190 protein-coding genes, 1 other RNA gene and 2 pseudogenes (1 of these 193 cut by a window edge) are annotated in these 229,780 nt (G+C 63.3%); 89 read left to right on the forward strand and 104 right to left on the reverse strand.

The window, feature by feature from the left end:
• Window positions 1–130: 130 nt before the first annotated feature.
• Complete coding sequence (locus tag CAG18_RS03930; protein WP_003260363.1) at window positions 131–568, reverse strand: Lrp/AsnC family transcriptional regulator; 438 nt, start codon at window positions 566–568, stop codon at window positions 131–133.
• A 134-nt stretch (window positions 569–702) separates the two neighbouring features.
• On the opposite strand from CAG18_RS03930, the gene CAG18_RS03935 reads away from it, so the two are divergent.
• Together CAG18_RS03935 and CAG18_RS03940 are read left to right on the forward strand one after the other, a co-directional pair.
• Window positions 703–1,602 carry a DMT family transporter gene (locus CAG18_RS03935; RefSeq protein WP_085720431.1) on the forward strand — a complete coding sequence of 300 codons (900 nt, stop codon included), beginning with the start codon at window positions 703–705 and terminating at the stop codon, window positions 1,600–1,602.
• Between the two features lie 246 nt (window positions 1,603–1,848).
• Window positions 1,849–2,775 (forward strand): class I SAM-dependent methyltransferase, encoded by a 927-nt coding sequence (locus CAG18_RS03940; protein ID WP_085720432.1) that lies wholly within the window; start codon window positions 1,849–1,851, stop codon window positions 2,773–2,775.
• A 124-nt stretch (window positions 2,776–2,899) separates the two neighbouring features.
• On the opposite strand, the gene CAG18_RS03945 is transcribed toward CAG18_RS03940, so the two are convergent.
• Window positions 2,900–3,901, reverse strand: coding sequence for a sulfate ABC transporter substrate-binding protein (locus CAG18_RS03945; protein WP_015271174.1), 1,002 nt, complete (start codon window positions 3,899–3,901; stop codon window positions 2,900–2,902).
• A 362-nt stretch (window positions 3,902–4,263) separates the two neighbouring features.
• Between CAG18_RS03945 and CAG18_RS03950 the strand changes: the two genes are divergently transcribed.
• Complete coding sequence (locus tag CAG18_RS03950; RefSeq protein WP_085720433.1) at window positions 4,264–5,211, forward strand: RHS repeat-associated core domain-containing protein; 948 nt, start codon at window positions 4,264–4,266, stop codon at window positions 5,209–5,211.
• Between the two features lie 48 nt (window positions 5,212–5,259).
• On the opposite strand, the gene CAG18_RS03955 is transcribed toward CAG18_RS03950, so the two are convergent.
• From CAG18_RS03955 to gcl, 7 genes are all read right to left on the reverse strand, one after another.
• Complete coding sequence (locus CAG18_RS03955) at window positions 5,260–6,081, reverse strand: ion transporter (protein WP_061551041.1); 822 nt, start codon at window positions 6,079–6,081, stop codon at window positions 5,260–5,262.
• A 45-nt stretch (window positions 6,082–6,126) separates the two neighbouring features.
• A complete protein-coding gene (locus CAG18_RS03960) occupies window positions 6,127–6,999 on the reverse strand; it encodes an urea transporter (protein ID WP_085720434.1) in 873 nt (290 codons plus the stop codon).
• Window positions 7,000–7,211: 212 nt separating this feature from the next.
• Window positions 7,212–8,627: a pyruvate kinase gene (gene pyk, locus CAG18_RS03965; protein ID WP_013973542.1), complete on the reverse strand. Its 1,416-nt coding sequence runs from the start codon at window positions 8,625–8,627 to the stop codon at window positions 7,212–7,214.
• Window positions 8,624–9,898, reverse strand: coding sequence for a glycerate kinase (locus CAG18_RS03970; RefSeq protein WP_054573080.1), 1,275 nt, complete (start codon window positions 9,896–9,898; stop codon window positions 8,624–8,626). The genes pyk and CAG18_RS03970 overlap by 4 nt, the downstream gene beginning before the upstream one ends.
• 243 nt (window positions 9,899–10,141) lie before the next feature.
• A complete protein-coding gene (locus CAG18_RS03975) occupies window positions 10,142–11,035 on the reverse strand; it encodes a 2-hydroxy-3-oxopropionate reductase (RefSeq protein ID WP_003259509.1) in 894 nt (297 codons plus the stop codon).
• A gap of 74 nt (window positions 11,036–11,109) precedes the next feature.
• Complete coding sequence (hyi, locus tag CAG18_RS03980; RefSeq protein ID WP_003259508.1) at window positions 11,110–11,892, reverse strand: hydroxypyruvate isomerase; 783 nt, start codon at window positions 11,890–11,892, stop codon at window positions 11,110–11,112.
• Window positions 11,893–11,960: 68 nt separating this feature from the next.
• A complete protein-coding gene (gcl, locus tag CAG18_RS03985; protein WP_015271168.1) occupies window positions 11,961–13,736 on the reverse strand; it encodes a glyoxylate carboligase in 1,776 nt (591 codons plus the stop codon).
• 257 nt (window positions 13,737–13,993) lie between these two features.
• On the opposite strand from gcl, the gene CAG18_RS03990 reads away from it, so the two are divergent.
• Window positions 13,994–14,434: a heme-binding protein gene (locus CAG18_RS03990; RefSeq protein ID WP_013973539.1), complete on the forward strand. Its 441-nt coding sequence runs from the start codon at window positions 13,994–13,996 to the stop codon at window positions 14,432–14,434.
• A 134-nt stretch (window positions 14,435–14,568) separates the two neighbouring features.
• Here CAG18_RS03990 and CAG18_RS03995 read toward each other — a convergent pair whose 3' ends face one another.
• On the reverse strand, window positions 14,569–15,180 hold the full coding sequence (locus CAG18_RS03995) for a TetR/AcrR family transcriptional regulator (RefSeq protein WP_015271167.1): 612 nt from the start codon (window positions 15,178–15,180) through the stop codon (window positions 14,569–14,571).
• Window positions 15,181–15,312: 132 nt separating this feature from the next.
• On the opposite strand from CAG18_RS03995, the gene CAG18_RS04000 reads away from it, so the two are divergent.
• On the forward strand, window positions 15,313–16,227 hold the full coding sequence (locus CAG18_RS04000; protein ID WP_015271166.1) for a DUF808 domain-containing protein: 915 nt from the start codon (window positions 15,313–15,315) through the stop codon (window positions 16,225–16,227).
• Between the two features lie 137 nt (window positions 16,228–16,364).
• Here the strand turns inward: CAG18_RS04000 and CAG18_RS04005 are convergent, their stop codons facing one another.
• The 7 genes from CAG18_RS04005 to puuE form a co-directional block, all read right to left on the reverse strand.
• Window positions 16,365–17,147, reverse strand: coding sequence for an outer membrane protein OmpK (locus tag CAG18_RS04005; RefSeq protein WP_025340033.1), 783 nt, complete (start codon window positions 17,145–17,147; stop codon window positions 16,365–16,367).
• A gap of 351 nt (window positions 17,148–17,498) precedes the next feature.
• A complete protein-coding gene (locus tag CAG18_RS04010; RefSeq protein ID WP_015271165.1) occupies window positions 17,499–18,284 on the reverse strand; it encodes an outer membrane protein OmpK in 786 nt (261 codons plus the stop codon).
• A gap of 140 nt (window positions 18,285–18,424) precedes the next feature.
• Entirely contained in the window at window positions 18,425–19,780 is a 1,356-nt protein-coding gene (locus CAG18_RS04015) for a nucleobase:cation symporter-2 family protein (protein WP_013973535.1), read from the reverse strand.
• A 209-nt stretch (window positions 19,781–19,989) separates the two neighbouring features.
• Window positions 19,990–21,318: a urate hydroxylase PuuD gene (locus CAG18_RS04020; protein WP_015271163.1), complete on the reverse strand. Its 1,329-nt coding sequence runs from the start codon at window positions 21,316–21,318 to the stop codon at window positions 19,990–19,992.
• A 59-nt stretch (window positions 21,319–21,377) separates the two neighbouring features.
• On the reverse strand, window positions 21,378–21,881 hold the full coding sequence (locus CAG18_RS04025) for an ureidoglycolate lyase (protein WP_003259500.1): 504 nt from the start codon (window positions 21,879–21,881) through the stop codon (window positions 21,378–21,380).
• Window positions 21,882–21,937: 56 nt separating this feature from the next.
• On the reverse strand, window positions 21,938–22,453 hold the full coding sequence (uraD, locus tag CAG18_RS04030; protein ID WP_085720435.1) for a 2-oxo-4-hydroxy-4-carboxy-5-ureidoimidazoline decarboxylase: 516 nt from the start codon (window positions 22,451–22,453) through the stop codon (window positions 21,938–21,940).
• The gene (puuE, locus tag CAG18_RS04035) at window positions 22,453–23,379 is read right to left on the reverse strand and encodes an allantoinase PuuE (RefSeq protein WP_013973531.1); all 927 of its coding nucleotides are present in this window, start codon (window positions 23,377–23,379) and stop codon (window positions 22,453–22,455) included. The genes uraD and puuE overlap by 1 nt, the downstream gene beginning before the upstream one ends.
• Window positions 23,380–23,777: 398 nt before the next feature.
• Here puuE and uraH point away from each other — a divergent pair, with 398 nt between their 5' ends.
• On the forward strand, window positions 23,778–24,131 hold the full coding sequence (gene uraH / locus CAG18_RS04040) for a hydroxyisourate hydrolase (RefSeq protein WP_003259496.1): 354 nt from the start codon (window positions 23,778–23,780) through the stop codon (window positions 24,129–24,131).
• A 179-nt stretch (window positions 24,132–24,310) separates the two neighbouring features.
• Window positions 24,311–24,553, forward strand: a pseudogene (locus tag CAG18_RS27245) (RHS repeat-associated core domain-containing protein); the annotation flags it as partial.
• A 485-nt stretch (window positions 24,554–25,038) separates the two neighbouring features.
• Here the strand turns inward: CAG18_RS27245 and CAG18_RS04050 are convergent.
• Entirely contained in the window at window positions 25,039–26,388 is a 1,350-nt protein-coding gene (locus CAG18_RS04050; protein ID WP_013973528.1) for an NCS2 family permease, read from the reverse strand.
• 282 nt (window positions 26,389–26,670) lie between these two features.
• On the opposite strand from CAG18_RS04050, the gene CAG18_RS04055 reads away from it, so the two are divergent.
• Window positions 26,671–27,426 carry a GntR family transcriptional regulator gene (locus CAG18_RS04055; protein ID WP_003259493.1) on the forward strand — a complete coding sequence of 252 codons (756 nt, stop codon included), beginning with the start codon at window positions 26,671–26,673 and terminating at the stop codon, window positions 27,424–27,426.
• A 234-nt stretch (window positions 27,427–27,660) separates the two neighbouring features.
• Entirely contained in the window at window positions 27,661–28,359 is a 699-nt protein-coding gene (gene aqpZ / locus CAG18_RS04060; RefSeq protein WP_013973527.1) for an aquaporin Z, read from the forward strand.
• On the opposite strand, the gene guaD is transcribed toward aqpZ, so the two are convergent.
• The 4 genes from guaD to xdhA all read right to left on the reverse strand — a co-directional run bounded on the left by guaD (window position 28,356) and on the right by xdhA (window position 34,481).
• Window positions 28,356–29,660: a guanine deaminase gene (gene guaD, locus CAG18_RS04065; protein WP_085720436.1), complete on the reverse strand. Its 1,305-nt coding sequence runs from the start codon at window positions 29,658–29,660 to the stop codon at window positions 28,356–28,358. The genes aqpZ and guaD overlap by 4 nt on opposite strands.
• Before the next feature lie 10 nt (window positions 29,661–29,670).
• Window positions 29,671–30,516: a xanthine dehydrogenase accessory protein XdhC gene (gene xdhC, locus CAG18_RS04070; protein WP_015271158.1), complete on the reverse strand. Its 846-nt coding sequence runs from the start codon at window positions 30,514–30,516 to the stop codon at window positions 29,671–29,673.
• Window positions 30,517–30,634: 118 nt separating this feature from the next.
• On the reverse strand, window positions 30,635–33,034 hold the full coding sequence (xdhB, locus tag CAG18_RS04075; protein ID WP_085720437.1) for a xanthine dehydrogenase molybdopterin binding subunit: 2,400 nt from the start codon (window positions 33,032–33,034) through the stop codon (window positions 30,635–30,637).
• A complete protein-coding gene (gene xdhA, locus CAG18_RS04080) occupies window positions 33,027–34,481 on the reverse strand; it encodes a xanthine dehydrogenase small subunit (protein WP_061304298.1) in 1,455 nt (484 codons plus the stop codon). Before xdhA ends, xdhB begins: the two co-directional genes overlap by 8 nt.
• A 268-nt stretch (window positions 34,482–34,749) precedes the next feature.
• On the opposite strand from xdhA, the gene CAG18_RS04085 reads away from it, so the two are divergent.
• The 5 genes from CAG18_RS04085 (at window position 34,750) to ffs (ending at window position 42,991) form a co-directional block, all read left to right on the forward strand.
• Entirely contained in the window at window positions 34,750–35,409 is a 660-nt protein-coding gene (locus tag CAG18_RS04085; protein ID WP_054573087.1) for a GntR family transcriptional regulator, read from the forward strand.
• A 3-nt stretch (window positions 35,410–35,412) separates the two neighbouring features.
• Window positions 35,413–38,901 (forward strand): chromosome segregation protein SMC, encoded by a 3,489-nt coding sequence (smc, locus tag CAG18_RS04090; RefSeq protein ID WP_085720438.1) that lies wholly within the window; start codon window positions 35,413–35,415, stop codon window positions 38,899–38,901.
• Window positions 38,902–39,106: 205 nt separating this feature from the next.
• Entirely contained in the window at window positions 39,107–39,997 is an 891-nt protein-coding gene (gene zipA, locus CAG18_RS04095) for a cell division protein ZipA (RefSeq protein ID WP_015271153.1), read from the forward strand.
• 238 nt (window positions 39,998–40,235) lie between these two features.
• A complete protein-coding gene (gene ligA / locus CAG18_RS04100; RefSeq protein WP_085720439.1) occupies window positions 40,236–42,566 on the forward strand; it encodes an NAD-dependent DNA ligase LigA in 2,331 nt (776 codons plus the stop codon).
• A gap of 328 nt (window positions 42,567–42,894) precedes the next feature.
• Window positions 42,895–42,991, forward strand: an RNA gene (gene ffs / locus CAG18_RS04105) — signal recognition particle sRNA small type.
• A 154-nt stretch (window positions 42,992–43,145) separates the two neighbouring features.
• Here ffs and CAG18_RS04110 read toward each other — a convergent pair.
• From CAG18_RS04110 to CAG18_RS04120, 3 genes are all read right to left on the reverse strand, one after another.
• Window positions 43,146–43,703, reverse strand: a complete 558-nt coding sequence (locus CAG18_RS04110) for a hypothetical protein (RefSeq protein WP_223997978.1) — start codon at window positions 43,701–43,703, stop codon at window positions 43,146–43,148.
• Between the two features lie 106 nt (window positions 43,704–43,809).
• Window positions 43,810–44,235 (reverse strand): hypothetical protein, encoded by a 426-nt coding sequence (locus tag CAG18_RS04115; protein ID WP_015271150.1) that lies wholly within the window; start codon window positions 44,233–44,235, stop codon window positions 43,810–43,812.
• Window positions 44,236–44,359: 124 nt separating this feature from the next.
• Entirely contained in the window at window positions 44,360–44,794 is a 435-nt protein-coding gene (locus tag CAG18_RS04120) for a helix-turn-helix domain-containing protein (protein ID WP_054572353.1), read from the reverse strand.
• An 81-nt stretch (window positions 44,795–44,875) separates the two neighbouring features.
• Here CAG18_RS04120 and CAG18_RS04125 point away from each other — a divergent pair, with 81 nt between their 5' ends.
• Together CAG18_RS04125 and CAG18_RS04130 are read left to right on the forward strand one after the other, a co-directional pair.
• The gene (locus tag CAG18_RS04125; protein ID WP_061304283.1) at window positions 44,876–45,364 is read left to right on the forward strand and encodes a DUF2938 domain-containing protein; all 489 of its coding nucleotides are present in this window, start codon (window positions 44,876–44,878) and stop codon (window positions 45,362–45,364) included.
• Between the two features lie 359 nt (window positions 45,365–45,723).
• Window positions 45,724–45,999 (forward strand): hypothetical protein, encoded by a 276-nt coding sequence (locus CAG18_RS04130; protein WP_013973508.1) that lies wholly within the window; start codon window positions 45,724–45,726, stop codon window positions 45,997–45,999.
• Window positions 46,000–46,180: 181 nt separating this feature from the next.
• On the opposite strand, the gene CAG18_RS04140 is transcribed toward CAG18_RS04130, so the two are convergent.
• Window positions 46,181–46,948: an ABC transporter substrate-binding protein gene (locus CAG18_RS04140; RefSeq protein WP_054572350.1), complete on the reverse strand. Its 768-nt coding sequence runs from the start codon at window positions 46,946–46,948 to the stop codon at window positions 46,181–46,183.
• Window positions 46,949–47,071: 123 nt separating this feature from the next.
• Here CAG18_RS04140 and dnaX point away from each other — a divergent pair, with 123 nt between their 5' ends.
• The 3 genes from dnaX to recR all read left to right on the forward strand — a co-directional run bounded on the left by dnaX (window position 47,072) and on the right by recR (window position 50,436).
• The gene (dnaX, locus tag CAG18_RS04145; RefSeq protein WP_085720440.1) at window positions 47,072–49,144 is read left to right on the forward strand and encodes a DNA polymerase III subunit gamma/tau; all 2,073 of its coding nucleotides are present in this window, start codon (window positions 47,072–47,074) and stop codon (window positions 49,142–49,144) included.
• Window positions 49,145–49,208: 64 nt separating this feature from the next.
• A complete protein-coding gene (locus tag CAG18_RS04150) occupies window positions 49,209–49,544 on the forward strand; it encodes a YbaB/EbfC family nucleoid-associated protein (RefSeq protein WP_003259671.1) in 336 nt (111 codons plus the stop codon).
• Window positions 49,545–49,833: 289 nt separating this feature from the next.
• Window positions 49,834–50,436 (forward strand): recombination mediator RecR, encoded by a 603-nt coding sequence (gene recR, locus CAG18_RS04155; protein ID WP_003259670.1) that lies wholly within the window; start codon window positions 49,834–49,836, stop codon window positions 50,434–50,436.
• 144 nt (window positions 50,437–50,580) lie between these two features.
• Here the strand turns inward: recR and CAG18_RS04160 are convergent, their stop codons facing one another.
• The 16 genes from CAG18_RS04160 to ccoN (CAG18_RS04240) all read right to left on the reverse strand — a co-directional run bounded on the left by CAG18_RS04160 (window position 50,581) and on the right by ccoN (CAG18_RS04240) (window position 66,354).
• The gene (locus tag CAG18_RS04160; protein WP_009683910.1) at window positions 50,581–51,129 is read right to left on the reverse strand and encodes an adenine phosphoribosyltransferase; all 549 of its coding nucleotides are present in this window, start codon (window positions 51,127–51,129) and stop codon (window positions 50,581–50,583) included.
• A gap of 55 nt (window positions 51,130–51,184) precedes the next feature.
• On the reverse strand, window positions 51,185–51,919 hold the full coding sequence (gene fnrA, locus CAG18_RS04165) for a Crp/Fnr family transcriptional regulator FnrA (protein ID WP_015271145.1): 735 nt from the start codon (window positions 51,917–51,919) through the stop codon (window positions 51,185–51,187).
• A gap of 184 nt (window positions 51,920–52,103) precedes the next feature.
• Window positions 52,104–53,486, reverse strand: a complete 1,383-nt coding sequence (hemN, locus tag CAG18_RS04170; protein WP_015271144.1) for an oxygen-independent coproporphyrinogen III oxidase — start codon at window positions 53,484–53,486, stop codon at window positions 52,104–52,106.
• 219 nt (window positions 53,487–53,705) lie between these two features.
• Complete coding sequence (locus tag CAG18_RS04175) at window positions 53,706–54,389, reverse strand: sulfite exporter TauE/SafE family protein (RefSeq protein ID WP_085720441.1); 684 nt, start codon at window positions 54,387–54,389, stop codon at window positions 53,706–53,708.
• Complete coding sequence (gene ccoS, locus CAG18_RS04180; RefSeq protein ID WP_013973501.1) at window positions 54,382–54,597, reverse strand: cbb3-type cytochrome oxidase assembly protein CcoS; 216 nt, start codon at window positions 54,595–54,597, stop codon at window positions 54,382–54,384. Before ccoS ends, CAG18_RS04175 begins: the two co-directional genes overlap by 8 nt.
• Complete coding sequence (locus CAG18_RS04185; protein ID WP_085720442.1) at window positions 54,576–57,050, reverse strand: heavy metal translocating P-type ATPase; 2,475 nt, start codon at window positions 57,048–57,050, stop codon at window positions 54,576–54,578. Before CAG18_RS04185 ends, ccoS begins: the two co-directional genes overlap by 22 nt.
• A gap of 150 nt (window positions 57,051–57,200) precedes the next feature.
• Window positions 57,201–57,725 (reverse strand): FixH family protein, encoded by a 525-nt coding sequence (locus CAG18_RS04190; RefSeq protein ID WP_085720443.1) that lies wholly within the window; start codon window positions 57,723–57,725, stop codon window positions 57,201–57,203.
• Window positions 57,726–57,740: 15 nt separating this feature from the next.
• A complete protein-coding gene (gene ccoG, locus CAG18_RS04195; RefSeq protein ID WP_015271140.1) occupies window positions 57,741–59,156 on the reverse strand; it encodes a cytochrome c oxidase accessory protein CcoG in 1,416 nt (471 codons plus the stop codon).
• Between the two features lie 321 nt (window positions 59,157–59,477).
• Window positions 59,478–60,458 (reverse strand): cytochrome-c oxidase, cbb3-type subunit III, encoded by a 981-nt coding sequence (ccoP, locus tag CAG18_RS04200; RefSeq protein ID WP_015271139.1) that lies wholly within the window; start codon window positions 60,456–60,458, stop codon window positions 59,478–59,480.
• Window positions 60,455–60,652, reverse strand: coding sequence for a CcoQ/FixQ family Cbb3-type cytochrome c oxidase assembly chaperone (locus CAG18_RS04205; protein WP_015271138.1), 198 nt, complete (start codon window positions 60,650–60,652; stop codon window positions 60,455–60,457). The genes ccoP (CAG18_RS04200) and CAG18_RS04205 overlap by 4 nt, the downstream gene beginning before the upstream one ends.
• A 5-nt stretch (window positions 60,653–60,657) precedes the next feature.
• Window positions 60,658–61,266 carry a cytochrome-c oxidase, cbb3-type subunit II gene (gene ccoO / locus CAG18_RS04210; protein ID WP_013973496.1) on the reverse strand — a complete coding sequence of 203 codons (609 nt, stop codon included), beginning with the start codon at window positions 61,264–61,266 and terminating at the stop codon, window positions 60,658–60,660.
• Window positions 61,266–62,708 (reverse strand): cytochrome-c oxidase, cbb3-type subunit I, encoded by a 1,443-nt coding sequence (gene ccoN, locus CAG18_RS04215; RefSeq protein ID WP_015271137.1) that lies wholly within the window; start codon window positions 62,706–62,708, stop codon window positions 61,266–61,268. Before ccoN (CAG18_RS04215) ends, ccoO (CAG18_RS04210) begins: the two co-directional genes overlap by 1 nt.
• 461 nt (window positions 62,709–63,169) lie before the next feature.
• The gene (gene ccoP / locus CAG18_RS04225; RefSeq protein WP_085720444.1) at window positions 63,170–64,111 is read right to left on the reverse strand and encodes a cytochrome-c oxidase, cbb3-type subunit III; all 942 of its coding nucleotides are present in this window, start codon (window positions 64,109–64,111) and stop codon (window positions 63,170–63,172) included.
• Complete coding sequence (locus tag CAG18_RS04230; protein WP_023661030.1) at window positions 64,108–64,302, reverse strand: cbb3-type cytochrome c oxidase subunit 3; 195 nt, start codon at window positions 64,300–64,302, stop codon at window positions 64,108–64,110. The genes ccoP (CAG18_RS04225) and CAG18_RS04230 overlap by 4 nt, the downstream gene beginning before the upstream one ends.
• A 5-nt stretch (window positions 64,303–64,307) precedes the next feature.
• Window positions 64,308–64,916, reverse strand: coding sequence for a cytochrome-c oxidase, cbb3-type subunit II (gene ccoO / locus CAG18_RS04235; RefSeq protein WP_013973492.1), 609 nt, complete (start codon window positions 64,914–64,916; stop codon window positions 64,308–64,310).
• A 13-nt stretch (window positions 64,917–64,929) separates the two neighbouring features.
• On the reverse strand, window positions 64,930–66,354 hold the full coding sequence (gene ccoN, locus CAG18_RS04240; RefSeq protein ID WP_013973491.1) for a cytochrome-c oxidase, cbb3-type subunit I: 1,425 nt from the start codon (window positions 66,352–66,354) through the stop codon (window positions 64,930–64,932).
• A gap of 50 nt (window positions 66,355–66,404) precedes the next feature.
• Here ccoN (CAG18_RS04240) and CAG18_RS04245 point away from each other — a divergent pair, with 50 nt between their 5' ends.
• The gene (locus CAG18_RS04245) at window positions 66,405–67,097 is read left to right on the forward strand and encodes an alpha/beta family hydrolase (RefSeq protein WP_085720445.1); all 693 of its coding nucleotides are present in this window, start codon (window positions 66,405–66,407) and stop codon (window positions 67,095–67,097) included.
• A 112-nt stretch (window positions 67,098–67,209) separates the two neighbouring features.
• Here the strand turns inward: CAG18_RS04245 and CAG18_RS04250 are convergent, their stop codons facing one another.
• Both CAG18_RS04250 and CAG18_RS04255 read right to left on the reverse strand, forming a co-directional pair.
• A complete protein-coding gene (locus CAG18_RS04250; RefSeq protein WP_003259920.1) occupies window positions 67,210–67,494 on the reverse strand; it encodes a pyrimidine/purine nucleoside phosphorylase in 285 nt (94 codons plus the stop codon).
• Window positions 67,495–67,567: 73 nt separating this feature from the next.
• Window positions 67,568–68,119, reverse strand: coding sequence for an exonuclease domain-containing protein (locus CAG18_RS04255; protein WP_085720446.1), 552 nt, complete (start codon window positions 68,117–68,119; stop codon window positions 67,568–67,570).
• Between the two features lie 172 nt (window positions 68,120–68,291).
• Between CAG18_RS04255 and CAG18_RS04260 the strand changes: the two genes are divergently transcribed.
• Window positions 68,292–69,092 (forward strand): ABC transporter substrate-binding protein, encoded by an 801-nt coding sequence (locus CAG18_RS04260; protein WP_085720447.1) that lies wholly within the window; start codon window positions 68,292–68,294, stop codon window positions 69,090–69,092.
• Between the two features lie 63 nt (window positions 69,093–69,155).
• Window positions 69,156–70,169 carry a GNAT family N-acetyltransferase gene (locus CAG18_RS04265; RefSeq protein ID WP_085720448.1) on the forward strand — a complete coding sequence of 338 codons (1,014 nt, stop codon included), beginning with the start codon at window positions 69,156–69,158 and terminating at the stop codon, window positions 70,167–70,169.
• 134 nt (window positions 70,170–70,303) lie between these two features.
• Here the strand turns inward: CAG18_RS04265 and CAG18_RS04275 are convergent, their stop codons facing one another.
• Window positions 70,304–70,834: an RNA polymerase factor sigma-70 gene (locus CAG18_RS04275; protein WP_015271130.1), complete on the reverse strand. Its 531-nt coding sequence runs from the start codon at window positions 70,832–70,834 to the stop codon at window positions 70,304–70,306.
• A 399-nt stretch (window positions 70,835–71,233) separates the two neighbouring features.
• Between CAG18_RS04275 and CAG18_RS04280 the strand changes: the two genes are divergently transcribed.
• Entirely contained in the window at window positions 71,234–84,187 is a 12,954-nt protein-coding gene (locus tag CAG18_RS04280; RefSeq protein ID WP_085720449.1) for a non-ribosomal peptide synthetase, read from the forward strand.
• A gap of 216 nt (window positions 84,188–84,403) precedes the next feature.
• Here the strand turns inward: CAG18_RS04280 and CAG18_RS04285 are convergent, their stop codons facing one another.
• The 5 genes from CAG18_RS04285 to dsbD all read right to left on the reverse strand — a co-directional run bounded on the left by CAG18_RS04285 (window position 84,404) and on the right by dsbD (window position 89,914).
• On the reverse strand, window positions 84,404–85,132 hold the full coding sequence (locus CAG18_RS04285) for an ATP-binding cassette domain-containing protein (protein ID WP_085720450.1): 729 nt from the start codon (window positions 85,130–85,132) through the stop codon (window positions 84,404–84,406).
• Between the two features lies 1 nt (window position 85,133).
• A complete protein-coding gene (locus CAG18_RS04290) occupies window positions 85,134–85,886 on the reverse strand; it encodes an ABC transporter permease (protein ID WP_043935785.1) in 753 nt (250 codons plus the stop codon).
• 716 nt (window positions 85,887–86,602) lie between these two features.
• Entirely contained in the window at window positions 86,603–87,361 is a 759-nt protein-coding gene (gene dsbG, locus CAG18_RS04300) for a thiol:disulfide interchange protein DsbG (protein ID WP_085720452.1), read from the reverse strand.
• 1 nt (window position 87,362) lies between these two features.
• Window positions 87,363–88,199 (reverse strand): TlpA disulfide reductase family protein, encoded by an 837-nt coding sequence (locus CAG18_RS04305; protein ID WP_061551062.1) that lies wholly within the window; start codon window positions 88,197–88,199, stop codon window positions 87,363–87,365.
• The gene (gene dsbD, locus CAG18_RS04310; protein ID WP_085720453.1) at window positions 88,199–89,914 is read right to left on the reverse strand and encodes a protein-disulfide reductase DsbD; all 1,716 of its coding nucleotides are present in this window, start codon (window positions 89,912–89,914) and stop codon (window positions 88,199–88,201) included. The genes CAG18_RS04305 and dsbD overlap by 1 nt, the downstream gene beginning before the upstream one ends.
• A gap of 561 nt (window positions 89,915–90,475) precedes the next feature.
• On the opposite strand from dsbD, the gene CAG18_RS04315 reads away from it, so the two are divergent.
• From CAG18_RS04315 to CAG18_RS04335, 5 genes are read left to right on the forward strand one after another with little or no spacing between them, the layout of a single operon-like run.
• The gene (locus CAG18_RS04315; RefSeq protein ID WP_054571878.1) at window positions 90,476–93,307 is read left to right on the forward strand and encodes a xanthine dehydrogenase family protein molybdopterin-binding subunit; all 2,832 of its coding nucleotides are present in this window, start codon (window positions 90,476–90,478) and stop codon (window positions 93,305–93,307) included.
• The gene (locus CAG18_RS04320) at window positions 93,300–93,836 is read left to right on the forward strand and encodes a (2Fe-2S)-binding protein (RefSeq protein WP_025339998.1); all 537 of its coding nucleotides are present in this window, start codon (window positions 93,300–93,302) and stop codon (window positions 93,834–93,836) included. Before CAG18_RS04315 ends, CAG18_RS04320 begins: the two co-directional genes overlap by 8 nt.
• Window positions 93,837–93,838: 2 nt before the next feature.
• The gene (locus CAG18_RS04325) at window positions 93,839–95,050 is read left to right on the forward strand and encodes a cytochrome c (protein WP_085720454.1); all 1,212 of its coding nucleotides are present in this window, start codon (window positions 93,839–93,841) and stop codon (window positions 95,048–95,050) included.
• Between the two features lie 3 nt (window positions 95,051–95,053).
• Window positions 95,054–96,025 (forward strand): XdhC family protein, encoded by a 972-nt coding sequence (locus CAG18_RS04330; protein ID WP_085720455.1) that lies wholly within the window; start codon window positions 95,054–95,056, stop codon window positions 96,023–96,025.
• Window positions 96,022–96,588 carry an NTP transferase domain-containing protein gene (locus CAG18_RS04335; protein ID WP_013973474.1) on the forward strand — a complete coding sequence of 189 codons (567 nt, stop codon included), beginning with the start codon at window positions 96,022–96,024 and terminating at the stop codon, window positions 96,586–96,588. Before CAG18_RS04330 ends, CAG18_RS04335 begins: the two co-directional genes overlap by 4 nt.
• A gap of 16 nt (window positions 96,589–96,604) precedes the next feature.
• Here CAG18_RS04335 and CAG18_RS04340 read toward each other — a convergent pair whose 3' ends face one another.
• The 3 genes from CAG18_RS04340 to CAG18_RS04350 are packed head-to-tail and all read right to left on the reverse strand — an operon-like array spanning window position 96,605 to window position 99,232.
• On the reverse strand, window positions 96,605–97,231 hold the full coding sequence (locus tag CAG18_RS04340) for a GAD-like domain-containing protein (protein ID WP_085720456.1): 627 nt from the start codon (window positions 97,229–97,231) through the stop codon (window positions 96,605–96,607).
• A 23-nt stretch (window positions 97,232–97,254) separates the two neighbouring features.
• Window positions 97,255–97,866 carry a GAD-like domain-containing protein gene (locus CAG18_RS04345; protein ID WP_015271118.1) on the reverse strand — a complete coding sequence of 204 codons (612 nt, stop codon included), beginning with the start codon at window positions 97,864–97,866 and terminating at the stop codon, window positions 97,255–97,257.
• A gap of 19 nt (window positions 97,867–97,885) precedes the next feature.
• Entirely contained in the window at window positions 97,886–99,232 is a 1,347-nt protein-coding gene (locus tag CAG18_RS04350) for a DUF6861 domain-containing protein (protein ID WP_085720457.1), read from the reverse strand.
• Window positions 99,233–99,529: 297 nt separating this feature from the next.
• Here CAG18_RS04350 and CAG18_RS04355 point away from each other — a divergent pair, with 297 nt between their 5' ends.
• The 3 genes from CAG18_RS04355 (at window position 99,530) to CAG18_RS04365 (ending at window position 103,141) form a co-directional block, all read left to right on the forward strand.
• On the forward strand, window positions 99,530–100,213 hold the full coding sequence (locus tag CAG18_RS04355) for a response regulator transcription factor (RefSeq protein WP_013973469.1): 684 nt from the start codon (window positions 99,530–99,532) through the stop codon (window positions 100,211–100,213).
• Window positions 100,210–101,532 (forward strand): ATP-binding protein, encoded by a 1,323-nt coding sequence (locus CAG18_RS04360; protein ID WP_085720458.1) that lies wholly within the window; start codon window positions 100,210–100,212, stop codon window positions 101,530–101,532. The genes CAG18_RS04355 and CAG18_RS04360 overlap by 4 nt, the downstream gene beginning before the upstream one ends.
• 217 nt (window positions 101,533–101,749) lie before the next feature.
• On the forward strand, window positions 101,750–103,141 hold the full coding sequence (locus CAG18_RS04365; protein ID WP_085720459.1) for an aspartate aminotransferase family protein: 1,392 nt from the start codon (window positions 101,750–101,752) through the stop codon (window positions 103,139–103,141).
• Between the two features lie 141 nt (window positions 103,142–103,282).
• Here the strand turns inward: CAG18_RS04365 and CAG18_RS04370 are convergent, their stop codons facing one another.
• Window positions 103,283–104,404, reverse strand: coding sequence for a cupin-like domain-containing protein (locus CAG18_RS04370; protein WP_085720460.1), 1,122 nt, complete (start codon window positions 104,402–104,404; stop codon window positions 103,283–103,285).
• Between the two features lie 142 nt (window positions 104,405–104,546).
• Here CAG18_RS04370 and CAG18_RS04375 point away from each other — a divergent pair, with 142 nt between their 5' ends.
• Complete coding sequence (locus tag CAG18_RS04375; RefSeq protein ID WP_085720461.1) at window positions 104,547–105,515, forward strand: alpha/beta hydrolase; 969 nt, start codon at window positions 104,547–104,549, stop codon at window positions 105,513–105,515.
• Between the two features lie 133 nt (window positions 105,516–105,648).
• Here the strand turns inward: CAG18_RS04375 and CAG18_RS04380 are convergent, their stop codons facing one another.
• On the reverse strand, window positions 105,649–106,935 hold the full coding sequence (locus CAG18_RS04380; protein WP_085720462.1) for an aminotransferase class V-fold PLP-dependent enzyme: 1,287 nt from the start codon (window positions 106,933–106,935) through the stop codon (window positions 105,649–105,651).
• Window positions 106,936–106,952: 17 nt separating this feature from the next.
• Window positions 106,953–108,299, reverse strand: coding sequence for a pyoverdine-tailoring dipeptidase-like protein PvdM (gene pvdM / locus CAG18_RS04385; protein WP_085720463.1), 1,347 nt, complete (start codon window positions 108,297–108,299; stop codon window positions 106,953–106,955).
• A 346-nt stretch (window positions 108,300–108,645) separates the two neighbouring features.
• On the opposite strand from pvdM, the gene CAG18_RS04390 reads away from it, so the two are divergent.
• Entirely contained in the window at window positions 108,646–110,256 is a 1,611-nt protein-coding gene (locus CAG18_RS04390; protein ID WP_085720464.1) for a PvdJ/PvdD/PvdP-like protein, read from the forward strand.
• Between the two features lie 120 nt (window positions 110,257–110,376).
• Here the strand turns inward: CAG18_RS04390 and CAG18_RS04395 are convergent, their stop codons facing one another.
• From CAG18_RS04395 to CAG18_RS04405, 3 genes are read right to left on the reverse strand one after another with little or no spacing between them, the layout of a single operon-like run.
• Complete coding sequence (locus CAG18_RS04395; protein ID WP_085720465.1) at window positions 110,377–111,780, reverse strand: efflux transporter outer membrane subunit; 1,404 nt, start codon at window positions 111,778–111,780, stop codon at window positions 110,377–110,379.
• Window positions 111,781–111,783: 3 nt separating this feature from the next.
• Window positions 111,784–113,748: a MacB family efflux pump subunit gene (locus CAG18_RS04400; RefSeq protein WP_054572525.1), complete on the reverse strand. Its 1,965-nt coding sequence runs from the start codon at window positions 113,746–113,748 to the stop codon at window positions 111,784–111,786.
• Window positions 113,749–114,921 carry an efflux RND transporter periplasmic adaptor subunit gene (locus CAG18_RS04405; RefSeq protein ID WP_015271106.1) on the reverse strand — a complete coding sequence of 391 codons (1,173 nt, stop codon included), beginning with the start codon at window positions 114,919–114,921 and terminating at the stop codon, window positions 113,749–113,751.
• A 234-nt stretch (window positions 114,922–115,155) separates the two neighbouring features.
• On the opposite strand from CAG18_RS04405, the gene CAG18_RS04410 reads away from it, so the two are divergent.
• The 3 genes from CAG18_RS04410 (at window position 115,156) to CAG18_RS04420 (ending at window position 117,678) form a co-directional block, all read left to right on the forward strand.
• Complete coding sequence (locus tag CAG18_RS04410; protein ID WP_085720466.1) at window positions 115,156–115,632, forward strand: sigma-70 family RNA polymerase sigma factor; 477 nt, start codon at window positions 115,156–115,158, stop codon at window positions 115,630–115,632.
• 168 nt (window positions 115,633–115,800) lie between these two features.
• On the forward strand, window positions 115,801–116,280 hold the full coding sequence (locus tag CAG18_RS04415) for a hypothetical protein (protein WP_015271104.1): 480 nt from the start codon (window positions 115,801–115,803) through the stop codon (window positions 116,278–116,280).
• 72 nt (window positions 116,281–116,352) lie between these two features.
• Entirely contained in the window at window positions 116,353–117,678 is a 1,326-nt protein-coding gene (locus CAG18_RS04420) for an MFS transporter (RefSeq protein ID WP_085720467.1), read from the forward strand.
• Window positions 117,679–117,860: 182 nt separating this feature from the next.
• Here the strand turns inward: CAG18_RS04420 and CAG18_RS04425 are convergent, their stop codons facing one another.
• Entirely contained in the window at window positions 117,861–119,543 is a 1,683-nt protein-coding gene (locus CAG18_RS04425) for an electron transfer flavoprotein-ubiquinone oxidoreductase (protein ID WP_075045849.1), read from the reverse strand.
• Window positions 119,544–120,081: 538 nt separating this feature from the next.
• On the opposite strand from CAG18_RS04425, the gene CAG18_RS04430 reads away from it, so the two are divergent.
• The 9 genes from CAG18_RS04430 (at window position 120,082) to CAG18_RS04470 (ending at window position 127,143) form a co-directional block, all read left to right on the forward strand.
• Entirely contained in the window at window positions 120,082–120,831 is a 750-nt protein-coding gene (locus tag CAG18_RS04430; RefSeq protein WP_025339979.1) for an electron transfer flavoprotein subunit beta/FixA family protein, read from the forward strand.
• The gene (locus tag CAG18_RS04435) at window positions 120,832–121,761 is read left to right on the forward strand and encodes an electron transfer flavoprotein subunit alpha/FixB family protein (RefSeq protein WP_013973453.1); all 930 of its coding nucleotides are present in this window, start codon (window positions 120,832–120,834) and stop codon (window positions 121,759–121,761) included.
• 77 nt (window positions 121,762–121,838) lie between these two features.
• Window positions 121,839–122,660 carry an ABC transporter substrate-binding protein gene (locus CAG18_RS04440; protein WP_061304247.1) on the forward strand — a complete coding sequence of 274 codons (822 nt, stop codon included), beginning with the start codon at window positions 121,839–121,841 and terminating at the stop codon, window positions 122,658–122,660.
• Between the two features lie 9 nt (window positions 122,661–122,669).
• Complete coding sequence (locus tag CAG18_RS04445; RefSeq protein ID WP_013973451.1) at window positions 122,670–123,023, forward strand: DUF4398 domain-containing protein; 354 nt, start codon at window positions 122,670–122,672, stop codon at window positions 123,021–123,023.
• Window positions 123,020–123,832 (forward strand): OmpA family protein, encoded by an 813-nt coding sequence (locus CAG18_RS04450; protein ID WP_015271099.1) that lies wholly within the window; start codon window positions 123,020–123,022, stop codon window positions 123,830–123,832. The genes CAG18_RS04445 and CAG18_RS04450 overlap by 4 nt, the downstream gene beginning before the upstream one ends.
• A gap of 289 nt (window positions 123,833–124,121) precedes the next feature.
• Window positions 124,122–125,564, forward strand: a complete 1,443-nt coding sequence (locus CAG18_RS04455) for a PLP-dependent aminotransferase family protein (RefSeq protein WP_013973449.1) — start codon at window positions 124,122–124,124, stop codon at window positions 125,562–125,564.
• Between the two features lie 63 nt (window positions 125,565–125,627).
• The gene (locus CAG18_RS04460; protein ID WP_085720468.1) at window positions 125,628–126,119 is read left to right on the forward strand and encodes a hypothetical protein; all 492 of its coding nucleotides are present in this window, start codon (window positions 125,628–125,630) and stop codon (window positions 126,117–126,119) included.
• 130 nt (window positions 126,120–126,249) lie between these two features.
• Complete coding sequence (locus tag CAG18_RS04465; RefSeq protein WP_023661894.1) at window positions 126,250–126,504, forward strand: YkgJ family cysteine cluster protein; 255 nt, start codon at window positions 126,250–126,252, stop codon at window positions 126,502–126,504.
• 33 nt (window positions 126,505–126,537) lie between these two features.
• The gene (locus tag CAG18_RS04470) at window positions 126,538–127,143 is read left to right on the forward strand and encodes an START domain-containing protein (RefSeq protein WP_061304243.1); all 606 of its coding nucleotides are present in this window, start codon (window positions 126,538–126,540) and stop codon (window positions 127,141–127,143) included.
• Window positions 127,144–127,211: 68 nt separating this feature from the next.
• On the opposite strand, the gene gltA is transcribed toward CAG18_RS04470, so the two are convergent.
• Window positions 127,212–128,501 carry a citrate synthase gene (gltA, locus tag CAG18_RS04475; RefSeq protein ID WP_013973445.1) on the reverse strand — a complete coding sequence of 430 codons (1,290 nt, stop codon included), beginning with the start codon at window positions 128,499–128,501 and terminating at the stop codon, window positions 127,212–127,214.
• 352 nt (window positions 128,502–128,853) lie between these two features.
• Here gltA and sdhC point away from each other — a divergent pair, with 352 nt between their 5' ends.
• The 11 genes from sdhC to CAG18_RS04530 all read left to right on the forward strand — a co-directional run bounded on the left by sdhC (window position 128,854) and on the right by CAG18_RS04530 (window position 143,030).
• The gene (sdhC, locus tag CAG18_RS04480) at window positions 128,854–129,240 is read left to right on the forward strand and encodes a succinate dehydrogenase, cytochrome b556 subunit (RefSeq protein WP_012315350.1); all 387 of its coding nucleotides are present in this window, start codon (window positions 128,854–128,856) and stop codon (window positions 129,238–129,240) included.
• Complete coding sequence (gene sdhD / locus CAG18_RS04485) at window positions 129,234–129,602, forward strand: succinate dehydrogenase, hydrophobic membrane anchor protein (protein ID WP_003254214.1); 369 nt, start codon at window positions 129,234–129,236, stop codon at window positions 129,600–129,602. Before sdhC ends, sdhD begins: the two co-directional genes overlap by 7 nt.
• Window positions 129,603–129,605: 3 nt before the next feature.
• Window positions 129,606–131,378 carry a succinate dehydrogenase flavoprotein subunit gene (gene sdhA / locus CAG18_RS04490; RefSeq protein ID WP_013973442.1) on the forward strand — a complete coding sequence of 591 codons (1,773 nt, stop codon included), beginning with the start codon at window positions 129,606–129,608 and terminating at the stop codon, window positions 131,376–131,378.
• A gap of 11 nt (window positions 131,379–131,389) precedes the next feature.
• Window positions 131,390–132,094: a succinate dehydrogenase iron-sulfur subunit gene (locus CAG18_RS04495; protein WP_011534752.1), complete on the forward strand. Its 705-nt coding sequence runs from the start codon at window positions 131,390–131,392 to the stop codon at window positions 132,092–132,094.
• Between the two features lie 245 nt (window positions 132,095–132,339).
• Window positions 132,340–135,171 (forward strand): 2-oxoglutarate dehydrogenase E1 component, encoded by a 2,832-nt coding sequence (locus CAG18_RS04500; protein ID WP_013973441.1) that lies wholly within the window; start codon window positions 132,340–132,342, stop codon window positions 135,169–135,171.
• A gap of 42 nt (window positions 135,172–135,213) precedes the next feature.
• The gene (gene odhB / locus CAG18_RS04505; RefSeq protein WP_013973440.1) at window positions 135,214–136,434 is read left to right on the forward strand and encodes a 2-oxoglutarate dehydrogenase complex dihydrolipoyllysine-residue succinyltransferase; all 1,221 of its coding nucleotides are present in this window, start codon (window positions 135,214–135,216) and stop codon (window positions 136,432–136,434) included.
• 93 nt (window positions 136,435–136,527) lie between these two features.
• Entirely contained in the window at window positions 136,528–137,964 is a 1,437-nt protein-coding gene (gene lpdA / locus CAG18_RS04510) for a dihydrolipoyl dehydrogenase (RefSeq protein WP_085720469.1), read from the forward strand.
• Window positions 137,965–138,136: 172 nt separating this feature from the next.
• On the forward strand, window positions 138,137–139,303 hold the full coding sequence (gene sucC, locus CAG18_RS04515) for an ADP-forming succinate--CoA ligase subunit beta (RefSeq protein ID WP_003254205.1): 1,167 nt from the start codon (window positions 138,137–138,139) through the stop codon (window positions 139,301–139,303).
• A complete protein-coding gene (sucD, locus tag CAG18_RS04520; RefSeq protein WP_004376004.1) occupies window positions 139,303–140,187 on the forward strand; it encodes a succinate--CoA ligase subunit alpha in 885 nt (294 codons plus the stop codon). The genes sucC and sucD overlap by 1 nt, the downstream gene beginning before the upstream one ends.
• A 484-nt stretch (window positions 140,188–140,671) precedes the next feature.
• Entirely contained in the window at window positions 140,672–141,985 is a 1,314-nt protein-coding gene (gene brnQ / locus CAG18_RS04525; RefSeq protein ID WP_015271095.1) for a branched-chain amino acid transport system II carrier protein, read from the forward strand.
• Window positions 141,986–142,280: 295 nt separating this feature from the next.
• Window positions 142,281–143,030 (forward strand): DUF599 domain-containing protein, encoded by a 750-nt coding sequence (locus CAG18_RS04530; RefSeq protein ID WP_015271094.1) that lies wholly within the window; start codon window positions 142,281–142,283, stop codon window positions 143,028–143,030.
• Between the two features lie 67 nt (window positions 143,031–143,097).
• Here CAG18_RS04530 and CAG18_RS04535 read toward each other — a convergent pair whose 3' ends face one another.
• Window positions 143,098–143,391, reverse strand: coding sequence for a hypothetical protein (locus CAG18_RS04535; RefSeq protein ID WP_015271093.1), 294 nt, complete (start codon window positions 143,389–143,391; stop codon window positions 143,098–143,100).
• Between the two features lie 154 nt (window positions 143,392–143,545).
• Between CAG18_RS04535 and CAG18_RS04540 the strand changes: the two genes are divergently transcribed.
• From CAG18_RS04540 to CAG18_RS04555, 4 genes are all read left to right on the forward strand, one after another.
• Window positions 143,546–144,022 carry a PaaI family thioesterase gene (locus tag CAG18_RS04540; RefSeq protein ID WP_054572522.1) on the forward strand — a complete coding sequence of 159 codons (477 nt, stop codon included), beginning with the start codon at window positions 143,546–143,548 and terminating at the stop codon, window positions 144,020–144,022.
• Window positions 144,019–144,501 carry a PaaI family thioesterase gene (locus CAG18_RS04545; RefSeq protein WP_015271092.1) on the forward strand — a complete coding sequence of 161 codons (483 nt, stop codon included), beginning with the start codon at window positions 144,019–144,021 and terminating at the stop codon, window positions 144,499–144,501. Before CAG18_RS04540 ends, CAG18_RS04545 begins: the two co-directional genes overlap by 4 nt.
• Before the next feature lie 71 nt (window positions 144,502–144,572).
• Window positions 144,573–146,477, forward strand: coding sequence for a molecular chaperone HtpG (htpG, locus tag CAG18_RS04550; RefSeq protein WP_023661535.1), 1,905 nt, complete (start codon window positions 144,573–144,575; stop codon window positions 146,475–146,477).
• Window positions 146,478–146,556: 79 nt separating this feature from the next.
• Window positions 146,557–147,282, forward strand: a complete 726-nt coding sequence (locus CAG18_RS04555; RefSeq protein ID WP_085720470.1) for a dienelactone hydrolase family protein — start codon at window positions 146,557–146,559, stop codon at window positions 147,280–147,282.
• 134 nt (window positions 147,283–147,416) lie between these two features.
• On the opposite strand, the gene CAG18_RS04560 is transcribed toward CAG18_RS04555, so the two are convergent.
• Window positions 147,417–148,280, reverse strand: coding sequence for a pirin family protein (locus tag CAG18_RS04560; protein WP_015271089.1), 864 nt, complete (start codon window positions 148,278–148,280; stop codon window positions 147,417–147,419).
• 117 nt (window positions 148,281–148,397) lie between these two features.
• On the opposite strand from CAG18_RS04560, the gene CAG18_RS04565 reads away from it, so the two are divergent.
• The gene (locus CAG18_RS04565; RefSeq protein ID WP_085720471.1) at window positions 148,398–149,399 is read left to right on the forward strand and encodes an amidohydrolase family protein; all 1,002 of its coding nucleotides are present in this window, start codon (window positions 148,398–148,400) and stop codon (window positions 149,397–149,399) included.
• Between the two features lie 175 nt (window positions 149,400–149,574).
• Here CAG18_RS04565 and fabB read toward each other — a convergent pair whose 3' ends face one another.
• The 5 genes from fabB to CAG18_RS04590 all read right to left on the reverse strand — a co-directional run bounded on the left by fabB (window position 149,575) and on the right by CAG18_RS04590 (window position 156,495).
• Entirely contained in the window at window positions 149,575–150,795 is a 1,221-nt protein-coding gene (gene fabB / locus CAG18_RS04570) for a beta-ketoacyl-ACP synthase I (RefSeq protein WP_013973429.1), read from the reverse strand.
• A gap of 11 nt (window positions 150,796–150,806) precedes the next feature.
• Window positions 150,807–151,322, reverse strand: coding sequence for a 3-hydroxyacyl-[acyl-carrier-protein] dehydratase FabA (gene fabA / locus CAG18_RS04575; protein ID WP_003251509.1), 516 nt, complete (start codon window positions 151,320–151,322; stop codon window positions 150,807–150,809).
• Window positions 151,323–151,529: 207 nt separating this feature from the next.
• Window positions 151,530–153,461: an ATP-binding protein gene (locus CAG18_RS04580; RefSeq protein WP_015271087.1), complete on the reverse strand. Its 1,932-nt coding sequence runs from the start codon at window positions 153,459–153,461 to the stop codon at window positions 151,530–151,532.
• Entirely contained in the window at window positions 153,458–154,348 is an 891-nt protein-coding gene (locus CAG18_RS04585; RefSeq protein ID WP_015271086.1) for an ABC transporter substrate-binding protein, read from the reverse strand. The genes CAG18_RS04580 and CAG18_RS04585 overlap by 4 nt, the downstream gene beginning before the upstream one ends.
• On the reverse strand, window positions 154,348–156,495 hold the full coding sequence (locus CAG18_RS04590) for a TonB-dependent siderophore receptor (RefSeq protein ID WP_015271085.1): 2,148 nt from the start codon (window positions 156,493–156,495) through the stop codon (window positions 154,348–154,350). Before CAG18_RS04590 ends, CAG18_RS04585 begins: the two co-directional genes overlap by 1 nt.
• Window positions 156,496–156,679: 184 nt before the next feature.
• On the opposite strand from CAG18_RS04590, the gene CAG18_RS04595 reads away from it, so the two are divergent.
• The 13 genes from CAG18_RS04595 (at window position 156,680) to CAG18_RS04655 (ending at window position 170,547) form a co-directional block, all read left to right on the forward strand.
• Window positions 156,680–157,705: an NAD(P)H-dependent glycerol-3-phosphate dehydrogenase gene (locus tag CAG18_RS04595; protein ID WP_013973425.1), complete on the forward strand. Its 1,026-nt coding sequence runs from the start codon at window positions 156,680–156,682 to the stop codon at window positions 157,703–157,705.
• Between the two features lie 36 nt (window positions 157,706–157,741).
• Window positions 157,742–158,089, forward strand: coding sequence for a DUF4389 domain-containing protein (locus CAG18_RS04600; RefSeq protein WP_013973424.1), 348 nt, complete (start codon window positions 157,742–157,744; stop codon window positions 158,087–158,089).
• Entirely contained in the window at window positions 158,086–158,544 is a 459-nt protein-coding gene (gene sixA / locus CAG18_RS04605; RefSeq protein WP_015271084.1) for a phosphohistidine phosphatase SixA, read from the forward strand. Before CAG18_RS04600 ends, sixA begins: the two co-directional genes overlap by 4 nt.
• A gap of 235 nt (window positions 158,545–158,779) precedes the next feature.
• Window positions 158,780–159,568 (forward strand): alpha/beta fold hydrolase, encoded by a 789-nt coding sequence (locus CAG18_RS04610; protein WP_015271083.1) that lies wholly within the window; start codon window positions 158,780–158,782, stop codon window positions 159,566–159,568.
• Window positions 159,565–160,419, forward strand: coding sequence for an alpha/beta hydrolase (locus tag CAG18_RS04615; RefSeq protein ID WP_015271082.1), 855 nt, complete (start codon window positions 159,565–159,567; stop codon window positions 160,417–160,419). Before CAG18_RS04610 ends, CAG18_RS04615 begins: the two co-directional genes overlap by 4 nt.
• Before the next feature lie 109 nt (window positions 160,420–160,528).
• Window positions 160,529–161,320, forward strand: a complete 792-nt coding sequence (locus tag CAG18_RS04620; RefSeq protein ID WP_085720472.1) for a DUF4892 domain-containing protein — start codon at window positions 160,529–160,531, stop codon at window positions 161,318–161,320.
• Window positions 161,321–161,332: 12 nt separating this feature from the next.
• Window positions 161,333–162,385 (forward strand): AI-2E family transporter, encoded by a 1,053-nt coding sequence (locus CAG18_RS04625; RefSeq protein WP_013973419.1) that lies wholly within the window; start codon window positions 161,333–161,335, stop codon window positions 162,383–162,385.
• 239 nt (window positions 162,386–162,624) lie between these two features.
• Window positions 162,625–162,714 carry a K(+)-transporting ATPase subunit F gene (gene kdpF, locus CAG18_RS04630; protein WP_085720473.1) on the forward strand — a complete coding sequence of 30 codons (90 nt, stop codon included), beginning with the start codon at window positions 162,625–162,627 and terminating at the stop codon, window positions 162,712–162,714.
• Window positions 162,715–162,723: 9 nt separating this feature from the next.
• On the forward strand, window positions 162,724–164,418 hold the full coding sequence (kdpA, locus tag CAG18_RS04635) for a potassium-transporting ATPase subunit KdpA (RefSeq protein WP_085720474.1): 1,695 nt from the start codon (window positions 162,724–162,726) through the stop codon (window positions 164,416–164,418).
• Between the two features lie 9 nt (window positions 164,419–164,427).
• Entirely contained in the window at window positions 164,428–166,482 is a 2,055-nt protein-coding gene (gene kdpB, locus CAG18_RS04640; protein ID WP_085720475.1) for a potassium-transporting ATPase subunit KdpB, read from the forward strand.
• Window positions 166,483–166,492: 10 nt separating this feature from the next.
• Window positions 166,493–167,044, forward strand: a complete 552-nt coding sequence (gene kdpC, locus CAG18_RS04645; RefSeq protein WP_085720476.1) for a potassium-transporting ATPase subunit KdpC — start codon at window positions 166,493–166,495, stop codon at window positions 167,042–167,044.
• A 156-nt stretch (window positions 167,045–167,200) separates the two neighbouring features.
• Window positions 167,201–169,855 carry a sensor histidine kinase KdpD gene (locus CAG18_RS04650; protein WP_085720477.1) on the forward strand — a complete coding sequence of 885 codons (2,655 nt, stop codon included), beginning with the start codon at window positions 167,201–167,203 and terminating at the stop codon, window positions 169,853–169,855.
• A complete protein-coding gene (locus CAG18_RS04655; protein WP_013973414.1) occupies window positions 169,852–170,547 on the forward strand; it encodes a response regulator in 696 nt (231 codons plus the stop codon). Before CAG18_RS04650 ends, CAG18_RS04655 begins: the two co-directional genes overlap by 4 nt.
• Before the next feature lie 123 nt (window positions 170,548–170,670).
• Here the strand turns inward: CAG18_RS04655 and CAG18_RS27250 are convergent, their stop codons facing one another.
• From CAG18_RS27250 to gloB, 13 genes and pseudogenes are all read right to left on the reverse strand, one after another.
• Window positions 170,671–171,441: a DUF6708 domain-containing protein gene (locus CAG18_RS27250; RefSeq protein WP_223997972.1), complete on the reverse strand. Its 771-nt coding sequence runs from the start codon at window positions 171,439–171,441 to the stop codon at window positions 170,671–170,673.
• Window positions 171,423–174,623, reverse strand: coding sequence for a T6SS effector BTH_I2691 family protein (locus CAG18_RS04665; RefSeq protein ID WP_085720479.1), 3,201 nt, complete (start codon window positions 174,621–174,623; stop codon window positions 171,423–171,425). Before CAG18_RS04665 ends, CAG18_RS27250 begins: the two co-directional genes overlap by 19 nt.
• On the reverse strand, window positions 174,620–175,579 hold the full coding sequence (locus tag CAG18_RS04670) for a hypothetical protein (protein WP_085720480.1): 960 nt from the start codon (window positions 175,577–175,579) through the stop codon (window positions 174,620–174,622). Before CAG18_RS04670 ends, CAG18_RS04665 begins: the two co-directional genes overlap by 4 nt.
• Before the next feature lie 122 nt (window positions 175,580–175,701).
• A complete protein-coding gene (locus tag CAG18_RS04675) occupies window positions 175,702–176,607 on the reverse strand; it encodes a LysR family transcriptional regulator (RefSeq protein WP_013973410.1) in 906 nt (301 codons plus the stop codon).
• 171 nt (window positions 176,608–176,778) lie between these two features.
• Complete coding sequence (locus CAG18_RS04680; RefSeq protein WP_085720481.1) at window positions 176,779–179,709, reverse strand: aminotransferase; 2,931 nt, start codon at window positions 179,707–179,709, stop codon at window positions 176,779–176,781.
• 100 nt (window positions 179,710–179,809) lie between these two features.
• A pseudogene (locus tag CAG18_RS26130) lies at window positions 179,810–179,951 on the reverse strand (DUF3077 domain-containing protein); the annotation flags it as partial.
• 527 nt (window positions 179,952–180,478) lie between these two features.
• Window positions 180,479–182,092: an ABC transporter ATP-binding protein gene (locus tag CAG18_RS04685; RefSeq protein WP_085720482.1), complete on the reverse strand. Its 1,614-nt coding sequence runs from the start codon at window positions 182,090–182,092 to the stop codon at window positions 180,479–180,481.
• A 1-nt stretch (window position 182,093) separates the two neighbouring features.
• Window positions 182,094–183,113: an ABC transporter permease gene (locus CAG18_RS04690; RefSeq protein WP_013973404.1), complete on the reverse strand. Its 1,020-nt coding sequence runs from the start codon at window positions 183,111–183,113 to the stop codon at window positions 182,094–182,096.
• A 1-nt stretch (window position 183,114) separates the two neighbouring features.
• A complete protein-coding gene (locus tag CAG18_RS04695) occupies window positions 183,115–184,188 on the reverse strand; it encodes a microcin C ABC transporter permease YejB (protein ID WP_009686399.1) in 1,074 nt (357 codons plus the stop codon).
• Window position 184,189: 1 nt separating this feature from the next.
• Window positions 184,190–186,025, reverse strand: a complete 1,836-nt coding sequence (locus CAG18_RS04700; RefSeq protein WP_085720483.1) for an extracellular solute-binding protein — start codon at window positions 186,023–186,025, stop codon at window positions 184,190–184,192.
• Complete coding sequence (locus CAG18_RS04705; protein ID WP_024087409.1) at window positions 186,022–187,851, reverse strand: extracellular solute-binding protein; 1,830 nt, start codon at window positions 187,849–187,851, stop codon at window positions 186,022–186,024. Before CAG18_RS04705 ends, CAG18_RS04700 begins: the two co-directional genes overlap by 4 nt.
• A 279-nt stretch (window positions 187,852–188,130) precedes the next feature.
• Window positions 188,131–189,561 carry a lytic transglycosylase domain-containing protein gene (locus tag CAG18_RS04715; RefSeq protein ID WP_085720485.1) on the reverse strand — a complete coding sequence of 477 codons (1,431 nt, stop codon included), beginning with the start codon at window positions 189,559–189,561 and terminating at the stop codon, window positions 188,131–188,133.
• A 100-nt stretch (window positions 189,562–189,661) separates the two neighbouring features.
• Window positions 189,662–190,441: a hydroxyacylglutathione hydrolase gene (gloB, locus tag CAG18_RS04720; RefSeq protein ID WP_085720486.1), complete on the reverse strand. Its 780-nt coding sequence runs from the start codon at window positions 190,439–190,441 to the stop codon at window positions 189,662–189,664.
• Window positions 190,442–190,526: 85 nt separating this feature from the next.
• Here gloB and CAG18_RS04725 point away from each other — a divergent pair, with 85 nt between their 5' ends.
• The 4 genes from CAG18_RS04725 to CAG18_RS04740 all read left to right on the forward strand — a co-directional run bounded on the left by CAG18_RS04725 (window position 190,527) and on the right by CAG18_RS04740 (window position 195,086).
• Window positions 190,527–191,300 carry a class I SAM-dependent methyltransferase gene (locus tag CAG18_RS04725; RefSeq protein WP_085720487.1) on the forward strand — a complete coding sequence of 258 codons (774 nt, stop codon included), beginning with the start codon at window positions 190,527–190,529 and terminating at the stop codon, window positions 191,298–191,300.
• A gap of 13 nt (window positions 191,301–191,313) precedes the next feature.
• A complete protein-coding gene (rnhA, locus tag CAG18_RS04730; RefSeq protein WP_003261021.1) occupies window positions 191,314–191,760 on the forward strand; it encodes a ribonuclease HI in 447 nt (148 codons plus the stop codon).
• A gap of 51 nt (window positions 191,761–191,811) precedes the next feature.
• On the forward strand, window positions 191,812–192,570 hold the full coding sequence (gene dnaQ, locus CAG18_RS04735) for a DNA polymerase III subunit epsilon (RefSeq protein WP_054572487.1): 759 nt from the start codon (window positions 191,812–191,814) through the stop codon (window positions 192,568–192,570).
• Window positions 192,571–192,836: 266 nt separating this feature from the next.
• The gene (locus CAG18_RS04740) at window positions 192,837–195,086 is read left to right on the forward strand and encodes an Orn/Lys/Arg decarboxylase N-terminal domain-containing protein (protein ID WP_015271062.1); all 2,250 of its coding nucleotides are present in this window, start codon (window positions 192,837–192,839) and stop codon (window positions 195,084–195,086) included.
• Here the strand turns inward: CAG18_RS04740 and CAG18_RS04745 are convergent.
• Window positions 195,070–195,288, reverse strand: a complete 219-nt coding sequence (locus CAG18_RS04745) for a hypothetical protein (RefSeq protein WP_015271061.1) — start codon at window positions 195,286–195,288, stop codon at window positions 195,070–195,072. The genes CAG18_RS04740 and CAG18_RS04745 overlap by 17 nt on opposite strands.
• A 157-nt stretch (window positions 195,289–195,445) precedes the next feature.
• On the opposite strand from CAG18_RS04745, the gene chrR reads away from it, so the two are divergent.
• Entirely contained in the window at window positions 195,446–196,003 is a 558-nt protein-coding gene (gene chrR, locus CAG18_RS04750) for a class I chromate reductase ChrR (RefSeq protein WP_015271060.1), read from the forward strand.
• 142 nt (window positions 196,004–196,145) lie between these two features.
• Here chrR and CAG18_RS04755 read toward each other — a convergent pair whose 3' ends face one another.
• Window positions 196,146–198,212 carry a TonB-dependent receptor domain-containing protein gene (locus CAG18_RS04755; protein ID WP_085720488.1) on the reverse strand — a complete coding sequence of 689 codons (2,067 nt, stop codon included), beginning with the start codon at window positions 198,210–198,212 and terminating at the stop codon, window positions 196,146–196,148.
• Window positions 198,213–198,432: 220 nt separating this feature from the next.
• On the opposite strand from CAG18_RS04755, the gene CAG18_RS04760 reads away from it, so the two are divergent.
• The 3 genes from CAG18_RS04760 to CAG18_RS04770 are packed head-to-tail and all read left to right on the forward strand — an operon-like array spanning window position 198,433 to window position 199,395.
• Window positions 198,433–198,681 (forward strand): helix-turn-helix domain-containing protein, encoded by a 249-nt coding sequence (locus tag CAG18_RS04760; protein WP_003261017.1) that lies wholly within the window; start codon window positions 198,433–198,435, stop codon window positions 198,679–198,681.
• Between the two features lie 11 nt (window positions 198,682–198,692).
• Window positions 198,693–199,040 (forward strand): head completion/stabilization protein, encoded by a 348-nt coding sequence (locus CAG18_RS04765; RefSeq protein WP_015271058.1) that lies wholly within the window; start codon window positions 198,693–198,695, stop codon window positions 199,038–199,040.
• Window positions 199,033–199,395, forward strand: a complete 363-nt coding sequence (locus CAG18_RS04770; RefSeq protein ID WP_023662583.1) for a hypothetical protein — start codon at window positions 199,033–199,035, stop codon at window positions 199,393–199,395. Before CAG18_RS04765 ends, CAG18_RS04770 begins: the two co-directional genes overlap by 8 nt.
• Here CAG18_RS04770 and CAG18_RS04775 read toward each other — a convergent pair.
• Window positions 199,392–199,784 carry a helix-turn-helix domain-containing protein gene (locus CAG18_RS04775; RefSeq protein WP_003261013.1) on the reverse strand — a complete coding sequence of 131 codons (393 nt, stop codon included), beginning with the start codon at window positions 199,782–199,784 and terminating at the stop codon, window positions 199,392–199,394. The two genes, CAG18_RS04770 and CAG18_RS04775, sit on opposite strands and share 4 nt — an antisense overlap.
• 200 nt (window positions 199,785–199,984) lie before the next feature.
• Here CAG18_RS04775 and CAG18_RS04780 point away from each other — a divergent pair, with 200 nt between their 5' ends.
• Window positions 199,985–200,248: an ogr/Delta-like zinc finger family protein gene (locus CAG18_RS04780; protein WP_023662582.1), complete on the forward strand. Its 264-nt coding sequence runs from the start codon at window positions 199,985–199,987 to the stop codon at window positions 200,246–200,248.
• A gap of 78 nt (window positions 200,249–200,326) precedes the next feature.
• Here the strand turns inward: CAG18_RS04780 and nuoN are convergent, their stop codons facing one another.
• The 14 genes from nuoN to CAG18_RS04850 form a co-directional block, all read right to left on the reverse strand.
• A complete protein-coding gene (gene nuoN / locus CAG18_RS04785; RefSeq protein WP_013973390.1) occupies window positions 200,327–201,796 on the reverse strand; it encodes an NADH-quinone oxidoreductase subunit NuoN in 1,470 nt (489 codons plus the stop codon).
• A gap of 7 nt (window positions 201,797–201,803) precedes the next feature.
• Entirely contained in the window at window positions 201,804–203,336 is a 1,533-nt protein-coding gene (nuoM, locus tag CAG18_RS04790) for an NADH-quinone oxidoreductase subunit M (RefSeq protein WP_015271056.1), read from the reverse strand.
• A gap of 49 nt (window positions 203,337–203,385) precedes the next feature.
• Entirely contained in the window at window positions 203,386–205,239 is a 1,854-nt protein-coding gene (nuoL, locus tag CAG18_RS04795; RefSeq protein WP_085720489.1) for an NADH-quinone oxidoreductase subunit L, read from the reverse strand.
• Window positions 205,236–205,544: an NADH-quinone oxidoreductase subunit NuoK gene (gene nuoK, locus CAG18_RS04800; RefSeq protein WP_003251446.1), complete on the reverse strand. Its 309-nt coding sequence runs from the start codon at window positions 205,542–205,544 to the stop codon at window positions 205,236–205,238. Before nuoK ends, nuoL begins: the two co-directional genes overlap by 4 nt.
• Window positions 205,545–205,547: 3 nt before the next feature.
• Window positions 205,548–206,048: an NADH-quinone oxidoreductase subunit J gene (gene nuoJ, locus CAG18_RS04805; RefSeq protein WP_003261007.1), complete on the reverse strand. Its 501-nt coding sequence runs from the start codon at window positions 206,046–206,048 to the stop codon at window positions 205,548–205,550.
• A 10-nt stretch (window positions 206,049–206,058) separates the two neighbouring features.
• Window positions 206,059–206,607, reverse strand: a complete 549-nt coding sequence (gene nuoI, locus CAG18_RS04810; RefSeq protein ID WP_003251442.1) for an NADH-quinone oxidoreductase subunit NuoI — start codon at window positions 206,605–206,607, stop codon at window positions 206,059–206,061.
• An 11-nt stretch (window positions 206,608–206,618) separates the two neighbouring features.
• The gene (gene nuoH / locus CAG18_RS04815; protein WP_003251440.1) at window positions 206,619–207,626 is read right to left on the reverse strand and encodes an NADH-quinone oxidoreductase subunit NuoH; all 1,008 of its coding nucleotides are present in this window, start codon (window positions 207,624–207,626) and stop codon (window positions 206,619–206,621) included.
• On the reverse strand, window positions 207,623–210,337 hold the full coding sequence (gene nuoG, locus CAG18_RS04820) for an NADH-quinone oxidoreductase subunit NuoG (RefSeq protein ID WP_015271054.1): 2,715 nt from the start codon (window positions 210,335–210,337) through the stop codon (window positions 207,623–207,625). The genes nuoH and nuoG overlap by 4 nt, the downstream gene beginning before the upstream one ends.
• 132 nt (window positions 210,338–210,469) lie before the next feature.
• Window positions 210,470–211,849 (reverse strand): NADH-quinone oxidoreductase subunit NuoF, encoded by a 1,380-nt coding sequence (nuoF, locus tag CAG18_RS04825; RefSeq protein WP_015271053.1) that lies wholly within the window; start codon window positions 211,847–211,849, stop codon window positions 210,470–210,472.
• Window positions 211,846–212,343 (reverse strand): NADH-quinone oxidoreductase subunit NuoE, encoded by a 498-nt coding sequence (gene nuoE, locus CAG18_RS04830; RefSeq protein ID WP_003251433.1) that lies wholly within the window; start codon window positions 212,341–212,343, stop codon window positions 211,846–211,848. The genes nuoF and nuoE overlap by 4 nt, the downstream gene beginning before the upstream one ends.
• Before the next feature lie 2 nt (window positions 212,344–212,345).
• Window positions 212,346–214,127, reverse strand: a complete 1,782-nt coding sequence (gene nuoC, locus CAG18_RS04835) for an NADH-quinone oxidoreductase subunit C/D (protein WP_013973384.1) — start codon at window positions 214,125–214,127, stop codon at window positions 212,346–212,348.
• Window positions 214,128–214,205: 78 nt separating this feature from the next.
• The gene (locus tag CAG18_RS04840) at window positions 214,206–214,883 is read right to left on the reverse strand and encodes an NADH-quinone oxidoreductase subunit B family protein (RefSeq protein WP_003251429.1); all 678 of its coding nucleotides are present in this window, start codon (window positions 214,881–214,883) and stop codon (window positions 214,206–214,208) included.
• A 9-nt stretch (window positions 214,884–214,892) separates the two neighbouring features.
• Window positions 214,893–215,306, reverse strand: coding sequence for an NADH-quinone oxidoreductase subunit A (locus CAG18_RS04845; protein ID WP_003251427.1), 414 nt, complete (start codon window positions 215,304–215,306; stop codon window positions 214,893–214,895).
• Between the two features lie 383 nt (window positions 215,307–215,689).
• Window positions 215,690–216,352: a lysoplasmalogenase gene (locus tag CAG18_RS04850; protein ID WP_085720490.1), complete on the reverse strand. Its 663-nt coding sequence runs from the start codon at window positions 216,350–216,352 to the stop codon at window positions 215,690–215,692.
• Between the two features lie 528 nt (window positions 216,353–216,880).
• Here CAG18_RS04850 and CAG18_RS04855 point away from each other — a divergent pair.
• Both CAG18_RS04855 and CAG18_RS04860 read left to right on the forward strand, forming a co-directional pair.
• Entirely contained in the window at window positions 216,881–217,123 is a 243-nt protein-coding gene (locus CAG18_RS04855; RefSeq protein WP_085720491.1) for a hypothetical protein, read from the forward strand.
• A gap of 156 nt (window positions 217,124–217,279) precedes the next feature.
• On the forward strand, window positions 217,280–217,543 hold the full coding sequence (locus CAG18_RS04860; protein ID WP_023660664.1) for a DUF3077 domain-containing protein: 264 nt from the start codon (window positions 217,280–217,282) through the stop codon (window positions 217,541–217,543).
• A 229-nt stretch (window positions 217,544–217,772) separates the two neighbouring features.
• Here the strand turns inward: CAG18_RS04860 and aceA are convergent, their stop codons facing one another.
• Complete coding sequence (gene aceA, locus CAG18_RS04865; RefSeq protein WP_013973380.1) at window positions 217,773–219,098, reverse strand: isocitrate lyase; 1,326 nt, start codon at window positions 219,096–219,098, stop codon at window positions 217,773–217,775.
• 489 nt (window positions 219,099–219,587) lie between these two features.
• A complete protein-coding gene (locus tag CAG18_RS04870; RefSeq protein ID WP_013973379.1) occupies window positions 219,588–220,352 on the reverse strand; it encodes a secretin N-terminal domain-containing protein in 765 nt (254 codons plus the stop codon).
• A gap of 134 nt (window positions 220,353–220,486) precedes the next feature.
• Between CAG18_RS04870 and CAG18_RS04875 the strand changes: the two genes are divergently transcribed.
• Window positions 220,487–221,929 (forward strand): SulP family inorganic anion transporter, encoded by a 1,443-nt coding sequence (locus CAG18_RS04875; RefSeq protein WP_085720492.1) that lies wholly within the window; start codon window positions 220,487–220,489, stop codon window positions 221,927–221,929.
• Between the two features lie 314 nt (window positions 221,930–222,243).
• Here CAG18_RS04875 and fusA read toward each other — a convergent pair whose 3' ends face one another.
• Window positions 222,244–224,355 (reverse strand): elongation factor G, encoded by a 2,112-nt coding sequence (gene fusA / locus CAG18_RS04880; protein ID WP_085720493.1) that lies wholly within the window; start codon window positions 224,353–224,355, stop codon window positions 222,244–222,246.
• Window positions 224,356–224,428: 73 nt separating this feature from the next.
• Window positions 224,429–224,854: a hypothetical protein gene (locus CAG18_RS04885; RefSeq protein WP_085720494.1), complete on the reverse strand. Its 426-nt coding sequence runs from the start codon at window positions 224,852–224,854 to the stop codon at window positions 224,429–224,431.
• A 245-nt stretch (window positions 224,855–225,099) separates the two neighbouring features.
• Here CAG18_RS04885 and CAG18_RS04890 point away from each other — a divergent pair, with 245 nt between their 5' ends.
• Window positions 225,100–225,402 (forward strand): hypothetical protein, encoded by a 303-nt coding sequence (locus tag CAG18_RS04890; protein ID WP_085720495.1) that lies wholly within the window; start codon window positions 225,100–225,102, stop codon window positions 225,400–225,402.
• Window positions 225,403–225,405: 3 nt separating this feature from the next.
• Here CAG18_RS04890 and CAG18_RS04895 read toward each other — a convergent pair whose 3' ends face one another.
• Both CAG18_RS04895 and CAG18_RS04900 read right to left on the reverse strand, forming a co-directional pair.
• On the reverse strand, window positions 225,406–226,656 hold the full coding sequence (locus CAG18_RS04895; protein ID WP_085720496.1) for an aspartate aminotransferase family protein: 1,251 nt from the start codon (window positions 226,654–226,656) through the stop codon (window positions 225,406–225,408).
• Window positions 226,657–226,892: 236 nt separating this feature from the next.
• The gene (locus tag CAG18_RS04900; protein ID WP_061304210.1) at window positions 226,893–227,789 is read right to left on the reverse strand and encodes a LysR substrate-binding domain-containing protein; all 897 of its coding nucleotides are present in this window, start codon (window positions 227,787–227,789) and stop codon (window positions 226,893–226,895) included.
• A 255-nt stretch (window positions 227,790–228,044) separates the two neighbouring features.
• On the opposite strand from CAG18_RS04900, the gene CAG18_RS04905 reads away from it, so the two are divergent.
• On the forward strand, window positions 228,045–229,427 hold the full coding sequence (locus CAG18_RS04905) for an amino acid permease (protein ID WP_085720497.1): 1,383 nt from the start codon (window positions 228,045–228,047) through the stop codon (window positions 229,425–229,427).
• Between the two features lie 61 nt (window positions 229,428–229,488).
• Window positions 229,489–229,780, forward strand: the 5' portion of a protein-coding gene (locus CAG18_RS04910) for a PaaI family thioesterase (RefSeq protein ID WP_085720498.1). The gene runs 206 nt beyond the window's last position; the window shows 292 of its 498 coding nt (coding positions 1–292); its start codon is at window positions 229,489–229,491; its stop codon lies off the right edge, out of view.

The following is a 229,780-nucleotide window of genomic DNA, read 5'->3' on the forward strand; positions in this document are numbered from 1 at the left end:
AAGGGGTGGGGCGATGTCTCCCACGGTCTGTACTGCTGTGAACAGTCAGAATCGGGCATTTAGTCCCACCACCCCTTCAAGTCTAACCATACAAGCGGGTTTACCCGCGAAGAGGCCCGCACAGGCAGATTCAATCCATCGGCGGCAACCGCCGCTTGACCGGTGTCTTCTTGATGATCGCCGTATTGGTTTCGGCCACCGTATAGAGGCGGTCGAGCAGCGTGTCCAGTTGCTCCATCGAGCGAACATGCAGGCGGGCAATGAAGCAGTCTTCGCCAATTACCTTGTCGCACTCGGTGAATTCGGGAATGGCGATGATCTGCCGTTCCACCTCCTGCAGCTTCCCGGGTAGCGGGCGGATGCGCACGATGGCCTGCAGTTGGTAGCCAAAGGCGCGTGGGTCGACCTCTACGGTGTAACCGCGCAACACGCCGCGTTCCTCCAGGCGACGCAGGCGTTCGCTGACGCTGGGTGAAGACAGCCCGCTGATCTGCGCCAGGGCCTTGAGCGAGCGGCGCGAGTCTTCCATCAGCGCGTTGATCAGCAGTTGGTCGATGGCATCGGTCATGGTCACCTCAATCAGGTTATTCGCGTGATTTGCCTTGATAGTAAAGGCAAACTGGCCAATCTTCCTTCGTTATGCGCTGGAAGGCCGGGCAGCAACCTTTGCATACTGTTGCCATCGTCAACAGGAGGTTTGAGATGGACAGTTCATTGCGTCGTGGCTCGCTGGAAATGGTTGCCGCCATGCTGATTTCCGGGACCATCGGCTGGTTCGTGCTGGTATCTGGCCAGCCGGTGCTGGAGGTGGTGTTCTGGCGTTGCGTGTTCGGTGCCGTGACCTTGCTGGCGATTTGCGCGGGGTTCGGCTTTCTGCGGCCTGGCGCGATAAGCCGTACGGCGTTCCTGTTGGCGATTGCCAGCGGTGTGGCCATTGTCGGCAACTGGGTGTTGCTGTTCGCCTCCTACTCGCGGGCGTCGATTGCCATCGGCACGGCGGTGTACAACGTGCAGCCGTTCATGCTGGTGGGGCTGGCGGCGGTGTTCCTGGGCGAGAAGATCACCCTGGCCAAAGTTACCTGGCTTAGCGTGGCGTTCCTCGGCATGCTGGCCATCGTCAGTGCCCATGGCGCGGGGCAGGGTGGCGGTGAGGACTATTTGCTGGGCATTGCGCTGGCGCTGGGGGCGGCCTTCCTGTATGCCATCGCGGCGTTGATCATCAAGCGCCTGAGTGGCACGCCACCGCACCTGATCGCGCTGATCCAGGTGGCCACGGGTGTGCTGTTGCTGGCGCCGTGGGTCAAGCTTGGCGGGTTGCCGGGTGAAGTGCCGGCGCTGGCCAGCCTGGTGACCTTGGGCATGGTGCACACCGGGTTGATGTATGTGTTGCTGTACAGCGCCATCCAGCGCTTGCCCACGGCGTTGACCGGCGCGCTGTCGTTCATCTACCCGATTGCGGCGATTCTTGTGGACTGGGTGGCGTTCGGGCACCGGCTGGCACCGTTGCAGTGGCTGGGGGTGGCGTTGATCCTGCTGGCGGCGGCGGGGATGCAGCAGGGGTGGTGGTTCCGGCCCAGGACGATAGCGGTCAAGGGCCATTGAGGCCGCTTTGCGGCCTATCGCCGGCAAGCCAGCTCCCACTTCGACCGCATCGGGCTCAAGCCATGCGCAGTACCTATAGGAGCCTGGCTTGTCAGCGATGAGGCCAGTACAGGCAGTACAAGTTGCTCCCAGGTAATGCACAGTTCTCAAAGCTTGCGCAGGACCTGTGGGAGCTGGCTTGCCGGCGATAGGGCGCGAAGCGCCCTCTGGGGGTAGAATGCCGCTTTTGCCAGCTTGCGACCCATGATGACTTCGCCGATCCAGACTCTGGAGCAACACCTGCTCGCCGCCCTCGACCCTGCCCCGCAGGAAACCCGCCGCCTGTTCCACGGCCGCGGCCGCTGCTGGGCGGGCCTGGAGCAGGTCACCGTGGACTGGCTGCAAGGCGTGCTATCGGTCGCCCTGTTCCGTGAGCCGCCTGGCGGCCAGCTGGCTGAACTGGAATCCATGCTGCTCACGCTCGCCGAGCGTCCACAGTGGACTGGTCAAGCCATCCTTCTCCAGCATCGCTACCTGCCCGACAGCCCGGGCCAGTGGCTGCTGGGCGAACCGTGCCAGCAGCGCGAGGTGGTCGAGGATGGGCTGGCCTACCTGCTGGACCTGGGCGTGCGGCAGAACAATGGCCTGTTCCTCGACATGCGCTATGGTCGGCGCTGGGTTCGCGAGCAGGCGGCGGGCAAGCGCGTGCTGAACCTGTTTGCCTACACCTGCGGTTTCTCGGTGGCGGCGATTGCCGGTGGCGCCCAGCAGGTGGTTAACCTGGACATGGCCAAGTCGGCGTTGTCCCGGGGCCGCGACAACCACCGCCTCAATGGCCACGATGCGTCGCGGGTGGCCTACCTGGGGCACGAGCTGTTCAAGTCGTGGGGCAAGGTGCGCAAGTACGGGCCTTACGACCTGATCATCATCGACCCACCGACCTTCCAGCGCGGCAGTTTTGTGCTGACCCAGGATTACGCGAAGATTCTGCGGCGCTTGCCGGAGTTGTTGAGCGAGGGCGGGACGGTGCTGGCATGCGTGAACGACCCGGGCATCGGGCCAGAGTTTCTGATCGAGGGGATGGCGGAGCAGGCGCCGTCGCTGGCATTTGTCGAGCGGCTGGAGAACCCGCCGGAGTTTCCTGACGTGGACCCGGCGGGGGGCTTGAAGGCTCTGGTATTCCGCCAGGTCTGATGTTGCCTGTACCGGCCCTATCGCCGGCAAGCCAGCTCCCACAGGTACTGCACAGGTCTTGAGTACTGTGGAGTCCCTGTGGGAGCTGGCTTGCCGGCGATAGGGCCGGACCTGCATGCATCAATTACTGATTGTTGGTGTAGATCTGGTCAAACACCCCACCATCATTGAAGTGGGTCTTCTGCACGGTGCGCCAGTCACCAAAGGTCTTCTCCACCGACAGGAAGTCCACTTTCGGGAAGCGGTCGGTGTACTTGGCCAGTACCGTCGCATCACGCGGGCGCAGGTAGTTCTGTGCGGCGATTTCCTGTGCGGCTGGCGACCACAGGTACTTCAGGTATTCCTCGGCCGCTGCCTGGGTGCCTTTCTTCGCCACCACCTTGTCGACCACGCTGACCGGCGGCTCGGCTTCGGCCGACACGCTCGGGTAGACCACTTCGAACTGGTCGCGGCCGAACTCGCGGGCGATCATCTCGGCTTCGTTCTCGAAGGTCACCAGCACGTCGCCGATCTGGTTGGTCATGAAGGTGGTGGTGGCGGCGCGGCCACCGGTGTCCAATACCGGCGCCTGCTTGAACAGCTTGCCGACAAAGTCCTTGGCCTTGTTTTCATCACCGCCTTGCTTTAGCACATAGCCCCAGGCCGACAGGTAGGTGTAGCGGCCGTTACCCGAGGTCTTGGGGTTGGGTACGATCACCTGTACGCCATCCTTGAGCAGGTCGGGCCAGTCTTTCAGCGCCTTGGGGTTACCCTTGCGCACGATGAACACAGTGGCCGAGGTGAACGGCGCGCTGTTGTTCGGCAGGCGGGTTACCCAGTTGTCCGGCACCAGCTTGCCGTTGTCGGCCAGGGCGTTGATGTCGGTGGCCATGTTCATGGTGATGACATCGGCCGGCAGGCCATCGATCACCGCTCGCGCCTGCTTGCTCGAGCCGCCGAAGGACATCTGCACGTTGACCTTCTCGTTGTGCTCGGCTTCCCAGTGCTTCTGGAAGGCCGGGTTGTAGTCCTTGTAGAAGTCGCGCATCACGTCGTAGGAAACGTTGAGCAGGGTGGGGGCAGCCTGGGCGAAATTGCCCAGGGCAAGGCCTGCGGCGAGCAGCGAGGCGGTGAAGAGTTTTTTCACGTTGCTTCCTTGTTATCGAGAAGGTGTTGGCAGTTTGCCTGCGACTATAGCGGGTGGAGTAGTGGTAGTTAAAGAACAAAAAATACTTTGTTTATGCCAACAGCAGCGCTGCTGTTGAGGTCAGTCACGTTGATCGCATCGAACTTAAATCATACGCGATCTTTGTAAGGATGGCGTGCTGGCGACAGGCGCTGGGCTGAGGGCTTTGGCATAAGACCTGATAAATTTACCAGTAGCCAGTTCAAATAAAAAGTACCCAGAATAGGCCTGAAACTGCAATTGGAGTTGATGGGGCGGTTTGATGTCATTGCGAAAGTCAAGGCAGAATTATTGTGTAGAATTAAAGGACTTAAGGGTGATTTATGAGAAGGGTTCGAATTTTCTATTGCAAAAATAGATTGGTAGTCGAAGAGAGTGAGAAAAACCTGAATTTTTTCTCTGTATCAAGATGGCCGCTTGCGTCGTTGGGGGCCAGCACCAAGCTGCTAATGAGTAGTGATACAGGGACAGTGTATGGGGAGGTTGCCAATGAAATTAATGAACTCTCATATACGCCCTACGGATTTGGCACGTACAATGGTATGGAGGGTAGGCAAGCTTTTAATGGTGAAAGACTCGATTTTGTAACAAGTGGTTATCTTCTAGGAAACGGGCATCGTCAGTTTGTGCCAAGACTTATGCGCTTCCTTTCGCCTGATCATTTAAGTCCTTTCAATAAAGGCGGTATCAATAGTTATGCCTACTGTGCCTCTGATCCGGTCAATGGTTTGGATCCTTCAGGTCGCGTAAATATTACAAAGCTTTTCATGCCGTGGCGTCGAACTGGTACAACCAGCTTCATGAAAGAAAAAGGTTTGCCGACGGGGCTTTTGAAACAGCTGCTTAAAAAGAGATCTGCTGATGAGCGTAGAAGTATATATTTATATGAGGCTCAGGGTGATGGTTACAAACACTACAGATTGGCTCGGGGAGAGGCTCCGGATCTGTTGCCGAGGACAGCAACTCATGAGAACTTTGGCGGGCGCGAGGTTTATGTTAAGGGTGGGTTGATAATTGATCTGAAAGGCGATTCAATGAAGGATTACAATTTTTCTATCACTGATGGTGTTGCTGGAAATTATGGTTTCGTCAGAGTACGCTCAAAGCCGATTGCAACAACTACTTTCGAACCCAATGAGGCTGGGGCTGCTGCGCTGGAAAAAGTGATGAAAAGTTGGTTTACAGCTGAAGAGTGGAATGAAAGCGGCGCTCCGGGTTTCAATAGCAATCAGGACCGGCTGAATGCAGGGATTAGACAAATTCGCCGATAGTCAAAACTTGCGATGGTCGGCTGCGGCTCACAGCCACAGCCGCCAACATCACAGCTTTGGAAACAGTCCGCTTCCGCACCGGGAACAGAACGCCGCGCCATGCTCGTGAGTTTTCTTGCTGCAGTTCGGGCAGGAGTGCTGCAACTGCTCCCCGCGCATGGCATTGGCCAGCTCGGCGGTAAAGATCCCGGTCGGTACGGCGATGATCGAATAACCGGTAATCATCACCAGCGACGACAGCACCTGCCCCAGCGGGGTTTTCGGCACGATGTCGCCGAAGCCCACCGTGGTCAGGGTAACGATGGCCCAGTAGATGCCCTTGGGAATGCTGGTAAAGCCATGCTCAGGCCCTTCGATCACATACATCAAGGTGCCGAACACCGTCACCAGGGTCGATACCGTCACCAGGAACACGATGATTTTCTGCTTGCTGCCGCGCAGCGCCTCCATCAGGTAATGGGCCTGCTTGAGGTACGGGCTGAGCTTGAGCACGCGGAAGATCCGCAGCATCCGTATCACGCGGATGATCAGAAGGTACTGGGCGTCGCTGTAGTACAGCGCGATGATTCCCGGCACGATTGCCAGCAGATCGACCAGGCCATAAAAGCTGAAGGCATAGCGCAGCGGCTTGGGCGAGCAGTAAAGGCGGGTGAGATATTCGGCCAGGAAGATCGCGGTAAAGCCCCACTCGATGCCGGCCAGCAGGCCGGCGTAGCCCTGGTGCACTTCGTCGATGCTGTCGAGGATGACGGTAACCAGGCTGGCCAGGATGATCAGCAGGAGGATCTTGTCGAAGCGTCTTCCAGCCACGGTATCGGTCTGGAAGACGATGATGTAGAGCTGCTCGCGCAGGCTCGCAGGGTTGTTCATTGGCTCGTTCCACAAAAGCGATGGGCTGAGCCTAGGGGCTGCATTTCAGCTGTGCAAGCGGCTGGCGTCACGCTGCCTGGGCTGGGCCAGGTGGTTACCCAGGTGCATCAGCCAGCATGCGGCGACGAACGGCGCGGTCAGGCCGGGCACCGGTAGCAGCTTGAACAGCGGTTGCAGCAGCAGGGCCAGGGCGATGGCCAGCAGTGTCACCCACGGCTTTTCACCTTGCCTGCTGAACGCCAGTGCCGCCAGCGCAGCGTTGAAACCGTAAAGGCCCATCCACGCTGCCTGTGCCTGGTCCGCGAGCAGCGCTACGCCGCCCCCAATGGCCGAACCGATCACCGCCCACATTGCGGCATAGGGGTTGGCGATGAACATGCCAATGCTGATCAGCAGGCCGGCCAGGGGCTGGTCGAGCAGGAAGATCTGGCCCACGCCGCGCGCCAACGCGTACAGCGGGTCGGCTTCGACGAAGCCGCTGGGCGAGGGGCTGGCGATCAGCAATACGGCCCAGCCCAGCAGCACGAAGGGTGCGGTGTAGGCGATCAGCAGCTTGCCGCCGCGCTTGCGCCACTGGTGGGTGATGATGCTGGACAGGCCGCCAGCGGCGATGATCAGTGGCGGCAGGATGACCGACCAGGGCAGCACGGCGCTGATCAGGATGCCGATCAGTACGCCGTTGTAGCTGTACAGGCCTGCCTGGCGGTCGGCACGGTCGTAGCCACGAGCCTGGGCGGTGAGCAGGCCGGCCAGGGCGCCGAGCAGGGCGCCACCGACCAGGCCGGGGGCGGTCAGCAGGATGGCCAGCAGGCAGCACAGGCCGCACAGGGGGTTGCGCAGCAGCAGCACCTGGCTGAAGCCGTTGAGTAACGCCGTGGCCCAGTCGGGGCACGGGTTGACGAAATTTTTGGTGTACATCGGGGCAGTCAGTGAGGTTGATGGGGCGCGGTGGGCCTCTTTGGGCCTCGGGTTTTCCGCAGTTGTGGTGTTTCTGTGTACGAGGAGGGCTTTGCCCTCCATTCGCAGCACAAGGCTGCTCCTACAAAGGGACCGCGCAGCGGGAGGTTTTCGCGGTCCCTTTGTAGGAGCAGCCTTGTGCTGCGAATGGGGCGCAAGGCGCCCCCGAAATCTCAGATCAAGGTCTCGATCCGCAGCGTGTTAGTCGACCCTGGTTTGCCGAAAGGCACACCGGCAGTGATCAGTAGCGTGTCGCCACGGCTGGCCATGCCTTGTGCCTGGGCAATCTCCAGTGCGGTGGATACAACCTCGTCCACCTGGCGCAGGCGGTCGTTGACCACCGAGTGCACGCCCCACGCCACGCTCAGGCGACGCGCGGTGGCCAGGTTCGGGGTGAGGTTCAGGATCGGTGCCCGTGGCCGCTCGCGTGCCGCGCGCAGGGTCGAGGCGCCCGACTCGCTGTAGTTGACCAGCACCGCCACCGGCAGGATGCCGCTGATACGGCGGATGGCGCAGCTGATGGCGTCCGATACGGTGGCCTCGGCCTTCGGCCGGCCAACGTCGAGCTGGGCCTGATAGTCCGGGCCGTTCTCCACCTGGCGGATGATCTTGCTCATCATCTGCACGGCTTCCAGCGGGTACTCACCCGAGGCAGTCTCGGCCGACAGCATCACCGCATCGGCACCTTCGGCCACGGCGTTGGCCACGTCGGTGACTTCGGCGCGGGTCGGCGCTGGCGAGAAGCGCATGGATTCGAGCATCTGGGTGGCCACCACCACCGGTTTTCCCAGTTGGCGGCAGGTGCCGATGATGCGTTTCTGGATTTGCGGCACGCTTTCGGCCGGCACTTCCACGCCCAGGTCGCCACGGGCCACCATGATCGCATCCGCAAGTTCCGCGATGGCTTGCAACTGTTCGACCGCCGATGGCTTTTCGATCTTCGCCATCAGGTAGGCACGGTCACCGATCAGCTGGCGTGCTTCGGTGATGTCTTCGGGGCGCTGCACGAACGACAGGGCCACCCAGTCCACGCCCAGCTCCAGGCCGAAGGCCAGGTCGCGGCGGTCTTTTTCGGTGAGCGGGGAGAGGTCGAGCACCGCTTGCGGCACGTTGACACCCTTGCGATCGGACAGCTCGCCACCGGCCAGCACTTCGGTGTCGATGGCGTCGCTGTGCTTGGCGGTGACGCGCAGGCGCAGCTTGCCGTCGTCCAGCAGCAGGTCCATGCCCGGCTCGAGGGCGGCGATGATCTCGGGGTGCGGCAGGTTGACCCGGCGGCTGTCGCCCGGGGTGTTGTCCAGGTCCAGGCGCAGGGCCTGGCCGCGTTGCAGCTGCACCTTGCCGTCGGCAAAGCGGCCGACGCGCAGCTTCGGCCCTTGCAGGTCCATGAGGATACCCAGTGGGTAGTTCAGTTGCTGCTCGACTTCGCGGATCCACTGGTAGCGCAGGGCGTGGTCGGCATGCTCGCCGTGGCTGAAGTTGAGGCGGAAGATGTTCACCCCGGCTTCTACCAGTTGGCGGATGTCGTCGATGCCTTTGATCGCAGGGCCGAGGGTGGCGAGGATCTTTACTTTTTTATCAGGCGTCATGATTGGGCAGTCTCGAGGATCAGGATGGCGCGGAAGTCGTTGACGTTGGTGCGGGTCGGCTCGGTGACGATCAGCGCATCCAGGGCGGCGAAATAGCCGTAGCCGTTGTTGTTGTCCAGCTCGTCGCTGGCCGACAGGCCCAAGGCTTCGGCGCGGGCGTAGCTGGCCGGGGTCATGAAGGCGCCGGCGTTTTCTTCCGAGCCATCGATACCGTCGGTGTCACCGGCCAGGGCGTACACGCCCGGCAGGCCTTTCAGGCTTTCGGTGAGGCTGAGCAGGAACTCGGCATTGCGCCCGCCACGGCCATTGCCGCGCACGGTCACGGTGGTTTCGCCGCCGGACAGGATCACGCAGGGTGCCTTGAGCGGCTGGCCGTGCTGGACGATCTGCCGGGCGATACCGGCGTGCACCTTGGCCACTTCGCGTGATTCGCCTTCCAGGTCGCCGAGGATCAGCGGGCTGAACCCGGCCTGGCGGGCTTTGACCGCGGCGGCTTCGAGCGACTGCTGGGGCTTGGCGATCAGCTGGAAGTGGCTGCGGGCCAGGGTCGGGTCATCGGCCTTGACGGTTTCCGAGGCTGGGTTGTTGAGCCAGTCGATAACGGCCTTGGGCGCTTCGATGTTGTAGCGCTTGAGGATGGCCAGGGCATCGGCCGAGGTGCTCGGGTCGGCCACGGTAGGGCCGGAGGCGATCACCGTGGCGAGGTCGCCCGGGACATCGGAAATGGCATAGGTGTACACCGTGGCCGGCCAGCAGGCCTTGGCCAGGCGGCCGCCCTTGATCGCCGAGAGGTGCTTGCGCACGCAGTTCATCTCGCCGATGGTGGCGCCGGATTTCAGCAGTGCCTTGTTGATCTGCTGCTTGTCGGCCAGGGTCAGGCCTTCGGCGGGCAGGGCCAGCAGTGCTGAGCCACCGCCGGACAGCAGGAAGATGACGCGGTCGTCTTCACTGAGGTTGCTGACCAGTTCCAGCACGCGTTTTGCCACGGCCAGGCCGGCGGCATCGGGGACCGGGTGGGCGGCTTCGACCACCTCGATCTTCTGGCAGTTGGCACCGTGACCGTACCGTGTGACAACAAGCCCGGAGACTTCGCCCTGCCAGCACTTCTCGACCACTTCGGCCATGGCGGCTGCGGCCTTGCCGGCACCGATGACGATGACCCGGCCGCTGCGGTCGGCGGGCAGGTAGGGTTCGAGGACTTGACGGGGGTGGGCGGCGGCGATGGCTGTGTCGAACAGCTCGCGGAGAAGTTTTTGCGGATCGACCGACATGGCAGGCTCCCAATTATTGTTGTTCTGCAGAATCAAAAACGCCCCTGGAACTGCCTCCGTGCAGGCCGAACCAGGGGCGGGTGTTGCTCGGTGCCACCGTTGAACCTGTGGTCGCAGGTTCAACGGTGTTGGCTTCTTCGCGGGTAAACCCGCTCCCACAGGGACTTCACAGAGGCTGAAGACGGCGTAAATCCTGTGGGAGCGGGTTCACCCGCGAAGAGGCCGGTGAAGGCTAAAAATTACTTACTTGTCGTCGCGGATCGAGAAGTTGGCCATGTGCTCCAGGCCTTTGATCAGCGCCGAGTGGTCCCAGTTGCCGCCGCCCAGGGCCTGGCAGGTGTTGAACACTTGCTGTGCATTGGAGGTGTTGGGCAGGTTGATGCCCAGTTCCTTGGCGCCTTGCAGGGCCAGGTTCAGGTCCTTCTGGTGCAGGTTGATGCGGAAACCTGGGTCGAAGGTGCCCTTGATCATGCGCTCGGCGTGCACTTCGAGGATCTTCGACGAGGCGAAGCCGCCCATCAGGGCTTCACGTACCTTGGCCGGGTCGGCACCATTCTTGGCGGCGAACAGCAGGGCTTCGGCAACGGCCTGGATGTTCAGGGCAACGATGATCTGGTTGGCCACCTTGGCGGTCTGGCCGTCGCCATTGCCACCGACGCGGGTGATGTTCTTGCCCATGGCTTCGAACAGCGGCAGGGTGCGCTCGAAGGCTTTCGGGCAGCCACCGACCATGATGCTCAGGGTCGCGGCCTTGGCACCGACTTCGCCGCCGGACACCGGGGCATCCAGGTAGGCAGCGCCGGTAGCCTTGATCTTCTCGGCGAAGGCTTTGGTAGCGGTAGGGGAGATCGAGCTCATGTCGATCACGACCTTGTTCGGGCCCACGCCTTCGGCCACGCCGTTGTCACCGAACAGGACGCTCTCGACCTGCGGGGTGTCGGGGACCATGACGATGATGAACTCGGCTTCCTGGGCAACTTCCTTCGGGTTGGCCAGGGCCACGGCACCGGCGGCGATCAGGTCGGCCGGGGCAGCGTCGTGGTGGGTGGAAATGAAGATGCTGTGACCTGCTTTCTGCAGGTTCTGAGCCATGGGCTTGCCCATGATGCCGGTGCCGATGAAACCGATTTTAGCCATGAGAGATTACCTCGTTGTATTTGTTGAATCTCGATGGAGCAGACAACGCGGCCCCGTGTAGGAGCGTGTGGTCCTTAAATAGCGTTATGGGTCTTCAGCCAGCCCAGGCCCGCTTCGGTGGTGGTCAGTGGCTTGTACTCCGCGCCCACCCAGCCCTGGTAGCCGATGCGGTCCAGGTGTTCGAACAGGAAGCGGTAGTTGATCTCGCCGGTGCCTGGCTCGTTGCGGCCGGGGTTGTCGGCCAACTGGATGTGGTTGATCAGTTTCAGGTTGGCTTCCATGGTGCGAGCCAGGTCACCTTCCATGATCTGCATGTGGTAGATGTCGTACTGCAGGAACAGGTTGTCGCTGCCAACCTCGGCCTGGATTTCCAGGGCCTGTTTGGTGGTGTTCAGGTAGAAGCCGGGGATGTCGCGGGTGTTGATCATTTCCATGACCAGGCGGATCCCGGCGGCTTTCAGCTTGTCGGCGGCGTAGCGCAGGTTTTCCACGAAGGTCTTGCGCACGGTGGCGCAGTCCGGGCCTTGTGGGCGAATGCCGGCCAGGGCATTGACCTGGGTGTTGCCCAGCACCTTGGCGTACTCGATGGCCTTGTCGACACCGGCGCGGAATTCCTCGACGCGGTCAGGGTGGCAGGTGATACCGCGCTCACCCTTGGCCCAATCGCCCGCCGGCAGGTTGAACAGCACCTGGGTCAGACCGTTGGCGTCCAGCTGCTGCTTGATCTCGGCAGCGCTGAAATCGTACGGGAAGAGGTACTCTACGCCGCTGAAACCAGCATCGGCGGCAGCCTTGAAGCGGGCCAGGAAGTCCTGTTCGGTGAACAGCATGGACAGGTTGGCAGCGAAGCGAGGCATGTTGTGTCTCCTAGCGATGAAGGCCCCCGGCGCCCTGAGGTAGGGGCCGGCACGGGGGCGTCAGGCGATCAGTCCAGCAGCGAGATGGCGGTTGGCGCGTCGTTGCCGACCAGGGCCAGGTCTTCGAACTCGTTGACCGCGTTGATCTCGGTGCCCATGGAAATGTTGGTCACACGTTCGAGAATCACTTCGACCACCACCGGTACGCGGAACTCTTCGGCCATCTTCTGTGCCTTGAGCAGGGCAGGGGCGATCTCGGCCGGCTCGAATACACGGATGGCCTTGCAGCCCAGGCCTTCGACCACGGCGACATGGTCGACACCGTAGGTGGCGGCGTCGGTCGAGTTGATGTTCTCGAACGCCAGTTGTACACAGTAATCCATGTCGAAGCCACGTTGCGCCTGACGGATCAGGCCCAGGTAGGCGTTGTTCACCAGTACGTGCACGTACGGCAGGTTGAACTGTGCGCCCACCGCCAGCTCTTCGATCATGAACTGGAAGTCGTAGTCACCCGACAGCGCGACCACCTTGCGCTTCGGATCGGCCTTGACCACACCGAGGGCGGCAGGGATGGTCCAGCCCAGCGGGCCGGCCTGGCCGCAGTTGATCCAGTGGCGTGGCTTGTACACGTGCAGGAACTGCGCGCCGGCGATCTGCGACAGACCGATGGTGCTGACGTAGCAGGTGTCCTTGCCAAATACCTGGTTCATTTCTTCGTAGACGCGCTGCGGCTTGACCGGCACGTTGTCGAAGTGGGTCTTGCGCTGCAGGGTGGCCTTTCGCTCCTGGCAGTCTTCCAGCCAGGCCTTGCGGCACTTCAGCTTGCCAGCGGCTTTCCACTCGCGGGCCACTTCGAGGAACACGTCCAGTGCCTTGCCAGCGTCGGAAACGATACCCAGGTCCGGGGTGAACACGCGGCCGATCTGGGTCGGCTCGATGTCCACGTGCACGAACTTGCGGCCTTCGGTGTAGACGTCGACGGAACCGGTGTGGCGGTTGGCCCAGCGGTTACCGATACCGAACACCAGGTCGGATTTCAGCAGGGTGGCGTTGCCATAGCGGTGCGAAGTCTGCAGGCCGACCATGCCGACCATCTGTGCGTGGTCGTCCGGGATGGTGCCCCAGCCCATCAGGGTTGGAATCACTGGTACACCGGTCAGTTCGGCGAACTCGACCAGCTTGTCGCTGGCGTCGGCGTTGATGATGCCGCCACCGGCTACCAGCAGCGGGCGCTCGGCGTCATTGAGCAGGGCCAGAGCTTTTTCGGCCTGTACGCGGGTGGCGGACGGCTTGTGCACTGGCAGCGGTTCGTAGGCGTCGATGTCGAATTCGATTTCGGCCATCTGCACGTCGAACGGCAGGTCGATCAGTACCGGGCCTGGGCGGCCGGTGCGCATTTCATAGAAGGCCTTCTGGAAGGCGTAAGGCACCTGGCCCGGCTCCAGAACGGTGGTGGCCCACTTGGTGACCGGCTTGACGATGTTGGTGATGTCGACAGCCTGGAAGTCTTCCTTGTGCAGGCGGGCACGTGGGGCCTGGCCGGTGATGCAGAGGATCGGGATGGAGTCGGCGGAGGCACTGTACAGGCCGGTGACCATGTCGGTGCCGGCTGGGCCGGAGGTGCCGATGCACACGCCGATGTTGCCTGGGTTGGCACGGGTGTAACCCTCGGCCATGTGCGAGGCGCCTTCGACGTGACGAGCGAGGACGTGATCGATGCCACCGACTTTCTTCAGGGCCGAGTACAACGGGTTGATGGCAGCCCCCGGGATGCCGAACGCGGTATCTACACCTTCACGGCGCATGACCAGAACGGCTGCATCGATTGCTCTCATTTTGCTCATGGTTTGTGCCTCATCGATTTTGTAATTGTATACAACTTGCTTTGTGCCAGAGTGTATTCACGGCTGGCCGCTCAGGTCAACGGGTTTTCGTCGGACGAGGTCGCTTTCGTTCAAGCGCCCGTGAAAACGGGCGTTTGCAATCTCGCATACGATCGTTTCAATTTATTGTATACAAAAAAAGATTCAGTTGTGTTCTATTGGCTTATCGGTTTTTCACCTGCCCTCAGGGCTTCTCACAACAAGAAGAGGACCTTTCCATGAACGCTTTGAACCTGAAAGTCGCGGTCAGCCTGGTGAATGCCGCGCTGGCGGCGGGCCGCAAGATCAACGCCGCGCCACTGACCGTGGCGGTGCTGGATGCCGGCGGCCACTTGCTGGCGCTGCAGCGCGAGGATGGCGCCAGCCTGATCCGGCCGGAGGTGGCTACCGGCAAGGCCTGGGGGGCGATTGCCCTGGGCAAGGGGTCGCGCCTGCTGGCGCTGGACGCGCAGCAGCGGCCGGCATTTTTTGCCGCGCTGAACGGGTTGGGCGAGCGACCGGTGGTGCCGGCGCCGGGTGGTGTGCTGGTGCGTGATCAGGACGGCAAGGTGTTGGGTGCGGTAGGGATCAGCGGGGATACGTCGGATATCGACGAGCAGTGCGCGATCAGTGCGATCGAGGAGGTGGGGTTGAAGGCGGATGCGGGTGTAGCAGCCTAAATCTCTGTTGCCTGTTCCGGCCCCATCGCCGGCAAGCTAGCTCCCACAGGTACATCACAGTTTTCAAGGTCTGTGGCGGCCCTGTGGGAGCTGGCTTGCCGGCGATGGGCTGCAAGGCAGCCCCACTGGCCCTGTCAGGCTAGCTCAGGCTCACACCCCTTGAGCACCATGCGGATGATGGTCTCCGCCGCCGCGTCATAGTCGCTGTCGGCCAGCTTGGCCTTGCCGGTCACGGCAGAGATCTGCCAGTCGAAATCGGCATAGGTCTGGGTCGCTGCCCAGATGCTGAACATCAGGTGATGCGCATCCACATGGGCGATTTGCCCGCGGTCGATCCAGCGCTGGATGCACTCGATGTTATGTCGCGCCTGCTCGTTCAGCTGCGCTACCTGGTTCGGCGACAGGTGCGGGGCGCCGTGCATGATCTCGCTGGCGAACACCTTGGACGCATGCGGCAGGTCGCGCGAAATGCGGATCTTCGAGCGGATGTACGCACTCAGCACTTCCTTCGGGTCACCGTCGGCATTGAACGGGGTCGACGCCTGCATGATCGGCGCGATGATACTTTCCAGGACCTCGCGGTAGAGGTTGTCCTTGGATTTGAAGTAGTAATACACGTTCGGCTTGGGCAGGCCGGCCTTGGCCGCGATATCGCTGGTCTTGGTGGCGGCGAAGCCCTTGTCGGCGAATTCCTCGCTGGCCGCGCGCAGGATCAGTTCCTTGTTGCGCTCGCGAATGGTGCTCATGGTCAGGGATCTTCCTCGTGTCTGGCCACCTCTAAGAGGGATCGGGCATGGTAGCACCGGGCTCGACGGGCGCTCAAGGCAGCGGCTTTGGGCTAGAATCCTGGGCACTCACTCTTCTGGATGCAGGCAAACATGGCAGGAAGCAGTCTACTGGTACTGATCGACGACATCGCCACTGTGCTCGATGACGTCTCGGTGATGACCAAGGTGGCGGCGAAAAAGACCGCAGGCGTGCTGGGCGATGACCTGGCGCTGAATGCCCAGCAGGTCACCGGGGTACGTGCCGAGCGCGAGATCCCTGTGGTGTGGGCAGTAGCCAAGGGCTCGATGGTGAACAAGGCCATCCTGGTGCCGGCGGCGCTGCTGATCAGTGCGTTCATTCCCTGGGCGGTGACGCCGTTGCTGATGCTGGGCGGTGCCTACCTTTGCTTCGAGGGCTTCGAGAAGCTGGCGCACAAGTTCCTGCACAGCAAGGCCGAGACTGACGCCGAGCACGAAGCGCTCAAGGAGGCGGTGGCCGATGCCAATGTCGACCTGGTGGCGTTCGAGAAAGCCAAGATCAAGGGCGCGGTACGTACCGACTTCATCCTGTCGGCAGAAATCATCGCCATCACCCTGGGCATCGTTGCCGACTCGCCGTTGACCCAGCAGATCGTCGTGCTGTCGGGTATTGCGGTGGTCATGACCATCGGCGTGTACGGGCTGGTGGGCGGTATCGTCAAGCTCGATGACCTGGGGCTGTGGATGACCCGCAAGGCATCACGCCTGGCCAGGGCGGTGGGTAACGGCATTCTGCGTGCCGCGCCATACATGATGAAGAGCCTGTCGGTGATCGGCACGGCGGCCATGTTCCTGGTTGGTGGCGGGATCCTGGTGCATGGCATCGCACCTCTGCATCATGCGATCGAGGCATTTAGCGAAGGGCGTGGCGGGGCGTTGACCGTGGCACTGCTGAACGGCGGTGTTGGGGTTGTGGCCGGTGCGGTGGTGCTGGCCGTGGTGGGCATTGCGGGGAAATTGTGGCGGGCGGTTCGGCCGGCCACCTGATTTGCATGGCCGGGGCTTTGCCCCGGTTCGCGGACAAGCCCGCTCCCACAGGGAATACACAGTTTCCGAAACCTGTGCCGTACCTGTAGGAGCGGCCTTGTGCCGCGAAGGGCTGTGCAGCAGCCCCTATGCTCCGATCAGAAGTGAACCTTGAGCAGGAAGCTCATGGTGTTCTGGTCGGTGGTGAAGGCATCGGAATCCTTGATGCCGTACTTGTTCTTCCAGTAGTCGTACTCCACACCCACATACAGCTGCTTCTCGCCCAGGTGCAAGGCCTTGCCCAGGTCATACTTGATCTGCGGGTTGAAGTGCAGGTTGGCCTGGTAGGTGCCGCGGCGGTTCTCGTCGTTGTCCACCACCCAGTCCATGAAACCGTCGATCAGCACATCGGACGAACCGACCGGAATGGTGTACGACCACACCGGGGTGATCTGCCACACGTTGTCGCCGGCGCGGCTGCCGTCGGTGGTGCGGTTGTAGAAGTTCAACTGGAAGTAGTCGAAGCCAGGGATGTCCAGGTCGAAACCAGGGCCGATCAGATACGACTCGGTATCACCTTCGCCGAACTCGTAGGTCATCGCCAGCAGTACGTCCTTGACCGGGCCGAACGCCAGCTTCTGGTCGAAGATCTTGCCGAACGACAGGCGCGGGCTGATTTCGCCGTAGTAGGTGTTCGGGCCGTTGCCCTCATCTTTCTGGCCCTGGTAGAAGATCTTGTCGACAAAGATGAAGTTATCGCCGTACTTCCAGCCATCAGCGTGCTCGAAGGTCACGGTTTGCTGGATCGACGGGTTGACCTTGAAGTTCTTGCCCCACAGGTAGGTCAGGCTGTTGTTCTGCCATTGCAGCAGGTCGCCGCCGAAGGTGGTGCCACAGGCCAGCAGGCCGCCGGCGAGGATCAGGCTGTTGATGGTACGCATTGCGAATGTCGCTCCCTTGATTGATCTGTTGTCAGCGCTCGTTATTGGCGCTTTTTGTCTTTTGAGTCAGCTTTTTTCGATAGGCCACAGCTGTTTGGCAAGGGTTGAGCCAACTTTCCTGGGCTGGCAAAACCTTCCTGCTCGACTTCGTTCTGAACGGATGAAAAGGGTCTTTCAGGCTGGCAACACGTTGGCCAACCGCCCGTATTCATTGACTGAGCGGTCAGTAAACGCAGGCAGAATCCGTTCTGCCCTGATCGAGGGGGCGCGCAGATTACTGGCTTGCGCGCCTTGCCTCAAGTGCTCCGTCCTGGAGCAGAGTGGAACAAACTTGTGCGTTTGGTCAGTTTTCTAGAAGTGCACTTTGATCAGCGCACTGGCGACACTCTGGTTGCTTTCCAGATTGCCGCGGCTGTCGATGCCGTACTTGTCCTTCCAGTAGCTGTACTCAAAGCCCACGTACAGCTGCTTGGCGCCCAGGTTCAGCGCTTTGCCCAGGTCGTACTTCACCTGCGGGTTGAAGTGCAGGTTGGCGTGGTAGGTGCCACGGCGGGTCTGGTCATTGTCGGTGACCCAGTCCATGTAGCCGTCGATCAGAATGTCGGACCTGCCCACGGGGATGGTGTAGGACCAGCCGGGGGTGATCTGCCAGACGTTGTCACCCGGGCGGCTGCCCTCGGTGTTGCGCACGTAGAAATTCAGGGTGAAATAGTTGAAGCCGGGGACGTTCAGGTCGAAACCTGGGCCGATCAGGTAGGCCTCGTTGTCGCCTTCGCCGCGCTCGTAGGTCATGGCCAGCAGTACGTCCTTGATCGGGCCGAAGGCCAGCTTCTTGTCAAAGATCTTGCCGAATGACAGGCGTGGGCTGAACTCGCCGTAGTAGGTGGTGACGCCTTTGCTGGCGTCGGCCTTGCCGTTGTAGAAGATCTTGTCGACGAACATGAAGGTGTCGCCGTACTTCCATTTGTTGGCGTGCTCGAACGTGATGGTCTGCTGGATATCAGGGTTGACCTTGAAGTCCTTGCCGTACAGGTAGGTCAGGCTTTCGCCGTGCCATTGCAGCCATTCGCCTGCATGCGAGGGGAGGGTGGCCAGCAGGCTGCTGCCCAGCAACAGGGACGTGGTGATGCGCTTCATGTTGTGATTCCCGGACTTATTGTTTTTGTTGGCGGTTTATTTGGCGCGCAGGCGCCCCGGGCGGCCCATTCCGGCGGGCCGACGGTGTTGCGTTTACTGCCTGTGTGAATGCGGGGCGGCCATGCGCCGCCCCGTCTGGCTCAATGTTGGTGACAGGCTTCGTTGTGCACCGCGCGGTCGGCACCACCAAGGATGTTGAACAGCACGTTCAACACCAGGGCGCTGACCGTGGCCATGGCGATGCCACTGTGGGTGATGGGCTCCATCCACTGGGGCATCTGGGCGAAGAACTCCGGACGTACCACGGGGATCAACCCGAACCCGACGCTCACTGCAACCAGCAGCTGGTTGCGACGGTCGCCGATGTCCGCCTCCTGGAGAATCTTGATCCCGGTGGCGGTGACCATGCCGAACATGGCGATGGACGCGCCGCCCAGTACCGCTGGCGGGATCGAGGCAATCAGGAAGGCCGCCTTGGGCAGCAGGCTGAGCAGGATCAGCAGTGCACCGGCCACGATGGTGACATAGCGGCAGCGCACCCCGGTCATCTGCACCAGGCCGATGTTCTGTGCGAACGAGGAGTGGGTGAAGGTGTTGAAGAAGCCGGCGATGAACGACGCACCGGCATCGCACAGCAGGCCGCGACGCAGCATCCCTGGGGTAACTTCACGATCGGTCACCTTGCCCAGGGCCAGGAACATGCCGGTGGACTCGACGAAGATGATCACCACCACCAGGCACATGGACAGGATCGGCGCCAGGCTGAAGGTCGGCATGCCGAAGTGCAGTGGGGTCACCACTTGCAGCCACGGTGCGTCGTTCAGGCCCGACAGGTCGACCATGCCGATGGAGCCGGCCAGGATGTAGCCCAGGCCCATGCCCACCAGCACCGACACGTTGACCCAGAAACCGCGCATGAAGCGGTTGATCAGCAGGATTACCGCCAGTACCAGGCCGGCCACCAGCAGGTAGATCGGCGAGCCGAAGGTATCTGCCTGTTGGCCACCACCGGCCCAGTTGACTGCCACCGGGAACAGCGACAGGCCAATCGAGGTGATCACCGTGCCGGTAACCAGGGGGGGGAAGAAGCGTACGACCTTGGACATGAACGGCGCGATCAGCATGCCGAAGAACCCGGCGGCAATGGTCGCACCGAAGATCCCCTGCAGGCCCACCCCGGGCATGCCGGCCATGGCCACCATGCTGCCGACGGCAGCGAAACTGGCACCCATCATCACCGGCATGCGGATGCCCACCGGGCCGATACCGAAGGACTGGATGATGGTGGCGACGCCAGCGACCAGCAGGTCGGCGTTGATCAGGAAAGCGACTTCTTCACGGGACAACCCGGCGGCCTGGCCGATGATCAACGGCACGGCGATCGCGCCGCCGTACATCAGCAGAACGTGTTGCAGGCCAACCAGGATCAGTTGGAACAGGGGCAAGGGCTCGCGCGGCGGCGCAACAGGGATGTACGCCTTGCGTGACTCGGACATGCAGCACCTCGAGTTTTGTTTTTATTCTCGGATCCAAGCGCCGGCCTCAGGCGGCAGGCTCGCTGTAAAGAGAGCCTGGGGTTCCCGCCTGACGCTGAACGCTCGATGCTTGCTTGTTGCATATGTCTTGAAACAGAGGCCGGGAGTGCCGGCCTCTTCGCGGGTGAACCCGCTCCCACAGGGGGCGGTGTTATCCCGACAATTGTGTTTCAGTTGACCGGGGCGCCTTTGGCGATCCAGTCACCGACCAGCTTGCGCTCTTCGGTGGTCATCTGGGTGATGTTGCCCAGCGGCATGATCTGGCTGGCGACCGCTTGCGCCTGGATGCGCGCGGCCTGGGCCTGGATCTGCTGCGGGGTGTCGAACATCACGCCGGCAGGGGCGGCGCTGAACAGTGGGCTGGTCGGCTTGGACGAGTGGCACACGGTGCAGCGTTCCTGGATGACATTGTGGATCTTGTCGAAGCTCTCGCCGCCAGCCTGGGCGTTGGCCTGGGCAGGGGCTTCGGCCGGCGCGGCCGGCGCTGCGGCAGCCTTGGCGGCGTCTTCGGCGCGTTGCTCGGCGGCGGTCTTGCCACCTACAGCGGTCGCGGGCAGTGGCTGGTACTCGACCTTCGCCGCGGCTTGCTCAGGGCTGACGGCCATCGGTTTCGGGCCGGTGACATAGGCCAGGCAGATCATCGCCAATGCGCCGACCGGCAGGGTCCAGGCGTACTTGTTGCTGTCGTGGCGGGTGTTGAAGTAGTGGCGGATCAGGACCGCGGCTACTGCGATACCGGCCAGGATCAGCCAGTTGTACTGGCTACCGTAGGTGCTCGGGAAGTGGTTGCTGATCATGATGAACAGCACCGGCAGGGTGAAGTAGTTGTTGTGGCGCGAGCGCAGGAGGCCCTTGGCCGGCAGTACCGGGTCTGGGGTCTGGTTGTTCTCGATCGCCGCAACCAGCTGGCGCTGGGCCGGCATGATGATGCGGAACACGTTGCCGACCATGATGGTGCCGATGATCGCGCCGGTGTGCAGGTACGCACCACGGCCGCTGAACACCAGGCTGAAGCCCCAGCATGCCGCGATGATCAGCACGAACAGTACTGCACCGAGCAGCGCTGGCTTCTTGCCCAGGGGCGAGTCGCACAGGAAGTCGTAGATGAACCAGCCGGCGATCAGCGATCCGATACCGATGGCCACGCCTTCGGCACCGCTCAAGGTGCTGCCAGGGGCCAGCAGGTACAGGGTCGGGTTCCAGTAGAACACCACGCACAGCAGGGCAATACCGGACATCCAGGTGAAGTAGGCCTCCCATTTGAACCAGTGCAGGTTCTCGGGCATTTTCGGGGGGGCGAGCTTGTATTTCTCCAGGTGGTAGATACCACCGCCGTGAATTGCCCAGAGATCACCCGACAACCCATCGCGCGGGTTGCTTCGGTTCAGGTGGTTCTCCAGCCAGACGAAGTAGAACGATGCACCGATCCAGGCGACACCGGTGATCATGTGAACCCAGCGAATGCTCAGGTTCAGCCATTCGTGAAGGTGTGCTTCCACAGTATGTACCTCTTGCCGGTCACCCGCTCGGGCAATGCCCTTGAATGACCGACCTTTTCTTATTGGTGGGGATTGAGGACCAGCATCTGTTCCTCGGTGAAGTAATGCTCGTCGCAGTTGTTGCCGGAACCACTGCGATCAACCACCAGGAAGTCATCCCGCTTTTCGATCGTCAGCACCGGGTGGTGCCAGACGCCGCGATGGTAATTAACGCCCTGCCTGCCATTACTGCGGAAGGCTCGGACCAAACCTGATACAGGTGCATCGCCAACTGGCGCGACCACGATCAGAAAGGGGTTGCCGAGCAGCGGGATGAAAGCCTGGCTGCCCAGCGGATGGCGTTCCAGCATGCGCACGGTCAGCGGCATGTCCAGCGCGTCGGCGCGGAAGATGCTGATGATCGCCTTGTCTTCAGGCTCGGCGGTTTCGACCGTGGCGAGCTTGTGAAAGCGCATGGTCGAGCCGTTGTTGATCATGAAGTGGTCGCTGCCGTCGGTTTCGATCACGTCTCCGAAGGGGGCGAAGGCTTCTTTGGTCAGGGGCTCGATCATCAGGGTGCGCATGCGGATATCTCTTCTATGTTCGTTGTTCTGGATAAGGCTCAAGCGTTGCGGCGGCTTTACAGCTGCAGCAGGCGGAACAGGGCGATCAGGTTGATCTGCGCCAGGGCTTCCTTGAATTCGGCATCGGCATCGTTGTGGATGCGTTTTTCGAAGGAGGCGAGGATCTGGTGCCGGTTGCTGCCTTTTACCGCCATGATGAACGGGAACTGGAACTTGGCCTTGTAGGCGTCGTTCAGTTCGGTGAAACGGGCGAACTCTTCGGCGGTGCACTGGTGAATACCGGCGCCGGCCTGCTCGTTGGTGCTCGATTCGGTCAGCTCGCCCTGGATGGCGGCCTTGCCGGCCAGGTCCGGGTGAGCGTTGATCAGCGCCAACTGGTCGGCGTGGTTGGCGCTGAGCAGGATGTCGCTCATGCGCTGGTGCAGCGCCTCGATCTCGTCCAGTTCGCCCAGTTGGCCCAGGTCATAGGCTTTTTCGGCTACCCACGGCGAGTGCTCGTAGATGTCGGCGAAGGCCTTGACGAAGGCGTCGCGGTCCAGGACGGATGGCTTGAGGGTCTTGAAGGCGGTCATCAGGCGTTCTCTTTCTTGTACGGGTGGGTGGCGTGCCAGTGGCGGGCGATGTCCACGCGACGGGCGAACCAGACCTGGTCATGGCTTTTTGCGTAATCGACGAAGCGCTTCAGTGCGGCCAGGCGCGCCGGGCGGCCGACCAGGCGGCAGTGCAGGCCGATGGACAGCATTTTCGGTGCTTCGGCGCCCTCGGCGTACAGCACATCGAAGGCGTCCTTCAGGTACTGGAAGAACTGCTCGCCGCAGTTGAAGCCCTGTACCTGAGTGAAGCGCATGTCGTTGGTGTCGAGGGTGTAGGGGATCACCAGGTGCGGCTTGCCGGTAGGGTTGTTCGGCTCCCAGTAGGGCAGGTCGTCGTCGTAGGTGTCGCTGTCGTACAGGAAGCCGCCTTCCTCCATCACCAGGCGACGGGTGTTCGGGCCGGTGCGGCCGGTGTACCAGCCCAGCGGGCGCTCGCCGGTGATTTCGGTGAGGATGCGGATGGCTTCGAGCATGTGCTCGCGCTCCTGGGCCTCGTCCATGTACTGGTAGTCGATCCAGCGGTAACCGTGGCTGCAGATTTCATGACCGGCCTCGGCCATGGCACGGATCACGTCGGGGTGGCGCTGGGCGGCCATGGCCACGGCGAAGATGGTCAACGGCACGCCGCTGTCCTTGAACAGCTTCAGCAGGCGCCACACGCCGGCACGGCTACCGTACTCGTACAGCGATTCCATGCTCATGTTGCGCACGCCCTGCAGTGGCTGGGCGGCGACCATTTCCGAGAGGAACGCTTCGGACTCCTTGTCACCGTGCAGGATGTTGCGTTCGCCACCTTCCTCGTAGTTGAGGACGAAAGACAGCGCGATGCGAGCGTTGCCCGGCCATTGCGGGTGAGGAGGGTTGTTGCCGTAACCGATCAGGTCGCGAGGGTAGTCAGCGCTCACTGCAGTCTTCCTTCTTGTGCGTTTGTGCGGGGGTGGGCGGACCGCGTCGGGATGTCGCACCACCGGATGGGCTGATTGTATACAACTTCTGAAATCTTTTGTAAGCCTGTTTTTCCGCATTTCTTCCCTTTTGTCGCCTCGCAGCGAACTGGAAAAACAGTGCAAGAAACCTGCCTGATTGGTCAGCTAATGACGTTGGTGTCGTTACCAGGCCTGTCTTTGCGATCGGTGGGTCGCTCAGGGGCAAGATTCGCTGCGGGCGACAGATGGGTTGAAAAAATTGTGTACAATCTTGGCTCGGAATGTCTTAATGGCGTCATTCCCGCCTGCCGCAGGCGCTATGCTGGTGCGACGGCTGAGTATTTTTTGCCCACAGATTGAACAAGAGGCGACAAGCAATGGGACGTTTGACCACACACGTACTGGATGCCGCGCATGGCTGCCCGGGCAGCTCGATCAAGGTCGAGCTGTACCGTGTCGAAGGCCAGCAGCTTGAGCTGGTGAACACCGCCCTGACCAACAGCGATGGCCGCGTCGATGCGCCGCTGCTGCAGGGCGACGATTATCGCACTGGCGTCTACCAGCTGCAGTTCAGCGCCGGTGACTACTACCGTGCCCGCGGCGTGCAGTTGCCGGCCCAGGCGTTTCTGGATGTCGTCGTGCTGCGCTTTGGTATCGACGAGCAGCAGGAGCACTACCACGTGCCGCTGCTGATCTCGCCGTACAGCTATTCGACCTATCGTGGAAGCTAGTTGGTCGCTAGAAGAATCTTCGTAGGTCCTTTGGCCCGCTCTCACACTGGCGGGCTTTTTTTCGTCTGCGTTTTTTATATCAGGTCAAATCACTCACATTTCTGCCAGTACTCTCTTTTTGGTTCATCTGGGATGATCAGCTACCAAGTTGAGGAGCCAGCCTGATGGACACAAAAAATGCGTATGCGCCCTATGGCTACCATCTGCCTGATCAGGGTGTACTCGGCTTCAACGGTGAACAACTGGACCCAGTCACCGAGCATTACCACTTGGGTAATGGTTATCGAGCATTCATTCCCTCTTTGATGCGGTTCAACAGCCCGGACAGCTTGAGTCCGTTCGATCAAGGTGGTTTGAACGCGTATGCCTACTGCCAGGGCGACCCAGTGAATTACCAGGATCCAAGCGGTCATAGCCTTTGGAAAAGGCTGATGGGGGTTGCAAAGCCGCCCAAGCGAGTAGAGGTTCTGGCTGCAGTTGCTAACAAGGGGGTATTTACAAAACTGGTAGGCTGGCACGGGACGAGCCGAAAAAATATTCCTTCATTGGCTAAGGGGCTATCGCCAGTGTATTCAGAGCCTCATAGGCAAGCCCAAGGGCAAGGCTTCTATGTCGCGCCAACCCCTGAACACGCCAAAACATACGCTAATGCCTACGACGATGGTGTTGTCCTGCCGGTACTCGTGCGCAAGGATCTTAATCTGGTCCCCGGTGTAGGTTATAAAAAGGATGTATTTGATGTAGTAGCGATCTTGCCGGCGGCATTTGAGGTTGTAAGCGTGCGGGAAACCGTTCCTTCAGGCGTGACGCCAGCTGAACTCCCTCGAACGGGCATCTTCGCGAAAAAACCAGCACCGGCTAAATAAAAGAGAAGGGCGCCGGAGCGCCCTTTTTGGATGTGGAGGGTTCAGAGGAACACGAACTTGGCAATGAAGATTGCGCACAGCACCCACAGGCTGGCGGAGATTTCCTTGTACTTGCCGGTACCTGCCTTCAATGCCACATAGCTGATGAAGCCCAGGGCAATACCATCAGCGACCGAGAAAGTCAGCGGCATCATGATCACCGTGACGATCGCCGGAATGCTGTCGGTGGCCTCGTCCCAGTGGATATGCGCCATGCTGCCCATCATCAGCATTGCCACGTAGATCAGTGCGCCCGCGGTGGCATAGGCCGGAATCATTCCGGCCAATGGCGCAAAGAACATGGCGGCAATGAACAGCAGGCCGACCACCACCGCCGTCAGGCCGGTACGGCCACCAGCGGCCACACCGGCAGCACTTTCCACATAACTGGTCACCGGCGGCACACCGACCACGGCACCGAACACACTCGAAGCGCTGTCAGCCTTCAGCGCCTTCGACAAGTTCTCGATACGCCCGTCCGGTGCCACCAGGTTGGCCCGCTGCGCTACGCCCATCAGGGTGCCGGCGGTGTCGAACATGTGCACGAACAGGAACGCCAGCACCACGCTGATCATGCTGACGTTGAAAACGCCGGCCACATCCATGGCCATCCAGGTCGGAGCCAGGCTAGGCGGCATCGACATCACCCCGCCGAATTTCACCAGGCCCAGGCCCCAGCCGGCCAGGGTGACACCGATGATGCTGATCAGGATTGCACCGAACACCCGCTTGTAGCTGAGGATGGCGATCAGCAGGAAGCACACCGCCGCCAGCAGCGGCCCTGGCTCATGCAGCGAGCCCAGCTTGATCAGCGTGGCGGGGCTGTCGACGATGATGCCTGCCGTCTTCAGGCCGATCAGCCCGAGAAACAATCCGACGCCGGCCCCCATGGCATGGCGCAGGCTGACCGGGATGCTGTTGAGCAACCATTCGCGCACTTTCGACAAGGTCAGGAACATGAACAGCACGCCCGAGACGAATACTGCGCCCAGTGCCGTTTCCCAGTTGTAGCCCATGGTGCCGACCACGGTGTAGGTGAAGAAGGCGTTGAGCCCCATGCCTGGCGCCAGGCCCACCGGCCAGTTGGCGTACAGGCCCATCAGCAGGCAGCCCAGCGCGGCGGCGATGCAGGTGGCGACGAAGGCGGCACCGTGGTCGATGCCTGCGTCGGCCATGATGTTGGGGTTGACGAAGATGATGTAGGCCATGGTGATGAAGGTGGTCACGCCGGCGATCATTTCGGTTCTGACGGTGCTGCCGTGTTGCTTGAGTTTGAAAATCCGCTCCAGCCAGCTCGTTTCGAGCGGTGGAGCAAGATCCAGCGTAGGGGCTTCGGATTTGCGGCTTTCCACAGCGAGTACTCCTCAAGTCTTTCTTGTTGTTCTGGAACCATGGGCCTGCGCAATGCACTTGGCGGCTCCGCGAGGGAAGGCAGACGTCTGACCGGTTTGTTGACTTATGGGTCAAGAAGTTGCTCGGTGGATTATGCTTTTGTGTACAAATAAAGCAAATAATGTTTTATCTTTTGTGTGCGCAATACGTCGTACAACGGCTATATAGGTAAAAGGCCACCTGCAGAAACGGCTCAGCCTGTGTACAATGGCGCCATACTTTCCTTCGTGCCTCGAGAGCCCATGAACGAACAGCTGCAACCTCTGAAGAAACCTGCGCGTACCGGCAAGGCTGGCCGCAGTGGTACCCAGGACGACATCGTCTACGCGCATATTTTCGAGGCGATCCTCGAGCAGCGTCTGGCACCGGGTACCAAGTTGAGCGAGGAAGCGCTGGGCGAGATCTTCGGCGTCAGCCGCACCATCATTCGCCGCGCGTTGTCGCGGCTGGCCCATGAAAGCGTGGTGCTGTTGCGGCCGAACCGCGGCGCAGTGGTGGCCAGCCCTACGGTGGAAGAAGCCCGTCAGGTGTTCTTCTCCAGGCGCATGGTCGAACGGGCCATTACCGAGCTGGCCGTGCAGCACGCTACCCTCGAGCAGCTCAACGAGCTGCGGCAGATGGTGCGGGAGGAGCGCGACAGCTTCTCGCGTGGTGACCGTGGTGCCGGCATTCGTCTTTCCGGCGAATTCCACCTCAAGCTGGCCGAGGCTGCGGGCAATGCGCCGCTGGTCAGCTTCCAGCGCAGCCTGGTGTCGCAGACTTCGTTGATCATCGCCCAGTACGAAAGCGGCAACCGCTCGCATTGCTCGTATGACGAGCACATGCAGCTGATCGATGCCATCGAGGCGCGCGATGCCGAGCAGGCGGTGAGCCTGATGATGCACCACATGGACCACATCGACAGCAAGCTGAACCTGGACGAGGAGAGTGCCTCGGACGACCTGCACGCGGTGTTCTCGCACTTGCTGAAAAAGCCCAAGGTATCGGTCAAGGGTTGATCGTTTGCCTGGTTGACTGAAGGGGGCTGCTTTGCAGCCCATTCGCAGCACAAGGCTGCTCCTACAGGCATCGCATAACCCCTGTAGGAGCAGCCTTGTGCTGCAAATGGGGCGCGAAGCGGCCCAGCCATTTCTGGCCATTAGCCTGGTGTCTGCTAAATTCTTGTGAGCAAACCTTCATCAAGCAGTTGGGCTTGCGCATTCGTTGCGTTCAACTTCTTGAGGAATGGACTCATGAGCATGTCCCTCGGTAAACGCATGGGGGCCGAGCTGGTCGGCACCTTCTGGCTGGTGCTTGGCGGCTGCGGCAGTGCGGTACTCGCCGCCAGCTCCCCCATCGGCATCGGTGTACTTGGCGTCGCCTTCGCCTTCGGCCTCACCGTGCTGACCATGGCCTTCGCCATCGGCCATATCTCCGGCTGTCACCTCAACCCCGCGGTGTCGTTCGGGCTGGTGGTGGGCGGGCGCTTTCCGGCCAAAGAGCTGCTGCCCTACGTGATCGCCCAGGTGATCGGCGCCATTCTGGCGGCAGGTGTGATCTACCTCATCGCCAGCGGCAAGTCAGGTTTCGAGCTGTCTGCGGGATTGGCTTCGAACGGCTACGCCGACCACTCGCCTGGCGGCTACACGCTCGGGGCGGGCTTTGTCAGTGAAGTGGTGATGACGGCGATGTTCCTGGTGGTGATCATGGGCGCTACCGACGCCCGGGCGCCGGCGGGGTTTGCGCCGATCGCCATTGGTTTGGCTTTGACCCTGATCCACCTGATCTCGATCCCGGTGACCAATACCTCGGTCAACCCCGCGCGTAGCACGGGGCCGGCCTTGTTCGTCGGTGGCTGGGCCCTGCAACAGCTGTGGCTGTTCTGGGTGGCGCCGCTGATTGGTGCTGCGATCGGCGGCGCACTGTACCGGGGTCTGGCAAAAGAACCTTAGCGCTGGTGCACGCAACGCCCAGCGGCGTAGGTTTCACGCACGGTGCGGTCGTCGCCGAGGGTGGTCAGCACGAACAGGGTTTCCTCGATGCTGTTGGACTGCTGAATGCGGTAGTCCAGCAGTGGCGTGGCCTTGTAGTCCAGTACCACGAAGTCGGCATCGTTGCCCGGGCGCAGGCTGCCGATGCGGTCGTCCAGGCGCAGCGCGCGGGCGCCGCCGAGGGTGGCCAGGTACAGTGACTTGTACGGGTGCAGGCGTGCGCCCTGCAGTTGCATCACCTTGTACGCTTCGTTCAGGGTGTTGAGCAGCGAGAAGCTGGTGCCGGCGCCAACGTCAGTGCCCAGGCCCACATTGACCTTGAAGCGCTCGGCCTGGGGCAGGTTGAACAGGCCGCTGCCGAGGAACAGGTTGGAGGTGGGGCAGAAGGCCACCGCCGAGCCGGTTTCGGCCAGGCGCTGGCATTCGTCATCGCACAGGTGCACGCCATGGGCGAATACCGAGCGTTCGCCCAGCAGCTCGAAGTGGTCGTATACGTCGAGGTAACCCTTCTGCTCGGGGAACAGCGACTTGACCCACTCGATTTCCTTGAGGTTCTCCGACAGGTGCGTGTGCATGTACACGCCCGGGTGTTCCTTGAGCAGTTGGCCCGCCAGCGCCAGCTGTTCAGGCGTACTGGTCGGGGCGAAGCGCGGGGTGACCGCATAGTGCAGGCGGCCCTTGCCGTGCCAGCGCTCGATCAGCGCCTTGCTTTCGGTATAGCCGGACTCTGCGGTATCGGTCAGGTAGTCCGGAGCGTTGCGGTCCATCATCACCTTGCCGGCGATCAGGCGCAGGTCCAGGCGCTCGGCTTCCTCGAACAGGGCATTGACCGATTCCGGGTGCACACTGCCGAACACCAGGGCGGTGGTGGTGCCGTTGCGCAGCAGTTCCTTGAGGAAGATCTTGGCCACCTGGTCGGCGTGGCCCTTGTCGGCGAACTGCTTTTCGCAGGGGAAGGTGTAGGTGTTCAGCCAGTCCAGCAGCTGCTCGCCGTAGGAGCCGATCATGCCGGTCTGCGGGAAATGGATATGGGTGTCGATGAAGCCTGGGGTGATCAATGCGTCCTGGTAGTGCTCGACCGGGATATCGGCGTCCAGGGTCGGCAACAGTTCGGCGGCGTGGCCTACCGCGCTGATGCGGCCATTGTCGACCACCAGCAGGCCGTCCTCGAAGTATTCATGGGAAGCCTCCAGGCCCACCTCGGCCGGGTCGGCGATGCTGTGCAGGATGGCGGCACGGTAGGCTTTGCGGGTAACGGTCATAACACACTCGTCAAATGGCTTGGCTGCGCCGGGAGGGCGGCAGCAACTGGGCAATGGGGCCGGCATTGGCGGCAGCGTCGTGCTGGCCGAAGCAGGCGTTGTAGGTGGCGATGATTTCACCGGCGATGGACACGGCGATCTCGATGGGCAGCTTGCCCTTGACCTCGGCCAGGCCCATCGGGCAGCGCATGCGCGCCATCACGGCCTCGTCATAGCCGCGCTCGCGCAGGCGGTGTTCGAACTTGACCCGTTTGGTCTTCGAGCCGATCAGGCCGAACCAGGTGAAGTCGTTGCGCTTGAGAATGGCGGCGGTCAATTCCAGGTCGAGCTGGTGGTTGTGGGTCATGACGATGCAGTAGCAGCCTGGCGGCAGCTCTGCCACTTCGTCGACCGGATCCTCGCTGACCACCTTGGTCACCCCGTCGGGGATCAGGGCGGGGAATTCCTGCTCGCGCGAATCGATCCAGCGCACCCGGCAGGGCAGCGCGGCGAGCAAGGGTACCAGAGCCCGGCCGACATGGCCCGCGCCGAACACCGCGATCTGCGCCTGCACCGCGGCCATGGGCTCGAACAGCAGCACAGTGACGCCGCCGCAGCACTGGCCAAGGCTGGCACCGAGGCTGAAGCGCTCCAGATGCGGGGTGGTGCGGTGCTCTTCGAGCATTTGCCGGGCGATGTGCAGGGCCTTGTATTCCAGGTGGCCGCCGCCGATGGTGTCGAACAGGCCGCTGGCGCTGACGACCATTTTCGAGCCGGCATTGCGCGGGGTCGAGCCGCGCTCCTCGATGATGGTAACCAGCACGCAGGCTTCGCCACGGGACTGATGGTCGGCGAGGGCGTTGATCCATTGGTGCATGATGCAACCTCTCTATAGTCGCGTCGCGATCCCTGTGGGAGCGGGTTCACCCGCGAATGCGGCGGTGAAACCACTATCGCATTCGCGGGTAAACCCGCTCCCACAGGGCCCTGCATTGTCAGTGAGACACGGTTTCCAGCTCCGGCTCGGCAGGTTGCGCTGCAGCCACTGCCTTGCGCATCTGCTCGCAACCCCACAACACCCGCTCCGGCGTTGCCGGCGCATCCACCTGTGGCTGCACGCGGTAGTCGGCGATGCTGGCCACGGCGTCCTTGATCGCGCACCAGGCGGCGATGCCGAGCATGAACGGCGGTTCGCCCACGGCCTTGGAGTGGAACACGGTGTCCTCAGGGTTCTTGCGGTTTTCCACCAGCTTTACCCGCAAATCCAGCGGCATGTCCGCCACTGCCGGGATCTTGTAGCTGGCCGGGCCGTTGGTCATCAGCTTGCCCTTGGCGTTCCACACCAGTTCTTCGGTGGTCAGCCAGCCCATGCCCTGGATGAAGCCGCCTTCCACCTGGCCGATGTCGATGGCCGGGTTCAGCGAATCACCCACATCGTGCAGGATGTCGGCGCGCAGCATCTTGTATTCGCCGGTCAGGGTGTCGACCACCACCTCCACGCAGGCGGCGCCGAAGGCGAAGTAGTAGAACGGCCGGCCACGTGCCTGGCTGCGGTCGTAGTAGATCTTCGGCGTGCGGTAGAAACCGGTGCTGGACAGCGACACTTGGGCAAAATAGGCCTGCTGCACCAGCTGCTCGAAGCTGACGATCTGGTCGCGCACGCGCACATGGCCGTTGCGGAACTCGACGTCTTCCTCGGTCACCTGGTAGTGCCGCGCGGCGAACTCGGTCAGGCGCTTCTTGAGGATCTCCGCAGCGTTCTGCGCTGCCTTGCCGTTCAGGTCGGCACCACTGGAGGCAGCGGTCGGTGAGGTGTTGGGCACCTTGTCAGTATTGGTGGCGGTGATCTGGATACGGCTGAAATCGACCTGGAAGATCTGCGCCACCACCTGTGCCACCTTGGTGTTCAGGCCCTGGCCCATCTCGGTGCCACCGTGGTTCAGGTGGATGCTGCCGTCGGTGTAGATATGGATCAGCGCACCGGCCTGGTTGAGGAAGGTGGCGGTGAACGAAATACCGAACTTGACCGGGGTCAGCGCCAGGCCCTTCTTCAGGATCGGGCTGTTGGCGTTGAAGCGGCGGATCGACTCGCGGCGCTCGGCATAGTCACTGCTGGCTTCCAGTTCGGCGGTCATCTCTTCGAGCATGTTGTGCTCGACGGTCTGGTAGTAGTGGGTGACGTTGCGCTCGGTCTTGCCGTAGTAGTTGGCCTTGCGCACCGCCAGCGGGTCGCGGCCCAGGTGGCGGGCGATGTGGTCCATCACCTGCTCGATGGCGACCATCCCCTGCGGGCCGCCGAAGCCGCGGTAGGCGGTGTTGGAGGCGGTGTTGGTCTTGCAGCGGTGGCCGTGCACGGTGGCATCGCCCAGGTAGTAGGCATTGTCGGAGTGGAACATGGCGCGGTCGACGATCGAACCGGACAGGTCGGGCGAGTAGCCGCAGTTGCCGGCCAGGTCGAAGTTGATGCCGTGCAGGCGCCCGTCGTCGTCGAAGCCCACGTCGTACTCGACGTAGAACGGGTGGCGTTTGCCGGTCATGGTCATGTCTTCGACCCGTGGCAGGCGCATCTTGGTCGGCTGGCCGGTCAGGCGCGCCACCACGGCGCACAGGCACGCCGGGCTGGCGGCCTGGGTTTCCTTGCCACCAAAACCGCCACCCATGCGGCGCATGTCCAGCACCACCTTGTTCATTGGCACGTCGAGTACTTCGGCGACCAGTTTCTGCACTTCGGTGGGGTTTTGCGTGGAGCAGTAGACGATCATGCCGCCGTCTTCGGTGGGCATCACCGAGGAAATCTGCGTTTCCAGGTAGAAGTGCTCCTGGCCACCGATGTGCAGGGTGCCCTGGATGCGGTGCGGTGCACTGGCCAGGGCAGCGGCGGAATCGCCACGCTGGTGGGTGTGGCTGTCGAGCACGAAGTGCTTCTTGCGCAATGCCTCGACCACATCCAGCACCGGTTCCAGGTCTTCATACTCGACGATGGCGGCCATGGCCGCACGGCGTGCGGTGTCGAGGTCGCGAGCGGCCACGGCGAGCACCGGCTGGCCGAAGAACTCGACCTTGTCGATGGCCAGCAGCGGGTCGCCGGCTACCACCGGGCCGATGTCCTTGAGGCCAGGGATGTCTTCGTGGGTGATGGCGATGCGCACGCCCTCGAAGGCATAGCACGGCGTGGTGTCGATGCGCAGGATGCGCGCGTGGGCGCGGTCGGCGGTGCGCGCATAGACGTGCAGCTGGTTGGGGAATTCCAGGCGGTCGTCGATGTACACCGCCTCGCCGGACACATGCTTGTCGGCGCTGTCATGCTTGACGCTGCGGCCGACCCCGGTGGTCAGGTCCTGGCTGAACAGTTCGGCCATCTCGGCCTGGCTCTTGGCTACGTGATGGTTAGACATAAGCGGTCACCCGGGTTTCGATGTACGGCGTTTGCTGTTCGATGAAGTACTTGCGCAGCAGATTCTGGGCGGTCAGCAGGCGGTATTCCTTGCTGGCGCGGAAGTCGCTGAGCGGGGTGAAGTCTTCCGCCAGGGCCTGGCAGGCGCGCTCGATGGCAGCCTGGTTCCACGGCTTGCCGCGTAGCGCTGCTTCGCAGGCACGGGCCCGTTTGGGGATTGCCGCCATGCCGCCGAAGGCGATGCGCACACCGCTGACCACGCCGTCTTCGATGCTCAGGTTGAAGGCGCCGCACACGGCAGAAATGTCATCGTCCAGGCGCTTGGACACTTTATAGGCGCGGAACGCCCAATCGCTGGTGGCGCGCGGCACGATGATTTTCTCGATGAACTCGCTGTCCTGGCGGGCGGTGATGCGGTAGTCGATGAAGTAGTCTTCCAGTGGCATCACCCGCTGGCGCTCGCCCTGGCGCAGGACGATCTGCGCATCCAGGGCAATCAGCAGGGGTGGCGAGTCACCGATTGGCGAAGCGTTGCCGATATTGCCGCCCAGGGTGCCCTGGTTGCGGATCTGCAGCGAGGCGAAGCGGTGCAGCAGGGCACCGAAGTCCGGGTATTCCTCGTTCAGCGCACCGTAGCAGTCGGTGAGCGGTGTGGCGGCGCCGATTTCCAGGTGGCTGGCGGTTTTCTCGATGCGCTTGAGCTCGGCCACATGGCCTACGTAGATCATCACCGGCAAGGTCTTGTGAAACTGGGTGACTTCCAGTGCCAGGTCGGTACCGCCGGCCAGCAGCCGCGCTTCGGGGTGCGAGCTGTACAGGTCGGCCAGGTCGGCCACGGTCAGTGGCACCAGGCAGCGCTTGTCGCCACTGTTCAGTTCGCCGGTCTGGGTTGGGGCAATGGCCTTGAGGCGGCTGATGGTCTGTGCCTGCTGGGCATCGAACTGGTCGCGGCAGGGCTGGCGGCAGCTCTGTTCGGCGGCGTCGAGGATCGGCCGGTAGCCGGTGCAGCGGCACAGGTTGCCGGCCAGGGCTTCCTGGGCCTGGTGCAGGTCGGGGCAGCTGCTGTTCTTCTGCAGGGCGAACAGCGACATGACGAAGCCGGGTGTACAGAAGCCGCACTGCGAGCCATGGCAATCGGCCATGGCCTGTTGCACGCTGTGCAGCTGGCCCTGGTGCTTGAGACCCTCGACGCTGATCAGTTGCTTGCCGTGCAGCGACGAGACGAAGGTCAGGCACGAGTTGAGGCTACGGTAGCGGATGCTGTCGTTGCCTTGGTCGTCCTGGGTCAGTTCGCCGACCACCACGGTGCAGGCACCGCAGTCACCACTGGCGCAGCCCTCCTTGGTGCCAGGTTTGCCCAGGTGCTCGCGCAGGTACTGCAGCACCGTCATGTTCGGGTCCAGGGCATGCTCACTACGCAGCTCCTGGTTTACGAGAAACTGGATCACGGGGATGGCCTCGCAATGGTTTTATTGTTGTTGGGCGGACTCTAAGCAAGAGCTGTCCAGCTGGTCAATATTTTTCTGACTCAAAGGTCAAGAAATTGCTCATGTCCAAGCCCGGCCGCACACATTGCCCATATTCCAAGCATAGATCGCGCCGGGCGTGTGGTTGCCTTGCAGGTCAAATAAACCGCCAGGCCCCTCTGCGCGATCAGCGGCCAAGTACGCTACAATCCGCTCCTTGTGCCCAGTTCAATGATTTTGAAGGAAAACCATGACGTTCAAGGCCCCGGACAGCCTCTCCGAGCAGATTGCCGATTACCTGGCCGAACGCATCATCCGTGGCGAGCTGGCGCCAGGCGAGCGTATCCAGGAGCAGAAGGTCACCCAGGCACTCAACGTCAGCCGCGGCTCGGTGCGCGAGGCGCTGCTGATCCTCGAACGCCGCCACCTGGTGGCGATCCTGCCGCGCCGGGGTGCCCATGTGACCAAGCTCGACGAGCGCAGTGTGCGCAGCCTGTGTGCACTGATGGGCGAGTTCTACATCCTGCTGGGTAACGCGGTTGCGCAAAAATGGCGCACCGATGCCGACCTGCGCCCGTTCCTGGAGATCCAGCAGCGCCTGCAGCGAGCCCATGACCAGCTGGACATCAAGGCCTTCGTCGCCGACAGCTTCGCGGTCATGCGGGCGGCCTATCCGTTCGCTGACAACCCTTTCCTGCAGGAAACCGTGGAAAACCTGCAGCCGGCGATGAGCCGTGCCTACTACCTGTCGCTGGACCAGCGCCAGGCCAACATGATCGATTACCTGGACCTGTTCGCCCGCCTGCTCGACGCCGTGATCGCCCGTGACCTGCCGCGCATTCGCGAGGTGCTCACCGCCTATGGCCAGCGCAGCTGCGAACTGGTGCTGGCGGCGTTGGCCCGAGGCTGACCGATGCGCCTGAAGTGCATTCGCCTGGCCGGGTTCAAGTCGTTCGTCGACCCGACCACGGTCAACTTCCCCAGCAACATGGCGGCCGTGGTCGGCCCCAACGGCTGTGGCAAGTCCAACATCATCGATGCCGTGCGCTGGGTGATGGGCGAAAGTTCGGCGAAGAACCTGCGCGGCGAGTCGATGACCGATGTCATCTTCAACGGCTCCAGTGGCCGCAAGCCGGTCAGCCAGGCCAGCATCGAGCTGGTGTTCGACAACAGCGAAACCACCATGGTCGGCGAATACGCCGCCTACGCCGAGATCTCGATCCGCCGCAAGGTCACCCGCGACGGGCAGAACAGCTACTACCTCAACGGTACCAAGTGCCGCCGGCGCGATATCACCGACATCTTCCTCGGCACCGGCCTGGGGCCGCGCAGCTACTCGATCATCGAGCAAGGCATGATCTCCAAGCTGATCGAGGCCAAGCCCGAGGAGCTGCGCAACTTCATCGAGGAAGCCGCCGGTATTTCCAAGTACAAGGAACGCCGCCGGGAAACCGAGAGCCGCATCCGCCGCACCCAGGAAAACCTGGCGCGCCTGACCGACCTGCGCGAAGAGCTGGAACGCCAGCTGGAGCGCCTGCACCGCCAGGCCCAGGCAGCCGAGAAGTACCGGGAATACAAAGCCCAGGAACGCCAGTTGAAGGCGCGCCTGTCGGCCTTGCGCTGGCGTGATCTGGACGAACGGGTGCGCCAGCGCGAGGCGGTGATCGGCGACCAGGATGTGTCCCATGAGGCGCTGGTGGCCGAGCAGCGCAATGCCGATGCCAGCATCGAGCGCTTGCGCGATGGCCATCACGAATTGTCCGAGCGCTTCAACCAGGTGCAGGGCCGCTTCTACTCGGTGGCCGGTGACATCGCCCGGGTCGAGCAGAGCATCCAGCACGGCCAGCAGCGCCTGCGCCAGTTGCAGGATGACTTCAAGGAAGCCGAGCGCACGCGCCTGGAGACCGAGTCGCACCTCGGGCACGACCGCACCCTGCTGGCTACGTTGGGCGAAGAGCTGGCAATGCTCGAACCCGAGCAGGAAATGACCCTGGCCGCTGCCGAAGAAGCCGCCGCTGCCCTTGAAGAGGCCGAGCTGGGCATGCACGGCTGGCAGGAACAGTGGGACAGCTTCAACAGCCGTTCCGCCGAGCCGCGCCGCCAGGCCGAAGTGCAGCAGGCGCGTCTGCAGCAGCTGGAAGCCAGCCTGGAACGCCAGGCCGAGCGCCAACGCAAGCTGGGCGAGGAGCGCGAGCTGCTGGGCAGCGACCCGCAGGATGCGGCCATGCTCGAACTGGCCGAGCAGCTGGCCAGTAGCGAAATGTTGCTGGAAGAGTTGCAGTTGTCCGAAGAGCAGGTGGTCGAGCGCCTGGAAGGCGCGCGTGAACAACTGCAGCAGGCCACCCAGGCCCAACAGCAGGCGCAGGGCGACCTGCAACGCCTGGGCGGCCGCCTGGCCTCGCTCGAAGCCTTGCAGCAGGCTGCTCTGGAGCCGGGTGCAGGTGCTGCGGACTGGCTGCAGGGCCAAGGCCTGGAGCATCGGCCGCGGCTGGCTGAAGGGTTGCGGGTTGAGCCGGGCTGGGAGCTTGCGGTAGAAACCGTGCTTGGCGCCGACCTGCAGGCTGTGCTGGTGGACGACCTCGGTAACCTCGATTTTGCCGGCCTGGAGCAGGGCGAGTTGCGCTTGCTGCTGGCAAGCGTTACCGGCTCGTCGCTGCCTGGCAGCCTGCTGGAAAAGGTCGAAGGCCGTGTCGACCTGTCGCCCTGGCTAGGCCACGTCAAACCCGTGGAAGACCTTGCCCAGGCGCTGGCACAGCGCGCGTCGCTCGGCGAAGGCCAGAGCCTGGTCAGCCGCGATGGCTACTGGGTTGGCCGACACTTCCTGCGGGTGCGCCGTGGCGGCGAAGCCGAAGGCGGCGTGCTGGCACGCGGCCAGGAGATCGAGCGCCTCGGCCAGGAGCAACTGGAGCAGGAAGCGGCGCTGGAGCAGTTGGAACAGCAACTGCAGGCCCTGCGCGAGCAGCAGCTGGACCTTGAAGAACAGCGTGAGCAACTGCGCCGTCGCACCCAGGAAGAAAGCCGCCTGCATGGCGAGCTGAAGGCCAACCTGTCGGCTGGCCGCGCACGTGCCGAGCAGGTCGAACTGCGCCGCCGGCGCCTGCAGGAAGAGCTGACCGAGCTGGAAGAACAGCGCGCTCTGGAACATGAGCAACTGGGCGAAGCCCGCCTGCTGCTGCAGGAGGCCCTGGAGCTGATGGCCCAGGACACCGAGCAGCGCGAGCAGTTGATGGCCCGCCGCGACACTTTGCGCGAAATCCTCGATCGCGTGCGCCAGGAGGCCCGCCAGCACAAGGATCACGCCCACCAGCTGGCTGTCCGCCTGGGCTCGCTGCGTGCCCAGCACGACTCCACCCGGCAGGCACTGGAGCGCCTGGAGCAGCAGGCCGCGCGCCTGATCGAGCGCCAGGAGCAACTGAGCCTGAACCTGGAAGAGGGCGAGGCCCCGCAGGAAGAACTGCGCCTGAAGCTGGAAGAGCTGTTGGAGCGGCGCATGAGCGTCGACGAGGAAATGCGCCAGGCCCGCCTGCACATGGACGAAGCCGACCGCGAACTGCGTGACGCCGAAAAGCGTCGTACCCAGGCCGAGCAGCAGGCCCAATTGCTGCGTGGCCAGCTGGAGCAGCTGCGCCTGGAGTGCCAAGGCCTGGATGTGCGGCGCAAGACCTTGCAGGAGCAGTTGCTGGCCGATGGCTACGACCTGCAAGGTGTGCTCGCCACTCTCGAGGCCGAGGCCAGCGAGCAGGGTACCGAACAGGAGCTGGAGCAGCTCGAGGCGCGTATCCAGCGCCTGGGGGCGATCAACCTGGCGGCCATCGAAGAGTACGAGCAGCAGTCCGAGCGCAAGCGCTACCTGGACGCCCAGGACGCCGACCTGGTCGAAGCCCTGGAGACCCTGGAAAACGTCATTCGCAAGATCGACAAAGAAACCCGCAACCGCTTCAAGGATACCTTTGATCAGATAAATGCCGGATTACAGGCACTTTTCCCAAAAGTTTTCGGTGGTGGCAGCGCTTATCTGGAACTGACGGGCGAAGATCTACTCGATACAGGGGTAACGATCATGGCGCGGCCACCGGGCAAGAAGAACAGCACCATCCATCTGCTGTCCGGCGGCGAGAAGGCACTGACCGCATTGGCGCTGGTGTTTGCCATCTTCAAGTTGAACCCCGCACCGTTCTGCATGCTCGACGAAGTCGACGCGCCGCTGGACGATGCCAACGTCGGGCGCTACGCCCGTCTGGTCAAGGAAATGAGTGAAAGCGTGCAGTTCATTTACATCACCCATAACAAGATTGCCATGGAGATGGCGGATCAGTTGATGGGGGTGACCATGCATGAACCGGGCTGTTCACGTCTGGTTGCCGTCGACGTGGAGGAGGCCATGGCCATGGTCGATGCCTGATGCTCGACGATAAGGGCATATTCCGTAGCGAAATGCCCCCGCCATGTGCGACAGACGGTGTAAAGTTGTCTTTGGTCGTGCTAGCTTAATGTCACTCGTTTTTTGCGTGGGTAAAACGCCTGTCAGAACATAGAGTTGGCGCCACGTGTTAAAGGGCTTTGAACCCTTTGTTTTCAAGCATATTTTTATAGAGGCACGGGATTACATGGAAATCGGTCTGCGCGAGTGGCTGATCGTCATCGGCATCATTGTCATTGCCGGGATTCTTTTCGACGGCTGGCGCCGCATGCGCGGCGGGAAAGGCAAGTTGAAATTCCGTCTGGATCGCAGTTATTCCAACCTGCCGGACGAAGAGGGCAATGCCGAAGTGCTTGGCCCGTCGCGGGTGCTGGATACCCACAAGGAGCCTGAGCTGGACGAAAGCGACCTGCCGTCGCTCAGTGCTTCTGCGCGAGATCGCGAGCGCGAGCCCAAGCCGGCCAAGGCTGCCAAGCGCGGCAAGCGCGCCACCGCTGCTGCGGATGCACAGCAGGGCGACCTGAACCTCAGCGCCGAGCCACGCGAGCCCGACCTGTTTGCCGACAGCGATGACGACTTTGCCGCGGAAAATACCCGCAGCAACGGTGCTGCGCCTGCCAGCAGCAGCGTCAAGGAGCTGCCGCCGGCCGAGGAAGTGCTGGTGATCAGCGTCATCTCCCGCGACGAGGGTGGCTTCAAGGGCCCGGCGCTGCTGCAGAACATTCTGGAAAGCGGCCTGCGCTTCGGCGAAATGGACATCTTCCACCGTCACGAGAGCATGGCCGGTCACGGCGAGGTGCTGTTCTCCATGGCCAACGCCGTCAAGCCCGGCGTGTTCGACCTGGACGACATCGACCACTTCAGCACCCGCGCGGTGAGCTTCTTCCTCGGCCTGCCGGGCCCGCGTCATCCGAAGCAGGCCTTCGACGTGATGGTGGCTGCGGCACGCAAGCTGGCGCACGAACTGAACGGTGAGCTCAAGGACGACCAGCGCAGCGTGCTGACCGCCCAGACCATCGAGCACTATCGCCAGCGCATCGTCGAGTTCGAGCGCCGTGCGCTGACCCAGAAGCGCTGACAGATCCAGACGAAAGAGCAGCCTCAGGGCGTGCTGGTCGGTTCGGGTGTTGTTATCGCCTGTTCCGGCCCCTTCGCGGGTAAACCCGCTCCTACAGGGACACCACAGCCCTTGAGGTTTGTGGTGTCCCTGTAGGAGCGGGTTTACCCGCGAAGAGGCCGGCACAGGCAATAAATACCTCAAACCCCCGGCACCACCCCCAGGCTGCTCTTTTGCTTTGCAAGAGAAGACAAATCCCATGACCGCCGAAACCCGTATCCACGAACTGCGTGCCGAGCTCGACCAGCACAACTACCGCTACTACGTGCTCGATGAGCCAAGCGTGCCCGATGCCGAATACGACCGCCTGTTCAACGAGCTCAAGGCGCTTGAAGCCGAATACCCACACCTGGTAACCCCCGACTCGCCCACCCAGCGCGTCGGTGGCGCAGCCCTGGCCGCGTTCAGCCAGGTCCGCCACGAAGTGCCCATGCTCAGCCTGGGCAACGCTTTCGAAGAAGCCGACCTGCGTGAGTTCGGCCGCCGCGTGGTAGACGGCCTCGACCAGCCCGGTGCGGTCGACTACAGCTGCGAGCCCAAGCTCGACGGCCTGGCCGTGAGCTTGCTGTACCGCGACGGTCTGCTCGTACAGGGCGCCACCCGTGGCGACGGCACCACCGGCGAAGACATCAGTGCCAACGTACGCACCGTGCGCAACATCCCGCTCAGGCTGCAAGGCGAGGGATGGCCTGCGGTGCTGGAGGTGCGCGGCGAGGTGTACATGAGCAAGGCCGGTTTCGACCGGCTCAACGCCGCCCAGGCCGAAGCCGGTGGCAAGACTTTCGCCAACCCGCGCAACGCCGCAGCCGGCAGCCTGCGTCAGCTGGACTCGAAAATCACCGCCAGCCGGCCGTTGGAGTTCTGTTGCTATGGCGTCGGCCAGGTGTCTGCGAGCATTGGCGACAGCCACATCGGCATCCTCGAACAGCTCAAGGCGTGGGGGTTGCCGATCAGCCGCGAACTCAAGCATGCCGCCGGTATCGAAGAATGCCTGGCCTACTACCGCGACATCGGCGAGCGACGCAACAGCCTGCCCTACGAAATCGACGGCGTGGTGTTCAAGGTCAACAGCCTGGCCGCCCAGCGCGAACTGGGCTTCCGTGCTCGTGAGCCGCGCTGGGCGATTGCCCACAAGTTCCCGGCCATGGAGGAGCTGACCGAGGTGCTGGATGTCGAGTTCCAGGTCGGCCGCACCGGCGCGGTAACGCCTGTGGCGCGCCTTAAGCCGGTCAAGGTGGCCGGTGTGACCGTGTCCAACGCCACCCTGCACAACATGGACGAAATCGCCCGCCTGGGCCTGCGCATTGGCGACACGGTGATCATCCGCCGCGCCGGTGACGTGATTCCGCAGGTGATGCAGGTGGTGCTGGAGCGCCGCCCGGAAGATGCGCGCCCGGTGCAGGTGCCGAGTGAGTGCCCGGTATGCGGCTCGCAGGTCGAGCGTACCCAGTTGGTCAAGCGTAGCAAGGGCAAGGAAACCACCAGCGAGGGGGCGGTGTACCGCTGCGTCGGTCGCCTGGCCTGTGGCGCCCAGCTCAAGCAGGCAATCATCCACTACGTGTCACGCCGCGCCATGGACATCGACGGCCTGGGCGAGAAGAGCGTCGAGCAACTGGTGGACGAAGGCCTGATCGGCTCGCCGGCCGACCTGTACAAGCTGGAATTCGACCAGATCGTCGGCCTGGAAGGCTTTGCCGAAGTGTCCAGCAAGAAGCTGCTGGATGCCATCGAAGCCAGCAAGCGCCCGGGCCTGGCGCGCTTCATCTACGCCCTGGGTATCCCGGACGTAGGCGAGGAGACCGCGAAGGTGCTGGCCCGCTCGCTGGGCAGCCTGGCGCGCGTGCAGCAAGCGCTGCCGCAAGTGCTCACCTACCTGCCGGACATCGGCCTGGAGGTTGCGTACGAGATCCACAACTTCTTCGAGGACGAGCACAACCGCAAGGTCATCAAGCAGCTGCTCGACAGCGGCATGCAACTGCAGGACGAAGGCGAGCTGGCTGCCGAATTCGCTGCCAGCACCACCCTGGCCGGGATGATCGCCAAACTCGACATCGCCTCCGTTGGCCCGACCGGTGCCGAGAAGCTGGTGGCCAAGCTAGACAGCCTGGACAAGATCATCGCCGCCGACGGTATCGACCTGCGTCAGGCCCTGGCGGCCAAGCAGGCCGAAGCCGTGCGCGAGTTCTTCAAGGATGAAGCCAACCAGAAGCTGGCCCGGGACATCGAGGCACAGTTGCTGGCGTTCGGCATGCACTGGAGCAGCGAGAAGAAAGTGGCCGAAGGCTTGCCGCTGGCCGGCCAGACCTGGGTGCTGACCGGCACCCTTGAGCGCATGAGCCGCGACATCGCCAAGGAAAAGCTGGAAAGCCTGGGGGCCAAGGTGGCGGGTTCGGTATCCGGCAAGACCCACTGCGTGGTGGCGGGGCCGGGTGCGGGGTCCAAGCTGGCCAAGGCCAGTGAGTTGGGCGTGAAGGTGCTTGATGAAGATGCCTTTGTCACCTTCCTGGGCAAGCAGGGCATCGCTGTCTAACGCCCTGCGCAATCCCTGTGGTTTGCGCGGTCCTTGTGGGAGCGGGCATGCCCGCGAACACGGGCGAAGCCCGTGCCATCCACCGCGGCGCCTGCTTCGCGGCGGTTAGACGCCTCGGCACGCCCGCTCCCACAAGTCCTGCGCTGGTCTTGCTGTCAGCGCTAACCCTGTAGGAGCGGGTTCACCCGCGAATTGGCAGCTCCAGGCCACCCCGGCCCGGACAAGTCATTGAGAAATGATGACTTTTTCTCCTCCAGAGGTTGTATCTGCCCCCAAGACCGGTACAATGGCGCCACTCGCTGCTCAGCGAGCCTTGTAGTGGTGGCCCCATCGGTCCCCCCGCATTGATTACCCGTTAACCTGGTCAGGCCCGGAAGGGAGCAGCCATAGCGGGAACATCGAGTGCCGGGGTGTGGCTGGTGGGGCCGCCTCCATTTCAGGTCCTTGAATTCTCAAGGATTTCTCGCTTTACCCAACTTCGCTCTGGTTTGGCCGCCAGTCCTGCCGCGACCGCGCCGATGCAGCGGAGTAGGCGCTGTCGTCCTACCCGCATCGAAAGCCGCTATCAGCAGGCGTTCATTACTTCAAAGAAACCTGTCTGGTCTCAAGTTTGAGTTCCTTCAGGCGCTTCAGCAGCGTGTTGATATTTGTGCGTGCCGAACCTTCATTGGCCAGGCGCAGGCGCTTGATCGCGATAACGGAGTCGCCAACGCCAGCGGTAAAGGGCGTCCTGATGATCTCTCGGAAAATTACGGTGTTTGTAGCGGACTCGGTCAACGTATATTCAGCCTCGCAGGTAACTTCGAAGTCCAGGCCAAAAATGGGTTGGTCGACGCGTAGCAGGTTGGCGCGCAGGGTGTAGGCGGCTGGTGCTTCGCCAAGCAGGTCAGCACTGGCAAGTGATTGTTTGAGTGCAGCGCCAAAGTCCGGGCCGTCGATTTCCGAAGTCCAGAGCGGGTTGGTGGCGTCTCCGCCATTTACTTCGGTTACCTGAATATTGCGATGCAGGCGTTGATCGTAAAACTGCGCATCGGTCTGGTCGGATGCCACGGACATTCCGGAGATTTGAGCAGGCGAAGCGCACCCTGTGCAAAGGGCAATAAATACCGAGACCAGAAACACACGGAAGTAGGTCACTTTAATAATCCTTGAGTGAGATGCCGGTAGTGCAAGACGAAAGCCATACATCGTGTATGGCTTCAACTATTGAAAGGCCGAGCGTCGCGCTGTGCGGCAGATGCCTTTACAGGTTGTATTTCTCATCGATTCTGCGTTTGTCGAGCGTGTAGCGCTTGAGGTCGATCGAGTCGGATTCCAGCTTGGCATCGAGTTCGTCCATGTCGTGCTTTTTCAGCGTTGCAACATGGGCTTTGGTGGCTTGGTAGTTGATCATCTCTGCAGCGTCATGCCCACTCACCGGGTCCCACAGAATGGAAAGCGGCCAGAACAGCAGGTTCACCACGCCAAAGCCATATGCACGACCATAGAACGAGCCGCCACCTGGAAGCAGGCCAAGGCCGGCAGCAAGCCCTGGGCTTTTTTCTTCAACCGCGAGGTTTCTGGCGCGATAGCTGGCAAGTTCCGACTCTTGGGCCGAATTGAGGCCGGTAGCACAACCAGTGGTCAGCGCTATCAGTGCGGCAGCGGTCAGATTTCGAATTGTGGACATGCAACATTTCCTGAGTGTGAGTACTGTTCTCGGCGCACGGCTGGGCGCGGAGGCGCGTAACTCTACACTGAGCAATGGCGTTTTGATATCGTATTGCCATTACTCTATTCAGATGATGAAGCATTCAGATGGTGGTTTTATCCTGGGCGCTTAAAGGTAGCTGTTGAACTGCTCTGTTTTTTCCATGCCCAGCCGCCGACAGCTTCATCAGCCGCTGGAATTTCGGGCATTCCAGGTGATCTTCCTCAGGGCACTGCGCCGCATGCCGCAAGCCCTTGCTCATTGCCTGCAAGCGCCTGATCCGTGCATCCAGTTCGTCGGCCTTGGCGATCAGCATCTGCCGGTCGACCTGCAGGTCCACCAGCATCGCCCCCACTTCATCCAGCGAAAACCCCGCAGCCTGGCCCAGGGCGATCAGCGCCAGCCGGTCTGCAACATCGGCTGCGAACTGCCGCCGCTGGCCAGGCCCGGCGAGTGACTTGAGCAGGCCTTTCTTCTCGTAGTAGCGCAGCGTCGAGGCGGGTACGCCTGTGCGCTTGGCGACGTCGGCAATGTCCATTTCGGGCCCTTGACTTGAAGTTGACTTCAACTTCTATGCTGCGCGGCATGGTGATGACCGTCAACTTGGAGGGCTTGTTCAATGACCTTTACTGCGATGTTTTCCGCTGCCTTGCCGATTGGTATCGGTGCCACGATGGTGATGGACTTGTGGGGGCTGCTGCTTAAACGGATGGGTGTCGCCACGCTGAACTTCGCCATGGTCGGGCGTTGGGCGGGGCATTTGCTGCACGGGCGTGTGCGGCACCAGGCGATTGCCAAGGCGGAACCGGTGCGGCATGAGCTGGCGTTGGGGTGGGGGATTCATTACGCCATCGGCGTGCTGTTCGCGATGCTGCTGGTCATGATCGTGGGGGAGGGCTGGTTGCTGGCACCTACATTGTTGCCTGCGCTGGTTGTTGGTGTGGTGACGGTCGTGGCGCCTTTGTGCTTCATGCAGCCGGCGATGGGCGCGGGGTTCTTTGCGTCGAGGACGCCGACGCCTGCGCGCAACTGCTTGAAGAGCCTGGCCACGCATTCTGTGTTTGGCGTTGGGATGTTCTTGAGTGCGGGTTTGGTTGCGGCTGTGTGAGAGCGACATTCCTCAAGACGAGCAATCGGTAGCAGGAATGCGATCTGCTTTCAGGATGCTTCCTACAACGGTCAGGGCAATTTCCCGCTTTTTCTGTAGGAGGTGTCGAAATATCCTACGCACTCTGTCGACTCCCGTCTGATTGTCCCGGGAATCACCGCCCACTAGGCTTTTGCGGTCGCTGTCGGTTCAGCGATCGGGTGTGGAAGCCTGGGGTGTGGTGGCTGTCGTCATGACAGTTGTACGTGGGAGGCCTCCGGCCTGCCGGGCTCACCATACCCCTGGTCTTCCACCCCGCGTACAACTGTCGCCCTACGTGTGGAAGCGAAAGGGTGTTCTCAGCCCGGTATGGTGAACCCATGAAAAAACTAGTCCCCGATCCACCCCACGTTTTCGAGCTTCCCCAAGGTAAATCCCTTTCCCGCGCCATCAGCGAAGGCATCGTGCCGATGGAGTTCGCGTTGATGAATGTCACCCACTACCTGATGTTTGCCTATAGCGACAGCCGGCGTGCGCTGGAGCGTATCCAGGACGAGGAGACGCGGCAGTTGCTGGAGCACGGGTTGCGGGCCATGCAGATTGCCTGGGGGCAGGCGGATGCTGTGGCACTGGCAGTTGAGCGTAGAAGCCAGTGAAGTCGGCCTTGGAGTAAGTAGAGATAGCAGGGATATCAATTAACCCTGTGGGAGCGGGTTGACCCGCGAAGAACGCGACGCGATGGATGGCACCGGCTTTGCCGGTGTTCGCGGGTGAACCCGCTCCCACAGCGGGTGTGCAATTTTCGGGCGGGTTTGTCTTTCATCAGGTATGCGTGGCTCAGGGGCGAGCCACAGACATGGGTTCTTGGTTGCCCGTCCCCCCATACCGCTGCACAATCCGCTCGATCTCCCCCGACTGCTTCATTCGCACCAGCGCCCGCAGCAGCCCTTGGGTCGGTATCGACGGGTCATTGCGTACCATGCACCCCAGGTCCTGTTCTTCCAGTACTGCCAGCGCCTGCAATTGCTGTTCGGTGGGCAGGCCCTGGTTGAACCACTGCAACGACAGCTGGTTGCTTACCGCATGCCGATAGCGCCCGGCTTGCAGCTTCTGCAGTACCAGCAACTGGCTGCGGCTGTCCTCGCGGTGCAGGCGACCCTGGGCGAGCAGCGGTTGCAAGGTCGAATAGGTGTAGCCAAGCACCGTACCGATGGCCTGGGCAGGCAATTGCTCCGGGGGCAGCGGAGTACTATTGCCAGCGCGTCCTACCAGCAGGTCTCGCTGGTGCAGCAGTGGAATGCTCCAGACAAAATCCCCTGGCCGGTCATTGAACCACTGGGTGCTGACATAGCAGCGCACATCGATATCACCGCTGTTCATCGCCTCCTGCAGGCGCAGGCGGGCCATGACGTGGTATTCAGGGCGGATGCCCACTCCCTTGGCCAAGGCCTGCATCAGGTCGTACAGCATGCCTTCCACCGGCTGGTCGCCTTCGATGCGCACCAGCGGCATGCTCCAGCTCTCGGCGACAGAAAAACGCACCACGGGCTGTTCAGCCTGGTTGTAGGTGCTCCACAGCAGCAACAGGGCCAGCAGTCTTCGCAAAGGCGATCCTCCCTGGATGGCGCGCCAGTTTCAAAGCTTAGACGACTTGCGCAGGGTGCAATTTTGCCCCCGCTCCGCTAGCATTAGCGATCTTCCGCTCGATCAGGCTGCGATGGTTTTTCGATGAGTTATCAGGTTCTTGCACGTAAATGGCGTCCGCGCTCGTTCCGCGAAATGGTCGGCCAGACCCATGTGCTCAAGGCCTTGATCAATGCCTTGGACAACCAGCGCCTGCACCATGCCTATCTGTTCACTGGTACCCGGGGTGTGGGCAAGACGACCATTGCCCGTATCATCGCCAAGTGCCTGAACTGCGAAACCGGCATCACCTCAACGCCCTGCGGTACCTGTTCGGTGTGCCGGGAGATCGACGAAGGCCGTTTCGTCGACCTGATCGAGATCGACGCCGCCAGCCGCACCAAGGTCGAGGACACCCGCGAACTGCTCGATAACGTGCAGTACGCGCCGAGCCGTGGGCGCTTCAAGGTCTACCTGATCGACGAAGTGCACATGCTCTCGACTCACTCGTTCAACGCCTTGCTCAAGACGCTGGAAGAGCCACCGCCCTACGTCAAGTTCATCCTCGCCACCACTGACCCGCAGAAACTGCCGGCCACCATCCTGTCGCGCTGTCTGCAGTTCTCGCTGAAGAACATGAGCCCGGAGCGGGTGGTCGAGCACCTCAGCCATGTTCTGGCCGCCGAGAACGTGCCGTTCGAGCCGGATGCCCTGTGGCTGCTGGGGCGCGCGGCCGATGGTTCGATGCGCGACGCCATGAGCCTGACCGACCAGGCCATCGCCTTTGGCGAAGGCAAGGTACTGGCCGCCGATGTGCGGGCCATGCTCGGCAGCCTTGATCATGGCCAAGTCTACGGGGTGCTGCAGGCGCTGCTCGAAGGCGATGCCCGGGCCTTGCTCGAGGCCGTGCGCAACCTGGCCGAGCAGGGGCCGGACTGGGCTGGCGTGCTGGCCGAGATGCTCAATGTGCTGCACCGCGTGGCCATTGCCCAGGCGCTGCCGGAAGCGGTGGACAATGGCCAGGGCGACCGTGAGCGGGTGCTGGCGCTGGCCTCGGCATTGCCAGCCGAGGACGTGCAGTTCTATTACCAGATGGGCCTGATCGGCCGCCGTGACCTGCCACTTGCGCCGGACCCGCGCGGCGGCTTCGAAATGGTCCTGCTGCGCATGCTGGCGTTCCGCCCCGCTGACACCGACGACGCGCCGAAGCCGGTACTAAAGCCAGTGGGGATCAGCCAGGCCACAGCTGATCCTGCAACACCGGTGGCAGCGCCGGCGGTTGCCGTGGCGCCGCCGGCCGCTGCTGTCGTGGCGCCTGTTGCACCGGTTGCCGAGCAGCAAGTGCAGGCGCCCGCACCGGTCGAGCCAGCGCCACAGCCGGTTGTCGAGCCTGTGGTGGCAGCTGAGCCTGCCCCGGTCAGTGAACCTGAGCCAGCACCAGAACCCGTGGCAGAGGTGGTTGACCTGCCATGGGAAGAGCCCGCGCCAACGCCCGCACCGGTAGTGGCCGAGCCTGCGCCGGCTCCTGCACCGGCCGCTGCGCCCACGCCGGCACCTGCCGCCCCGGCGCACGATGACGAGCCACCCTTCGACCCGTCCGCCTATGCCGCCGTGGGCATGGATCGCGACGACGAACCGCCCCTGGACGAGGACTATTACGGCGGCGAAAGCGACCCGGTCGGCTTCAGCTACCTGGACGAACTGGCCGAACACGTCCAGGAAGAAGCACCCAAGCCGGCAGCCGAACCGCTGCCCGCAGCCAAGCCGGCCACCGGCCTGGCCCTGCAATGGCTGGAATTATTCCCACAGTTGCCTGTATCCGGGATGACAGGCAACATCGCGGCAAACTGTACGTTGATTGCCGTCGATGGCGACGACTGGCTGCTGCACCTGGACCCTGGCCAGGGTGCGCTGTTCAACGCCACCCAGCAACGGCGCCTTAACGAAGCGCTCAACCAGCACCTGGGGCGCACGCTGAACCTGCGCATCGAGCTGATCCTGCCCGAGCAGGAAACCCCGGCCCAGGCGGCGGCGCGCAAACGCGCCGAGCGCCAGCAGGACGCAGTCACCTCGATCGAGCAGGATCCGTTGATCCAGCAGATGATCAAGTTGTTCGGCGCCAAGGTGCGGCAGGATACTATTGAGCCTGTAGAAGCCCTGGTTAATCAGGGCCAGTAACGGATAACCATGCGGCCGGCCCGGTGCCGGGCCGCATCACATGACCCAATCGAGGTATACCCCCATGATGAAAGGTGGCATGGCCGGCCTGATGAAGCAGGCCCAGCAGATGCAGGAAAAGATGCAGAAGATGCAGGAAGAGCTGGCCAACGCCGAAGTCACCGGCCAGTCCGGTGGTGGCCTGGTGAGCGTGGTGATGACCGGTCGTCACGACGTCAAGCGTGTCAGCATCGACCAGAGCCTGATGTCGACTGATGAAGACGACAAGGAAGTGCTGGAAGACCTGATCGCTGCGGCACTGAACGACGCGGTGCGCAAGGTCGAGCAGAACAGCCAGGACAAGATGGGCAGCATGACCGCCGGCATGCAGCTGCCGCCGGGCTTCAAGATGCCGTTCTAAGGGCATTTGCGTTACCGAAAACCGCCGCTGATACCAGCGGCGGTTTTTTGTGCGTTCCTGCAGCCTGCGCGGTCTTTGTAGGAGCGGCCTTGTGTCGCGAAAGGGCTGCGCAGCAGCCCCGGCAATCCATGCTGAGAAGCTGATAACCTGGGGCCGCTTCGCGCCCCATCGCGACACAAGGCCGCTCCTACAGGGACCGCGCAAGCCTTGCGATGTGCGCATGGCTGATTTGACGCCACTGCCCCCGCTGGGTATAAACCGCCTCTTATTGATTTGTCAGGCCTTTCCCATGAGCTTCAGCCCACTCATCCGCCAACTGATCGACGCCCTGCGTATTCTCCCGGGTGTTGGCCAGAAAACCGCCCAGCGCATGGCCCTGCAACTGCTCGAGCGTGACCGTAGCGGTGGCCTGCGCCTGGCACAGGCCTTGACCCAGGCCATGGAAGGGGTTGGGCATTGCCGTCAGTGCCGTACCCTGACCGAGCAGGAGCTGTGCCCGCAATGCGCCGACACGCGCCGTGACGATACCCAGTTGTGTGTGGTCGAAGGGCCGACCGATGTGTATGCAGTGGAGCAGACCGGCTACCGTGGTCGCTACTTCGTGCTCAAGGGCCACTTGTCGCCGCTGGACGGGCTGGGGCCCGAGGCGATCGGGATTCCGCAGCTGATGGCGCGGATTGAGGAGCAGGGCACCTTCACCGAGGTGATCCTGGCAACCAACCCGACGGTGGAAGGGGAGGCGACGGCGCATTACATTGCCCAGTTGCTGAGCGAGAAGGGCCTGGTGGCGTCGCGGATTGCCCATGGCGTGCCGCTGGGTGGCGAGCTGGAGTTGGTGGATGGTGGAACCTTGGCCCATGCGTTTGCAGGGCGTCGGCCGATTTCGCTCTGATTCAGAATTGTTGGGGCCGCTTTGCGCCCCATTCGCGGCACAAGGCCGCTCCTACAGGGGCCGCGTAATTTTCGGATATTTCGCGATCCCTGTAGGAGCGGCCTTGTGCCGCGAATGGGCTGCAAAGCAGCCCCAAAACCCAACTCAGTACTCGCTAAGAGAAAACTCGGTCAGGCAGAAAGTCGGTACCCCGGCCGCCTGCAGCCGGCGCGACCCGTCCAGCTCCGGCAGATCGATGATCGCCGCCGCCTCGAACACCTGCGCACCGGTCCGGCGCACCAGGTTGGCCGCTGCCAGCAGCGTACCGCCCGTAGCAATCAGGTCATCGAAGATCAACACCGAATCCCCTTCGCACAGGCTGTCGGCATGCACTTCCAGGAAGGCTTCGCCGTACTCGGTCTGGTAACCCTCGCTCAGCACATCAGCCGGCAGCTTGCCTTGCTTGCGGAACAGGATCAGCGGCTTGTTCAGTTGGTGTGCGATGATCGAGCCGATCAGGAAGCCCCGGGCATCCATGGCACCGATGTGGCTGAACTCGGCTTCGACGTAGCGCTCGATGAACTGGTCGGCTACATAGCGCAGCCCGCGCGGCGACTGGAACAGCGGGGTGATATCGCGGAAGATCACGCCCGGTTTGGGGAAGTCCACTACCGGGCGGATCAGGGCTTTGAGGTCGAAGGCGTCGCTGTGCATTGTTGCGGGTATCCTGGGAAAACGAATGCCCAAGTATACCCGCTAAACGCCGGCCTCAGGCCTCCATTGCTCCACCGGCCAGCGCGCACAGCTGGATCGGGTCGAGAATGTGCACTTCCTTGCCTTCGGCACGGATCAGGCCATTCTGCTGGAAGCGGGTGAACACCCGTGACACGGTTTCCACCGCCAGGCCCAGGTAGTTGCCGATTTCGTTGCGCGACATGCTCAGGCGGAACTGGTTGGCCGAATAGCCGCGGGCGCGGAAGCGTGCCGACAGGTTGACCAGGAAGGTGGCAATACGCTCGTCGGCGGTCTTTTTCGACAGCAGCAGCATCATCTGCTGGTCGTCGCGGATTTCCCGGCTCATTACCCGCATCAGTTGGCGGCGTAGCTGCGGTAGCTGCACCGACAGCTCGTCGAGGCGTTCGAACGGGATTTCGCACACCGAGGTAGTTTCCTGGGCCTGGGCCGACACCGGGTAGGCTTCGGTGTCCATGCCCGACAGGCCGACCAGCTCGCTGGGCAGGTGGAAGCCGGTGATCTGCTCTTCGCCGCTGTCGCTGAGGCTGAAGGTTTTCAGCGCGCCGGAACGTACCGCGTAGACCGAGCCGAAATTGTCGCCCTGGCGGAACAGAAACTCGCCTTTTTTCAACGGCCGCCCACGTTTGACGATTTCATCCAGTGCATCCATGTCTTCCAGGTTGAGCGACAGAGGCAGGCACAGGGGGGCCAGGCTGCAGTCCTTGCAATGGGCCTGGTTGTGTGGGCGCAGTTTGACTGGCTCGGACATTTTCATTCGATCCTTGTGGGAAAGCACACATAAGACGTAAGGGTAACTCACGGCATAGGTTGTAGGCCAGCGTGCGCTGTTGTGGTGCGAGCTGGCCCGGCCCCGGCGGGTGTGCGCCGGGGCCTTCGCTGTGCCCATGGTGTGCCTGGCAAGGAACTTTGTCCATGCGGTTGAACGACTCGGTTCAGATCACCCGCGAGAAGCGCTGGCGGTTGTGCATCGCCAGGTAGGCGTCGAACACCATGCATACCGAGCGCGCCAGCAGGCGGCCGGCCGGCAGGATGCGGATGCCTTTGTCATCCAGGCGGATCAGGCCGTCGCGCTGCAAGGTCAGCAGTTCTGGCCAGAGGTCGTTGAAGTAGCCGCGAAAATCAATGGTGAATGCCTGTTCGATCGGCTCGAAATCGAGCTCGAAATGGCAGATCAGTTGCTGGATCACTGCACGGCGGATGCGGTCGTCGTGGTTGCACAGCAGGCCGCGCTGGGTGGCCAACTGGGCGTTGGACAGGCTGTCCTGGTAGGTGTTGAGGTCGCTGCTGTTCTGGCAGTACAGGTCGCCGATCTGGCTGATGGCCGACACGCCCAGGCCGATCAGGTCGCAGTGCCCATGGGTGGTGTAGCCCTGGAAGTTGCGCTGCAGGGTGCCTTCTTCCTGGGCGATGGCCAGCTCGTCGTCGGGCAGGGCGAAGTGGTCCATGCCGATGTAGCGGTAGCCGGCGGCGGTCAGCTGGTCGATGGTGGCGTGCAGCATCTCCAGCTTGGCGGCCGCGCTGGGCAGGTCATTGCTGTCGATGCGCCGTTGCGGCATGAAGCGTTCGGGCAGGTGGGCGTAGTTGAACACTGACAGGCGGTCGGGTTGCAGGCGGATCACTTCTTCGACAGTGCGGGCAAAGCCTTCCGGGGTTTGCTTGGGCAGGCCGTAGATCAGGTCGAGGTTGATCGAGCGGAACTGCAGGGTGCGCGCGGCTTCGATCAGGGTGCGGGTCTGCTCCAGGCTCTGCAGGCGGTTGACCGCGCGCTGCACGGCTGGGTCGAGGTCCTGCACGCCCAGGCTGACGCGGTTGAAGCCCAGTTCGCGGAGCAGGCCCATGGTCGACCAGTCGGCTTCGCGCGGGTCGATCTCGATGCCGTAGTCACCGGAGTCGTCGTCCAGCAGGTGGAAGTGCTGGCGCAGGGTGGCCATCAGCTGGCGCAGTTCCACATGGCTGAGGAAGGTTGGCGTGCCGCCGCCGAAGTGCAACTGCTCGACACGCTGCTTGGGATCGAGGTGGCAGGCGATCAGCTGGATTTCCTGCTCCAGGCGCTGCAGGTAGGGCGCAGCGCGGGCGCGGTCCTTGGTGATGACCTTGTTGCAGGCGCAGTAGTAGCAGATGTTGGCGCAGAACGGCACGTGCACGTACAGCGACAGCGGGCGCACGGCCCGACGGCTCTCGCGCAGGGCGTGGAGCAGGTCGAACGAACCCACTTCGCTGTGCAGTTGCACGGCGGTCGGGTAGGAGGTGTAGCGTGGCCCGGCCAGGTCGTAGCGGCGGATCAGGTCGGTATCCCAACGTAGGTCGTCGAGCATGAGGGTGGTCCCCGGAAAGAGCAGCAGTGCCCCGGAGTCTATGGCTGTCTGCAGGAACCGGTGTTGATTTGTATCAAGGGGAAACGGCGGTGCAAGCGGGGGCCGCCGTGCGGCCCAATCGCCGGCAAGCCAGCTCCCACAGGGGCCGTGCAAACCTCAAGCCTTGTGCAGTACCTGTGGGAGCTCGCTTGCTGGCGATTGGGCTGCACAGCGGCCCCCTCAATGCCCCATCAACCAATGCTGATGCGGCCCGGGCAGAGTCCATACCCCAAACAGCATTACCAGCACCCCGCCAGCCACCCGCACACTGCGCCGTTTCAACAACCGGTTTACTCGCTCAGCCGCCAGCCCCGTGGCCAGTAGCACCGGCCAGGTCCCCACGCCGAACGCCAGCATCAGCGCCGCGCTGTACCCGGCATTGCCCTGACTGGCCGCCCACAGCAGGGTGCTGTATACCAGGCCGCATGGTAGCCACCCCCATAGCGCCCCCAGCAACAACGCCCGAGGCACGCTGGACACCGGCAGCAAGCGCGACGCCGCTGGCTGAATATGCCGCCACAGTCCCCGGCCCAGCGCCTCGATGCGGGTCAGCCCGCTCCACCAGCCTGCCAGGTACAGCCCCATGGCGATCAACAGCAGCGCCGCCACCACCCGCAGTGCCAGCGCCGCCGGGCTGCTGGCCACGGCCCAGCCGGCCAGGCCCAGCAGCAGGCCGGCACAGGCATAACTGAGAATGCGGCCAAGGTTGTACGCGAGCAGCAGGCGCATGCGCCGCCCACGTTGTTCAGGCGGGATGGCAAGGGTCAGCGCGCCCATCAGGCCGCCGCACATGCCCAGGCAGTGGCCGCCGCCGAGCAAACCGAGGATCAACGCCGAGCCCAGCAGGGGCAGCAGGTCAGGCACGGGGCGGGTTTTCCTTGTCGGTGTCGGCCTTGCTGTCGTCAGGTTTCACCGCCGCCTGATGGCGCGGGTCCTGGTCGTCGAACAGGATGCTGTGGGCAGGGCTTTCCAGGTCGTCGTACTGGCCGCTGTCCACCGCCCAGAAGAAGATGTACACGGCCACGCCGACCAGCAGCAGGGCCGCCGGGATCATGACATAGAGGGCGGGCATGGCGACTTCCTCCCAGGCAGGGGCGCTTCGGTCGATGGCAAACCCGATGCCGGGGGCAGGCGGGTCAGGCGCAGGGCATTGAGCACCACGATCAGCGAACTGACCGACATGCCGATGGCTGCCCATACCGGGGTGATCCAGCCGAGCGCGGCGAACGGCAACATCAGGCCATTATACAGGGTCGCCCACAGCAGGTTCTCGAGGATGTTGCGGCGGGTGCGGCGGGCCAGTTCGAAGGCCTGTACCAGCGCCTGCAGGCGGTTGGACAGCAGCACGGCGTCGGCGCTGGTCTTGGCCAGGTCGGTGGCGCTGCCCATGGCGATGCTGATGTCCGCGGCGGCCAGTACCGGCACGTCGTTGACCCCGTCACCCAGCATCAGCACCTTGCGCCCGGCCGCCTGCAGCGCCTTCAGCCGGTCCAGTTTGTCGTCCGGGCGCAGCCCGCCGATGGCCTGGTCGATGCCCAGCTGCGCGGCCACTTCGGCAACCATCGGCGAGCTGTCGCCCGACAGCAGCAGCGTGCGCCAGCCACGGGCCTTGCAGGCCGCCAGCAGGGCAGGGGCATCGTCGCGTAGGCGGTCGTCCAGGCCGAACCAGGCCAGCGGGCCCTGGCGGTCGCCCAGCAGCAGCCACTGGCCGCGCGGCTCTGGCACTCCGGGGATTTCCGCGCCGCTCAGGGCGCAGACGAAGGTGGCCTGGCCAATGCGCAGGCGCTGGCCGTCGACCAACCCTTCCAGGCCCAGGCCCGGCACGGTCTGCACCTCGTCAGCAGGCGTGGCGGTGCGGCCGAATGCACGGGCGATGGGGTGTTCGGAGCGGTTCTCCAGCGCTGCGGCCAGGGCCAGGCAGCGGTCGGCCGGCAGGCTGCCGAGCGGTCGAATGCTGCGCAAGGTCAGGCGGCCTTCGGTCAGCGTGCCGGTCTTGTCGAAAATCACCGTGTCGATCTGGTTCAGGCCTTCCAGCACATGGCCACGGGTCACCAGCAGGCCGAGCTTGTGCAACGTGCCAGTGGCTGCGGTAAGCGCCGTTGGCGTGGCCAGGGACAGCGCGCAGGGGCAGGTCGCTACCAGCATGGCCAGCACGATCCAGAACGCCCGCGCCGGGTCCAGGTGCCACCACCACAGGCCGATGGCCGCGGCGGCCAACAGCGAGAACAGCAGGAACCACTGCGAGGCCCGGTCGGCGATTTCGGCCAGGCGTGGTTTTTCGGTCTGGGCGCGTTCCAGCAGGCGGACGATGGCCGACAACCGCGAGTCGTGGCCGAGGGCTTCGACTTCCACGTTCAGGGTGCTTTCGACGTTCAGGGTACCGCCGGTGACCCGCTCGCCGACCCGCCGTGGTTGCGGCAGGTATTCACCGGTCAGCAACGATTCATCGACGCTGGAGCGGCCTTCGACGATGCGCCCGTCGGCGGGGATTACCGCGCCTGGCAGCACCTGCACTGTGTCACCGCGCTGCAGTTCGCTGAGCAGGATGCGTTCGCTGCGGCCGACGGCGTCCAGGCGCAGGCACGAGGCCGGCAGCAGGTTGACCAGCTGCGCGGTGGCCGCGGCGGTGCGTTCGCGGGCGCGGCGCTCCAGGTAACGGCCAGTGAGCAGGAACAGCGCGAACATGCCCACGGTGTCGAAATACAGCTCGCCGCTGCCGGTGATGGCGGTCCAGATACCGGCGCCGAACGCCAGGCCAATGGCCAGCGACACCGAAACGTCCATGGTCAGGTGGCGGGTACGCAGGTCGCGTGCCGCGCCTTTGAAGAACGGTGCGCAGCTGTAGAACACGATGGGGATGGTGAGAAACAGCGCCACCCAGCGCAGAATGGTGTGCAGCTCGGGCGACAGGTCGATGTTGAATTCCGGCCAGGTGGCCATGGTTGCCATCATCGCCTGGAACCACAGCAGCCCGGCCACGCCCAGGCGGCGCAGGGCGCTGCGGTTCTCGCGGGCCAGTTGCTCGGCGGCCTGGTCGGGCTGATAGGGGTGGGCGGCGTAGCCGATCTGGCGCAGCTCTGCGAGCAGGCGCGAGAGCGGCAGTTGCTTGTCATCCCAGTTCAGCAGCAGGCGATGGTTGGACAGGTTCAGGCGCGCCTCGGCGACGCCGGGCAGGTTGCGCAGGTGCTTTTCGATCAGCCAGCCGCAGGCGGCGCAGCTGATGCCTTCGACCAGCAGGGTGGTCTCGGCCAGGTCGCCAGCATGGCGAACGAAGGTTTGCTGAACGTCGCTGCGGTCGTAGAGGGCCAGTTCGTCCTGTAGCTGCCTGGGCAGGGCCTCGGGGTTGGCGCAGTTGTCGCTGCGGTGCTGGTAGTAGTGTTCCAGGCCACCGGCGACGATCGACTCGGCCACTGCCTGGCAGCCGGGGCAGCAGAACTGCCGGGACTCACCGAGGACCACGGCGTTGAAGCGGCTGCCGGCGGGGACGGGCATTGCGCAGTGGTAGCAGGGGGTGGGCTGGGTCATCACATCATTGCCTTAAACAAATCGGCTGGGTTGGGCACGGCACCTGTGGGAGCGGGTTTACCCGCGAATGCGTCAGATCAGGCAATGATGTTTTCAGGTTTGACGCATTCGCGGGTAAACCCGCTCCTACAAGGAGCGGCGGAGGTGCGATTATTGGTGCTCGGCACCTTGCAGTGCTTCATCACCCAGCTGCAAGGTCACACCATGCTCGACCTTTTCTTCCTCGAACAAGCGCCAAACCTGGCCACCTTCGCTACCCAGCAGCTCAACGAAGCGCCGCCCGTCAACCTTGTCCTCCAGCTGCCCCACATAGCGCCCAGCCTCGACCCGGCTCAACAGCACCTTGCGGTCTTTCTCCGGCTGGGTTGGCGAGATCAGGTTCAGCTCCAGGCTCTGCGGGTCGCTGTTGCCGGCCAGGCGCACGTCCACTTCGCCGGTCAGCTCGTCCAGGTGCACGCCGGCCTTCAGGCCCAGCATCTGCGCCAGCAGTTCTCGGTCCAGCGAGCGGTTGATGCCCTTGCCAGCCTCGTAGTAGTTGTCGTTCACCAGGTTGTCCGGGTTGTGCACGGCGATGCTGACCATGGTCAGGCTCAGGCACACCGAGGTGGCGAGAATGCCGATGATGATCCAGGGCCAGAGGTGCTTGTACCAGGGGCTGGCGGCGGTGGCAGGCATTGTGGGTTATCTCTCTTAGCGGATCTGTGGGCCGATGAAGCGGCTCTTGGCTTCAACCTGGGCGTCGCTGTCATCGGCGCTCTTGAGGATGAAGGTAATTTCGTTGGTGGTCGATGGCAGTTTCTCGGGCGCGATCGACAGCTGCACCGGCAGGCTGACGATATCACCAGCGTCCACGCGGATCTCGCGCTGGCCTTCAAGCTTCAGGTCCGGCAGGCCGGTGGCGTCCAGCACGTAGACGTGGTCACGCTGGTCCTTGTTCATCACCTTCAGGCTATACACGTTCTCGATCCGGCCCTGGGCGTTCTCGCGGTACAGCACGCGGTCCTTGCTGACGTCGAAACCGACCAGCGAACGGGTGGCGAAGGCGGTGGCCAGGCCGACCATCATCACCAGCAGTACCACGGCATAGCCGATCAGGCGCGGGCGCAGCATGTGGGTCTTCTGCCCGGACAGGTTGTGCTCGGTGGTGTAGCTGATCAGCCCCCTTGGGTAATTCATCTTGTCCATGATGTTGTCACAGGCATCGATGCACGCGGCGCAGCCGATGCACTCGATCTGCAGGCCGTCACGGATATCGATGCCGGTGGGGCAGACCTGCACGCACATGGTGCAGTCGATGCAGTCGCCCAGGCCGGCGGCCTTGTAGTCCAGGTCCTTTTTGCGCGGGCCGCGGGTTTCGCCACGACGCGGGTCGTAGGAAACTATCAGCGTGTCCTTGTCGAACATCACACTCTGGAAGCGCGCGTAGGGGCACATGTACACGCACACCTGCTCGCGCAGCCAGCCGGCGTTGCCGTAGGTGGCGAGGGTGAAGAAGCCGACCCAGAAGTAGGCCCAGCCGTCGGCCTGACCGGTAAAGAATTCGATGGCCAGTTCACGGATCGGCGAGAAATAGCCGACGAAGGTCATGCCGGTGACGAAACCGATCAGCAGCCACAGGCTGTGCTTGGCGAACTTGCGCAGGAACTTGTTGCCGCTCATGGGGGCTTTGTCGAGCTTCATGCGCTGGTTGCGGTCGCCCTCGGTGACCTTCTCGCACCACATGAAAATCCATGTCCACACGCTTTGCGGGCAGGTGTAGCCGCACCACACCCGGCCGGCGAACACGGTGATGAAGAACAGGCCGAAGGCGGCCACGATGAGGATGCCCGAAAGCAGGATGAAGTCTTGCGGCCAGATGGTGGCGCCGAAGATGTAGAACTTGCGCTCGGGCAGGTTCCACCACACGGCCTGGTGGCCACCCCAGTTCAACCACACCGTGCCGAAGTACAGCAGGAACAGCACAGCCCCGCCGACCATGCGCAGGCGCCGGAACAGGCCGGTGAAAGCGCGGGTGTAGATCTTTTCCCGGGAGGCGTAGAGGTCGACGGAATCCTTCCCTTTGTTGGCAGGCGGGGTGACGTCATGTACCGGAATTTGCTTGCTCATCATCAAGTCCCACGGCAGTGGAGAAGTGCCGCAGCCAGTGCATGCCGGCCGCAGTCTCGCGCAATCTGCTAGCGCTCTGCGGCCCATGATACGCCGCTGATGGCAGTATGGGGCTGCACTGCGACCTTTAGTCGCGTTGGGTTCGTGGTATGAATCGTGTTATGGCAGGTGTCAATTGATCCAGGTCATGGAGCCTGCAACAAATGTGTTTTCAGTACCGGCCTCTTCGCGGGTGAACCCGCTCCCACAGGGATCGCACAGATCCTGACGCGAGCGCAGTACCTGTGGGAGCGGGTTTACCCGCGAAGAGGCCAGGCCTGCTTACTCGGCCTTGGCCGGTGCCTGGTCCTGCTGCGACAGGCTATACACATAAGCCGCCAGCAAGTGCACCTTGTCATTCCCTTGCAGCTGCTCCTGGGCTGGCATCTGCCCCTGGCGACCGTAGCGGATGGTCTGTTGCAACTGGGCAAAGCTCGAGCCGTAGATGAACGCCTGCGGATGGGTCAGGTTCGGCGCGCCCATGGCTGGCGTGCCCTTGCCCTCGGGGCCGTGGCAGGCCACGCAGTTGGCGGCGAAGATCTTCTGACCGTTTTCGGCATCGGCTTTCACGCCCTCTGGCAGGGTGCGGCCATCGAGCTTGCTGACCACGAACGCAGCCACGTCGGCCACGCCCTGCTCGCCGATCACTTCGGCCCAGGCCGGCATCACGCCGTGGCGGCCGCCCATGATGGTTGCCTTGATGGTGTCCGGCTCGCCGCCCCAGCGCCAGTCGTTGTCGGTAAGATTGGGGAAACCATAGGCACCCTTGGCGTCGGAGCCGTGGCACACCGAGCAGTTGGAGGCGAACAGCCGCGCGCCCATCTTCAGGGCCTGCGGGTCCTTGGCCACCTCGGTGATGGGCATGGCGGCGAACTTGGCGAAGATCGGCCCGAAGCGGGCGTCGGCCTTGGCCATTTCCTTTTCCCACTCGTGCACGCCGGTCCAGCCCGGCTGGCCGTTGGAAAACTCGGTCTGCTTGTCGTTATCCAGGTATGAGTAGCCTGGCAGGACGCCTTTCCAGTTGCCCAGGCCCGGGTACAGCACCAGGTAGCCGAGGGCGAAGATGATGGTGCCGACGAACAGCCAGAACCACCATTTCGGCAGCGGGTTGTCGTACTCCTCGATGCCATCGAAGGCATGCCCGACGGTTTCGTCGGTGACCTCTTCGCGCTGGCCCTTGCGGGTCGACAGCAGCAGCCAGGTCAACGAGAAGATGGTGCCCAGGGTCAGGACGGTAACGTACAGACTCCAGAAGGTTGTCATTGTTTTTTGCTCCCAGAAGCTTTTGCGTGCTCTTGCTCGACGTGGCGGCAGGCCTCGGGGTCATCCGCGAAGGGCAGTTGGGTCGCTTCGTCGAAGTCCTTCTTGCGCCGTGGGTTGAACACCCACAGCGCCAGGCCCACGAAGGCCACCATCACCACGACGGTGCCCAGGCCGCGAATCATCCCGATATCCATCAGCGTCACCGTTTGCTCTTGATGATGGTGCCAAGACCCTGCAGGTACGCGACGATGGCGTCCATTTCGGTCTTGCCCTTGACCGCGTCGCGGGCCCCGGCGATGTCGGCGTCGGTGTATGGCACGCCGAGGGTGCGCAGCACTTCCATCTTCTTCGCGGTGTCCTTGCCGTCGAGCTTGTGCTCGACCAGCCACGGGTACGACGGCATCTTCGATTCCGGTACTACGTTGCGCGGGTTGTACAGGTGCGCACGGTGCCAGTCATCGGAGTAGCGGCCACCGACCCGCGCCAGGTCCGGCCCGGTACGCTTGGAGCCCCACAGGAACGGGTGGTCCCACACGCTCTCGCCGGCCACCGAGTAATGGCCGTAGCGCTCGGTTTCGGCACGGAACGGGCGGATCATCTGCGAGTGGCAGCCCACGCAGCCTTCGCGGATGTAGATATCGCGGCCTTCAAGCTCCAGCGCGGTGCGCGGCTTCATGCCTTCAACGGGTTTGTTGGTGACGTCCTGGAAAAACAGCGGGACGATCTGGGTCAGGCCACCGACGCTCACGGCGATGACCATGAAGAAGGCCAGCAGGCCTATGTTCTTCTCGACGGCTTCATGCTTCATCAGTGCGCTCCCACGACGACGATCTTGGCGGCTTCCTCAGCCTGTGCCGGGTTGGCGGCACGTACGGTACGGAACACGTTGTAGGCCATCAGCAGCATGCCGGTGGCGAAGAACGCACCGCCCAGGGCGCGGACGATATAGCCAGGGTGGCTGGCCTGCAGGGCTTCGACGAAGGAGTAGGTGAGGGTGCCGTCATCGTTGATGGCGCGCCACATCAGGCCCTGGGTGATGCCGTTTACCCACATCGAGGCGATGTACAGCACGGTACCGATGGTAGCCAGCCAGAAGTGCGCGTTGATCAGGCCGACGCTGTGCATCTGCTCGCGGCCATACAGGCGCGGGATCATGTGGTACACGGCGCCGATCGAGATCATCGCTACCCAGCCGAGGGCGCCGGCGTGAACGTGGCCGATGGTCCAGTCGGTGTAGTGCGACAGCGAGTTCACGGTCTTGATGGCCATCATCGGGCCTTCGAAGGTGGACATGCCGTAGAACGCCAGCGACACCACCAGGAAGCGCAGGATCGGGTCGGTGCGCAGTTTGTGCCAGGCACCGGACAGGGTCATCATGCCGTTGATCATGCCGCCCCAGCTTGGCGCCAGCAGGATGATCGACATCACCATGCCCAGCGACTGCGCCCAGTCTGGCAGGGCGGTGTAGTGCAGGTGGTGCGGGCCGGCCCAGATGTACAGGGTGATCAGTGCCCAGAAGTGCACGATAGACAGACGATACGAGTAGATCGGGCGTTCGGCCTGCTTCGGTACGAAGTAGTACATCATCCCCAGGAAGCCGGTGGTGAGGAAGAAGCCCACGGCGTTGTGGCCGTACCACCACTGGATCATCGCGTCGGTGGCGCCGGAGTAGGCCGAGTACGACTTGAACAGGCTTACCGGCAGCGAGATGTGGTTGACGATGTGCAGCATCGCGGTAACCACGATGAAGGCGCCGTAGAACCAGTTGCCGACATAGATGTGCTTGGTCTTGCGCTTGACGATGGTGCCGAAGAACACCAACCCGTAGGTGACCCAGACGATGGCCAGCAGGATCGCCAGCGGCCACTCGAGCTCGGCGTACTCCTTGGTGGTGGTGTAGCCCATCGGCAGGGTGATCAGCGCCCCGACGATCACCGCCTGCCAACCCCAGAAGGTGAAGGCGGCCATGCTGTCGGAGATCAGCCGGGTCTGGCAGGTGCGCTGCACCACGTAGTAGCTGGTGCCGAACAGCGCACAGCCCCCGAAGGCGAAGATCACCAGGTTGGTGTGCAGCGGGCGCAGGCGGCCGAAGCTGGTCCAGGGCAGGTCCAGGTTCAGTTGCGGCCATACCAGCTGCGAGGCGATGAAGACGCCGAGGCCCATGCCAAGGATCCCCCAGACCACCGTCATGATGGCGAACTGGCGGACGACCTTATAGTTATAAGCAGTCGGACTGATTGCTGTGCTCATTGCTAAGGTTCCACGGTTTTGATGTTCTTGTTGGTCGAAAAATCGGCGCCAGTATTGATAACCACCGGGGTTACTGCAACGCAACTTTGGTACGCCGACCCGTGCCCGAGCCCGTTCACTGATGTCCCGCAGCGATCGGGTCTGGACGATTGTACACAAATAAATATTTGTAATGTGTACCGTTTTTCGCCTTTTTCTGATCGATCGGTCAAGCTTTTTATCGGGACGGCGACAGGCTACGCGCCGCGTCTGCTTCGGTCCTTTCGGAGCGAGGCCCACTGAGGCAACAAGCTTAGTTGTGTTCGGAGGGGGTGCAAGGAGGGGTAGAGCGAGGAGAGGGGCTGCTTTGCAGCCCGTTCGCAGCACAAGGCTGCTCCTACAGGGTGGCTTAATCTTGCGCGGTACCCTTGTAGGAGCAGCCTTGTGCTGCGAGTGGGCCGCAAAGCGGCCCTTGGGCGGTATTACTTGGCAGTCACGGTTTCAGCAGCACCATCCTGCGACAGGCTATACACATACGCCGCCAGCAGGTGCACCTTGTCGTTGCCCTGGATCTCCGCCTGCGCCGGCATCTGACCCTGGCGACCATAGCGAATGGTCTGCTGCAGCTGGGCAAAGCTCGAACCGTAGATGAACGCCTGCGGGTGAGTCAGGTCTGGTGCGCCCATGGCCGGGGTGCCTTTGCCTTCAGGTCCGTGGCAGGCCACGCAGTTGCTCGCAAAGATCTCCTTGCCCTTGGCGGCGTCAGCCTTGACCCCTTCCGGCAGGCTGCGGCCATCGAGGTTGGTGAGCACGAACGCGGCCACATCCGCCACGCCCTGCTCGCCGATCACTTCGGCCCAGGCCGGCATCACGCCGTGACGACCGTTCATGATCGACGCCTTGATGGTTTCCGCCTCGCCGCCCCAGCGCCAGTCCTTGTCGGTGAGGTTGGGGAAGCCATAGGCACCCTTGGCGTCCGAGCCGTGGCACACCGAGCAGTTGGAGGCGAACAGGCGGCTGCCCATCTTCAGTGCCTGCGGGTCCTTGGCCACTTCTTCCACGGGCATGGCGGCGTACTTGGCAAAGATCGGGCCGAATCTTGCGTCAGCCTTCTCCATCTCCTTCTGCCATTCGTTGGCGCCGGTCCAGCCATTTTCATAGCCCGGCAGGATGCCCTTCCAGTTGCCCAGGCCCGGGTAGAGGATCAGGTAGCCGACCGAGAACACCAGGGTGCCGACGAACAGCCAGAACCACCACTTGGGCAGCGGGTTGTCGTATTCCTCGATGCCGTCGAAGCTGTGGCCCATGGTCTGGTCGGTGGTGTTGTTGCTCTGGCCCTTGCGGGTGGCGAGCAGCAGCCAGGTCAGGCCAATCAGGCTACCGATGGTCAGTACGCAGATGTACGTACTCCAGAAGGTGGTCATTGCCCGTTACTCCTTTTTGCAGCAGGTTCCTGTCCGGCAGAGGGCAGGCGGTCGTCGACGAAGGGCAGCAGGCGCGCTTCGGCGAAATCACGGTCGCGGCGGCGGTTGAATACCCACAGGGTGAGGCCGATGAAGGCGATCATCACCACCAGTGTGCCCAGGCCGCGGATCATGCCGATGTCCATTCCCATCGCATTCACCTCTTGTTCTTGATCGCGGTGCCTAGCACCTGCAGGTAGGCGACCAGGGCATCCATTTCGGTCTTGCCCTTGACCGCGTCGCGGGCCCCGGCGATGTCATCGTCGGTGTACGGCACGCCCAGGGTGCGCAGGGTGCGCATCTTGGTGTCGGTATGGCTGTTGTCGACCTGCTGGGCGACCAGCCATGGGTACGACGGCATCTTCGACTCCGGTACCACGTTGCGCGGGTTGTACAGGTGCGCACGGTGCCAGTCGTCCGAGTAGCGGCCACCGACCCGGGCCAGGTCCGGCCCGGTGCGCTTGGAGCCCCACAGGAACGGATGGTCCCACACGCTTTCACCAGCCACCGAATAGTGGCCATAGCGCTCGGTTTCGGCACGGAACGGGCGGATCATCTGCGAATGGCAGCCCACGCAGCCTTCGCGGATGTAGATATCGCGGCCTTCCAGCTGCAGCGCGGTGTAGGGCTTCATGCCTTCCACCGGCTTGTTGGTGACGTCCTGGAAGAACAACGGGACGATCTGGGTCAGGCCGCCGATGCTGACGGCGAACACCATCAGCAGGGCCAGCAGGCCGACGTTTTTCTCGATGACTTCATGTTTCATCAGGCAGGTCTCCTCAAGCCAGCTGGGCGTTCGCAGGGGCGACATCGAGCGCCGGCGAACGCACGGTGCGCCAGGTGTTCCAGGCCATCAGGAACATGCCGCTGAGGAAGATCGCACCGCCGACGAAGCGCACGATGAAGCCTGGGTGGCTGGCCACCAGGGTTTCCACGAACGAGTAGGTGAGCGTGCCGTCGCTGTTGACCGCGCGCCACATCAGGCCCTGGGCGATGCCGTTGACCCACATCGAGGCGATGTACAGCACGGTGCCGATGGTGGCCAGCCAGAAGTGCGCGTTGATCAGGCCGATGCTGTACATGCGCTCCTTGCCGAACACTTTCGGGATGGTGTGGTACAGCGCGCCGATCGAGATCATCGCCACCCAGCCGAGGGCGCCGGCGTGCACGTGGCCGATGGTCCAGTCGGTGTAGTGGGACAGGGCGTTGACCGTCTTGATGGCCATCATCGGGCCTTCGAAGGTGGACATGCCGTAGAACGCCAGCGACACCACCAGGAAACGCAGGATCGGGTCGCTGCGCAGTTTGTGCCAGGCGCCGGACAGGGTCATCATGCCGTTGATCATGCCGCCCCAGCTTGGTGCCAGCAGGATCAGCGACATCACCATGCCCAACGACTGCGCCCAGTCGGGCAGGGCGGTGTAGTGCAGGTGGTGCGGGCCGGCCCAGATGTACAGGGTGATCAGCGCCCAGAAGTGCACGATCGACAGGCGATAGGAATACACCGGGCGTTCGGCCTGCTTGGGCACGTAGTAGTACATCATCCCCAGGAAGCCTGCGGTCAGGAAGAAGCCCACGGCGTTGTGGCCGTACCACCACTGCACCATGGCATCGGTGGCGCCGGCATAGACCGAGTAGGACTTGGTCAGGCTGACGGGCAGTTCCAGGTTGTTGACGACGTGCAGCATCGCCACGGTGAGGATGAAGCCGCCGAAGAACCAGTTACCGACGTAGATGTGCTTGGTGTTGCGCTTCATCAGCGTGCCGAAGAACACGATGGCGTAGCTCACCCAGACGATGGTGATCAGGATGTCGATCGGCCATTCCAGTTCGGCGTATTCCTTGGAGCTGGTGTAGCCCAGCGGCAGGCTGATGGCCGCCAGCAGGATCACCAGTTGCCAGCCCCAGAAGGTGAACGCGGCCAGGCCCGGTGCGAACAGGGTGGTCTGGCAGGTGCGTTGCACCGAATAATAGGAGGTGGCGAACAGCGCGCAGCCGCCGAAGGCGAAGATCACCGCATTGGTATGCAGGGGGCGCAGGCGGCCGAAGCTGGTCCAGGGGAGGTCGAAGTTGAGGGAGGGCCAGGCGAGCTGGGCGGCGATGAAGACGCCGAGCCCCATCCCGACGATTCCCCACACCACCGTCATGATGGCGAATTGGCGGACCACCTTGTAGTTATAGGCGGTACTGCTGGTTGTGTTCATGTATGGGTTCCCATCCACGGTTATTTGGCAGGCTTTACAGCGAGGCAAGCATGATTAATGGGCAAAGTGCCGGTATTGACGGGGATCAATGGGCGAAGGTCGGAAATGTCCCAGGCTTGCGCTGCGATCCCCCGCATGCTCGGGGCAAGGACGGCTACAAGGGCTGCCTGATCCTGGCCCATGGCGCAGGTGCGCCGATGGACAGCGGGTTCATGGACGAAATGGCGCAAAGGCTTGCGGCGCTTGGGGTAGCGGTAGTGCGCTTCGAGTTCCCGTACATGGCCGAGCGCAGGGTTGCCGGCGGCAAGCGGCCGCCGAACCCGCAGAAGGTGTTGCTGGAATGCTGGCGCGAGGTGTACCGGCAGGTGCGACCTTTGGTCGCGGGCAAGCTGGCGGTGGGTGGCAAGTCCATGGGCGGGCGCATGGCCAGCCTGCTGGCCGATGAACTGGAAGCGGATGCACTGGTGTGTCTGGGCTATCCGTTCTATGCAGTGGGCAAACCGGAAAAGCCACGGGTCGAACACCTGGCCGAATTGAAGACGCCGACGTTGATCGTGCAGGGCGAGCGGGATGCACTGGGTAACCGCGAGGCGGTGGCAGGGTATGCGTTATCGCCGGCGATCGAGGTGAGCTGGCTGGTGGCGGGGGACCATGACCTGAAGCCGCTGAAGGCCTCGGGGTTCAGTCATGAGCAGCACTTGCAGGCGGCGGCTGAGAAGGTTGCGGCATTCCTGTCGCAATAGTGCTGGATTCTTCGCGTGCTTGCCCGCTCCCACAGGTTCACTACAGGTCTGAAACTTGTGCAGCACGTGTGGGAGCGGGTTTACCCGCGAAGTGGCCGGACCAGGCTGACGCTTAGTCGCGGTACTCGCACAGGTAGGCGGTATCCACCTTCACCTGCAGCTGGAACTTGCTGTCAGCCGGCACGTTGAACTTGTCGCCCGCCTTGAAGGTTTCCCAGTTGTCGCTACCTGGCAGCTTCACGGTCAGCGCACCCGAAACCACGTGCATGATTTCGCGCTTGGCAGTGCCGAATTCGTATTCGCCCGGGGCCATCACACCGACAGTGGCCGGGCCTTCTTCGCCCGCGAATGCGATCGACTTGACGGTGCCGTTGAAGTACTCGTTGACCTGGAACATGGGCGACTCCTGAAAGGGGGGATGAAAAAGGGCTGGCCAGTATGCCCAAGCCCACCGGCCCCGTCATCTGCTTTCAGGTAGCGTCTGTCGGCAGGCTCAACGGCAGCAGCCGCGCGGTATTGCGTGCATCTTCCAGGGCCCGGTGCTGCTGCCCGCAAAAGTGCATGCCGGCCAGCTGCAGTGCACCATTCAGGCCAGCGGGGCGCTGCAGGTGGCGGGCCTTGGCGAAGCGTTGCTTGAGGTTGATGTGCGGCAGGGTCCGCAGCAGGCTGTCCAGCCCATGCTGCTGCCACTCCTGGTGCAACTGCTGGCGGTCGTAGTCGCCCCAGCTGACCCAGGCCTGAAGCTGCCCGCGGTGGTGCCCGAGCCAGCGCTCGAAGCTTGCCCATACCTCGCGGAACGACGCGGCACTGTCCACGCTGGCCTGGCTGATGTGGGTCAGCTCACGGCAGAACGGGGTCAGCTGCGGCCGCCGCCGAGGCTTCACGAAGCGCTGGAAGTGGTCGACCTCGCGGCCATCGCGGGTAACCAGGCTTGCGCCGATTTCAATGACTTCCATCTCTGTGACCGGCCACCCACCATCGTCGGTGGTGGCTTCCAGGTCGATCACCAACCAGTGGCCCATACCAGGCTCCCTTGCAGATCCTGCTAGAGCGTAGCGAAACTCCGGGCATCCGGCATCCCCTGGCAGTTTGCCCGCAGCTTTGGCGCAAAGTGCCACTAACCGGCAGTTGTGTCCGGCCCGGAAAACGCCTAGCTTAGGCGGACCCCGGCATGAACCGTGATGAGTGTCCGTCTTGACTCCAGCGACCGGCCTGAAGGCCCTGTCTTCCCTGATGCTGCTAGCCGTGTTCTGGCTGGCGGCGCCGGCATGGGCTGCCGATGCCGTCGAGGTAAAGATTGGCGCTGCGCATTTCCCTCCGTACACGGTACGCCCGGAGCAGGGCGCCGACAGCGGCCTGCTGCGGCAGTTGGTCGACGCGCTCAATCGCGCGCAGCAGCGCTACCACTTCGTTGTGGTGCCCACCTCCATCCAGCGGCGTTTTGGTGACCTCCAGCAAGGCCGCACCGACATGGCCATTTTCGAGAACCCGGCATGGGGCTGGCAGCAGATTGCCCACCAGAGCGTGGACATGGGCCTGGAAGATGCCGAGGTGTTCGTCGCCCGCAAGGCCAATGGCCGTGACCCGCATTACTTCGACGACCTGCGCGGCAAGCGCCTGGCGCTGTTCAACGGCTACCACTATGCGTTCGCCGGCTTCAACTCCGACCCCGACTACCTGCGCAATGCCTACAACGCGACCCTGACGTATTCCCATGACAGCAACCTGCTGATGGTGCAGGCTGGCCGCGCCGACATCGCCCTGGTCACCCGTTCCTACCTCAGCGATTTCCTGAAGCGCAACCCGGCCAGCCAGGATCAGTTGGTGCCCTCGCAGCGCATTGACCAGGTCTACCACCACTACGCCTTGCTGCGCCCGGGGGCGCCGATCGGCGAGCAGTCGTTCGCGACGCTGCTGCGGGACCTGCGCGACAGTGGCGAGCTGGCGCGCATCTTCGAGCCATACCGCATCACGGTGGCGGCCCCGCGCGACTAAATTCCCGTGATGCGGCAACGTTCTCAGCAGTGAGCCTTTTCTTCATTGCCGCGAGTCTAGCCCATGCCGTTCGATGCCGCATCACAGCCCCAGTCAGCGCCACGCTGGCGCAGCCTCAGTGCCGAGGAGGGTGACAGCTGGCTGAGCCTGTCCCTCGAGGGCCGCACGTTGATCCAGTTGCGCCTGGAGATGGGTGCTACTCTGCATGTCCACCTCGAGCGGCTGTGCCCCGAGCGCCTCTATGTGGCCTTGTGGGCCGCCTGTTATTGGCTGCTGGCCCGCGATGCGGCCTGCCAGCGTCTTGCCTGGCACCTGCCCGAGCCGTTGCCTCAGGCATTGACCAGTGGCCTGCTGCTGGCCGGCGAGCAGCCTGGCCAATACCTGTGCGAGCGGGCGCTGTTCTGGCAGCTGCCACAGCCGTGGCTGGGCGAGTCGGCCAGCGTGGCCTACCCACAGCAGATGCAGATCAGCAACGGCAAGCGCCACCCACGCCGCGCGCCCAAGCCTCGTGGCGAGGTTTACCGGCGCTTCGATACGCGCCTGGGCAGTTGGGTATCGCTGCGTACCTTGGAGATCGAGCATGACCTGGAGCGCTTCAACCGCTGGCAGAACAACCCGCGGGTGGAGGCGTTCTGGCAGGAGGGTGGCACCCTTGCGCAGCATCGCGAATACCTGGGCAAGCTCGAGGCCGACCCGCATGCCCTGACGCTGATCGGTTGCTTCGATGACCAGCCGTTTGCCTACTTCGAGGCGTATTGGGCCAAGGAAGACCGCATTGCGCCGTTCTACCCGGCCGATGACTACGACCGTGGCATCCACATGCTGGTGGGGGAGGAGAGCCACCGCGGGCCGCACAAGGTGGCCAGCTGGCTATCGGCGCTGGTGCACTACCTGTTCCTGGATGACCCACGCACCCAGCGGGTGGTGGCCGAGCCGCGTGCCGACAACGGCAAGATGATCGGCTACATGCACGACCAGTGCTTCCATTGCGACAAGGAGTTCGACTTCCCGCACAAGCGTGCGGCGTTGATGATTCTGGGGCGGGAACGGTTTTTCGATAAGTGTAAATTGGCTTGAGTGCCAGGGGGCCGCTGTGCGGCCCTGTGGGAGCGGGTTTACCCGCGAAGAATGCGACATGGTGCATGGCACCGGCTATGCCGGTGTTCGCGGGTAAACCCGCTCCCACACGTGCCCTCAGCAACCTTGAAGGTTCAGGCCTGCCGACTGGCCGTCTTGCGGCAATGCACCAGCGCATCGCGGATCATGAAGTTGACCAGCGTCGGCGACACTCCCAGCTCCTTGGCAATGTCCTTCTGCGGCACGCCATGCAGGCGGTACATCTCGAAGGCATAGCGGGTGCGCTGGGGCAGTTCGTTCAGCGCCTCGGCAATGTCATCCAGCGCGGCAAGGTTGATGTGGGTGGCTTCGGGGGAGGCGTTTTGCACGACTACGTTAAGGCCTTCCTCCTCGCTGCCGGAGTACTTCAACTCCATCGCCTGCTTGCGATAGTGGTCGATGGCCAGGTTGCGCACGATCTGGAACAGGTAGCTCAGCTGCGCCTTGAACGACGATGTGATCTGCGGGGCGGCGCTGAGCCGGAAAAAGGCGTCCTGCACCACATCTTCGGCGCGCGATCGGCAGCCGGTAATGCGGGCAGCGATCTTGACCAGAATGCTGCGGTTGTCGACGAAGGCCTGCAGTAATGGTGAATCGCACTTACTTGTGGATAGTTGTTCCGCCATGGAAATCACCTTGTCACAGAGGGGAAAGGACGCACCCAAATTTGGGAAGCTTCCTACGACGGGCGACAAGCTATTCATAATGATAATGATTGTCAAATGCGAAATGTAATTGGTTTCATGTGGTTTCAGTTCTAAGGCGCAGAGATGGCTGGGTGCATGTCAGGGCATTTTCAGCGCCTGTGAGATCGAGCGCCGCGCGGGCGGCGCTCGGTCTCCCAGGTGCAACATCTCTCAAGGCAAACACCTGGCAACCCTCACACGCCCCCAAAGCCTCACCACCGCTAATTTCTCCCCCCGCCCATCCGTTCCCCTGTGTACACCTCAGGCCGCCACATGCCGCTGCGCTCACGTTCGCGCAGCAGCCGGCCCGACCCAACCAGACACTGGCAGGAACACCCCATGACGGACGCCTTCGAACTCCCGCTCTCGCTGGTCCAGGCCCTGGCGCAACGCGCCGCGCAGACCCCGGACAAAGTCGCCTTGCGCTTTCTGGCCGACGCTCCCGGGGAGCAGGCCGTGCTCAGCTACCGGGACCTCGACCAGCGCGCACGCACCATCGCTGCTGCCTTGCAAAGCCGGGCCGGTTTCGGCGACCGCGCAGTGCTGTTGTTCCCCAGCGGGCCAGACTATGTGGCGGCGTTCTTCGGCTGCTTGTATGCCGGCGTGATTGCGGTGCCGGCCTACCCGCCGGAGTCCGCGCGCCAGCACCACCAGCAGCGCTTGCTGTCGATCATCGACGACGCCGAGCCGCGCCTGCTGCTGACCGTCGCGGCCCTGCGCGACAGCCTGCAGGGCCTGGAAGCCCTGACAGCGGCCAACGCCCCCGAACTGCTGGCGGTAGATGGCCTGGACCCGGCACTGGCTGCAAACTGGCGCGAGCCCGTGCTCAAGGGTGATGACATCGCCTTCCTGCAGTACACCTCCGGCTCCACAGCACTGCCCAAGGGCGTGCAGGTCAGCCATGGCAACCTGGTGGCCAACGAACAACTGATCCGCCAAGGCTTTGGCATCGACCTCAACCCAGACGATGTGATCGTCAGCTGGCTGCCGCTGTACCACGACATGGGCCTGATCGGCGGCCTACTGCAGCCGATCTTCAGCGGCGTGCCCTGTGTGCTGATGTCGCCGGGCTACTTCCTGGCCCGGCCGCTGCGCTGGTTGCAGGCCATCAGCGAATACGGCGGCACCATCAGCGGCGGCCCCGACTTTGCCTACCGGCTGTGCAGCGAGCGGGTCAGCGAGGCCTCCCTGGCCGGGCTCGACCTAAGCCGCTGGCGGGTGGCCTATTCCGGCTCCGAGCCGATCCGCCAGGACAGCCTGGCGGCCTTTGCCGACAAGTTCCAGGCCTGCGGCTTCGACCCGCAGAGCTTCTTCGCCAGCTACGGCCTGGCCGAGGCGACCCTGTTCGTCAGCGGTAGTCGCCGTGGCCAGGGCATCGCCGCGCTGGAGCTGGACGCCGAAGCCTTCGCCGCCAACCGTGCGGAGCCTGGCAAGGGCAGTGTGCTGATGAGCTGTGGCTACCCGCAGCCCGGGCATGCCGTGCGCATTGTCGAACCACAACGCCTGCAGGTGCTGGACGACAACCAGGTGGGCGAGATCTGGGCCGCCGGCCCGAGCATCGCCCTGGGCTACTGGCGCAACCCCGAGGCCAGCGCCCGCACCTTCGTCGACATGGACGGCCAGACCTGGCTGCGTACCGGTGACCTGGGCTTCATGCGCGAAGGCGAAGTGTTCGTCACCGGCCGCCTGAAGGACATGCTCATCGTGCGCGGGCAGAACCTGTACCCGCAGGACCTGGAAAAAACCCTCGAGCGCGAAGTGGATGTGCTGCGCAAAGGCCGGGTGGCAGTGTTCGCCGTCGAGCAGCAAGGCGAGGAGGGCATTGGCGTGGCGGTGGAAATCAGCCGCAACGTGCAGAAGGCGATCAAGCCCCAGGAGCTGATCAAGACCCTGCGCCAGGTGATCGCCGACGCCTGCCGCCAGGCACCGGCCGTGGTCCTGCTGCTGAGCCCGGGTGCGCTGCCCAAGACCTCCAGCGGCAAGCTGCAGCGTTCGGCCTGCCGCCTGCGCATGGACGATGGCAGCCTGGACTGCTACGCCCGCTTCCCTGAGGTGGGCGAGCCCGTTGCCACGGATGCCGCCGGCAATGAACTGCAGGCGCGCATCGCCGTTGTGTGGCGCGACATCCTCAAGGTCGAGGCGGTGGCGGCAGACGACCACTTCCTGCTGCTGGGCGGCAACTCGATCGCCGCCACCCACGCCACCGCACGCCTGGCCGATGAACTGGGCATCGAGCTGGGCCTGCGCACCCTGTTCGAAGCGCCGATACTGGCTGACTACGCCAAGGCCGTGGCCGCGATCATCGCCGAAGGCGGTTGCCGGGTCGGTGCCATCGCTACACTGGAACGCACCCAGGCGCTGCCCCAGTCGCTGGCGCAAAACCGCCTGTGGTTGCTGTGGCAGTTGGACCCGCAATCGGCCGCCTACAACATTCCGGCCGGCCTGCAGTTGCGCGGTGAGCTGGACGAAAACGCACTGGAAGCAGCCTTTCAGGCGCTGGTGGCGCGCCATGAATCGCTGCGCACCCTGTTTGCCGAAGAGAACGGCCAGGCCCTGCAGCGCATCCAGACGCAGCAGCCGTTCGACCTTCGCCGCCTGGACCTCGAAGGCCAGGCCGCCGAACAGGTCGCCGCCCAACGTGAAACCGAAGCTCGCCAGCTGTTCGATCTGACCCGGGGGCCGTTGCTGCGGGTGACCCTGGCGCGCCTGGACGATGAACACCATCAACTGTGGGTTACCCTGCACCATATCGTCGCCGACGGCTGGTCGCTGAACATCCTGCTCGACGAATTCGCCAAACTGTACGCCGCCCACTGCCAGGGCCTCGAGGCCAACCTGGCATCGCTGACCCTGGGTTATGCCGACTACGGCACCTGGCAGCGACAGTGGCTGGCCGCAGGCGAAGCCGAGCGTCAGCTGCAGTACTGGCAGGCGCGTCTGGGGGATGATCTGCCGGTGCTCGACCTGTGTACCGACCACCCGCGCGCCAGCCAGCGCGACCACCGCGCCGCCCGCTTCAACCTCAAGGTACCGGCCAGGCTCACCGAAGCGCTCAAGAACCTGGCCCGCGAACAGCAGGCCAGCCTGTTCATGGTACTGCTGGCCGGCTGGCAGGCGCTGTTGCACCGTTACAGTGGCCAGGCCGATATCCGTGTCGGCGTGCCCAACGCCAACCGCCCGCGCCTGGAAACCCAAGGCATGGTCGGCTTCTTCATCAACACCCAGGTACTGCGTGCGCAACTCGATGGCCGCCTGCCGTTCGACCAGTTGTTGGCCCAGGTGCGCCAGGCAACCCTGGATGCCCAGGCCAACCAGGACCTGCCGTTCGAGCAACTGCTCGAAGCCCTGCCCGAGGCTCGCGAGCAAGGCCTGTTCCAGGTCATGTTCAACCACCAGCAACGTGACCTGTCTGCGCTGCGCCGCCTGCCGGGCCTGCTGGCCGAAGAGCTGCCGTGGCACAGTCGCGAAGCCAAGTTCGACTTGCAGCTGCACAGTGAAGAAGACCACCAGGGCCGCCTGAGCCTGGCCTTCGACTATGCCGCCGAATTGTTCGATGCCAGTACCGTCAAGCGCCTGGCCCAGCACCTGTTGGCCCTGCTCGAGCAGGTGTGTGCCGGGCCGCAGCGGGCGCTGGGCGAGGTGCAACTGCTCGACGAGCCTGGCCGCGCGCAACTGCTGAGCTGGGGCGAGGCACCCGCTGCGCCGCCGCAGCGCCTGCTGGTCGAGCAGCTCAATGAACAGGCACGCCTGACCCCGCAGCGCACCGCCCTGGTGTGGGACGGTGGCAGCCTGGATTACGCCGAGTTGCACCAGCAAGCCAACCGTCTGGCCCACTACCTGCGTGACAAAGGCGTGGGTCCAGACACTTGCGTGGCCATCGCCATCGAGCGTTCGCCGCAGCTGCTGGTGGGCCTGCTGGCCATTCTCAAGGCTGGTGGTGCCTATGTGCCGCTGGACGTCGATTACCCGGCCGAGCGCCTGGCCTACATGCTCGCCGACTGCAACGCTGGCCTGTTGCTGAGCCACAGCAGCCTGCTGGGCAAGCTGCCACAGGTTGATGGCGTCAGCGCCATCGCCCTCGACCAGCTGCACCTGGACAGCTGGCCAAGCCATGCCCCCGGGTTGCATCTGCATGGCGACAACCTGGCCTATGTGATCTACACCTCCGGCTCCACCGGCCAGCCCAAGGGCGTGGGCAATACCCACGCGGCACTGGCCGAGCGCCTGCAATGGATGCAGGCCAGTTATGTGCTGGACGACAGCGACGTGCTGATGCAGAAGGCGCCGATCAGCTTCGACGTTTCGGTGTGGGAATGCTTCTGGCCACTGGTGACCGGTTGCAAGCTGGTGCTCGCCGGCCCTGGCGAGCACCGCGACCCGCAGCGCATCGCCGCGTTGGTGCAGGCCCATGGCGTGACCACGCTGCACTTCGTGCCGCCGCTGTTGCAGGTGTTTGTCCAGGAGCGGCAGGCGGGTGCCTGCAGCAGCCTGCGCCGGCTGTTCTCCGGTGGCGAAGCGCTGTCCGCGGCACTGCGTGACCGCGTGCTGCAGGTGCTGCCACAGGTGCAGTTGCACAACCGCTATGGCCCGACCGAAACCGCCATCAACGTCACCCACTGGCACTGCCAGGCCACCGATGGCGAACACTCGCCGATCGGCCGCCCGCTGGGCAATGTGCTGTGCCGTGTGCTGGACGACGAGCTGGAACTGACCGCCCCCGGTGTGCCGGGCGAGCTGTACCTCGGCGGTGCAGGCCTGGCCCGTGGTTACCTGGGCCGCCCGGGCCTCACCGCCGAGCGCTTCGTGCCGCGGGCCGACGGCAATGGCGAGCGCCTGTATCGCAGTGGCGACCGCGCCCGCTGGCAGGTGCAGACCGCGGCGCTGGAATACCTTGGTCGCCTCGACCAGCAGCTCAAGGTGCGTGGCTTCCGTGTCGAACCCGAGGAAGTCCAGGCCTGCCTGCTGGCGCAAGCGGGGGTCGAACAGGCGCTGGTGCTGATTCACAAGGATGCCGTAGGTGCGCAACTGGTCGGCTACTACAGTGGCAGCGCCCAGCCTGATGCATTGCTGACGGTGCTGGCTGAACAACTACCGGCCTACATGGTGCCGGCACAACTCATCCCGCTGGCGCAGATGCCACTGGGCCCCAGCGGCAAGGTCGACCGCAAGGCGTTGCCGGCCCCGGTGTGGCAGCAGCGGCAGCACGTCGAGCCGCAAACCGAGTTGCAGCAGCAGGTCGCCGCCATCTGGCGCGAGGTGCTGAACTTGCCGCGCATCGGCCTGCAGGACGACTTCTTCGCCCTTGGCGGCCATTCGCTGCTGGCCACTCAAATTGTCTCGCGCACGCGCCAGGCTTGCGATGTCGAGCTGCCGCTCAAGGCTCTGTTCGACGCCAGCGAGCTGGGCGCCTTCTGTGCCGAGATCACGCGTATTCGTGCTGCCGGTGAGCGCAACCTGCAAGGCGCAATCACCCGCGTCGACCGCCGCCAGGCGGTGCCGCTGTCGTACTCGCAGCAGCGCATGTGGTTCCTCTGGCAAATGGAGCCGGGCAGCCCGGCGTACAACGTCGGCGGCATGGCGCGCTTGCGCGGCACCCTGCATGTGGATGCCTTCGAACGTGCGCTGCAGGCGCTGGTGGTGCGCCACGAAACCCTGCGCACCACCTTCCCCAGCATCGATGGCGTGCCGTATCAGTGCGTGGCCGAAGACAGCAGCCTGCACCTCGACTGGCAGGACTTCAGCGCCTTGCCCGCCGATGCCCGCCAACAACGCCTGCAACAACTGGCCGACGACCAGGCGCACCAGCCGTTCGACCTGGAGCGCGGCCCGCTGCTGCGTGCCTGCCTGGTCAAAGCCGAAGAGCGCGAGCACTTCTTCGTGCTGACCCTGCACCATATCGTCACCGAGGGCTGGGCCATGGACATCTTCGCCCGCGAACTGGGCGAGCTGTACGAGGCCTTCGTCGATGACCGCGAATCGCCGCTGGCGCCGCTGCCGGTGCAGTACCTGGACTACAGCGTGTGGCAACGGCAATGGCTGGAAAGCGGCGAGGGCGCCCGCCAGCTGGCCTACTGGCAGGCCCGCCTGGGCGATGAACACCCGGTACTGGCGCTGCCTGCCGACCGCCCGCGCCCGGCAGTGCAGAGCCACCGTGGCGAGCTGTACCGCTTCGAGCTCGACCCGGCGCTGGTCTCCCGCGTGCATGCCTTCAACAGCCAGCGCGGCCTGACCCTGTTCATGACCATGACTGCCACCCTGGCCGCCTTGCTGCACCGCTACAGCGGCCAGCGTGACCTGCGCATTGGCGCGCCGGTGGCCAACCGCATCCGCCCGGAAAGCGAAGGGCTGATTGGCGCGTTCCTCAACACCCAGGTGCTGCGTTGCGAGCTGGACGGCCAGATGAGCGCCGCACAGTTGCTGGAGCAGGTACGCCAGGTTGCCATCGAAGGCCAGTCGCACCAGGACCTGCCGTTCGATCAGCTGGTGGAAGCCCTGCAGCCACCGCGCAGCAGCGCCTACAACCCGCTGTTCCAGGTGATGTGCAACGTTCAGCGCTGGGCCTTCCAGCAAAGCCGTCAGCTTGCCGGCATGCAGGTGGATTACCTGGTCAACGACGCCAGCGCCACCAAGTTCGACCTGTACCTGGAGGTGACCGACCTCGACGGCCGCCTGGGTTGCTGCCTGACCTACAGCCGTGACCTGTTCGACGAACCACGCATCGCGCGCATGGCTGAGCATTGGCAGCAATTGCTGGTGGGCCTGCTCGACAACCCGCAACAGCGCCTGTGCGAGCTGCCGATGCTGAGCAGCGCCGAGCAGCAGTTGCTGGCTGGCCAGTTGCAGGGCGAGCAGGGTCTCGCTCTCGACCAGACCGTGCACGGCCTGTTCGCCGCCCAGGCTGCGCGTACGCCACACGCTGGCGCGTTGACGTTTGCCGGCCGGCACATGACCTATGCCGAACTCGACCAGCAGGCCAACCGCCTGGCCCGCGTCCTGCGCGAGCGTGGCGTTGGCCCGCAGGTGCGCGTTGGCCTGGCACTGGAGCGTTCGTTGGAAATGGTCATCGGCTTGCTGGCCATCCTCAAGGCCGGTGGCGCCTACGTGCCGCTCGACCCCGAATACCCGCTCGACCGCCTGCGCTACATGATCGAAGACAGCCGCATCGGCCTGCTGCTAAGCCAGCGCGCGCTGCTGCAAACCCTGGGGCAGTTGCCCGAAGGCGTGGCGCACTGGAGCCTGGAGGACGACAGCGCCAGCCTGTCGGCCTACAGCTATGCGCCGCTGGACAACCTCAACCTGCCGCAGCACCAGGCCTACCTGATCTACACCTCCGGTTCCACCGGCAAGCCCAAGGGCGTGGTAGTCAGCCACGGCGAGTTCGCCATGCATTGCCAGGCGGTGATCGACGCGTTCGGTATGCGCGGCGATGACTGCGAGCTGCACTTCTATTCGATCAATTTCGACGCCGCCAGCGAACGCCTATGGGTGCCGCTGCTGTGTGGCGCCCGCGTGGTACTGCGTGCCCAGGGGCAGTGGGGCGCCGAAGACATCTGCCAGCTGGTGCGTGAGCAGCAGGTGAGCATTCTTGGCTTCACGCCAAGCTACGGCAGCCAGTTGGCGCAGTACCTGGCCGGGCAGGGCGAGCAGTTGCCAGTGCGCCTGGTCATTACCGGTGGTGAAGCGCTGACCGGCGAACACCTGCAGCGCATCCGCCAGTCCTTCGCGCCGCAGCAGTTCTTCAACGCCTACGGGCCGACCGAAACCGTGGTCATGCCGCTGGCCTGCCTGGCACCACAGACGCTGCCGGCGGAGCTGGGCAGCGTGCCGATTGGCCGTGTCATCGGTAGCCGCACGGCCTACATCCTCGATGAAGACCTTGCCCTGTTGCCGCAAGGTGGTGTTGGCGAACTGTATGTCGGCGGTGCCGGCCTGGCCCAGGGTTACCACGACCGCCCGGGCCTAAGCGCCGAGCGCTTCGTCGCCGACCCGTTCGGCAGCGAAGGCGGGCGCCTGTATCGCACCGGTGACCTGGTGCGCCTGGGCAGCGATGGCCTGGTCGAGTACGTCGGCCGCGCCGACCAGCAGGTGAAGATTCGCGGGTTCCGTATCGAGCTGGGCGAAATCGAAAGCCGCCTGCAGGCGCATGCCGATGTCGACGAAGCTGTGGTGCTGGCCCTCGACCTGCCGGGCGGCAAGCAACTGGTGGGTTACCTGGTGTGCAGGCAGGCCGCTGCCGACAGCGAGGTCCAGGGCATGCTGCGCGACGCGGTGAAAGCCGATGCCCGCCAGCACCTGCCGGATTACATGGTGCCGGCGCACCTGGTGCTGCTCGACAGCCTGCCGCTGATGGGCAACGGCAAGCTCGACCGCCGTGCGCTGCCGCTGCCGGACCTGGAACAGGCACGCCAGCAGTACCAGGCGCCTGGCAACGAGGTGGAAGCGCAACTGGCGCAGATCTGGCGCGACGTGCTCAACGTTGCCCGGGTCGGCGTGCAGGACAACTTCTTCGAGCTGGGCGGCGACTCGATCCTGTCGATCCAGGTAGTCAGCCGGGCCCGCCAGGCCGGCTTGCAGTTCACCCCGCGCGACCTGTTCCAGCATCAGACCATCCAGACCCTGGCCGCCATCGTTCAGCGCAGCGAAGCCGCCAGCAGTATCGAACAGGGGCAGCGCCAGGGCCAGGCCGGCCTCACGCCGATCCAGCACTGGTTCTTCGACAGTGAAGTGCCACAGCCGCAGCACTGGAACCAGGCTGTTCTGCTGGAGGCACGCAAGCCGCTGGATGAGGGGGTACTGAAGCGAGCCTTGGCCGACCTGGTGCAGCACCACGACAGCCTGCGCCTGCACTTCAGTCAGGCCCAGGGCCGCTGGCAGGCCGAATATGCTTCGCTTGCCACCGGGCAATTGCTGTGGACAGCCACGGTCGCCGACTTCGCCGATTGCCAACCGCTGTACACCGATTTGCAACGCAGCCTCGACCTGGAACAGGGCCCACTGTTGCGCGCCTTGCTGGTTAATGACGGGCAGGGCGGCCAGCGCCTGTTGCTGGCTATCCATCACCTGGTGGTCGATGGCGTGTCGTGGCGCGTGCTGCTGGAAGACCTTCAGGCGCTGTACCGAGGCCAGCCGCTGCCGGCCAAGACCCACGCCATGGGCGACTGGGCCGCACGCCTGGCCAGCTATGCCGGCAGTGATTCGCTGCGCGACGAGCTGGGCTGGTGGCAAGGCCAGTTGGGCGGCGTGCGCCGCGAACTGCCATGCGATCACCCGCAGGGCGGCAACCTGCACTGCCATGCCCGTACCCTGGCCATCGGCCTGGATGTGGAGCAGACCCGGCAGTTGCTGCAGCAGGCCCCGGCTGCCTATCACACCCAGGTCAACGACCTGCTGCTGACCGCGCTGGCGCGTGCCTTGTGCCGCTGGAGCGGCGACGAAGAAGTGCTGGTACAGCTTGAAGGCCATGGCCGTGACGGGCTGTTCGAAGACATGGACCTGACCCGCAGCGTCGGCTGGTTCACCAACGCCTACCCGCTGAGCCTGCGCCCGCTGCCAGGCGAGGACGATGCAGCGCGGGCAGGCTCGATCAAGCGCATCAAGGAGCAACTGCGCCAGGTGCCGCACAAAGGGCTGGGTTATGGCGTGCTGCGCTACCTGGCCGATACGGCAGTGCGTGAGCAGATGGCGGCCCTGCCGCAGGCACGCATCACCTTCAACTACCTGGGCCAGTTCGACCAGCAGTTCGACAGCACAGCCCTGTTCCAGCCGCTGGACGCCCCGGCCGGCCTGGCCCACGACCTCGATGCACCGCTGCCCAACTGGCTGAGTGTCGATGGCCAGGTGTATGGCGGTGCCCTGCAACTGCGCTGGACCTTCAGTGCCGAACGCTACGACGAGCGGACCATCGCCTGCCTGGCCGAGGCCTATCGTCAGGAGCTGCTGGCGCTGGTCGAGCATTGCCTGGCTGATGGCAACGGCAGTTTCACGCCATCGGACTTCCCGCTGGCGCACCTGACCCAGGCGCAGATCGACGCGCTGCCGGTACCGGCAGCGCAGATCGAGGATGTCTATCCCCTGACGCCGATGCAGGAGGGCATGCTGTTGCACACCCTGCTGGAGCCGGGCACCGGCCTTTACTACATGCAGGACCGCTACCGCATCAACAGCGCGCTCGACCCCGAACGCTTCGCCCAGGCGTGGCAGGCGGTGGTGGCACGCCACGAGGCGCTACGCGCATCGTTCAGCTGGAACACCGGCGAGGCGATGCTGCAGATCATCCACAAACCGGGCAACATGCCGGTGGACTATCAGGACTGGCGTGGCCTCGACGACGACGCCCAGGAGCAGCGCCTGCAGGCCCTGCACAAGCAGGAACGCGAGGCTGGTTTCGCCCTGCTCAGCGAGGCGCCGTTCCACCTGCGCCTGGTGCGTGTGGCCGACGAGCGCTACTGGTTCATGATGAGCAACCACCACATCCTCATCGATGCCTGGTGCCGTTCGCTGCTGATGAACGATTTCTTCGAGATCTACCAGGCCCTCGGCGAGGGGCGCCAGGCCCGCTTGCCGGTGCCACCGCGCTACCGCGACTACATCGGCTGGCTGCAACGCCAGGGCCTGGACGACGCGCGAGCCTGGTGGCAGGCCAACCTGGCCGGCTTCGAACGCGCTTCCACCATCCCCAGCGACCGCCCGCTGCGCCACGACCATGCCGGTAGCGGCATGATCGTCGGCGACTGTTACACCCGCCTGGCGGTGAGCGACGGTGTGCGCCTGCGCGAACTGGCCCAGGCCCACCAGCTCACCGTCAACACCTTCGCCCAGGCGGCCTGGGCACTGGTGCTGGCGCGCTACAGTGGCGACCGCGACGTGGCCTTTGGCGTGACCGTGGCCGGGCGCCCGGTGAGCATGCCGCAGATGCAGCGTACCGTCGGCCTGTTCATCAACAGCGTCGCCCTGCGCGTGCAATTGCCGGTGGCGGGTGAGCGCTGCAGCGTGCGGCAGTGGCTGCAAGGCCTGCTGGAGCATAACATGGAGCTGCGCGAGCATGAGTACCTGCCGCTGGTGGCCATCCAGGAATGCAGCGAACTGCCCAAGGGCCAGCCGCTGTTCGACAGCCTGTTCGTGTTCGAGAACGCGCCGGTGGAAACCGCCGTGCTCGACCACGCCCAGCACCTGAATGCCAGTTCCGACTCGGGCCGTACCCACACCAACTTCCCGCTGACCGCAGTGTGCTACCCGGGCGATGACCTTGGCCTGCACCTGTCGTTCGACCAGCGCTATTTCGACTACCCGACCGTCGAGCGCCTGCTGGCCGAGTTCAAGCGCCTGCTGCTGGCGCTGGTGCAAGGCTTTGAAGGGGAGATGAGCGCACTGCCGTTGCTGGGTGCGGAAGAGCAGCGCTTCCTGCTGGAAGACTGCAACCGCACCGCGCGCGCCTATCCGTTGGAACAGAGTTACATCGCGCAGTTCGAGGCGCAGGTGGCCGCGCATCCGCAACGTACCGTGGCCCGCTGCCTGGACGCGTCCTACGACTACGCCGGCTTGAACCTGGCGGCCAACCGTCTGGGCCATGCCTTGATCGCGGCGGGTGTGAACGTGGACCAGCCGGTGGCACTGCTGGCCGAGCGTGGGCTACCGCTGCTGGGCATGATCGTCGGCAGCTTCAAGGCCGGCGCCGGCTACCTGCCACTGGACCCGGGCCTGCCCGCAGCGCGCCTGCAAAGCATCATCCAGCTCAGCCGTACACCCGTGCTGGTGTGCAGCGCGGCCTGTGCCGGGCAAGGGCGGCAGTTGCTGGACCAGCTTGCGGTGGCGGTGCGGCCGCAGCTGCTGGTCTGGGAAGACATCCAGGCCAGCCCGGTGGCCAGCCACAACCCCGGCATTCACAGCGGGCCGGATAACCTCGCCTATGTGATCTACACCTCAGGCTCCACCGGCCTGCCGAAGGGGGTGATGGTCGAGCAGCGCGGCATGCTCAACAACCAGCTGAGCAAGGTGCCGTACCTGGCGCTCGGCGAGCAGGACGTGATCGCCCAGACGGCCTCGCAGAGCTTCGACATTTCGGTGTGGCAGTTCCTTGCCGCGCCGCTGTTCGGCGCCAGGGTGGAGATCGTGCCGAATGCCATCGCCCATGACCCGCAGGGCCTGCTGGCGCATGTGCAGGCCACCGGCATCAGCGTGCTGGAGAGCGTGCCGTCGCTGATCCAGGGCATGTTGGCCAACGACCACCAGGCCCTCGATGGCCTGCGCTGGATGCTGCCGACCGGCGAGGCCATGCCTCCGGAGCTGGCGGCGCAGTGGTTGCAGCGCTACCCGCAGATCGGCCTGGTCAACGCCTACGGCCCGGCGGAGTGCTCCGATGACGTGGCGTTCTTCCGCGTCGATGCCGCCTCGACCCGTGGCAGTTACTTGCCGATCGGCACGCCGACCGACAACAACCGCCTGTACCTGTACGGCGAGGACCAGGCACTGGTGCCACTGGGTGCGACAGGTGAGTTGTGCGTGGCCGGCACCGGCGTGGGCCGTGGCTATGTCGGCGACCCGGTGCGCACAGCGCTGGCGTTCATTCCCCATCCTCATGGTGCACCGGGCGAACGCCTGTATCGCACTGGCGACCTGGCGCGGCAGCGCCTGGACGGGGTGCTGGAGTATGTCGGGCGCATCGACCATCAGGTGAAGATTCGCGGCTACCGCATCGAACTGGGCGAAATCGAAGCCCGCCTGCACGAACAGCCGGAAATCCGCGACGCTGCCGTTGGCGTGCAGGAGGGCGTCAATGGCAAGCACCTGGTGGGTTACCTGGTGGCGCATCAGGGCGTTGCAGCCGACGCTGCGTTGCTGGAACAGCTCAAGCAGCGCCTGCGTGCCGAGTTGCCGGAGTACATGGTGCCACTGCACTGGGGCTGGTTCGACAGCCTGCCGCACAACGCCAACGGCAAGCTCGACCGCAAGGCCCTGCCGGCCATCGACGTCGGTGGCCAGCACAGCCAGGCCTACCAGGCGCCGCGCAATGAGCTGGAAGAGGTACTGGCCGGTATCTGGGCGGATGTGCTCAAGGCCGAGCGGGTCGGGGTGCACGACAACTTCTTCGAGCTGGGCGGGCATTCGCTGCTGGCCACGCAAATCGCCTCGCTGGTGCAGAAGCAGCTGCAACTGAACGTGCCGCTGCGGGCGATGTTCGAGTGCAGCACGGTGGAGGAGCTGGCGGTGTATGTGCAGGGGCTGCAGGGCAGTGTGCTGGATGACGATAAAGTCGACCGGCTCAGTGACCTTATGGCTGAGCTGGAGGGGTTGTGACCTGAGCAGATGAGGCCTGCACCGCCCCTGGATTGGTGCACAAAAGTTGAAATTGCTGGGGCCGCTATGCGGCCCTTTCGCGACACAAGGCCGCTCCTACAGATACGGCGTTGTTTTCGAGGTTTGGCGCTGTACCTGTGGGAGCGGGCATGCCCGCGAACACCGGCGCAGCCGGTGCCATACCTGCAACCCCACCTTTCCCATGGTTCTTCGCCGTCATGATGCGGCCCCGATTTTTTCCTGCGACATCGACGCATTGATCAATGCTTCATCATAAGAGTTCGCATGGTAGCGAGCGAGAAACTCATGAGCATTCTCAAATGGCTCGAGGTGTTGATGAGCGAGCATGTAGAAACGATGGCAGTTTGTGGCAATTTCCTCGGTATAGTGAGATGAAATCAAAACACTAGCCCCGTTTTTGCACGCGTTTTTTATACCTAGCCATATGTGGTGTCTGAATTCTGGGTCTACCCCCGCAGTAGGCTCGTCGAGGATGATCAGGTCACTGCCCATGAGCAGTAGCGTCAGTGTGACAAAGCTCCGGACTTCGCCATAGCTGCAAGTAGATGCCTTCTTCTTGTAGATTTCAGCATACCGTTTCGACAGGGAATGTGACCATTCAGAGAGGCGTGAAAGCACCTCGCAGTGATCCGGTGCTGATCTGGAGTTTAACTGTGTAATCAGTTGGTAGACTTCGCTCATCCTGAGCAAGGGCGGTGGTGTCAGTACTTGAGTCAGATAAGCCTGCTGTCTGGATGAATTTATGATTGTGCCGTTGCTTGGTTTTCTGATGTTGCAGATCAGGTCGAAAAGCGTGGTCTTTCCTGCTCCGTTACTGCCCAGTACGCCTACGGCCTCTCCTTTTTTCAACTGTAACGTGATGTTTTGTAAAAGAGGGCTGCTGTTGTATGAGAAGTCCAGGTTTTTGATGGTGAGAAGGTGCATTTTAATAGCGGCTCCATATGGGGTGGATTCTGAATAGCTTTCCTGTTGCATAGAGCCCCGCTGTTGAAATGGCAAAAGCTGTCAGAAAACTAATAGTGAGTGGTATCTCTCCGGTAATTATTCTTGTGCTCAGGTGCAAGGGGTTGATCAACGTTGACCAGTGGGTCAGTTCGTCTTGTGTGGTGCCCAAATAGCCGGAAAGTAACATCAGGAATGAAAGTAGCGAAAATAGCGTCCCGGCTGTGCTGAATTTGATGGGCATCGCTGCAATTGCCAAGCCGATGCAGGCGAATATCAGGTAACTCGTATAGAACGCGGCTGTAAGGTACAGGAATTCTGATGGCGAGTAGGATCCGTATAGAGGCTTTGAGATGAAGTAGAAAAAGCTGGAGTACACGACACTGACCAATGTGTAGCTGACGGCGTGCGATGTGAGGAAAAGTGCAATTGCCTCGCGTTGGTAAATGAATGACCGGACGAAGCCACTTTCTCGTCGTCCGATTAGATAAAAGCCGAGGCCGAAGAAGGCAACGTTTGCAGCGATGTAGGCGTAGAACCACGCAGCAGAGGATATATAGAGAGTGTCTGGTGGCGCTGCAAGGGAACGGCTTTGCCTCAGTAGTATGAACATCAAGCAAGGCGCCGCCGCTGTCCACAGCAACGCAGTGGGTTCTCGCAGGTGTTCCAGGATCAACACCTTGGTGATCATGAGGATCTGTTTTCTTCGCGTTATGGGGTATGGCTTTTTGTTCATTTTTCTCGCCTTTAGTGTCTTCGCGAATGCAGGGGGTAAGGGTTTTATATTCAGGCTGCATGTACGTCAAGTTTGATGGGGCAATGTGTTGGCTGGGGTGTAATCTAGTTGTTTGAATTGCAGTTGGTATTGTGAGATGTATCTGAGGGGTATGTCTGATCGCGATCTGTTCACTGGTCATGGGAGTGAAAAAGACGTCTGTTTTTTGTAAGGCGGATCTGAAATTGTTGTGGGATTGTTATATGTTTTATCGCCGGGCGTTGTTTTCCGATGATCGGTTCGGAAAAGTGTTTGTCGCCTTAGGTGGTATAACTTAGTGTTGCCAAATGTGAACTTGGCCATTGGCTGGCATCTGGGCCGATGTGCTCGAGGACGAGCTGGAGGGGTTGTGACCAGAACAAGTGAGGTCTGCATCGCCCCTTGTAGGAGCGGCCTTGTGTCGCGAAAGGGCTGCACAGCAGCCCCAGCAATTTCAGCTTTTATGCAGCAATTTGGGGGCCGCTATGCGGCCCTTTCGCGACACAAGGCCGCTCCTACAGATACGGCGTTGTTTTCGAGGTTTGGCGCTGTACCTGTGGGAGCGGGCATGCCCGCGAACACCGGCGCAGCCGGTGACATAACACCGCGTTGAGTTCTTCGCGGGCTTGCCCGCTCCCACAGGGCCGCCACAGCCTTGTGCTACGAATGGGCTGCAAGGCAGCCCCGGCGATTTCACATCAGCGCTTGCCGAGAATCTTCCCAAGCAACTCCGGCCGCGGCGCGCCTTGCTGGCTCTGCAGGTTGCCCTGCTCATCCTGATAGAAGATCGCCGGGGTCGCCTGCAAGCCCATTTCTTCCATCAGCGCCATGTTCGCCGCCAGCTTTTGCTGCACCGCCTCCGGCACCTGCTCCAGTGCCTTCAACTTGCTGGCCTTGCCGGCCTTTTCATGTTCCTGCAGTGCCTTGGCCGGGTCTTTCGCCGCCAGCAGCGCCGCCGACTTGCCCGGGCTGTCCTCGCGGATGATGCCGACCATGATATGGCGCAACTGCACCTTGCCAGACTCCACCCATGGCCGCGCCTGTTCCCAGAACATGTTGCAGTACGGGCAGTTGGGGTCGCTGAACAGGTACACCTTGCGCGGTGCATCGTCCTTGCCGTCGGCGATCCAGGAGGTTTTCTCCATCTTTGCCCAGATTTCCTTGCTCATCGGCGCATACACCAGCTTTTTCAGCGGCTCGGCACTGAGGTCGTTGCCCTTTTCGTCGAACAGGCTGCCGACCAGTACATGCTTGCCGTCAGGGGTGAGGTACAGCGCCAGGCCGTTGTTCTGGTACTCGGCGGCATACCCGCGCAGGCCGTTGGGGGCGTCGAAGCTGCCTTTGATCACGGCGCCCTTGGCTTGTAGTTGCGCAATCGCCTTGGGCAGCTCTTCGGCCTGCAGGGTGGGGGCAGCCAGCAGGGCCAGGGACAGGGGCAGCAGTGCAGTCAGTCGCATGTCAGTTTCCTTGTGCGGCAGGGGCGGGCGCGGTGGCCCGGTCGAAAGGCTCCAGGGCGTGGCGCAGGCTGGCTCGGGACAGCTCGCCCAGATGGCTGCCGACCAGGCGCCCGTCGGCGTCGTAGAACAGGGTGGTGGGCAGGGCCATGGAGCCAACGCGCTGGGCCAGCAGACCGGTGCCGTCGAACAGCACGTGGGTCAGGCTCAGGCCGGTGGTGGCGAGGAAGGTGCTGACGTTTTCCGGGGTCTCGCCCTGGTTGACGAACAGGAAGGTCACGTGCGGGTAAGCGCTTTGCGCCTGTTGCAGCACCGGCATTTCGCGTCGGCAGGGTGGGCACCAGGTGGCCCAGATGTTGATGACCAGCGGTTTGCCGCGGTAGCTGTGCAACGCCACGGATTGGCCGTTGGCCTTGCGCAGGCTCAAATCGGGCAGTTCGGTGCCCTTGCTGTACAGGTGGCCCCCTAGGCTGGCCAGGCCCCAGAACAGCGCACCGCTGAACAGCGCCCAGCCCAGCGGGCGGCGCAGGCCCGGATGGCGCCAGCCCTGCCACAGGGCGCCGAGCACGATGCCGGCAAGGCCCGACCAGAACAGGAAGCCGCCATCACGGATATCGATGATCTGCAGCAGATCGTCCTGGTACATCGTCCAATAGGCCAGCACGAAGCCGGCGCGTGCGCACAGCAGGCCGATCAGGAACAGGTTGAACAGTGCCGATTCCGGGCTCTCGCCGCCACGCCGGGCGACCCACCAGCCGACCATGCTGGCGATCACCAGGGCGGTGAGCATCAGCAGGTGGTTGAGGGCCATGGTCAGTGGCCCGAGGGTTACGGTCAGCATCAGCCTTGGCTCCTGGTCTGGGTCCAGTGTTGCAGGAAGGCGGCCGCATCCACTTCACCGGTGATGCGCCGCGCGCGGCGTTCGTCGCCTTCCGGGCCGACCCAGATGATGCTGGGCGGGCCGGGTACCTGGTAGCGCTGCAGCAAGGCCTGGCTGGCCGGGGTGTCGGCGGTCACGTCCAGGCGCAGCAGGTGCACACCGGCCAGGCCGGCCTGCACGTCGCTGCGGGCGAACACCTGTTTCTCCATGACCTTGCACGACACGCACCAGTCGGCATAGTAGTCGAGCATCACCCACTGGCCACGGGCCTTGGCCGTATCCAGTTCGCGTTGCAGGTCTTCGGGGCGGCTGACGGTGACGAAAGCGTCCTCGATGTGCTGGCCGGTGGCCGGCGCAGCGCCGCCACCGGCGAACGGGCGCAGCGGCTGCCAGAGGTCGTCGCCACCAGCCGCCGCACCCACCAGCAGCAGGCCGCCCCACAGGGCTCCCAGCAGTGGCAAGGCGCGCAACGCCGGCAACCGCTGCAGGGCCGGCCAGGCAGCCCAGGCCAGGGCAATCAGCAAGGCGCCGCTCAGGGCCAGCAGCAATGCTGCGGGCAGCAGGCTGCGCAAGGTGTATAGCGCCATGCCCAGGAACACGAAGCCGAACACGCCCTTGACCCGGTTCATCCAGGCGCCCGGGCGGGGCAGGTAGCGGTTGCCAAGGGTTACCAGCAACAGCAGCGGCACGCCCATGCCCAGGCCGAGGCTGAACAGCACCAGCGCCCCCTGCAGCACGTCGCCGCTCTGGGCGATGTACAGCAGCGCGCCGGCCAACGGCGCGGTCATGCACGGGCCCATCAGCAGGCCGGACAGCGCGCCCAGCAGCGCCGCGCCATACAGGTTGCCACCACGGGTGCCTTGCCCGGCGCGGTCGAGGCGGTCACGCACGGCGGCGGGCAGTTGCAGTTCGAAGGCGCCGAACATCGGCAGGGCCAGCAGCACGAACAGCCCCGCCAGGCTGCCCAGCAGCCAGGGTTGCTGCAGCCAGGCCTGCAGGCTGGCACCCAGCAGTGCGGCGACCACGCCCAGGGCGGCATACACCAGGGCCATGCTCAGTACATAGACCCCGGCCAGTATCCAGCCGCGCCGGGCGCTGGCGCCATTGCCCAGCACCAGCCCGGCGAGGATCGGCAGCATCGGCAGCGAGCAGGGGGTAAAGGCCAGCAACAGGCCCAGGCCGAAGAACGCGAGCAGGCTCCAGGCCAGGTGGCCTTTTTGCAGGTCGCTGGCCAGGGCCTGGTCACTGGCTTGTTCGACCGCCGGCGCCACACTGCCACCCAGGTCGACCAACGTGGTTTGCGGGGGGTAGCACAGGCCGGCGTCGGCACAGCCCTGCCAGCCCAGGCGCAGCTGGCCCTGGGCATCGGCCGGGAGCAGCAGTTCGAGCTGGTCGCGGTACACCGCACTGTCGCCGAAGAACTCGTCGTGGTGGTTGAGAGCGGCCGGCAGTTGCGGGTGCTGTTCGGCAGGCAGGCCGTCGAACTTCAGGCGTTTCTGATACAGGTAGTAGCCAGGCTGGATCTGGAAGAACAGGCGCACCTGGCCGTCGGCCTGGCGGTCGTGGGTAAGCACGAAGGCCTGGTTGACCGGCAGGAAGTCCGGTTTGACATCGAACGGGTTGGCCTGCAATGGGCCGGCCAGCAGTAGTGTCAGGAAGAGCAGGAGGACGCGCATGTCTTCGCCTTGGCAGTACGTTGAAAGGGGTCATGCTGGCTTGGGTCGATTAACCCAAGGTTAACTCTGGTTTTTGGTCAGGGGGGGCGCATCAGGGCTTGCAGGTGTTTGCCGTGGGATTGTCTGCGCCTGGGAGATCGAGCGCCGCCCGCGCGGCGCTTCGCAGCACAAGGCTGCTCCTACATCTGTTTCGGGCCAGTAACGCCTGTGCCAGTGCACGCGACCGCCTTGTTCGTACAACGCGATATCGAGACATGCGCCAAAGCGTTCGCGCACAGACCTCATAGGAATAATTGGCCCGAAACAGATGTAGGAGCAGCCTTGTGCTGCGAAGCGCCGCGCGGGCGGCGCTCGGTCTCCCAAGCGCCGAAGATCCTAAGACGAACGCCTACCAGCCCCAGAGCAAATTCCGCCCCAGATCCCAGACATGTCGCGACATATTGTCGGCTTGACTTTGCCTGCGCCAACACAATTGCTGTAAAGTTGACGTACAGGTCAGCTTTTCAGGCTAGTACCAGAATCAAAAAAAGGGCAGACCCCCTGCTGCCCAGAGGATCAAGCATGTCCAACCGTGATATTTCCCGGCGCGCCTTCCTGCAAGGCGGCCTGATCGCTGGTGTCGGCGTGACCATGGCGCCGCTCGGCAGCCAGGCATTCGCCGCGCTGATGGAGGAACGCGTCACCACCTCGCCGCAGAAGTGGATGAACCATGATGGCAAGGCACGTTTCCGTAACGATGCCTTGTCCAAGGTGTGCGGCGACAAGGTGTTCGCTCGCGACATCCGTGCCAAGGACATGCCCGGCTGGCCCGCGCAACAGGGCCATGCGCTGCTGCTCAAGGCGACCAAGGCCGATCGTATCTATGCCGGCCATGACCTCAGCCTTCTTGGCGCCGACCTGCAGCCGGACCGCATCGTCACCGCTGCCGACCTGGAAAAGGACGGCATCGCCTGGCCCGAGGCCCACTCGCCCGACCCGCTGCTGCCGCCCGGCAAGGTGCCTATGTTCATCGGCCACCCGGTGGCGATCCTGATCTGGCACGACTTCGAGCGCTTCCGTCAGGCCAAGCGCAAGCTGCAGTTCAATGACCAGGCGATCCGCTATGGCGCCCAGGCGCCGCTGTACCAGCGCGACCCCTACGGCAGCTTCCGCTTCGTGCGCGTGGGCGGTGCCACACCGTTCGACGACGATGAATTCTCCAGCCTGAAGAATTCCATGCTGTTCCCTACCATCCTCAACCGCAAGCCGGTGTGGTCGAAGCAGCCCAACCAGCATGGCGACCTGACCGAGCAGGGCCTGTTCTACGCCAAGCGCATGGCCGAGCAGCTGGACAACCCACCCGAGGACTGGCTGGTGTTCGACGAGCGCTACAAGACGCCGTCCATCGAGCCGGCCGCCCTGGAGCCGGACAACGGCAACGGCTGGTACGACCCGGCCAGCGGCACGCTGCACTTTGTGGTGGCGACCCAGTGCCCGTTCGAAGTGGCGCAGGAATGCGTGCACATGATCAAGCCGTCGCGCTTCGCCCTGAACACGCTGAACATGCACCCGGGCTATACCGTGGGCTACGGCTCGAAAGACAACAACATCTTCGTCTTCTACGCCGCCGTGGCCGCGCTGTATGGCGCCGGTGTGCCGATCCGCCTGGCCAACGACCGCTACGAGCAGTTTCAGAGCGGTATCAAGCGCCATGCCTTCGATATCCGCTACCAGTTGGCGGTGGACAAGAAGGACAACAGTTTCAAGATCTTCCGCGCCGACATGACTTGCGACGGCGGCGGGCGTATCAACTACAGCCCCTCGGTGGCGGCGGTCGGCGCCACGGCGGCGCAGTCGATCTACTACATGCCGCAGAATGATCTGTCGGTCACTGCCTATCATTCCCGTGGCGTCGAGGCCGGCTCCATGCGTGGCTACGGCACCCTGCAGACCATGGCCGCCACCGAAATGATGGTGGATGAGATCGCCGGGCGCCTGGGCGTCGATGCCATCGACCTGCGCCGCGCCAACGCGCTGAAGTCGGGCATGAAGAACACCCAGGGCGCGGTCCCGGCCGGCGCCCTGCGCCTGTACGAGATTCTCGACAAGGCCGCCGTGCACGACTGGTGGCGCAACCGCGACACGCGCAAGCAGCAGATGGATGCCAAGGACCCGGACCACTGGTATGGCGTGGGCTTTGCCATCTGCCAGAAAGACTTCGGCACCGGCTCCGAAGCCCCCATGGCCAGCATCGAGTTCAGCCGCGACGGGCGCATCAGCCTGCGCCACATCGGCACCGAGCTGGGTACCGGCATGTCCACCTCCCAGGCCCTGGTTGTCAGCGATTTCCTCGGCCGCTCGGCCGACGAGGTGAAGACCGCGGTCACCGAATGGCCGGAGCTGCAGCTGACCACCAGCGGCAACCCCTACCTGATCAGCCAGCCCGAGCAGGACGCCGCGCTGCGCAACCCGCGTTGGGTCGGCAAGCTCGCTTCGCCGTCGTCGGCGACCAACTCGGCCTTCTACTTCAGCCATGCCACCCGCGAAGCGGCACGCGTGCTGTTCAATCACGGTCTGTGGCCGGCGGCCATGGCCATCTGGCGCCAGGGCCCGTACGGCGGCCAAGCCAACCCGCTGGTGGTGCGCCGCGAGAATGCGGTATGGGTCAACGGTGAGCTGACCGGCAACGGCCTGTCACCTATCCCGTTCGCCCAGCTGGCCCAAAAGGCTCATGATATGGGCCTGGTCACCGGCGTCAGCGTGCACGGCTTCAACCGCTGGAGCTGGGCCGAGGCCGACTTCGTCATCGATGGCGTGCGCGAACGCTTCCCGCTCGACGCGGTGGCAGTCAAATACGGCGATGGCGCGGTGAGCGCCAAGAAGGCGCAGATGAGCAGCCACGGCTACCACCTGCTCGACCGGCAGAACGCCGCCTACCCCGACACTCAGCTGAACAACGCCATGGTCACCTACTACAGCCCGGTGGCGACCATTGTCGAAGTCAAGGTGAACAAGGGCACTCACGAAGTGCAGGTACTCAACCATCACAGCTGGGTCGAGTGCGGCCGGGTGCTGGTGCCGGAATTGGTCAAGGGCCAGCTCGAGGGCGGTATCGCCATGGGCATCGGCCATGCCTTGACCGAAGAAATGCCGTTGTACGAGGGCGGGCCCGGGGAGGGCGACTGGAACTTCAACCGCTACCGCCTGCCGCATGCGCGCGACGTGGCGGTCTGGCAGCAGACCAGTGAAATCCTACCGCCGCTGTCACCGACCGACCCGTCCAAGGGCATTGCCGAGGTGGTGATGATCCCGGTCGTGGGGGCCATCGGCAATGCTGTCGCGCATGCCATCGGCAAGCGCGTTCGCGATCTCCCCATCACCCCAGCCCGTATCAAGGAGGCCCTCAATGGCTAACCGTCCACTGCAACTGACCCTCAATGGTCAACCGGTCGGCCCGGTCGAGGTCCCCGACGACCTGGCGATGATCGACTACCTGCACGAACACCAGAACCTCACCGGCTCGCGCCTGGGCTGCGGCCAGGGTATCTGCCACGCCTGCGTGGTGATCGTCGACAACCCCGATGGCACCAGCGAGGAGGTGCGTACCTGCATTACCGGCGCGCATTACTTCGAGGGCAAGAAGGTCCGCACCATCGAGGGCCATGCCAGACAGGACGAGGCCGGCAACCTCACGCTGAACCCGATCCAGCAGAAGTTCGTCGACCTGTTCGCCTTCCAGTGCAGCTACTGCGCGCCGGGCTTCGTCAATGCCGCCACGGTGCTGGTGGAAACCGCCCAGCGCCAACCGCTGAAGAAGAGCGAGGTGGAAGACCGCATCGAGGCGAGCCTGGGCCACCACATCTGCCGTTGCACCGGCTACGTGCGTTACTACGACGCCACCCGTACGGTGCTCAACGACCTCGGCCTGGTCAAGGAGGGTTGAGCATGGGTCTTGTTCGTAGCGCAATGGCGCTGGCTCTCGGGCTTGCCGTTACCTCGCTTGCCCAGGCAGCCGACCAGGCGCAGGTCAAGCGCGGTGAATACCTGGCCCGCGCGGCCGACTGCATGGCCTGCCACACCGCTGAAGGCGGTGCGCCGTATGCTGGCGGCCTGCCGATCCATTCGCCGTTCGGCACCATTTACGGCAGCAACATCACCCCGGACAAGCAGTATGGCATCGGCAACTACAGCGCCGATGAATTCTTCGCCGCGGTAACCGAGGGCAAGCGCAAGGACGGCGCCAACCTCTACCCGGCGATGCCGTACACCTCGTACCACCTGATCAAGCGCGAAGATTCGGACGCGATCCTCGCCTACCTGATGACCGTGCCGCCAATCAACCGCCCGGCACCGCAGACAGCGTTGCGCTTTCCGTTCAACGTGCGCCAGGGGCTGAGCGGCTGGAACATGCTGTACGGTAAAAGCGTGCAGTTGCAGCCGACCGAGGGCAAAAGCCCGGCCTGGCAGCGTGGGCAGTACATGGTCGAAGTCATGGGCCATTGCGGCGAGTGCCATACCCCGCGCAACCCGATCGGTGCGTTGCAGCAGGACCAGCGCCTGAGCGGCGGCCTGCTGGGTGGCTACCTGGCCCCGAGCCTGCTGGCCCAGGATCTGGCCGAGCGCGGCTGGACCCAGCCGGACCTGACCACCTTCCTCAAGCACGGCATCAGTGCTCAGGGCAGCATGTTCAACGAAATGTTCCCGGTGGTGCACCACAGCACCCAGCACCTGGAGGATGCCGACCTGGCTGCCATGGCCACCTACCTGCTGGGCGACCAGCCACCGCCGGCCAAGGCCATTCAGGCGGTGGCACTGGAGCAGATGAGCGACAGCGCCAGGCGCGGCCGCCAGCAGTACCTGAACGTCTGCGCCGGCTGCCATGGTGTGGACGGCGAGGGCAAGCCGCACATCGCCGTGGCCATGCGCGGCAACACGGTGCTACGCCAGGCCGACTCGCGCAACCTGGTCAAGGTGGTCCTCGAAGGCATTCGTGAACAGCAGTTCACCGGCTTCGAGCGCATGCAGCCGATGCCGGGCTTTGCCGACAAGCTCGATGACCAGCAGGTGGCGGATATGGTCAACTACCTGCGCCAGGCCTGGGGTGGATTGCCCGGTGACCTGAGCGTACAGCAGCTCGCCGAGCTGAAGGCGGAGTAAAGGGTGCAGCATCTCGATCTACAGGTGGTCCGCCAGGCGTTGCAGTGGTCGTGCGGCGGCCAGCGGGTGTGGTTGTGCACGGTGCTCGCCACCTATGGCTCGGCGCCCCGTGCGCCGGGCTCGCTGCTGGCGGTGAACGCCAGCGGGCAGTGGCTCGGTTCGCTGTCCGGTGGCTGCGTCGAAGACGACTTCCTCGAACGCGTGGGGCGGGGGGAGTTTCCCGAGCCGGTGGCTATCGTGCGTTATGGCGATGGTAGCGACTCGCGTTCGAGCATCCGCCTGCCGTGTGGCGGCGTGCTGGAAGTGCTGGTGGAGAACCTGCCGGCCGAATGCGAGGTACAGGCGCACCTGCGTGAGCTGGAAAGCGCATTGCAGGGCCAGCGCCGTGTGCTGCGTGAAGTGAGCCTGCCCGAGGGCAGGCGCTTGCTTGCCGATGACCACAGCCAGGGGCCGCGTGTGGAGCGTGAAAGTGCCTGTGTACGCTTGCGTTTGGGGGCCGCCCAGCGCCTGCTGCTGGCCGGGTACTCCAGCGTCGCGCATTTCTGTGCCGAGTTCGGCAAGGGCATGGGCTTCGAAGTCATCCTCTGCGAGCCGCGTGACGAAGTGCTCGACGGCGTGCGGCTGGATGGCATCGAGGTGCGTCGTGAGCTGCCATCGGAGTTCATCGCCCATGGCGGTTGCCATGCCGACACCGCGGTGGTGGCGCTGACCCACGACCCGAAGATCGATGACCTGGCCATGCTCGAAGCGGTGCGCACCGAGGCGTTCTATATCGGTGTGATGGGCTCCCGGGCGACTTCCGACAAGCGCCGTGAACGCCTGAGGCGGATCGGTGGCCTGGGCGAGGTCGAACTGGGCCGCATCCACGCCCCGATTGGCCTCAACCTGGGCAGCAAGACCCCGGCCGAGATCGCTTTGGCGGTGCTGGCCGATATCCTTCGCGTGCGCAATGGTATCGAGCGGGAGGCGCTGTGAGCGTGGTTGCACTGATATTGGCTGCTGGCAGCAGCGTGCGTTTCGGGGCTGACAAGCGTCGGGCGCTGTTGGTTGATGGTCGCAGCTTGCTGGTGCACAGCGTGGAGCGGGCCTGTGCAGTGTTCGACGATGTGCGGGTGGTGTTGCGCGAGGGGGAGCGGGGCGTGGATCTGGGGCTGCCTGCGGGGTGCCGGGTCGTCTCCAGCCCGGATTTCGCATTGGGCATGGGCCATAGCCTGGCGGCCGGCGCCGCCTCGCTGGCCGACAGTGAGGCGCAGGCAGTAGCGATTCTGTTGGGTGACATGCCCTGGCTGGAGCAGGCAACCCTTGCCCGGCTGGCTTCCAGGGCCAGCGCGTCGACCATCGTGTTGCCTTGCCATGAAGGGCAGCAAGGGCACCCTGTGCTGTTCGGGCGCGATTTCTGGCCGGCGCTTGCGCGCCTGACCGGCGATGAAGGGGCGCGTTCGGTGGTCAAGGCCAACCCGGCGAGTTGTGTCAGGGTAGAAGTGCCGGATACCGGTGTGCTGCTGGATGTCGACAAGCCTGATGCGGTGCACCGGTGAACGCACTTGTCAGGGCCTATTCATCTTGTTCGTCAGCCAGCTCATAGGGTTGAAGCTCGCTCAGTTGGGCGAGCAGTACCAGATGCTCGACTGCTTTGAGCTTTTCAAGCCGCTCGAGGCTGTCTGACCCTCCCAGCATCAAGGCAGGAACAAAGCCATACATTTCGTCTGCGGCCAACGTGCCGAGCCGTTCCCTGGCGGGTTCGAACAGGTCGTCGAAATAGATGCATTCGGTCATCAGCCACATGAGCAGGCCGTGGATCTTGTTGTCCCGCTCTTCGTCGCCTGAGCTGGGGGCGCCATCGAGGTAACGGGAATGGTACGCCGCAATGGTCAGCACCGAGCCGGTGTTCTCACCCCACAGGTACAGGTCGCCAAAAGCGCTACGGGCGATGAGGTGATAAGTGTCGCGTGCTTCGAAGTGCGTGCCTGACAGCCAATACGCTACTACGTCTTCGTAATCCTGAGGGTTTACCAGCCAGAACAGGCCACCGCCGTAGCCGCACCAGCCGTGCTCTTGCCAGTATCCCAGGAGACGGTTGGGGAGTTTGCCTTGGTAATGATCGAGGGCAGAGGGCGGTACTGGTTGGTGGCCGACGGGGTCGCCGAAGGTTTCGAGGAAGATGCTGAATATGACGTCCATTTGATTAAGTCCTTTTTAAGTGTTTAAAAGTCGGAGAAGCTGTAGGGTACCAGTGCCGAAAGTTGTGAAAGCATAATCAAGTGTTCAATTGTTTTTACTTTTTTAATTCGCTCCAGTCTTGCTTTTCCGCCGAAGACGAGTGCGGGGACGAAACCATACATTTCATCGTGATTGAGTGGGCCTAGATTGTTTCTTGACGGTTCGAATAAATCCTCGAAGTCATTGCTGTCCTTTTTAACCTGTAGAAAGAAAGATTGAACGTGCCTGTCAATGTTTGCTATTCGGCGGTTGTTGCCGCAATAGTGTGAGATATGGCTCGCAATGCATAGTGAGAAACCGGTTCTCTCTCCGTATAAGTAGAGGTCGCCAAACGCCCCGCGCGCGATCACATGGTAGGTGTCATGTTCGGCCAGGGACGTACCGTCAATCCAAGATGCAACGACGCCTTCATACTCTTGGGGGTCGACGGTCCAAAAAATACCATCACCATATCCACACCAGCCATGTGTCGTCCAATGTTCCAATAATTTCTTCGGCAGCTTTCTCCTGTAACGCTCGATGGTTGAAGGAGGAACCTCTTGCTTGTGAATAGGTGGTCCAATTGTATCGATAAAGACGGAATAGACGTCATCCATCATTTGGCTCCATATCAATCTAGCACTTGATCAGTTTGATGTTCATGAAGGAGGCATCTCCGCCTGATTTCAATGCTTCTTCGGCAGCTTGCTGTATACCCTTGATCTTGCTTTTCCACTGTGGGCCAATGGTGGAGTTGACTTGTTTGTCACCGAAATCGGCAATGACATCTCTTCCTCCAGCGGTCAGGTCCGGGTTGTGCAATGCCGCGAGCGTTGCCATCGTCTCCTTCGCTAATTTTGCAGCCGTCCTTTGGGCTTCACGTGGGCTCAAATCGTCTGGCAAGTCGTCCAGTATCCGTTGCTCTAACTTGTCTTGCATCTGTTTACGAGCTTTGCGCGCTACAATTGGGTTTCGCTTTACGGGATTGGCAACGTTTTCTAAAAACTCCTCAACCGTCAGCCGATTCAACCCATCCTGCTGCCCCTTCAACTGCCGTTCAAACTCGCCATGCTTGGCGGGTGGCAATTTATCGGCCTTGAAGCACGCCACGGTATGCAACGGCATGCTACCGGGCTTCCCTGTCGAGGGCTCCTTGTCTTTCCCTGCCGGCCGATCAGGCTGCATCGGTTGCGGCTCACCCACCGCCCCCTTGCGCCGCTCCGGCACCTGCAGGTCCGGCCGTTTCTTCAACCCCTCTTCATGCTTGAGCATCCATTGCCCCAGCCGCGCACCTTTGCGGCTGGCCGCCATCTCCTGCGCGAGCACCCGGGCATCACCGCGGCCGCGGGTGAGGTACGACACGATCGCCCCCAACAACAGCAGCACGACTTCCACGTGGGCTTGGGCAATCTGATGCGTCGCCCGGGATATCGCATAGGGGTCGTCCCGGCAGAGCGGGCCCGTGCCTTCATTGCCGCAGGTGCCTTCCCAGGCGAAGCGAATGCCGTCGACGTAGTACTCGCCGATACGCGGCAAGCCCTCGATGAAGAACTCGGCGATGGAAGCCAGCCCTAGCGCGCCGAGGATCCAGCCACTGACCTTGAGGCCCATGGCCGCGCCCGCGCCGGCAAACGGAATGGTTCCGGCGCCGCCGGCGAATGCGCCAACCCCCGCGCCAAGCAGGCCACCGGTAATGGTGCTGCCGGCGACGATCATCGCCATCTGCCGCACGACCATCAGCAGTTCGTCGACGATGCTGTTGATGTCGAGGTCGGCGAAGCGCTGGCGCAGCATGTGCGCCGCCTGCCATTCGGCGTGGTAGAAGGCGGTGCGGACGGCTTCTATCCGGCGCAGGTTGAGGCCTAGCGAGGCGACCTCTTCATTGAGGCTGGTGCGGAACTGGCCACCGCTTTGGTAGCCCACCATGGCGATGACACGTGACTCGATCTCGTGCCAGGAGGGCACGAGGTAATCCAGGTACATGAGGTGTCTCCCTGACAGCGTGTGCAGGGGGAAATCCCATCATGGATTCGGATCGGAAGTTTCTGAGCCAGTTGTAGGAAAATGCGACTTCGTTTCCGGCGTGTTCGGCGGAGTTAGGCTGTCGGGGTGGGCCTTGGGTGGGGCTTTAAATGTTTGTCGCTCCCGGGAGCGTGTGGCAGTTGCGCGGTGCTCGTTGCCGCAGGCGCCATACATCCCCAATCCCCCACAAAAGGTCCATAATCCCCCCTTAATCCGCCCAAGGTGCAATGCCAGCTACACCATTCCGGGAGCCCCACCATGCACGTTCTGCTCTGTGAGGACGACGACCTGATCGCCGCCGGCATCTGCGCCGGCCTTACCGCCCAGGGTCTGACCGTGGACCGTGTGGGCAACGCCGCCGATGCACGGGCAATGCTGCAGGCCGCGCAGTTCGACGTGATGATTCTCGACCTTGGCCTGCCCGACGAAGACGGCCTGAAGCTGTTGCGCCGCCTGCGCGAGAAAGGCGAGACGCTGCCAGTGCTGGTGCTCACCGCCCGTGATGCGGTCACCGACCGTGTCGATGGCCTGCAGGCCGGCGCCGACGACTACCTGCTCAAACCGTTCGACCTGCGCGAGCTGGCTGCTCGCCTGCACACCCTGCTGCGGCGCGTAGCCGGGCGGGCGGTGAATGTGATCGAACACGGCCCGCTGCGCTACGACCCGAGCAGCTGCGAGGCAACCCTGGCCGGCCAGCCGGTCGACCTGTCCCGGCGTGAACAGGCATTGCTCCAGGCGCTGCTGCAGAACCCCGGGCGGGTGCTGTCCAGCGAGCAGCTCAAAGACTGCGTGTACGGCTTCAGCGACGAAGTCGAGAGCAATGCCCTGAACGTGCATATCCACCATCTGCGGCGCAAGCTGGGCAATGGCATCGTCGAGACCGTGCGCGGCCTGGGCTACCGCCTTGGCCCGGCGCAGGCGCCGGAGGAAGCCGCATCATGAGCCTGAGGGTACGCCTGAGCCTGATCCTGGGCAGCGCCTTCGTGATCATCTGGGCGCTGGCCGCCGCGTGGATGCTGCGCGACCTGCGCCAGCAGATGATGTTCTCCCTCGACCAGCGCCTGGTGGCTTCGGCGCGCATGGTCGCCGGGCTGATCGACCAGCTGCCGCAGCCGCTGACCGCCAAGGGCGGGGAGGCGCACTTTTCCGCCGACCAGTTCAGCGTGCCGGACGGCATGGCCTGTCAGGTCAGCTCGCTGCGTGGCGAGATTCTCGCCAGCAACCACAAGCACGATGGCGTCATGGACGATGAACGCAGCGGTTTCCGTGACCAGACTATCGACGACGCCCTGTGGCGCACCTTTACCTACAACCATGGCGATGTGCGCATTACTACCGCCGACCGGCACATGGAGCGCGAGGCACTGAACCAGTCGATCCTGCTGGCGGCCTCGGCGCCGGTGCTGATGGCCCTGCTTGGCAGCCTGGGGTTGTTGTGGATCGGCCTGGGCAAGGGCCTGGAGCCGCTCAACCGAATGCGCGATGCCCTGCGCCGCCGGCGCGCGGACAGCGTCGAGCCGTTGCAGGTGGTGGGCATGCCCAGCGAACTGCAACCGTTGCTGGAAACCCAGAACCAGCTGTTCCTGCGCATTGCCCAGACCATCGAGCGTGAGCGGCGCCTGACCGACGATGCCGCGCATGAACTGCGCAGCCCGCTGACGGCGATCAAGACCCACCTGCAGGTGGCACGGATGACCGATGGCGCCGTGCGCGAGCAGGCGCTGGAGCATGCCGAGCAGGGCGCCGACCGCATGCACCGCACGCTGGAGCAGTTGCTGATGCTGGCGCGGGTGGAAGGCAGCCTGTCGTTCGAGGATGGCGTGCAGTGCAGCGCCGAGCAGGTGGCCCGGCAGGCGGTGCAGGATGCCGGCGGCGGTGACAACCGGCGCATCGTGCTGCGCTTGCCTGAAGCCGCTACGCAGATCTACCTGGGCATGCCGGCACCGTTGGCGGTGGCGGCGCTGCGCAACCTGCTGGACAACGCCTTGCGCCATGGCGGCGACGAGGCGGTGGAGCTTGAGGTGCAGATGGCTGACGGCCAGGTGGGCTTCATGGTGCGGGACCATGGGCCGGGGATTGCCGAGGCGGACCTTGAGCACCTGACCGAGCGCTTCTGGCGTAACGGGCAGAGTGGTGGATGCGGGCTGGGGCTGGCGATCGTACAGGCGATCGTGCAGCGTTGTGCCGGTAGCCTGAAGTTCGACAGCCGCAGTGATGGGTTGCGGGTGTTGTTGCAAGTGCCGGCGCGCTCGGGGAATTGATTTTTATTGCCTGTGCCGGCCTCTTTGCGGGTAAACCCGCTCCCACAGGTACTGCATCAACCCTGAGATCTGTGCCAATCCTGTGGGAGCGGGTTTACCCGCGAAGAGGCCGGGCCTGCTTTCAAAAATCCCACAGCAACCGCTAAATCCTCCCCGCACTCAAGCGTTTTCCAAGCGACGAACACCCGCACTTTCGCTTGCTTGCGAGGATTCACCCATGTCCACCGCTTCCTGCCTTGCCCAGGTCCCGCCGGCCAGCGCGCCGCGTGCCTTGTACGAGTTCACCGATTCACCCTTGCTGCAACGCCAGCAACAACAGGAGTCCAACGCCCGCAGCTACCCGCGGCGCATCCCCCTGGCACTCAAGCGCGCCCGTGGCATCCATGTGGAGGATGTCGAAGGCCGCCAGTTCATCGACTGCCTGGCCGGCGCCGGCACTCTGGCGCTGGGCCACAACCACCCGGTGGTGGTCGAGGCGATCCAGCGGGTACTGGCCGATGAACTGCCACTGCACACCCTGGACCTGACCACGCCGGTCAAGGACCGCTTCGTCCAGGACCTGTTCGGCGTGCTGCCCGAGGCGTTGCGCCGTGAAGCCAAGGTCCAGTTCTGCGGCCCGACCGGTACCGATGCGGTGGAAGCATCGCTGAAGCTGGTGCGCACTGCCACCGGCCGCAGCACCGTGCTGGCCTTCCAGGGCGCCTACCATGGCATGAGCCAGGGGGCGCTGAGCCTGATGGGCAGCCATGGGCCGAAGCAGCCGTTGGGGGCCTTGCTCGGCAACGGTGTGCAGTTCATGCCGTACCCCTACGACTACCGTTGCCCGTTCGGCTTGGGCGGCGAAGCCGGGGTCAGGGCCAACCTGCATTACCTGGAAACCCTGCTGCTCGACCCGGAAAGCGGCGTGCCGCTGCCGGCGGCGGTGATCCTCGAGGTGGTGCAGGGCGAGGGCGGGGTGATTCCGGCCGATATCGAGTGGCTCAAGGGGGTACGCCGTATCACCGAGCAGGCCGGCGTGGCGTTGATCGTCGATGAGATCCAGAGCGGTTTCGCCCGTACCGGGCGCATGTTCGCCTTCGAGCATGCCGGCATCATCCCGGATGTGGTCACCTTGTCCAAGGCCATTGGCGGCAGCCTGCCGCTGGCGGTGGTGGTGTACCGCGACTGGCTGGACACCTGGAAGCCGGGCGCCCACGCCGGCACTTTCCGTGGTAACCAGATGGCCATGGCGGCGGGCTCGGCAGTGATCGATTACCTGGTCGAGCATCGCCTGGCAGAGCATGCCGAGGCCATGGGGCAGCGCCTGCGCCAGCACCTGCAGCAGTTGCAGCGGGACTATCCGCAGTTGGGTGATATTCGCGGGCGTGGGCTGATGCTTGGGGTGGAACTGGTGGATCCGCAAAGCCAGCGGGATGCGCTTGGGCATCCGGCGGCCAACCGTGAGTTGGCGGCGAAGGTGCAGCGCGAGTGCCTCAAGCGCGGGCTGATCCTGGAGCTCGGTGGGCGGCATGGGGCGGTGGTGCGCTTCCTGCCGCCGTTGATCATCAGTGGCGAGCAGATCGATGAGGTCGCGCAGCGCTTTGCCGAGGCGTTGATCGCGGCGGTCTGATCGATTGCCTGGGCCGCTGCGCGGCCCTATCGCCGGCAAGCCGGCTCCCACAGGGACTGCGCCGACCGGAAGGCTTGCGCTGTACCTGTGGGAGCCGGCTTGCCGGCGATAGGGGCGCAAAGCGCCCCCTGGCAATCCCGGCTACCAGCCGCGCCCGGAATTCACCCAGAAGTTCACCGACAGCGAGGTGGTCACAGACTCCACCTGGTGGAACCACCCTTCGGGCAGGAACAACAGGTCACCGGCCTGCAGCACCACGCGCAGGAACGGCACCTCGCGCGCCGCCGGGAAGCGCTGGTAGTCCGGGGCGTCGGGGTTGAAGTCGCAGCCGTCCAGGCCGCCCTTGGGGCTGGTCGACCAGGTACCCAGGGCCGGGCGATGGTGCGGCGCGGCAAGGATGAACGACTTCTGCCCCCATACCTGTGCGAACAGGTTGTCGGTGTCGTCGCGGTGCAGCGGCGTCAGTGTGCCCTTGGGGCCAATCCAGATACGCGGCGCAATGAACTTCTCGCGGGCGAAGTACTGCGGGTAGCGAATCAGCGTCAGCAGCTTTTCCGGCAGGATGTTGTTGCCCATGTAGGCCGGGGTTTCGCTGGGTTTGGCAGGGGTGTCCAGCGAGGCGATGAAGTCGGCCATGGAAGTGGAACGGAAGTCGCGGTCGGTGGAGAAGGTCTTCTTCACGTAGTCGCCGTGCCGGGTGATGCCCTGCAGTTCGGCGAAATGCTCCAGCGAAGCTTCGCGGCCTATGGTGAACAGCGGCCAGTCCTGCAGGGCATCGCTGATGACCACCGGCGTGCCGTGCTCCAGGTAATCGCCCTGGAAGCGCGCCAGCGGCATGTCGGCGCGGGCAATGCGTGCCACCTCGCGCTGCACCGGTTGCGCGGCCGACACCCGTTCGCTGAGGCGTGCCGGTGTTGGATAGCGTTGGTTCATCGACACCTTGGTCGCCGGCGCGCCGCGCCGGGCGTTGCTGATGATCTGCGGCAGCAGGGTGGCCAAACCCATGTTGCCGCTGATCTTCAGGCGGGCGCTGGCGAACAGTTCTTCGACGTTGGCGGTGCCGCCCATGATGCCGATGAAGTCACGCTCGGTCACTTCGATGGTAACGTCCGGGGCGCTGTGCCGGCCGGCACCGGTGCGGCTGCTGTCGCGCACCTCCGACCAGAAGGCCCGGTCCTGGCCGAAGACGAACTGGAAAACGCCTTCGATGCCCACGGCATGGGCGTTGGCGAACAGTTTGCTGAGGATGCTCTGAAGGTCCACGGTATGCCTCTGGCGGTCTTTCGTTGTGCAGGGATAACGAGTGCCTGCACCAACGATTTAGCCGTGTGGGCGGGTAATTTTTCGGTGTGCTGCTACGTCCCGTAGGGAGGCTCGAGTCACATTGTTCACCCAAGGAACCCACATGGCACTGCACCCTGATCTGGCGGCATTTCTGGAACTGGTCGAATTTGGCCGGCTGACGGGCAGGAGCCTGCCCATGCACGCGATGGACGTGGCCCAGGCCCGTGCCGAGTTTGAAGGCAGCTCGCAGGTACTCGACCCGAGCCCGCCCGGCAACGTCACGGCCAGCGAACTGCAGATTACCGCGCGCGACGGTACTTGCCTGGCTGCTCGCCTGTACCGCCAGGGCAATGCTGGAGCTGCCTTGCAGCCAGTGATCCTGTACCTGCATGGCGGCGGCTACGTGGTCGGCAGCCTCGATTCGCATGACTCGGTGTGCCGTCGCCTGGCGGCCCTGGGCGAGTTCGCGGTGCTGGCGGCGGACTACCGGCTGGCGCCGGAGCAGCAGTTCCCGAAGGCCCTGCACGATGTACTGGACGCCGCCAACTGGCTCGCTGAGCAGGCGGCCTCGCTGGGCCTGGACAACCGCCGGGTGGTGCTGGCAGGGGACAGCGTGGGTGCCAGCCTGGCGGCGGTGCTGGCCATTACGGCAGTGGAGCAGCCCGAGGCGCTGGCGTTCAAGCCGCTGGCACAGTTGCTGTTCTACCCGGTGACCGATATCTCCTGCTGGCGTGAGTCCCATCGCGAGCATGCCGAGGGTTACCTGCTGGAGACGCCTACCCTGGAGTGGTTCTACCAGCACTATGCGCCGCAGCGCGAGCAGCGCCTTGACTGGCGGGTATCGCCGTTGCTGTCGACGCTGCGCGAGCCATTGGCGCCGGCTTGCCTGTTCGTGGCCGAGTATGACCCGTTGCATGATGAGGGCATGGCTTATCGTGACTGGCTGGTGGCGGGTGGGACGGCGGTGGCCTTTGCCCGGGTGGAGGGGGTGACCCATGACTTCTTGCGCATGTCGGGGATTGTGGGGCAGGTGGAGGGGATTTACCGGGATGTCGGGGAGTGGTTGAAGCGGGTCGGTGGCCAGTCCTGACTTGAGCTCGCCGGGGGCGCGTTGCGCCCCTATCGCCGGCAAGCCGGCTCCCACCCCGACCGCACCGACTTCAAGCCATGTGCAGTACCTGTGGGAGCCGGCTTGCCGGCGATAGGGCCGGTACTGGCAACCCTCAAGCGCGCAGGTAGCGCTTCAGAATATCCCCCAATCGCTCGATCTCCGCCTCGGTATTCAACAGCCCAGGCGCCGTCCGCACCACCGGCCCGACATCCCGGGACACCGCATCGACCACGATGCGCTGGCTGTTGAGATACCGGGCCACCTCGTCAGCATCCTGCCCCGTGACCCGGAAGAAGGTGAACCCCGCCGAATACTGCGTGCTGCGCGGTGTCACCAACTCGACCCCCGGCAGCGCCTCAAGCCGCTGCCTGAGATAGCCATTAAGCCCATGAATCCGCGCCTGCACCGCCGCCTTGCCCAGCTGCAGGTGCAGCTCGAACGCCTTGCCCAAGGCCCAGCGGTGCTCGAACGCGTGGTAACCCCCGGGCGTCATCACCGTGGCAAAGTCCTCGTTCTCGGAAAACGTGGCGATGGTCGGGTTCAGTTGCTTCAGTTCGGTGGACGCCGCGCAGATGATCCCCGTACCTCTCGGCCCGAACATCCACTTGTGCGTGCCGGCGATGAAGTAGTCGCAGTTGAGATCTGCAAAGCGCATGTCTTCGACGCCAAAGCCATGCACACCGTCGATCACGTAGATGATCTGGTCCTGCTCGTCACGCTGGCGATTGACCTCGCGCACCAGCGCGCCGATCTCGCCCACGGGCAGTTTGACGCCACTGCCCGAGTGCACCCAGGTCATGCCCAGTACTCGTGTTTTCGGCCCGATGGCTGCGGCGATGGTGGTCAGTACCTGGTCGCTGTTGACCTTGGCGGGGTCGTCGAACAGGCGCAACCGGTGCACCGGTGTGCCATCGCGCGTGGTGCGAAAGGCTATGGTATGGCGGGCGGCCGAATGCTCGTGCACGGTGGTGAGAATTTCCTGCCCCGGGGCAATCTTCAGCCCGCCATAGATCAGCCCCAGGCCTTCGGTGGTGCTGCCGGTCAGGGCAATTTGCCGGGGCGTCACTTCGAGGTAGCGGGCTGCCCATTCACGCACGGCGGCCTCGTGCTTCCACTCCGATTGGCTGTCCCAGTCGACCATGCGGGCCGGGTGGTGGTCGAAGCGGGCGCGTAGCGCCTCGATGGCTTCGCGCACGGGCCGTGGGTGCGAGGTGATCAGGAAGTTGGCAAAGTGCGCGTACGCCGGGTCCAGCTCGAACAGGTTGCGAAACCCGGCCCAGTCGCTGGCGGTTGCAGGCTGCGCAGCCGCCGCTTGGGCGGCAGGCAGCAGTGGGCCTGTGAGGGGCAGGGCGGCCGCAAGCAGGCCGGCCTGCTTGAGAAAGGTGCGACGATCGTTCATCAAATGGCTCGCAAGGGTCAGGGGGATGAGGTGGCGACAGGATGCGCGGCGCGCTGCACCTGCTCCCACACCCGCAGGAAGTTGCCGCCCCAGAGCTTGGCGATATCTGCTTCGGAGTAGCCGCGGCTGATCAGTTCGGCGGTGACGTTGCGTGCTTCACTGGCGTTTTGCCAACCGTCGATGCCACCGCCTTCGTTGAAGTCCGAGCTCAGGCCGACATGATCGATGCCGATCTTGCGCACGGTGTAGTCGATGGCGTCGCCATAGTCCTTGAGCGTGGCCGGCGGCTCCTCTTCGAGAATGCCGTACAGCGCGTTGGCGTACTGGCCGACCTTCTGCTCGGGCCAGCCGGCGATCACCGGGTCACCTGGCATCAGTGCGTAGTCGAGGTTGGCCAATGGCGGCAGGTCGTAGCGGGCGCGCAGGGCGTTGAGTTTGTCCTGGGTCTTGCTGCTCAAGGGCTTGAGGTAGGTGGAGAAGGCCACCAGCTGGACCACGCCGCCGCTGTCCTTGATCAGCTGCAGCTCCTTGTCGGAGAGGTTGCGCCTGATGTCGACCATCGCCCGTGGCGCCGAGTGCGAGGCCACCACCGGCGCGCGGCTGAGGGCAACGGCCTGGGCCAGCGCCTTGCTGGACATTTGCGACACATCGATGATCACGCCCAGGTCGTTCAGCCGCTGCACGGCGCGCTTGCCGACCGGCGACAGGCCGTCCAGGGCATCGGCGGTGTCATTGAAGAACGGCAGCGGACGCGAGGAGTCGGCCCAGCTGTTGTTGCCCACATAGCTGAAGCCGAACATGCGCACGCCGCGCGCGGCCCAGCGGTCGAGCTGGTCGATGTCATCGCCCAGCGCATAGGCGTTGAGCATGCTGAGGAACACCGCGAACTTGCCTTCGCCGTGCAGGCGCCGCATGTCTTGCGGGGTATAGGCAATACCCACCTGCTGCGGGAAGTCGCGGACCATGGCGGTGATGGCGTTGTAGCGCACCTCCTGGGTGTGGCGGGCGGCTTCGACGAAGCCTGGGGTCGGGCGGTGCGGGCCGCCGTCTCCGGTCCAGGACTCTGGCCAGGCGAAGATGGTCAGGGCCGCGCCGGACAAACGCCCGCGTGCGGCCTTGGCCAGGTCGAAGCGGCCATCGCCATCCTTGTCGGCCTCACTGCCTTCGGTGCCGAAGGTCAGCGGCAGGGTGACATGGCTGTCGAACGAGATGATGCGTTCCTGCAGGTCGTTGGCCTGGCGGGTCACCTCCCTGGAATAGCCAGCGGGTGTGGCGAAGTAGTGCCAGGCGGCAAACCCGGCACCAGCGGCAACCGCCGCGTACAGGCTGATAAACAGGGCTTTCTTCCAGCGTGGAGTCGTCATCTTGGTCTCAGTAGGTTCACCGTCGAGGGATGGGCACAGAGGCCGCCGCTACCTGCAGTGAACGAGCTTGCACCCGGGAAATTTAGCCGCTATCAGGTCGCTGGCGCAGGGCCCTGTAGGAGCGGCCTTGTGTCGCGATAGGGGTGCGCAGCGCCCCCAGGATCTTCGCACCTCTGCAAAATTGCCGGGGCCGCCTTGCGGCCCTTTCGCGACACAAGGCCGCTCCTACATTGACCGAGTTGCCCTCAGGGGCGGGGGTGGCAAGCCGCTAAATTTCGCCTGCCGTGCAACGTTCTAGCCTTGGACGGGCCGTGCTCCATGGCCGCAATGAATGCACAGGTATGCAATGACGATTTCCCGACGCGGTTTCATCGCCGGTGTGGCACTGACGGGTGTGGTGGTGCCCGGTGCGCTGGGGGCGCTGTATGTGCAGCGCCAGCGTGCCGCCGAGGAATTCCCGGAAACCCCTGGCGAGGCCGTCGTCGAGTTGGCCGATACCCGCCTGCAGCAGTTGGGCGATACCCTGCGCGGCATCTGGCGCTGGACGCTGCTGGGCAAGGATGCGGGGCTGGACGGCCTACCCACGAGTGAACTGGAGCTGTTCCTGGATGTGGCAACCAGCGGACGCGCCCTGCGCGGCTACCTGGATACTCCCGAGCGCCTGCGTGGGCAGGATGAGCCGCGCTACCGCGTGATAGGCGACCTGCTGGCGGACAAACCGGGCACCCTGCGCTGGCGCCTGTTTTCGGCCCAGGCCCGCTATGAATGCCATATCGTGCTCGACGAGGTCTGGGGCCGGTTCGGCAACGCCGGGCCGGCCACCCTCAACGGGCGCATTGCACGCCTGGACCGCGCGCTGACTTTGCCTGTGGAGGACAACCAGTTCCTGGCCTTGAAGCGCACCTTCCCCGAGGCGCGCGAGCGTACCCCGCTGAACCCGCAGTTGTTGGCCTGGCTGACCACCCCGGAGCATCGCCTGTTCCACCAGCTGTGGCACTCGTCGCGGGACAAATGGCACAAGCTGGGCAAGGACAAGCAGGGCGCCCTTCGTGGCCTGGGCTGGCAGCCCGGGCCACGTGATCGCGAGCGTGACGCGCGGGGCCGGCACAAGGACCGCAACGGCTCGGGAGAAGACTTTTTATTCATGCACCGGCACATGCTTGGCAGAGCCCGTGCCTTGCAGGACTTACCGTCATGGACGCGCTTCCCGCTGCCGCAGCCGGAACTGGAGCGCGACCGGGCCGGATTCGCCCGCTACTTCGACAACCATGACGGCAATGCCCTGCCGCCCACCTGGCTGACCAGCGGTGATGCGGAATACACCCAGTGGGTGCGCGACATCAAGACGCCGGATGCCTTCCATGGCAACTTCCAGGTCTGGGAGTCGCGCTACACCGATCCGGAGTACCTGAGCACCTTGACCCTGGGCCAGTTCGGTTCGGAAGTGGAACTGGGCCTGCACGACTGGCTGCACATGCGCTGGGCGTCGGTACCGCGCGACCCGTCAAACGGTATGCCGGTGCCGACGGCGCGTACGCCGGATGATTTTGCCGAACGCTGGTTCGCAGAACAGAACGATTTTCTCGGTGACCCGTTTTCATCCCATGTGAACCCGGTGTTCTGGCACTTTCATGGCTGGATCGACGACCGCATCGAGGACTGGTTCCACGCCCATGAGCGGCTGCACCCAGGCGAGGTACGGCGCCTGGAAGTCAATGGCGTACCATGGTTTGCGCCAGGGCGCTGGGTGGAGGTGGCCGACCCGTGGCTGGGGCCGGATACCCATGGTTGCTCGACGGTGCCGGGTTTGCGGCCCGGGCGCAGTGTGGAGATGGACCCGGAGACCATGAAGCTGGCGTTGCGCATCATCTACAGCGATGACGACCTGCTCGACAAGCTGCGGCCCAAGGTACCGCAGCGGCCGTGGTATGCGCGCAACCTGAAGGTGCGGAATTAGTCGCTGCCTATACCGGCCCTATCGCCGGCAAGCCGGCTCCCACAGGTACAGCGCATGTCTTGACCCCGGCGCAGATCCTGTGGGAGCTGGCTTGCCGGCGATAGGCCGGTACAGGTGACCCTACTGGCTGACCACCCAGCCACCCCCCAATGCCTTGTACAACGCCACGCTACCCTGCAACCGGGCCAGGCGCAGTTGTGCCTGCTGGTCCTGCGCCGCATACAAGGTGCGCTGAGTCTCCAGCACGCTCAACAGCGTCTCCGCTCCTGCGCCATAACGCTGCTGCGCCAGGTCGAATGCCAGGCGCGCCTGCGCCACTTCTTCATCCTGCCACTGCCGCTGGCGGTCCACGCCCTGGATCGCATTGAGCGCCTTTTCGACATCGGCAAAACCGGCCAGGATGCTGCTGCGGTAGGTCTCCAGCAACTCTGCCTGTTCAGCCTCGGCAAGTTCACGCGCGGCGCGCAGGCGGCCGTTGTTGAAGACCGGCGCGACCAGGCCGCTGGTGAGGGTGTAGTAGGAGCTGTCGAACAAATGGGCAAAGGTATTGGCGCCAGCTCCCAGGTTGGCCCCGAGGGTGAGCTTGGGCAGCATGGCGGCGCGGGCGACCTGCACATTGGCGCTGGCGGCGGCGAGCCGAGCTTCTGCTGCGGCAATGTCCGGGCGGCGGGTGAGCAGCTCGCTGGGCACGCCGCTGCCAATGGCGGGCCATTGCAGGGTGTTGATCGCGTCCTGACTGGTGGGCAGCGACTGCACCGGGTCGCCGAGCAGGGTTGCCAGGGTGACCCGGCTGTCTTGCCACTTCTGTTCCAGTAACGGCAACTGACGTTGCTGCGCAGCCACCAGACTGCGCTGCTGGGCCAGTTCCAGGCGCGTGGCGGAACCGCTGCGCTGGCGTGCCTCGACCAGGCCCAGCACGTCCTTGGCATTGCGCAGGTTGAGGCGGGCAATGCGTAACTGTTCCTGCAAAGCCAGGCCCTGCAGGTAACTGTCGGCCACCGCGCTGACCAGGGTCAGCTCCACGGTCTGGCGGTCGAAGCGGCTGGCATCCAGGCTGCGCAGGGCGCTGTCACGGGTCGCTCGCAGGCCACCCCAGAAGTCGATTTCGTAGCTGGCGCTGAGCTGCATGTCGAACGAGGTGCTGGTGGGTTCGCCGCGGCTGACATCCAGCTGGTCGTAGCCGTCACCGTGCAGCAGGCGTTGGCGGCTACCATCCAGGCCCAGCTTCAGCTCCGGTAGCAGCGGCGCGCCGGCGATGACTGCGCGGGCCTGGGCCTGGCGTACCCGTGCCGTGGCAGCAGCCAGGTCGTGGGCATTGTGCAGGGCGTGCTGCACCAGGCGGTCGAGTTCGCGGCTGGCGAAGGCTTGCCACCACTGCGTCGTTGGCAGTTGGGCCGAGGGTGACGCGGCCTCGCCTTGCCAGGCAGATGGCGCGGCAATACCGCTGGCGGGTGTTTGCGGCGTGCTGCAGGCGGCGAGGCATACGCACAGGGGCAACAGGCTGATGCGGCTAGGCAGAGTCATGGGTTATTCGCTGGTAAGGGCTTTGACCGGGTCGAGGCGAGCGGCCTTGCGCGCTGGCATGAAGCCGAACACGATGCCGGTGACGACAGCACAGGCGAAGGCGCCGAGCATGGCAGGCAGGGCAAAGGCCACCGCCACTTCGGCCAGCATCAGGCCGCCACCTATGGCCAGGGCCAGGACGATGCCGGCCAGGCCGCCGACCATCGACAGCATCACCGCCTCGCTGAGGAATTGCCGCAGGATGTCGCGCTGGCGCGCGCCGGTGGCCATGCGGATACCGATTTCACGGGTGCGCTCGCGCACGGTCATCAACATGATGTTCATCACGCCGATGCCACCCACCAGCAGCGAGATCGCGGCGATCGCCCCCAGCATCAGCGACAGGCTGTTCTGCGTGCGCGCCTCGGCCTGGATCAGCGCCGCGTCATTGGTCAGCTCGAAGTCCTGGCGGCCGTTGTGGCGCTGGCGCAGCAGCTTGTCGATGGCCGCTTCGGCTTCGTTGACACGCGTGGAGTCCAGGGCGGCAACGGCGATGTAGTCCGGGTCACGCTGGCCGAACAGGCGGATGGCTGCGGCGGAGTAGGGCACCACGATGCGCCCGTCGCTGTCCTGGTCGCCAGAGCTGGCGCCCTTGCCGGCCAGGATACCGACCACCTGGAACGGCACATTGCCGATCAACAGGTACTGCCCCAGCGGGTCGCGCCCAGGGTCGAGCATCTTTTCCCGCACTTTCTGGCCGATCACCGCCACCGCGGCAGCGTTGGCTTCATCGGCATCGCTGTAGAAGCTGCCTTGCACCGCCGGCCAGTTGAAAATTTCGGGGAACCCGGTGTTGTTGCCACCCACATAGAACCGCTGGCTGTTGTTGCCGTGGCGCACCATCATCTTTTCGCCGATCACCGGCATCACGTGCTTGACCTGCGGCAGTTGGCCGATGGCAGCGACATCGTCGAGGGTGATGGTGCCGGCCTGCTCGCCCAGGCTCGCCGGCTTGCCGTTCAGGTAGAGGATGTTCGAGCCGAAGGCTGCCATCTGCGCCATGACCTGGCGCTTGCTGCCTTCGCCCACTGCCAGCATCACCACCACCGAGGCCACGCCGATGACGATCCCCAGCAGGGTCAGGGCGGTGCGGAAGCGGTTGACCCACATCACCCGCCAGGCCGCCTGCAGGGCTTCGAATAATTCACCTTTCCATGCCCCGTGCAAGGTTGCGCCATGGTCCAGGCGCTGGCGCAGCTGGTCGGCCTGTAGCCCGCGACTGTTTTCGACCATGGGCTTGTCGGCGGCCGAATCGCTGATGATCAGGCCGTCGCGAATTTCGATCACGCGCTGCGCCCGCGCCGCGACATTGCGGTCATGGGTGATCAGGATGATCACGTGGCCCTGGCTGGCCAGTTCGTCGAGCAACGCCATCACTTCGGTGCCGCTGTGGCTGTCGAGGGCGCCAGTGGGTTCATCGGCGAGGATGATATGGCCACCGTTCATCAACGCCCGGGCAATCGACACCCGTTGTTGCTGGCCGCCAGACAACTGGTGCGGGCGGTTGCCAGTGCGGTTGGCCAGGCCCAGGCGGCCGAGCAGGGCGCTGGCACGGGCGTGGCGTTCGTTGGCGGCGATGCCGGCATAGATGGCCGGCATTTCGACGTTTTCCTGGGCCGAGCCCGAGGGGATCAGGTGGTAGCCCTGGAACACGAAGCCGAATGCCTCGCGGCGCAGCCAGGCCAGTTCGTCGCTGCCCAGCTCGGCCACATCCTTGCCGGCGAAGCGGTAGCTGCCAGAAGTGGGGCGGTCGAGGCAGCCGAGGATATTCATCAAGGTCGATTTGCCGGAGCCAGAGGCGCCGACGACGGCGACGAACTCGCCGGGATGGATGCGCAAGCTGATGCCATGAAGGATATCGACCTTGGGCGTTTCGATGCCGCCGTAGGATTTACGGATGTCGACCAGCTCGATCAGGGGTGTGCTCATTCAACCTCCGCTGACGCCAGGGGCGCCTATCACCAGGCGTTCGCCTTCGTTGAGGCCGTCCAGCACCTGCACGCGCAGGCGGTCGCTGAGGCCGGTGCGTACCTGGCGCTGTTCCACCTTGCCGTCGCGGGTCAGCACATGCGCCAGGCGCAGGCCATCGCCGTCGTCCAGCGCGGCCAGTGGTACGGTCAGCACCTGGCTGGCTTTGCCGGCGACAAAGAACACCTGCGTGGTCATCTCGGCCATCAGGGCGCCGTCCGGGTTGTCGACATCCAGCAGCACGCTGTACTGCACCACCTGGCTGCCGGCACTGCCATTGCTGACGCTGGCCGGGCTGCCGCCGCCCTGGCTGGCCTGCTCCAGTGGCTTGGGCGGGATCGGCAGCACTTGCCGCACGGTGCTGGTCCAGCGGCGCTTGCCGCCGGCCAGGGTGGTGAAGTAGGCGGTCATGCCCGGGGTGACCTTGCCGATGTCGGCCTCCGACACCTGGGCCCACACGGTCATCGGCGAGAGCTTGGCGATGCGCAGGATCAACGGGGTTTGTTGTTGGGCATTGAGGGTTTGCCCCTCACGGGCGTCCACCGCCACTACCGTGCCGTCCATCGGCGCGTAGATGCGCGTGTAGCCCAGCTCGGCCTCGTCGCTGCGCAGGCTGGCCTGGGCCTGGCGGATCTGCGCTTGGAACATGTCGATGCGCGCCTGGGTGACCTTCAGCTGTGCGGCGGCCGTTTGCACGTCCTCGTCACGGGTGGCACCAGCGGTGGCCAGCTCCCGTTGGCGTTTGAGCTGCTGCCGGGCCAGTTGGAACTGAGCGCGTTGTTCGGCCAGCTGGGCCTTGAGGTTGTCGATCGAGTAGCGGCCGGCATCCAGCCGGGCCTGCTGGGTAGAAGGGTCGATCTCGACCAGCAGCTGGCCTTTGCGCACCGTGTCGCCGACCTCCACATGCAGGGTGTGGATCTGCCCCGATGCCTGGGCACCGACGTCCACGTAGCGCCTTGGTTGCAGGGTGCCCAGTGCGGTAACGCTGCTTTCGATGTCGGCGCGGGTCACGGCAACCGTGCTGATTGGCTGTGCACCGTAGGGCAGGGCCTTCCAGGCCAGCAGGCTGCCCAGGCCGAGCAGGCCCAGGCCGCTGAGCAGGAGCCGGCGACGGGTGTTGGTTAAAGGTCTCATGCAGACATCCAGGCGAGTGGGTGCCAGATAGACGAAAGCGGCAGGAGGGGATTTAGCGAATATTGAGTAGGGGCTGACAGGTGTATGGCGACAGGCGCTAGATCGCCCATGACATACCCTTGTTGCTGAGAATAATTATAATTTGTAAGATCGCACGTTGACATCACTCGGTCCCGCGTTGCTGCCTGAAAGGGCTTTCTGGCATAGGCTGGCAGGACGATCTCAGGTAACGTCGTGGAACATTACTATCGCGAACTGGTGGGTTTCCTTTCTTCGCGCCTGGGCAGTCGTCAGGCCGCCGAAGACGTAGCGCATGATGCCTACCTGCGAGTGCTGGAGCGCACCGACGCCGAGCGCATCGAGCACCCGCGTGCTTTCCTTTACCGCACCGCGCTCAATCTGGTTGTCGACCGCCACCGCCGGCACCAGGTGCGCCAGGCCGAGCCACTGGAGGTGCTGGACAACGACGAGCGCTGGCACACCCCGGCGCCGACCCATGACATGCAGCTCGACCAGCGCCTGGCGCTTATGCAGCGTGCCCTGGATGAGCTGAGCAAGGTCTGCCGCGACTGCTTCCTGCTGCGCAAGATCGAAGGCTTGTCACACCACCAGATTGCCGAGCACCTGGGTATTTCCCGCAGCCTGGTGGAAAAGCACATCGTCAACGCCATGAAGCACTGTCGTGTGCGCATGCGCGAGTGGGAATCCTGATCGCCGGGTTGAAGGCGGATGAAAATTCCGTCAGTCGATCACTTGATTTCCACGGTTTTCCCGACTTCTATCAAAGAAGACCCTTGCCAGGCGTAGCCTAGGCAGCAGCCGTTACTGGCGCAGTATGGTCATGGAGCCTAACCATTTCCCAACTGCCCAGGTCCCACCATGGCCAACAAGACCCTGCGCATCCTCATCGCCGATGCACACCCCTGCCAGCGCCTGCAACTGGAGCGGCTGCTCAACGGCCTGGGCTACTACCGGATAGCGCCAGTGGAAAGCTTCGAGGAGCTGCAGCGCCTGGTGCTGAGTGCCTTGCAGCCTTTCCACCTGTTATTGGGCAATATCGAGCTGGCCAGCCATGTCGGGGTCGATCTGGCGCGCTTCTGTCGCGTCAGCACGCAGATCCAGCATGCCCTGCTTTATCACTCCAACCAGTTGCAAGTGCCGTTGGTGCCGCAGACCGAGCGCCAGGCCGTCAGCATGAGCTTGCCCCAGGTGCCCGACAACGAGGCACTGGAGGCATTCATGGCGATCATCGATTCGCCGCTGCAGGTCGGCAGGCTACCGCTGCCGGGCGCCATGCCGGCTGCCACGGCGCGGCCACGGCCGAAGGCCAATTTCGTCAATACCATGTTCAACCGCTAAAGCCGCAGCGGGCGGGGCAAGGGGGCAGCTATTTGCTATCCTCTTGCCCTTTGCCGATTTGCGGACCCTGCCATGACTGCCATCGATACCGCTCGCCCGCCACGGTTCAGCCGCGGCGACCACCGGACCCTGGGCCTGGCGGCGTTGGGCGGCGCGCTGGAGATCTACGATTTCATCATCTTCGTATTCTTTGCGCTGACCCTAAGCCAGTTGTTCTTCCCGCCCGAGATGCCCGAGTGGCTGCGCCTGCTGCAAAGCTTCGGAATCTTTGTCACCGGCTACCTGGCGCGGCCGCTGGGCGGCATCCTTATGGCGCACTTCGCCGACCACCTGGGACGCAAGCGGGTCTTCAGCCTGAGCATCCTGATGATGGCCCTGCCGTGCCTGTTGATCGGGGTGATGCCGACCTACGCCGACATCGGCTACGCTGCACCGCTGATCCTGCTGGCACTGCGCATCTTGCAGGGCGCGGCGGTGGGCGGCGAGGTGCCGAGTGCCTGGACCTTCGTCGCCGAGCACGCGCCAGCCGGGCGGCGCGGTTATGCCCTGGGCTTCCTGCAGGCCGGCTTGACCTTTGGCTATCTGCTGGGGGCATTGACCGCGACCTTGCTGGCGCAAGTGTTCACCCCGCAAGAAATCCTCGACTATGCCTGGCGCTACCCGTTCCTGCTCGGCGGGGTATTCGGCGTGATCGGCGTGTGGTTGCGTCGTTGGCTCAGCGAAACACCGGTGTTCCTCGCCCTGCGTGCGCGCCAGGAACAGCCGGTGAGCTTCCCGCTGCGGCGGGTGCTGGGCGAACACCGCCGGGCGTTGATCCCGGCGGCGCTGCTGACCTGCGTGCTGACTTCCGCCGTGGTGGTGCTGGTGGTGATTACCCCGACAGTGATGCAGCAGCGCTTCGGCATGAGTGCCGGGCACACCTTTGCCCTTAGCAGCGTGGGCATCGTCTTCCTCAACATCGGCTGCGTGCTGGCCGGGCTGCTGGTCGACCGTGCAGGCGCCTGGCGCGCACTTATGTTCTACAGCCTGTTGCTGCCGGTGGGCATCGGCGCGTTGTATGCCAGCCTTGTGGGACAGTGGGGCGTGACCTGGCTGGCCTATGCGCTGGCGGGCCTGTCCTGCGGTGTGGTGGGCGTGGTGCCGTCAGTGATGGTCGGGTTGTTCCCGGCCGAGATCCGCGTGTCGGGCATCTCCTTCACCTATAACGTGGCCTACGCGCTTTGGGCCAGCACCACGCCGCTGGCGCTGATTGCGCTGATGCCGTGGAGCCCGTGGGTGTGTGTCGGCTTTTGTCTTGCCATGGGCACGGTGGGGTTGCTGACGGCCTTGTACTTTGGGCGTCGGGAACCATTGGCGTTCGCGGCAGAGCCGATGCCGGTAATGTGTGGTGAAAAATAGTTTTCTGTTGTTTGTTCTGGCCTCATCGCCGGCAAGCCGGCTCCCACAGGGATAGCGCATGGCTCGAGGTCGATGCGGTCGAGGTGGGAGCTGGCTTGCCGGCGATGAGGCCGGTACAGGTAAAACAAAAAGCCCCCGGCTCGTGAGAACCGGGGGCTTTTTGTTAGTGCAGGGCAGGGGCCTTACATGTTCGGGTAGTTCGGCCCGCCAGCGCCTTCAGGGGTGACCCAGGTGATGTTCTGGGCCGGGTCCTTGATGTCGCAGGTCTTGCAATGCACGCAGTTCTGCGCGTTGATCTGGAAGCGCTTGCTGCCGTCTTCCTGGGTGACAACCTCGTACACGCCTGCCGGGCAGTAGCGCTGGGCCGGCTCGTCATACAGCGGCAGGTTGCTGGCGATCGGCACGTTCGGGTCGGTCAGCTTCAGGTGGCAGGGCTGTTCCTCTTCGTGGTTGGTGCTGGAGAGGAATACCGAGCTGAGCTTGTCGAAGCTGAGCTTGCCGTCCGGTTTCGGGTAATCGATCTTCTGCGACTCGGCCGCCAGCTTCAGGCAGGCGTAGTCCGGCTTGGTGTCGTGCAGGGTGAACGGCAGCTTGCCGCCGAACCAGTTCTGGTCCACATAGTTGAATGCCGCGCCCAGCAGCGGGCCGAACTTGTGCATGGCCGGGCCGAAGTTGCGGCTGGCGAACAGCTCCTCGTACAGCCAGCTGGCCTTGAAGGCGCTGACGTAACCGTTGAGCTGGTCACCGCCTTCGCTGCCGGCGATCAGTGCATCAGCCACCGCTTCGGCGGCGAGCATGCCGGACTTCATTGCGGTGTGGCTGCCCTTGATCTTGGCGAAGTTCAGGGTGCCCAGGTCGCAGCCGATCAGCGCGCCGCCGTTGAAGACCATTTTCGGCAGCGAGTTGAAGCCGCCCTTGCAGATGGCACGGGCACCGTAGCTGATGCGCTTGCCGCCTTCGAGGTATTGCGCCATCACCGGGTGGTGCTTGAGACGCTGGAACTCGTCGAACGGCGACAGGTACGGGTTGGCGTAGGACAGGTCGACGATCAGGCCGACCACCACCTGGTTGTTTTCCAGGTGATAGAGGAACGAACCACCAGTGTTGTCCTTGGCCATGACGTCCAGCGGCCAGCCAGCGGTGTGCACCACCAGGCCCTGCTCGTGCTTGGCCGGGTCGATTTCCCAGATTTCCTTCAGGCCGATGCCGTAGTGCTGGACGTCGGCTTCGCTATCCAGGTTGAAGCGCTTGATCAGCTGCTTGCCGATGTGGCCACGGCAACCTTCGGCGAACAGGGTGTACTTGCCACGCAGCTCCATGCCAGGGGTGTACATGCCGTCTTTCGGGTTGCCTTCACGGTCCACACCCATGTCGCCGGTGACAATGCCGCGCACCACTCCGTTTTCATCGAACAGCGCTTCCTGGGCGGCGAAGCCCGGGTAGACTTCCACGCCCAGGTTCTCGGCCTGCTGGGCCAGCCAGCGGCACAGGTTACCCAGGGAGATGATGTAGTTACCCTGGTTGTGCATGGTCTTGGGCACGAACAGGTCAGGCACCTTGGTCGAACTGCCTGCATCCTTGAGTACGTAGATGTCGTCACGCTTCACTTCGGTGTTCAGCGGCGCGCCGAGCTCTTTCCAGTCGGGGAACAGCTCGTTCAGGGCGCGGGGTTCGAACACCGCGCCGGAGAGGATGTGGGCGCCGACTTCAGAGCCTTTTTCCACCACGCAGACGCTGATTTCGCTACCGGCTTCGGCGGCCTTCTGCTTCAGGCGGCAGGCGGCGGACAGGCCCGCCGGGCCGGCGCCGACGATGACCACGTCGAATTCCATGTATTCGCGTTCCACTGGTTCTCTCCTACTCATCAAGGCTCGTGCTGTTGCTTTGTCTTATTGGGTGCGCGGGGCATTCGCAGCGGTTCTACGCAACGGCGGAACTGTAGCTGGGCAAATGACGGACTACACCGTTTTGTCTTGGCCGCGCATTATATCTACACCACTTGGCGGGTCCAATACAAACGTTTGTTTGAATTTGCCGCAGGCCAGTAAAATCACAGGAACGCGGCTGGAGGGTGACCGATTTGCCGTATTGACCGGATTGGGTGTTACGGTCAAGATACGAGCGGTTTTACGTTCGCCGTAGGCTTGCAGCCGGGCGCAGGTACACCTCTAAAGACCAGGTGTGGAGCAGGGTTTTGCGGCCTTTGGCCGGTTTGTAGTGGAGTTTACACGCCACGACAGAAAATGACCCGTGAGTATTTGTCGCAAGAGTCCGGACAAGACTGTTCGGTCACTGTGAAGTTACCGCCTCCCGGTACGTTTTTAGAGGTGCCCTTGTACCCACGCGCATCGCAGGGCTCTGCCCCTGGCGACTATCTATTCACCGGAGAGTAACGAGGAATCCATGAAGGTTCTTGTAGCTGTCAAACGAGTGGTCGACTACAACGTCAAGGTTCGCGTCAAGGCGGACAACTCCGGCGTCGACCTTGCTAACGTCAAGATGTCCATGAACCCCTTCTGCGAAATCGCCGTGGAAGAAGCCGTACGCCTGAAGGAAAAGGGCGTCGCGTCCGAGATCGTCGTCGTTTCCGTCGGCCCGACCACTGCCCAGGAACAACTGCGTACTGCCCTGGCCCTGGGTGCCGACCGTGCCATCCTGGTCGAAGCCGCTGACGAACTGAATTCCCTGGCCGTGGCCAAGGCGCTGAAAGCCGTTGTCGACAAAGAGCAGCCGCAGCTGGTCATCCTCGGCAAGCAGGCCATCGACAGTGACAACAACCAGACCGGCCAGATGCTGGCTGCGCTGACCGGCTTCGCCCAGGGCACTTTCGCCTCCAAGGTCGAAGTGGCTGGCGACAAGCTGAACGTCACCCGTGAAATCGACGGCGGCCTGCAGACCGTTGCACTGAACCTGCCAGCCATCGTCACTACCGACCTGCGCCTGAACGAACCGCGCTACGCGTCGCTGCCGAACATCATGAAGGCCAAGAAGAAGCCGCTGGAGACTGTTACTCCAGACGCGCTGGGCGTTTCCCTCGCCTCCACCAACAAGACCCTGAAGGTTGAAGCCCCGGCTGCCCGCAGCGCTGGCATCAAGGTCAAATCGGTGGCCGAACTGGTCGAGAAGCTGAAGAACGAAGCGAAGGTAATCTAAATGACTATCCTGGTTGTCGCTGAATACGAGAACGGTGCCGTAGCCCCGGCCACCCTGAACACTGTTGCTGCTGCCGCCAAGATCGGTGGTGATGTGCACGTGCTGGTCGCTGGCCAGAACGTGGGCGGCGTTGCCGAGTCCGCAGCCAAGATCGCTGGCGTGGCCAAGGTGCTGGTTGCCGATAACGCTGCCTACGCCCACGTCCTGCCAGAAAACGTTGCGCCGCTGATCGTCGAGCTGGCCAAGGGTTACAGCCACGTGCTGGCGCCGGCCACCACCAACGGCAAGAACATCCTGCCGCGCGTTGCCGCGCTGCTGGACGTGGACCAGATCTCCGAGATCATCTCGGTCGAGTCCGCCGACACCTTCAAGCGCCCGATCTATGCTGGTAACGCCATTGCCACCGTGCAATCGAGCGCTGCCATCAAGGTCATCACCGTGCGTACCACCGGCTTCGACGCCGTGGCCGCCGAAGGTGGTTCGGCTGCCATCGAAGCCGTTGGCGCTGCGCACAACGCCGGCATCTCGGCCTTCGTTGGCGAAGAGCTGGCCAAGTCCGACCGCCCAGAGCTGACCGCTGCCAAGATCGTCGTTTCCGGCGGCCGTGGCATGGGCAACGGTGACAACTTCAAGCACCTGTACAGCCTGGCCGACAAGCTCGGCGCTGCCGTCGGTGCTTCGCGCGCCGCGGTCGACGCCGGCTTCGTGCCGAACGACATGCAGGTCGGTCAGACCGGCAAGATCGTCGCGCCGCAGCTGTACATCGCCGTCGGTATCTCCGGCGCGATCCAGCACCTGGCCGGCATGAAGGACTCCAAGGTGATCGTGGCGATCAACAAGGACGAAGAAGCGCCGATCTTCCAGGTAGCCGACTACGGCCTGGTCGCTGACCTGTTCGAAGCGGTTCCGGAGCTGGAAAAGCTGGTCTGATCCGCCTGCTTCACTTATAAAGAACCCGGCCCTTGTACAGGGGCCGGGTTTTTTTTGGTCTGTACAAGGAGTGAGCAATGGTGCTGCGTAAAGCAGGCGGGGTGCTGGCATGCCTGGCGGTGCTGGTTTCGCCGCTGGCCATGGCGGCGGGCAAGTGTGAACGCCTGGTGGCAACCGGCAGCCCTGATTCACCGCCCTATTCATGGCAGGACCCCAACGACCCGAAACACCTGATCGGCGCCAACGTCGACCTGCTGCGCCAGGTGGCTGGCGAGCTGGGTGTGAAAGTGGAGGTGCTGAGCGCCGGCCGTCGTGACCAGGCGCTGGAAGAAGTACGTAGCGGGCGGATAGACCTGCTGCTCGACACCCCCATGCAGGTGGAGCAACTGACCGCGCTGGACTACATCCATCCACCCCTGCAGCTCAACGAATACCTGGTGTGGACGCGCCACGACGCCACACTGGCCTTCGAGGGCCCGGCTGACCTGGCCCAGTACCAAGGCAGTTTGTCCGAGCGCGCGCGGCTGACCCCGGCCTTTACCGCTTTCGCCAAGGCCCAGCTGAAGCTGGTGCCGGCACAGAACCTGACCCAGGCATTCCAGAAGCTGGTGCTCGGCCAGGTGGATTATGTGCTCGCTGGCCGCTATTCGGGCATCGCCATGGCCCAGAGCCTGGGCATGAGCAATGACCTGATCGCCCGCGGCCTGCCGGTGGATCGGCCGGGCCTGTACCTGGCGCTGTCGCACAATTCGGCCTGCAATGACAGCTGGCTGCGTGGGCAATTGGCGAAAAAACTGACAGAATTGCCGATCTCCGGAGCATCCGAGGCCGTGCTGCAACGTAATGTCGAGCGCTGGAAAGCGCAGCTGCAGGTGCCGTCGGACGCCCCCAAACACTAGGAAGATTGCGTGAGAACCCAACCACTAATCCTTGCCCTGGCCGTGCTCGGCCTGGCTGGCTGCGCCAACGATCCGGCCCCTAACGAGCAGATGCGCATCTCCGAACAGGCACTGGAGCAGGCCAGGGCCGTCGGTGCCACCGAGCAGGTCGATGCGCTCAAGCTGGCTGAAGACAAGCTGGCCCGGGCCAAGACCAACATGCTCACCGAAGACTACCGCGATGCGCGCATGCGTGCCGAGCAGGCCGAGCTGGATGCGCGCCTGGCCGAGGCCCAGGTACTGAACCAGAAGAGCGAAGAGCAGCTGCAACTGCTGCAGTCGCGGGTCCAGCGCCTGCGCAAGCAGTTGGAGGTGCAGCCATGATCCGTCGCATGCCATTGGCCGCGCTGGCAGTGCTGGCGCTGGCGGCAGGTTTGCAAGGTTGCGCCAGCCAGCGCAGCAGCGCAGCGCTGGATGATGCCACTGCAGCTTTCCAGAAGGTCAAGGATGATTCCAATGTGCTGCGCAGCGCGCCGCGCGACGTGATTCGCGCAGGCGAGTCGCTGGCCCGTGCCGAGCGCCTGTCCAGCTACATCGGCACCGGTGCCGACGTGCGCCATTACGCCTACCTGAGCCAGCGCTACAGCGAAATTGCCAGCGAGCATGCCAAGCTGGCGTTGAACCAGGAGCGCCAGGCCAAGCTCGACCTGGAGCGCCAGCGCCTGCAGCTGGCCCTGCGCGAGGCCAAGCTGGCCAGTGTTCAGCAGCAGGGCAAGTGGGTCGAATCGCAGATCGCCGCGCTGGCCTCGGAGCAGGCCGACCGTGGTCTGGTCATGACCCTGGGGGACGTGCTGTTCGACACCGGCCGCGCCGACCTGAAGAACTCAGCCAGCCGTACCGTGCTCAAGCTGGTGCAGTTCCTCCAGCTCAACCCGCGCCGGGTGGTTCGGATCGAGGGCTATACCGACAGCACCGGCCCGGCCGAGGACAACCTGAAGCTGTCCCGTGACCGGGCGCAAGCCGTGGCCGACATGCTGGTAGACCTGGGTATCGACGAGAAGCGCCTGCAGGTCGAGGGGTATGGCGACCAGTACCCGATCGAGGCCAATGCCTCGGAGCGGGGCAGGGCGCAGAACCGCCGGGTGGAGATCGTGTTCTCCGATGACAAGGGCAAGCTGGCGCCAGCACGCTGAATCATGTGAAAGGGGCCGCTTTGCGGCCCATTGCAGGCAAGCCAGCTCCCACAGGTGATGAACAGGGCTTGAGGTCAATGCATCAAGGTGGGAGCTGGCTTGCCGGCGATGGGCTGCGAAGCAGCCCCGCTTTTCGTCGGGCTACCCGGGCTTGATCGTTTCCATGGCTGTCACGCAACTGTATTGTTGACTATCCTGCGATCTGTCCCAGTACACTTTGCAACTGTTACGGTATCCTCTACCGTCAGACACAAGAACAACGAGCCCGTCCGCGCGTCGAGAGCCAGCCATGACCAACCTGCTGTTGTACCAGCGTATCGCCCAGCAACTGGCCGATGACATCCGTCGTGGTGTCTACCAGCCAGGCGAGCGGGTGCCCTCCGTGCGCAAGATGAGCGCCCAGCTCAATGTCAGCCATGCCACGGTGCTGCAGGCCTATGCCAATCTCGAGGACCAGGGGCTGATTCGTGCGCGGCCGCAGTCCGGCTACTACGTGCACCAGACCCCGGCCCTGACCGCGCAGACCCCGGACATCGCCCGCGTGGAGCGCCCCGGCCTGGTCACCCGCGCCAGTATCATCCAGCAGGTACTGACCGAGGCTCGCCGTGATGGCGTGTTCCCGTTCGGCGCCGCTGTGCCGCATGTCGACTACCTGCCGGTCCGTGCATTGCACCAGCAGATTGCCAAGGTGACGCGCTTCCACAGCCCGCGTGCCTTCAGCTACATGTTCAGCCCCGGCTTCGAGCCGCTGCGCCGGCAGATCGCCATTCGCATGCGTGATGCCGGCGTCCTGGTCGACCCGCGTGAAGTGATCGTGACCCATGGCTGTGTCGATGCGCTGCAGATGTCGCTGCGCGTGCTGACTCGTCCAGGCGACCTGATCGCGGCCGAATCGCCCACCTATTACGGTCTGCTGCAACTGGCCGACCTGCTGGGCCTGAAGGTGATCGAGATCCCCAGCGACCCGTCCACCGGCATCAGCCTCGAGGCGCTGCAACTGGCCGCCAACCAGTGGTCGATCAAGGCCCTGGTCCTGACCGCGCGCCTCAGCAATCCGCTGGGTGGTACTGTCCCGGAAGAGCGGCAGAAGCAGTTGCTGCGCCTGGCGTCGGACTTCGATATCCAGATCGTCGAGGATGACATCTATGGCGAGCTGATGTTCGAGCAAGGCAAGACCAAGGCGCTCAAGGCATTCGACCGCCTGGACCGAGTAATCTATTGCTCGAGTTTTTCCAAGACCCTGTCCCCTGGTGTTCGAGTTGGCTGGATGATCGCCGGGCGCTATCAGGACGAGATCCAGCGCCTGCAAACCTTCACCACCCACTCGGCCTGCAGCGTGACGCAGATGGGTGTGGCGGCCTACCTGGAGAATGGCGGCTACGACCGGCACCTGCGTTACATCCGCCAGGAGTACCGCAAGAACCTCAGTGCCTACCAGCTGGCGGTGCAGCAACACTTCCCCGAGGGTACCCAGATGACCCGGCCGACGGGCGGTTTCATCCTTTGGGTGAGCCTGCCGGGGCGGGTCAACACCCAGGAGCTGCATGTGCGTGCGCTGGAGCAGGGCATCAGTATTGCGCCGGGGCTGATCTTCAGTAACACCGAGCAATTCAACCACTGCATCCGCCTTAATTGCGGTATACCGTGGAACAAGGAAGCCGAGCGCGCGGTGATCACCCTCGGTTTGCTGGCCCAGCAATTGTGCCGGGAGCCAGCGGCAGCATTTTTATAGGCTTGCCACGCGCCTGTGGAACAGGGAGCATACGCACTTTTCCTGCCAGTCTGTCCATTTGCCATGAATGCTCTGCGCCGTTTTGCCCTGATCTTGTGCCTTGTACCGCTCTGCAGCCTGGCTGGTGTTGCCCAGGCTGCGCAGCCGGCAGGCCAGGCGCAGGCGGCCAAGTCGGTGCAGAAAGCCAAGCCGGTGCAGAAGGCCGGAGCCAGGCCAGCGCACAAGCAACCAGCAAAAAAAGCCGGTAACAGCAAGGCCAGGCCGGCGCGGAAGCAGGTGAGCAAGGAGGTTGCCAAGCCGCTACCCAAGGCAAAGCTCGACCTCAGCCTGCCGGCCGAGATGGTCGATAACCTTGAGCCAAATGTGGGCAGCCTGTCGCCGATACAGCGTCGCAAACCTCTACTGCCTCCCATGTTCACTGAAAAGCCGGAGACCAGCGACAGCCCGTTCCAGCTCAATGGCCGGTTGATCAGCAATGAAATGCAGCTGCAGCTACGCAATGACAGCCGCCGGGAAGTGGAAGGGGCGGCCATCGATTTCGAGTACCGCCAGTAGCTGGCGAACTGACTGCCGGGTCACAGCAGATTTCATCGTGCCAGCAATTTCAAACGCCTGTTTGAGCGGTTACTATCCAGGGACGTTCGTCCCGTTTTGTTCCAGGGAGTCCTTATTTTGGTGAATAGCCATGAACTGTCGTGAGGGCTGTGGTGCCTGCTGCATCGCCCCGTCCATCACCTCTGCGATGCCGCGCATGCCCAATGGCAAGCCGGCTGGCGAGCGCTGCCTGCACCTGACTGTCGACAACCTCTGCGACTTGTTCGGCAAGCCCGAACGGCCTGCGGTGTGTGGTGGTTTCAAGGCGGATGTCGAGGTGTGTGGCAGTGATCGTGATGAGGCCATAAGGATTCTCGGCTGGTGGGAACAGATAACGGCGGCGTGACAGGCTGGATCTTCGAAAACAAGGATAAACATGATGAGATCGTTCAAGCGTATTGCTCTGCTGTGTGGCATGGGTGTTCTGCTGTCGCCTGCGGCCTGGGCCGAAAACTGGCAGGTAGCCAAGGACGAGGAGGGGATCAAGGTTTCCCTCAGCGAAGTGGCTGGTTCCAAGTACAAGGCCTATCAAGGCGTTACCGTGATCAAGGCGCCGCTGGCCAAGGTGCAGGCCTTGCAAGAGGATGTGGTCGGGGCCTGTGCCTGGATTCACGAATGCAAGTTGCAGAAGTTGCTCAAGCACGAAGGTGACCAGAGCTGGACCTACACCCAGTTCAATACGCCATGGCCGGTGACGCCGCGGGACTCGGTGTTGCATGTGACTACTGTGAAGGAGGCTGATGGCAGCCTGGTGCGCAACCTGAAGGAAGAGCCGACCTATATCCCGGAAGAGAAGGGCTTTGTGCGGGTGGCGAAGGTCGAAGGCTTCTGGAAGCTGGTGCCCAAGGGCGACAGCACGGAAGTGACCTATCAGGTGCACACCGAGCCGGGTGGCAGCGTGCCGGCGATGGTGGCCAACAAGTTCGTGGTGGATGCGCCGTTCAATACCCTGAAAGGGTTGCGGGAGCGGGCGGAGAAAAACTGAGGCATTGTGTCGAGCAGAAATAAAAAAGGCTGCCCGAGGGCAGCCTTTTTGCGTTCGGCTAGGGAAGCTTACTTGCGGTCCTGCAGCGCAACGATGTCGCGCTTCTGCTCGCCGGTGTACAGCTGGCGCGGGCGGCCGATCTTGTACGGGCTGGAGAGCATTTCTTTCCAGTGCGAGATCCAGCCCACGGTACGTGCCAGGGCGAAGATCACGGTGAACATGCTGGTCGGAATGCCGATTGCCTTGAGGATGATCCCCGAGTAGAAGTCGACGTTCGGGTACAGCGAGCGCTCGATGAAGTACGGATCGGTCAGGGCGATCTCTTCCAGGCGCATGGCCAGTTCCAGCTGCGGGTCGTTCTTGATGCCCAGCTCGCGCAGGACTTCGTCGCAGGTCTGCTTCATCACGGTGGCGCGCGGGTCGCGGTTTTTGTACACGCGGTGACCGAAGCCCATGAGCTTGAACGGGTCGTTCTTGTCCTTGGCCTTGGCGATGAACTTGTCGATGTTCGAGACATCGCCGATTTCATCGAGCATGGTCAGTACCGCTTCGTTCGCACCGCCATGGGCCGGGCCCCAAAGTGCGGCGATACCGGCGGCGATACAGGCGAACGGGTTGGCACCCGACGAACCGGCCAGACGAACGGTGGAAGTGGAGGCGTTCTGCTCGTGGTCGGCGTGGAGGATGAAGATCCGGTCCATCGCCTTGGCCAGCACCGGGCTGATCGGTTTGATCTCGCACGGGGTGTTGAACATCATGTGCAGGAAGTTTTCCGCGTACGACAGGTCGTTGCGCGGGTACATCATCGGCTGGCCCATGGAGTACTTGTAAACCATCGCGGCCAGGGTCGGCATCTTGGCGACCAGGCGCACCGCGGAAATCTCGCGGTGTTGCGGGTTATTGATGTCCAGGGAGTCGTGATAGAACGCCGACAGGGCGCCAACCACGCCGCACATCACCGCCATCGGGTGGGCGTCGCGGCGGAAGCCGTTGAAGAAGGACTTCAGCTGCTCGTGAACCATGGTGTGGTTCTTCACGGTGCTGACGAACTGGGCCTTCTGCTCGGCATTCGGCAGTTCGCCGTTGAGCAGCAGGTAGCAGGTTTCGAGGTAGTCGGACTTTTCGGCGAGCTGCTCGATCGGGTAGCCGCGGTGCAGCAGGATACCTTTGTCGCCGTCAATGTAGGTGATCTTCGACTCGCACGAGGCAGTCGCCATGAAACCAGGGTCGAAGGTGAAGTGACCAGTGGCCCCCAACCCGCGGACGTCGATTACATCAGGACCAACGGTGCCGGTTAAAATGGGCAGCTCGACGGGGGCAGCGCCCTCGATGACCAACTGCGCTTTTTTGTCAGCCATGTGGCCTCCTATTAATGCTTGAAATCATCAGACAGACCCCCCACGCAGGGCCCGCACCACTATAGAGGGATAAATTCAGATGTCAATTTGCCTAAAGGCTTGTTGAAACAGGCATTGAGGCCTGATTTTTCGCGAAATTCTCGCCCATTTACGCCTTTTGTGCGCTAAAGGCAATGCGCTATTTGGGCTACCCCGTCACGTTGTCATAAGCAGCCTAACTGTCTATACTCGCAACCCGACCGCCAGGGGCTTGCAAGCCCGAACTGCTGGGGGTCGCCGTTCCCTGGGTGGTGGGTACCTGACCAGTACACTTACCAACAACTTTGCCCTGATTCGCTAGGGGCTCTTCAGTGTGAAAAAAGCCGTGAAAAGCCAACGACCTGTAAACCTAGACCTAAGGACCATCAAGCTCCCCGTCACTGCGTACACGTCCATCCTGCATCGTATCTCCGGCGTCATCCTGTTCCTCGGCCTTGCCATCATGCTTTATGCACTGGGCAAGTCGCTGGGTTCCGAGGAAGGCTTTGGTGAGGTGAAGGCGTGTCTGACCAGCCCGCTGGCCAAATTCGTGACCTGGGGCCTGCTGTCCGCCCTGCTTTATCACCTCGTGGCAGGTGTTCGTCACCTGATCATGGACATGGGCATCGGTGAGACGCTGGAAGGCGGCAAACTGGGCTCGAAAATCGTGATCGTCATCTCCGTGGTGCTGATCGTTCTGGTGGGAGTTTGGGTATGGTAACCAATGTCACGAACCTGTCGCGTTCGGGCCTCTATGACTGGATGGCGCAGCGCGTTTCTGCGGTCGTTCTCGCGGCTTACTTCCTCTTCCTGATCGGCTACGTGGTCGCCCACCCAGGCATCGACTACACCCAGTGGCATGGTCTGTTCTCCAACAACGCGATGCGGATCTTCAGTCTGCTGGCCCTCGTTGCCCTGGGCGCTCACGCCTGGGTCGGCATGTGGACCATTGCGACCGACTACCTGACGCCTATGTCGTTCGGCAAGTCGGCTACTGCGATTCGTTTCCTGTTCCAGGCGGTATGCGGCGTTGCGATGTTCGCTTACTTCGTCTGGGGTGTGCAGATTCTCTGGGGTATCTGATCCATGGCTAGCATTCCAACCATTTCCTTCGACGCCATCATCATCGGTGGCGGCGGCGCCGGCATGCGCGCTGCGCTGCAGCTGGCTCAAGGCGGCCACAAGACTGCCGTAGTCACCAAGGTCTTCCCGACCCGTTCGCACACTGTATCCGCCCAGGGCGGCATCACCTGCGCCATCGCTTCGGCCGACCCGAACGACGACTGGCGCTGGCACATGTACGATACCGTCAAGGGCTCCGACTACATCGGTGACCAGGACGCTATCGAATACATGTGTCAGGAAGGCCCGGCTGCGGTCTTCGAGCTGGACCACATGGGCCTGCCGTTCTCGCGTACCGAAACCGGTCGCATCTACCAGCGTCCGTTCGGTGGCCAGTCCAAGGACTTCGGCAAGGGTGGCCAGGCTGCCCGTACCTGCGCCGCTTCCGACCGTACCGGTCACGCGCTGCTGCACACCCTGTACCAGGGCAACCTGAAAGCCGGCACCACCTTCCTCAACGAGTACTACGCAGTTGACCTGGTGAAGAACCAGGACGGCGCATTCGTTGGCGTGATCGCGATCTGCATCGAAACCGGCGAGACCCTGTACATCAAGTCCAAGGCCACCGTGCTGGCAACTGGCGGTGCCGGCCGTATCTACGCCTCCACCACCAACGCCCTGATCAACACCGGTGACGGCGTGGGCATGGCCCTGCGTGCCGGCGTGCCGGTGCAGGACATCGAAATGTGGCAGTTCCACCCGACCGGCATCGCCGGCGCCGGTGTACTGGTCACCGAAGGTTGCCGCGGTGAGGGTGGCTACCTGATCAACGCCCACGGCGAGCGCTTCATGGAGCGTTACGCGCCGAACGCGAAAGACCTGGCCGGCCGCGACGTGGTCGCTCGTTCCATGGTCAAGGAAATCATCGCCGGCAACGGCGTGGGCCCGAACAAGGACCACGTACTGCTGAAGCTGGACCACCTGGGCGAGGAAGTGCTGCACAGCCGCCTGCCAGGTATCTGCGAGCTGTCCAAGACCTTCGCCCACGTCGACCCTGTGGTCGCGCCGGTACCGGTCATCCCGACCTGCCACTACATGATGGGCGGCGTTGCCACCAACATTCATGGCCAGGCCATTACCATGGACGCCGAAGGCAACGATCACATCATCCCGGGCCTGTTCGCCGTAGGTGAAGTGGCGTGCGTATCTGTTCACGGTGCCAACCGCCTGGGCGGCAACTCGCTGCTCGACCTGGTGGTGTTCGGCCGTGCTGCCGGCCTGCACCTGGAGAAGGCGCTGACCGAAGGCGTGGAATACCGCGACGCCAGCGACACCGACGTCGATGTTGCCCTGAACCGCCTGAACAAGCTGAACGAGCGCACCACTGGTGAAGACGTTGCCAGCCTGAAGCGCGAGCTGCAGAGCTGCATGCAGAACTACTTCGGTGTATTCCGTACTGGCGAATACATGCAGAAGGGTATCGAGCAGCTGGCCGGTCTGCGTGACCGTATCGCCAACGTCAAGATCAACGACAAGTCCCAGGCCTTCAACACCGCGCGTATCGAAGCGCTGGAGCTGCAGAACCTGCTGGAAGTCGCCGAAGCTACCGCCATCGCGGCAGAAGCCCGTAAAGAGTCCCGCGGCGCTCACGCCCGTGAAGACTACGAAGACCGTGACGACGAAAACTGGCTGTGCCACACCCTGTACTACCCGGGTGAGAAGCGCGTCGCCAAGCGTGGCGTCAACTTTGCGCCGAAGACTGTTCCAGCCTTCGAACCAAAAGTCCGGACTTACTAAGGGTGGCCGCTATGTTGCAAGTCGAAGTTTATCGTTATAACCCGGACACCGATTCGGCGCCGAAAATGCAGACCTTCCAGGTCGATACCGGCGGCAAGGATCTGATGGTTCTGGACGTGCTGGCACTGATCAAGGAACAGGACGAAGGTTTCTCCTATCGTCGCTCGTGCCGTGAAGGCGTTTGCGGTTCCGATGGCATGAACATCAACGGCAAGAACGGCCTGGCCTGCATCACCCCGTTGTCGGCGGTGGTGAAGGGCAACAAGCTGATTCTGCGTCCGCTGCCGGGCCTGCCGGTCATTCGTGACCTGGTCGTCGACATGAGCATCTTCTACAAGCAGTACGAGAAGGTGAAGCCGTTCCTGCAGAACGACACCCCGGCACCGGCCATCGAGCGCCTGCAGTCGCCGGAAGACCGCGACAAGCTGGACGGCCTGTACGAGTGCATCCTGTGCGCTTGCTGTTCGACCTCCTGCCCGTCGTTCTGGTGGAACCCGGACAAGTTCCTGGGCCCCGCCGCACTGCTGCAGGCCTATCGCTTCCTGGCCGACAGCCGTGACACCAAGACCCAGGAGCGCCTGGCGTCCCTGGATGACCCGTTCAGCGTGTTCCGCTGCCGCGGGATCATGAACTGCGTCAACGTTTGCCCGAAAGGTCTGAACCCGACCAAGGCAATCGGCCACGTACGTAACATGCTGCTGCAAAGCGGCACCTGATACAAAGAGTTGTACCTGCAGTAAGCCGAGGTGCGGGTGGTGAGCCCGCACTGAGGTAAAACCCGAACAAGGGCCCACAAAGCCTGCGTTCATTACCTATGAAGATATGAGACCAGCAGGGGCTTCCGGGCTGGTACCCGGAAAATCAGCAGGATCCAAGTGGCGTGGTTCAGTCGCTGTATTCGGACTTTTCCAGGTTTGCTGTGGCTCTCGCCGATCAGTCCCCTAACCGAGGGTGACCAAGCATGCAAGAAAGCGTGATGCAGCGCATGTGGGAAAGCGCCCACCTTTCAGGTGGTAACGCTGCATATGTGGAAGAGCTTTATGAGCTCTACCTGCACGACCCTAACGCTGTGCCAGAAGAGTGGCGCACCTACTTCCAGAAGTTGCCCGCCGACGGCAGCACCGCTACCGATGTATCGCACTCGACAATCCGCGACCATTTCGTACTGCTGGCAAAGAACCAGCGCCGCGCCCAACCGGTATCCGCCGGGAGCGTGAGCAGTGAACACGAGAAGAAGCAGGTTGAAGTTCTGCGACTGATCCAGGCCTATCGTATGCGCGGCCATCAGGCTGCCAAGCTCGACCCGTTGGGGTTGTGGCAGCGTCCTGCGCCCGTAGACCTGTCGATCAATCACTACGGCTTGACCAATGCCGATCTTGATACGACCTTCCGTGCCGGCGACCTGTTCATCGGCAAAGAGGAGGCGAGCCTACGCGAGATCTTCGAGGCGCTCCAGAAGACATATTGTCGCACCATTGGCGCCGAGTTCACCCATATCGTCGATTCCGAGCAGCGCAGCTGGTTCCAGCAGCGTCTGGAAAGCGTGCGCGGCCGTCCGGAGTTTTCCGCTGACGTGCAGGCCCACCTGCTCGAGCGCGTGACCGCCGGTGAAGGCCTTGAGAAATATCTGGGCACCAAGTACCCAGGCACCAAGCGTTTCGGCCTCGAGGGCGGCGAAAGCCTGATCCCGATGCTGGACGAGATGATCCAGCGCTCCGGTTCCTACGGCACCAAGGAAGTCGTGATCGGCATGGCCCACCGTGGCCGCCTGAACGTTCTGGTCAACACCTTCGGCAAGAACCCGCGCGAGCTGTTCGACGAGTTCGAAGGCAAGAAGATGAACGAGCTGGGCTCCGGTGACGTCAAGTACCACCAGGGCTTCTCCTCGAACGTGATGACCCCGGGTGGCGAAGTGCACCTGGCCATGGCGTTCAACCCGTCCCACCTGGAAATCGTCTCGCCAGTGGTCGAGGGTTCGGTGCGCGCCCGTCAGGACCGCCGCAACGACACCGTTGGCGACAAGGTACTGCCGATCTCGATCCACGGCGACGCAGCATTCGCCGGCCAGGGCGTGGTCATGGAAACCTTCCAGATGTCGCAGACCCGCGGTTTCAAGACCGGCGGCACCGTGCACATCGTGATCAACAACCAGGTTGGTTTCACCATCAGCAACCCGCTGGACGCGCGCTCCACCGAGTACGCCACCGACGTTGCCAAGATGATCCAGGCACCGATCCTGCACGTGAACGGCGACGACCCGGAAGCCGTGCTGTTCGTGACCCAGCTGGCCATCGACTACCGCATGCAGTTCAAGCGTGACGTGGTCATCGACCTGGTCTGCTACCGCCGCCGCGGCCACAACGAGGCCGACGAGCCGAACGGCACCCAGCCTTTGATGTACCAGCAGATCAGCAAGCAGCGCACCACGCGTGAACTTTACGCTGAGGCACTGATCCAGGCCGGCCGCATCGATGCCGAGCGCGCCCAGGCCAAGATCGACGAGTACCGCAACGCGCTGGACAACGGCCTGCACGTGGTGAAGAGCCTGGTCAAGGAGCCGAACCGCGAGCTGTTCGTCGACTGGCGTCCGTACCTGGGCCATGCCTGGACCGCGCGTCACGATACCCGCTTCGACCTCAAGACCCTGCAGGAACTGTCGGCCAAGCTGCTGGAGATCCCGGAAGGTTTCGTCGTCCAGCGCCAGGTCGCCAAGATCTACGAAGACCGCCAGAAGATGCAGGCCGGTGGCTTGCCGATCAACTGGGGTTATGCAGAGACCATGGCCTACGCCACCCTGCAGTTCGAAGGTCACCCGATCCGCATGACCGGCCAGGACATCGGCCGTGGCACCTTCTCGCACCGTCACGCGGTGCTGCACAACCAGAAGGACGCCAGCACCTACGTACCGCTGAAGAACCTGTTCCCGGGCCAGCCTCAGTTCGAACTGTACGACTCCTTCCTGTCGGAAGAAGCGGTACTGGCCTTCGAATACGGCTACTCGACCACCACGCCGAACGCGCTGGTGATATGGGAAGCCCAGTTCGGTGACTTCGCCAACGGTGCGCAAGTGGTGATCGACCAGTTCATCACCAGCGGCGAGCACAAGTGGGGCCGTCTGTGCGGTCTGACCATGCTGCTGCCACACGGTTATGAAGGGCAGGGCCCGGAGCACTCCTCCGCGCGCCTGGAGCGTTACCTGCAGCTGTGCGCCGAGCACAACATCCAGGTCTGCGTACCGACCACCCCGGCCCAGATCTACCACCTGCTGCGTCGCCAGGTCATCCGTCCGCTGCGCAAGCCGCTGATCGTGCTGACGCCGAAGTCGCTGCTGCGCCACAAGCTGGCCATCTCGACCCTGGAAGACCTGGCAGAAGGCTCGTTCCAGACCGTGATCCCGGAAATCGACAGCCTCGATCCGGCCAAGGTCGAACGCCTGGTCCTGTGCGGCGGCAAGGTTTACTACGACCTGCTGGAAAAACGCCGTGCCGAAGGCCGCGAAGACATCGCCATCGTGCGTATCGAGCAGCTGTATCCGTTCCCTGAGGACGACCTGGTCGAAATCCTGGCGCCTTACACCAACCTCAAGCATGCGGTCTGGTGTCAGGAAGAGCCGATGAACCAGGGCGCCTGGTACAGCAGCCAGCACCACATGCGCCGTATCCTGGGCCGCCACAACAAGGCACTGGTCCTGGAATACGCCGGCCGCGACGCTTCCGCCGCGCCAGCCTGTGGTTACGCATCGAAGCACGCCGAACAGCAGGAAAAACTGCTGCAAGATGCCTTCACTGTTTAATGCCTTCGCGCACCTGAAACCGAATTTAAGGAAACACAGATAATGGCTATCGAGATCAAAGCCCCAACCTTCCCGGAATCGGTTGCCGATGGCACCGTTGCCACCTGGCACAAGCAGCCGGGCGATGCCGTCAAGCGTGACGAGCTGATCGTCGACATCGAGACCGACAAGGTCGTCCTGGAAGTACTGGCCACCGCCGACGGCGTGCTGGGCGCCATCGTCAAGGGCGAGGGCGACACCGTCCTGTCCGACGAAGTACTGGGTTCGATCGTTGAAGGCGGTGCTGCCGCCGCTGCACCAGCTGCCGCCCCGGCCGCTGCTGCCCCGGCTGCCGCTGCTGCCGACGCTGGCGAAGAAGACCCGGTTGCCGCCCCGGCCGCGCGCAAGCTGGCTGAAGAGAACGGCATCGACCTGGCTGCCGTTGCCGGCACCGGCAAAGGTGGTCGCATCACCAAGGAAGACGTCGTCGCTGCCGTCGCCAACAAGAAGTCGGCGCCTGCTGCAGCTGCCAAGCCTGCCGCCGCTGCCGCTGCTGCCCCGGTTGTCGTTGCCGCTGGCGACCGCACCGAGAAGCGCGTGCCAATGACCCGCCTGCGCGCCAAGATCGCCGAGCGTCTGGTCGAAGCCCAGTCGAGCATGGCCATGCTGACCACCTTCAACGAAGTCGACATGACCGAAGTCATGGCCCTGCGTTCGAAGTACAAGGACCTGTTCGAGAAGACCCACAACGGCGTGCGCCTGGGCTTCATGTCGTTCTTCGTCAAGGCTGCCACCGAAGCCCTGAAGCGCTTCCCGGCTGTCAACGCCTCGATCGATGGCAACGACATCGTCTACCACGGCTACGCCGACGTCGGCGTTGCCGTGTCCAGCGACCGTGGCCTGGTGGTACCGGTACTGCGTAACGCCGAGTCGATGAGCCTGGCGGAAATCGAGAACGGCATCGCCACCTTCGGCAAGAAGGCTCGTGATGGCAAGCTGGCCATCGAAGAGATGACTGGCGGCACCTTCACCATCACCAACGGTGGTACCTTCGGTTCGATGATGTCGACCCCGATCGTCAACCCGCCGCAGGCCGCCATTCTCGGCATGCACAACATCATCCAGCGCCCGATGGCCATCAATGGTCAGGTTGTGATTCGCCCGATGATGTACCTGGCGCTGTCGTACGATCACCGCCTGATCGACGGCAAGGAAGCGGTAACCTTCCTGGTCACCATCAAGAACCTGCTGGAAGATCCGTCTCGCCTGCTGCTGGACATCTAACCCTCTGGCTGCGTACCGTGCCGGCCCTGGCTTCGCAGGAAGCCATGCCGCGCGGTCCGCGGCTTGTAGCTTGTAGCTGATAAGGAATCTTTTATGACCCAGAAATTCGACGTAGTGGTGATTGGTGCAGGTCCTGGCGGCTATGTTGCTGCCATCAAGGCCGCACAACTTGGTCTGAAGACTGCCTGTATCGAGAAGTACACCGACGCCGAGGGCAAGCTGGCCCTGGGCGGCACCTGCCTGAACGTAGGTTGCATTCCTTCCAAGGCGCTGCTGGACAGCTCCTGGAAGTACAAGGAAGCCAAAGAGAGCTTCAACGTCCACGGTATCTCCACTGGCGAAGTGAAGATGGACGTCGCCGCGATGGTTGGCCGCAAGGCTGGCATCGTCAAGAACCTGACCGGTGGCGTTGCCACCCTGTTCCAGGCCAACGGCGTTACTTCCATCCAGGGCCACGGCAAACTGCTGGCCGGCAAGAAAGTCGAAGTCACCAAGGCTGACGGCACCACCGAAGTCATCGAAGCCGAGAACGTGATCCTGGCTTCCGGCTCGCGCCCGATCGACATTCCACCGGCTCCGGTCGACCAGAACGTCATCGTCGACTCCACCGGCGCCCTGGAATTCCAGGCCGTGCCGAAGCGCCTGGGCGTTATCGGAGCTGGCGTGATCGGCCTGGAACTGGGCTCGGTATGGGCTCGCCTGGGTGCTGAAGTCACCGTTCTGGAAGCCTTGGACACCTTCCTGATGGCTGCCGACACCGCCGTGTCGAAAGAAGCCCAGAAGACCCTGACCAAGCAAGGCCTGGACATCAAGCTGGGTGCGCGCGTCACCGGCTCGAAAGTCAACGGCAACGAAGTCGAAGTGACCTACACCGACGCCAACGGCGAGCAGAAGATCACCTTCGACAAGCTGATCGTCGCGGTTGGCCGTCGCCCGGTGACCACCGACCTGCTGGCTGCCGACAGCGGTGTGACCATCGATGAGCGTGGCTACATCTTCGTCGACGACTACTGCGCTACCAGCGTGCCTGGCGTGTACGCCATCGGTGACGTGGTGCGCGGCATGATGCTGGCCCACAAGGCCTCGGAAGAGGGCATCATGGTGGTCGAGCGCATCAAGGGCCACAAGGCCCAGATGAACTACGACCTGATTCCGTCGGTCATCTACACCCACCCGGAAATCGCGTGGGTCGGCAAGACCGAACAGGCCTTGAAGGCCGAGGGCGTTGAGGTTAACGTGGGCACCTTCCCGTTCGCGGCCAGCGGCCGTGCGATGGCTGCCAACGACACCGGTGGTTTCGTCAAGGTCATCGCCGATGCCAAGACCGACCGCGTCCTGGGTGTGCACGTGATTGGCCCATCGGCTGCCGAACTGGTGCAGCAGGGCGCAATCGCAATGGAATTCGGTACCAGTGCCGAGGATCTGGGCATGATGGTCTTCAGCCATCCGACCCTGTCCGAAGCGTTGCATGAAGCAGCGCTGGCAGTGAATGGCGGCGCCATTCACGTGGCCAACCGTAAGAAGCGTTAATTATAAGAAACCACGGCGGGCTGCCCGTCGTGAGTCTTGCGTGCATGACTCACCGCGGAAAGTCCGCCGGACCGGATCACACGGGAAAACCCGGGGTCAACGGTCACAGGTGGTGCGGCGCCAGTGATGGCGCAGCGCCGAAGCGCAGTACCTAACGAAGACGGTAAAAAGCATGAATCTTCACGAGTATCAGGGTAAGCAGCTGTTCGCTGAGTACGGCCTGCCAGTTTCCAAGGGTTTCGCTGTCGATACCCCTGAGCAAGCTGCAGAAGCCTGCGACAAGATCGGCGGGAACGAGTGGGTGGTAAAAGCCCAGGTTCACGCGGGTGGTCGCGGTAAGGCGGGCGGCGTCAAGCTGGTTCGCAGCAAAGAAGACGCCAAGGCGTTCGCTGCACAGTGGTTGGGCAAGAATCTGGTTACCTACCAGACCGATGCCAACGGTCAACCCGTCTCCAAGATTCTGGTCGAATCCTGCACTGACATCGCCAAAGAGCTGTACCTGGGCGCTGTAGTCGATCGTTCGAGCCGCCGTATCGTGTTCATGGCTTCCACCGAAGGTGGCGTGGACATCGAGAAAGTCGCTCACGAAACGCCTGAGAAGATCCTCAAGGCCACCATCGACCCGCTGGTCGGCGCTCAGCCGTTCCAGGGTCGCGAGCTGGCATTCCAGCTGGGCCTGGAAGGCAAGCAAGTTCAACAGTTCGCCAAGATCTTCGTTGGTCTGGCCAAGCTGTTCAAGGATCACGACCTGGCCCTGCTGGAAGTGAACCCGCTGGTGATCAAGGCCGACGGCGACCTGCACTGCCTCGATGCCAAGATCAACATCGACGCCAACGCCATGTACCGTCAGCCGAAGCTGAAAACCTTCCACGACCCGTCGCAGGACGACGCCCGTGAAGCCCACGCTGCCAAGTTCGAACTGAACTACGTTGCCCTCGAAGGCAACATCGGCTGCATGGTCAACGGTGCCGGCCTGGCCATGGGTACCATGGACATCGTCAACCTGCACGGCGGCAAGCCGGCCAACTTCCTCGACGTTGGCGGTGGTGCTACCAAAGAGCGCGTTACCGAAGCGTTCAAGATCATTCTGTCCGACAGCAATGTCGCGGCCGTTCTGGTCAACATCTTCGGCGGCATCGTTCGCTGCGACATGATTGCCGAAGGCATCATCGGTGCAGTGAAAGAAGTCGGCGTGAAAGTTCCGGTTGTCGTTCGCCTTGAAGGCAACAACGCCGAACTGGGCGCTAAAGTACTGGCAGAAAGCGGTTTGAACATCATTGCGGCAACCAGCCTGACCGACGCTGCTCAACAAGTTGTCAAAGCTGCGGAGGGCAAGTAATGAGCGTCCTGATCAATAAAGACACCAAAGTCATCTGCCAGGGCTTCACTGGCTCGCAGGGTACTTTCCACTCCGAACAGGCCATCGCCTACGGCACCAAGATGGTCGGCGGCGTAACCCCAGGCAAGGGTGGCACCACCCACCTGGGCCTGCCAGTGTTCAACACTGTGAAAGAAGCTGTGGAAGCTACCGGCGCCGACGCTTCGGTGATCTACGTTCCGGCTCCTTTCTGCAAGGACTCGATCCTGGAAGCTGCCTTCGGCGGCATCAAGCTGATCGTGTGCATCACCGAAGGCATTCCTACCCTGGACATGCTGGATGCCAAGGTCAAGTGCGACGAGCTGGGCGTGACCCTGATCGGCCCTAACTGCCCAGGTGTCATCACCCCGGGCGAGTGCAAGATCGGCATCATGCCTGGCCACATCCACCTGCCAGGCAAGGTCGGTATCGTTTCGCGTTCCGGCACCCTGACCTACGAAGCTGTGAAGCAGACCACCGACGCCGGCTTCGGCCAGTCGACCTGCGTCGGCATCGGCGGTGACCCGATCCCGGGCTCCAACTTCATCGACATCCTGAAGCTGTTCCAGGAAGACCCGAAGACCGAAGCGATCGTCATGATCGGTGAGATCGGCGGTTCGGCTGAAGAAGAAGCTGCGGCCTACATCAAGGCCAACGTCACCAAGCCTGTCGTTTCCTACATCGCTGGTGTTACCGCACCTGCGGGCAAGCGCATGGGCCACGCTGGCGCCATCATCTCCGGCGGCAAGGGTACTGCGGACGAGAAGTTCGCGGCCCTGCAGGACGCTGGTGTGAAGACCGTGCGTTCCCTGGCTGACATCGGCAAGGCCCTGGCCGAGCTGACTGGCTGGGAAGTCAAGAAGTAATACTGCTACACCCCCCACGCGCACAGAGGCCACCTTCGGGTGGCCTTTGTCGTTTCTGGGGCTTGGGTAATCCTGCACTGGCCCTATCGCCGGCAAGCCAGCTCCCACAGGAGATCACCACAGGCCCTGATTGTGAAGGTCTCCTGTGGGAGCTGGCTTGCCGGCGATAGGGCCAGTGCAAACTGCGAAGAACTTTCGATGGGTTTGATAGGGATTTTCACGCAGACAAACTTCCCAATATCGGGATAATTCTCGCTGTCCTCGGTTGCACAGACGACAAACATGTACGCACATCGGACAAGCAGCACTGTGCCAGTGCGTTTGACTGACAAAACAGTTACATTACGCGCTCACTCTGTGCCCGTACCCCAAAAGGGAACGACACGCTAAACGGGTCTGGCCTATCAAGCCGGGCAGCATTTCCCCTCATCCAAAGGGAAATCCCCTCTCGAATCCCGATTTCAGCAGTGTGGTACTACCTTAAATGAAAGTTCTCAAAGGCCAGGATATCCTGGCGCTTGGCTTTATGACGTTTGCGCTTTTCGTGGGCGCTGGCAACATCATCTTCCCGCCTATCGTCGGTCTGCAGTCTGGCCCGCACGTATGGATGGCGGCCCTTGGCTTCCTGGTTACCGCCGTGGGCCTGCCGGTCATCACCGTGGTCGCCCTGGCCAAGGTCGGCGGCGGCATGGATGCCCTGAGCAGCCCGATCGGCAAGTTCTTCGGTGGCCTGCTGGCGGCCGTGTGCTACCTGTCGGTCGGCCCGCTGTTCGCCACCCCGCGCACCGCGACCGTATCGTTCGAAGTGGGCGTTGCGCCGCTGACCGGCGAAAGCCCGCTGGCGCTGTTCATCTACAGCCTGGTGTACTTCCTCGTGGTACTGGCCGTGTCGATGTACCCGGGCAAGCTGCTCGACACCGTGGGCCGCTTCCTGGCGCCGCTGAAGATCATCGCCCTGGCGGTGCTGGGCATCGCCGCCTTCGCGCTGCCTGCCGGCACCATTGGTGAAGCGCAGCCGGCCTATGCCGCCGCAGCGTTCTCCAAGGGCTTCTCCGATGGTTACCTGACCATGGACACCCTGGGTGCCCTGGTGTTCGGTATCGTCATCGTCAACGCCATCCGCTCGCGCGGTGTCGAGTCGCCGAAACTGATCACCCGCTATGCCATCATTGCCGGCCTGATCGCAGGCGTCGGTCTGGCCCTGGTGTATATCAGCCTGTTCCGACTGGGTGCAACCAGCCACGAGATCGCGGCTGACGCTACCAACGGTGCGGCGGTACTGCATGCCTACGTGCAGCATACCTTCGGTTCGCTGGGCAGCGGTTTCCTCGCCGTGCTGATCGCGCTGGCCTGCCTGGTGACCGCCGTTGGCCTGACCTGTGCTTGCGCCGAGTACTTCAGCCAGATCCTTCCGCTGTCGTACCGCGCTCTGGTGGTGATTCTGGCGGGCTTCTCGCTGTTGATCTCCAATCTCGGCCTGACCAAGCTGATCATGTTCTCGATCCCGGTGCTTACGGCGATCTACCCGCCGTGCATCGTGGTGGTCGGGCTGAGCTTCGTGAAGGACCTGTGGAACTCGCCGACCCGCATCCTGGCACCAGTGATGCTGGTATCGCTGCTGTTCGGCATGGTCGATGCGATCAAGGGCAGCAGCATTGCCCACGTGCTGCCGGACTTCATGGCTCACCTGCCGCTGAGCGACCAGGGCCTGGCCTGGCTGGTGCCTTCGGTGGTGACCCTGGTTGGCGCCGTGGCCTGCGACCGCATGCTCGGCAAGCCGCGCGAAGCGCTGGCCTGATAGTCGAAGCCTGAGGGCGGCACCGGCCACAAGCCGAAGGGTGCTCGCCAAGGGTGGAAACTCAAGAGCCCCGTATCCGAAAGGATGCGGGGCTTTTTCTTTGCCTGCACTGGCCTCTTCGCAGCACAAGGCTGCTCCTACAAGTGCAGTGCCGTACCTGTAGGAGCAGCCTTGTGCTGCGAAGAGGCCAGAACAGGCAGTGCGGATTTCTGGGTGGATGTGTGCCTTTTAACGCTTGCCAGCGTCGAAATCCGGTCCCTATCCTTCAGGTATCTGGCCCTCCCGGGAACCGTGCATGAACTTCATCCAAAGCAACTTCAACAATCTTTTGGCCATCATCTGGTTCGCCCTGTGCTGGGGCGGTTACACCCGTTATGCCATCTGGAAGGGCCGCGACACCGCGTGCCTGGCCAGCGTGCTGCACCTGTACCGCGAAGACTGGATGCGCCGCATGCTGCTGCGCGACAACCGCATTGCCGATGCGAGCGTGATCGGCAACCTCGAGCGCAACGCCTCGTTCTTCGCCTCCAGCACCCTGATCATCCTCGCCGGTATCCTCACCGTGCTCGGGGCTTCCGACCGGGCGCTGTCGCTGCTGGCCGACCTGCCGCTGGTGCAGCAGACCTCCCAGGGCATGTCGGAGATCAAGCTGCTGTGCCTGGCCATGGTCTTCGTCTATGCCTTTTTCACCTTCAGCTGGTGCATGCGCCAATACAACTTCGCGGCAGTACTGGTGGGGTCGGCGCCGATGATCGGTGAACGGCTGGTCAATGAGCTTGAACGCAAGGCATTCGCCTCGCGGGCGGCGCGGGTGCTGTCGCTTGCCGCCAACCAGTTCAACCTGGGCCTGCGTTCCTATTACTTCGGCATGGCCATGTTGAGCTGGTTCATCAGCCCATGGTTATTCATGGTCATGAGTGTCGGGGTGGTGCTGATTCTGTACCGCCGCGAGTTCCATTCGGATGTATTGGATGTGATGGTGTTCACACCTACCGAAAGTGTTTCGATCGAACCCGCCAAGGAAAACACCGCTCCTGGAACCTGAAACGTTTAATCCATAAGTTTCAGGCACAAAAAAACCCGACAATGTCGGGTTTTTTTGTTTTAGCCGATTACTGCTTGGCAGGTTCGGCTGGAGCAGCTGGGGTAGCTGGAGCGGCTTCCGGAGCCGGAGTAGCCGGAGCGGCTTCTTCGGCGGCCTTCTGCTCGGCTTCGGCCTGATCTTTGGCGGCTTCGGCGTTTTCCTTGGCAGCCTCGTTCATTTTATCCTGAGCTTCGCCCGCTTTTTCCTGGGCTTGCTCGGCGTGTTGCTGTGCGTCCTGGGCTTTGTCTTCGCTCGCTTTATCGCAAGCGGCCAGGCCCATGGCAGCGGCCAGCATCAGAGCAAAAGCAAAAGGTTTACGCATGGGGGTGTTTCTCCTTGGTGGAATAAGTGACTTGTTCCTTCGAGTGCAACTACGCGGAATAAGTTCCGCGAAGATTACACATATATAACGTCCCGTTCTATATAGACTTTTTAACGATTTTATGCCGCTGCGGCAATGCGCAGGGAAACAGCCAATGAGTGATTCAACCTTGATGGCCATGGCCGAGCGTTTTCTCTCGGCCCTGAAACATTGTCAGTTGTTGCAAATGCGTGTGGTGCAAACCAATGCCAATGGCATGACCCTGGTGCTGCCCTGGTCTGCGGCCATTGTCGGCAACCCGCAGACCGGCGCCGTGCATGGCGGCGCGCTGACCACGCTGATGGACACCACTTGCGGCATGGCCACGCTGTGCGTGCTGCCGCGCTTCGAAGTGTGCCCGACACTGGACCTGCGCATCGACTATATGCATCCGGCCAAGGCCGGCAAAGACATCTACGGCCATGCCCAATGCTACCGGGTCACCCGCGATGTGATCTTCACCCGTGGCACGGCCTACCAGGATGACCCCGCTCAGCCTATCTGCCAGGTGGTGGGCACGTTCATGCGCCTGGGCCAGGAGATCAAGGGTGGCATCCGCTTCGGCAACAGCCTGAAGGAGGGCGGAGCATGATTCCGCACAATGTTCGCCAACAGCTCAACGCTGCTCATGCGGTGGGAGACTATCGGCCCTTGCTGGCGCTGATCCCCTATGCCGGCCTGATCGGCATTGAATGCGAGCGTCAGGGCGATGACCTGCTGTTCCGCCTGCCGGCCAACCAGGACAACATCGGCAACCCGCTGCTGCCGGCCATCCACGGCGGGGTGATCGCGGGCTTCATGGAACTGTCGGCAGCGCTGTACCTGCTGATCTTCAGCGAGAGCGCAAGCATTCCGAAGATCATCGACTTTTCCATCGATTACCTGCGCGCCGGGCACTTTCGCGATACCTACGCCCAATGCCAGCTTTGGCGCCAGGGCCGGCGGGTGACCAATGTGGCCATCACCGCCTGGCAGGGGGACAGGCAGTCGCCGATCGCCACGGCTCGGGCCCATTTCAAGATCGAACCGGAAAAGCCCTTGAAATCATCCGGGCAGCCCCCATCTGCATGACATCCGCCGCTAAACGCTGGCCAACCTGGCCGCCAGGCGTCAACTGCCATCAGATCGGAGTTTTGAAGACCATGAGTGTGGAGACTCAAAAAGAAACGCTGGGCTTCCAGACCGAGGTAAAGCAGCTGCTGCACCTCATGATCCATTCCCTGTATTCGAACAAGGAGATCTTCCTGCGTGAATTGATCTCCAACGCCTCCGACGCCGCCGACAAGCTGCGTTTCGAGGCCCTGGCCAAGCCAGAGCTGTTCGAAGGCGACGCCGACCTGAAGATTCGCCTGAGCTTCGACAAGGACGCCGGTACCGTGACCCTCGAGGACAACGGCATCGGCATGAGCCGCGAAGACGTCATCGCCCACCTGGGTACCATCGCCAAGTCCGGCACTGCCGACTTCATGAAGAACCTCACCGGTGACCAGAAGAAGGACTCGCACCTGATCGGTCAGTTCGGCGTGGGCTTCTACTCCGCGTTCATCGTTGCCGACAAGGTCGACGTGTACAGCCGCCGTGCCGGCCAGCCGGCCGCTGAAGGCGTGCACTGGTCGTCGAAGGGCGAAGGTGAGTTCGAAGTCGCTACCATCGACAAGCCTCAGCGCGGCACCCGCATCGTCCTGCACCTGAAGAAGGGCGAGCAGGAGTTCGCCGATGGCTGGCGCCTGCGCAACGTGGTCAAGAAGTACTCCGACCACATCGCCATGCCGATCCAGCTGCTGAAAGAGCAAGCTACCGCCGAAGGCGAAGAGCAGCCGGCCGAAGAGTGGGAAACCGTCAACCGTGCCAGCGCCCTGTGGACCCGTCCGCGTACCGAAATCAAGGACGAGGAATACCAGGAGTTCTACAAGCACATCGGCCATGACTTCGAAAACCCGCTGGCCTGGAGCCACAACAAAGTAGAAGGCAAGCTCGAATACAACTCGCTGCTGTACGTGCCGGCCCGCGCGCCGTTCGACCTGTACCAGCGCGAAGCGCCACGCGGCCTGAAGCTGTACGTGCAGCGCGTGTTCATCATGGACCAGGCCGAATCGTTCCTGCCGCTGTACCTGCGCTTCATCAAGGGTGTGGTCGACTCCAACGACCTGTCGCTGAACGTGTCGCGTGAAATCCTGCAGAAAGACCCGATCATCGACTCGATGAAGACCGCGCTGACCAAGCGCGTGCTGGACATGCTGGAGAAGCTGGCGAAGAACGAGCCCGAGCAGTACAAGGGCTTCTGGAAAAACTTCGGTCAGGTGCTGAAGGAAGGCCCGGCCGAAGACTTCGCCAACAAGGAAAAGATCGCCGGCCTGCTGCGCTTCGCTTCCACCCAGGACGACAGCGGCGAGCAGAGCGTCGCCCTGGCCGACTACCTGGCTCGCGTCAAGGAAGGCCAGGACAAGATCTACTACCTCACCGGCGAGTCGTACGCGCAGGTCAAGAACAGCCCGCACCTGGAAGTCTTCCGCAAGAAAGGCATCGAAGTGCTGCTGCTGACCGACCGTATCGACGAGTGGCTGATGAGCTACCTGAACGAGTTCGACGGCAAGGCCTTTGTCGACGTCGCCCGTGGCGACCTGGACCTGGGCAAGCTGGACTCGGAAGAAGACAAGAAGGCCCAGGAAGAAGTCGCCAAGGACAAGGAAGGCCTGGTCGAGCGCCTGAAGGGCGCGCTGGGTGACAGCGTGGCCGAAGTGCGCGTATCGCACCGCCTGACCGACTCGCCGGCGATCCTGGCCATCGGTGAGCAGGACCTGGGCCTGCAGATGCGCCAGATCCTCGAAGCCAGCGGGCAGAAGGTGCCGGAGTCCAAGCCGATCTTCGAGTTCAACCCGACCCACCCGCTGATCGAGAAGCTGGACAACGAGCAGAGCGAAGACCGCTTCGCCGAGCTGTCGCACATCCTGTTCGATCAGGCAGCCCTCGCGGCCGGTGACAGCTTGAAGGACCCGGCGGCTTACGTTCGTCGCCTGAACAAGCTGCTGGTCGAACTGTCTGCTTGAGTTGATGCATAGGAAAGCCCGCTTCGGCGGGCTTTTTTCATGGCGAGCATATTGATGACGAGTGCCAAAGGAGTGCTTGATGAGCAAAGTAATCGTCGAATCGCTGGTCTATCACCTGTCCGGCAAGGCGTATGAAAGCCGCTTGGTATACGAGCCGGGCGCGCTGGGGCGGCCAGGTCTGGTGATGGCGCCGAACTGGATGGGTATAGGCGAAGGTGCCGAGCGCATCGCCAAGGAAGTGGCCGAGAAGGGCTATGTAGTGCTGATTGCCGACCTGTACGGGCAATCGGTGCGTCCGTCCAATGCCGACGAGGCCGGCGCGGCGATGATGCCGTTGAAGAATGACCGAGACGAGCTGCGCAAGCGCATGCAGGAAGCCCTGGCGCAACTGTTGGGGCAGTCGAAGGCGCTGCTGGAACCGGGCAAGGTCGGCACGTTTGGTTTCTGCTTTGGTGGCTGCTGTGCACTGGAGCTGGCCCGTACTGGCGCCGATTTGCGTGCGGCGGTGTCGTTCCATGGCACCCTGGATACCCCGAACCCGGAAGATGCCAAGCGCATCAAGGGCTCGGTGCTGGTGCTGCACGGCGCTTCCGATCCACTGGTGCCGAAGGAGCAGTTGCCGGCGTTCGAGGAGGAGATGAACGCGGCCAAGGTTGACTGGCAATTGCTGAGCTATGGCGGCGCGGTGCACTCGTTTACCGACCCGAGTGCCAATGTGCCGGGCAAGATGCAGTATGACCGGCGTACCTCGGAGCGGGCGTTCCGCTCGATGCATAACCTGCTGACCGAAGTGTTCCAGCGCTGAGATTGCACGGGGTTGCTTTGCAGCCCATTCGCGGCACAAGGCCGCTCCTACAAAGGCCGCGCAAGCCATGAGTTACGCGCTTCCCTGCAGGAGCGGCCTTGTGCCGCGAATGGGCCGCAGAGCGGCCCCCAAAATCACCTAGGCAATTCGATCCTCGAGGTTTCCCCCGGCACCACCGGCCATTCCCCAGCAGCCCACTTGGCCCGGGCCTGTTCGATCAGCTCCACATCACTGGCGACAAAGTTCCAGTTCATCCGCCGCGGCCCATCCAGTGGTGCGCCACCAATCAGCACCAGCTGGCACTCACCCTCCGCATACAGCGTCACCTCTTTACCCTCGGGCAGGACCACCAGGCTGCAGGGTTCCACATCCTCATCGTTCATCACCAGCTCACCATCGAGCAGGTACAGCGCCCGCTGCGCATGCTCGTTCGGCACCAATAGCGTGGTTGCCGGTTGCATCTGTACATGCGCGTACAGGGTAGGGGAGAGCACCGGCACCGGCGATTCCAGGCAGAACCCGCTGCCGGCGATCATGCAGATGCGTACTCCCAGGCTGTCGCTGACCGGCAGGCTCGCCGCCGGGTGATGGCTGTAGCTTGCCGGGCCTTGTTCCTGCTCGCGTGGCGATGCCAGCCATACCTGCAGCCCGTGCAGGCGTGAGCCATGGGCCAGGGCATCTTCAGGAGTACGCTCGACATGGGCCACACCGCTGCCTGCGGTCATCCAGCTGACGTCGCCCGGCAGCACCCGCTGCACCGAGCCGAGGCTGTCCTTGTGCAGGATTGCCCCTTCGAACAGGTAGGTAAGGGTCGACAGGCCGATATGCGGGTGCTGGCGGATGTCCATGCCATGCCCCGGGGCATAGTCGGTTTCGAGCATGTGGTCGAAAAACACGAACGGGCCGACGCTGCGACACTGGGCCGATGGCAGCGGGCGCAGGATCGGCTGGCCCTCGACCGATTCGGCACGTGGGCGGATGACCAGGGGGCTGCTCATGGGAAGGCTCCAGGCAAGGTGGAAATGCCCCAAGCATAGCGGTTTGCCCGCCCCGGCTGAACCGTCTCGCAGGCCGGCCGGTCTAGAGATCTGATACCCGGAAAAGGAAGCTTCATCATGATCGTGAGAGCGTTGGCCTGCGTGCTGTTATCCACCTGGCTGTGCCAAGCGGCGCAGGCACGCGACTACCGCTACAGTGATGCCCACCTGCACTACGTCGACTTCTTCCAGGAAAGCGAAGGCATGCCTGCGCTGATCAAGGCCATGGATGCCGCCGGTATCGAGCAGTCGATGATTTCCGGCGTGCCGGTGGCCAAGAAGTGGCATGAAGACGAGCCCAAGCGCCCACGCTATTACGCTGGGGATGACGCCGAAGCCTACTGGTACAGCGCCACCGATACCTACGTGGCGGCGGCGCTACAGCAACTGCCCGACGAGCAGCGCAAGCGCTTTCATCCGTTCCTGGCCGGCTTCAATCCGGTGGACAAGAACGCCGCCAGCCATATCGAGCGCATGCTCGATCTGCATCCGGGGCTGTGGCAGGGCATTGGTGAGGTGTTCACCCGCCACGATGACCTGACTGCTCTGACCAGCGGTGACACGCCGCGTGCCAACAACGAAGCCATGGCGCGTATCTACCACCTGGCGGCCGAGCGCGACCTGCCGGTGCTGCTGCATTCCAACATCACCTCCAAGCGCGAGCGTAACCCGCTGTACCTGGCGGAGATCGAACAGCCGCTGCGCAATCACCCGCACACGCGGTTCATCTGGGCGCACGCCGGCAGCAGCATGGAGATTCACCGGCACCAGACGCAAATGGACTTTCTGCTGCCGGTGCTGACGCGGTTGCTGGAGGATTACCCGAACCTGTATGTCGATTTGTCGTGGAGCGTGCTGAAACCCTATCTGCTGGATGGCCAGGGTGTACCGCGCAAGGAGTGGCTGGCACTGGTCGAGAAATTCCCGGAGCGGTTCATGCTGGGTTCGGATGTGGTGGGGCGGTTTGGTAGCCTTGGGGAGCAGATGCACGGGTTCAGGCCGTTTCTGGATGCATTGCCGGAACAAGTTGCCAATAAGGTGGCCAGGGAGAATTTTCTGGATGTGTTGCCCAAGCAATAGTATTTCGCCTGTGCCGGCCCTTTCGTGGGTAAACCCGCTCCCACAGGGGCCGCGCTGCTCTTGAAACCGGTGCTGTACCTGTGGGAGCGGGCGCGCCCGCGAAGAGGCCGGTACAGGCACACAAATGAAAACGCCCCGAACCAGTCGGGGCGTTTTCGTTTACCGCAGTAGCGTCTTACTTGCCTTCCCAGCGCTTGAGCACCAGGGTGGCGTTGGTGCCGCCGAAGCCGAAGCTGTTGCTCATGACCGTGTCGATCTTGGCGTTTTCTTCGGTCTTGCGCAGGATCGGCAGGTCGGCGACCTCCGGGTCCAGCTCGTCGATGTTGGCGGAGCCGGCGATGAAGTTGTTTTCCATCATCAGCAGGCAGTAGATCGCCTCGTGTACGCCGGCAGCGCCCAGCGAGTGGCCCGAAAGGCTCTTGGTCGAGCTGATTTTCGGTGCCTTGTCGCCGAACACGGCGCGAACGCCCTTGATCTCGGCAACGTCACCGACCGGGGTCGAGGTGCCGTGGGTGTTCAGGTAATCGATCGGAGTGTCGACGGTCGACAGCGCCTGCTGCATGCAGCGGATAGCACCTTCGCCGCTCGGGGCAACCATGTCGTAGCCGTCGGAAGTGGCGCCGTAGCCGACGATTTCCGCGTAGATCTTGGCGCCACGGGCCAGGGCGTGTTCCAGCTCCTCGACCACCACCATGCCGCCACCGCCAGCGATGACGAAGCCATCACGGTCGGCGTCGTAGGCGCGCGAGGCCTGTTCCGGGGTTTCGTTGCGCTTGGTCGACAGGGCGCCCATGGCATCGAACAGGAACGACTGGCTCCAGTGCTCTTCTTCACCGCCACCGGCGAAGACGATGTCCTGCTTGCCCCACTGGATCTGCTCCAGGGCGGTGCCGATGCAGTGTGCCGAAGTGGCGCAGGCCGAGGAGATCGAGTAGTTGATGCCCTTGATCTTGAACGGGGTGGCCAGGCACGCCGAAACGGTGCTGCCCATGGTGCGGGTAACGCGGTACGGGCCGACGCGCTTGACGCCTTTCTCACGCAGGGTGTCCAGCGCTTCCATCTGGTTCAGGGTCGAGGCGCCGCCGGAGCCCGCCACCAGGCCGGTACGCGGGTTGGAAACCTGCTCTTCGGTCAGGCCGGCGTCCTTGATCGCATCCTGCATCGCCAGGTAGGCGTAGGCAGCAGCGTGGCCGACGAAGCGGTAGACCTTGCGGTCGATCAGTTCTTCGAGGTTGAGGTCGATGGACCCGGAAACCTGGCTACGCAGCCCCATTTCCTTGTATTCCGGGTTGTAACGGATACCCGGACGGCTGTTGCGCAGGTTTTCGGTGACGGTAGCTTTGTCATTGCCCAGGCACGATACGATGCCCAGACCAGTGATAACGACGCGGCGCATGCGAATAACCCTTAGAAATTGTCAGTGGAGGTGAACACGCCGACCCGCAGGCCTTCGGCAGTGTAGATCTCGCGGCCGTCGACGCTGACCGAGCCATCGGCGATGGCCATGTTCAGCTTGCCCTTCAGGACGCGCTTGATGTGAATGTTGTAAGTGACTTTCTTGGCTTCCGGCAGTACCTGGCCGAAGAACTTCACCTCGCCCGAACCCAGGGCGCGCCCGCGGCCTGGCAGGCCCTGCCAGCCGAGGAAGAAACCTACCAGCTGCCACATGGCATCAAGCCCCAGGCAGCCCGGCATTACCGGGTCGCCTTCGAAGTGGCAGGCGAAGAACCACAGGTCCGGATTGATATCCAGCTCGGCGACCAATTCACCTTTGCCGTACTTGCCGCCTTCTTCGCTGATATGGGTGATGCGATCGACCATCAGCATGTTCGGCGCGGGCAGTTGCGCATTACCTGGGCCGAACAGCTCACCGCGACTGCAGCGCAGCAGGTCTTCCCGAGTAAAGGCGTGTTGTTTGGTCATGCGAGCTCCTCAATAACCCCCTGCGGCAGGGGATGAATCTTCCCGGCCGGCCCGATACGCATCGCGTTCGGGGCGGCAGCCTACAGGTAGACTATTGCGTTGTGGTGAAAGTCACAGTGCACCCGGTGAAAGAAGTACAGGTGTGCACTGAAACGTCTATTTTCAGGTCCGATGAAGGTCCTGTCCAGTGTTTAAGACTGCCGCACTTTAGCATTTATCGCCAGTCGCGGTTGTCTGACCGGGTAGCCAGCGCTGCAGCACGCGCTGCAGTTCAGTGCGGCGCAAGGGTTTGCTCAGGTAGTCGTCCATGCCGGCCGCCATGCAACGCTCGCGGTCGCCCTGCAAGGCGTTGGCGGTCAGGGCGATGATCGGTAGCCTGGCGCCGTTGGGCAGCTGGCGGATACGCCGGGTGGCTTCATAGCCGTCCAGGTGCGGCAGGCGGCAGTCCATCAGCACGGCGGCAAAACGCTGCTGGCTGACCCGTTCGACCGCCTCCAGGCCGTCCTCGGCCGTGCATACCGCCAGCCCCAGGCTACGCAGCATGGCCTCGATGACACTTTGGTTGACCGGATTGTCCTCTACCAGCAGCACCTGATCATTGTCGGCTACCGCCGGTGGCGCAGCGCTTGGTTGCGTCAGCGAGAGCGGGGCAGGGCTGGCCAGGGCCAGAGGCATCTCCAGGGTAAAGGTCGAGCCCAGGCCCTCACGGCTTTCGCCACGCAGCTTGCCGCCCATGCGTTCGGCCAGGGTGCGGGCGATCGACAGTCCCAGCCCGGTGCCGCCATAGCGGCGGGAAATCGAGCTGTCGGCCTGCTGGAAGGCGACGAACATCATTTCCAGGCGTTCGTTGTCGATGCCGATACCGGTGTCGCGCACACTGCAGGTCAGCCAGATCAGTTGGCGGTCCAGCACCTGCCAGCGCGCCTCGACCTGAACCTGGCCGCGTTCGGTGAATTTCAGCGCGTTGCCGACCAGGTTCAGCAGGATCTGGCGGATGCGCGTGGGGTCGCCGTTCACCTGCAGCTGCTCGATACCCGCCGGCATTTGCAGGTGCAGGGCAAGGCCGCGCTGTTGGGCGCTGTGCTGGAACGACTGGACGCTGCTGGTGATCAGTTCACCCAGGTTGAAGTCGATGTGTTCCAGTTGCAGCGCGGCGCGTTCGATGCGCGAGAAGTCGAGGATGTCATTGATGACCTTGAGCAGGTGCCCGGTGGATTCGCTGGCCACCGCGGTGTACTCGGCCTGCTCGCTGTTCAGCTGCGTGGTTTCCAGCAACTGCAGCATGCCCAGTACGCCATTCATCGGCGTGCGCAGTTCGTGGCTCATCATAGCCAGGAAATCCGATTTGGTGCGGTTGGCCTGTTCGGCCTCCTCGCGGGCCTGGATAAGCTCGGCAATCGCCTGCTTCTGTTCATTGCTGGCCTGCGCCAGGCCATGGGCCAGGTTATTGATGTGGCGTGCCAGATGGCCCAGTTCGCTGTCATCGACCACCGGCAACAGGGTGTGGTACTCGCCCTGCTGGATGGCCTTGACCGCGTGCCCCATGTCGCTGATCGGCTTGGCGAGGCTAAGGGCCAGGCGGCGCGCCAGCAGGAAAGTGAACAGCAGGGCGAACAGCGCGAGGATACCGGCCTTGATCACGATTTCCTGCTGGCGCTGGCTGAAGGCGTCATCGGACATGCCGACGATGACCCTGCCCAGGTAATCGTCGCCAATGGCCGGGCTGGTGGCCTTGCCCTGTTGCAGGAAGTCGCTGTCCAGGCGGATCTGCTGCAGGCGGATGGGCGCCTGGAACACTTCGACGCGCTGCGCGCGGTTGGCGCTTTCGTCGGACTGCTCCACATAAACCAGTATGTGGTTGCGGCTGTCCTGCACCTCGAGGAAGCGCACGTGGGGGATGCTGAGCGTGGCGCGCATCAGGCCCTCGAGCACTTCGTTGTTGCCCGAGATCACCCCGTATTCCGAGGCTGGCGCCAACTGGTTGGCGATCAGTTGCCCGGTGTGGTTCAGTTCCTGGCGCAGGTCCTGGATACGCACGAAGGTGAAGAAGCTGATCAGCAGCAAGGTCAGCAGCAGGGCAGGGCCGAGGCTGATGATCTGGGTGCGGGTGTGAATGTCCCAGCTCAGGCGCTTGCTCATGGGGTGGGTTCTCCTTCGGCCAGGGCCTTGGCGGCGGCGTTCGGATCGATCGGTTCAAGGCCCAGGGCGCGCGCCACCTGCTGGTTGCCGCTGACGCCGAAGCGTACCGGGTACAGGCTGCGTGGCCAGCGCGCCGGTGGCTGGTCGAGCAACTGGTCGAGCACCGCCAGCCAATCGTCCTGGTCGCTGAAGGTGCTGGCCAGGGCGCCGGCGCGGACGAACCCGGCGTTCGGGCCGATCAGCGCCATCTGCCGGCCATAGCTGCTCAACAGCAGGTTTTTCGCAGTCTTGGAGTTGTACAGGTCGGCATCGTCCAGGCCCAGCAGCACGTCACTGTTGGCCAACAAGTGTTGCAAAGGGCGGCTGTCGCGCGGGTCGGGCCAGTCCTGGGCAATGATCTCCAGGCCCAGCGGGCGGGCGGCGTGGCGCAGCTCTTCGAGCAGAAAGCTGCTGTGCTCACCGTACAGCACGCCAATGCGCTGGGCCTGCGGCAGCAGGTAGCGCGCCAGGCGCAACTGCCGGCCCAGCGGCGGATCGCTCCACAGCAGCGTGAGGAACGCGGGCCGCGACTTTCCCAGGCGCTGTTCAGCCTGCACCCGGCTGACCCTCATGGCCAGGGCCGGCGGGCCGGCAGTTTCCCCGAGGCGCCATTCCAGTGCGGCGTTGTCCAGCAGGATCAGGCGCTGGTCAGCCTTGAGCTTGCCCGGGGGTGGCAGGTCGGCGGTGGTCTGGAAATGTACATGGTCGTGCGGCCGGCGGCTTTCCAGCGCGGCGACGAAACTGCGAATGCCAGGCTGGTCTTCCGCGCCTACCAACAGGATTTCGCTGGCGAACAGTGGCCCCATCGGCCACAGGCACAACAGCAACAGGCGCAGCAGCAGGGCCATCAGAACTCCAGCTCCGCGCTGATGCTCAGGCGGTGGCGGCTGTCGTAGCGGTTCTGAATTGCCGTGGTCGGCTCATCGTCCAGGCGCTGTTGCCACAGCGCCGCCAGCTCCAGGTTGCTGCCATGCACCCGGAAACGTTTGGCCAGACGCAGGTCCAGGCGCTCGTAGCGATACTGGTTGAGTGCATCGTCACCGTAATAGAACAGCGCGCTCGACCAACCGGCACCCCACTCGCGCATCCACCCGGCCGAGCCGCTGTTGCGCGCGCTGAGGCGGCGGTCGGCGGGGTTGCTGGCCCAGGCATCCACGTAGGCGTAGGTCACCCGCAGACGGTCGCGCAGGGTCGGGCGCCAGTCCAGTTGCGCCTCGCTGCCGCTGAAACGGGCCTTGTTGGCATTGCTGGCGATGTACTGGTTGTTCTTCAGGGGCTCGCTGATCATGCCGGTGATCTCGTCATAGAACAGCTTCACATCCATGTTCAGGTCGATGTCGCTGAAGTAGCCGTTGTAGCCGAGTTCGCGCGAGCGCATGCGTTCCTGGTCGAGGTCGCCCGGGCCGCGGGTCTTGACGAAGTATTCGCCGTTTTGCAGGCCAAAAGCGTTGGGGGTCAGGTTCTTGACCGTGTAGCTCCAGTTGACGTTGTTCTCGAACATGTCTGGAGAGCGCACTGCCTCGGAATACACTGCACGCAGGCCATGGCGCGGGGTGATCAGGTAGTTGACCGCCACGCGTGGGGTCAGCGAGCTGCCGGACAGGCGCGAGTCCTCGAACATGGCACCACCCTGCAGGATCCAGTGTTCGTCGGCGCGCCACTCCAGCTGGCCGAACAGGCGCCAGGTCTGGTCGTCGATGCTGCCATTGAAGTAGGTCTGCGAGTCGGCACGATCATAGCGGTAGTTCATGCCGCTGAGCAGGCGCAGGCTGTCGGTCAGGCTCAGGGTGTCCTGGATTTCCAGGTCGTAGCGGGTTTCGCGGGTGCTCTGGTCGACGTCGCCGCAGACCTGCTGGTTGCCACCGTTCGCCCATTGCTGCTGGACCTTCTCCAGAAGCCCTCTCATGACGGGATCGTTGGTCGAAAGTGGCGCGCCGGTAGCAATGCCGCGTGCCACTTTTTCGGCGAAATCGGGGTTCATTTGCCAGAGCTGGGTCAATTCCGGGCTGAACGACTGCAAAGCGTCACAGGCACGCCACACCTGCTGACGGTCGAAATGTTGGGCAGAGCCTTGGATATACAGGCTGTGCTCAGAACTGAAGTCCTTGGTCCAGCGCAATGAGCCGGCGTAGTCCTTGGCACTGACGTCAGCGTTGTTACCGGCTTCGTATTTGGCGAACACCGGCTGGTAGGTATAAGGCCGCTGGTTGCTGCCTTCCTTCGCAGCAAGTTGCCATTCCAGGGTCTGGTCGTGTGCCAGGCTGTGGCTGGCGTTGATATTGAAGCGGGTCAGCCGGCGGCTGTCGCGGTAGTCCTGGCCGAACTGGTTCTCGTCGAAGCCATCGTCCTGCTGGCCTGACAGCGACAGGCGCATGTCGCCACTCTCCCAACCGAAGCCGTGGCTGGCGTAGAAATCGTTGATGCCGTCCTGGCCGCGGGTCATCTTCAGCCGCGTGCCATGGCTGTCGGCAGGGTTGCGGGTAAGGATGTTGACCACCGCCATCAGCGCGTTGGCGCCATAGCTGACCGTGTTGGGGCCGCGGAACACCTCGATGCGCTCGATATCCTCCATGGCCAGGGGGATGTCGCTCCAGTCCACCGTGGCCAGGCCGGCGCGGTACACCGAACGGCCATCGATCAGCACCTGCATGCGTCGGGCATCGTTGACGTTGCTGCCGTGGTAGTTGACCGTGGGTTGGTTGCCGGCGTTGTAGCCCACCATCATGCCCGGCACCAGGCGCAGCAGCTCGGGGATGTCACGGGCACCGCTGGCCCGGATCAGCTCGCTGTCGAGCACGGTCATGCTGCCCGGGACTGCGGCGGGGGATTGTTTCAGGCGCGTGGCGGTCAGAACCTGCGGCAGGTCCGTGTTGTCGATGAACAGGTCATCGGCCACGGCCGGGCCGCCGAGCAGGGCAGTCAGTATGAGCAGGCGCGGGTACGAGGGCGTGCCAGGGAACACAAAGCGGCCTTGTATCAGGATTGAAACAGGCATGGTAACTGACCGTGGGGGTTTTGCCAGTGATCTGCTTGCCAGTGAAGCCCGATCTAAGGACATGCACGGTACCTGTAGGAGCAGCCTTGCGCTGCGAAAGGGCCGGTACTGACACTGGTTCTGTAGCAGGCGAGCCGTATAATGGCTGGGTCGCCACTTAACTTTTGGCTTTAACGGATTGGATATGACTGAACAGCAACCTGTTGCAGTTCTGGGAGGCGGCAGCTTCGGCACCGCCGTGGCGAACCTGCTGGCAGAAAACGGTGTGCCGGTGCGCCAATGGATGCGCGATCCGGAACAGGCCGAGGCCATGCGGGTCAATCGCGAGAATCCCCGCTACCTGAAGGGCATCCGCTTGCACGACGGCGTCGAGCCGGTCAGCGACCTGCTGGCCACTCTGCAGGCCAGTGAGCTGATTTTCGTCGCCCTGCCATCGAGCGCCTTGCGTAGCGTGCTGGCTCCGCATGCCGAGTTGCTGCGCGGCAAGGGCCTGGTCAGCCTGACCAAGGGCATCGAAGCGCAAAGCTTCAAGCTGATGAGCCAGATCCTCGAGGAAATCGCCCCCGAGGCGCGCATCGGCGTGCTGTCCGGCCCCAACCTGGCCCGTGAAATCGCCGAACATGCGCTGACCGCCACGGTGGTCGCCAGCGAGGACGAAAAACTGTGCCAGCAGGTGCAGGCCGTGCTGCATGGGCGTACCTTCCGCGTCTACGCCAGTGCCGACCGCTTTGGCGTCGAACTGGGCGGGGCGCTGAAGAACGTCTACGCCATCATTGCTGGCATGGCGGTGGCCCTGGGCATGGGCGAGAACACCAAGAGCATGCTGATTACCCGCGCCCTGGCCGAGATGACCCGCTTCGCCGTCAGCCAGGGGGCCAACCCCATGACTTTCCTCGGCCTGGCCGGTGTCGGTGACCTGATCGTCACCTGCTCCTCGCCAAAGAGCCGCAACTACCAGGTCGGCCACGCGCTGGGCCAGGGCCTGAGCCTGGAGCAGGCGGTCAGCCGCCTGGGCGAAGTAGCCGAAGGCGTCAACACCCTCAAGGTGCTCAAGGCCAAGGCGCAGGAAGTGCAGGTATACATGCCGCTGGTGGCAGGCCTGCATGCCATCCTGTTCGAAGGCCGCACGCTGAACCAGGTGATCGAGCACCTGATGCGTGCCGAGCCGAAGACCGATGTCGATTTCATTTCCATCAGCGGTTTCAACTGAGCCTTCAGCGGCTCTGACAACAGCAAGGAGCAACACATGAACGATACGCCCGAACGCGCCCAGCGCGAGTCGATCATCCTGCGGGCCCTGTGGATGCTGGTGTTCCTGGTGGTCTGGCAGCTGGCCGAGCTGCTGCTCGGTGGCCTGGTGCTGGTACAATTGATCTACCGCCTGGTGTACGGCGCCCCCAGCGCCAGCCTGATGAACTTCGGCGACAGCCTGAGCCAGTACCTGGCGCAGATCGGCCGCTTCGGCAGCTTCCACAGCGACCAGAAGCCCTGGCCGTTCGCCGACTGGCCAGCACCGCGTGCCCCGGAGGGCGAGGCGCCGCACGCAGTGGCCCCGGCCCCGCACCCGGTGCGTGACGAGGAGCCCAAACTGTGAAGCTGTGGGTTCTGCGCCACGGCGAAGCGGAGCCGCGGGCCAACAGCGATGCCGAGCGCCGGCTGACCGCCCATGGTCGCGAACAGGTGCTGCATAGCGCCGCCCGCCTGCTGGGCCAGCCGCTGCAGGCGATCATCGCCAGCCCTTACGTACGCGCCCAGCAAACGGCTGCCCTGGTGCATGACACCCTGGGCTTCGCCGAACCGGTGCGCACCGTGCCCTGGCTGACGCCTGACAGTGATGTGCAGCAGGTTATCGGTGAAATCGAGCGCCTGGGCCTGGAGCATGTGCTGCTGGTCAGCCACCAGCCGCTGGTGGGTACCTTGGTAGGGGCGTTGCAGCATGGCCACCAGCAGCAACCAGCGGGCATGAGCACTGCAAGCCTGGCGGAGCTGGAAGGGGACTGGCCGCTGGCTGGGTTGATGACCCTTCGGGCGATCAACTCGCCGGCCTGAGTTCTCAGGCTATCTAGGTTTCCTGTAGGAGCAGCCTTGTGCTGCGAAGAGGCCAGTAGGGCAATAGCTCTTCTCCGGCAGTTATGGCCTCTTCGCAGCACAAGGCTGCTCCTGCAGGCAGTGCCCGCGCCCACAAGCCTGACCTGATAGCCCTCGCCGATGACCTTTCCGGACGTTGCCGAACCGCCCCGCGATACCGACAATGGGCCATCATCTCGCATCCGGACCCGGCGCCATGTCGCAGCAGATCTTCTTCGCCCATGCCAACGGTTTCCCGTCGGCCACCTACGGCAAGCTGTTCGCCGCCCTGGCACCGGACTACCAGGTGCAGCACCTGGCCCAGCACGGCCACGATCCGCGTTTTCCGGTGGACGACAACTGGCAGAGCCTGGTCGATGAACTGCTGCACCACCTGGCTCGGCAAGACCAGCCAGTATGGGGCGTCGGCCATTCGCTGGGCGGCGTGTTGCACCTGCACGCAGCCTTGCGCTGCCCCGAGTATTATCGCGGCGTGGTGATGCTCGACTCTCCGGTGCTCACCCGCGCCGACCAGTGGCTGCTGCGCACCGCCAAGCGCTTCGGCTTCATTGACCGTATCACCCCGGCTGGCCGCACCCTGGGGCGCCGCGAAACCTTCAATGACCGCGACAGTGCCCGGGACTATTTCGCCGGCAAGTCACTGTTCCGCCATTTCGACCCCGACTGCCTCGATGCCTACATAGAGCACGGCCTGCAGGCGATGGAGCAGGGGCTGCAGTTGCGCTTCGACCCGGCCACGGAAATCAGCATCTACCGCAGCATCCCGCATACCAGCCCTGCGCCCGCGCGGCAATTGCAGGTGCCGCTGGCCATGGTCCGCGGCGAGCGCAGCAACGTCATTCGCCGCCACCACACGCTGGCCGTGCGTGGCATGCCCAGGGGCGAATACCACAGCGTGCCGGGTGGGCACATGTTCCCGCTGGAGCGGCCAACCGACACCGCCAGCCTGATCAAGGGCCTGTTCGACCGCTGGAGCCAGGCATGAGCGCGCAGGTCGAGGAAATCCGACTGAGTCTGGGCCATATCGAACTGGCGGCGCACCTGTTCGGCCCGGAGCAGGGGCTGCCGGTGATCGCCCTGCATGGCTGGCTGGATAACGCCAACAGCTTCGCCCGCCTGGCGCCGCAGCTGAAAGGCCTGCGCATCGTCGCCCTGGACCTGGCCGGGCATGGTTACTCCGAGCACCGGCCGCTCGGTGCCGGCTATGCTCTGGCCGACTACGCCCATGACGTGCTGCGGGTGGCCGAGCAGCTGGGTTGGCAACGTTTTGCTCTGCTGGGCCATTCGCTGGGGGCAATCATTTCCGTGCAACTGGCTGGCGCGCTGCCGGATCGGGTCAGCCATCTGGCCCTGATTGACGGCGTCATCCCGCCGACCGGCGCCGAGCAGGATGCCGGTGAGCGGCTGGGCATGGCACTGCAGGCCCAGTTGCGCCTGGATGGCAAGCGCAAGTCGGTATACACCACACTGGAGCAGGGCGTGCAGGCACGCATGAAAGGCATGGTCGCAGTCAGCCGTGAGGCGGCCGAGCTGTTGGCCCAGCGTGGCCTGATGCCGGTGCCCGGCGGTTACAGCTGGCGCAGCGACAGCCGCCTGACCCTGCCTTCGCCAGTGCGCCTGAGCGAGGCCCAGGCCATGGCCTATGTGCACCGGGTGAGTTGCCCGACGCGCCTGGTCGTGGCCGCCGACGGCATGCTGGCGCGCCACACCGGGTTGCTGGAGCAGCTACCCTTTGAGCAGGTGACGCTGCCCGGTGGCCATCACCTGCACCTGAACGATGAGCAGGGCGCGGCCCTTGTCGCAGACTGTTTCAATCGCTTCTTTGGCTTTGCTTGACTTGCATCGGACAAGTGTCGAGGCTTGGCGGGTTGAACAGGGAGACAACCATGCAACTGCCAGACATCCTGGAGCTTCATCTCGGCGCTGAGCGCCGTCTGGTTCGCCAATGAGCGCGCCTGTTGCCATCCGTAATGCCTTCGCGGCCTGCCTGGTGTTCGCCAGCCCCGTTTTGTGGGCCGGCATGCCGGTACCGGTGGACGCCAAGGTGGTCGACCAGCGCCCGGCCGTGGAGCAGGAGCGCGTCTACCCCATGGGCCCACTGCGCAAGATCAGCGGCCGCCTGAGGGTCGAGGACAAGGTCGAAAGCCGTGGCCAGGTCAGCTCGGTAACCTACGAACTGCCGGTCGAGCGTACTGCTCGCGAAGCCTTCACCAGCGCTCGCGAAGCACTGCAGCGCGACGGCGGCTACCCGCTGTTCTGGTGCCAGGGCCGCGATTGCGGCGAAGCCAGCCTGTGGGCCAATGATGTGTTCGGCAATGCCCGCCTCAACGGCGGCGACGAGCAGCAGGCGTTCATCCTGCTGCGCCGCTCGGCGGAGCAGGCGGACACCCTGGTCGCGCTGTACAGTGTCACCCGCGGCAACCGCCGCGCCTACTTGCACGTGGAAGAGTTCGTCGCCGGCGGCCCGCTGGGCGAACTGCTGCCGACCGCCGCCACGGTGCTGCGCGAAATGCGCGACACCGGCAAGCTCGACTACCCTGACCTGGCCGCGCCGCAAGACGCCTGGGCGAACCTGCTGGCCCGCAGCCTGAACCTCGACAGCACCCTGCGTGCCAGCCTCAGTGGGGCCCAGGCTGAAGCCTGGCGCGAGGCGCTGGTCAAGGCGGGCGTGCGCAATGGCCGCCTCGAAGTCGGTAGTGCACCTACCGACGGCTTGCACCTTGAACTGATCCGTTGAACGGGCACCACCATGGCTAACAATGACCGCTTGCTGGTCCAGATTCTGCTGCTGGCGCTGCTGGGTGCCGGTCTGTGGGTGATGGCACCTTTCATTTCAGCGCTGTTGTGGGGCGCCATCCTGGCCTTTGCCAGCTGGCCGTTGATGCGCTTGCTGACGCGTGCGCTGGGAGGGCGCGAAACCCTGGCGGCCAGCCTGCTGACCACTGCCTGGATCCTGATCGTGGCGCTGCCGCTGGTGTGGCTGGGGTTCAACCTGGCCGACCACATTCGCGATGCGACGGCGTTCGTGCGTGACGTGCAGGTGGACGGCCTGCCCGATGCTCCGGCGTGGCTGGGTGGCATCCCGTTGGTTGGCGAGCGCCTGGTCAGCTGGTGGCAATCGCTGGACCAGCAGGGCGCGGCCTTGCTGGCCTCGGTCAAGCCGCACCTGGGGCAGGTGGGCAACTGGTTGCTGGCGCGCAGCGCGCAGATCGGCAGCGGCGTGCTGGAGCTGACCCTCAGCCTGGTATTCGTGTTCTTCTTCTACCGCGATGGCCCGCGCTTGTCGGCGTTCGTCCTGCGCTTGCTGCACCGCCTGATGGGCGACCGTGCCGAGTACTACCTGGAGCTGGTCGCCGGTACGGTGCAGCGGGTGGTCAACGGGGTGATCGGTACAGCCGCCGCGCAAGGCGTGCTTGCATTGATCGGCTTCCTGATTGCCGGTGTGCCCGGGGCCATTGTGCTGGGCCTGGTGACCTTCATGCTCAGCCTGATCCCCATGGGCCCGCCACTGGCATGGATTCCGGCCACCGGCTGGCTGGTATGGAAAGGCGAATACGGCATGGCGGTGTTCCTGGGAGCCTGGGGCACCTTCATCATCAGTGGCGTGGACAACGTACTCAAACCGTACCTGATCAGCCGTGGCGGCAACCTGCCGTTGGTGATCGTGCTTCTGGGCGTGTTCGGCGGCCTGATCGCCTTTGGCTTCATTGGCCTGTTCATCGGGCCGACCTTGCTGGCGGTCGGCTACAGCCTGCTGCTGGACTGGAGCCGCAACGCCGTCCCGCAGCCGCCTCAGCAGTAAACCTGTACTGGCCTCTTCGCGGGTGAACCCGCTCCCACAAGGATCTCCACAGCCCGGGAGAGCGGTGCGGTCCCTGTAGGAGCGGTTTTACCCGCGAAGAGGCCGGTTCAGGCAACCTCAACTCCCGATCTTTACGCCTTCTTTATCGCCATCCCCACCTCCCAGTCTCGCCCCTTTACGCCCCTCGCTCGGACAATTTCCCCAAAGCGGCCCAAGCCGCACCACGGGGAGAACCACACATGAACATGCTCGACGGGCTGTCACTGCTGCTGGCAGTGGCATTGGCGTTTTATCTGCTGGTGGCGCTGCTGCGCGCCGATCGCTGCTAGGGAGTGGCCATGCACAGTTACGACTTCGCCTTGCTGTTGGCATTTTTCGCCATCGTGCTGCTACCGGCACCCTGGCTCGGGCGGTTCTACTTCAAGGTCATGGAAGGCCAGCGCACCTGGCTGTCGCCCGTGCTGGGCCCGGTCGAGCAAGCCTGCTACCGGCTGGCGGGCGTGCGCGCCAGCCAGGAACAGAACTGGCAGCAGTACACCTTGGCTCTGCTGGCCTTCAACCTGGCCGGGTTCCTGCTGCTGTTCGCCGTGCTGCTGTTGCAGGGCTACCTGCCATTCAACCCGCAGCATCTACCCGGCCAGGAATGGTCGCTGGCGTTCAATACCGCGGTCAGCTTCGTCACCAACACCAACTGGCAGGCCTACAGCGGTGAGGCGTCGGTCAGCTACCTGAGCCAGATGCTCGGCCTGACCGTGCAGAACTTCGTCAGCGCCGCCACCGGCCTGGCCGTGCTGGTCGCCCTGTGCCGCGGCATCGCACGGCGCAGCGCCACGACGCTGGGCAACTTCTGGGTCGACATGACCCGCGCCATCCTCTACGGCCTGCTGCCGCTGTGCCTGTTGCTGGCGTTGCTGCTGGTATGGCAGGGCGTACCGCAAACCTTGGCCGACTACGCTCATGCGCTCACTCTGCAGGGCACCGAGCAGACCATCCCGCTGGGCCCGGCCGCCAGCCAGATCGCCATCAAGCAATTGGGTACCAACGGCGGTGGCTTCTTCGGAGTCAACTCGGCGCACCCGTTTGAAAACCCCACGGCCTGGAGCAACCTGTTCGAGGTGGCTTCGATCATCCTCATTCCGGTGGCGCTGGTGTTCACCTTTGGCCACTACGTGAAGGACCTGCGCCAGAGCCGCGCCATCCTCGCCTGCATGCTTGCGCTGTTCCTGATCGGCGGCAGCACGGCGTTGTGGTCCGAGTACCAGCCCAACCCGGCCCTCGAGAGCGCGCAGGTACAGCAAAGCGCCCCGATGGAGGGCAAGGAAACCCGCTTCGGCACCACCGGTTCGGTGCTGTGGACAGTGACTACCACCTCTGCCTCCAACGGTTCGGTCAATGCCATGCACGACAGCCTCAACCCGCTGACCGGCATGGTGGCAATGGTCAACATGATGGTCGGTGAGGTGATCTTCGGCGGCGTCGGTGCAGGGCTTTACGGCATGCTGCTGTTCGTGCTGATCGCGGTGTTCCTGGCCGGGCTGATGATCGGCCGCACCCCGGAATACCTGGGCAAGAAACTGCAGGCCCGCGAGGTGCAGTTGCTGGTGGCGACCCTGTTGGTGATGCCGGTCGGCGTGTTGGTGCTCGGCGCCATTGCCGCCAGCCTGCCAGGCCCGGCAGGTGCAGTTAGCAACCCGGGTGCGCATGGCTTCAGCCAGCTGCTGTATGCCTACACCTCGGGCACGGCCAACAACGGCTCGGCCTTTGCCGGCTTTGGTGCCAACACGGTGTACCACAACCTGATGATCGGCCTGGCCATGCTCATCGGCCGCTTCGGCTACATCCTGCCGGTACTGGCGCTGGCCGGCAGCCTGGCGGCGAAGAAAAGCGCGCCCCAGGGGCTTAACAGCTTCCCCACCCATGGCCCGCTGTTCACCAGCCTGCTGCTGGTCACCATCCTGCTGGTCGGTGGCCTGACCTTCCTGCCGACCCTGGCCCTTGGGCCGATCGCCGAACATTTGAGTCTGGGTTTTTGAGGACCGACCATGAACATGCCCATTGCTGAAGTAAAAGCCCGGCAAAGTGCCAAGGATCAGACCCGTTTCGCCGCATTGTGGCGCCCGGCGCTGGTGCAGGCATTCGTCAAGCTCGACCCGCGCCAACTCAAGCGCTCGCCGGTGATGCTGGTGGTCGCCCTGACTGCGGTACTGACCACCGTCCTGTGTTTCGCTCCCGGCAGCGGTGTGAGCACCGGTGTGGCCGTGCAGATCACCCTGTGGCTGTGGTTCACCGTGCTGTTCGCCAACTTTGCCGAGGCCCTGGCCGAAGGCCGTGGCAAGGCCCGCGCCGACAGCCTCAAGGCTGGCAGCCAAGGGCTTACCGCGCAGCGTCGCAAGCGTGATGGCAGCTACGAAACCGTAGCGGCCAGCGCGCTGCGCAAGGACGATGTGGTGCGCGTGGTAGCTGGTGAAATGATTCCCGGTGACGGCGAGGTGCTTGAAGGTATCGCTGCGGTCAACGAGGCCGCCATTACCGGCGAGTCCGCGCCGGTAATCCGCGAGTCCGGCGGCGATCGCTCAGCGGTGACCGGCAATACCCGGCTGGTCTCAGACTGGTTGTTGATCCGCATCACCAGCAACCCGGGCGAATCGACCCTCGACCGCATGATTGCCCTGGTCGAGGGCGCCAAGCGGCAGAAGACGCCCAACGAGATCGCCCTCGACATCCTGCTGATCGGCCTGACCCTGATCTTCCTGATCGTGGTGGTGACCCTGCAGCCGTTCGCCCACTTTGTCGGTGGCAGCCTGCCGCTGATCTTTCTCGCCGCATTACTGGTAACGCTGATCCCCACCACCATCGGCGGCCTGCTGTCGGCCATCGGCATTGCCGGCATGGACCGGCTGGTGCGGCTGAACGTCATCGCCCGCTCGGGCCGGGCGGTGGAGGCGGCCGGTGACGTGCATACGCTGATGCTCGACAAGACTGGCACCATTACCTTCGGCAACCGCCGCTGCAGTGCGCTGCACGCGGCACCGGGCATCACCGCCCGCGAGCTGGGGGAGGGCGCCTTGCTGGCCTCGCTGGCGGACGACACCGCCGAGGGCAAGTCGATCGTCGAATATCTGCGCCAGCTGCATGATTTTGTCGAACCGTCCGCCGGCCAGTTCGAGGCCGTGGCTTTCAGCGCCGAGACGCGCCTGTCGGGGATCGACTTTCAGCAACACCGCTACCGCAAGGGCGCTGTCGATGCCGTACTGGCGTTCGTCGGCATGCAACGCCTGGAAATGCCACCAGCACTGGCCCGTGAAGTGGAGCGTATTGCCCAGAGCGGCGGTACACCGCTGCTGGTGTGCCTGGACAAGCGCCTGCTTGGCGTGATCCACCTCAAGGATGTGGTCAAACCCGGCATTCGCGAGCGCTTTGCCGAGCTGCGCAAGCTCGGCATCCGCACGGTGATGGTGACCGGCGACAACCCGCTGACCGCCGCCGCCATCGCTGCCGAGGCCGGCGTGGATGACGTGCTGGCCGAGGCCACGCCAGAGAAGAAGCTGGCGCGCATCCGCCAGGAGCAGAACGACGGCCGCCTGGTGGCCATGTGCGGCGATGGCGCCAACGACGCCCCGGCACTGGCCCAGGCTGACGTGGGCATGGCCATGAACGACGGCACCCAGGCCGCGCGCGAGGCGGCCAACATGGTCGACCTGGATAGCGACCCGACCAAGTTGCTGGATGTGGTGCAGGTCGGCAAGGAGCTGCTGGTGACCCGCGGCGCGCTGACCACCTTCTCCATCGCCAACGATGTGGCCAAGTACTTCGCCATCCTCCCGGCGCTGTTCGCCGCCATCTACCCGCAGCTGGGCGTGCTCAACCTGATGCACCTGGCCAGCCCGCAGAGTGCGATTCTGTCGGCCATCGTATTCAACGCGCTGATCATCATCGTGCTGATCCCGCTGGCGCTGCGCGGCGTGCGGGTGCAGGCGGCCAGTGCGGCGCACCTGCTGCGGCGCAACCTGCTGATCTACGGGTTGGGCGGCATTGTCGTGCCGTTTGCCGGGATCAAGCTGATCGACCTGCTGCTCAATGCCCTGCACCTGGTCTGAGGAGGCCACCATGAATGCTTATGTACGCCCGGCATTGAGCCTGGCCTTGTTGATGACCCTGGTGACCGGCGCGCTGTATCCGCTGGTGGTGACCGGTATTGCCCAGGTGGCTTTCCCCAGCCAGGCCAATGGCAGCCTGGTGCGCGATGACCAGGGCCAGGTGCGCGGTTCGGCGCTGATTGCCCAGGATTTCCAGGGCGATGGCTGGTTCCACGCGCGGCCATCGGCAGGCGCCTACGCCACCGTGGCCAGCAGCGCCAGCAACCTGTCACCGAGCAACCCGGCGCTGGCCGAGCGGGTCAAGGGCGATGCGGCTGCGTTGTACCAGGCGCAGCAGGGGCCGGTGCCCCAGGCGTTGCTCACCACTTCGGGCAGCGGCCTCGACCCGCACCTGCCGCCGGAGGCCGTGGCCTACCAGATCCCGCGGGTGGCGGCGGCACGGCAGTTGCCGGTGGAGCGCTTGCAAGGCTTGCTGGAAGAGGCCACCCTCCAACCATTGATCGGCCCGCCGGTGGTCAATGTGCTGGCCTTGAACCAGGCCTTGGAAAACTTCAGCCATTGATAGATGACTTGAGGGGCTAGCAGGGACCCTGTGGGAGCGGGTTTACCCGCGAATGCGTCGGTGGCGCTTTTACTGCATTCGCGGGTGAACCCGCTCCCACAGGTACGGTGTTTGTCCCTGGATTTGCTGCTTGCTGGAAATAGCAAAGGATGAAAGATGAGTGACTCCGCCCGCGCAGACGCGCTGTTGGCTACCCTCCCGCGAAGCGGCCGGGGGCGGTTGAAGGTGTTCCTTGGAGCCGCCCCCGGCGTCGGCAAGACCTTCGCCATGCTCCAGGCCGCCCACGCCCAGCAACGCCAGAACGTGCAGGTGCTGGCCGGGGTGGTCGAAACCCATGGCCGTGCCGAAACCGAGGTATTGCTCGCTGGCCTTCAGCAGCAGCCCCTGCTGCGTAGCCAGTACCGCGGCGTCACCCTAGAGGAAATGGACCTCGACGGCCTTCTCAAGGCCGCGCCGGCCCTGGTGCTGGTCGACGAATTGGCCCACACCAATGCGCCCGGCAGCCGCCATGCCAAACGCTGGCAGGACGTACAGGAACTGCTGGCCGCCGGCATCGATGTGTACACCACGGTCAACGTTCAGCACCTGGAAAGCCTCAACGACAAGGTCCGCGACATTACTGGCGTGCAAGTGCGCGAAACCCTTCCGGACTGGGTGCTGCAGGAAGCCTTCGAGCTGGTGCTGATCGACCTGCCACCCCGCGAGCTGCTTGAACGCCTGCGCGAAGGCAAGGTGTACGTGCCCGAGCAGGCGCGGGCCGCCATCGATGCGTTCTTCTCGCAAACCAACCTTACCGCCCTGCGCGAGCTGGCCATGCAGACCGCCGCAGCCCAGGTGGATGCCGACCTGGCCCATGGTTATCGCCAGCGCGGCCAGGAAGCCCCGGCCCTGCGTGGGCGCTTGCTGGTGGGCGTGGATGGCGACGACCAGGCGGAACGTTTGGTGCGCCATGCCAGCCGCGTGGCGCAACGCCGCCACCTGCCCTGGAGCCTGGTGCACGTGGACAACGGCCGCCTGCGCGACGAAACCGCACGCCAGCGCCTGCAAGCTGCCCAGCAACTGGCCGAACGCCTGGGCGGCGAGGTGGTACTGCTGCGTGCCGGCGAAGTGGTGCGCACACTGATCCAGCATGCTGCCGAACGGCGGGCCAGCCTGGTGCTGGTTGGGCAGTCCCGCGACCGCCTGCGCCGGCGCCTGTTCGGTGCCGGTGTGGCCGCGCGGCTGCTGCGCGAAAGCCACGGCCTGGAAATCAACGTGCTGGACCGCGACGCGCAGCCGCAAGCGCCGCGTTCGGCGGTACGGCGGGTGTGGGTCTGGCGCCATTACCTGCTGGCGCTGCTGGCCACGGTCATGGCCGCAGGCCTGGCCTGGGCGGTGTCGAGTGTGCTGGCGCTGCCCAACATATCGCTGGTGTTCCTGGCCGCGGTGTTGCTGGTGGCAGTGCGCAGCAGCCTGGGGCCTGCGCTGGCCTGCGCGGTGCTGTCGTTCCTGACCTACGACTTCCTGTTCATCCCGCCCAACCTGTCGTTCAGGATCCAGCGCGAAGAAGACGTGCTGACCCTGGTGTTCTTCCTGTTGATGGCCGCGCTCACCGGCAACCTGGCCGCCCGCCAGCGCCGCCAGTTGCAGGCGCTGCGCGAGACCCAGGCGCAGACCAGCCAGTTGCTCGACCTGTCGCGCCGGCTGACCGTGGCCACCGACCGCCAGGCGGTGTTCAACGCCGCCGGCCAGCACCTGGACGGTTGGCAGGACATGCAGGTGTGCCTGCTGGAGCGCAATGTCGAAGGCCAGTTGCAGGTGGTCAGCGGCGAAGCCCATGCTTTCAGCGATAACGAACGCGCCGCTGCAGAATGGGCCTGGCAGCACGGCCAGGCCGCCGGTCATGGCAGCGACACCCTGCCCAATGGCCGCTGGTGGTGGTGGCCGCTGGCGGTGGATGAGCAGCCCCTTGCATTGCTTGGTGTGCGCCCACGCTCCGGCCAGCCGCTCAGCGACCCGCGCCGGCGCCTGCTCACCGCCCTTGGTCAACCACTGGCCCAGGCCCTGGCCCGCGCCCGGCTGGCCGAACAACTGGAGGCCGCGCGGCTGCATGGCGAAACCGAGCAGCTGCGCAGCGCCTTGCTGGCGTCCGTTTCCCATGACTTGCGTACCCCGCTGACCGCCATGCGCGGTAGCATCGACAGCCTGCTGGCGCTGGGCGAGGCGATCCCCGCCGCCGACCGCCGCGAACTGCTGGAGGGCACCCGCAACGAGGCCGAACGCCTCGATCGCTACATCCAGAACCTGCTCGACATGACCCGCCTGGGCCACGGCGGCCTCAAGCTGGCCCGCGACTGGGTGGCGCCTGCCGACATCGTCGGCAGTGCACTCAACCGCCTGCGCGCGGTGCTGGCGCCGCTGCGGGTACACACCGACGTGCCGGCCGAGCTGCCGTTGCTGTTCGTGCATGCGGCGTTGATCGAGCAGGCGCTGGTCAACGTGCTGGAAAATGCCGCGCGCTTCTCGCCAGCCAATGGCCGGCTGGAGCTGCAGGTGTCGGTGCAGGACGCCCAGTTGTGTTTCGCCGTCAGCGACCAGGGCCCCGGCATTCCCGTGGAAGACCGCGAGAAGATCTTCGACATGTTCTACACCGCCGCTCGCGGCGACCGCGGCGGGCAGGGCACCGGCCTGGGCCTGGCGATCTGCCAGGGCATGATCGGCGCCCATGGCGGCCAGATCCTCGTGGGCGAAGGCATCGATGGCCAGGGCACCAGCATCACTTTATGCTTGCCGCTGCCCCCTCAACCTGAAACCGAAAGCGAAACCCCATGAGTCAGTCCGCCACCCTCTTGGTCATCGACGATGAACCGCAGATCCGCAAGTTCCTGCGCATCAGCCTGGCCTCGCAAGGCTACAAGGTGCTCGAGGCCGCCACCGGCGCGGAAGGGCTCGCCCAGGCGGCGCTGGGCAAGCCGGACCTGGTGGTACTCGACCTGGGCCTGCCGGACATGGACGGCCAGCAGGTACTGCGTGACCTGCGCGAATGGAGCGCGGTGCCGGTGCTGGTGTTGTCGGTGCGCGCGAGTGAAGTGCAGAAGGTCGATGCGCTGGATGGTGGAGCCAACGACTATGTGACCAAGCCGTTCGGCATCCAGGAGTTTCTGGCGCGGGTGCGTGCCTTGCTGCGCCAGGTGCCGCAGGCCGGTGGCTCGGAAGTGGCGGCCAGCTTTGGGCCGCTGATGGTGGACTTTGCCTTTCGCCGGGTGACCCTGGATGGCGTGGAAGTGGCGCTGACCCGCAAGGAGTATGCGTTGCTGGCGCAACTGGCCGGGCACCCGGGGCGGGTGATTACCCAGCAGCAACTGCTCAAGGATATCTGGGGGCCTACCCATGTGGATGACACCCATTACCTGCGGATAGTGGTCGGGCATCTGCGGCAGAAGTTGGGAGATGACCCCACGGCGCCGCGGTTCATCATCACCGAGCCAGGGGTGGGATACAGGTTGGTGGCGCCCACCATGTAATCCCTGTGGGAGCGGGCGTGCCCCCTCCCACAGGGTCCCTGCTAATTCAATGAGTTATGTGCAGTTCTATGAGAGCTGGCATGCCGGCGATGGGGCCAACGCAAGCAGCGCAACACAGTAAGTTCAGGGGGCGGTTCTCGACTCCAGATCCATTTCCGCTGGCCACTCTACTCGGGGTGCCAGGCGCAGGGCGAACTCACACCAGAGCACATCGTTGTGATCCTTGGGTTCCCCGGGTGGTGGCAGGGCTGAGGGGCCTTCCTGCATGTAGGTGCAGATGTAGGCCCAGGCATGCTGGTCGGCCCCCATGGTGCTCAGGTGAAAACGGTCGATGACGTTGTTCGTGCCCGGCGCGACGATGGACAGCATGACACCCCATTTGAAAATGACCCCACCGTTTGGCAGGGCGCCGGTTTGTGACCAGCGCTCGGCGCGGACTTGGGACCAGTCGTAACTGACCGGCACGACCTTGCCTTTGTCGAAGGGGTTCCACCATTGGCGTTTGAAGTTGTAGGCGTAGATTTTCTGGCGTGCACGGTTGAACCTGATGGGTTCGTCGCGAGGTGGAGAAATATCCATGCGAAGGCCTATAGTAACCAGCCAGGTAACCAGGAAGATTTCAGATATTGAGAGCAGCAGCGATTCAAAATTTCGGGGGTCGAGCGTAAGTGTCATCATGTAAAGGCTAAAGGCGAAAAGTATGCACAAGAGGAAGGCAAAGGCTGAAATCACCCCTCGTGATGATACGCTTTGTCGCGGAATCTCTAAGTAAGTCATGCACTGATGGTTAGGTATTTGATTGCCCATATATTTTTCTATTGAGTTGACTGTGTAAGGGGCGGGGAGGTCTTCCTTCCAGCCCGGGCAGGCAGGATTTAATAAGGGTCGGGCCATTTTGTCAGGGGCTCCAAGCTGTGCATGTAGTTTTCTGTTATTGTTACATGGGCATGCCCAAGTTCGTCCTGCTTGTCTGGCCAGTAACGCAGGTTAAATTCAATGGCGTTGATGTGATGATCTACCAGCAAAGGCAGAGTCCCCTGTATGGTCAACGTACTGTTCTTGTTGTTGAAACGCACCAAAGGCTGTGGGTTATCAATGTGTCCGAAGACTCCTTTTCCCTTTGGTAGGCTGATCTGCAATTGGTTAGTCGGACTACTATCACCCGATACGGTAATGATTTCTCTTTTAGCGCCAGTACGATGAATGCTTAAATGCCACTCATGGCGAGATGTACCCTCGGTGTATTTAGGTAAGAGGAAGTAATAATTAAGTGTGTATTCTGCGGGTATTGCAGGCTCGTTGCCGATGATCATCCCTTTTGGTTCGGAAGTCTGCATGTTCGTATGATTGGTGAGTTGAGTCCTTATGGAAATCTCGGCTTGAACGCCAATTGCTGCCGCATTCAAAGCACCAATTGCAGTGTCAAGATGCTTGGCTTCGGTCCAGAGACGGTTGTCTTCAGATAATCCCCATCTGCTTTGACGAGCCCAAAGCTCTGTTGGAGAGGATTCATTTTGCTTTGCCTCGGAAGCTATTGCATAGGCGGCCAGTCCTAGAATGATAGCTATACCGATTGGGCCAAATAATGTGGCGGGGCCGAAAGCTCCAAGTACACCTGCAATGGCGGAAGCGCCAGCCATTATGCCCGCAGTCCTGTATTCATCTGCTGACGTTAAATCTCCGCGCTTATGAGTACGCAGGCTGGCGAACAGGTACTGTGCCCCATCCATCATTCCAGCTATTCCCGCAATGCCGGCGCCGTATCGAGCAATACCGGTTCCCAAAGACGTTGTCGTCACTGTTCCGGGCCACGGTATCTTCGGGCGTATGACTGCAACAGCCAGTCCTGCCGCCTCCACACTCGCCCCCAAAAAACCCAGGGAGGAAGACCAGATCGCCGCAAGCGCCTCCGGGTTGTCCTGATGCGTCTCTTGCAACGCTCGATAGTTCTTGCCCAGGCTGTCCTGATGGAACCACATGCTGCCCAAGGCAAATAGCAGCCCGGCACTTCCGCTACTCGCTGCAGCATCCCGCAGGCTGCGCATCGCATCGCTTGCCACGCTTTGCGCGGCCGTAGAACTGATCTTCAAGCCACCCGTAACCTGTGCACGCAACGTACCCGCACCAATCACAACATTGCGTACCAGCGCCCCGACGCCACCGGCTGCACCCTCGCGCAACTGCACCAACCGCGCCTGCAGGCTCTCGGCGCTTTCGAGCGTCCAGAGCATCACTTCGATCATCTGGCTACGGTTACCCGCTGCCGCAATATTGATCGCCCCACTCAGCACCATGGCCCGCACCTTGCGGCCCAGTGGGTCACGGAACTGCTTGTCTACCTGCTGCAGAAACGCATCGGTCCGCGCTTCCAAGGCTTCATTGAGCAGGCTCATGTATTCGCCCACTGTCAGCGACACCCGCAGCGGCGTTACCTGCTGCCCGGCGAACAGTGCAAACGCCGAGCGATGCACATGACCGATCAGGGTCTTGGTCCGTTCACTCAGGTGCTGGCTGAGCGCATTCCCTGCGCTGTTGGTCGCGGCCAGCAACTGGCCAACGGCATCCTGTATCGGCTTGATCATCAGCAGTTGGCCATCGGCGGTACCGGCGATGCCCTTGATGATGTCGTACACCTTGCCGAAGTCGTCCCCGGACAGCGCGCTGGCCACCTGCTGCATCAGCTTCTGGTTCTTGGCCAGCAGTGCCTGGTACAACAGGCTGCGGTCGTCTTCCAGCAGCTGCTGCCAGATATGCTGGGTGATCCCGAGTGGCTGACCCTCCTGCGGCAGGGTTTCAGTGGGCCCGCCGGCCAGGCAGGCGGCCATCATCTGGATGAAGTACTCCACCGAAACAGGGGAGGTCGCGTCATAGTCGTAGTAGCCGATCTGTTGAAACGCCCGCTTGGCATAGTGCCGCGCATACAGATCGCCAACCTGGTCGATCATCGACTGCCAGTTTTTCAGTTCGCGGTCGTAGTCGGCCTGGAACGCTGCGCGGGCGCCTTCGTCGTAACGCTCTTCCAGCCGCTCGCGGGCGTCCTGCTGCTTGCGCGCGGTGTTGCGTTCGGTCTGCGCGTCGATGTCCACCGGCGGCAGATACGCCTTGGCCGCGATCGGGCTGTCGTTCCATTGCTCGACCTGCCGGGCTTCCCGCTGCGCGTCCTCGGCACCCTGCACGGCCGCCATGGCCGCGTGCAATTCGCGGATGCCCAGTAGTGCTTGCGAGGTGAAGTATTCGAAGTGCCGCTGCGGCTGCGCCCGCCATTCCTGCAGGGCCTGCACCCAGCCAGCGCGTTGCGCGTTGAGCTCCATGACCATGCCGACCGGGTCGGGCAATGTCAGCGCCAACACGCCATTGGGCAGTTGTTCCTGCTGGATGACATTGCGCACATGCGTGCGGGTTTCATGCCAGCGGCCCAGGCGGCTGTAAAAGCCATGGACGCTGGTAAACCTGGCAGAAGAAAAGGTCGAGAACTCCAGCACCTGTTCCAGGCCGAAGCGAAAGCTGTCGGTCATGGCGATGCCGAGGCTGGCAGGGTCGTTGCGTGCGGTGTTCAGGTCCACCTCGACGAAGCGGGCGAGGGTGCCCGGGTCACTGTCGGCGATGCCTTGCCGATAGCGGTCGAGTACCGAACGGGGCCAGGGGTCGTTGGCGAAGGCGATCCAGGCCTTGCGGTAGAGCAGGGTATCGATGTTGATGAACGAGGCAATCACATCGTGGCCTTCGGTGGCGCATACCTTGGGTAACGACCTGGGTGGCCCAAAGGGCATCTGCGACACCGGGAAGCGCCGCAAGGTACCTTCCGCCGCCACCTCGTAGGCCTGCCAGATTTCCTGGTCGAGCAGTACGTAGACATAACCTTGGCGCAGGAGGCGCAATTGGTCGGTGTGCATCGGGTGGAAGATGATTTCGCTGTCGTCTGCCAGGCGATAGGGGCGCCCTGTGTCCGGGCGTGGGGCGTAGGCCTCGCGCAGCAGTAGAATCGGCAGGCCGGAGCGTTCGCAGGCATTGCAGGTGCCGTAGGTGTTGGGGATCTCTTCCTGCATGGCGATGTGGATGGCTTTGCTGATGCTCATGGGTAACTCCTTGCCTTCGGCAAGCCGGCGACGATGTGCGACCAGGTGCAGTCGTCGTAGCTGGCGAAGCGGTCCGCCAGGCGCTGCTCGCCGGCCGCTGCCCTTTCCACCTCGTGCTGGATGGTCGGGTGCTGAAGGAGCAGTGGGTGGATCATGAGCATGTGCAGGCACATGCACTGGATATCGGCACGGTCGCGCAGGCCTTGCCTGAAGGCCTTGAGGATCAGGTTCATGGCATGGGTGGGTGCGTTTTCCGGCAGGCCTGATGAACCTGGGAAGTGCCAGGGTGCATGGGGATGCTGCACGGCACTCAGGCGATGCCAGGCACCGAGCAGTTGAATGATCTGCGGTGCGACGTGCTGGGTCGCCCTTACGGCCTCGGGGACGGCCAGTTCGCCAGCCATGGGTTCTCGCTCGAATACCTCGCAACTGCCAGAACCATCGGGATGTAGCCAGCTGCGAACAGGCCCGAGGACTTCGCCTGCGTTTTTCAGGGTCGCGCGTAGCAGCGCCAGCCGCACGGGTTCGAACCAGGCGGTGATACCGTGCAGTTCTGGTTGGTGCAGCACCTGACACTGCTGGCTGATGTGCTGGGCGATGAGGTCGGCGGGTTGATCGCTGATCAGCCAGCCACACACGTAGTGCCAGGTAGCTGCCGATTCACGAGCGGCGCAGGTCGCGCTTAATAGGGCAAGGGCTGTGGGCGCATCGCCGGGTTCGGCGAGCCGCACCAGAGCTGGCCAGCATTCAGGATCCTGCACCAGCCCGCTGCAGTCGACGCGCGTTACGGCATCACTACCCAGCGCTTCGCTGAGGGCAGCGATGGCCAGCGGGTGCTCAGGCGGGCAGCCGGCGAATGGGTCCAGTAAAAGGTAGAGGGCTTCTTCTGGTTGGCGCTGCTGGTTGGCGAAGTGATCGACCGACTGCACGTAGCCCTGCGTGGACTGGCTCGACATGAGAAGTTCCTTTTCTTCTTGATGGCGAGCAGAAACCTAACGGGGAATCAATGCTGCAGGTAGTTATCGGCTTCCTAACCAGCTGTAGGATTTTTCGCTGTCGGACGAGGCAGTCGTATCGCTCAGGACCTCGGGGATTCTGTTTCAAAGCATTGGCGCATCACGTCAAGGTAACGCCGCGCGCCCAGGCCCAACGGGCGCGACTTGACCCAGATGATGTCCACCCACAAGCGCAATCGGCTGGCCATGTTGTCGAAACGCACCTCCGCCAGCGCGCCCGAAGCAATCAACGGCTCGACCAAAGGCTGCGGCAGGTAGGCCCAACCAAGGCCCGATTGCACCAGGTCCAGCGTGGCCAGGTAGCTGTCGGTCAGCCAGATGCGCCGCGACAGCACCATGCGTGGGTCCGACCCGGTGGCCTTGCCCGACGCCACGATGATCTGCCGCTGTTCGGCGAAAGTCTCTTCCGGCAACGGCGTGCCGCTGTTCTGCCCGGCCGGATGGCGGGGGGAGGCGACGGCCACCAGCAACTGGCTGCCGGCTTCCAGGAATGACTCGCGCTCGTCGATGCCAGGCCTTTCGAAGACCAGTGCCAGTTGCACGCTACCGTCATGCAGCAGGCGGATGGCTTCGGCCTGGGTGGCCGAGCGTACTTCGATTTCCAGGCTGGGAAATTCCTGGGCGAGGGTTTCCAGCGGCTGGCTCCAGCGGCCGGTCTGCAGCTCGGGGGCCATGGCGATAGTCAGGCGCTTTTCCAGCCCCTTGTGCAGTTGCAGGGCCTGGGCATCGAGCAGGTTGAGCTGGCAGATCACCTGCCTGGCCTGGGGCTCCAGGGCCAGGGCGGCGCTGGTTGGCAAGGCTTTGCGCGTGGCCCGGTCGAACAGCACCAGGTCCAGCTCCGCCTCCAGCTGGGCGATGGCCATGCTCACGGCCGAAGGCACACGCCCCAGCTTGCGCGCGGCGGCAGAGAACGAGCCTGCCTCCAGCACCGCGAGGAAGATTGCCAGGGAGTCGCTGGTAAAGGCCATTGTCAGTAAACCTGATGACGGGGAGTGTTATGGAAGAAAATTATGGGGCTTTTGTTTGAGAATGCACCAGGGTGCCGAGCGGTTCGGCGGGGGATTGTCAGCGCCTGTGAGATCGAGCGCCGCCCGCGCGGCGCTCGATCTCACAGGCGCTGAAAAACCAAAGCCAAGCACCTACAGCCCTTCACCCAGCACCCGGTCAATGCTGTCGACAAAGTAGTCCACGCTCGCCCGGGTGGTGCACATCGGCGGCTTGATCTTGAGGATGTTCAGGTAATCACCGGTCGGCTGCATGAAGATGCCCAGGTCACGCAGGCGGTTGCACAGGGCCATGGTTTCCTCGGTTGCCGGTTCCAGCGTTGCGCGGTCGCGCACCAGTTCCAGCCCCAGGTAGAAGCCCGAACCATGCGCCGCGCCGGCCAGCGGGTGCTTGTCGACCAGTGCCTGCAGGCGCGCCTTGAAATAGCGCCCGGTATCGCGCGCGTTGTCCCACAGGCCTTCTTCCTGCATCACATCCAGCACCGCCATGCCGATGCGGCAGCTGACCGGGCTGCCGCCGGCCGAGGAGAAGAAGTAGCCCTCGGCCTCCAGCGCTTCGGCGATCTCGCGACGGGTGATGACTACGCCCAGTGGCTGGCCGTTGCCCATGCCCTTGGCCATGGTGATGATGTCGGGCACCACGCCCTGTTCCTCGAAGCCCCAGAAGTACTCGCCCAGGCGGCCATAGCCGACCTGTACCTCGTCGGCGATGCACACACCGCCCCGGGCGCGGACCTTGGCATAGGCCTCGCGCAGGTAACCGGCCGGCAACGAAATACCACCGGCATTGCCGTACACCGGTTCGCAGATGATGCCCGCCAACTGGCGGCCACGGGCGTCGAGGTCGGCCAGCTTGGCGTCGACGTCACGCAGGTAGTGGGTGGCGCTGTCGGCGCCACGGAAGCGGCCGCGGAAGGTGTTCGGCGCCTCGACCGGGTGCACCCAGTCCGGGCGGGTTTCCAGGGCCTGCGGGTTGTCGGCGATGGAAGTGGAAATGGCATCGGTGGCCACCGACCAGCCGTGGTAGGCCTCCAGCACGCTGAGCAGGTCGCGCCCGCCGCTGTAGGCCCAGGCCAGGCGAATCGCCAGGTCGTTGGCTTCGGTACCGCTGTTGACCATGAATACCCGGTCGAAGCCTTCGGGTGCCAACTCCAGCAGGCGTTCGGAGAACTCGGTGATGGCCGCGTAGTGGAAGCGCGAGTTGGTGTTCAGCAGCGACCACTGCCGTGCCGACTCGGCGACCATGCGCGGGTGGCCGTGGCCCAGCACTGCGACGTTGTTGAGCATGTCGAGGTACGAGCGGCCCTGCATGTCGATCAGGTAGTTGCGCCAACCGCGTTCGATGTGAGGCGGTTGCGCGTAGTAGTGCTTCTGCGAGCGGGCGAAGCTGGCGTCGCGGCGGGCCAGCAGGGCCTGCGGGTCGGGCAGCGGCTCGGCATTGCAGTCGAAGCCCAGCAACGCAGCTGGCGACGGGCACAGGGCCAGCCAGGCGGTTGCCTGGGATGGGGTGGCGAAGAACGGCGGCTGGATGCCGCTATCCAGGCACAGTTGCACGCAGAGGAAGCCACAACTGCTGCCCAGCGACTGGCCTTTTTCCACGGCCTGGCCATCTGCAGGCGCGTCTTCCAGGCCTTGCAGCCACAACGCCCAGTGCGCGCTGCGCAGGCAGCCACGGCCGTCCCCATGGCGCTGCCAGGTGCCGGCATCTGGCGCTTGCACCAGGCTGCCGTTGGGTACATGCAGCTCGACGCCCAGGGCACAGGTGGCAGGCTCTTCGGGGCGATCGATATGGGTTTGCGACAGGCGATACTGCCCGTGCAGGCTGCAGGCCGGTGCTGGTTGCGTGGTCAGCAGGTGCTGGTCGAAGCCCGGTTGCTCCCAGTTGCCCGACTCGCAATGCACGCTGAGCACGCCCAGATCGACGCGCGTCACTGCCTGCAGATCCAGTTCAGGGAGCAGAAGGGCGCAGCCGCTCAGGTCCGGCGTGGCTGGCTGCAGGCCCGCAGCTTGCAGGATGGCCGCTTCCATCAACGCGAAAGGTACGGCGGTGGCAGTGTCGAAGATTTCCCATTCATGGGCGATGTTGTCGCGGGTGTACTGGTTACCGGGGTCTACGGCGAGTTGCTGTTCGCTGCTCAGCACCAGCACGGCAGCGCGGTTGAGCACCAGTGGCCACAGCGCCCGCAGTTCGGCTTCGCTCAGCGGGTTGAGCGCCTGGTAGGCACGCACGGCCGGCAGGATGCGCAGCGGGTCGCCCTCGGCGTGGTGCAACAATGCGGCGCAGGTCACCGACAGGTCGGCGATGCGCCATGTGCGCAACAGGTCGCCGAAATCGATCACCCCTTGCAACTGCCACTGGCGCTCGACATCGCGGGCCCAGACGGCGTTGTCGTCGGTGATGTCCAGGTGCACGGCCTGGCTTGGCAGCTGGTCGACCAGCGGCGCCAGGTGCTCGGCGGCCAGCTGGGTGGCCCGTTCGATACGGGCGCGTTGCTCGGCGTTGCCCAGCACGGGCAGCAGGTGCTGGATCAGTGCCTGGGCATGTTGCGGGTCCCATTGCAGGGTGCGCGTCAGGCCCGGGTGGTCGAAAGTGGCCAGGGCCTTGTCCAGCCGCGCGCAGAGCCCGCCGAGTTCGGCCATCAGGCGTGGCTCCATGTGCTTGAGGCGGGTCAGTGGCTGGCCTTCGATGTAGTCGAGCAGGCGCATGCGCAGCGGTTGCCCGTCTATTTCCAACGCCAGCAGCATCTGGCCATCGCTAGCCGGGCGCACGGCGGGCACAGGCAAGCCCTGTTCGCGCAGGTAGGCCAGGGCGGCGTGCTGGGCCTCCAGTTCCACCTGGGCGTAGCTGCCGTGGCAGGCCTTGAGCACGAAACGGCCTTGTGGAGCGTCTACTCGGAAGTTCAGGTCCTGTTGGCTGCCCAATGCCGAGAGGTTGCCGGCAATGCCGTAGTGCGTTTGCAGCACGGCATGTGCCTGGGCTTCGCCGAGCGCAGGGCTGGGCAGGCCGGAGCGCTGGATCAGCGTGGTCAGGGCAGGGGAGGCGGGCTGGTGTTGTGGGCTGGACATGGGGCTCTACCGTTGCTGCTGGGGTTGACGGTGGAGAATTTATGCCCGATCTGGCTGATGATGGAAGACGATTGTTGTCAGAAAATTTGATGATGGCTTTATAGCCCATCAGCTCTGAAGATTGCTCGCGGGCGTCGCGGCAGGGGATGCCGGGCTCGATGCGGAACAATGGGGTGGGTGCCGTTTTCGCCTTGGTAGAACGTGGTTTTACCGACAGTGAATTGCGTGTCTTCTGTGGTCATTTTTGAATCCCTTGAAAATTCTCGACTGCCCGGACGGGCCCTTTCGCGGGTGAACCCGCTCCCACAGGTACTGCGTCTACCTCAAGGCCTGTGGAGATCCTACAGGGAAGGGGTTAAATCCGACATATCAGGTGTTCTGCGCCCGATTGCGTCAGGGCAGCGAGGTGCCTGCCTTGGTTTTTGCGGTGTTGCGTAGATCGAGCGCCGCCCGCGCGGCGCTTCGCGGGACAAGCCCGCTCCCACATTTGTTGCAACGTGCCGAACCTGTCAGGCCATGGTGGCCAACTTTGGTGGGCTGCCTGGATTTCTGAGTTGGCACTGCTGCCGCCCCACTTACCTCAAGCCTTGCACCAAGGCTAACAACGCCTCTTTCACAGGCATGGCCACGTTGCAACAAATGTGGGAGCGGGCTTGTCCCGCGAAGCGCCGCGCGGGCGGCGCTCGGTCTCACAGGCGCAGAAAGTGTCAAGACGAACACCCGCGAAGCGCCGCGCGGGCGGCGCTCGATCTTGAGGACTCTACAAAACTTAAGGCGAACCTGCCTCAACTTCCAAGAACGCCGCCTCCAGCAACTGCCGGGTATACGGATGCTGCGGCGCATGGAAGATCGCCTGTGCATCCCCTTGCTCCACCACATGCCCATGCTTGATCACCATCAACTGGTGGCTCAATGCCTTGACCACCGCCAGGTCATGGCTGATGAACAGGTAGGTCAGGTTGTATTTCTGCTGCAGATTGCGCAGCAACTCCACCACCTGCCGCTGCACCGTGCGGTCCAGCGCCGACGTAGGTTCATCCAGCAGGATCAGCGCCGGCTTCAACACCAACGCCCGGGCAATGGCAATGCGCTGGCGCTGCCCACCGGAAAACTCGTGCGGATAGCGATGCCGTGTGCGTGGGTCCAGCCCGACTTCCTCCAGGGCCGCAATAATCGCTGCTTCCTGTTCCTGCGCCGTGCCAATGCGGTGAATGCGCAACCCTTCACCGACGATATCCTCCACGCACATGCGTGGGCTCAGGCTGCCGAACGGGTCCTGGAACACTACCTGCATCTCGCGCCGCAACGGGCGCACGGCCTTCTGGTTCAGCCCTTCCAGGTTCTGCCCATGAAAGCGAATGCCGCCCTGGCTGGAGATCAGCCGCAAGATCGCCAGGCCCAAAGTCGACTTGCCCGACCCGGACTCGCCGACAATCCCCAGCGTCTGCCCTTGCGGCAAGCTGAAGTTGATCCCGTCCACCGCCTTCACATGGTCGACCGTGCGCCGTAGCAGGCCCTTCTTGATCGGGAACCACACCTTCAGGTCATCCACCTCCAGCAATGGCGCGCCCACCGGGTTGTGCGCCGGCAGCCCGCTGGGTTCGGCATTGATCAGCATCTGCGTGTAGTGGTGCTGCGGTGCGCTGAACAGCCTGGCGCATTCGGCCTGCTCGACAATCTGCCCGTGCTGCATCACGCACACACGGTGGGCGATGCGTCGCACCAGGTTCAGGTCATGGCTGATCAGCAGCAGGGCCATGCCCAGACGCGCCTGCAGTTCCTTGAGCAGTTCGAGAATCTTCAACTGCACAGTCACGTCCAGCGCCGTGGTCGGCTCATCCGCAATCAGCAGTTCCGGCTCGTTGGCCAGGGCCATGGCGATCATCACCCGCTGGCGCTGCCCGCCCGACAGCTCATGGGGCAGGGCCTTCAGGCGCTTGCGTGGCTCGGGAATGCCGACCATCTCCAGCAGCTCCAGGGTGCGCGCCGTGGCCTCCTTGCCGGTCAGGCCCTTGTGCAGCAGGAGGATTTCGTTGATCTGCTTCTCGATGCAGTGCAACGGGTTCAGCGAGGTCATCGGCTCCTGGAAGATCATTGCAATGCGGTTGCCGCGAATGCGCTGCATGGTCTTCTCGTTCTGCTGCAGCAGGTCCTTGCCCTCGTAGCGGATGCTGCCGCTGGGGTGGCGGGCCAGGGGGTAGGGCAGCAGGCGCAGGAGCGAATGCGCGGTGACCGATTTGCCCGAGCCACTCTCGCCCACCAGTGCCAGCGTCTCACCCTTGCGGATGTCGAAGCTGATGCCGTTCACAACGCGGTGGGCCTGGTCACCGGTGACGAACTCCACCGCCAGGTCGCGCACTTCGATCAGGTTCTGTTCACTCATGTCACTTCCTCGGGTCGAAGGCATCGCGGGCGGATTCGCCGATGAATACCAGCAGGCTCAGCATCAGCGCCAGCACGGCGAAGGCGCTGATGCCCAGCCATGGGGCCTGCAGGTTGGACTTGCCCTGGGCCACCAGTTCGCCCAGCGATGGTGCGCCCGGCGGCAGGCCGAAGCCGAGGAAGTCCAGGGCGGTGAGGGTGCCGATGGCGCCGGTGAGAATGAACGGCATGAAGGTCATGGTCGAGATCATGGCGTTGGGCAGGATGTGCCGGTACATGATCGCGCCATTGCGCATCCCCAGCGCGCGGGCTGCGCGCACGTATTCCAGGTTACGCCCGCGCAGGAACTCGGCGCGCACCACGTCCACCAGGCTCATCCACGAGAACAGCAGCATGATGCCCAGCAACCACCAGAAGTTGGGCTGCACGAAGCTGGCGAGGATGATCAGCAGGTACAGCACCGGCAGGCCCGACCAGACTTCCAGAAAACGTTGCCCGGCCAGGTCGACCCAGCCGCCATAGAAGCCCTGCAAGGCGCCGGCGATCACGCCGACGATGGAACTGAGCAGGGTCAGCGTCAGGGCGAACAGCACGGAAATGCGGAAGCCGTAGATCACCCGTGCCAGCACGTCGCGGCCCTGGTCATCGGTGCCCAGCCAGTTGTCCGCCGACGGTGGGGCCGGGGCGGGTACGCGCAGGTCGTAGTTGATGCTCTGGTAGCTGAACGGGATCGGTGCCCACAGCACGAAGCTGTCTTTCTTCTCCAGCAGTTCGCGGATGTACGGGCTCTTGTAGTTGGCTTCCAGCGGGAATTCGCCGCCGAAGGTGGTTTCCGGGTAGCGCTTGAATGCAGGGAAGTACCATTCGCCGTCGTAGCGCACGGCAATCGGCTTGTCGTTGGCGATCAGTTCGGCGCCCAGGCTCAGGCCGAACAGAATCAGGAACAGCCACAGCGACCACCAGCCACGGCGGTTGGCCTTGAAGCGCTCGAAGCGCCGGCGGTTGAGGGGGGACAAGGCCATGTCAGTGCTCCCGGCTGGCGAAGTCGATGCGTGGATCGACCAGGGTGTAGGTCAGGTCGCCGATCAGTTTCACCACCAGCCCCAGCAGGGTGAAGATGAACAGGGTGCCGAAGACCACCGGGTAGTCACGGTTGATGGCCGCCTCGAAACTCATCAGGCCGAGGCCGTCGAGGCTGAAGATCACTTCGATCAGCAAGGAACCGGTGAAGAAGATGCCGATGAACGCCGAAGGGAAACCGGCAATCACCAGCAGCATGGCATTACGGAACACATGGCCGTAGAGCACCCGTGGTCGGCTCAGGCCCTTGGCCTTGGCGGTGACCACGTATTGCTTGTTGATCTCGTCGAGGAAGCTGTTCTTGGTCAGCAAGGTCATGGTGGCGAAGTTGCCGATGACCAGCGCGGTGATCGGCAGCACCAGGTGCCAGAAGTAGTCCAGCACCTTGCCGGTGGTGCTCAGCTCGTCAAAGTTGTTGGAGGTGAGGCCGCGCAGCGGGAACCAGTCGAAGTAGCTGCCGCCGGCGAACAGCACGATCAGCAGGATGGCGAACAGGAACGCCGGGATGGCGTAGCCGACGATGATCGCCGAACTGGTCCACACGTCGAAATGGCTGCCGTGGCGCACGGCCTTGGCGATGCCCAGCGGGATCGACACCAGGTACATGATCAGCGTGCTCCACAGCCCCAGCGAAATCGACACAGGCATCTTCTCGATGATCAGGTCGATGACCTTGGCATCGCGGAAGAAGCTGTCGCCGAAGTCCAGCCGGGCGTAGTTCTTGATCATGATCCACAGGCGCTCGGGCGGCGACTTGTCGAAGCCGTACATGCGTTCGATCTCGGCGATCAGTGCCGGGTCCAGGCCTTGGGCGCCCCGGTAGTTGGAGCCGGCCACGGACACTTCGGCACCGCCACCGGCAATGCGGCTGGTGGCGCCTTCGAAACCTTCGAGCTTGGCGATCATCTGCTCGACCGGGCCGCCGGGGGCGGCCTGGACGATGATGAAGTTGATGATCAGGATGCCGAACAGGGTCGGGATGATCAGCAGCAGGCGGCGCAGGATGTAGGCCAGCATGTTATTCGGCCTCGTCCGCAGTGGTTTCGCTGACGGCTGGGGTTACGCCGGGCTTGATCCACCAGGTGTCGATGCCGATGTCGTACTTGGGCGAGACGTCCGGGTGGCCGATGTGGTTCCAGTAGGCCACGCGCCAGGTCTTGATGTGCCAGTTGGGGATCACGTAGTAGCCCCACAGCAGCACGCGGTCGAGGGCCCGGCAGTGGTCGATCAGGCTCTGCCGCGAATCGGCATTGATCAGCTGTTCCACCAGTTGGTCGATGGCAGGGTCGCGCAAGCCGATGAAGTTGCGGCTGCCGGGGTTGTCGGCGGCGGCACTGGACCAGAACTCGCGCTGCTCGTTACCCGGCGAGTTGGACTGCGGGTAGCCACCGACGATCATGTCGTAGTCGCGCGAGCGCAGGCGGGTGATGTACTGGGACACGTCGACCCGGCGGATGTTCAGGTCGATGCCAAGGTCGGCGAGGTTGCGCTTGAACGGCAGCAGGATGCGTTCGAACTCGGTCTGTGCCAGCAGGAACTCGATGCTCACCGGCTTGCCTTGGGCGTCGACCATCTTGTCGTCGACGATTTTCCAGCCGGCTTCCTGCAGCAGCTTGTAGGCCTGGCGCTGCTGCTCGCGGATCATGCCGCTGCCGTCACTGACCGGGTTGCGGAAGGCTTCGCTGAATACCTGCTCGGGGATCTTGCCACGTAGCGGTTCGAGGATTTTCAGTTCGCTGGGGCTGGGCAGGCCGCGGGCGGCCATTTCCGAGTTTTCGAAGTAGCTGCCGGTGCGGGTGTAGGCGCCGTTGAACAGCTGCTTGTTGGTCCACTCGTAGTCCAGCAGCAGGCTCAGCGCCTGGCGCACGCGCACGTCCTGGAACACCGGTCGGCGGATGTTGAAGATGAAGCCCTGCATGCCCGTGGGGTTGCCGTTGGGCAACTCTTCCTTGATCAGGCGGCCATCGCGCACGGCGGGTACGTTGTAGGCGGTGGCCCAGTTCTTCGCGCTGACTTCCAGCGCATAGTCGAACGCACCGGCCTTGAGTGCTTCCAGGGCGACAGTGGTGTCGCGGTAGGAGTCGAAGGTCATCACGTCGAAGTTGTAGAAGCCGCGGTTGATCGGCAGGTCCTTGGCCCAGTAGTCCTTGACCCGCTCGTAGCGCACCGAGCGCCCGGCCTTGACCTCGGCAACCTTGTAAGGGCCGCTGCCAAGCGGGATTTCCAGGTTGCCGCGGTTGAACTCGCGGCTTTCGTACCAGTGCTTGGGCAGTACCGGCAGCTGGCCGAGAATCAGCGGCAGCTCGCGGTTGTTCTTGTGCTTGAAGGTGAACAGCACCGTCAGCGGGTCTTCGGCGACTACTTCAGCGACGTCGGCATAGTACTGGCGGTACAGCGGCGCGCCGTCCTTGATCAGGGCATTGAAGGTGAACACCACGTCGTCGGCGCGCATCGGGTGGCCGTCGTGGAAGCGTGCCTCGGGGCGCAGGTAGAAGCGCACCCAGCTGTTGTCCGGGGCTTTTTCGATCTTGCCGGCCACCAGGCCGTACTCGGTGAACGGCTCGTCCTGGCTTTGGCGCATCAGGGTGTCGTAGATGCTGCCGATGTTCTCGGCCGGCACACCCTTGTTGATGAACGGGTTGAGGCTGTCGAAGCCGCCGAAGCTGGACTGGCGGAAGGTGCCACCCTTGGGTGCGTCAGGGTTGACGTAGGCGAAGTGCTTGAAGTCGACGGGGTATTTTGGGGGCTCGTCGTACAGGGTGAGCGCGTGTTGCGGTGCGGCCAGGGCGGGAAGGCTCAGGCAGGCAAGCAACAGGCTGCCGGCCAACCGGCGCAGTCGGTGCGTTGGCGTCATTGGGCTTTCTCCGAAGTCTTGATCCACCAGCTGTTCAGCCCAAGGGTGTAGGGCGGCGTGGTGACGAAGGCGAACCGGTTGCGGTAGGCCAGGCGATGATTGTCGAGGTACCAGTTGGGGATCATGTAGTACTGCCATGAGAGCACGCGGTCCAGGGCGCGGGCGGCGGCGACCTGGTCATCGCGGGTGCGGGCGGCCAGCAGGGTGTCGAGCAGATGGTCGACCACCGGGTCCTTGACCCCAGCATAGTTCTTGCTGCCCTTGGTGGTTGCCTGGCTGGAGTGGAAGTACAGCCACTGTTCGAGGCCCGGGCTCAGGGTCTGGTTCAGGGTCATCAGAATCATGTCGAAATCGAACTGGTCCAGGCGTTGTTTGTACTGGGCGCGGTCCACGGTACGCAAGCGCGCATCGATGCCGATGCTGGCCAGGTTTTCGACATAAGGTTGCAGGATGCGTTCAAGGTTGGGGTTTACCAGCAGCAGTTCCATGCGCAGCTGCTGGCCCTTGCTGTCGACCAGGCGTTGGCCGTTCAGCTTCCAGCCGGCCTCGGCGAGCAGGCCGAGGGCTTGGCGCAGGGTCTGGCGGTTGATGCCACGGCCATCGGTATGGCTGACCTTGTAAGGTTCGCTGAACAGGCTGGCCGGCAACTGGTCACGAAACGGTGCCAGCAACAGCCATTCCTTGCCGGTGGGCAGGCCGGTGGCGGCGAATTCGCTGTTGGGATAGTAGCTGGTCGAGCGGCGGTAGGCGCCGCTGAACAGCGCGCGGTTGGTCCACTCGAAGTCGAGCATCAGCCCCAGCGCCTGGCGTACCCGTGGGTCGCTGAAGGTGGCCCGGCGGCTGTTCATGAACAGGCCCTGGGTTTGCGTGGGGATGCGGTGCGGGATCTGCGCCTTGATCACCTCGCCCCGGCGCACGGCCGGGAAGTTGTAGCCGTTGGCCCAGTTCTTCGCCTGGTGCTCGATATAGATGTCGAACTCGCCGGCCTTGAATGCTTCGAAGGCGACCGTGGCGTCGCGGTAGAACTCGTATTCCACGCGGTTGAAGTTGTACTTGCCACGGTTCACCGCCAGGTCCTTGCCCCAGTAGTTCTTTACCCGTTCGAACACCAACCGGCGCCCAGGCTGGACCTGGGTGATGCGGTAAGGGCCGCTGCCCAGTGGAGGCTCGAAGGTGGTGGCCTTGAAGTCACGCTTTTGCCAGTAGTGCTTGGGCAGCACCGGCATTTCGCCCAGGCGCAGGATCAGCAGCGGGTTGCCGGCGCGCTTGAACACGAAGCGGATGCGCAGCGGGCCAAGGATGTCCACCCGCTGCACTTCCTGCAGGTTGGTGCGGTAGATCGGGTGGCCATCCTTGAGCAGCGTGCGGTAGGAGAAGGCCACGTCTGCCGAGGTGATCGGCTTGCCGTCATGCCAGCGGGCCTCCGGGCGCAGGTTGAACACCACCCAGCTGCGGTCCTCGCTGTACTCCACCGAGCGGGCGATCAGGCCGTAGCTGGAGGTCGGTTCGTCGCCGGACGGGTCGTACTGGCCGGTGCCGACCATCAGCGGCTCGTTCAGCTCGCTGATGCCGTACTGCTGGAAATTGGGCGTGGTAATCGGGCTCGACCCCTTGAAGGTGTAGGGGTTGAGGGTGTCGAAGGTTCCGAAAGCCATCGCCCGCAAGGTGCCGCCCTTGGGCGCTTGCGGGTTGACCCAGTCGAAATGGGTGAATGTGGCTGGGTACTTGAGCGTGCCGAACTGCGCGTATCCGTGGCTTTCGCTCACCATCGCGGCTGCGGGAAAGCTCAAGGCCAGGCTGAGAGACAGCAGGAGGGGACGTATCAAGTCGGCATCCGATCCAGAGGCGTTGGGCTTTGATCGGGGTACAGTAACAGCTTGGTGGGGTTGGAAAAAGAGAGGTTTTGAAGGTGGGGCGAGTGGTTCAGCCAGTTGCCGGTCGCTGCGGGTGACGCGATACCTGTGGGAGCGGCCTTGCGTCGCGAAAGGGCTGCATGGCAGCCCCGGCAGTTTACGCGGCGAAGCTGAAATCCTGGGGCCGCTTCGCGCCCCTTTCGCGGCACAAGGCCGCTCCCACAGGGCCGCGCAAAGGCCCCGGGCTTCGTATCAATGCGAGAGGTAGACGGTCAGGGTCTGGCCTGGCTTCAGGGCATGGCCGCTGCGCGGGTTCCAGCGCTTGAGGTGTTTCATTTCCACGTTGAAGCGCTTGGCCACCAGGTACAGCGAATCGCCTTTGCGTACCTTGTACTGCGTGGAGCGCTGCCCGGAGGCGGCTACCCGATTGCCAGCAGCGCTCGGCGCGCTGCCGCCGCGCAGGGCCAGGACCTGGCCAGCGCGCACGTTGTTGTCGGAGAGACGGTTCCAGCGCTTGATGTCCTTGACCGAAACGCGGTTGGCCTTGGCGATGGCGCCCAGGTTGTCGCCGCGCTTGACCCGGTAGCTGCGCGCCGCCACTGGGGCCTTGGCTTCGGCCACGGCGCGGGCGAACACGGCCTTGTTCGGCTGCAGGCTGACCAGCTGCTCGGGTTTGAGGTTGGACAGGCTGTCGCTCAGCAGCTGCGCCTTGGCAGTGGGTACCAGCAGCTGCTGCGGGCCGTCCACGGTCATGCGCTTCTTGAATGCCGGGTTGAGCTGGATCAGCTCGTCCTCGTCGATGTTGGCGAAGGCCGCTACCCGTGACAGGTCCAGGCGGTCGTTGATGGCCACCGCCTCGAAGTAGGGTTCGTTGGCGATCGGGTTCAGGTTCACGCCATAGGCTTGCGGCGTGAGTACCACCTGCGACAGGGCCAACAGCTTGGGCACGTAGTCGCGGGTTTCCTGCGGCAGCGGCAGGTTCCAGTAGTCGGTGGGCAGGCCGAGCCGCTCGTTGCGCTCGATGGCGCGGCTGACCGTGCCTTCGCCGGCGTTGTAGGCAGCCAGGGCCAGCAACCAGTCGCCGTTGAACATGTCGTGCAGGCGGCTGAGGTAGTCCAGTGCGGCGTTGGTCGAGGCGGTCACGTCGCGACGGCCATCGTAGAAGTTGGTCTGGCGCAGGTTGAAGTGACGACCGGTGGACGGAATGAACTGCCACATGCCCGCGGCATGGGCGCGCGAGTAGGCCATCGGGTTGTAGGCGCTTTCGATGGCTGGCAGCAGGGCCAGCTCCAGCGGCATGTCGCGTTCTTCGAGGCGCTCGACGATGTAGTGCAGGTAGAGGCTGCCACGCTCACCGGCGCTTTCGATGAAGCTTGGATTGCTGGCGAACCACAGGCGCTGCTGCTCGATGCGCGGGTTGACGTCGATGTTGTCCTGCAGGGCGAAGCCCTGGCGCATGCGTTCCCACACGTCCTGCGGTGCCTGTTCGGCCGGCTTTACCAGCAGTGGTGAAGGCTTGTGCTTGATCCGCGCCTGGTAGTTGTGCGCGCGAACGCTATCGGATTCGTCGAGCTGACGGGTGCTCTGGCAGCCCACCAAAGTGGCGGCCAGGGCCAGCGCACTGATTTGTGCCAGGCGCGTCAGGGCGACGGAATGAGAGGTTCTGCGGCTACGTGAAGACATCGGCTGACACAGGTTTCCGGGCGAAAAATTTCGGCGATTCTAGAAACCGCTCCGGGCCTGGTCAACCTTTGACCATCGCTTGCGATATATCTTGAGGTTATCAGAAGGTGTCCTTCCAAGACCTCAAGGCAGCAAAAACAGCGACATGCGAGGGGTTTGAATGTCCCTTCCATTCGTCTGCTTTTTGTTTAACTAATGTTTCAGAGGTGCGCAGGAAGGGGTTGGTCAGGCGCTCCAGACCGATCGTTGATGGCAATGTGATGCGATTTTCGGCACGCAAACGGGTAACGTCCTCGAACCGCTGCTGAACGTGCGGGTTCTCGGGTTCCACCGCCTTGGCGAAACGCAGGTTGCTCAGGGTGTATTCGTGGGCGCAGTACACCTCGGTCTGCTCTGGCAGGGCTGCCAGGCGGGCGAGGGCTGGCTGCATCTGTTCGGGAGTGCCTTCGAACATGCGCCCGCAACCGGCGGCGAACAGCGTGTCGCCACTGAACAGCACCGGCGTTGCCGGCTGGTCGCTGAACAAGGCGATGTGCCCCAGGGTATGGCCGGGCACGGCCAGCACCTGGAAGGTCACGTCCAGCACGGTCACCTGGTCACCTTCGTCCAGCGCCAGGTCACGGCAGGGGATGCGCTCGTGGGCCGGGCCACAGACCCGGGCGCCGGTCAGCTGCTTGAGCCTTTCCACGCCGCCGACGTGGTCGTTGTGGTGGTGGGTGACCAGGATGTCACTCAGCACCCAGCCGGGGTTGGCCGACAGCCAGCGTTCCACTGGGCCGGCGTCACCCGGATCGACCACCGCGCAGCGGCGTTTGGCAGTATCCTGTAACAACCAGATGTAGTTGTCGGAGAAAGCGGGGAGAGCATCGATCTGTATCATGGTGCGGATCCGATTCGCCTAGCGTGGCACATGAAGGCATCTTATCCGCGATGGCGCGGTGCGAGAACCTTCGAGGGAGAGCGCAATGAACGACCAAGCCTTTGCCCAGGCCGACCCGGACTGGGTCAAGCTGATCAGCCTGGCCCGTGAGTGGTTCAACGGCCCACTCGGCCAACTGATGCTCAGGGAGGAGGAAAAACTGCTGGAAGAAGAGCTCGGGCGCTTCTTCGGGGGTTACCTTGTGCACTACGGGCCCTGCGCCGAGCCACCGCCCAGCGCGCCCCAGGTGCAGCGCAACGTGCGCCTCGGTGCACCGCTGCCGGGGGTGGAGATTGTTTGCGAGGAGCAGGCCTGGCCGCTGAGCGAGCACGCCGCCGACGTGGTGGTGCTGCAGCATGGCCTGGATTTCTGCCTTTCGCCTCACGGCCTGCTGCGCGAGGCGGCCAGCGCGGTGCGCCCTGGCGGGCACCTGCTGATCGTCGGGATCAACCCCTGGAGCAGCTGGGGCATGCGCCATTTCTTCAGCCACGGCGCCCTGCGCAAGGCCCGTTGCATCTCGCCGTCACGGGTGGGCGACTGGCTCAACCTGCTGGGCTTCGCGCTGGAGAAACGCCGCTTCGGGTGCTATCGTCCGCCGCTTGCCTCACCGGCCTGGCAGCAGCGCCTGGCGGGCTGGGAACGGGTGGCTGGCGGCTGGCAGAGTTCCGGTGGCGGGGTGTACCTGCTGGTAGCGCGCAAGATGGTGGTGGGCCTGCGGCCGTTGCGCCAGGAGCGTCGCGAGCCGATGGGCAAGCTGCTGCCGCTGCCACTTGCCAAGGTCAACCGCACGGCGGCCAACCCGGATACTGAAAAGCACTGAACATGAGTGGTACATGAGCGAAAGCGTCGAGATGTTTACCGATGGTGCCTGCAAGGGCAACCCTGGCCCTGGCGGCTGGGGCGTCCTTATGATCTACAAGGGCGTCGAGAAGGAACTGTGGGGCGGCGAACGCGAAACCACCAACAACCGCATGGAACTGATGGCCGCGATCCAGGGCTTGATGGCGCTGAAGCGCGAATGCGAAGTGGTGCTGACCACCGACTCGCAGTACGTGATGAAGGGCATCAACGAATGGATGACCAACTGGAAGAAGCGCGGCTGGAAAACCGCGGCCAAGGAGCCGGTGAAGAACGCCGACCTGTGGCAGCAGCTGGATGAGCAGGTCAACCGCCACAAGGTGACCTGGAAGTGGGTGCGCGGGCATATCGGCCACCCCGGAAACGAACGCGCCGACCAGCTGGCCAACCGTGGGGTCGATGAGGTGCGCGCCAAGCGTTGAGCTGGGGTACAATTCCGGCCTTTGTAACTGATGCAAGTTGGAGCGCCCCGCGTGGAGCAGCAGCAAGATAAACGGTTCGTCATTCTCGATACCGAAACCACGGGTATGCCGGTCAGCGAAGGCCACCGGATCATCGAGATCGGCTGTGTCGAGGTCATCGGCCGGCGCCTGACCGGGCGGCACTTCCACGTCTACCTGCAGCCAGACCGCGAGAGTGACGAGGGCGCCATCAACGTCCACGGCATCACCGATGCCTTCCTGATCGGCAAGCCACGCTTTGGCGATGTCGCAGAGGAGTTCTTCGAGTTCATCCAGGGCGCCACGCTGGTCATCCACAACGCGGCGTTCGACGTTGGCTTCATCAACAACGAATTTGCCTTGCTGGGCCAGCAGGACCGCGCGGACATTTCGCAGCACTGCACCATCCTCGACACCCTGCTGCTGGCGCGCGCGCGCCACCCGGGGCAGCGCAACAGCCTGGATGCCCTGTGCAAACGCTACGATATCGACAACTCGGGCCGTGAGCTGCACGGCGCATTGCTCGACTCGGAATTGCTGGCTGACGTCTACCTGGCAATGACCGGTGGCCAGACCAGCCTGTCGCTGGCCGCGCATGGGGCAGAAGCCGAGGATGAAGGGTCGGGTGCTGGTGGCAGCGAGATTCGCCGTATTACCGGGCGTGTGCCAGGGCGAGTGATCATGGCCAGTGCCGAAGAGCTGGAAGCGCATGCCGAGCGCCTGGCGGCCATTGCCAAGTCGGCGGGTGGGCCATCCATGTGGCAGGCTCTGACCGAGACACCTGCTGGCTGATCTTTCGCCTGCTCCGGCCCTTTCGCGGGTGAACCCGCTCCCACAGGTTCATCACAAGTTCCGAAGCCGGTGATGTACCTGTAGGAGCAGCCTTGTGCTGCGAAGAGGCCGGTAGGGCAACAGATCTTCTTCAGCAGAAATGGCCTCTTCGCAGCACAAGGCTGCTCCTACAGATCCTGCGCATGTCTTGAAGGCGATACCGGTCCTGACCACACAGGTTCTACTACCCTGAAATAGACGCCATGTCCTTCGGAGGTAGCCACCTGATGTACAAGGACCTCAAGTTCCCCATCCTCATCGTGCACCGCGCCATCAAGGTTGACAGCGTCGCTGGCGAGCGTGTGCGGGGCATCGCCGAGGAACTGCGCCAGGACGGCTTTGCCGTCCTCGCCGCCGCCGACCATGCCGAGGCCTGCCTGGTCGCTGCCACCCACCATGGCCTGGCCTGCATGCTGATTGCCGCCGAGGGCGTCGGCGAGAATACCCACCTGCTGCAGAACATGGCCGAGCTGATCCGCCTGGCCCGCCTGCGCGCCCCCAGCCTGCCGATTTTCGCCCTGGGCGAACAAGTAACCCTGGAAAACGCCCCCGCCGAAGCCATGAGCGAGCTCAACCAGCTGCGTGGCATCCTGTACTTGTTCGAAGACACCGTGCCGTTTCTTGCGCGCCAGGTGGCGCGTGCCGCACATATCTACCTGGACGGCCTGCTGCCGCCGTTCTTCAAGGCCCTGGTGCAGCACACCGCGCAGTCCAATTATTCCTGGCACACCCCGGGCCACGGCGGCGGCGTGGCCTATCGCAAAAGCCCAGTGGGCCAGGCCTTTCACCAGTTCTTCGGGGAAAACACCCTACGCTCGGACCTGTCCGTTTCCGTGCCGGAGCTGGGCTCGCTGCTCGATCACACCGGCCCCTTGGCCGAAGCCGAAGCCAGGGCTGCGCGCAACTTTGGCGCCGACCACACCTTTTTCGTCATCAACGGCACCTCCACGGCCAACAAGATCGTCTGGCACGCCATGGTCGGCCGCGACGACCTGGTGCTGGTGGACCGCAACTGCCACAAGTCGGTGGTGCATGCGATCATCATGACCGGTGCCATTCCCCTCTATCTGTGCCCCGAGCGCAACGAACTCGGGATCATCGGCCCGATCCCGCTCAGCGAGTTCAGCCCCGAGGCGATCCAGGCGAAGATCCAGGCCAACCCTCTTGCTCGCGATCGCGGGCAGCGCATCAAGCTGGCGGTGGTGACCAACTCCACCTACGACGGCCTGTGCTACCACGCCGGGCTGATCAAGCAGACCCTGGGCGCCAGTGTCGAGGTGCTGCACTTCGACGAGGCCTGGTTCGCCTATGCGGCATTCCACGAGTTCTTTACCGGGCGCTATGCCATGGGCACGGCCTGCGCGGCAGACAGCCCGCTGGTGTTCAGCACCCATTCCACCCACAAGCTGCTGGCCGCGTTCAGCCAGGCCTCGATGATTCATGTGCAGGACGGGGCCAGGCGCCAGCTGGACCGTGACCGCTTCAACGAAGCGTTCATGATGCACATCTCGACCTCGCCGCAGTACAGCATCCTCGCTTCGCTGGACGTGGCCTCGACCATGATGGAAGGGCCGGCCGGGCGTTCGCTGCTGCAAGAAATGTTCGACGAGGCGCTGAGCTTTCGCCGTGCCCTGGCCAACCTGCGCGAGCACATCGCCGCCGACGACTGGTGGTTCAGCATCTGGCAGCCGCCGAGCGCCGAAGGCATCCACCGCCTGGCCGCGCAGGACTGGCTGCTGCAGCCGGGGGCGGAGTGGCATGGCTTTGGCGAAGTGGCGGATGACTATGTGCTGCTCGACCCGCTGAAGGTGACCCTTGTGATGCCGGGCCTGAGCGCGGGCGGTGCACTGGGCGAGCATGGCATCCCGGCGGCAGTGGTCAGCAAGTTTCTCTGGGAGCGGGGGCTGGTGGTGGAGAAAACCGGCCTGTACAGCTTCCTGGTGCTGTTCTCCATGGGCATCACCAAGGGCAAGTGGAGCACCTTGCTCACCGAGTTGCTGGAGTTCAAGCGCCACTATGACGGCAATACCGCCCTGAGCAACTGCCTGCCGAGTGTGGTGGCTGCCGATGCCTCACGCTACCAGGGCATGGGCCTGCGCGACCTGTGCGACCAGTTGCATGGCTGCTACCGCGCCAATGCTACGGCCAAGCAATTGAAGCGGCTGTTCACGCGCTTGCCGGAGGTGGCCGTGAGCCCGGCCCGGGCCTATGACCAGATGGTGCGCGGTGAGGTGGAGGCGGTGCCGATCGAGGCGCTGCTGGGGCGGGTGGCAGCGGTGATGCTGGTGCCGTACCCGCCTGGTATTCCGTTGATCATGCCGGGGGAGCGGTTTACCGAGGCGACCCGCTCGATAGTCGATTACCTGGCCTTCGCCCGGGCGTTCAACCAGGGCTTCCCAGGTTTCGTCGCCGACGTGCACGGCCTGCAGAATGAAAGCGGCCGCTACACGGTGGACTGCATCAAGGAATGCGAATGATCTCGACGCCGCTGCGCGCCAGTTCGAAGCGGTTTTCACCCAGATGGTTGACCTTGTCGCCGATGGCCAGGCGATAGGTGGTGATGGGCGCGCCCAGCGTGCTGCCGTCGGTTTGCAGGGTCGACTCCTGGAACTCGTGCACGGGGTAGATGCGGCCTTCGGCGTCACGGGCGTGGAATTGGTCGACCATTACTGCTGCCATTTGGGTGGAAACCTCTGAATTACGTGGGAAATGTCTGCAGGCATAGACCGTGTAACAGCGTCGGAAGTTTTCGCCCCGTGGAAAAAAAACCAAGGCGCCGAGGAACGGTCATCTATAACTACAACGTCCCTTTACCCAGCAGAGGTTGGAAATTGCCATGAGCCAGGTGTATTCGGTAGCGGTGGTCGTCGGTAGCTTGCGCAAGGACTCCTACAACCGCAAGGTCGCCCGCGCACTCTCGGAGCTGGCGCCGTCCAGCCTTGCCCTGAAGATCGTGGAGATTGGTGATCTGCCGTTGTACAACGAGGATATCGAGGCCGACGCGCCGGACGCGTGGAAGCGTTTTCGCGACGAGATCCGCCGCAGTGATGCGGTGTTGTTCGTTACCCCGGAGTACAACCGCTCGGTGCCTGGCGGCCTGAAGAATGCCATCGATGTAGGCTCGCGGCCCTACGGGCAAAGCGCCTGGAGTGGCAAGCCGGCGGCGGTGGCCAGTGTGTCGCCGGGGGCCATTGGTGGCTTCGGCGCCAACCATGCCGTGCGCCAGTCGCTGGTGTTTCTGGACATGCCGTGCATGCAGATGCCCGAGGCCTACATTGGCGGCGCGGCTAGCCTGTTCGAGGATTCGGGCAAGCTCAATGACAAGACCCGGCCGTTCTTGCAGGCGTTTATTGACAAGTTCGCTTCCTGGGTGAAGTTGAACAGGGCGGTTTGATTCGCGATCGTTGAATGGACGGTCTCTTTGTAGGAGCAGCCTTGTGCTGCGAAGAGGCCGGTACAAATCACACATCAATAGGATCTGTACCGGCCTCTTCGCAGCACAAGGCTGCTCCTACAGAAGCGGAGCGCGGCATGTTCTAGCGGAAGCTGTAGGAAACCCCGGCATACACGCCAAAGCCTTCGCCTGGCGTCGAACGGGCCTCATCCTTTCCGGCATCGTTGTAGCCAGGTGTCACCGTCGCCGCATAACGCTTGTTGGTCAGGTTGCGCAGGTCCAGCCAGGTCTGCCAGTCCTGCTTCGGTGAATCCCAGCCCAGGCGTGCGCCGAGCAAGGCATATTCATCGGCGTGGTAACTGTTGGCGTAGTCCACCTGCACCTTCGACGCCATCTGCGTGTTCACCCCGGCGTAGAAACCGCTCGGCCAGTCATAGCGCAACTCGGCCTGGTAGTAGTGCATGGGGATGCCCGGCAGGCGGTTATCGCCGAACTTGTCGTCATCGCGGTAGTGGAAGTCACTGAAGGTGTAGGCCTGGCGCAAACTCAGCCTGCCAGTACCGGCGCGTTCCCACAGGGTACTGTCGAGGCCGGCTTCCACGCCCTGGTGCACGGTGGCGCTGGCGTTGAATTCCTTGGCCGGAGCGCCTTGCACGATCTCCACCGCCAGCAATTCATGGCGAACCTGCGAGTAGTACCACGCCAGGTCCCAATGCCCCAATGCCGATTCGCCGCGTGCACCCAATTCCAGTGTGGTGGCCGTCTGGTTTTGCATCTCGATCGGTTGGTTGGCTGTGGGCGCACTCCAGATCAGGGCCCAGGGATGGGGTGGTTCGACCGAGCGGCTCAGGTTGCCGTACACCTGCAAGTCCGGGCTGATGTCATAGCGCAGCCCCAGGCGTGGTGCATAGTCCCAGTCATGCTGGCTCACTTTGCCGCCCCCGGCAGGGTGGTAAGTGACATCACTTTCACGGCGGGTATAGATCATCGCCAGGCCAGTGGTCAGCCACAGGTTCGGTACCAGCTCCAGGTCATTGCCCACATGCAGCACGGTGTCCGAGCCCTGGTAGGTGAAGTCACGGATGCGCTCACCGAACACGTCGCCATTACGGGTGAACTGTGAAGCACCGCTGTTGGGCAGATGTTTGGTGGTGCGCCAGCCGACGGTGGTCTTGCTCTCGTGGCCGAACAAAGTGTCACGGCGGAAGTAGTTCAAGGTGCCGCTCACATCGGTATAGGCCACCTTCAGGCGCATCGGGCCTTCGCGCAGGTCCATCGGGTAGTCGTGGTAGACCAGGCCAGCTTCCAGGAGCGCATCGTCGTCGAGGTAGAAGGTGGTCTTGTTGCCCACCCAGGTACTGCCCGGTTGCGGGCGGCTGTCGTCGCGGGCCAGGTAGGCCGGGTTCGCGGCGCGGGGGTGGTGCTTGATCTGTTCCTTGGTCAGGCGCCCGGCCAACTCGTTCTCGGTTTCCCGGTAGCGCAGGTAGAAGCGGGTTTCCAGGTTCGGGTTGAAGCGGTAGCCGACATTGGCCGCCACACCCTTGGCACTGCCGCTGCTGTGCGCCTGGTAGCCGTCATATTCCGAATCGGTCAGGGCCACGTAGTAGTCGAGGTTGCCCAGTACCTGCCCCGAGCTGATGTGCCGATGCTGGTAGCCGCGGCTGCCGACTTCGTAGCGCACCTGCAGCGGCGCGGCGTCGTAGCCGGTGTGGGTGACGTAGTTGATAGCACCGCCCAGGGCGAGGGAACCCTGGTCGAAGCCGTTGGCGCCGCGCAGCACTTCGGCACGGCTAAGCCACAGCGGCTCGAACAGCTCGTAGGGCGTGCCGCCCGGGCCGGTCAGGGGCAGGCCATCGAACATCGTGTACACCCCGGAACCGTGGGCCCCCGGTGCGCGGTTGATGCCCGAACCGCGGATCGACAGTTTGATGCCATCGTTGCCCGCCGATTGCGCGAACACCCCGGGCTGGTAGGCCAGTACATCCTGGTTGCTGGCAACCCGGCCTTGTCCCACGCGCTGCATGTCCACCAGGTTGCTTGCGCCCGGCACTTCGTGCAGGCGTTCGCTGGCTGCAGTCAGGTCGTTCTGCTCCTCATCGGTAATCAGCACCTGGCCCAACTCGACCGGAGGTGCCGCCAGGGCGGGCTGGGAGGTAGCGAAAGCAGCCAGCAGGCCGAGGCAGGATGGTGGGGGCAAAACGCAACGCATTGTACGACTCCAGGCGAAAGGCGAATGGACAACGGCGTTGAGACGAGCGAAATGCCGCTTGGAGCACGAGGAAAGTCGACAAATATCGCGCAACCTTCGTCAGACGGTTTTGTACGAAAGTTCTTTACAAGCCGCAGCGATGGAGCAGGGCGACCTGCGCTTCGTAAGGTGATTGCAGACCGGCAGCGATGCCTCGCTCAATCACCCGTGGAGTTCAAACATGACTGACAACGCACGACACTCGCAGCAACCCCTGGCGGACGCCCCGGTTCGCCTGACGCCACGTGAACGGCAAGTGCTGTTGTGGTGTGCCTACGGAAAGAGCTCGTGGGAGATTGGCCAGATCCTGGAATGCAAGGAATCGACGGTGAACTTCCATGTGTCGAACATCCTGCGCAAGTTCGATGTGCCCACGCGGGTGGCTGCGGTGATCAAGGCCATTCGCTACGGCATGCTGGCCGAGCAGTGAGGGGGTGAAGCATGGGCAACGATCCTCGGTTACGGCGTTTTGCCGATTGCCATGACCCCTTCTGGCCACGGGTGGAACTGGACAGGCTGCGTGAGCGCCTGAACCTGAAGCGGCCTGTCAGTGAGGCTGTGCTGGAAGTGGCCGCACGCTGCGCTGCCATCGACGCGGCACGCGAATTTGCGCGCTGGCGCGCGGTGTTGCGAGAACGGGGCTACAAGCGCCTCGAGGATGTGGCCGGGCATGACCACGGGCGTGCATTGCGGGTGTGCTACATCCGCTTTGTCGAAGCCGCGGTCATGCGTAACCTGGGCTCGACCGCCTACCTGCCCGCCGCACACCGAGGGGCTGCCCATGACTGAAAAATCTGTTGTCGACAGCCTGGCCCCGGCGCTGGTGGAGTTGCTGGGCGTGGATGGCAATGTCCTGTTCGCCGCGCTGCTGGGGGCTTTGTTGGTGAGCGCGGCGCGTGACCGGTTGATCACCAACAAGGCCAGGCGCCTGACGCTGGGCAAGAAACTCTTGCTGGTGTTCGTGACCGTGGGGGTTGGCCACCTGTTCGAGCCGCTGGTTTCGTCACTGGTGCCCTTGCTGAGCCGTGGCATGGCGGGGTTCGTGGCTGCCGTGGTGGTGATCCCCATCAGCCTCAAGGTGATGGTCTGGCTGGATACGCTGGACCCGCGCGAACTCATCCAGCGCTGGCGCCGCCGGGGCTAGCCGCTGGCGGCATTGGGCGAGCGACTGGTCAGCGCGCTCAATTGCCGCTCCAGCTGCTGGATGCGTTGCTTGTCCTGAACCAGCAGGAGAACGGCTTGGCGATCGGCAAGCGACAGGGTGCGCAGGCGCGCGAGCATGTCCTGTTCCCAGCCTTCGTCGTCCAGGCCTGCGCGATGTCGTTCGGGCTCACCCAGCAGAAGCCAGTCCAGTGAGCATGCATACTGCCTGGCGATGTCTATGCAAAGTGAGTAAGGAATGCTGTCGCGCACCTTCCAGCTGCTCAATGTCTGCGGGCTGATCGAGAGCGCTCTGGACAGCTCGGCGTCAGATTCCGTAGCGGTCAGAAGCTTCAGCCTGGTCAGCACCGAAGCAAGTACGTGGGTACTCATAACTAATATCCATGACTGGTTTAATGATATTCCATGGGCTTAAACTACTCGTTATGAATACAGCCCTGCGTTTTAAGGAGCATTCCTGCAATGAGAAGCATCAAACTGAAGAATACACCTATATATGCAGCCAATACTGACAAAACCGGACGACTATTCTCACAGAAGGTAAGCCCGAACAATGCTTGCAGGTACTTGCCGTGAGTACATACAAGCTGGTTTGCCCGCATTGCCACAGCCGGATGCGTATACGCACCAGTGAAGGGCGTCATATTTTCCTGCGGATCGCCTATTTGCAATGCACCAACGAGGCCTGTGGCTGGTCGGTGCGTGCCGAGTTCGAGATGACCCATGAGCTCTCGCCCAGCGGCATGCCCAACCCGGAAGTGTACCTGCCTTCGGCCAACGGTGATTTACGCAAGGCAGCGCTGCCGGGGGCCGTCCAGGACAATCCTGGTGAATAAGCCTTCATGCTCACGGATAAAAGCGTGCAGATAAAAAAACACCCCGCATAAGCGGGGTGTCTTGTTTTACCGGGGCGATCAGCCGATCAGTTGCAGGCCGGCTTGCTGGACCATTTCCAGCAGCGGTTGCGGGTACACACCCAGCACGAAGGCGAGAATGGCGATGGCCAGCAGCATGACGCCGCCGGTGCGCTGTTCCCATTTCAGCGGGGCGTCGTGGCGACGCAGGTTCGGCTCGACCAGGTACAGGGTGACCATGACGCGCAGGTAGTAGTAGACGCCGATGGCGCTACCGATCACCAGGGCACCGACCAGCCACCACAGGTGCGACTCGACGCCAGTGGCAATGATGTAGAACTTGCCGATGAAGCCGGCGGTCAGCGGGATACCCGCCAGCGACAGCATCATCACGGTCAGTACCGCAGTCAGGTACGGACGGCGCCAGAACAGGCCGCGGTACTCGTACAGTGCATCGGCGTCACGGCCGCCGTAAGGCGAGGACATCAGGGTGATGACACCGAAGGCGCCCAGGCTGGTGATCACGTAGGTGACCAGGTACACGCCCATGGCTTCCAGGGCCAGGCCCTTGCTGGCGACCAGGGCGATGACCAGGTAACCGAAGTGGGCGATGGACGAGTAACCGAGCAGGCGCTTGAGGTTGCTCTGGGTCAGTGCCAGCAGGTTGCCGATCAGGATCGAGGCCACGGCAATCACCGCCAGTACGGTGCTCAGCGCGCCGCTGCTGGCAGCAGGGGAGAGCATGAACAGACGCACGACAACGGCGAACACCGCAACCTTGCTGGCGGTTGCCAGGAAGGCGGCGACCGGTGCCGGGGCGCCTTCGTACACGTCCGGGGTCCACAGGTGGAACGGTACCAGCGACAGTTTGAAGGCCAGGCCGACCAGCATCATGCCCAGGCCCAGCTGGGCCACCAGGCTTGGCATGCTGGTGGCGGCCAGGGCCTTGCCGATCTGGTCGAAGCTCAGGCTGCCGGCGTCGGCGTACAGCAAGGCCATGCCGAACAGCAGGAAGGCCGAGCCTGCGGCCGACAGCACCATGTACTTGATGCCGGCTTCCAGCGAGCGCTTGTTGAAGAAGGCATACGCCACCAGGCCATAGACCGGTACCGACAGCAGCTCCAGGCCGATGAACAGGCCGGCCAGGTGGTTGGCGCTAACCAGCACCAGGCCACCGAGGGCCGACATCAGCAGCAGCAGGTACAGTTCTTCACGGTTGCCCGGGAAACCCTTGGAGCCTTCGCCGAGGTAGGCGTGGGCAAGGGTGACGCAGGCCAGCGTCGCCACCAGGATGATCGCCATGTACAGGCAGGCGAACTTGTCGATGGTGATCAGCGGGGTGACCGCCAGCGGCGCAACCTTCAGCGCCGGCAGGATCGACAGCAGGGCCAGGTTGAGGCCCACGGTGGACAGCAGGAAGGTCTGCGAGTGGTTGCGCTTCCAGGCGATCGCCAGCATCACCACCACCGTGGTGATGGTGGTGATCAGCATCGGCGCCAATGCGATGAAGTGTTGAGTGGTGAATTCCATAGCGCTCTTACCGGGCCGAAGCGAGTTGAGTGAAAGCGGAACCGAGCCACTGCTGCACACCACTCATGGTGGCGGCAGAGGTGTCGAGGAACGGCTGCGGATACACGCCCAGCAGGATCAGCAGTACCGCCAGACCCAGGACCATGATCAGTTCGCGTCCGTCCATGCCGGCCAGCACGGTGTCGGTCTTGGCCGGGCCGAAGTAGGCGCGGTGGATCATGATCAGCGAGTACACCGAACCGAACACCAGGCCAGTGGTGGCGATCACGGTGATCCAAGGCACGCTGGCGAAGCTGCCGATCAGGATCAGGAACTCGCCGACGAAGTTGCCTGTACCGGGCAGGCCCAGGGAGGCGGCGGCGAAGAACAGGCTGATGGCCGGCAGGTAGGCGATGCGGTGCCACAGGCCACCCATCTGGCGCATGTCACGGGTGTGCAAGCGCTCGTACAGCTGGCCGGCCAGGATGAACAGCGCGGCAGCGGACAGGCCGTGGGCCAGCATCTGGATCACCGCGCCTTGCAGGGCCTGCTGGCTGCCGGAATAGATACCGATCAGCACGAAGCCCATGTGCGAGACGCTGGAGAAGGCGACCAGGCGCTTGATGTCGGTTTGCGCAAAGGCCAGGAAGGCACCGTAGAAGATACCGATCAGGCCCAGGGTCATGGCGATTGGCGCAAACTCGGCCGAAGCGTTCGGGAACAGCGGCAGGGCGAAGCGCAGCAGGCCGTAGGCCGCAGTCTTCAGCAAGATACCGGCCAGGTCCACGGAACCTGCGGTCGGTGCCTGGGCGTGAGCGTCAGGCAGCCAGGAGTGGAACGGCACCACCGGCAGCTTCACCGCGAAGGCGATGAAGAAGCCCAGCATCAGCAGGTATTCGGTACCGGCTGGCAGTTCGGCCTTGAGCAGGTCGCTGTAGTTGAAGGTGATCACGCCGGTGTTGGTGTAGTTGACCAGCACCAGGCCGAGGATCGCCACCAGCATGATCAGGCCGCTGGCCTGGGTGAAGATGAAGAACTTGGTCGCCGCGTAGATCCGGGTCTTCTTGCCGTCCGACGAGCTGTGACCCCAGAGCGCGATGAGGAAGTACATCGGCACCAGCATCATTTCCCAGAAGAAGAAGAACAGGAACAGGTCCAGGGCCAGGAACACACCGACCACGCCGCCAAGGATCCACATCAGGTTGAGGTGGAAGAAGCCGACGTGACGCTGGATCTCTTTCCAGGAACACAGTACCGACAGCACACCGAGCAGGCCGGTGAGCAGGATCATCAACAGCGACAGGCCGTCGAGGGCCAGGTGGATGCTGATGCCGAAACGCTGGATCCACTGGACTTTGTATTCCAGGGCCCAGGCAGGCTCGGCGCCCGGAGCGGGTGCCAGGGTGTAGTCGCCGTTACCCCACAGCCACAGGCCGATGCCGAGCAGAAGGGACATGGTCAGCAGCGCGATCCAGCGCGGCAGGGTGGCGCCGAAGCGCTCACCCAGCCAGCACAGGAAGCCGCCGATGAAGGGGATCAGGATCAGCCAAGGCAAAATCATGACGGGTTCGTTTCCTTTTGCAGGGTCGCAAGGTTCGCAAGGTTCATGGTCATACCGCGGCCACTACCACAGCGCCGAGTACCAGCACTGCGCCAACGGCGATCGAAGCGGTGTACCAGCGCAGCTGGCCGGTCTCGGTCTTGCTCATGGCGACGTGGCCGCCGCGAGCCAGGCGAGGAATCAGGCCGATGCTGCGGTCAACCGGATCCTTGCGCAGGATGTGGCTGATCAGCAGGTAAGGTTTGACGAACAGCTTGTCGTAGATCCAGTCGAAGCCCCAGGCGGCGAACCACCAGGCCGACAGGACACGACCGATACCGCTGTTGGCGACGGCGCTGACGAAGCGGCGCTTGCCCAGGAACAGCAGGGCCGACAGCAGGATACCGGCGATGGCGATGACGCCCGAAGTGATCTCCAGCGCGTGCTTGGCTTCGCCACCGGCGTGGCCGGCGCTTTCAGGCAGCACACCTGCCAGCGGCGGGGTGATCCAGGCGCCGACGAAGGTCGACAGCACGATCAGCACGCCCAGCGGCAGCCAGTGGCTGATGCCGTGGCCAGCGTGGGCTTCGGTCTTGGCTTCGCCGTGGAAGGCGATGAAGATCAGGCGGAAGGTGTACAGCGAGGTCATGAACGCACCGACCAGGCCGGCGTACAGCAGGCCGGTGTTGCCGCTGGCGAAGGCTTCCCAGAGGATCTCGTCCTTGGAGTAGAAGCCCACGGTCACGATCGGCAGGGCAGCCAGGGCAGCGCCACCGACCACGAAGCTGGCGTAGGCCAGCGGCAGTTTCTTCCACAGGCCGCCCATCTTGAAGATGTCCTGCTCGTGGTGGCAGGCAACGATCACCGCACCGGAGGCAAGGAACAGCAGGGCCTTGAAGAAGGCGTGGGTCATCAGGTGGAAGATCGCCGCGTCCCAGGCGCCAACGCCCAGGGCCAGGAACATGTAGCCGATCTGGCTCATGGTCGAGTAGGCGAGGATACGCTTGATGTCGGTCTGCACCAGCGCGGCGAAGCCGGCCAGTACCAAGGTCACGCCACCGACCACCCCTACCAGGTGCAGGATGTCCGGCGCCAGCAGGAACAGGCCGTTGGTACGGGCGATCAGGTACACGCCCGCGGTCACCATGGTTGCCGCGTGGATCAGCGCGGAGACCGGAGTAGGGCCGGCCATCGCGTCGGCCAGCCAGGTCTGCAGTGGCAGCTGGGCCGATTTACCGACCGCACCACCCAGCAGCATCAGGGTTGCCAGCACCATCCAGGTGTCGCCAGCCTGGAACTTCTGCGGTGCCAGCACCAGCAGTTCCTGCACGTTCAGGGTACCCAGCTGGACGAACAGGATGAACAGGCCGATGGCCATGAACACATCGCCGATACGGGTGACGATGAATGCCTTGAGTGCCGCGTTACCGTTGTTGCGGTTGCTGTAGTAGAAACCGATCAACAGGTACGAGCACAGGCCCACGCCTTCCCAGCCGAAGTAGATGAACAGCAGGTTGTCGCCCAGCACCAGGAACAGCATGCTGGCGATGAACAGGTTGGTGTACGCGAAGAAGCGCGAGTAACCGGCTTCGCCACGCATGTACCAGGAAGCGAACAGGTGGATCAGGAAGCCGACACCGGTGACAACGCCGAGCATGGTGACCGACAGGCCGTCCAGGTACAGGGTGAAGTTCGGCGCGAAGCCGTCCACCGACATCCACTGCCACAGCAGCTGGCTGTACGCGCCGCCTTCAGGCGGGGCGACATTGAATTGCCAGATGACGTAGGCGGCGGTGGCGGCCGAAAGGCCTACCGAGCCGACGCCGATCAGGGCGGACAGGTTCTCCGAGAACCGCCCGCGCGAGAACGACAGCAGCAGGAAGCCGACGAGGGGGAAGACGAAAGTCAGGAAGAGAAGGTTCATCCGCGCATCTCACTGGCAGCATCGATGTCGAGAGTGTGGAAGCGGCGATACAGCTGCAGCAGGATGGCCAGGCCAATACTGGCCTCGGCGGCTGCCAGGCTGATCACCAGAATGAACATCACCTGGCCGTCGGGCTGGACCCAACGGGCACCGGCGACGACGAACGCCAGGGCAGAGGCGTTCATCATGACTTCCAGGCTCATGAGCACGAAGAGGATGTTGCGGCGGACCATCAGGCCAACCAGACCTAAGCAGAACAGGATGCCGGCGACCGCCAGACCATGCTCGAGAGGGATAGCACCCATGATTTACTCCTTCGCCTCGTTGCGGCCCAGGTGGAAGGCGGTGACGGCCGCGGCCAGCAGCAGCATCGAAGCCAGTTCGACCACCAGCAGGTAAGGGCCGAACAGGCTGATGCCGACTTCTTTCGGGCCCACGGTGGTACCGCTGATGCCGGCGCCGCTCGGGGTGACGAACAGCACGTACAGCAGCTCCAGCAGCAGCAGGGCGGCGAGGATCACCGGCCCGGCCCAGATACCGGGCTTGAGCCAGCCCCGTTCCTGGGCGACCGAAGCCGGCCCGAGGTTGAGCATCATCACCACGAACACGAACAGCACCATGATGGCGCCGGCGTAGGCGATCACTTCCAGGGCGCCGGCGAACGGCGCACCCAGGGCGAAGAAGATCATGGCCACGGAAATCAGCGAAATGATCAGGTAAAGCAAGGCGTGCACGGGGTTGGTGCCGGTCACCACCCGAAGGGTGGAGACCACGGCGATCCCGGATGCGAAGTAGAAAGCGAATTCCATCTTTCTGTCCTTATGGGAGCAAGCTCTTCACGTTGATCGGCTCGGCTTCGTTCTGTGCAGAGCCCTTCGGCTTGCCAGCGATTGCCATGCCGGCAACACGGTAGAAGTTGTAGTCAGGGTTCTTGCCGGGGCCGGAGATCAGCAGATCTTCTTTCTCGTACACCAGGTCCTGACGCTTGAACTCGGCCATTTCGAAATCCGGAGTCAGCTGGATCGCGGTGGTCGGGCACGCTTCTTCACACAGACCGCAGAAGATGCAGCGCGAGAAGTTGATGCGGAAAAACTCCGGGTACCAGCGGCCGTCCTCGGTCTCGGCCTTCTGCAGCGAGATGCAGCCGACCGGGCAGGCCACCGCGCAGAGGTTGCACGCTACGCAGCGCTCCTCGCCATCGGGGTCGCGGGTGAGGACGATGCGGCCGCGGTAGCGCGGCGGCAGGTACACGGGTTCTTCGGGGTACTGCAGGGTGTCGCGCTTGCGGAACCCGTGGGAGAACACCATTGCCAGGCTGCGCAGCTGGGTGCCGGTGCCCTTAACGATGTCGCCGATATACTTGAACATGGGTCAAATCCTCACTGGGCCGCGACGGCTGGCGTGTTGTAGAGCACGATCGCAGCGGTCACCAGCAAATTGATCAGGGTCAGCGGCAGGCAGAACTTCCAGCTGAAGTCCATCACCTGGTCATAGCGTGGGCGCGGGATCGATGCGCGCAGCAGGATGAACAGCATGATGAAGAACGCGGTCTTCAGCGCGAACCACAGGAACGACAGTTGCGGCAGGATGCCGAACGGGCCGTGCCAGCCGCCGAAGAACAGGGTTACCAGCAGCGCCGAGATGAGGATGATGCCGATGTACTCACCGACGAAGAACATGCCCCATTTCATGCCGGCATACTCGATGTGGTAGCCGTCGGCCAGTTCCTGTTCCGCTTCGGGTTGGTCGAACGGGTGACGGTGAGTCACGGCGACGCCAGCGATGAAGAAGGTACAGAAGCCGAAGAACTGCGGAATGATGAACCACAGGTTCTGGGCCTGGTATTCAACGATGTCGCGCATGTTGAACGAACCCACCTGCACCACCACGCCCATCAGCGCCAGGCCCAGGAACACTTCGTACGACACGGTCTGTGCCGAGGCACGCAAGCTGCCCAGCAGGGCGTACTTGTTGTTCGACGACCAGCCGGCGAACAGCACCGCGTAGACCGACAGGCCGGCCATGGCGAAGAAGAACAGCAGGCCGATGTTCAGGTCGGCGACGCCCCAGGTCGGGGTGATCGGGATGACCACGAAGGCGATCAGCAGGGCGCTCATGGCCACTACCGGTGCCAGGGTGAAGATCACGCGGTCGACGAAGGGCGGGTTCCAGTCTTCCTTGAAGAACATCTTCAGCATGTCGGCAGCGATCTGGAACATGCCGAACGGGCCGACGCGGTTCGGACCGTAACGGTCCTGCCACCAGCCCAGCAGGCGGCGCTCGACGAAGCTGAGCAGCGCGCCGCAGACCACCACCGCCAGCAGGACCACGATGGCCCGCAGCACGGTCAGGATCACATCGATCACTTCGGGGGTGAACCAGCTCATTGTGCTGCCTCCTGCAGACCTTCGACGGATGCACCGAAGATGGCAGGCGGAATGCCGGCCAGGCCTTTCGGCAACGCGACCAGGCCAGCGCCCAGCTCTTCATTGATACGCAGCGGCAGGCGCAGGGCCACACCGGCAACGTTCAGGCTCAGCAGGGCACCGTCGTTGACGCCCAGGCGGTCGGCTTCGGACTTGGCCAGGGCCACGTAGGCTGCCGGGATGCGCTCTTGTACCGGTGCGGCGCGCGAGGAGCTTTCTTCGCTGCCGAACAGGTGGAAGAACGGCACGGCAGTCCAGGTACCACGGGCCGGGTTGAAGGCGCCCGGAATGGTATTGAACCAGTGCAGGCGGTCGCCTTGCGGTTCGATCAGGCGTACGCCCGGGTCACCGGCACGCAGGTGGCCACCGACCTCGTCCTGGAACTTGTTCCAGGCTTGCGGCGAGTTCCAGCCCGGCGACCAGGCGAACGGCACTTGCTGACGCGGTTCGGCCGAACCCGAGTAGCCTTCCATGGAGAAGGCGAACGCGGTGTCCTTGTCTTGCGGAGTACGCGGCTCGTGCACGCTGATGTTGGCGCGCATGGCGGTACGGCCGGAGTAACGCAGCGGCTCACGGGCCAGTTTCATGCCCTTGATGCGGAACGCGGCGCTTGGCGCGGCGTTGACGATACCGGCCAGTTGCGGGGCGGCTTCGGCGCAGGCGCTGGTGACGTGATCCAGCTGGGTCCAGTCGACCGGCTTGTTCAGCAGGGTGGCACGCAGGGCGTGCATCCAGCGCCAGCCTTCGTGGATCTGGATGCTGCTGTCCAGGTATTGCGGGTCGAAGACCTGGAAGAAGCGCTGGGCGCGGCCTTCCTGGCTGACCAGGGTACCGTCGCCTTCGGCGAACGAGGCGGCCGGCAGCACCAGGTGGGCGCGGTCGACAGTCGGGGTTTTCGAGTGGTCGGCAACGATCACTACCTTGGCCGCGGCCAGGGCTGCATCGACCTTGGCGGCCGGTACGCGGGCGTACAGGTCGTTTTCCAGCACGACGATGGCGTCGGCCTTGCCGCTGATGACCGCGTCCAGCGCGGCATCGACCGACTCGCCACCGAGCATGGCCAGGCCGAGACTGTTGGCTTCAGGCACCACCAGGCTCAGCGAGCCGTTCTTCTCGCGCAGCTTCAGCGCCTTGGCGATGTTGGCGGCGGCTTCGATCAGCGCGGGGTCGGCCAGTGAGGTACCGGCTACGACCAGTGGGCGCTTGGCCGCGACCAGGGCGTCGGCGATGCGCTGGGCCAGGGCTTTCGCTTCGGCGTCCAGGCCTTCGACGGCAGGGGCGCTCGGGTCGATGGCGTGGGCCACGGCGAAACCGATGCGGGCCAGGTCGGCCGGGGCGGCGTGCACGCATTCTTCGGCGACGTCGTCCAGCTTGGTTTCAGCCAGCGAAGCGATGAACAGCGGGTACAGCGCGTGCTGGCCGATATTCTTCACGGCGGCGTCGAGCCACGGCTGCACCTTCATCGCTTCGGCCATGGCCTCGGCCTTGCCCTTGGTGGCCTGGCGCACGGCCAGGGCGACGCGGGCAGCGGTCTGGGTCAGGTCTTCACCGAGCACGAACACGGCGTCGTGGTCTTCGATGTCGCGCAGGGTCGGGACCGGCAGCGGGCTGTTGTTCAGCACGTTCAGGGCCAGGCGTACGCGGGCCAGTTCGCCGGCTTCCATACCCGAGTAGAAGTACTCGGCACCGACCAGCTCACGCAGGCCGTAGTTGCTTTCCAGGCTGGCGCGTGGCGAGCCGATACCGACGATGGTACGGCCGCGCAGCAGGTCGGCGGCCTTGTCCAGGGCGGCGTCCAGGCCCAGCTTGGTGCCGTCGGCCAGGTGTGGCTGGCGTGGGCGATCCTTGCGGTTGACGTAGCCATAGCCGAAGCGGCCACGGTCGCACAGGAAGTACTGGTTTACCGAGCCGTTGAAGCGGTTTTCCACCCGACGCAGTTCGCCGTAGCGCTCGCCCGGGCTGATGTTGCAGCCGCTGGAGCAGCCGTGGCAGATGCTCGGGGCAAACTGCATGTCCCACTTGCGGTTGTAGCGCTCGGAGTGGGTCTTGTCGGTGAACACGCCGGTCGGGCAGACCTCGGTCAGGTTGCCGGAGAATTCGCTTTCCAGCACGCCGTCTTCGACGCGGCCGAAGTACACGTTGTCGTGGGCGCCGTAAACGCCCAGGTCGGTACCACCGGCATAGTCCTTGTAGTAGCGCACGCAGCGGTAGCAGGCGATGCAGCGGTTCATCTCATGGGCGATGAACGGGCCGAGGTCCTGGTTCTGGTGGGTACGCTTGGTGAAACGGTAGCGGCGCTCGTTGTGGCCGGTCATTACCGTCATGTCCTGCAGGTGGCAGTGACCGCCTTCCTCGCACACCGGGCAGTCGTGCGGGTGGTTGGTCATCAGCCATTCGACGACGCTGGCGCGGAACGCCTTGGACTCTTCATCGTCGATGGAGATCCAGGTGCCGTCGGAGGCAGGGGTCATGCAGGACATGACGATACGACCGCGGGTGTCGTTCTCGTCGGTGTACTGCTTGACCGCGCACTGCCGGCAGGCGCCAACGCTACCAAGCGCCGGGTGCCAGCAGAAATAAGGGATGTCGAGGCCGAGCGACAGACAGGCCTGTAACAGGTTGTCTGCACCGTTGACTTCGAGCGCTTTGCCGTCTACGTGGATAGTGGCCATTGTTCAAAGTTCTTCGTTGGCCCGCGTGAGCGGGCGTGGCTAATGGAAATCGGTGAGCTTGCGACACGCCACGATTTCTCGGGCCTGCCGGCAAGCTGGCGAGTGGCACGGACCACCCGCCTAATCATCTTGTTATGCGCCGACCACGATCGGCCCGGCCTGGATTGGCTTGGCCAGGTCGGGGCGCAGGGCATCGCCAGCCGCAGCTGGAGCGACACCGGCCTCGAACTCGGACCGGAAGTATTTGATGGCACTGCCCAGCGGCTCGACGGCACCTGGTGCGTGAGCACAGAAGGTACGGCCAGGGCCGAGGAAGTTGACCAGGCCCAGCAGCGTCTCGATGTCTTCGGCGCGGCCCTGGCCTTTCTCCAGTGCGCGCAGCATCTTCACGCTCCATGGCAGGCCGTCACGGCATGGGGTGCACCAGCCGCACGACTCGCGGGCGAAGAACTCTTCCATGTTGCGCAGCAGCGAAACCATGTTGATGCTGTCGTCCACTGCCATGGCCAGACCGGTACCCATACGGGTGCCGACCTTGGCGATGCCGCCGGCGTACATCTGCGCGTCGAGGTGCTCGGGCAGCAGGAAGCCGGTACCGGCGCCGCCTGGCTGCCAGCACTTGAGCTTGAAGCCGTCGCGCATGCCGCCGGCATAGTCTTCGAACAGTTCGCGGGCGGTGACGCCGAACGGCAGTTCCCACAGGCCCGGGTTCTTCACCTTGCCGGAGAAGCCCATCAGCTTGGTGCCGTGGTCTTCGCTGCCTTCGCGGGCCAGCGACTTGTACCAGTCGTTGCCGTTGGCGACGATGGCCGGGACGTTGCACAGGGTTTCGACGTTGTTCACGCAAGTCGGCTTGCCCCACACGCCAACGGCGGCAGGGAAGGGCGGCTTGGAGCGCGGGTTGGCGCGGCGGCCTTCCAGCGAGTTGATCAGTGCGGTTTCTTCACCACAGATGTAGCGGCCGGCACCGGTGTGCACGAACAGCTCGAAATCGAAACCGCTGCCGAGGATGTTCTTGCCCAGCAGGCCGGCGGCCTTGGCTTCCTCGATGGCGCGGTTGAGGTTTTTCGCTGCGGTGGTGTATTCGCCACGCAGGAAGATGTAGCCACGGTAGGCCTTCAGGGCGCGGGCGCTGATCAGCATGCCCTCGACCAGCAGATGGGGCTGTTGCTCCATCAGCATGCGGTCCTTCCAGGTGTTCGGCTCCATTTCGTCCGCGTTGCACAGCAGGTAGCGGATGTTCATGGATTCGTCTTTGGGCATCAGGCCCCACTTCACGCCAGTGGGGAAGCCCGCACCACCGCGGCCCTTGAGGCCGGAGTCCTTGACGCTTTGCACGATGTCGTCGGCCGACATCTGCGCCAGCGCCTTGCGGGCGGCAGCGTAGCCGTTCTTCGATTCGTACTCGGCAAGCCAGACCGGCTCGCCGTCGTCACGCAGGCGCCAGGTCAGCGGGTGGGTTTCGGCCGTGCGCGCGATGCGGTTGGCCGGGCCGAAGGAAGTAATGGTCATACGTAACCCTCCAGCAGTTTGGAAACGCCAGCCGGCTGCACGTCACCGAAGGTGTCGTCGTCGATCATCAGCGCCGGGGCCTTGTCGCAGTTGCCCAGGCAGCATACCGGCAGCAGGGTGAAGCGCCCGTCGGCGGTGGTCTGGCCCAGGCCGATGCCCAGTTCGCTTTGAATCTGGCTGACCACGGATTCATGACCGCCGATGTAGCAGACCATGCTGTCGCACACACGGATGATGTGGCGGCCGACCGGCTGACGGAAGATCTGGCTGTAGAAGGTGGCGACACCTTCGACGTCGCTGGCCGGGATGCCCAGTACTTCGCCGATGGCGTGGATGGCGCCGTCCGGCACCCAGCCACGTTCCTTCTGGACGATCTTCAGGGCTTCGATGGACGCCGCGCGCGGGTCCTCGTAGTGATGCATTTCGTGCTCGATGGCCGAGCGCTCGGTTTCGCTCAGGGCGAAACGGTCTGTCTGGATAAGCGTGCTGTTCATGCTTAGCGGTCCACGTCAGCCATAACGAAGTCGATACTGCCCAGGTACGCAATGAGGTCGGCGACCATGCTGCCTTTGATCACCGAAGGGATCTGCTGCAGGTGCGGGTAGCTCGGGGTACGGATCCGGGTGCGGTAGCTCATGGTGCCGCCATCGCTCGTCAGGTAGTAACTGTTGATGCCCTTGGTCGCCTCGATCATCTGGAACGACTCGTTGGCCGGCATGACCGGGCCCCACGAGACTTGCAGGAAGTGCGTGATCAGGGTTTCGATGTGCTGCAGGGTGCGCTCTTTCGGTGGCGGCGTGGTCAGCGGGTGATCCGCCTTGTACGGGCCTTCCGGCATGTTGCGCAGGCACTGGTCGATGATGCGGATACTCTGGCGCATCTCCTCGACACGGACCATGCAGCGATCGTAGGCATCGCCGTTGTGGGCCAGCGGTACTTCGAACTCGAAGTTCTCGTAGCCGGAGTAGGGGCGGGCTTTACGCAGGTCGAAGTCGCAACCGGTGGCACGCAGGCCGGCACCGGTGGTACCCCAGGCCAGGGCTTCCTTGGTGTTGTACGCGGCAACGCCGATGGTACGGCCCTTGAGGATGCTGTTCTGCAGGGCAGCCTTTTCGTACTCGTCGAGGCGCTTGGGCAGCCATTCGACGAAGTCCTTGACCAGTTTGTCCCAGCCGCGCGGCAGGTCGTGGGCGACGCCACCGATGCGGTACCAGGCCGGGTGCAGGCGGAAACCGGTGATCGCTTCGATCACGGTGTACGCGCGCTGGCGGTCGGTGAAGGTGAAGAACACCGGGGTCATGGCGCCGACGTCCTGGATGTAGGTACCCAGGAACAGCAGGTGGCTGGTGATACGGAAGAACTCGGCCAGCATCACGCGGATGGTGTCGACCTTCTGTGGCACCTTGATGCCGGCCAGCTTCTCGACCGCGAGCACGTACGGCAGGTTGTTCATTACCCCGCCGAGGTAGTCGATACGGTCGGTGTAGGGGATGAAGCTGTGCCAGGACTGGCGCTCGGCCATTTTCTCGGCGCCACGGTGGTGGTAGCCGATGTCCGGTACGCAGTCGACGATCTCTTCACCGTCCAGCTGCAGGACGATACGGAACGCACCGTGCGCGGAAGGGTGGTTGGGGCCGAGGTTGAGGAACATGTAGTCCTCGTTGGCGCCCTGGCGCTTCATGCCCCAGGCTTCCGGGTTGAAGCGTGCCGATTCCTCTTCAAGCTGCTGCTTGGCCAGGGTCAGGCTGTAGGGGTCGAACTCGGTGGCGCGGGCCGGGTAGTCCTTGCGCAGCGGGTGGCCTTCCCAGGTGGGCGGCATCATGATGCGGCTGAGGTGCGGGTGGCCGGCAAAGTCGATGCCGAACATGTCCCAGACTTCGCGCTCGTACCAGTTGGCGTTCGGCCAGATACCGGTCACGGTCGGCAGGTTCAGGTCGCCTTCGCTGAGCGACACCTTGATCATCACATCGCTGTTACGCTCGATCGACAGCAGGTGGTAGAACACGCTGAAGTCGGCAGCTGGCAGGCCGCGGCGCTGGGTGCGCAGGCGCTCGTCGACGCCGTGCAGGTCGTACAGCATGCTGTACGGTTTGGCCACGCCGCGCAGGAAGCTGAGCACTTCCTTGAGCTGCTCGCGCTTGACCCACAGCACGGGCATGCCGGTGCGGGTTTCCTGGGCGACGAATGCTTCGGCGCCAAAACGGTTGTGCAGTTCGACGACCACATCCTGGTCGTCAGCCTTGTAGGGCGGAATGAAAATAGCGTTGTCCGCTGTCATGGTCTCGGTCGCTTTGGGTCAACGTTAAGAATGAAGCCAGGCCGCCGGCTCCAGGGGAGCGGGCGGCAGGTCGCTGGATCAGACTTCGTCGGGGCTGCGCAGGTTGGTTACTGCAATGCGCTGCTCACGACGCAGGTCTTTCTGGGCTGGCATCTCGGCACGGTAAATACCTTGATCACCAACAACCCAGGAAAGCGGGCGTCGTTCTTGGCCGATCGACTCCTGCAGCAGCATCAAGCCTTGCAGGAAAGCCTCAGGGCGTGGCGGGCAGCCGGGCACATAGACGTCCACGGGGAGGAACTTGTCGACCCCCTGAACGACCGAGTAGATGTCGTACATGCCGCCGGAGTTGGCGCACGAACCCATGGAAATTACCCATTTCGGCTCGAGCATCTGCTCGTACAGGCGCTGGATGATCGGCGCCATTTTGACGAAGCAGGTACCGGCGATGACCATGAAGTCGGCCTGACGCGGCGATGCCCGGATGACTTCGGCGCCGAAGCGGGCGATGTCGTGGGGTGCCGTGAAGGCCGTGGTCATTTCCACGTAGCAGCAGGACAGGCCGAAGTTGTACGGCCAGAGGGAGTTCTTGCGACCCCAGTTGACCGCGCCACGCAGCACATCTTCAAGCTTGCCCATGAAGATGTTCTTGTGGACCTGGTCCTCCAGCAGTTGATCGGTGACGGTTTCCCGTTCACCGACCGGGTACTGCTCGTTGGGCGCATCCGGATCGATTCTGGTGAGATTGTATTGCATGCCAAAGCCTCATTGTTTCAGCTTCGCTTGCCGCTTGCGGCGACCTTCGGGAGCCCAATCAAGTGCCCCGACGCGCCATAGGTAGACAAGACCAGCCAACAGAATTGCTATGAAAACGAGTGCTTCGACGAATCCGGTCCAGCCGCTTTCGCGGACGGACACAGACCATGCAAAGAGAAAGAGGGCTTCGATATCGAAGATCACGAACAGCATCGCGACCAGATAGAATTTGGCGGACAGGCGCAGGCGGGCGCTGCCGACGGGCAGCATGCCGGATTCGAAGGGTTCGTTCTTGGCGCGGCCCCAGGCCTTGCTACCGAGCAGGCTGGAAAGGCCGAGCATGAAGGCGCACAGGCCGACGACACCCAGGAGGAAGATGGCAAAGCCCCAGTTGTGGGCGATGAGTCCTGCCGAATCGGACATGCTAGAGATCCTTATACAGAGACCCAGCTCTGCAGTCTGAAATAAGTGTAGAGCGGCGACCTGGTGTCGCACATGCAGTGACCAAATGTCGCAGCTGAATCAATCGCGCTGATTTTATGGGTAAACCCCGTGCAAGTAAAATTTCTGTAGCAAATTTATTCGTAGGATTAAGTACAAAAGCCGCTTGTAACTGGCTGAAAGCCTTGAGATTCGGGCATTGCGTGCGGTTTTGTTAATTATGTTTCCTGCGAATGGTAACGAATTGCAAGTTTCGAAATGATAATTAATATCATTTGATCTGATGTCTGATATTTCCGTTGTTCTGTGTCTTGTAAAGTTCATCTGGCGATTCCCCCTACTTGCAAATGCAAAAAACGCCTGTTCTAGCAGCTTCTGACGCCGCTTGCCCCGCCCTGGGTCAATACTTTACCGATTGAGCGATGACTGGCTGATGAAGCGATCGCCCATTGGCCGAGCCAGTAGGTGAGGATGATCAGGTACGGCGCGGCGGCGAACGGGCTGACGAAGCGGTCGATACCGATCAGGCTGTCGGAGAGCACGAACAGGCAGGCGCCGAGCGCGGCGAGCCCGCCACAGGCCAGGGCGCGCCAGAGCATGGCGCTGATGGTCAAGGCGTAGAGCACGACCGGGATCAGTAGTGGGCCGAGGCCGCGGCTGGCCAGCACGCCGAGCAGAGTGATGCCGGTGATGCCGCTCAGCAGCAGTGCGGGCAGGGCTGGGCGCAGGGTCTGGCTGCAATAGGCGCGCAGGTAGGCCAGGTGGGCGCAGAGGAAGGCAGCAAGGCCGAACACGAACAGGTCGGCGGGGATGGCCAGCAGGATGTCGCCGAGTACCGAGAGTGCCAGGCCTAGGGTGATCCACTGGCGATAAGGTGTGGCAGGGGTGCTGCGCAGCCAGGCGATCAGGGTCAGCACCGGGATCGGTTTGGCCAGGAGGGCGAGCAAGGTGTTGTCGCTGGCCAGTGCATATATATAGAAGGTGGCGGCGGCCAAGGCGAGAATCATCAGGTGGCTTGGGCGAGGCATGGGCGGTCCTTGCGGCTGGGCTGCCTCAAGCATAGACCTGATCGTGGGTTTTGCCGGTGATGCCTTTGGATTGTGTTGGGGCTGCCATGGGCTTGATGAAAGGAATGTGGCGCCTGTGAGACCGGGCGCCGCGCGGGCGGCGCTCGATCTATGCAACACCGCAAAAACCAAGGCAGGCACCTCGCCGCCCTGACGCAACCGGGCGCAGAACACCTGAGATGTCGGATTTAACCCCTTCCATGTAGGCCATTTCCCAAACATACTCTTGCCGCCTTTTTTCCGTTGCGGCTGCTGTGGCAGCGCTCTAGTCTCGGCGTGCCGTTGCACATCAACGACACGGCTTTGACAGGCCGGAATTGAAAGAAGGTGCACTCGCTTTGCCTCAATGGCGGCTGTGCGTGTGGGCACGCTCGCGTGCGCCGGTCTTTCTTTCTTTCTTTCCACCGGTCTGTCAACCCGCGCATAGCTGCCACCCAACCGTTTGACAGCGGGCGGATGGTAGCCAAACAGGAAAGAAAGGAGCGAGTCATGCTGAAAGTTGTCCCCGATCCACCCCACAACCCCCATTCCCTCGAAGACACCCTGATCCAGGCCACCGACTACGCACTGTGCGCGGCGACCGTGGTGCATCAGGCCTTGCTGGTGCAGCCCAAATCACCGGCGTCGATCCTGATGATGACCTCGATGCATGACCTTGAGGCGCTGCGGGCTTTGCTTGAGTCGGCATTGATCCAGGTGCAGATGCCCGCTGAGCTTCGGACTTTGCACTGAGGCTTGAGTGATGTGTTGTCTGGGCGGGCCTCTTCGCGGGTGAGCCCGCTCCCACAGGATCACCACAGTCTTCAAGGCTTGCACAGTCCCTGTGGGAGCGGGTTTACCCGCGAAAGGGCCCGTCCAGGCAGTCGAGAATTTTCAGGGGATACAAAAATGACCACAGAAGACACCCAATTCACTGTCGGCAAGACCACGTTCTACCAAGGCGAAAATGGCACCCACCCACTGTTCCGCATCGAGCCAGGCATTCCCTGTCGCGACGCCCGCGAGCAGTCTTCGGAATTGATGGGTTACGTGCGCGAACTGACCATCACCGGCCTGATGGATGAGAAGCCGATGATGATCTGGGCCGCCCACTATCTGAGCGCGATGGCCAAGGCGCTGATGGATGATGCGGAGCTGGGCATGAAGCACTGAGGTATTGCAGGGCTTCGCGATTGCTTTGTAGGAGCGGCCTTGTGTCGCGAAAGGGCCGCAGAGCGGCCCCAGGATTTAAGCATCGAGGCAAAAAATGCTGGGGCTGCTTTGCAGCCCTTTCGCGACACAAGGCCGCTCCTACAGGTTCCGTGTATTTCTGGGTACAGGCCCAAAAGAAAGGCCCGGGGCTTTAACAAGCCTCGGGCCTTTCTTCAACAGCAACCCACTATCAGTGGAACTGCTCTTCCTCGGTCGAACCGGTCAGTGCAGTCACCGACGATGCGCCACCCTGAATCACGGTGGTCATGTCGTCGAAGTAGCCAGTGCCCACTTCCTGCTGGTGCGCCACGAAGGTGTAGCCTTTGTTGGCGTCAGCGAATTCCTGCTCCTGCAGCTTCACGTAGGCGGTCATGTCGTTGCGGGCGTAGTCGTGCGCCAGATTGAACATGCCGTGCCACATGTTGTGGATGCCGGCCAGGGTGATGAACTGGTGCTTGTAGCCCATTGCCGACAGCTCGCGCTGGAACTTGGCGATGGTCGCGTCGTCCAGGTTCTTCTTCCAGTTGAAGGAAGGCGAGCAGTTGTACGACAGGATCTGGTCCGGATACTCCTTCTTGATCGCTTCGGCGAAGCGGCGGGCTTCGTCCAGGTCCGGCTTGGCGGTTTCGCACCAGATCAGGTCGGCGTACGGCGCGTAGGCCAGGCCGCGGGCGATGGCCTGGTCGAGGCCGGCGCGTACCTTGTAGAAGCCTTCACGGGTGCGCTCGCCAATCACGAACGGCTGGTCGTACGGGTCGCAGTCGCTGGTCAGCAGGTCGGCGGCGTTGGCGTCGGTACGGGCCAGGATGATGGTCGGCACGCCCGATACGTCAGCTGCCAGGCGCGCTGCCACCAGCTTTTGCACGGCTTCCTGGGTCGGTACCAGTACCTTGCCACCCATGTGGCCGCATTTTTTCACCGAGGCCAGCTGGTCTTCGAAGTGCACACCGGCGGCGCCTGCTTCGATCATGTTCTTCATCAGTTCGTAGGCGTTCAGCACGCCACCGAAACCGGCTTCGGCGTCGGCCACGATCGGTGCGAAGTAGTCGATGTAGCCATCGTCACCCGGGTTCTTGCCGGCTTTCCACTGGATCTGGTCGGCGCGGCGGAAGGCGTTGTTGATGCGCTTGACCACGGTCGGTACCGAGTCGACGGGGTACAGCGACTGGTCAGGGTACATGGACTCGGCCGAGTTGTTGTCGGCGGCAACCTGCCAGCCGGACAGGTAGATGGCCTGGATGCCGGCCTTGACCTGCTGCACTGCCTGGCCGCCGGTCAGGGCGCCCATGCAGTTGACGAAATCTTTTTCTGGGCGGAAGGACGGGTGGGCACCTTCGGTGACCAACTTCCACAGTTTTTCTGCACCCAGGCGGGCCAGGGTGTGCTCCGGCTGCAGGGAGCCACGCAGGCGAACGACATCAGCGGCGGTGTAGGTACGGGTCACGCCTTTCCAGCGCGGGTTCTCGGCCCAGTCTTTCTCGAGGGCTGCAATTTGCTGTTCGCGTGTCAGTGCCATGGAAATAAACCTCGTCGCATCGATCTTGGGGTAATTGTGCTGATGCTCGGAGCAGATCAGGAGCTGGCGGCTGTCCTGTTCGCAGGAGTGCGGCGGCGAACGCGAAGGCTCGAAGGGGAAGGGTGTGCAGGCCAGGCGAAAGGATGCTCCGGCAGGTTGGCTCGTGGTTGCCTTGCTGCGGTGCTACGCGATTGCCAGTACTGCGGTGATGCGCTTCCGTCCCTCGGGACAACTTCTTCGTTGCAGTCGCAATCCCGTCGAACCGCCTTGTGGGCCGTATAGACACGAGACGCCTCCAGGGGTGGGAAGAGCGCGCCTCGAAGGCCCTTGCCAGGGCCCCTGATTAGCGGGAGCGAGGCCATCATGCCCTTGGGAAAAAGACCCTGTCAAATGTTTTGTAGTGGTTTTTTTCACTTACTACATCTTTGGTCTAATGCGACTTGGCAGTCAGTTTCAAGGCCTTTGGTCGAGGCCTTGAATTGCCTGGGATCAGTCGAGAAGGTCGACTTTGACGCGCAAAGTCATGTTTTCACCCCGTTGGGTGCTGTAACTGTGGCTTGAGGCGCTACGGTCGGCTTGGCTCTGCTGGTTGTAGCCGGCCAGGGTGATCCATTCTCCGAGCTTGCCGGTGATTGTCGTGTCGGTGCTTTGTACTTTCACTACATCAGCACGTTCCTGGCTGATACGGTCATTATTGGTGCTTATTTGCAGACGAACCGTATCGCCACTCAAGCTGGGGGTGACGTAGAAACCTTGGGTCACGTTGCGGTATTCGGTGTTGCTCTGGATGCGCCCGTAGCCGTCGGTGCTGGTGCTGGTGATCGGGATGCTCTGGCCAATCTGGATCAGCGCCGGCTGGCCTTCGCTGGCCTGAATCTGCTGCATGCCGCCGTCACGGTTGCTGGTGCCATAGTGGATGACGCGCGCGTTGCCACGGTTGTCCTGGAAGTTGCTGTCGTTGTTGTCGACGCTGATCAGCAGGCGCTTGGGTGCGGTATCCAGTTGTTGCAGCAGGGTGCGCAGGTCGTCAATGCGTTCGGGGCTGGCGTTTACGATCAGCTTGTTCTCGAAGGCGCTGACCGTGCCGTCCTTGCCGATGAATGCCTGGGCGGCGGGCAGCAGTTCGGCGCTGCTGCGGTGTTGTAGCGGCAATACCTCGGTGGCGGCCTGGGCAGTGAGGCTGGCGGCCAGCAGCAAGGCGGCGAATAGGGGGCGTAGCGGCATGTCCATGATCTCCGCAGGTGGAATGTTCATGATGGCAAATTTGCCCGGCTTCTGCTGGTTTCACGTTACAGAACCCCTTGAGCGGTGGCCGCTGTCAGACAAATTCCGTAACATCGCGCCCCTTGTTTTTGTACCGTCCGCCCGGACCGCCTCACAGGATGCCCATGAAACCCGCCCGACTTCGCGCCGACGTGCTCGCCGGCCTGACCACCTCGTTCGCCTTGGTGCCCGAGTGCATCGCCTTTGCCCTGGTGGCTCACCTGAATCCGCTGATGGGCCTGTATGGCGCCTTCATCATCTGCACCCTGACGGCGCTTTTCGGTGGTCGACCGGGGATGATTTCCGGTGCCGCCGGCTCGATGGCGGTGGTGATCGTTGCCCTGGTGGTGCAGCACGGTGCGCAGTACCTGCTGGCCACGGTTTTGCTGGGCGGCGTGGTGATGATGCTGTTCGGCTTGCTGCGCCTGGGCAAGCTGGTGCGGTTGGTGCCGTACCCGGTGATGCTCGGTTTCGTCAACGGCCTGGCGATCGTTATCGCCTTGGCCCAACTGGAACACTTCAAGGAGGGCGGGCACTGGCTCAGCGGTACGCCGCTGTACCTGATGATTGGACTGGTGGCGCTGACCATGGCGGTGGTCTACGTGCTGCCGAAGTTGACCCGTACGGTGCCGCCAGCGCTGGTGGCGATCCTTGGCGTTGGTTTGCTGGTGTACCTGCTTGGCCTGCCCACACGCACCCTGGGCGATATGGCGCGCATCGCCGGTGGCCTGCCGCAGCTGGCCCTGCCGGACGTGCCGTGGAACCTCGAGACCCTCAAGATCATCGCCCCCTATGCGGTGCTGATGGCCATGGTCGGCCTGCTGGAGACCCTGCTTACGCTCAACCTGACCGATGAAATCACCGAGAGCCGTGGCTACCCGGACCGCGAGTGCGTGGCGCTGGGCGCGGCCAACATGGTTTCCGGCCTGTGCGGTGGCATGGGTGGTTGCGCGATGATCGGCCAGACCATGATCAACCTCAGCTCCAATGGCCGTGGTCGGCTATCGGGGGTGGTGGCCGGGGTTATGGTCTTGCTGTTCGTGTTGTTCCTGTCGCCGTTGATCGAGCGTATTCCGCTGGCGGCGCTGGTCGGGGTGATGTTCGTGGTGGCGCAGCAGACCTTTGCCTGGGCGTCTTTGCGGGTGCTGCACAAAGTGCCGCTGAGCGATGTGCTGGCGATCATTGCGGTGACCGTGGTCACGGTGTTCACCGACCTGGCCGTGGCGGTGCTGTTCGGCATCGTCATCGCGGCGGTGAACTTTGCCTGGCAGCATGCGCGGGAGCTGTATGCCGACAGCCATGAGGATGCAGAGGAGGGCAAGCATTACCAGGTGCATGGCACGCTGTTCTTTGCCTCGACTACGGTGTTCCTGAACCAGTTCGACCCGGCTAACGACCCGGACAAGGTGACCCTGGATTGCCAGCATTTGAGCTTTGTCGATTATTCGGCGATTGCGGCGTTGAAAACCTTGCGGGAGCGGTATGCGAGGGCGGGCAAGCAGTTGCGGGTGGTGCATTTGTCCGAGCGCTGCAAGAAGCTGCTGAAGCGGGCTGGGGAGCAGCACTGAGAAGGGTTGTTGCCTGTGCTGGCCTCTTCGCGGTTAAAGCCGCTCCTACAGGGGGTATGCATTCCCTGTGGGAGATTACCCAGCCCTTTTGGGCTGCGCTGTCGCGCAGAGAACAAATATCGCTCGTCTGACGCGTCCTTTGTAGGAGCAGCCTTGTGCTGCGAAGAGGCTGGTACAAGCAACAGACAGGCTTTATCAGTACCGGCCTCTTCGCAGCACAAGGCTGCTCCTACAGAACCTCGCCGAACCAATGAGTCATGTGTTGTTCTATGAGAGCGGCTATAGCCGCGAAGAGGGCAGCACAGGCGAACGAATCACTCCCCGCGGTTCTTCTTGACGATGGCATCGGCAATGCTCGCTGGTGCCTCGGCATAACGGGTGAACTCCATCGAGAAGCTGGCCCGGCCCTGGGTCATGGAGCGCATCGAGGTGGCATAGCCGAACATCTCGCCCAGCGGCACCTCGGCACGGATCACCTTGCCGGCCGGTGTTTCGTCACCGTCCTGGATCATCCCGCGGCGCCGGCTCAGGTCGCCGAGGATGTCACCCTGGTACTCCTCCGGGGTCACCACCTCCACCTTCATCACCGGCTCCAGCAACACCGCCCCACCTTTCTGCGACAGCTGCTTGGTGGCCATCGAGGCGGCAATCTTGTAGGCCATTTCGTTCGAGTCGACATCGTGGTACGAGCCGTCGTACACCGCCGCCTTCAGGTTGATCAGCGGGTAGCCGGCCAGCACGCCGTTCTTCATCTGCTCCTCGATGCCTTTCTGGATAGCCGGGATGTATTCGCGTGGTACCACGCCGCCAACGATCTCGTTGATGAACTCCAGGCCCTCCTTGCCCTCGTCACCGGGGGCGAAGCGGATCCAGCAGTGGCCGTATTGGCCCCGGCCGCCGGACTGGCGGACGAAGCGGCCCTCGATCTCGCAGGTGTTGCGGATTTTCTCTCGGTAGGCCACCTGTGGCTTGCCGATGTTGGCCTCGACGTTGAACTCGCGGCGCATGCGGTCGACGATGATGTCCAGGTGCAACTCGCCCATGCCCGAGATGATGGTCTGGCCGGTCTCCTCGTCGGTGCGCACGCGGAATGACGGGTCCTCCTGGGCGAGCTTGCCGAGGGCGATGCCCATTTTTTCCTGATCGGCCTTGGTCTTTGGTTCCACTGCCACGGAAATTACCGGGTCGGGGAAGTCCATGCGCTCGAGAATGATCGGCTTGTCCATGTCGCACAGGGTGTCGCCGGTGGTCACGTCCTTCATGCCGATGAGCGCGGCGATGTCGCCGGCGCACACATCCTTGATTTCAGCCCGCTGGTTGGCATGCATCTGCACCATGCGGCCGATGCGTTCCTTCTTGCCCTTTACCGAGTTGAGCACCGCGTTGCCGGAGCTGAGCACGCCGGAGTAGACCCGGGCGAAGGTCAGGGTGCCGACGAACGGGTCGGTGGCAATCTTGAATGCCAGGGCCGAGAACGGCTCGCTGTCGTCGGCGTGTCGCTCCAGGTGCTTTTCTTCGTCATCCGGGTCGGTGCCCTTGATGGCCGGGATCTCCGACGGGGCGGGCAGGTAGTCGATGACCGCGTCGAGCATCAGCGGCACGCCCTTGTTCTTGAACGACGAGCCTAGAATGGTCGGCACGATCTCGTTGTTCAAGGTGCGTTTGCGCAGGCCGGCCTTGATCTCTTCGATGCTTAACGCTTCGCCTTCGAGAAACTTGGTGAGCAGTTCGTCATCGGCCTCGGCCGCTGCCTCGACCATGTGCGCGCGCCATTCGTCGGCCAGCGCCTGCAGCTCGGCAGGGATGTCTTCTTCGCGGTAGCTGGTGCCCTGGTCGACATCGTTCCAGTAGATGGCCTTCATCTTCACCAGGTCGATCTGGCCGATGAAGTTCTCTTCGCTGCCGATGGCCAGCTGGATCGGCACCGGATGGTGGCCCAGGCGCTGATCGATCTGCTTGACCACGCGCAGGAAGTCGGCGCCCTGGCGGTCCATCTTGTTGATGTAGGCCAGGCGCGGCACGTGGTACTTGTTGGCCTGGCGCCATACGGTCTCGGACTGCGGTTCGACCCCGTCCGCGCCGCTGAACACCACTACCGCGCCATCGAGCACGCGCAGCGAGCGCTCCACCTCGATGGTGAAGTCGACGTGGCCCGGGGTGTCAATGATGTTGAAGCGATACTTGTGGGCGAACTGCTTGGTCGAGCCCTGCCAGAAGGCAGTGGTCGCCGCCGAGGTGATGGTGATACCGCGCTCCTGCTCCTGGGCCATCCAGTCCATGGTCGCGGCACCATCGTGCACTTCGCCCATCTTGTGGTTGACCCCGGTGTAGAACAGGATCCGCTCGGTGGTCGTGGTCTTGCCGGCGTCCACGTGGGCGACGATACCGATATTGCGATACAGCTCGATGGGCGTTGTACGGGCCATGGCGGACTACCTGCGGATGAGCGGATTCTCCCACGGTAGCAGAACGGGAGAATCCTGCTTTACCGCCGGGCCGTCAGTCGGCCTGGGCTTGCAGCTGCCACTGGCCATCCACTTCGCGGGCCAGGCCGCTGGCTGGCAGCAGGGCCAGCAGGCGCGTGTGCAGGGCGGCTTCGGTGAAGGTCTTGAGAGTGGCTAGGTCCAGTGCGCCGACCAGGTTGAGATCGGCCTTGGTGTACGAAAGCCAGGCCTTTTTCAGGGCCTGGGCGACGTCGCTGCCGGAGGTGCTGGCAAAGCGGCGGTGCCATTGGCGGCCGTCGAAGGTGAAGGTGTGGGCGTGGCTGTAGGTGCCTTGGTCGCCCCCTTCGGTGCAGCGATGGCAACGGCACGGGCCTTCGCCGAAGGCGTTGCGCAGGTAGCTGTTGAAGTCCGCCACGGGCTTGAGGGACAGGCGTTTGTCGACTTCGAACAGGTCGGCGATCAGGGGTTCTTCGGCGCTCACTCGGGATCCTCGTGTGGTGTGGCGTGCATCGGCGGGCACCCTAACAGATCGGGGCATTCAGATCACCTTTTGCAGGCCCGGCCTCTTCGCGGGCTCGCCCGCTCCCACAGGTGCTGTGCACAACCTGAGCAACATGCGATCCCTGTGGGAGCGGGCGTGCCCGCGAAGAGGCCAGTAGAGACAATGGAGATCACCTGCCGTACTCTACGCGCCCATACGCCTACACACCCACAGAGGTAACCCGCTTGAGCACCAAGTACCCGTACATCGCCACCATCACCATCAGCGCCGAAGACCGCGGCGGCGACACCGAAGCCTCGGAAAACCCAAACATGCGCGTTGGCCTGGAAGCGGTGACCGAAACGCTGAAGAAGGTGCATTTCGTCGGTACGCTCGCAGCCCCCGAAAAGAACGCCACGCACATCTGCGTGACCCTGGAAAACGGCCTGACTTACTACGGCCCGATCGTCAACGGCCACGCCGAGCTCGAAGGCGGCTGGATTGCCTTCGAGTCCGACATGCTCACTCCCGCAGAGCTGGGCTTGTAAGTATCAGTTCAGCTCGGCCAGGCACTGCTCGAGGATATCCAGGCCTTCCTCGAGCACTTCGGCCTCGATGGTCAGCGGTGCCAGCAGGCGGATGATGTGCCGCGCCTTGCCGCTGGGCATCAGCAACAGGCCCTTGGCCCGCGCCGCGTCCATCACCTTGGCCAGTTGCGCCGGTGCCGGGCTGCCGTCGGCGTTGACGAACTCGATCCCGCGCATGGCGCCGACGCCGGTCAGGCGGCCGATGAACGGGCTCAGGCCCGAGGCCTTCCAATGCTCGAAGCGGCGCACGATTGCCTGCTCCTGGCGCTCACCCCAGGTAGCGATGTTCTCGTCGGTCATCTGCGCCAGGCTGGCCAGGGCTGCCGCACAGGCGATCGGGTTGCCTGAATAGGTGCCACCCAGGCCGCCCTTGGGCAGCGCTGCCATCAACTCCTTGCGCCCGACCACCGCACCCAGCGGCATGCCGCCAGCAATGCTCTTGGCCAACAGCAGCAGGTCGGGCTCGAGCCCTAAGCGCGGGAAGGCGAAGCGCTGGCCGGTGCGGCCGAAACCTGACTGGATCTCGTCGATGATGATCAGGATGCGGTGCTCGTCGCAGAAGCGGCGCAGGGCCTGGGCGAAGGCTGGGTCAAGGGCGAGGAAGCCGCCTTCGCCCTGCACCGGCTCGAAGATGAACGCCGCCACGTCTTCCACTGCCAGCTCGACGCTGAACAGGCGGTCCATGGCCTTGAGGGCCTGTTCGCAGGTAACCCCGGTGTCGGCGCTGGGGTAGGGCAGGTGGTACACCGGCCCCGGCAATTCACCGACCCGCTGCTTGTACGGGGCGACCTTGCCGTTGAGGTTCAGGGTGGCCAGGGTGCGACCGTGGAAGCCGCCGTCGAAGGCGATGATGGCGCGTTTGCCGGTGGCACCGCGGGCCACTTTCAGGGCGTTTTCCGCAGCTTCCGCGCCGCTGTTGGTGAGCATGCCGGCCAATGGGTAGCTGACCGGTACGAATTGGCTCAGTTGTTCCATCAGCGCCAGGTATGGGCCGTGGGGGGCTGCGTTGAAGGCGTAGTGGGTCAGGCGAGCGGCCTGGGCCTGGATCGCCTCGACCACGGCCGGGTTGCAGTGGCCCAGGTTGAGTACACCGATACCACCGACGAAGTCGATGTATCGTTTGCCGTCGGTGTCCCAGACTTCGGCATTGCGGCCATGGGAAAGTGTGATCGGGTGAACGATGGCGATGGATTGGCTGATACTTTCCTGATTCATGGGCACGCGGACCTTTGTTCGAATTTCTTATTATCCAAGCGTGTTGGCAGGTTATTCCGCAAACGAATTATTCGATTGCGGTCATTCCCTGGATTCTTGAACTAGCTGGTTTTTGTATCTGCCATTCCGGCCCTATCGCCGGCAAGCCAGCTCCCACAGGTACGGCACAGGTCTTGATGGCTGTGGAGTACTTGTGGGAGCTGGCTTGCCGGCGATAGGGCCAGTGCAGGAAGTAATCAATCCCCCTCGGCCACCCGCTCCCGAATCCACTGCACGAAGGCCCTGACCTTGGGCACTTCGGCCGCATGCTCGGCATGGGCGATGAAGTGCCGGCCGTTGCTCGCCACCGGGTGGTCCCAGGCCACTACCAGCTTGCGCTCGCTCAACTCTTCGGCCACCAGGTAGCGCGGAATCAGGGCGATGCCGCAGCCGGCAATGGCTGCGCGGATGCACAGGTAGAACGTGTCGAAGCGGGGCCCGTGGTAGCTGTTCTGACTATGCAGCCCCAGCCCCAGGAACCATTCGTGCCAGGCCTCCGGGCGCGACACGCACTGCAACAGGCGGTGTTCGGTCAGCGCCTGGGCGCTGTCGAACCGGTGGTTGGCCAGCAGCTGCGGGCTGCACACCGGCACCACTTCCTCGCTGAACAGTTCGATGCAGGTTGCCCCGGGCCAGGTGCCCTGGCCGAAGAAAAACGCAATGTCGGCCTTGGCCTGCACCAGGTCGAACGGCTCCAGCTCATTGCGGATATCCAGGTGAATGCGCGGGTAGCGGTCGCCAAAACCCTTCAGCCGGGGTACCAGCCAGCGCGCGCCGAAGGTGGGCTGGGTGGCGATGCGCAGCACTTCGGTCTCGTCGCCGTAGCTGAGGATGTAGCGGCTGGAAATGTCGATCTGGGTGAGGATCTTGTTCACTTCGGTGAGGTACAGCGCGCCAGCCGGGGTCAGGTGCAGGCGCCGGCGAATGCGCTGGAACAGCGAGTGCGACAGCATGTCCTCAAGCTGCGCCACCTGCTTGCTGACGGCGCTCTGGGTCAGGTGCAGTTCCTGGGCCGCGCGGGTGAAACTCAGGTGGCGGGCGGCCGCTTCGAAGCACTGAAGGGCGGTGGTCGAAGGCATCAGGCGTTTGGACATGACGGGCAAATACCGAGCAAAAAAGGAAGGAGTTCATTCCATAACGGAATCATGTGTTTCGAAAAGGTCGTTTGTTGACCTCGGCCTATAGATTAATACTGACCTGGATCAACGATTACAACCGGTCGTGCGAAGAGGAGGTAAGTACCCGCTTCCGGCATCTGCAAAACAACAAAAACGAACATCAGAAATTTATAAGAATTCTGCTCCAGTCTTCAGCCGCCCCGCTGCGGCCGACCCATTCGAGGGTTCTTCATGGCTTCGCCAAACAACAACAAACAGCGCTCCCTGCAGCACGGCCTGACGTCCCGTCAGGTATCCATGATCTCCATCGCCGGCATCATCGGCGCCGGCCTGTTCATCGGTTCCTCCAACGCCATCGCCACCGCCGGCCCGGCCATCCTCATCTCCTACGCCATGACTGGCCTGCTGGTCTTGCTGGTGATGCGCATGCTTGGTGAAATGGCCATCGCCAACCCCAACAGCGGCTCGTTTTCCACCTATGCCTCCGAAGCCATCGGCCCTTGGGCGGGCTTTACCATCGGCTGGCTGTACTGGTGGTTCTGGGTACTGATCATTCCGGTCGAGGCCATTGCCGGCGCCGACATCCTGCATGCCTACTTCCCTGGCGTGCCGTCGTGGCTGTTCGCCTTCCTGATCATGCTGGTGCTGTCGGGTACCAACCTGATCAGCGTGAAGAACTTCGGTGCCTTCGAGTACTGGTTCGCGCTGGTCAAGGTGGTGGCGATCATCGCCTTCATCGTGGTCAGCAGCCTGGCGGTGTTCGGCGTCTGGCCGCTGGCCGAGGTGTCCGGGGTCAGCCGGTTGTGGGACAACGGCGGCTTCATGCCCAACGGTTTCGGCACCGTGCTCGGTGGCGTGCTGATCACCATCTTCTCGTTCTTCGGCGCCGAAATTGTCACCATTGCCGCTGACGAAACCGCCAACCCGAAAGACAAGATCCGCCGCGCTACCAACCTTGTTGTGTACCGCATCGCCATCTTCTACCTGGCGTCGATCTTCCTTGTGGTGTCGCTTGTGGCGTGGAACGACCCGGGCCTCAAAGCGGTAGGTTCGTTCCAGCGCGTGCTGGAAGTGCTGAACGTGCCGGGCGCCAAGCTGCTGGTGGATATCGTGGTGCTGGTTGCCGTGACCAGTTGCATGAACTCGGGCCTGTACACTGCGTCGCGCATGCTCTATTCGCTGGGCGCCCGTGGCCAGGCGCTGAGCGTTACCAAGCGTATCTCCGGCTCGGGCGTACCGACCGTGGCGGTCATCTTCTCGACCCTGGCCGGCTTTGCCGGGTGCTTCGTCAACTATGTGTTCCCGGGCAAGGTATTCGGCTTCCTGCTGTCCACCACCGGCGCCATCGCCTTGCTGGTGTACCTGGTGATTGCCGTTTCGCAGCTGCGCATGCGGGCCCGTGCCGAGCGCGAAGGGCGGACGCTGGAGCTGAAGATGTGGCTGTTCCCATGGCTGACCTGGCTGGTGATCGGCACCATCGTCATGGTGCTGGGCTACATGCTGTTCAGCGATGCCTACCGCTACGAGACGCTGATGACCGCCGGGGTGACCGCGTTCATCCTGCTGGTTTCGCTGACCCAGCGGCGCGCCAGGGTGGTTGCCCAGACGGCCTGATGTTTCTGTTTTAATGTGGGGGCGTTGCGCGCCCCCCCATATCAATAAGCACAGGAAGCGTATGAACGACCACTCCCTTTCCCTCCAGGCCCTCGCCGCACCCGACGGCACTTGCTACGGCTGCGGTTGTTCCCACCCCAGCGGCCTGCACCTGCAAAGCCATTGGGACGCCGACGGCATCCACCTGGTGTGCCGGCACGCGCCCGACCGCACCTTCATCGGCTGGCCCGGCCTGGTCTATGGCGGGCTGCTGGCGATGCTGGTCGACTGCCACTCCAACTGGACGGCAATGGCTTACCACTACCGCAACGAAGGTCGCGAAGCGGGCAGCCTGCCGCGCATCGACTGTGTCA

It is taken from the genome of Pseudomonas sp. B22(2017) (genome assembly GCF_002113105.1).
In the GTDB taxonomy this organism is placed as follows: domain Bacteria; phylum Pseudomonadota; class Gammaproteobacteria; order Pseudomonadales; family Pseudomonadaceae; genus Aquipseudomonas; species Aquipseudomonas asiatica.

What these genes read in the sequence shown, in the direction of transcription:
- CAG18_RS03930 (WP_003260363.1), bottom strand. Translation starts at nt 568, where the DNA reads ATGACCGATGCCATCGACCAACTGCTGATCAACGCGCTGATGGAAGAC.
- CAG18_RS03935 (WP_085720431.1), top strand. Translation starts at nt 703, where the DNA reads ATGGACAGTTCATTGCGTCGTGGCTCGCTGGAAATGGTTGCCGCCATG.
- CAG18_RS03940 (WP_085720432.1), top strand. Translation starts at nt 1,849, where the DNA reads ATGACTTCGCCGATCCAGACTCTGGAGCAACACCTGCTCGCCGCCCTC.
- CAG18_RS03950 (WP_085720433.1), top strand. Translation starts at nt 4,264, where the DNA reads ATGAGAAGGGTTCGAATTTTCTATTGCAAAAATAGATTGGTAGTCGAA.
- CAG18_RS03955 (WP_061551041.1), bottom strand. Translation starts at nt 6,081, where the DNA reads ATGAACAACCCTGCGAGCCTGCGCGAGCAGCTCTACATCATCGTCTTC.
- CAG18_RS03960 (WP_085720434.1), bottom strand. Translation starts at nt 6,999, where the DNA reads ATGTACACCAAAAATTTCGTCAACCCGTGCCCCGACTGGGCCACGGCG.
- pyk (WP_013973542.1), bottom strand. Translation starts at nt 8,627, where the DNA reads ATGACGCCTGATAAAAAAGTAAAGATCCTCGCCACCCTCGGCCCTGCG.
- CAG18_RS03970 (WP_054573080.1), bottom strand. Translation starts at nt 9,898, where the DNA reads ATGTCGGTCGATCCGCAAAAACTTCTCCGCGAGCTGTTCGACACAGCC.
- CAG18_RS03975 (WP_003259509.1), bottom strand. Translation starts at nt 11,035, where the DNA reads ATGGCTAAAATCGGTTTCATCGGCACCGGCATCATGGGCAAGCCCATG.
- hyi (WP_003259508.1), bottom strand. Translation starts at nt 11,892, where the DNA reads ATGCCTCGCTTCGCTGCCAACCTGTCCATGCTGTTCACCGAACAGGAC.
- gcl (WP_015271168.1), bottom strand. Translation starts at nt 13,736, where the DNA reads ATGAGCAAAATGAGAGCAATCGATGCAGCCGTTCTGGTCATGCGCCGT.
- CAG18_RS03990 (WP_013973539.1), top strand. Translation starts at nt 13,994, where the DNA reads ATGAACGCTTTGAACCTGAAAGTCGCGGTCAGCCTGGTGAATGCCGCG.
- CAG18_RS03995 (WP_015271167.1), bottom strand. Translation starts at nt 15,180, where the DNA reads ATGAGCACCATTCGCGAGCGCAACAAGGAACTGATCCTGCGCGCGGCC.
- CAG18_RS04000 (WP_015271166.1), top strand. Translation starts at nt 15,313, where the DNA reads ATGGCAGGAAGCAGTCTACTGGTACTGATCGACGACATCGCCACTGTG.
- CAG18_RS04005 (WP_025340033.1), bottom strand. Translation starts at nt 17,147, where the DNA reads ATGCGTACCATCAACAGCCTGATCCTCGCCGGCGGCCTGCTGGCCTGT.
- CAG18_RS04010 (WP_015271165.1), bottom strand. Translation starts at nt 18,284, where the DNA reads ATGAAGCGCATCACCACGTCCCTGTTGCTGGGCAGCAGCCTGCTGGCC.
- CAG18_RS04015 (WP_013973535.1), bottom strand. Translation starts at nt 19,780, where the DNA reads ATGTCCGAGTCACGCAAGGCGTACATCCCTGTTGCGCCGCCGCGCGAG.
- CAG18_RS04025 (WP_003259500.1), bottom strand. Translation starts at nt 21,881, where the DNA reads ATGCGCACCCTGATGATCGAGCCCCTGACCAAAGAAGCCTTCGCCCCC.
- uraD (WP_085720435.1), bottom strand. Translation starts at nt 22,453, where the DNA reads ATGACCGCCTTCAAGACCCTCAAGCCATCCGTCCTGGACCGCGACGCC.
- uraH (WP_003259496.1), top strand. Translation starts at nt 23,778, where the DNA reads ATGGGACGTTTGACCACACACGTACTGGATGCCGCGCATGGCTGCCCG.
- CAG18_RS04055 (WP_003259493.1), top strand. Translation starts at nt 26,671, where the DNA reads ATGAACGAACAGCTGCAACCTCTGAAGAAACCTGCGCGTACCGGCAAG.
- aqpZ (WP_013973527.1), top strand. Translation starts at nt 27,661, where the DNA reads ATGAGCATGTCCCTCGGTAAACGCATGGGGGCCGAGCTGGTCGGCACC.
- guaD (WP_085720436.1), bottom strand. Translation starts at nt 29,660, where the DNA reads ATGACCGTTACCCGCAAAGCCTACCGTGCCGCCATCCTGCACAGCATC.
- xdhC (WP_015271158.1), bottom strand. Translation starts at nt 30,516, where the DNA reads ATGCACCAATGGATCAACGCCCTCGCCGACCATCAGTCCCGTGGCGAA.
- xdhB (WP_085720437.1), bottom strand. Translation starts at nt 33,034, where the DNA reads ATGTCTAACCATCACGTAGCCAAGAGCCAGGCCGAGATGGCCGAACTG.
- CAG18_RS04085 (WP_054573087.1), top strand. Translation starts at nt 34,750, where the DNA reads ATGACGTTCAAGGCCCCGGACAGCCTCTCCGAGCAGATTGCCGATTAC.
- smc (WP_085720438.1), top strand. Translation starts at nt 35,413, where the DNA reads ATGCGCCTGAAGTGCATTCGCCTGGCCGGGTTCAAGTCGTTCGTCGAC.
- zipA (WP_015271153.1), top strand. Translation starts at nt 39,107, where the DNA reads ATGGAAATCGGTCTGCGCGAGTGGCTGATCGTCATCGGCATCATTGTC.
- ligA (WP_085720439.1), top strand. Translation starts at nt 40,236, where the DNA reads ATGACCGCCGAAACCCGTATCCACGAACTGCGTGCCGAGCTCGACCAG.
- CAG18_RS04115 (WP_015271150.1), bottom strand. Translation starts at nt 44,235, where the DNA reads ATGTCCACAATTCGAAATCTGACCGCTGCCGCACTGATAGCGCTGACC.
- CAG18_RS04120 (WP_054572353.1), bottom strand. Translation starts at nt 44,794, where the DNA reads ATGGACATTGCCGACGTCGCCAAGCGCACAGGCGTACCCGCCTCGACG.
- CAG18_RS04125 (WP_061304283.1), top strand. Translation starts at nt 44,876, where the DNA reads ATGACCTTTACTGCGATGTTTTCCGCTGCCTTGCCGATTGGTATCGGT.
- CAG18_RS04130 (WP_013973508.1), top strand. Translation starts at nt 45,724, where the DNA reads ATGAAAAAACTAGTCCCCGATCCACCCCACGTTTTCGAGCTTCCCCAA.
- dnaX (WP_085720440.1), top strand. Translation starts at nt 47,072, where the DNA reads ATGAGTTATCAGGTTCTTGCACGTAAATGGCGTCCGCGCTCGTTCCGC.
- CAG18_RS04150 (WP_003259671.1), top strand. Translation starts at nt 49,209, where the DNA reads ATGATGAAAGGTGGCATGGCCGGCCTGATGAAGCAGGCCCAGCAGATG.
- recR (WP_003259670.1), top strand. Translation starts at nt 49,834, where the DNA reads ATGAGCTTCAGCCCACTCATCCGCCAACTGATCGACGCCCTGCGTATT.
- CAG18_RS04160 (WP_009683910.1), bottom strand. Translation starts at nt 51,129, where the DNA reads ATGCACAGCGACGCCTTCGACCTCAAAGCCCTGATCCGCCCGGTAGTG.
- fnrA (WP_015271145.1), bottom strand. Translation starts at nt 51,919, where the DNA reads ATGTCCGAGCCAGTCAAACTGCGCCCACACAACCAGGCCCATTGCAAG.
- hemN (WP_015271144.1), bottom strand. Translation starts at nt 53,486, where the DNA reads ATGCTCGACGACCTACGTTGGGATACCGACCTGATCCGCCGCTACGAC.
- ccoS (WP_013973501.1), bottom strand. Translation starts at nt 54,597, where the DNA reads ATGCCCGCCCTCTATGTCATGATCCCGGCGGCCCTGCTGCTGGTCGGC.
- CAG18_RS04185 (WP_085720442.1), bottom strand. Translation starts at nt 57,050, where the DNA reads ATGACCCAGCCCACCCCCTGCTACCACTGCGCAATGCCCGTCCCCGCC.
- CAG18_RS04190 (WP_085720443.1), bottom strand. Translation starts at nt 57,725, where the DNA reads ATGCCTGCCACCGCCGCCAGCCCCTGGTACAAGCACCTCTGGCCCTGG.
- ccoG (WP_015271140.1), bottom strand. Translation starts at nt 59,156, where the DNA reads ATGAGCAAGCAAATTCCGGTACATGACGTCACCCCGCCTGCCAACAAA.
- ccoP (WP_015271139.1), bottom strand. Translation starts at nt 60,458, where the DNA reads ATGACAACCTTCTGGAGTCTGTACGTTACCGTCCTGACCCTGGGCACC.
- CAG18_RS04205 (WP_015271138.1), bottom strand. Translation starts at nt 60,652, where the DNA reads ATGGATATCGGGATGATTCGCGGCCTGGGCACCGTCGTGGTGATGGTG.
- ccoO (WP_013973496.1), bottom strand. Translation starts at nt 61,266, where the DNA reads ATGAAGCATGAAGCCGTCGAGAAGAACATAGGCCTGCTGGCCTTCTTC.
- ccoN (WP_015271137.1), bottom strand. Translation starts at nt 62,708, where the DNA reads ATGAGCACAGCAATCAGTCCGACTGCTTATAACTATAAGGTCGTCCGC.
- ccoP (WP_085720444.1), bottom strand. Translation starts at nt 64,111, where the DNA reads ATGACCACCTTCTGGAGTACGTACATCTGCGTACTGACCATCGGTAGC.
- CAG18_RS04230 (WP_023661030.1), bottom strand. Translation starts at nt 64,302, where the DNA reads ATGGGAATGGACATCGGCATGATCCGCGGCCTGGGCACACTGGTGGTG.
- ccoO (WP_013973492.1), bottom strand. Translation starts at nt 64,916, where the DNA reads ATGAAACATGAAGTCATCGAGAAAAACGTCGGCCTGCTGGCCCTGCTG.
- ccoN (WP_013973491.1), bottom strand. Translation starts at nt 66,354, where the DNA reads ATGAACACAACCAGCAGTACCGCCTATAACTACAAGGTGGTCCGCCAA.
- CAG18_RS04245 (WP_085720445.1), top strand. Translation starts at nt 66,405, where the DNA reads ATGATTAATGGGCAAAGTGCCGGTATTGACGGGGATCAATGGGCGAAG.
- CAG18_RS04250 (WP_003259920.1), bottom strand. Translation starts at nt 67,494, where the DNA reads ATGTTCCAGGTCAACGAGTACTTCAACGGCACCGTCAAGTCGATCGCA.
- CAG18_RS04255 (WP_085720446.1), bottom strand. Translation starts at nt 68,119, where the DNA reads ATGGGCCACTGGTTGGTGATCGACCTGGAAGCCACCACCGACGATGGT.
- CAG18_RS04265 (WP_085720448.1), top strand. Translation starts at nt 69,156, where the DNA reads ATGCCGTTCGATGCCGCATCACAGCCCCAGTCAGCGCCACGCTGGCGC.
- CAG18_RS04275 (WP_015271130.1), bottom strand. Translation starts at nt 70,834, where the DNA reads ATGGCGGAACAACTATCCACAAGTAAGTGCGATTCACCATTACTGCAG.
- CAG18_RS04280 (WP_085720449.1), top strand. Translation starts at nt 71,234, where the DNA reads ATGACGGACGCCTTCGAACTCCCGCTCTCGCTGGTCCAGGCCCTGGCG.
- CAG18_RS04285 (WP_085720450.1), bottom strand. Translation starts at nt 85,132, where the DNA reads ATGCACCTTCTCACCATCAAAAACCTGGACTTCTCATACAACAGCAGC.
- CAG18_RS04290 (WP_043935785.1), bottom strand. Translation starts at nt 85,886, where the DNA reads ATGAACAAAAAGCCATACCCCATAACGCGAAGAAAACAGATCCTCATG.
- dsbG (WP_085720452.1), bottom strand. Translation starts at nt 87,361, where the DNA reads ATGCGACTGACTGCACTGCTGCCCCTGTCCCTGGCCCTGCTGGCTGCC.
- CAG18_RS04305 (WP_061551062.1), bottom strand. Translation starts at nt 88,199, where the DNA reads ATGCTGACCGTAACCCTCGGGCCACTGACCATGGCCCTCAACCACCTG.
- dsbD (WP_085720453.1), bottom strand. Translation starts at nt 89,914, where the DNA reads ATGCGCGTCCTCCTGCTCTTCCTGACACTACTGCTGGCCGGCCCATTG.
- CAG18_RS04315 (WP_054571878.1), top strand. Translation starts at nt 90,476, where the DNA reads ATGTCCAACCGTGATATTTCCCGGCGCGCCTTCCTGCAAGGCGGCCTG.
- CAG18_RS04320 (WP_025339998.1), top strand. Translation starts at nt 93,300, where the DNA reads ATGGCTAACCGTCCACTGCAACTGACCCTCAATGGTCAACCGGTCGGC.
- CAG18_RS04325 (WP_085720454.1), top strand. Translation starts at nt 93,839, where the DNA reads ATGGGTCTTGTTCGTAGCGCAATGGCGCTGGCTCTCGGGCTTGCCGTT.
- CAG18_RS04340 (WP_085720456.1), bottom strand. Translation starts at nt 97,231, where the DNA reads ATGGACGTCATATTCAGCATCTTCCTCGAAACCTTCGGCGACCCCGTC.
- CAG18_RS04345 (WP_015271118.1), bottom strand. Translation starts at nt 97,866, where the DNA reads ATGGATGACGTCTATTCCGTCTTTATCGATACAATTGGACCACCTATT.
- CAG18_RS04350 (WP_085720457.1), bottom strand. Translation starts at nt 99,232, where the DNA reads ATGTACCTGGATTACCTCGTGCCCTCCTGGCACGAGATCGAGTCACGT.
- CAG18_RS04355 (WP_013973469.1), top strand. Translation starts at nt 99,530, where the DNA reads ATGCACGTTCTGCTCTGTGAGGACGACGACCTGATCGCCGCCGGCATC.
- CAG18_RS04360 (WP_085720458.1), top strand. Translation starts at nt 100,210, where the DNA reads ATGAGCCTGAGGGTACGCCTGAGCCTGATCCTGGGCAGCGCCTTCGTG.
- CAG18_RS04365 (WP_085720459.1), top strand. Translation starts at nt 101,750, where the DNA reads ATGTCCACCGCTTCCTGCCTTGCCCAGGTCCCGCCGGCCAGCGCGCCG.
- CAG18_RS04375 (WP_085720461.1), top strand. Translation starts at nt 104,547, where the DNA reads ATGGCACTGCACCCTGATCTGGCGGCATTTCTGGAACTGGTCGAATTT.
- CAG18_RS04380 (WP_085720462.1), bottom strand. Translation starts at nt 106,935, where the DNA reads ATGAACGATCGTCGCACCTTTCTCAAGCAGGCCGGCCTGCTTGCGGCC.
- pvdM (WP_085720463.1), bottom strand. Translation starts at nt 108,299, where the DNA reads ATGACGACTCCACGCTGGAAGAAAGCCCTGTTTATCAGCCTGTACGCG.
- CAG18_RS04390 (WP_085720464.1), top strand. Translation starts at nt 108,646, where the DNA reads ATGACGATTTCCCGACGCGGTTTCATCGCCGGTGTGGCACTGACGGGT.
- CAG18_RS04395 (WP_085720465.1), bottom strand. Translation starts at nt 111,780, where the DNA reads ATGACTCTGCCTAGCCGCATCAGCCTGTTGCCCCTGTGCGTATGCCTC.
- CAG18_RS04400 (WP_054572525.1), bottom strand. Translation starts at nt 113,748, where the DNA reads ATGAGCACACCCCTGATCGAGCTGGTCGACATCCGTAAATCCTACGGC.
- CAG18_RS04405 (WP_015271106.1), bottom strand. Translation starts at nt 114,921, where the DNA reads ATGAGACCTTTAACCAACACCCGTCGCCGGCTCCTGCTCAGCGGCCTG.
- CAG18_RS04415 (WP_015271104.1), top strand. Translation starts at nt 115,801, where the DNA reads ATGGCCAACAAGACCCTGCGCATCCTCATCGCCGATGCACACCCCTGC.
- CAG18_RS04420 (WP_085720467.1), top strand. Translation starts at nt 116,353, where the DNA reads ATGACTGCCATCGATACCGCTCGCCCGCCACGGTTCAGCCGCGGCGAC.
- CAG18_RS04425 (WP_075045849.1), bottom strand. Translation starts at nt 119,543, where the DNA reads ATGAGTAGGAGAGAACCAGTGGAACGCGAATACATGGAATTCGACGTG.
- CAG18_RS04430 (WP_025339979.1), top strand. Translation starts at nt 120,082, where the DNA reads ATGAAGGTTCTTGTAGCTGTCAAACGAGTGGTCGACTACAACGTCAAG.
- CAG18_RS04435 (WP_013973453.1), top strand. Translation starts at nt 120,832, where the DNA reads ATGACTATCCTGGTTGTCGCTGAATACGAGAACGGTGCCGTAGCCCCG.
- CAG18_RS04440 (WP_061304247.1), top strand. Translation starts at nt 121,839, where the DNA reads ATGGTGCTGCGTAAAGCAGGCGGGGTGCTGGCATGCCTGGCGGTGCTG.
- CAG18_RS04450 (WP_015271099.1), top strand. Translation starts at nt 123,020, where the DNA reads ATGATCCGTCGCATGCCATTGGCCGCGCTGGCAGTGCTGGCGCTGGCG.
- CAG18_RS04455 (WP_013973449.1), top strand. Translation starts at nt 124,122, where the DNA reads ATGACCAACCTGCTGTTGTACCAGCGTATCGCCCAGCAACTGGCCGAT.
- CAG18_RS04460 (WP_085720468.1), top strand. Translation starts at nt 125,628, where the DNA reads ATGAATGCTCTGCGCCGTTTTGCCCTGATCTTGTGCCTTGTACCGCTC.
- CAG18_RS04465 (WP_023661894.1), top strand. Translation starts at nt 126,250, where the DNA reads ATGAACTGTCGTGAGGGCTGTGGTGCCTGCTGCATCGCCCCGTCCATC.
- CAG18_RS04470 (WP_061304243.1), top strand. Translation starts at nt 126,538, where the DNA reads ATGAGATCGTTCAAGCGTATTGCTCTGCTGTGTGGCATGGGTGTTCTG.
- gltA (WP_013973445.1), bottom strand. Translation starts at nt 128,501, where the DNA reads ATGGCTGACAAAAAAGCGCAGTTGGTCATCGAGGGCGCTGCCCCCGTC.
- sdhD (WP_003254214.1), top strand. Translation starts at nt 129,234, where the DNA reads ATGGTAACCAATGTCACGAACCTGTCGCGTTCGGGCCTCTATGACTGG.
- sdhA (WP_013973442.1), top strand. Translation starts at nt 129,606, where the DNA reads ATGGCTAGCATTCCAACCATTTCCTTCGACGCCATCATCATCGGTGGC.
- CAG18_RS04495 (WP_011534752.1), top strand. Translation starts at nt 131,390, where the DNA reads ATGTTGCAAGTCGAAGTTTATCGTTATAACCCGGACACCGATTCGGCG.
- CAG18_RS04500 (WP_013973441.1), top strand. Translation starts at nt 132,340, where the DNA reads ATGCAAGAAAGCGTGATGCAGCGCATGTGGGAAAGCGCCCACCTTTCA.
- odhB (WP_013973440.1), top strand. Translation starts at nt 135,214, where the DNA reads ATGGCTATCGAGATCAAAGCCCCAACCTTCCCGGAATCGGTTGCCGAT.
- lpdA (WP_085720469.1), top strand. Translation starts at nt 136,528, where the DNA reads ATGACCCAGAAATTCGACGTAGTGGTGATTGGTGCAGGTCCTGGCGGC.
- sucC (WP_003254205.1), top strand. Translation starts at nt 138,137, where the DNA reads ATGAATCTTCACGAGTATCAGGGTAAGCAGCTGTTCGCTGAGTACGGC.
- sucD (WP_004376004.1), top strand. Translation starts at nt 139,303, where the DNA reads ATGAGCGTCCTGATCAATAAAGACACCAAAGTCATCTGCCAGGGCTTC.
- brnQ (WP_015271095.1), top strand. Translation starts at nt 140,672, where the DNA reads ATGAAAGTTCTCAAAGGCCAGGATATCCTGGCGCTTGGCTTTATGACG.
- CAG18_RS04530 (WP_015271094.1), top strand. Translation starts at nt 142,281, where the DNA reads ATGAACTTCATCCAAAGCAACTTCAACAATCTTTTGGCCATCATCTGG.
- CAG18_RS04535 (WP_015271093.1), bottom strand. Translation starts at nt 143,391, where the DNA reads ATGCGTAAACCTTTTGCTTTTGCTCTGATGCTGGCCGCTGCCATGGGC.
- CAG18_RS04540 (WP_054572522.1), top strand. Translation starts at nt 143,546, where the DNA reads ATGAGTGATTCAACCTTGATGGCCATGGCCGAGCGTTTTCTCTCGGCC.
- CAG18_RS04545 (WP_015271092.1), top strand. Translation starts at nt 144,019, where the DNA reads ATGATTCCGCACAATGTTCGCCAACAGCTCAACGCTGCTCATGCGGTG.
- htpG (WP_023661535.1), top strand. Translation starts at nt 144,573, where the DNA reads ATGAGTGTGGAGACTCAAAAAGAAACGCTGGGCTTCCAGACCGAGGTA.
- CAG18_RS04555 (WP_085720470.1), top strand. Translation starts at nt 146,557, where the DNA reads ATGAGCAAAGTAATCGTCGAATCGCTGGTCTATCACCTGTCCGGCAAG.
- CAG18_RS04560 (WP_015271089.1), bottom strand. Translation starts at nt 148,280, where the DNA reads ATGAGCAGCCCCCTGGTCATCCGCCCACGTGCCGAATCGGTCGAGGGC.
- CAG18_RS04565 (WP_085720471.1), top strand. Translation starts at nt 148,398, where the DNA reads ATGATCGTGAGAGCGTTGGCCTGCGTGCTGTTATCCACCTGGCTGTGC.
- fabB (WP_013973429.1), bottom strand. Translation starts at nt 150,795, where the DNA reads ATGCGCCGCGTCGTTATCACTGGTCTGGGCATCGTATCGTGCCTGGGC.
- fabA (WP_003251509.1), bottom strand. Translation starts at nt 151,322, where the DNA reads ATGACCAAACAACACGCCTTTACTCGGGAAGACCTGCTGCGCTGCAGT.
- CAG18_RS04580 (WP_015271087.1), bottom strand. Translation starts at nt 153,461, where the DNA reads ATGAGCAAGCGCCTGAGCTGGGACATTCACACCCGCACCCAGATCATC.
- CAG18_RS04585 (WP_015271086.1), bottom strand. Translation starts at nt 154,348, where the DNA reads ATGGCCCTGCTGCTGCGCCTGTTGCTGTTGTGCCTGTGGCCGATGGGG.
- CAG18_RS04590 (WP_015271085.1), bottom strand. Translation starts at nt 156,495, where the DNA reads ATGCCTGTTTCAATCCTGATACAAGGCCGCTTTGTGTTCCCTGGCACG.
- CAG18_RS04595 (WP_013973425.1), top strand. Translation starts at nt 156,680, where the DNA reads ATGACTGAACAGCAACCTGTTGCAGTTCTGGGAGGCGGCAGCTTCGGC.
- CAG18_RS04600 (WP_013973424.1), top strand. Translation starts at nt 157,742, where the DNA reads ATGAACGATACGCCCGAACGCGCCCAGCGCGAGTCGATCATCCTGCGG.
- CAG18_RS04610 (WP_015271083.1), top strand. Translation starts at nt 158,780, where the DNA reads ATGTCGCAGCAGATCTTCTTCGCCCATGCCAACGGTTTCCCGTCGGCC.
- CAG18_RS04615 (WP_015271082.1), top strand. Translation starts at nt 159,565, where the DNA reads ATGAGCGCGCAGGTCGAGGAAATCCGACTGAGTCTGGGCCATATCGAA.
- CAG18_RS04620 (WP_085720472.1), top strand. Translation starts at nt 160,529, where the DNA reads ATGAGCGCGCCTGTTGCCATCCGTAATGCCTTCGCGGCCTGCCTGGTG.
- CAG18_RS04625 (WP_013973419.1), top strand. Translation starts at nt 161,333, where the DNA reads ATGGCTAACAATGACCGCTTGCTGGTCCAGATTCTGCTGCTGGCGCTG.
- kdpF (WP_085720473.1), top strand. Translation starts at nt 162,625, where the DNA reads ATGAACATGCTCGACGGGCTGTCACTGCTGCTGGCAGTGGCATTGGCG.
- kdpA (WP_085720474.1), top strand. Translation starts at nt 162,724, where the DNA reads ATGCACAGTTACGACTTCGCCTTGCTGTTGGCATTTTTCGCCATCGTG.
- kdpB (WP_085720475.1), top strand. Translation starts at nt 164,428, where the DNA reads ATGAACATGCCCATTGCTGAAGTAAAAGCCCGGCAAAGTGCCAAGGAT.
- kdpC (WP_085720476.1), top strand. Translation starts at nt 166,493, where the DNA reads ATGAATGCTTATGTACGCCCGGCATTGAGCCTGGCCTTGTTGATGACC.
- CAG18_RS04650 (WP_085720477.1), top strand. Translation starts at nt 167,201, where the DNA reads ATGAGTGACTCCGCCCGCGCAGACGCGCTGTTGGCTACCCTCCCGCGA.
- CAG18_RS04655 (WP_013973414.1), top strand. Translation starts at nt 169,852, where the DNA reads ATGAGTCAGTCCGCCACCCTCTTGGTCATCGACGATGAACCGCAGATC.
- CAG18_RS27250 (WP_223997972.1), bottom strand. Translation starts at nt 171,441, where the DNA reads ATGGCCCGACCCTTATTAAATCCTGCCTGCCCGGGCTGGAAGGAAGAC.
- CAG18_RS04665 (WP_085720479.1), bottom strand. Translation starts at nt 174,623, where the DNA reads ATGAGCATCAGCAAAGCCATCCACATCGCCATGCAGGAAGAGATCCCC.
- CAG18_RS04670 (WP_085720480.1), bottom strand. Translation starts at nt 175,579, where the DNA reads ATGTCGAGCCAGTCCACGCAGGGCTACGTGCAGTCGGTCGATCACTTC.
- CAG18_RS04675 (WP_013973410.1), bottom strand. Translation starts at nt 176,607, where the DNA reads ATGGCCTTTACCAGCGACTCCCTGGCAATCTTCCTCGCGGTGCTGGAG.
- CAG18_RS04680 (WP_085720481.1), bottom strand. Translation starts at nt 179,709, where the DNA reads ATGTCCAGCCCACAACACCAGCCCGCCTCCCCTGCCCTGACCACGCTG.
- CAG18_RS04685 (WP_085720482.1), bottom strand. Translation starts at nt 182,092, where the DNA reads ATGAGTGAACAGAACCTGATCGAAGTGCGCGACCTGGCGGTGGAGTTC.
- CAG18_RS04690 (WP_013973404.1), bottom strand. Translation starts at nt 183,113, where the DNA reads ATGGCCTTGTCCCCCCTCAACCGCCGGCGCTTCGAGCGCTTCAAGGCC.
- CAG18_RS04695 (WP_009686399.1), bottom strand. Translation starts at nt 184,188, where the DNA reads ATGCTGGCCTACATCCTGCGCCGCCTGCTGCTGATCATCCCGACCCTG.
- CAG18_RS04700 (WP_085720483.1), bottom strand. Translation starts at nt 186,025, where the DNA reads ATGACGCCAACGCACCGACTGCGCCGGTTGGCCGGCAGCCTGTTGCTT.
- CAG18_RS04715 (WP_085720485.1), bottom strand. Translation starts at nt 189,561, where the DNA reads ATGTCTTCACGTAGCCGCAGAACCTCTCATTCCGTCGCCCTGACGCGC.
- gloB (WP_085720486.1), bottom strand. Translation starts at nt 190,441, where the DNA reads ATGATACAGATCGATGCTCTCCCCGCTTTCTCCGACAACTACATCTGG.
- CAG18_RS04725 (WP_085720487.1), top strand. Translation starts at nt 190,527, where the DNA reads ATGAACGACCAAGCCTTTGCCCAGGCCGACCCGGACTGGGTCAAGCTG.
- rnhA (WP_003261021.1), top strand. Translation starts at nt 191,314, where the DNA reads ATGAGCGAAAGCGTCGAGATGTTTACCGATGGTGCCTGCAAGGGCAAC.
- CAG18_RS04740 (WP_015271062.1), top strand. Translation starts at nt 192,837, where the DNA reads ATGTACAAGGACCTCAAGTTCCCCATCCTCATCGTGCACCGCGCCATC.
- CAG18_RS04745 (WP_015271061.1), bottom strand. Translation starts at nt 195,288, where the DNA reads ATGGCAGCAGTAATGGTCGACCAATTCCACGCCCGTGACGCCGAAGGC.
- chrR (WP_015271060.1), top strand. Translation starts at nt 195,446, where the DNA reads ATGAGCCAGGTGTATTCGGTAGCGGTGGTCGTCGGTAGCTTGCGCAAG.
- CAG18_RS04755 (WP_085720488.1), bottom strand. Translation starts at nt 198,212, where the DNA reads ATGCGTTGCGTTTTGCCCCCACCATCCTGCCTCGGCCTGCTGGCTGCT.
- CAG18_RS04760 (WP_003261017.1), top strand. Translation starts at nt 198,433, where the DNA reads ATGACTGACAACGCACGACACTCGCAGCAACCCCTGGCGGACGCCCCG.
- CAG18_RS04765 (WP_015271058.1), top strand. Translation starts at nt 198,693, where the DNA reads ATGGGCAACGATCCTCGGTTACGGCGTTTTGCCGATTGCCATGACCCC.
- CAG18_RS04770 (WP_023662583.1), top strand. Translation starts at nt 199,033, where the DNA reads ATGACTGAAAAATCTGTTGTCGACAGCCTGGCCCCGGCGCTGGTGGAG.
- CAG18_RS04775 (WP_003261013.1), bottom strand. Translation starts at nt 199,784, where the DNA reads ATGAGTACCCACGTACTTGCTTCGGTGCTGACCAGGCTGAAGCTTCTG.
- nuoN (WP_013973390.1), bottom strand. Translation starts at nt 201,796, where the DNA reads ATGGAATTCACCACTCAACACTTCATCGCATTGGCGCCGATGCTGATC.
- nuoM (WP_015271056.1), bottom strand. Translation starts at nt 203,336, where the DNA reads ATGATTTTGCCTTGGCTGATCCTGATCCCCTTCATCGGCGGCTTCCTG.
- nuoL (WP_085720489.1), bottom strand. Translation starts at nt 205,239, where the DNA reads ATGAACCTTCTCTTCCTGACTTTCGTCTTCCCCCTCGTCGGCTTCCTG.
- nuoK (WP_003251446.1), bottom strand. Translation starts at nt 205,544, where the DNA reads ATGGGTGCTATCCCTCTCGAGCATGGTCTGGCGGTCGCCGGCATCCTG.
- nuoJ (WP_003261007.1), bottom strand. Translation starts at nt 206,048, where the DNA reads ATGGAATTCGCTTTCTACTTCGCATCCGGGATCGCCGTGGTCTCCACC.
- nuoI (WP_003251442.1), bottom strand. Translation starts at nt 206,607, where the DNA reads ATGTTCAAGTATATCGGCGACATCGTTAAGGGCACCGGCACCCAGCTG.
- nuoH (WP_003251440.1), bottom strand. Translation starts at nt 207,626, where the DNA reads ATGAGCTGGTTCACCCCCGAAGTGATCGATGTGATCCTGACCGTGCTG.
- nuoG (WP_015271054.1), bottom strand. Translation starts at nt 210,337, where the DNA reads ATGGCCACTATCCACGTAGACGGCAAAGCGCTCGAAGTCAACGGTGCA.
- nuoF (WP_015271053.1), bottom strand. Translation starts at nt 211,849, where the DNA reads ATGACCATTACTTCCTTCGGCCCGGCCAACCGCATCGCGCGCACGGCC.
- nuoE (WP_003251433.1), bottom strand. Translation starts at nt 212,343, where the DNA reads ATGAACAGCACGCTTATCCAGACAGACCGTTTCGCCCTGAGCGAAACC.
- nuoC (WP_013973384.1), bottom strand. Translation starts at nt 214,127, where the DNA reads ATGACAGCGGACAACGCTATTTTCATTCCGCCCTACAAGGCTGACGAC.
- CAG18_RS04840 (WP_003251429.1), bottom strand. Translation starts at nt 214,883, where the DNA reads ATGCAATACAATCTCACCAGAATCGATCCGGATGCGCCCAACGAGCAG.
- CAG18_RS04845 (WP_003251427.1), bottom strand. Translation starts at nt 215,306, where the DNA reads ATGTCCGATTCGGCAGGACTCATCGCCCACAACTGGGGCTTTGCCATC.
- CAG18_RS04850 (WP_085720490.1), bottom strand. Translation starts at nt 216,352, where the DNA reads ATGCCTCGCCCAAGCCACCTGATGATTCTCGCCTTGGCCGCCGCCACC.
- CAG18_RS04855 (WP_085720491.1), top strand. Translation starts at nt 216,881, where the DNA reads ATGCTGAAAGTTGTCCCCGATCCACCCCACAACCCCCATTCCCTCGAA.
- CAG18_RS04860 (WP_023660664.1), top strand. Translation starts at nt 217,280, where the DNA reads ATGACCACAGAAGACACCCAATTCACTGTCGGCAAGACCACGTTCTAC.
- aceA (WP_013973380.1), bottom strand. Translation starts at nt 219,098, where the DNA reads ATGGCACTGACACGCGAACAGCAAATTGCAGCCCTCGAGAAAGACTGG.
- CAG18_RS04870 (WP_013973379.1), bottom strand. Translation starts at nt 220,352, where the DNA reads ATGAACATTCCACCTGCGGAGATCATGGACATGCCGCTACGCCCCCTA.
- CAG18_RS04875 (WP_085720492.1), top strand. Translation starts at nt 220,487, where the DNA reads ATGAAACCCGCCCGACTTCGCGCCGACGTGCTCGCCGGCCTGACCACC.
- fusA (WP_085720493.1), bottom strand. Translation starts at nt 224,355, where the DNA reads ATGGCCCGTACAACGCCCATCGAGCTGTATCGCAATATCGGTATCGTC.
- CAG18_RS04895 (WP_085720496.1), bottom strand. Translation starts at nt 226,656, where the DNA reads ATGAATCAGGAAAGTATCAGCCAATCCATCGCCATCGTTCACCCGATC.
- CAG18_RS04900 (WP_061304210.1), bottom strand. Translation starts at nt 227,789, where the DNA reads ATGTCCAAACGCCTGATGCCTTCGACCACCGCCCTTCAGTGCTTCGAA.
- CAG18_RS04905 (WP_085720497.1), top strand. Translation starts at nt 228,045, where the DNA reads ATGGCTTCGCCAAACAACAACAAACAGCGCTCCCTGCAGCACGGCCTG.